The organism is Frigidibacter sp. MR17.14, from assembly GCF_037095735.1.
In the GTDB taxonomy this organism is placed as follows: Bacteria; Pseudomonadota; Alphaproteobacteria; order Rhodobacterales; family Rhodobacteraceae; genus Frigidibacter.
Map to the genome: position 1 here is coordinate 109882 of NZ_JBAWKD010000002.1, position 187493 is coordinate 297374.

The following is a 187493-nucleotide window of genomic DNA, read 5'->3' on the forward strand; positions in this document are numbered from 1 at the left end:
TGGTCCCGGCGCTTGGCACCATGAGCACGCTGGCCGCCGCCACGATCCTGCTCATGGCCGGTCTCGCCGCCCGCGCCGTGAAGGCCCGCCGCGAGGCGAAGGCATGAGCAGGGGTGCGGCATGAGCTGGAAGACCGCCCACCGCTCGTTCTACTACGACGGCGCGCCCGAACCGCCCGACCCGGTGCTGCTGCCGGGCCGGGTCGCGCTTCTGGTGATCGACGTGCAGAACGTCTACCTCGAGCGCCCGGCCGATCCCGCGGCACTCTCTCCCGCCGACCGCGCCCGCTACGACGGCTGGGCTCCGTTCCACGCGCGGATGCACGACACGGTGATCCCGAACATCGCCCGCGCGATGAGGGCCTTCCGCCACCGCGACCTCGACGTGGCCTTCGCCCGCATCGCCTGCCTGACGCCCGAGGGCCGCGACCGCTCGCTCAGCCAGCGCAAGCCCGGCTGGAACGACCTTCTGCTGCCGAAGGACGAAGAGGCCAGTCAGATCGTCCCCGCCCTCGCCCCCGAGCCCGGCGAGATCGTGGTCTTGAAGACCACCGACTCCGCGCTGACCGGTACCGCGCTGCGCCTGCACCTGACCAACATGGGCATCACCCATGTCGTCTGCTGCGGGATCTTCACCGACCAGTGCGTCTCGTCCACCGTGCGCAGCCTTGCCGACGAAAGCTTCGACGTGATCGTGCTGTCGGATGCCTGCGCCGCCGGCACCCTGGCGCTGCACGAGCGCGAGCTCGAGGTGCTGAACATGATCTATGCCTCGGTGATGACCACCGACGAGATGCTGGGCTACCTGCCGTCATGAAACGCAAGGCCGAGCGGCAGTCGCGGATCCTCGCCGAGCTCGAGGGCGCCCCCTCGCTGCGCGTGGCCGAGCTTGCCCGGCGGATGGAGGTCTCGACCGAGACGATCCGGCGCGACCTTGACGAGATGACCGCGCGCAGGCTGCTGGACCGCACCTATGGCGGCGCGATCCGGCCCACGGGCGAAGAGCCGACGCTGTCGGTGCGCCACGCACTCTTCATCGAGGAACGCCAGCGCATCGCCGAGGCGGCGGTCGCGCAGCTTTCGGGCGCGCGGGTGATCATGATCGGCTCGGGCGCGACCGCGACCCATGTCGCGCGCCGCATCGCCGCCGAGATGCGCGACCTGACCGTGGTGACCCATGCGGTGGGCGTCGCGCAGGCGCTGACGATCAATCCCTCGATCCGGGTGATCCTTGCCCCCGGCGACTACCATGCCGGCGAGGGCGCCACGGTGGGCGCGCGCACCTCGGCCTTCCTGGCCGGTTTCCGGGCCGATGTCGCGGTGCTGGGCGCCAGCGGCCTTGGCCCCGACGGGCCGTCGGATGCGCTGATCGATGTCTCGTCGGTCTACGAGGCGATCTGCGCGCAGGCCGCGCAGGTGATGCTGGTCGCGGACCATTCGAAATTCGGGCAGATCTTCCCCGCCCGCTACGCCCCCTGGTCCGGGATCGACCGGCTGGTCACCGACCGCGCCCCCGAGGGCGCGCTGGCCGGCTGGCTGTCCGACGCGCGGGTGGCGCTCAACCTCGCGCCGCGGGGCTGACCGGCCCCTCGGCCCGGGTCGCGGCCACGATCTCGTCCAGCGTCGCCGCGTCGATCGCCCCGCCGTACAGCGTGCGCCCGATCACGAAAGCCGGGGTGCCGCGGAAGCCCAGATCCTCGGCCTGTTCCATGTTGCGCTGGATCAGTCGCTGCCAGCGCCCGGCATCGGCATTGTGCGCGGCCTTCAGCGCGGCGATGTCGAAGCCCGCGCGGGTCAGGCTGCGGTCGACCTCGGCCTCGGTCAGGCGGCCGCGGGCGCCGATCAGCGCGCCATAGGCCTGCGGATAGCGCCCCTGCCCGCTGGCCGCGAGGCCCATGCGCGCGGCATAGACCGAGGCCGGCCCGAAGACCGGCACATCCTTCAGCACCAGCCGCAGCCCGCGGTCGCGGGCCAGCGCCGCGCGCAGCACCGGCGCCACCTTGCGGCAGTAGGGGCACTGGTAGTCGAAGAACTCGACGATGGTCACGTCGCCGGCCGGATTGCCCAGCACCGGCGCGTCGGGGTCATGGGTGACGGCGCGCACGTCGGGCTCTGCCGCAAGGGCCATCCGGGGCAGCGCGGCCGCCAGCGCCGCCGTCGCCGCGCCGCCGAGCGCCCCCTGCAAAAGCCGTCGCCGATCCATGTCGCCCTGCCCCCGTCATCATCCGTTGCGCAATCCGACGCCCGCCATAACGCAATCCGCCGGATTTTCCCAAGCATCGTGATCGGCGTCGCCGGGCGCGGGCGGGAAGCCGCGCATCACGGCTTCGTAGACCGCGCCACTGGCGGTTGACAGTGCGTCACCCTGCGGCCAACCCTAGCCGCGGACGACAGGGGAGAGCCGACGGATGACGAGTGAAACGGGGATCGGGACACGGGCCTTCTTCCGCGCCTTCCTGGACAATCCCCGCTATGTCGCCTCGGCGGTGCCCTCGGGGCGCAGCCTCTCGGCGCTGATGGTGCGCGACCTGCCCCACCACGGCCCGATCGTCGAGCTTGGCCCCGGCAGCGGCGTCTTCACCCAGGCGATGCTGGCGCGCGGGATCAGCGAGACCGACCTGCACCTGGTCGAGCGTCATCCCGACTTCGCCCGCAAGCTGACCATCAACTTCCCCCGCGCCACCATCCACAACGGCGATGCCGGGCGGCTGCCGTCGCTGCTGGGCGGGTCCGAGATCGCGGCGGTGGTCAGCGGACTGCCGCTGCTGTCGCTTCCCAAGGCCACGACCTTCCGCATTCTCGAGGGTGCGTTCCGCCTGCTGGCGCCGGGGGCGATGTTCGTGCAGTTCACCTATGGCCCGAAATCGCCGGTGCCGAAGGCGATGGCGGAACGGCTGGGCCTGTCGGTCAGCTATGCCGGCGCGACGCTGCGCAACCTGCCGCCCGCGCGGGTCTACCACATCCGCCGCCGCCACGAAGCCTGAGCGAGAGCCTCAACGGAGGCCTGAGCGCGCCCGCAGCGCAAAAGGAAAAGGCCGCCGCCCGACGGCAGCGACCTGACAGCAAGTCTCGATCTGTTGATCCCGAACGGCGTGACCCGCCCCTCAGGCCGGTCTCAGCGCGTCTCCCACAGGGCGCGGACCTCGTCGGCCAGCGTCATCGGGTCGAAGGGCTTGGTGATCACGCCCAGCGCGCCCAACGCGATCAGCGATTCCACGTCGGTTTCCTGCGCCTTAGCGGTCATGAAGATCGCGGGCGTCGTCTCGAACCCCGGCAGGGCGCGCAGGCCCAGCAGCGTCTGCTCGCCCGACAGGCCCGGCATCATCACGTCAAGCAGCAGCAGGTCCGGCATCTCGGAAGTGGCGCGCTCGATCGCGACGGCGCCGGAGGAGAACTGCACGATCTCGAGCCCCCCGATCATCTCGAGCGCGATGGCGGCGATTTCCTGGATGTCGGGATCATCCTCGACATGCATGATCTTGCGAAGTTCGGTCAAGACGGCGTCCTTTGTCTCTTGGCCCCGTCATCCCGCCCGGCCTGTGCGCCAGCGCGACCACGACGGCCCCAAGGGTGAGAAAGCGAGGTTTCGTCGGGCCTGTCAACCCAGAGCCCCCCGGACGTGTCAGGCGACATTCCGGGCGACGTGTTCGAGCAACTCGAAATGGAACTCGGTGCCTTCCCCGGGGACCGAGGTGAAGCGGATCTCGCTGCCGTGCTGCTCGATGATCGCCTTGACGATCGCGAGGCCAAGCCCGGTGCCGCCGACCTTGCGCTTGTCGCCGCTGTCGGCCTGGGTGAAGCGTTCGAGGATCCGCGGCTGGGCTTCCAGCGGGATGCCGTCGCCGCGGTCGCGCACGAAGATCCGCAGGGTCTTGCCACGCCGCTCGATGCCCACCTCGACCTCGTCGCCGGCATGGCTGAACTTGGCCGCGTTCGACATCAGGTTGGCCAGCACCTGCATCAGCCGCTCGGGGCTGGCTTCGACCACGGCGGGCGTATCGGTGCCGACACCGCGGAACCGCACGCCGAACTGCGCGCCATAGCTGCCGTTGACCTCGATCGCCTCGCGGATCAGCGCCGAAAGATCGGTCTCGACCAGCCGCATGTCGAGCTTGCCCGCGTCGATCTTTTCCAGGTCGAGGATGTCGTTGACCAGCAGGATCAGCCGGTCGGTATTGCGCTGCGCGATCCCGAGGATGCCGCGGGCGCGGTCCGACAGGTCGGCGCTGGCCGTCATCGCCAGCAGCCCCAGCCCGCCCTTGATCGAGGTCAGCGGCGTGCGCAGCTCGTGGCTGACCATCGCGGTGAACTCGGCCTTGGCGCGCATCGCCGCCTGCCGCTCGGTCACGTCGCGCAGGATCGCCACGAAGCGGGCCGCGTTGCCGGTGGGGCGGACGTATTGCAGCGTGATCTCGACCGTGCGGTCCTGGGTCATCTGCTCGAAGCTGGTCGAGCGGATGCGCCCGGTCTGCAGGCGGCGCATCTCGCGCTGGATCTGGGCGATCTCGACCAGCGCCCCGGTCTCGGACAGCGAGCGGCCGACATAGGCCCCGTCCATCCAGCCCAGCCGCTGCAGGGCGCGCTGGTTCATGTAGCTGAAGGTGAGGTCCTCGGGATGGAACATCCAGACCTCGTCCTGCCACATGTCCAGCGTGGCGCGCAGCTGGTTCTCGCTGTCGGCGGCCTTGGATTCGGTGACATCGGTGCGGATGGCGAAGGTCTCGACCAGCCGGCCGCGGCTGTCCATCACCGGCACCACCGTCGAATGGGTGAAGTACTGCGAGCCGTCGCGGCGCTGCCAGCAGGTCTCGCCAGACCAGATCTGGCCGGCGCGCATCTTCGCGTCGATGTCGGCGACGCGCTCGGGGGTGACCCCGATCGGCTCGAGGTCGGGGATCGTCGCGCCGATCACCTCGTCCAGCATCAGCCCCGAGGTCGCGAGGAACTTGGCGTTCACCGCCTTGATATGCCCCTCGGCATCGCTGACGTTGACCATGCAGTGTTCGTCGACCGCGGCCCGGAAGCGTTCGGCCTGGCGCTGCATCTCGGCCGTCAGCCGCTTGGTGCGCAGTGTCAGGCACAGCAGCGACAGCGTCAGGAGCAGACAGCCAAGCATCGACAGCAGCTCGGTCCGCTGCGCCAGCCAGAGCAGTGTTACCCTCAGAACATCCATACGCGGCCCTCACAGATCCCGCGGCCCGGGCGCGTCGTTGCGCTTCGGAACTGCTGCGGTTGCAACATGAACCTCTGGGCGGGCACGGTCGTTTTGAGGACTGAATTGGGGAAGTTTCTGGGCAATGGCCGGGCCTTGCCGGGGCCAGCACAACCATTCGCAGAGAATTGGCCGTCGCGGCGGATTGGCAACCGCAGGGAACGGGCGCGCTGCAGTGCGGCTTCGGACGCAGCCCTGACGGGCAGGATCCAAAGGGCGCCGCGCGCGGCGCCCGCGTCCTGCGTGCCCTCAGGCCACCGCCGCCAGGCAGTCGCCCACCAGCTGGTCGAGCCGCGCGCGGCTCTTGACCGCCTGCCGGGCGACGCGCGGGTCGGGGCGTGCGGGCTCGCTCGCGCTCAGCCCGAAGATCGGCACCGGGGCCTCGATCTCGTCCAGCAGCACCCGGCCGTCGCCGTCCGAAAGCGTCCAGTCGATCACCACGAGGTCATAGCTGGTGTCGGCCAGCAACCGGCGTGCCGCGGCGATCGAGCCGGCGGTCTCGACCTCGGCCCGGTCGCCGAAGGCCGAGCGGAAGACCTCGGCGAAATCGGCATCGTCCTCGACATGCAGGATCCGCGGCGCGCCGCCGGTGGCGGTGCCGGCGCGGCTGCGCCCCGCGACCTCGGTGGCGGTTCCGGCCAGCCCGCTGACCGCCGGCACCCGGATGCGGAACTCGCAGCCGCCATCAGGCTGATTCTCGAAGTCGATCGAGCCGTCCATCTGCTCGAGGATCTGGTGGGTGATGTTCAGCCCAAGGCCGGTGCCGCCCTTCTCGCGCGTGGCCGAGCTGTCGGCCTGGCTGAAGGGCGTGAAGATGCGAGCGCGGAATTCCTCGGGGATGCCGGGGCCGCGGTCGCGGACGCGGATCTCGGCCATGTCGCCGTCGGCCCGGGCGCTCATCGTCACCGCGGCGCCACGCGGCGAGAACTTGGCGGCGTTCGACAGCAGGTTCGACATGACCTGCTGGAAGCGGTCGCGGTCGACGCGCACAGCGAGGTCGGCCGCGACCGGCGCCAGACGGATCGTCACGCCCAGATCGTCGGCATAGGGCTGGTTCACTGCCACCGCCTGATCCAGCAGGCCCGACAGCGGCGCGTCGGCCAGCTCGAAGCGCATCTTGCCCGAGTTCAGCTTCTCGAGGTCGAGGATGTCGTTGACCAGCATGATCAGCCGGTCGCAGTTCTTCTGGCCGATCGACAGCAGCCGCTCGGCCTTGGCGGGCAGGTCGCGGCCCATCGTGCCCAGCACGAGGCCGAGCGCCCCCTTGATCGAGGTCAGCGGCGTGCGCAGCTCGTGGCTGACGGTGGCGACGAAGTCGGACTTCATCTGCTCGACCTTGCGCCGCTCGGTGATGTCCTGGATCTGGACGATGAAGGCGACGCCGTCGCCCTGCCCGTCGCCCATTCCCATCATCGAGATGTTCAGCAGGCCCCAGACCTCGATGCCGTCGTTGCGGCGCATCAGGCGTTCCATCTGCACCACCGGCGTCTCGCCGGCGCGCAGCGCGGCGCGGTCCGCCTCGGAGATGACGCGACCGCCGGGCGGGATCAGGTCGCCCAGGAACCTGTCCAGCAGGTCCTCGGGCGCATAGCCAGAGAAGCGGCAGAAGGCCTCGTTCACGCGGATCAGGCGGCAGTTCACGTCCAGCAGCGCCATGCCCATCGGCGCATGCTCGATGACAGCGCGGAACTGCGCCTCCTTGTGGGTGATGGTGTCCAGCGCGTCGCGCAGCCGGGTGACGTCGGTCTGCACGCCCAGCAGGCGCAGCGCGGTGCCGTCGGCGGCGCGGGTGCTGACGATCGCCTCGGACCGCATCCAGCGCAGGCTGCCGTCGGCGGCCCGCACCCGGTATTCGACGATCGAGCGTTCGGTGCGCCCGGCGATGCAGTCGTCATCGGCGACGCGGATCAGCACGCGGTCCTCGGGCAGGACGCGGGCCTCGAACTCGGCGCGGGCGTCCAGGTCCTCGGCGCGGGTGCCCGGCGGGAAGCCCATCAGGTCGACCCAGTTCTGGCTGACCACCTCTGCCCCGGTGCGCAGGTCGATGTCGAAGACGGCAATCTGCGCGCCGGTCATCGCCATGTTCAGCCGCCGCTCGTTCTCGCGCAGCAGCGCCTCGGCGGTGTGGCGCTGGGTGACGTCGCGCAGGATCGCGGTCGCCCGCGCCTCGCCGTCGGCATCGGCCCAGGGGTTGATCTGCACCTCGATCTGGCGCACCGACCCGTCGGCGCGGCGCATCTCGTGCTGGCACGACCGGCCGTCCGCCTCGGAGCCCAGCGGCATGTCGACGGGCAGCAGGTCGCGCAGCCGCCGCCCCGCCAGGCCAGAGGCCGGCAGACCGAAGATCTCTTCGGCGGCGTGGTTCAGCGACAGCATCCGTCCGCGCGGGTCCAGCAGCACGAAGCCGACCATCGCCGTCTCGATGATCGAGCGGGTGTGGCTGTCCTGGGTCGCAAGCTCGCGCGCCTTGCGGTCCACCATTGACAGGACCTGCTGCTCGCGGCGCAGCAGCAGCGTCATCAGCGTGCCCATCCCCAGGCTCAGCAGGATGCCCGCGGCAAGGATCAGCTTGGCCTCGCCCAGCCCGTGGGTGGCGTCGAAAAGCGGGGTGCTGTCGAAGGCCAGCGTCCAGTCGCGGCCCTGAACGCTCAGCGAGCGTTCCAGCGCGAACATCGGGCGCGCCTCGGGCGCGGGGCCGCTGTCGAAGATCTGCTCGCCGCCGGTGCCGGCGCCGTCGTAGACCCGCAGGCGATAGCCGGCATGCTCGACGCCGGTGATGTCCTCAAGCAGCGTCGCCGCAAGGAAGGGCGTGTAGACCCAGCCGATCACGTCCTGCGCCGCGGCGGGCGTGCCGGTGTGGTAGACCGCGCGCAACAGCACCAGCCCGACCGAGGCGGTCTGGTCCTGCACCAGCCGGATCGGGCCGCTCAGCGTCGCCTGTCCCGACCGCGCCGCGGCCTGAAGCGCCTCGACCTGCGCCGGGGCGAAGGCAAGATCCAGCCCCCGCGCGCCATCGTTGTGCTCTTCGGGCTCGATGAAGCGGATGACGTAGTGCATCGGCGTCTCGACCGCCGGGTGGATCGCCAGCGGGCGGCCGTCGATCCCGGAATTGGCGGCGGCGAAGGCGGCCAGATCGGCATCGGCGACCGGCTGGATCACGCCCAGCCCCAGCGCCCCCGGCACCGCCCCGCGGAAGTCGAGGTCGCGCACCAGCCGGGCCCAGTCGGCCCGTGCCATCTGCCCCTGCGCGCGCAGCAGCGCCGCGCCGCCGTCGACATAGCCGCCATAGGACTCGATCCGGCTGGCGATCAGGCGCGAGACCTCGCTGGCCTGCGCCTCGAAGGCGGCGGTCGAGCGTTCGGTTTCGGCCTGCGACAGCACCGACCAGGCCCAGAAGCTGCCGGCAAGGCCCAGCAGCACGCAGAGGAACGAGCCGTTGGTCAGTTCGGGCACAGGCCGGCCGCGCCACAAGAGCCGCGGCATCCGCAGCCAGTTCGAGAACAGCACCAGCGGCACCACCACGGCGATGCCCAGCAGGTCGCCCGTCCACCAGGTCCACCAGCATTCCGCCGCAGCCCCCGCACCCGAGATCCGGCCCATCGCCAGCAGCACCGCGGTGCCGATGGTCGCCGAGATCACGGTGCCCATCGGGCCGGCGAACAGGGTGAAGGACATCGCCTCCATCCAGCTGCCGATGCGGATCGGCAGGCCGTAGCGCGCCCGCGCGATGCCACCGATCAGCACCGCCTGCAGCCCTGCGCCGATGGCGACCAGCGCCGGCAGCAGCAGGTGCGACGGCTCGATCCCGTCAAGGGTCAGCCCGCCCGACAGCTGCGCGCCCATCAGGAACGAGCCCAGCCAGACCCCGGGCCAGACGCGGGTGCCCAGCACCAGCACCGCGGCCAGCGAGACGCCGGCCGGCGGCCAGATGATCGTGGCCTGCCCCGCGGGATTGGCGATCACATGGCCGATCCAGCCGGTGATGACGTAAAGCACCGCAACCACGACGCTGGCAAAGGCCATCGACGCGTTCCCCCGGTAAGCAGTCCCCTCGGGGGACTGCCATTCGAACCTGCTTGCCATACGGCCTCTGCTCCGCGACCTGCCCCGCCCCTCCGCGCGGAAGGGACAACGGGCGCGCCTTGTCGTTTTCAGACATGAATCGGTGCACGAAGGCCACCGGGCAACAAACTTGTCACACCAGGCGCGAAGATTCCCCGCCCGGTGGCATTTTTGCAATTCCCGCCAAGGGGGAGTGCCCGGAGATCAGGCGCCGCCGAGTCGCGCCTCGACCATGCCCGCCAGCCAGCTGGACCCGAAGGGGATCGCCTCGTCGTCGAAGACGTAATTCGGCGAATGCACCGCCGCCGTGTCGCCGTTGCCAAGGAAGATGTAGGCCCCCGGACGCTCTTCGAGCATGTAGGAAAAGTCCTCGGCCCCCATCATCGGCTCGGCCTGGGTCTCGACCGCGGTCGCACCAGAGATCGAGCGGGCGACCTCGACCGCGTGGCCGGTCTCGTCGACCGAGTTCATCGTCACCGGGTAGCCGCGGTCGTAGTCGATCTCGATCGTGGCGCCGAAGGCCTCGGCGGTGGCGGTGGCGACGGCGCGGATGCGCACCTCCATCAGGTCGCGCACGGCCGGGTCCATGGTGCGCACCGTGCCGCCAAGGGTCACGACCTGCGGGATCACGTTGGTCGCCGGGCTGTCGGTCTGGCAGGTGCAGATCGACAGGACCGCCGATTGCAGCGGGTTCACGTTGCGGCTGACCACGGACTGCAGCGCCACGATCACCTGCGCCGCGACCAGCATCGTGTCGATGCACTGCTGGGGCTTGGCCGCATGGCCGCCCTTGCCGGTCAGGGTGATCTTCACCGTGTCGGCCGAGGCCATCATCGCGCCGGGCCGGATCGAGAAATGCCCGACCGGGATCCCGGGCATGTTGTGCAGCCCGTAGAACTCGTCGATGCCCCAGCGGCCGACCAGCCCGTCGTCCAGCATCGCCTTGCCACCACCGCCGCCCTCTTCGGCGGGCTGGAAGATCACCACCGCGGTGCCGTCGAAGTTGCGTGTCTCGGCCAGATACTTGGCGGCGCCCAGCAGCATGGCGGTGTGCCCGTCATGGCCGCAGGCATGCATCATCCCCGGCACCTTCGAGGCATAGCCCACGCCCGATTTCTCGGTGATCGGCAGCGCGTCCATGTCGGCGCGCAGGCCGATTACCCGGCCCGCCCCGCCGTTGCGGCCGCGGATCACGCCGACGACGCCGGTGCGCCCGATGCCTTCCGTCACCTCGTCGACGCCGAAGGCGCGCAGAAGCTCGGCCACCTTCGCGGCGGTGCGGTGCACCTCGTAGAGCAGCTCCGGGTTCTCGTGGAAATCGCGCCGCCAGGCGGTGATCTCGGGCAGCAATTCGGCGAAGCGGTTCTTGACGGGCATGGGATCACTCCTTCAGAGGCTGGGCCCCAGCACGACGGGCGAGCCGTCGGTGAAGCGCGAAAGACGGAAACGGGACAACTCGTGGTCGATGGCGCGGCCCATCGCGATGTCGGCGATGACGCGGCCCACGCCGGGACCGATGCCGAACCCGTGGCCCGACAGGCCGGTGGCCACGATCAGCCCGGGCAGGTCCGGTGCCTCGCCCAGTGCGGGCACCACATCGGGCAGCGTGTCGATCATCCCGGCCCAGGTCAGGTCCAGCCGGATCTCGCCCAGCACCGGGAAGGCCTCGGCAAAGCGGGTGCGGAACATCTCGGAAAACATCGGGTTCGGCGCCGGGTCCAGCACCCGCATCGCCTCGAAGGGCGTCGCGCGGTCGGCCCGCAGGCGGCGGGGCGTGCCCCAGGCATCGGGGAAGCCCTTCGGCGCCGCCGGCTTGAAATGGCTGCCCGAGATGTCGGCGCGGATCTGCGGCAGGAAGTCCTTCAGGTAGCGGAAGGCGTCGGGCCCGACATAGACGTCGTGCAGCGCGCCCGAGGCGAGGGTGTAGCGCCCGTCGAGCCTGCGGCGGAACGCCACCCGCCCGTCCGAGGCCGCGCCCGCGAAGATCTCGGGCAGTTCCTGGGTGACGCCCACGGTGCAGCGCACCGCCAGCTGCGGCAGCCGCACGCCATGCGCCCGCGCGAACATCCCCGACCAGGCGCCGCCCGCCAGCACCACCCGCCCGGCGGCGATGCGGCCCCGCTCGGTCAGCACGCCCGTCACCTGCCCGCCCGTGACCTCGAGCCTGCGCACCGCGCAGCCCTCGCGGATCACCGCGCCCGCCTGCGCCGCCAGCCGTGCCAGCACCGGCACCGCCACCCAAGGCTCGGCCCGCGCGTCCGAGGGCGTGACGATCCCGCCCGCCCATCCCGGCGCGTTCGGCATCAGCGCCGAAAGCTCGCGCCGCGACAGCAGCCGGGTGTCGACGCCATGCGCGCGGGCATGGGGCAGCCAGGCCTCGTGAGCAGCCAGCTCGGCCTCGGTCTTGGCGATATAGACGATGCCCTCGCGCCGGAAGCCCAGCGCGTCATTGGTCTCGATGTTCAGCGACTGCCAGTGGCGCAGCGCCTCGATCACCAGCGGCAGTTCCGACGGGTCGCGCCCCTGCTGGCGGATCCAGCCCCAGTTGCGGCTCGACTGCTCGCCCGCGATGCGGCCCTTTTCCAGCACCGCCACCTTCTGCCCCGCGCGGGCCAGAAACAGCGCCGTCGAGATCCCGGCGACGCCGCCGCCGATGATGGCCACATCGACCGCCTCGGGCAGCGGGCCGTCATGCTCGACGGGGCTGTCGGCGGTGATCGGGAAGCGCATCATTCGGTCCGGCTCATTTGGCGAGGTGATCGACCAGCTTCTGCATGAAGGCCCAGCCGGCCTCGAACTCGGACAGCTCGATGTATTCGTCGGGCTTGTGCGCCTGTTCGATATCGCCCGGCCCGCAGACCACCGTGGAATAGCCGTTCAGCTGGAAATGCCCGGCTTCGGTGCCGTAGCTGACGGTGTTGGTCGAGTTGTCGCCGGTCAGCGCGCGGGTGAAGCGTTCGGCGGCGCCGTCGGTCTCGGGCTCCAGCGCCGGGACGGCGAAACTGTCGGTGACCTCGATCCGCGCCTTGGGGTCGATGCGTTTCATGCCGGCCTCGACCTCGGCCACCTTGGCCAGGAAGCGCGCGCGCCACTCGGCCGGGTCCTCGCCCGCGACCATGCGCATGCCCAGCTTGAAGCGGCATTCGCCGGCGGTGATGTTGTGGGCGGTGCCGCCCTCGATCTGCCCGACCGAGATCGTGGTGAAGGGCGGGTCGAACATCGCCGCCATCTCGTTCGGCGCGGCGGCCATCAGCGCGTCATTGGTCTCGTTCAGCCAGGCGAGGATCCGCCCCGCCTCGTGCACCGCCGAGACGCCCTCGTGCTGCATCGAGCTGTGGACCGGCACGCCCACGATCCGCACGTCGAACGAGATCGAGCCCTTGTGCGCGGTCACCACCTTCATCCGACTGGGCTCGCCCACGATGACAAGGCCCGCGCGGGGCAGCTTGCCGGCCATCTCCTCGACCATCGAGACGCAGCCGTTGCAGCCGACCTCTTCGTCGTAGGACAGCGCGATCTGCAGCGGTCGTTTCACGCCCGCCTTCAACGCCAGCGGCACCGCGGCCAGCGCCAGCGCGTCGAAGCCTTTCATGTCGACCGCGCCGCGCCCGAACAGCTTGCCGTCACGCTCGATCAGGACCCAGGGATCGCTCTCCCAGTTCTGCCCATCGACCGGCACCACGTCGGTGTGACCGGAAAGGACAATCCCACCCGGCACTTGCGGGCCGACGTTCGCGTAAAGGTTGGCCTTCTTGCCGTCTTCCGAGAAGACCTTGACGCTGTCGACGCCATATCCGGCAAGATATTCGGCCGCCCAGTCGATCAGCGGCAGGTTGCTGTCGCGGCTGACCGTGGGAAACGAGACCAGCTTTGCGAGAATTTCTCGCGGCGACAAGTCGTTGGAGGACATTTCTCAGCCTTTCAGGACAAAGTGCCCGGGGCCGACCTGATCGTAGAGCGAAGGCCCGGGTTCATGGCCGACCGGGAAGATCGGCGAGGGGAGCGGTTTGTATTCGACCTCGCCGCGGAGCCTCCGGCGCGACGGGTCGGCGACGGGAACCGCCGAAAGAAGCGATTTCGTATAGTCGTGCGTCGGGTTCTCGAACACCGCGGCGCGGGGGCCGATCTCGACGATGCGGCCCATGTACATCACGCCGACGTTGTGGCTGATCCGTTCGACCACCGCCATGTCGTGGCTGATGAACAGGAAGGACAGGCCCAGATCGGCCTGAAGCTCCATCATCAGGTTCAGCACCTGCGCCTGCACCGACACGTCCAAAGCCGAGACCGCCTCGTCGGCGATGATCAGCTTGGGGTTCAGCGCCAGCGCGCGGGCGATGGCGATGCGCTGGCGCTGGCCGCCGGACAGCTCGTGCGGGTAGCGGCGCAGGAAGGCGCGGGGCAGCTCGACCCGGTCGAAGAGACCCGCAACGCGGTCGTGCAGTTCGGACCCGCGGGCGATGCCGTAATTGCGAAGCGGTTCAGCGACTTGCTCGAACAACCTCATTTGCGGATTGAGGCTGGCATAGGGGTCCTGGAACACCATCTGCATGTCGCGGCGCGCCTTGTGCATCTGGCGCTCGTCGAAGGTCAGCACATCCTTGCCCTCCAGCCAGACCTGCCCCGCCGAAGGCTCGACCAGCCGCAGCACCGAGCGCCCGCAGGAGGACTTGCCGCAGCCGGATTCGCCGACCAGCGAGAGCGCCTCGCCCTTGCGGATCTGGAAGCTGACATCCTCGACCGCGTGCACGTTGGAAATCGTGCGCCGCATCAGCCCGCCCTTCACCGCGAAGCGCGTGGTCAGGTGCTTGACGTCGAGGATCACCTCGGGCTCGGCCGCGGGGGCGGTGCGGGCCTTTTCCTCGGCCACCTCGGCGATCAGCACCTCGCCCGAGCGCGACAGAAGCCGCATCGGCTCGGGCGCGGGCTTGCCCGTCATCTCGCCCAAGCGCGGCACCGCGGCCAGCAGCGCCTGCGTGTAGGGATGCTGCGGCGCTTCGAAGATCTGCTGGACGGGGCCTTCCTCGACCTTGTTGCCGCGGTACATGACCACCACCCGGTCGGCCATCTGCGCCACGACCGACATGTCGTGGGTGATGAACATGACGGCGGTGCCCTTCTCGCGCTTCAGCCGGTCGATCAGCGCCAGGATCTCGGCCTGGATCGTCACGTCGAGCGCGGTGGTGGGCTCGTCGCAGATCAGCAGCTTCGGCTCGCAGGCCATCGCCATCGCGATCACCACCCGCTGCCGCATCCCCCCCGACAGCTCGTGCGGATACTGTTTCAGCCGCCGCTCGGGTTCGTTGATCCGCACCATGCGCAGCAGGTCCAGCGCGCGCGCGTCGGCGGCCTCTTTCGACAGGCCCTTGTGGACGCGCAGACCTTCCGTCAGCTGCCGGCCCACGGTGAAGACCGGGTTCAGCGAGGTCATCGGCTCCTGGAAGATCATGCCGATCTCGTCGCCGCGGATGTCGCGCATCACCCGGTTCGGGGCGCTGGCAAGGTCGATCCGGCTGCCGTCCTCGCGTTCGAACTCCAGCGTGCCGCCGACGATCTCACCGCCGCCGAACTCGACCAGCCGCATCAGCGACAGCGAGCTGACCGACTTGCCCGAGCCGCTTTCGCCCACCACGCAGACGCATTCGCCGGGCGCGATCTCGAAGCTGACATCCTCGACGCCCAGCACGGGGCCGTCGTTGGTCTGGAACTGGACGCGCAGGTTCCGAATCGCCACCAGGGGCGATTCTTTGCCGGACGCGGGGGGAACGCGGGGCGTGTCGAGCATGGATTTCCCTGTCGTTGGAGGCGGCCGGAGGTGCCGGCGCGGGCGCTCGTTTCGGCGCCTTTGCACGGAACGCTGAAAGATGCTGACCGGAAAGTCAAACCTTGTGCAGCTTTACCCGGCGCAAGCCCGCCCCGCGCCACTCGGGAACGGGGGAAGCAAGGTCAATCCACAGGACGCTTGCGTTTTAAGAAAGCTTCGTTGGAAGATCACGCCCATGCCGGACCCGTGAAACGGGACGTACGACCGGCCAATGACCACCGCGCCCCGGGACAAGGGGCCGGACACGAGACCGACAGCGACGAGCCAAAGGGACATCCGACCTGCCGCCTTCTTGCGAAGCCACGTCAGCGTATCAGGTGCCCCGGTCCCGCCGGGATGTCGGTCCATCACCAGCTAGGAGAGATTTGACATGAAGATGAGATCCCTGTTGCTCGGCACGGGCGCGGCTTTCGCCCTGCTGCCCGCCGCGGCGATGGCCGAGCGTGGCGACAGCGGCCACGTCAACCTGATCTATTATCAGGCGCCCTCGATCATGAACCCCTACCTGTCGTCGGGGACCAAGGACCTCGAGGCCTCGTCGCTGGTGATCGAGCCGCTGGTCCGCTTCAACCCGAAGGGCGAGATGCTGCCCTGGCTGGTGACCGAGATCCCGACGGTCGAGAACGGTGGCATTTCGGCCGACCTGACCTCGATCACCTACAAGCTGAAGCCGGGCCTGAAATGGTCGGACGGCACCGATTTCACCGCGGAAGACGTGGTCTTCACCGGCCAGTACTGCATGGACCCCGAGGGCGGCTGCGCCCAGTCGGCGCGGTTCGAGGGCGTGAAGTCGATCGAGGCCGTGGATGCCACGACCGTCAAGATCACCTTCGACGAACCCAAGGCCTATCCCTACCTGGCCTTCGCCTCGTATGAATCGCCGATCCTGCAGAAGGCGCAGTTCGAGAACTGCACCGGCACCAAGGCGCCGACCTGTTCGGAACAGAACTTCAAACCGATCGGCACCGGCGCCTTCAAGGTCGACGAGTTCCGCCCGAACGACGTGATCTCGCTGTCGGCCAACGACAACTACCGCGATCCGGCCCTGCCCCACTTCAAGACCATGACCCTGAAGGGCGGCGGCGACGCGGCCGCGGCGGCGCGCTCGGTGCTCGAGACCGGCGAGTTCGACTATGCCTGGAACACGCAGCTGGCGCCCGAGGTGCTGGACCAGATGCTGAAGGCCGGCAAGGGCACCTCGGAAGTGGCCTTCGGCAGCCTCGTCGAGCGGATCGAGATCAACTGGACCGACCCCTCGGCCAGCCTGCCCGAGGGCGAACGCTCGACCGCCAAGCATCCGCACCCGATCTTCGGGGATGAAAAGGTCCGCAAGGCGCTGTCGATGGCGATCGACCGCCAGCTGCTGGCCGACGTGGGCTATGGCAACCGCGGCCAGCCGACCTGCAACCTGGTGCCCGCGCCGGAAAACTACGCCTCGTCGAACACCGAGTGTCTGACCCAGGACATCGAGGGCGCGAAGAAGCTTCTGGACGAGGCCGGCTGGAAGGTCGGGTCTGACGGCATCCGCGAGAAGGATGGCAAGAAGTTCAACATCCTCTACCAGACCTCGACCAACGCCGTGCGTCAGGACTACCAGTCGATCATCAAGCAGTGGTGGGCCGAGATCGGCGTCAACGCCGAGCTGAAGAACGTCGACGGTTCGGTCTATTTCGGCGGTGACCCGGGCTCGCCCGACACCTTCCAGAAGTTCTACGCGGACGTCGAGATGTACGCGAACAACTTCGCCGGCACCGACCCCGAGCAGTATCTGGCGATGTACACCTGCGACAAGGCCCCGCGTCCCGAGACCGGCTGGCAGGGCGAGAACATCAACCGTTACTGCGACGAGGCCTATGACAAGCTGGTCGTCGAACTTGGCAAGACCTCGGACCTCGAGAAGCGGGGCGAGCTGGCCAAGAAGATGAACGACATGCTGACCAAGGACACGATGACCATCATTCCGCTGGTCTATCGCGGCACCGCCTCGGCCAAGTCGAACTCGCTGATCGGCTCGCAGATCAACGCTTGGGACAGCGAGCTGTGGAACGTGGCCGAGTGGTCGCGCGCGAAGTGATCTGACGCGACACGACCGGGCCCGGGAGGCATCCGCCTTCCGGGCCCTTCGGTATTGCCGTGCGCCGGGGGCCACCCCCGGCGGCGCCCTCCCCCCAGTCATTCAGAGGTGTCGCGCGATGCTCACCTTCACGATCCGGCGTCTGCTGATCGCGATCCCGACGTTGCTGTTCATCAGCCTCGTCATCTTCCTGCTTCTCGACCTCGCCCCCGGCGACCCGCTGGCCAACATGCCGCTGACGATCCCGCCCGAGGTGCGCGACAAGATGCGCGCCGCGCTCGGCCTGAACGAGCCGGTCTGGATCCGCTACCTGCTGTGGGTGAAGCAGTTCTTCTGGGTCGAGCCCCTGAACATCCTCGACAACTGGTTCGGCACCTCGCTGGCCGGCGAGGGGCAGAGGGTGATCTCGTGGCAGACCCGCTCGCCCGTGGCCGACATCATCGCCCAGCGGATGCCGCAGACGCTGTGGGTGGTGGGGCTGGCCTATGTGATCGGGGTGCTGATCGCGCTGCCGATCGGCATCCTCTCGGCCTACCGGCAGTATTCGGTCTTCGATCAGGTCGGCACCTTCGTGTCGATGGTCGGCTATTCGGTGCCGCCGTTCTTCACCGGGGTGCTGGTGATCATCATCTTCGCGGTGAAGCTGGGCTGGCTGCCCTCGATCTACGACACCACGCTGAAGGTGCATGACTGGGACAGCTTCCTGATGCAGCTGCGCCAGATGGTGCTGCCGGTGATGGTGCTGGCGCTGCAGACGACCGCGCATATCAGCCGCTTCATGCGCGCCTCGATGCTCGACAACCTGCGGCAGGACTATGTCCGCACCGCCCGCGCCAAGGGGCTGACGGAATCGACCGTGGTCATGGTCCATGTCCTGCGCAACTCGATGATCCCGGTGATCACCGTCATCGCGCTGGGGGTTCCGGCTATCTTCGGTGGCGCGATCATCACCGAGCAGGTGTTCAAGGTGAACGGGATCGGCCAGCTGCTGATCACCGCGATCCAGGCCAACGACATCCCGATGGTGCAGACGCTGACCTTCATCTTCGCGGTGCTCATCGTGCTCTTCAACCTGATCGCCGACATCCTCTACGGCCTTCTCGACCCGAGGATCCGCTATGACTGAAGCCGTCCATTCCTCGAACATGACCGCCGACAAGCCCTCGTCGCAGTGGCGCGACGTCTGGCGGCAGTTCCGCAGCCACCGCGGCGCGCTTCTGGGGCTGGTGATTTTCGCGATCATCCTGCTGGGCGTGATCGTCGGCCCCCACGTCTGGAAGTTCGACCCGACCTATGTCGACATCCGGGCGCGGAACTCGGGCCCGACCTGGGCGCATCCCTTCGGCACCGACCAGCTGGGCCGCGACCTGATGGCGCGGATGATGGCGGGGGGGCAGGTCTCGCTGGCCGTCGGCATGACCGCGATGGCGCTGTCGATCGTGCTGGGCACGGTCATCGGCGTGGTGGCGGGCTTCTTCCGCCGCGCCGACGGGGTGCTGATGCGGCTCACCGACCTGTTCCTGGCGCTGCCGCTGCTGCCGCTGCTGCTGGTCATGGTGATGCTGTTCCGCGAGCCGCTGGCCCGCAACTTCGGGCCCGAAACCGGCATCTTCATCCTGATGGTGGTCGCGATCGGCGCCACCAGCTGGATGCAGACCGCGCGGATCGTGCGCGGCGACGTGCTGGCGCTGAAGGAACGCGAGTTCGTGCTGGCCGCCCGCTCGATCGGCACCACGCCGGCGAAGACGATCATCCGCCACATCCTGCCCAACACGCTGAGCCCGATCATGGTCTCGGCCACGCTGGGCATCGCCAACGCGATCATCACCGAAAGCTCGCTGTCCTTCCTGGGCCTCGGCTTCCCGCCGGACTTCGCGACCTGGGGCCGGCTCCTTTACGACGCCGTCGACCAGATCCAGCTCTATCCGCTGCGGGTGATCCTGCCCGGGGCGGCGATCTCGCTGACGGTGCTGTCGGTCAACTACATCGGCGACGGTCTGCGCGACGCGCTCGACCCCCGCATCCGCGGGCGCTGATCCCTTCGCATTGGCCGAAATATCCCGGGGGAGCGGCGCAGCCGCCGGGGGCAGAGCCCCCGCCCCCGGCCCCGGATGCGACAGGGCCGGAAGAACGGAAAAGGGGCAGGGTGTCGCCACCCTGCCCCTTCTTGCTGTCCAGGACCGACCGATCAGGCGCGCAGGGCCGCCGCGGCGCGCTGCGCCTCGTAGGTGGCGCGGTCGAGCGGGCGGGCATTGCGCTGGCCCAGCTGGTCCATCGGCACCCGGAAGGTCTCGCGCGCCGAGAAGGCGGCCAAGGCCGAGACCACGGTGATCGCGAAGGCGATCGAGGCGACGGTCAGCCAGACGCTGTCCGATCCCGGAGGCGCAACGGTGGCGAACAGCGCCGGCAGCATCGCGGTGATCATCGTGCCGATGTTCTGCGAGATCGCCATCGACGAGACGCGGTTCCGCGTCGCGAAGAGCTCGGGGTAGAAGCTGGGGAAGGTCGCGTTGTAGCCCTGGTAGACCACGCCCCACATCAGCAGCGACATCACGATCGCCAGCGGCACCGAGTGGATCGAGATCGCGTAGAGATAGCCGAAGGCCAGCAGCCCTGCCCCCAGCGCGCCGACGATGATCGGCGGGCGGCGGCCGATGCGGTCGGACAGCGAGCCGACCATCGGGATGATGACGCAGGCCAGGATGTTGCCCAGCACTGGGATCCAGAGGTAGACGTCGGCATGGAAGCCAACGCCATAAGCCGGCTGCACGGCATAGGCGGCGCCGAAGACCGTGGCCACCACCGGGATGGTGTTCATCAGCGACATCAGCATGACGCGGATCATGTCAGGCCAGCTGGTGCGGAACGCCTCGACCACGGGCGAGCGCGGCTTGGCCTCGCCGGCCTCTTCAGCGGCGAAGGCCGGGGTTTCCTCGACCTCGCGGCGGATGATCCAGCCGGCGACGATCACCACGAAGGACAGCAGGAACGGGATCCGCCAGCCCCAGCTCTGGAACGCTTCGGGCGCCATGAAATGCGCCAGCGGCAGGAAGACGGCCGCCGCCAGCACCTGCCCCGCCTGTACGCCCTGCAGGGTGAAGCTGGCGAAGAAGCCGCGCCGGCCGAAGGGGGCGTGTTCCATGATCATCGAACTTGCGCCCGAGATCTCGCCCGCCACCGCGAAGCCCTGCACGAGGCGCAGCAGCACCAGCAGCACCGGGGCCATCACGCCGACCTGCGCATAGGTCGGCAGCAGGCCGACGGCACAGGTCGAGAAGCCCATCAGGAACATGCAGGTCAGCAGCACCTTCTTGCGTCCCATCGTGTCGCCGAGGTGCCCCAGCACGAAGGCGCCGATCGGCCGCGCGACATAGCCCACGCCATAGGTCGCGAGCGAGGCGACGATCGCCATCTTCGGATCGTGCGAGGGGAAGAAGATCTGCGGAAACACCAGCGAGGCGGCGGTCGCATAGATGAAGAAGTCGTAGTATTCGAGGACCGAGCCGATCCAGCCGCTGGCGGCCGCCTTCACGGATTGGCTACGCCCGCCCTTCGCGGGAGATGTCTTGGACATGGAAATTCCTCCTGGGCCCGATGCGCTCCTCCAAGAGCGGGCATCCGGCAGGGAAACCATTTAACCGTCGCGACATCAAATACCAAGATTAGATAAATCGTAACATCAGGTTAATCTCTGCGGCGGTCCGGCGGCGCCTTGGGGCAGCCGGACCCGCCGCCGGTCAGTGCATGCTTTTGCGGATCCGTCGCAGCCCCAGCCAGACGCAGCCCAGCACCACCGGCACCAGCACCGCGGTCAGCACCGGCTTCGGCAGGTGCCAGTGCTCTGCAAAGGGCAGCAGGAAATAGCTGAGCAGGTTCAGCGCGTAATAGCTGATCGCCACCACCGACAGCCCTTCGACCGTGTGCTGCAGGCGCAGCTGCAGGTCCGAGCGGCGGTCCATGCTTTCCAGCACGCGCTGGCTCTGCCCCTGCCGCTCCACGTCGACGCGGGTGCGCAGCAGGTCGCCGGCGCGGGTCGCGCGTTCCAGCAGCTGCTGAAGGCGGCGCTCCGCCGATTTCACCGTGCGCATCGCCGGGTCGTACCGGCGCTGGAAGAACTCGGTGAAGCTCTGCCGCCCCTCGTAGCGCTGCTCGCGCAGGATCTCGAGCCGCTGCATCACGATCGCCTCGTAGGCGCCGGTGGCGCCGAAGCGGAAGGCATGGCGGGTGGCCTCGGCCTCGAGCTCGGCGGCGATGGCCAAGAGTTCGTGCAGCCGGTCCTCGGCCGGGCGACCGTCTTCGGCCATGGCGGTGACCAGGTCGGCCAGCCGCGGCTCTAGCCCGTTCAGCACCGTGCTCAGCTCGCGCGAGCGGCCAAGGCCCAGCATCGACATGGCGCGATAGGTCTCGACCTCGCACAGGCGCTGGACGATGCGGCCGATGCGGCGCGGGCCGGTGGTGGGGTGGACGAAGACGGCGAAGCGCATCAGCCCGGCCGGGTCAATGCGGAAGTCGCCGGCGATGACCGCGTCGGAACCGAGAATGCGGCTGACGGCAAGGCTTTCGCCGACGAACCACTCCTCGAGCCGGTCGTGCAGCTCTTCGGGGGTGGCGGGAAGCAGCTCGACCCGGATCAGCACCGCGGCAAGGCGGCGGCCCGGCGCGGCGGCCAGCCAGTCGGCGGGGAAGATCTCGGCCTGCGCCGGATCGAAGGCGCGGGCCGAGAGCCCCTCGGAGAAGGCCGAATAGGTGACGAACTCGGTGTGGCTTTCCCATTTCAGCTCGTGCCGGCCGAGGCTGGCGGAATAATGGGTCGCCCCCGGCTCGGGCAGGACCGAACCGTGGCGGCGCAGCAGGTCGGTGAGATGGTCCATGTCGCGGCGGCGGTCGCGGTTCGCGGCGTCGACCGGTTCCTTGATGGCCAGGTAGACGGCCTCGCAGGGCGCGGTCAGCACCGGGAAGGGACGCGCGTGCAGCTCGTTCACGAGCGCGTAGCGCAGCGGGTGGTCTTCGAAGGGCGTCGTCATCCGGGCCTGCCTCGTCCTGTCGTCGTCTTGCGGCGTCTTGCCTTGGCCCCCGCTACCGCGGCGCCGGAAGGCGTTCACGCGGAAAGCGAAGCGGGTCACGGCATGCGGGGGTATCCTTGCGTTTATGCAACGTTGGCATGGAAACGAACGCCCCGGCGGGATGCGAAAGGGGCGGAGCCTTGCGGCCCCGCCCCCTCTGTCTGCAACGGCGGTGCCGCTCAGTCGATCATCGGCAGGAGGCCGTCGATCGACTTCTTCGCGTCGCCGTAGAACATGCGGGTGTTGTCCTTGTAGAACAGCGGGTTCTCGATGCCGGAATAGCCGGTGCCCTGCCCGCGCTTCGACACGAAGACCTGCTTGGCCTTCCAGACTTCCAGAACCGGCATGCCGGCGATCGGCGAGTTCGGATCTTCCTGCGCGGCCGGGTTCACGATGTCGTTCGAGCCGATGACGATGACGACGTCCGTGTCCGGGAAGTCCTCGTTGATCTCGTCCATTTCCAGAACGATGTCGTAGGGCACCTTGGCTTCCGCCAGAAGCACGTTCATGTGCCCCGGCAGACGGCCCGCGACCGGGTGGATCGCGAAGCGCACGTTCTTGCCCTTGGCGCGCAGCTTGCGGGTCAGTTCCGACACCGACTGCTGCGCCTGCGCCACGGCCATGCCGTAGCCCGGCACGATGACGATCGAGTCCGCCTCGTTCAGCGCCGAGGCGACACCGTCGGCGTCGATCGCGATCTGCTCGCCGGTGACTTCCATCGCCGGGCCGGTGGTGCCACCGAAGCCGCCGAGGATGACCGAGACGAAGCTGCGGTTCATCGCCTTGCACATGATGTAGCTCAGGATCGCGCCCGAGGAACCGACCAGCGCGCCCACCACGATCAGCAGGTCGTTCGACAGCGAGAAGCCGATCGCCGCCGCCGCCCAGCCCGAGTAGCTGTTCAGCATCGAGACCACGACCGGCATGTCGGCGCCGCCGATGCCCATGATCAGGTGATAGCCGATGAAGAGCGCGGCCAGCGTCATCACGATCAGCGCCAGCGAGGAGCCGGTCTGCAGGTAGACCACCAGCAGGATCAGCGACAGCGCCGCGGCGCCCGCGTTCAGCAGGTGGCCGCCCGGCAGCTTCTTGGCCTTGCCGTCGACCTTGCCCGCGAGCTTGCCGAAGGCGATGACCGAACCGGTGAAGGTCACGGCACCGATGAAGACGCCAAGGAAGGTCTCGACCCGCAGGATCGACACTTCGACCATGGTCTTGTGCGCGACGAGCGCGGTGAAGCCTTCCAGCAGCTTGTAGCTTTCCGGCAGCATGCCGGTCGCGTCATGCTCGACGATGATCGGCAGGACCTGCGCCAGCACGATATGGGTCGAGAAGCCGATGAAGACCGCGGCGAGGCCGACCAGCGAGTGCATGGCCGCGACCAGCTGCGGCATCTCGGTCATCTGCACGCGCTTGGCGCCGATGACGCCGATCATGCCCCCGAAGATCACGAGGATGACCGACATCAGCCAGTTGCCCGAGCCCGGCCCGATCAGCGTGGCAAGGACCGCCAGCGCCATGCCGACGATGCCGTACCAGACGGCGCGCTTGGCGCTTTCCTGCCCCGAAAGGCCGCCCAGCGACTGGATGAACAGGACGGCGGCGACGACATAGGCGGCCGTGGTGAATCCGAATTCCATGGATGCGGCCCCCTTACGACTTCTGGAACATGGCGAGCATGCGCCGGGTGACCATGAAGCCACCGAAGATGTTGATGCCGGCCATGAACACCGAAAGCGCCGCGAGGATCACCACCAGCCAGTGGCTGGAGCCGATCTGCATCAGCGCGCCCAGGATGATGATCGACGAGATCGCGTTGGTGACGGCCATCAGCGGCGTGTGCAGCGAATGCGCGACGTTCCAGATCACCTGGATGCCGACATAGACCGACAGCACGAAGACGATGAAGTGCTGCATGAACGAGGCCGGCGCGACCAGACCCAGCGCGAGCAGGATCAGGCCGCCCACGACGAGAATGCCGACCTGCGTCATCGTCGCCTTCTTGAAGGCGGCGGTCTCGGCGGCGCGTTTCTCTTCCGGAGTCGGCTCCTTGACCTTCTCCTTCGGCTTCTGCGCGGCGATGGCGGCCACCTTCGGCGGCGGCGGCGGGAAGGTGATCGCGCCCTGATGGGTCACGGTCGCGCCGCGGATCACGTCGTCTTCCATGTTGTGGTTGACGACGCCGTCCTTGCCGGGCGTCAGGTCCGCCATCATGTGGCGCACGTTGGTCGCGTAGAGCAGCGAGGACTGGGTGGCCATGCGCGACGGGAAGTCGGTGTAGCCCACCACCGTCACGCCGTTCGGCGTCACGATCTTCTCGTCCTTGACGGTCAGCTCGCAGTTGCCGCCGCGCTCGGCGGCGAGGTCGACGATGACCGAGCCGGGCTTCATCGCCTCGACCATGTCCTTCGTCCACAGCACCGGGGCATCGCGGCCCGGGATCAACGCCGTGGTGATGACGATGTCCATCTCGGGCGCGAGCTCGCGGAACTTCTTCAGCTGCGCTTCGCGGAACTCGGGGCTGGACGGGGCGGCATAGCCGCCGGTCGCGGCGCCGTCGGTCTGGCTTTCCGAGAAGTCGAGGAAGACGAAGTTCGCCCCCATCGATTCAATCTGTTCCGAAACCTCGGGGCGCACGTCGAAGGCGTTGACGATCGCGCCGAGCGAGGTCGCGGTGCCGATGGCGGCAAGACCGGCGACGCCGGCGCCGACGATCAGCACCTTGGCGGGCGGCACCTTGCCGGCGGCCGTCACCTGACCGGTGAAGAAGCGGCCGAAGTTGTTGCCGGCCTCGATCACCGCGCGGTAGCCCGCGATGTTGGCCATCGACGACAGCGCGTCCATCTTCTGGGCGCGGCTGATCCGCGGCACCATGTCCATCGCGATCACCGTCGCGCCGCGGGCCTTGGCCCGTTCCAGCAGCTCGGTGTTCTGCGCGGGATAGAAGAACGAGATCAGCGTCTGACCGGCGTTCAGCAGGTCGACCTCGGCGTCGACCGGAGGGCGCACCTTGGCCACGATGTCCACGGCGCCGAACAGCGTCGCGGCATCCGGCACGACCGTCACACCCGCGGCGGCATAGGCCTCGTCGGTGATTCCGGCAGCCAGGCCAGCGCCCGTCTCCACAAAGCTTTCATGCCCCAGCTTCTTCAGCTGCGCCGCCGAGTCCGGCGTCAGCGCGACCCGCGCCTCGCCCGGAAAAATCTCTCTCGGTGATCCGATCTTCAATGCAGTCTCCCCTACTCTCGACGGGTTCTGCCGTCGGGACAACTCAAGGTCGGCGACACTTAACACTGCGAAATAAAGTTTCACAAGCGCGCGAGCCGGGCTCATTGCCCTTGGGGAATGATACCTTCGGACCTGTCCTGCCTTGGCCAGTGGCCCGGGCAACCTCCGCGCCGAGACATTGTGTCGCAATGCACAGATCGCCCTGCAAGCGGTTGACACTGCGCGCCTCGCGGATAGTTTACTTAAACACTCAGGCTTCGGGCGAGGATTCGGCTGATCCCCAGGCGACATCCCCAGTTCCGGACCAGACATGCAGACACCGTTTCCCCGCCGCGGCCTTCCGCCGCGCGCCGTCCTCGCGCTTTTCGGCACCACCGCGCTCGTCCCGCTGCTCAGCGCCCCCGGCTTGGCGCAAGAGACCGCCGGGGCGCTGACCCTCGACCAGATCGTGGTCACCGCCGGCGGGTTCGAGCAGAACGTGGCCGACGCGCCCGCCTCGGTCACGGTGATCACCGGCGAGGATCTGGCGAAGGCCAATGTCACCAGCCTTGCCGACGCGCTGGCCGAGGCGCAGGGCGTGGTGACGACCGGCATCCCGAACGAGCAGGACATCTCGATCCGGGGCCTGCCGGGGCAGTACACGCTGATCCTGGTGGACGGAAAGCGGCAGGGTACCCGCGAGAGCCGGCCGAACGGGTCCGCCGGCTATGAACAGAGCTTCATCCCGCCGGTCGCGGCGATCGAGCGGATCGAGGTGGTGCGCGGGCCGATGTCCTCGCTTTACGGCTCGGACGCGATCGGGGGCGTGGTCAACATCATCACCAAGCCGGTCTCGACCCGCTGGACCGGCTCGACCACCATCGAGACGACCCAGCCCGAACACAGCCGCGACGGCGCCTCGACCCAGGGGTCGTTCTACCTGTCGGGGCCCATCGTCTCGGACAAGCTTGGGCTGCAGCTCTGGGGCCGGCGGCTCGACAAGGACGAAAGCCGCGTGATCGACGGACCGCAGGCGCAGGATGACAGCGACCTGACCGCCCGGCTGACCTGGACCCCCTTCGACAATCAGGAATTCGGCTTCGAGATCGGCCGCTCCGAGCTCGAGCGCAATGCCAGCGCCGGCCGGACCGTCGAGGACGGCGGCGACGACGACCGGCAAGAGAACGACCGCACCCATTACGCACTGACCCATTCCGGCGACTGGGGCTGGGGGCAAAGCGCCTTTTCGCTGACCCGCGAAGAGGGCAAGCGCACGACCTACAGCGCCGACGACGGCCGGCTGGTGAAGGACGACCGCGCGCCCGAGGTCACCAACACGGTGGCGGATCTCAAGCTGACGACGCCCTTCCAGGGCGCGGGCACCCATACCGTCGTCTCTGGCCTGCAGTTCCAGCGCAACGAGCTTGACGACCTGAACCCCGGCCTTGGCACCCAGGGCAGCTGGAGCCGCGACCAATGGGCGGTCTATGCCGAGGACGAGTGGCGCATCGCCCCCGACTTCGCGCTGACGCTGGGCGCGCGCTATACCGAGGACGAGGATTTCGGCGGCCATGTCTCGCCGCGGATCTACGCGGTCTGGAACGCGACGCCCGAGCTGACGGTGAAGGGCGGCGTCTCGACAGGCTACCGCACGCCCGACCTGCGCTCGATCGCCGAGGGCTATTACTACACCACCCAGCAGGGCCGCGGCATCATCGTCGCCAACCCGGACCTGAAGCCCGAGGAAAGCACCAGCTACGAGCTTGGCGTGCTCTGGCAGCGGCCGGGGCTGGAACTGGGCGCCACCGCCTTCCGCACCGACTTCACCGACAAGATCGAAAGCTTCAACACCGGCGAGACGGTGACGATCGAGACCGGTAGCACCTACAACCGCTGGGCCTGGGACAACGTCTCGGACGCGATGCTGCAGGGGGTCGAGCTGACGGCGCGCTGGGACCTCGCGCCCGACCTGTCGATGCGCGCGAGCTACACCTGGACCGACAGCGAGCAGCAATCGGGCGATTACGAGGGCCTGCCGCTGATGCGCACGCCCGAGCACGCGGCCTCGCTGCGGCTGGACTGGGTGACGCCGGTCGCGGGGCTTCAGGCCTGGACTGCGGTGACCTACCACGGCGAAGAGATCAACGCAGGCGCCCGCATCGGCTCGAACGGGACGCCCTACAAGACCAATGATGCGGGCACCGTCATCGCCTACAAATACGACGCCTATACCACCGTCGATCTGGGCGCGAGCTATGCGGTCAACGACCGCGCCACGATCAACGGCGCGGTCTACAACCTCTTCGACGAGGGAGTGGGCCTCGAGGACTCGAACGCCGTCATCGAGGGGCGCCGCCTCTGGCTGGGCCTGACCACGACGTTCTGAGCGCCCCGCGCCGCCGCGGGCCCTGCCCGCGGCCCCTGCCCGCTCCACGGCTCCCGGCCCCGTCCGGTCGGGGCCGGATCCGGGGCGCGCTCCGGCGCGCGGTGCAGCATCCGGCCTGGGGTCCGCCCCCCCGGCCCTTCCCGGCCCTTACCGGCACGCGGACGGGGGCGGACGCCGGCCCGCCGCCCCCGCCTGCCGGTTTTGCCCTTGCTACGGCCCCCCGCGGCGGTTAGCCCTTCACGGATCGCTCTCAGCCTGTCCGGATCCCGCCCATGCGTCTGCTGCCCGAAGCCGTCATTCCCGAACTGCCGAACTACTATCGCGGCAAGGTGCGCGAGAATTACGACCTGCCCGACGGGCGCCGCGTCATCATCGCGACCGACCGGCTGTCGGCCTTCGACGTGATCCTGACCAAGATCCCCTACAAGGGCGAGATCCTGACCCAGATCGCCCGCTACTGGTTCGAGCGCACGGCCGACATCTGCCCCAACCACGTCCTGTCCTACCCGGACCCGAACGTCGTGGTGGGCACCCGGCTCGACATCCTTCCGGTCGAGATCGTCGTGCGCGGCTATCTGGCGGGCACCACCTCGACCTCGATCCTGCCGCGCTACCGCAAGGGGCAGCGCACGATGTACGGCATCACCCTGCCCGACGGGCTGCGCGACAACGACAAGCTGCCGCATCCGATCATCACGCCGACCTCGAAGGCCTTCGACGGCGGCCATGACGAGCCGCTGTCCGAGGCGGAGATCCTGGCCCAAGGCCTGCTGACCGCCGAACAATGGGCGACGGTCTCGGACTACGCGCTGAAGCTTTTCGCCCGCGGGCAGGAGATGGCGGCGAAGAACGGGCTGATCCTCGTCGACACCAAGTACGAGTTCGGCACCAATGCCGCGGGGGAGATCATCCTCGCCGACGAGATCCACACGCCTGACAGCTCGCGCTACTGGATCGCCGACGGCTATGAAGAGGCGGTCGCCGCCGGCCTGCGCCCGCAGAGCTTCGACAAGGACTTCATCCGCGCCTGGGTCGTGGACCGCTGCGATCCCTACAAGGACGAGATCCCCGAGATCCCGCTGTCGATCGTCGAGCGGACCTCGGACGTCTATGCGCAGGCCTTCGAGGCGATCACCGGCACGCCCTTCGTCCCGGACCTGTCCGGCGCGACCGTGCTCGACCGGATCCGGGCGAACCTCGCGCCCCTGTTCTGAGACCCGCGCGGGGCGACGCGCTCGGCGTGACGCCTTCGACCGGCTTCGGTCGGCATTCGACTTTGTGCAAATATCCCAGGGGTGCGGGCGAAGCCCGAGGGGGCAGCGCCCCCTCATCGACCGCAGGATGCACGGCAGGAGACCGCAGATGCCCAAGGCCTACTGGATCGCCCATGTCAGCGTCGACGATCCCGACGCCTACGAGGCCTACCGCACCGCGAATGCCGTGGCCTTCGCGAAATACGGCGCACTCTTCCTCGTGCGCGGCGGCCCGCAGGAAGTCCGCGAGGGCACGGCGCGCCCCCGGGCCGTGGTCCTCGAATTCGCGGATCTCGCCACCGCGCGCGCCTGCTACGACAGCCCCGAATACCAGCACGCGCTCGCGCTGCGCCGCCCGGTCTCTGCCGCCGACCTGGTGATCGTCGAGGGCTGGGACGGCTGATCGCGGGCGATCACGCCCGCGTCAGACGCGCTGCGGCGGCTTTCCGCCGCCCCGGTCGCGCCCTATACCAAAGCCATGTTCGGATCGCTCCTGCGCCAGATGCTGGCCCCCGCCCCCCACCGCCTGCCAGAGCCGGATGCGGATCTGGCGCTGGCGGCCCTGCTCGTGCGCCTCGCCCGGGCCGATGACAGCTATGGCGGGGTCGAGGCCGCGCGCATCGACCGCGTGCTGGCCACCCGGCGCGGCCTGAGCCTGACCGACGCCACCGCCCTGCGCCGCGAGGCCGAGGCGATGGAGGCCGAGGCCCCCGACACCGTCCGCTTCACCCGCGCGCTGAAGGAGGCGGTGGACTATGACCACCGCACCGGCGTGCTCGAGGCGATGTGGGAGGTCGCGCTGGCCGATGGCGCCCGCGACGCCGAGGAGGACGCGGTGATCCGCCTCGTGGCGAACCTTCTGGGCGTCAACGACCGCGACAGCGCGCTGGCCCGCCAGCGGGTCGAGGGCCGCCGCGGCTGAGCCCTTTCGCCCGGCCGGGTTGCGGCCTAGGCTCCGGCCCAGTCAGCGCCCCAAACGCGCCCGAGCCCCGAGGAGCCGCCCGATGACGCTTGCCGCCCTGCCGATGTACGACCGCCCCGAGCTTCAGGCGGAGCATGACGCGCTCTGGTCGGCGATCCGCGACGGGCTCGCGGCGCGCGGTGTCGCGGCGCCGGCAATGCTCGACCGCGCGGTCGGGCTGTTCGAGGGCTGGCGCGATCCGGGGCTGGTGCTGGGCCAGACCTGCTCGCTGCCGTTCCGCAGCCAGCTCGCCGGGACGGTTACGGTGCTGGGCACCTTCGACTACGGCCTGCCGGACACCGCGCCGGGCTATTATCACAGCGTGATCGCCGCGCCCGCCGGCTTCGACCCCGCTGGCATCGCCGCAGCCGGAATCGCTGGGGCCCGGATCGCGATCAACCAGCCGCACAGCCAGTCCGGATGGGCGGCGATGGCCGACTGGCTGACCCCGCGCCGGCCGCTGCCCGACAGCGTTCTGGAAACCGGCGGCCACCGCGCCACCGCGCTGGCGCTGGCCGAGGGTCAGGCCGATCTGGGGGCGATCGACGCGGTGACCTTCCGGCTCATCGAACGGTTCGAGCCGGCGCTGGCCGCAAGGCTGCAGATCGTCGACCGCACCGCCCGCACCCCGGCGCTGCCGCTGATCACCGCCGCCGGCCACGACCCGGCACCGATCCGGGACGCGATCATTGAAGCGCTGGCCGCCTGCCCCACGGCGGCGGCCGATCTGGGCCTGCGCGGCTTCGTCGCCATGCCCGAGGCGGCCTATCTTTCGCTGCCCATGCCCGCGCCAGCCCCGGTGCGCCTGCCCGTTTCTTGAGCGTTCCGCCAAGTCAACTTGGGCATTTCAATTGCAATCCGTTCGCGGCTGCGCCCTATTGAGGCAAAGCCCTTAACGAGCCGATGCAATTGTCCACCACCGATACCGCGCCCCAGCCGCTTGAAGGCCCCGCCGCCGTCATCGAGATCCGTGACCTGCACAAGAGCTATGGCTCGCTCGACGTGCTCAAGGGCGTGTCCATCGCCGCCCGGCGCGGTCAGGTCGTCTCGCTCATCGGGTCGTCCGGGTCGGGCAAGTCGACGCTTCTGCGCTGCTGCAACCTTCTGGAAGACAGCCAGCAGGGCGAGGTGATCTTCGAGGGCGAACCGGTGCGCTGGCAGGGCGAGGGGCTGGCCCGCCGCCCCTCCGACCGCGCGCAGGTGACGCGGATCCGCACCAACCTGTCGATGGTCTTCCAGCAGTTCAACCTCTGGTCCCACATGACGATCCTGCAGAACGTGATGGAGGCGCCGGTGACGGTGCTGGGCAAGCCGAAGGCCGACACCGAACGCGCCGCGCGCCGCTATCTGGAAAAGGTCGGCATCGGCGACAAGGCCGAGGCCTATCCCGCGCAGCTTTCCGGCGGCCAGCAGCAGCGCGCCGCGATCGCCCGCGCGCTCTGCATGGAGCCGCGCGCGCTTCTGTTCGACGAGCCGACCTCGGCGCTCGACCCAGAGCTGCAGCAGGAGGTGGTCAAGGTCATCAAGGACCTCGCGAACGAGCACCGCACCATGCTGCTCGTGACCCATGACATGCGCCTTGCCGCCGATGTCTCGGACCATGTCGTCTTCCTGCACAAGGGCCGCATCGAGGAAGAGGGCCCGCCCGCGCAGGTCTTCGGCGCCCCGCGGACCGAGCGGCTGCAACAGTTCCTGCGGGCCGGCGCCGCCGCCTGAGCGCGCCCCCGCAAGATGTACCGGGCACCAGACCCGGGCCACCCAGAAACGACCGACACACAGTTTGGGAGAAAACCATGTTCAAGAAACTGATGATCGCCGCCGCGCTGAGCGCGCTGGCCGCGGGCGGCGCGATGGCGCAGCAGACCGTGCGCCTTGGCACCGAAGGGGCCTACCCTCCCTACAACTTCATCAACGACAAGGGCGAGGTCGACGGCTACGAGCGCGAGCTGGGCGACGAGATGTGCAAGCGGGCCGGGCTGACCTGCACCTGGGTCACCAATGACTGGGACAGCATCATCCCGAACCTGCAGTCGGGCAACTACGACGCGATCATGGCGGGCATGTCGATCACCGACGAACGCTCGAAGGTGGTCAGCTTCACCCAGAACTACTACCCGCCGGGGGTCTCGGCCTACATGGCGCTGAAGGCCGATGCCGATGTGAAGGGCGGCGTCGTCGCCGCGCAGACCTCGACGATCCAGGCGGGCTATGTCGCCGAATCCGGCGCGACGCTGCTGGAATTCGCCACCGCCGATGAAACCGTCGCCGCCGTCCGCAACGGCGAGGCCGACGCCGTCTTCGCCGACAAGGACTTCCTCGTCCCCGTGCAGAAGGAATCGAACGGCGAGTTCACCTGGGCCGGCGCCGACGTGACGCTGGGCGGCGGCGTGGGCATGGCCTTCCGCCAGTCCGACACCGAGCTGCGCGAGAAGTTCGACACGGTCGTGGCCGAGATGAAGGCCGACGGCTCGCTGAACAAGCTGCTGGCGAAGTGGTTCGCCGACGCGGACCCGGTGCCGCAGTACTGACCTGAAGCTGTACTGACCTGAAACGGCGGGCGGTCCCCGGGGCCGCCCGCCGCCCAACCCGACACCGGCCCTGACAGCCGATTGCCGAACGGAGACGGGATGTTCGCCCATTGCGCCGATCCCTCCAGCCTTGCCGGGCTGGACTGGCTGATGTGCTACCTGACCTCGGGCACGCATCTGGCCTTCTACAGCTCGATCGGGACCGTGCTAATCCTGCTGGCCGTCACCGCCCCGGTGGCGCTGGCCTTCGGCTTTGCCGGAGCGATGGCCGCACGCTCGCCGCTGCCGCCGCTGCGCTGGGCGGGCAAGCTTTACATGGCGATGGTCCGCGGCATCCCCGACATCGTCTTCTTCCTGTTCTTCGTCATCGCCCTCGACCAGGCGATCGAGTGGACGGTCCACCAGGTGCGCTGCCCCGACTGGACCGACCCGATCCGCAACGGGCTGGAATTCCGGGTCTGCCCGCAGGCCAAGGTGCCGCCGAACTCGGCCCCGCAGACCATCCACCAGCTTTACGGCTTCGCGCTGGCGGTCTTCACCTTCGCCATCGTCTTCGGCGCCTTCGCCGCCAACGTGCTGTCGGGCGCGATGTCCGCCGTGCCCCGCGCGCAGCTCGAGACCGCCGAGGCCTATGGCATGAGCCCGCGGCAGGTGAACCGCCGGGTGCTGATCCCGCAGATGTGGATCTATGCGCTGCCGGGCCTGTCGAACCTGTGGCTGATCCTGGTGAAGGCGACGCCGCTGCTGTTCCTGCTGGGCGTGCGCGACATCGTCTACTGGGCGCGCGAACTGGGCGGCTCGAAGACCTCGGCCTATGCCTATCCGCACCCGGACTGGCGGCTGTGGTATTTCCTGGCGCTGCTCGTCTTCTACCTGCTGCTCACCCGCGTGTCGGAACTGGTGCTGGACCGGGTGACGGCGAGGCTATCGCAGGGCCAGGCAACCGCCGCGGGCGAGGCACAGCGCCGCGCGAAAGGAGCCGCCGCATGAGCTGCGCCGAAACGATCGCCCAATACGCCTTCCGCTCGCTGGGCTATGGCGAGCGCCTGCTGCCCCGCTCGGACTTCACGCTGTGCCAGCAGGTGACGCTGATCGGCTCGGGCCTGATCTGGAACGTCTATTTCGGGGTGCTGGCGCTGGCCGCGGGCTTCTTCCTGGCGACCGCGCTGGCGCTTGGCAAATCCTCGGACCGCTGGCTGATCCGCAAGCCCTGCGAGTGGTTCATCTTCGTGCTGCGCGGCTCGCCGCTGTTCATCCAGTTCTTCATCGCCTACCAGGCGCTGGTCCTGCTGCCGCGTCAGGGAATCGAGATCCTCGGGATCACCGTCGACACGTCCTGGACGACGCGCGCCTGGGCGGGGGCGCTGTTCACGCTGTTCCTGAACACCTCGGCCTATACCGCCGAGATCTTCTATGGCGCGCTGCGCGCGGTCCCGAAGGGCGATCTCGAGGCTGCGGACGCCTATGGCATCACCGGCTGGAACCGCTTCCGCAGGATCCAGTGGCCGACGATGCTGCGCCTGGCCTGGCCCGCCTACACCAACGAGGCGATCTTCCTGTTCCACGCGACGACGCTGGTCTTCTTCTCGGGCTTCCCGGCCTTCCAGCAGATGGGCGACGCGCTTTATTACGCAGGGTATTTCGCCGACAAGACCTTCAATCCGTTCATCCCCTATCCGATCGTCGCGGGATACTTCATCATCCTGACACTGCTTCTGCAGGCCGGGTTCGGCATCGTGAACCGGCGGCTGAACCGGCATGTCGCGCCGAACCAGCGCCAGCGGCTGAAGCTCCGCCCGGCGCAGATCATCAGGTAGCTTCGCAACTGAGGGGGCGCCGCCCCCGGGACGGACAATGGACTGGCTGAGAGAGCACCCCGAGGTGCGCACGATCCGGGTCGCGGCAGCGGACCTGAACGGCGTCGCGCGCGGCAAGCGCATCCCCGCCCGCTTCGCCGAGAAGCTGGTGACCGAGGGCACGCGCTTCCCCTTCTCGGTGATGAACCTCGACATCTGGGGCGAAGACATCGAGGACAGCCCGCTGGTGTTCGAGACCGGCGATGCCGATGGCGTGCTGATGCCCACGGAGCGCGGCTTCCTGCCGATGCCCTGGCTGTCGGCGCCGACGGGCCTGCTGCCGATCTGGATGTTCCATCAGGACGGCCGCCCCTATGACGGCGATCCGCGGCAGGCGCTGGCGCGGGTGATGGATCGCTACAAGGCCGCAGGCCTCACGGCGGTGGTGGCGACGGAACTGGAATTCTTCCTGATCGACGACTCGGGGAAAACGCTGCGGGTGCCGCCCTCGCCGCGGTCCGGCAAGCGCCGGACGGGGGGCGAGATCCTATCCCTGCGCGCGCTCGATGCCTTCGACCGCTTCTTCTCGGATCTCTACGACGCCTGCGAGGCGATGGACATCCCGGCCGACACCGCGATGTCGGAAGCCGGCCCGGGCCAGTTCGAGATCAACCTGATGCACCAGGGCGATGCGCTGAAGGCCGCGGATGACACCTGGCTGTTCAAGATGCTGGTGAAGGGACTTGCCCGGAACCACGGCTTCGCGGCCAGCTTCATGGCCAAGCCCTATGACCATTTCTCGGGCAACGGGATGCACATGCATTTCTCGATCCTCGACGGGGCCGGGGCGAACATCTTCAACGACGGCGGCCCCGGCGGCTCCGAGCGGCTGCGCAATGCCGTGGCGGGATGCCTCGCCGCGCTTGGTCCCTCGACGCTGGTCTTCGCGCCGCACGAGAACAGCTATGACCGTCTGGTGCCTGACGCCCATGCGCCGACCGGGATCGGCTGGGCCTATGAAAACCGCACCGCCGCGATCCGCATCCCCGCCTCGGGCCCTGCCGCGCGGCGGATCGAGCATCGGGTGGCCGGCGGCGACGTGAACCCCTATCTGTCGATTGCCGCGGTGCTGGGCGCGGCGCTGATCGGGATCGAGGACGGCATGATCCCGCCAGAGCCGATCATCGGCAACGCCTATGCCGCTGGCCTGCCGCAACTGCCGACGACCTGGGAGGGCGCGCTCGAGGCCTTCACCACCAGCCCGCTGATGCCCCGGATCTTCCCGCGCGAGATGATCGACAACTTCGTCATGACCAAGCGGCAGGAGATCCATTACATGGGCGAGTTGACCCCCGAGGAGCAGACCGAGATCTATCTGGACACGGTCTGAGAGGGGGCGCTGCCCCCTCGCGGGCCCTGCCCGCTCACCCCCGGGATATTTGGACCAATGCGAAAACGCGGCGGTGTTTCGGCTCGCCACCGCGATGCGGCCCCGGTCAGACCGTCAGATCGAGCGGCATCGGATCATTGAGGATCACCGGCTCGCCGCTGGCCTGCGCGACGGCGATCAGGCCGGCGGTGGCGAGCCCGGTGAAGGTCACCGATCCCCCGGCGAAATCGAGCCGCAGGCTGTCGCCCTCGCGCGTGATGCTGTAGCTGTCGAGCGCGCCGTCCCCGAGTTGCAGCACGACATCGGTCCCCGCGCCGACGGCGACGCTGTCGTTGCCATCGCCCAGCCCGTAGTGAAGCGCGAAGGTGCCGCTCGACAGGCTGATGCGGTCGTCGCCGCTGCCGCCGGCGACGGTCGCGCCCAGCACGGCGGAAACGCTGATCCGGTCGTTCCCCGCGCCGCCGTCGACGTCGATCGCGGTGCCCAGCAGGGCCCGGAACCGGGTGATCGCATCCTGCGCCGCCAGCGCCGCCAGCCTGTCGAAGGCCGGCTGGGGCGTCGGCTCCGGTGCCGGGTTCTCGTCCGCCGGCGGATCTGCGGGTTCGGCGCTGTCGTCGGTGGCGGCAGTCTCTGCACCCTCTGCAGGAGGTGGCACGCGATCCGCGACCTGTTGCGCGCTGCCGGTGCCATTGGCACCCGTCTCTGCAAGATCCGCATCCGCCGCCGCTTCGCCCGACGACGCGTCGCCAGCCGCAACGCCGCCCGTCGGCGCGTCAGTCGCCGGCTCTTCCGTCACGGGGTCCTCCGCCGCCGGGTCCGTGGCGGGCGGGGGTGCCGCGGGCATCACGCTGCCGCCGACGCCCAGCGTCACCTGCAGCACATCCGCCCCGTCGCCGCCCGTGATTCCGCCCGCGACCATCGCCGCAATGCCGAGCACATCATCGCCCGCCCCGGCATCGAGCCCGTCGAGCACCGAGGCGATCAGCGCGACCGCATCGTTTCCCGCCCCGGTCGAGATGCCGCCGACCACCCCGCCCCGCAGCGCCAGCGCATCGTCACCCTCGCCGGTCGAGAGGTCGAGAAGGTTGTCGGCCGAGATCGCCAGCGCATCGTTGCCGTCGCCGGTGTCGATGCCGGTCACCGTGCCGGCCAGGACCGACAGCCGGTCATCGCCCGCAGTGCCCGAGAGGCCCGAGATCTGCTCGGCCGTCGCGCGGATCACGGTTCCCGCGGCGCCGCTGCTGCGGGTCTGGGCGACCAGCAGCGTGCCCGCCTGCCCGCCCATCTGCGCCAGATAGGCCATGGCCCGCGCCTTCGGACCCGAGCGGTCCGAGCGGCCGATCCCGCCGGCCCCATGCGCGCCGCGGCCGTGCGAAACTTCCTGCGCGCGCTCCTGCCCGCGGGTCCGGCCCACCTGCGCCGTCCCCCCGCCCTGAGGGACGCGCCCCTGAGCCGCGCCCTGCTGCCAGATGCCGGCCCGCGTCCCCGCGCCCTGCGCCGAAACCTGCAGACCACCCGATCCAATCCCGTTCATGCCAGCCCCCCGGTTGACCCAGCCCCCATCCTGCGCGCCGCGGCTTGCCGAAAGGTTACGCCCGCCGCCCCGCAGCGCCCCCTTGCCGCCTGCCCCGGCGCCGCGCTACCCTGAGCGCACCCAAACCACGGACCCCAAATGCTTATCGGCATCCTCCAGACCGGCCAGCTGCCCGAGGCGCTGCGCCCGTCGCTTGGCGACTACCCCGAGATGTTCGCCGCCCTTCTTGCCCATCAGGACCTCGAGTTCCGCACCTATCATGTCGAGGGGATGGTGTTCCCCGCCGACGTGCGCGACTGCGAGGGCTGGATCATCACCGGCTCGCGCCACGGCGCCTACGAGGATCACCCGTTCATCCCGCCGCTCGAGGCCTTCATCCGCAAGGCCTACGAGGCCGAGGTGCCGATGGTCGGCATCTGCTTCGGCCACCAGATTATCGCGCAGGCGCTGGGAGGCCGGGTCGAGAAGTTCGATGGCGGCTGGACCGTCGGCACCCAGCCCTATGATTTCGAGGGCGAGAGCCTGACGCTGAACGCATGGCACCAGGATCAGGTGGTGACGCTGCCGCCGGGGGCCGAGATCATCGCCCGCGGCGAGACCTGCGCCATCGCGGGCCTGCGCTACGGAGACCGGGCGCTGACCGTGCAGGCGCACCCCGAATTCGGCGACGCGGTGGTCGAAGGGCTGATGGAGACCCGCGCCCGCGGCGTGGTGCCAGATGCGCTTCTGGAGCGGGCCGAGGGGCTGGTGGGCAGCCCCAAGGACAACGACGTTCTGGCCCGCAAGATCGGCGCCTTCTTCCGGAGGGACCGGGCATGACCGACTGGACCGACCTGATCCCCGAAGCCGCGAAAAGCTACATCGCCGGGCGGCGGCTGGACGAGGTGGAATGCATCGTCGGCGACATCGCGGGCGTCGCGCGCGGCAAGGCGATGCCGGCGTCGAAATTCGCGCGCCAGACCAGCTTCTTCCTGCCGAACTCGATCTTCCTGCAGACGATCACCGGCGAATGGGCCGACAACCCCTCGGGCGCCTTCACCGAACCCGACATGATCCTGACGCCGGATTTCACCACCGCCACCGCCGCGCCCTGGACGGCGGATGTGACGCTGCAGGTGATCCATGACGTGAAGGACCAGATGGGCAACCCGGTGGGCGCCGCGCCCCGCAACGTGCTGCGCCGGGTGCTGGGGCTCTACGAGGCGCAGGGCTGGTCGCCCGTGGTGGCGCCCGAGATGGAGTTCTTCCTGGTCGCGCGCAACACCGACCCGAACATGCCGATCCAGCCGCCGATGGGCCGGACGGGGCGTCGCGCCGCCGCCAAGCAGGCCTATTCGATGTCGGCGGTCGACGAATACGGCAAGGTCATCGACGACATCTACGACTTCGCCGAACTGCAGGGCTTCGAGATCGACGGCATCCTGCAGGAGGGCGGCGCCGGTCAGGTCGAGATCAACCTCAACCACGGCGAGGCGGTGCATCTGGGCGACCAGATCTTCTTCTTCAAGCGGCTGATCCGCGAGGCCGCGCTGCGCCACGACTGCTTCGCCACCTTCATGGCGAAACCTATCGAGGGCGAGCCGGGCTCGGCCATGCATATCCACCACTCGGTGATCGACGCGAAGACCGGGGCCAACATCTTCTCGGACCCCTCGGGCGCCGAGACCGAGACCTTCCTGCATTTCATCGCCGGGATGCAGACCTACCTGCCGGCGGTGATCGCGCTGCTCGCGCCTTACGTGAACAGCTACCGCCGCTATGTCCCGGACTTCGCGGCGCCGATCAACCTCGAATGGGGCCGCGACAACCGCACCACGGGCCTGCGCGTCCCGATTTCGGACCCCGCCGCGCGGCGGCTGGAGAACCGGCTGGCGGGGATGGACTGCAACCCCTACCTCGGCTTCGCGGCCTCGCTCGCCTGCGGCTATCTGGGGCTGATGGAGAAGAAGCTGCCGCGCCCCGAATGCCTGGGCGACGCCTATATGGACGATGCGGAGCTGCCGACGAACCTTGGCGACGCGCTTGACCTCTTTGCCGACTGCGGCCCGATCCGCGAGGTGCTGGGGCTGGAGTTCTGCAACATCTACGAGGCGGTGAAGCGCAACGAATACAAGGAGTTCCTGCAGGTCATCAGCCCGTGGGAGCGTGAGCACCTGCTGCTGAACGTCTGATGGACCTGCTCTTCGCCAACGACCGGCCGGGGGACTACCCCGGCAGCTGGTACGCGGCGGTGACGCCGCCGCTGCCGCCCTTCCCGCGTCTCGAAGGCGCGGTCCGGGCCGATGTCGCGGTGCTGGGGGGCGGCTACACCGGGCTGTCGGCGGCGCTGCATCTGGCGGAACGCGGCCTTTCCGTGGTGCTGCTGGAGGCGCACCGGCTGGGCTTCGGCGCCTCTGGCCGCAATGGCGGTCAACTCGGCTCGGGACAGCGGCTGGAACAGGGCGACCTCGAAGCCGCGGTCGGGCGCGAGGATGCGCGCAGGCTGTGGGACCTGTCGCAGGAGGCGAAGGCGCTGGCGCTTGGCCTGATCGCGCGCCACGGGATCAACGCGGGCTACCGCCCCGGGATCGCCCATGCCTGCCGGACCGAGGCCGAGGTCCGCCATTCCCATGCCTATGCCGAGAAACTGGCCCGCGACTACGGCTATGACGCAGTCCAGCCGCTCGACCGCGACGGGCTGCGGACGATCCTGCCGTCCGATGTCTATGTCGGCGGCGACATCGACCGCGGTGCGGGGCATCTGAACCCGCTGGCCTATGCGCTGGGCCTCGGGCGCGCCGCCGCCGATGCCGGGGTGCGGATCTTCGAGCGGAGCCACGTCACGAAGATCGAGACCGAGGGGCCCCAACCACGGCTGGTGACGGGAGAAGGCCATGTCGAGGCCGACCACCTGATCCTGGCGGGGAATGGCTACCTTGGCCCGCTCGCGCCGCAGGTGGCGGCACGGGTGATGCCGATCAACAATTTCATCGTCGCGACCGAGCCGCTGGGGCCGCGCGTGGCTGAGGTGCTGCGCGAGGATGTGGCCGTCGCCGACACCAAGTTCGTGGTGAACTACTGGCGTCTGTCGGCGGACGGTCGGCTGCTGTTCGGTGGCGGCGAGAGCTATGGCTACCGCTTCCCCGACATCGTGAAGACGGTCCGAAAACCGATGCTCGAGATCTATCCGGGCCTTGCCGATGTGCGGATCGACCATGCCTGGGGCGGCACGCTCGCGATCACCATGACCCGCAACCCGGCCTTCCTGCGACTGGGGCCCCGGGTGCTGTCGGCCTCGGGCTATTCGGGGCACGGGGTGGCGATGGCGACGCTGGCCGGGCGGCTTCTGGCCGAGGCGGTGGCGGGCGAGGCCGCGCGCTTCGACCTGATGGGCCGGCTGGCGACGCCGCGCTTCCCGGGCGGGCCGGCGCTGCGCACGCCGCTGCTGGCGCTCGCCATGTCCTGGTATGCGCTGCGGGACAGGCTGGGCTTCTGAAATAGGTCGGGGGGAGGCGCGGCCTCCCCCCGCGCCCCCCTGCGCTCGGGCGCGCTTGCCCGACGTCAGCGCCGGGAGCAGCTGTTGAAAGCCGTCCCGCGGCCGGATAGCCTCGGATCACAAGGCCCGATGGCCGCCACTTCCGCTCACCGAAGGATGCGATCATGCGCGACGACGCCCCGAACAGCTGGGAATCCCGGGCTGACGACTATTCGCTTTACGGCTTCACCGACCTGCCGACGATCCATGACCGCGGCGCGGTGGTGCTGACCCATGGCGAAGGGCCGTATGTCGTCGATGTCCATGGCCGGCGCTATTTCGACGCGAACTCGGGCCTGTGGAACATGATCGCGGGCTTCGACCACAAGGGCCTGGCCGAAGCCGCCAAGGCCCAGTACGACCGCTTCCCCGGCTATCACGCCTTCTTCGGGCGGATGTCGGACCAGACGGTGATGCTGTCGGAAAAGCTGGTCGAGGTCTCGCCCTTCGACACCGGCAAGGTATTCTACACCAACTCGGGGTCGGAAGCGAACGACACCATGGTGAAGATCCTGTGGTTCCTGCACGCCGCCGAGGGCAAGCCGCAGAAGCGCAAGATCCTGACCCGCGTGAACGCCTATCACGGCGTCACCGCGGTGTCCGCCTCGATGACCGGCAAGCCCTACAACTCGGTCTTCGGTCTGCCGCTGCCGGGCTTCCTGCACCTGAGCTGCCCGCATTACTGGCGCAACGGCAAGCCCGGCGAGACGGAAGCGCAGTTCACCGCCCGCATGGCCGCCGAGCTTGAGGCCACGATCATCAAGGAAGGCGCCGACACCATTGCGGGCTTCTTCGCCGAGCCGGTGATGGGCGCAGGCGGGGTCATCCCGCCGTCCGAGTGCTACTTCCAGGCCATCGCCCCGATCCTGAAGAAATACGACATCCCGCTGGTCTCGGACGAGGTGATCTGCGGCTTCGGACGCACCGGCAACACCTGGGGCTGCCAGACCTACGACTTCATGCCCGACGCGATCATCTCGTCCAAGGTACTGACCGCGGGCTATTTCCCGATGGGCGCGGTGATCCTTGGCGGCGAGCTGGCGGCGCGCGTCCAGGCGGCCTCGGAAGCGATCGAGGAGTTCCCGCACGGCTTCACCGCCTCGGGCCACCCCGTCGGCTGCGCGATCGCGCTCAAGGCGATCGACCTGGTGATGAACGAGGGCCTCGGGCAACGCGTGCGCGACCTGACGCCGCGGTTCGAGGCGGGACTGGCCGAGCTGGCGAAGAACCCCAACATCGGCGAATGGCGCGGCAAGGGGCTGATGGGCGCGCTGGAGGCCGTTCAGGACAAGGCCACCAAGACCCCCTTCCCCGGCACGCTGTCGGTGTCGGAACGCATCGCCAACACCTGCACCGACCTCGGGCTGATCTGCCGCCCGCTCGGGCAGTCGGTGGTGCTCTGCCCGCCCTTCATCACCACCGAGGCGCAGATGGACGAGATGTTCGAGAAGCTCGAGACCGCGCTGAAGAAGGTCTTCGCCGAGGTCGCCTGACCGCTGCCGCAAAGACGAAAGGCGCCGCGGACCACCGCGGCGCCTTTTTCCTTTGCGCGACGACCCCGGCGGGGATCAGAGCTTGGCGAGCTTCGACTGCAGCTCGGCCAGCTGCTTCTTGATCTGCGCCAGCTCGTCCTTCTCGGTCCCGCTCGGCGCGGTCTCGGCGGCCGGGCCGGTGCTGGCGGTGGGCAGGCCCCAGCCGCCCATCATCGTCTTCAGGAAGCTCTGCTGCTGGCGGGTCAGCGCATCGAAGCCGGGCATCGCCGCCATCGGGCTCGGCATGCTCTGCATGTTCTCCAGCATCTTCTCCTGCCCCTCGCGGAGCATGTTGAAGGACATCGCCAGGAACTGCGGCACGACGCTCTGCGCCTGGGTGGTGTAGCTGCGCACGAGGTCGGTCAGCACGTCGACCGGCAGCACGTTCTCGCCGCGGCTCTCATGCTCGGCGATGATCTGCAGCAGGTACTGGCGGGTCAGGTCGTCGCCGGACTTCAGGTCGACGATCTGCACCTCGCGGCCTTCGCGGATGAATCCCGCGATGTCCTCGAGCGTCACGTAATCGCTGGTTTCGGTGTTGTAGAGACGGCGGCTGGCATAGCGCTTGATCAGCAGCGGTTTCTGGGCCTCGGTCACGGCAATCCTCCCCAGGGCGTGAAAATATCACTGTGCCAAGGAAGCTTAAGCCCGACCCATGCTGCAATACAACAAAATTCGCTGCAGTTTTTTCTGCGCAGCGAAAAGCGCCGCGTCGCGGTTCCGCGATGCAGCAATCCGGTGGCAGACTGTCCCTGTAAAGAGGGGGACGGGTTTCACCCGTCCCCCAGAGCGCGGACCCGGCAGGGAGGAGAGTACCGGCACCCGCGTCTTGATACCGTCGCGCCGCCCCGGGGAGGGGACAGCGCGTCGTGTCACTTCGCGGCGGCGGCGGCCTTCTTCGCGGCGGTGGTCACCTCGGCGGTGGCCTTCTTCACGGCGGCGGTCGCGTCTTCCGAGAAGTCCTTGCCGGCGGCCAGCATCAGCTCGACGGTTTCCATCTGCACCTTCTTCGCCACTTCAGCGAAGGCCGCCAGGTTCTCGGCGGTCATCTCGGCGGCGGCCGAGGCGAAGTCGGTCATGGCCTTGCTGTACTCGGTCGGCTCTTGCTTGGCCGAGGTCAGCAGAGTGATCTTGGACAGGGTGTCCTTGGTCCACTTCGCCGAGATCTCGGTCGATTTCTCCGCGGCTTCCAGCGCGACCTTGGCCATCTTCTCGGCCAGGGCGGCCTGGGTCTTGAAGGCGCCCTGCATTGCCGAGGCGTCCATCGGGAACGCCGAAGCCATGTCTTGCATCACCTTGGTGAAATCTTGAGTCTTTGCCATTTTCACTTTCTCTCTCCTCGGGGGTCCTAAGTCGGGACTGACAAACTGCTAATCGTCGCGCCATTCGCCGGGATGTCTCGTACCGGTCACTCGCCGGCCTGCGGAGCGCGATAGGCTGCCGTTCCTCCCGTTGCATACTAACCTAGTTGCTGCACTGCAGCATTGCAATGGTTTTCTGCCGCAATGCAGAGGAAATTCACTGCAATCGCGAAAAAATCTATGTTAGCGGCGAAAATCTGTGCGCATACGCGCAGAGCGCGCAGGTTTCCCCGCACACTCTCGATCGGCGCAAGGCCGGTGACCGCTTGCGGTCAGGCGCTGACCACTTCGCGAACGTAGGTTCCGGGCGCTTCGGCGAGAATCGGGCCCGCTGCCGCGGGGTCGCGGGCTGGCACCATGCCGCCCGAGCGTGCGGCCAGCCAGGCCCCCCAGACCGGCCACCAGGTGCCCTTGGAGAACTCCGCAGCCGCCTTCCAGGTCTCGGGGTCGCCTGCCACCGGCTCGTCCGAGGTCCAGTGCCCGTACTTGTCGCGCCCCGGCGGGTTGACGATGCCGGCGATATGGCCCGACTCCGACAGCAGGAAGCGCTTGTCCTTCGACCCCATCTGCGCGACGCCGCCGAAGCTCGCCTGCCAGGCGGCGATGTGGTCGGTCTCGCAGGCGACCGCGAAGACCGGCACCGTCACGTCGTCCAGCCGCACCGTCTCGCCCGCGATCGGGAAGCCCTCGGCCGCCAGCCGGTTCTGCTGGCACAGCATCCGCAGGTACTCGACCGCCATCTTCGCCGGCAGGTTGGTGCCGTCGCCGTTCCAGTAGAGCAGGTCGAAGGCCGGGGGCTTCTCGCCCATCAGGTAGCTCTTGATCGCCGGCTGCCAGATCAGGTCGTTCGAGCGCAGGAACGAGAAGGTCCGGGTCATGAAATAGCGCGACAGGAAGCCGTCGCGTTCGCATTGCAGCTCGATCCCGTCGACGAAGTCGTCGTCGAGGAAGGGCACGAACTCGCCTTGATCGGAGAAATCGGTGAGCGTGGTGAAGAAGGTCGCCGAATTGACCGAGCGGTCCTTGCGCTTCTTCATCAGCCCCAGCGCCAGCGACAGCGTGGTGCCGGCGATGCAGTAGCCGATCGCGTTGACCTTCGGCTCGCCGGTGATGCGCTTCACCGCCTCGATCGCCTCGAGATAGCCCTCGCTCACGTAATTCTCGAGCCCGGTCTCGCGATAGCTCGCATCCGGATTGCGCCAGCTGACGACGAACAGCGTGAAGCCCTGCTCGACCACCCATTTCACGAAGCTCTTCTTCGCGCCGAGGTCGAGGATGTAGAACTTGTTGATCCACGGCGGGAACATGATCAGCGGCGTGCGGTGCACCTTCTCGGTCACCGGGGTGTACTGGATCAGCTCGAACAGCCGGTTGCGATAGACGACCGCGCCCGGCGTGGTGCCGATGTTCTCGCCCACGGTGAAGGCCGAGGGGTCCGAGAGCGTCACCAGCAGGTCGCCGCGGTTCGCCTCGATATCGCGCACGAGGTTCTCCATCCCCTGCACGAGGCTTTCGCCATTGGTGGCGACGGCGCGTTCCAGCACATCGGGATTGGTGGCCAGGAAGTTCGTCGGCGCCATCATGTCGACGATCTGGCGGGTGAAGAACTCGGCGCGCTTGCGGTCCTTCGGGCTGAGGTTCTCCATCGCGTCGACCGCGCGGGTCAGCGCATCGGACGAGATCTGGTATTGCTGCTTCACCCAGTTGAACCAGGGATGGCTGTCCCACAGCGGGTTGGCGAAGCGCTTGTCGGTGCCGCCGCGATCCTCGGGCGGCGCGAACTTTCCGGCCAGGAACTGGTGCTGCGCCTCGGCGAAATGCTTCATCGCCCGGCCCCAGTAGCCGACCTGCGCCTCGATGATCTTGCCGGGATGGGCCATGCTTTCGGTCATCAGCGAGGCAGAGGTCTTGAGGTAGAGATCCGCCCCCGGCCCTTCCAGCGCGGGGTTCGGCGCGCGCTTCTGCGCCATCGCCTTCTGCAGCCGCTCGGACAGGCCCTCGAGCCGCGCGAGGTTCTCTTCCATCAGCTTCAGCTCGGGCGTCTTGCCCCCCGCCTTGCCACCCGTGTCGTTCCCTGTCGTCGCGGTTGTCATGGAAAGGCTTCCCCCCTATCCTTTGAGGTGAACTTAACGCCGCTTGCCGGGGGGGAAAAGCGCGGAGTTTCCTGATCTTTCACTTCGCTGCGCGACGAAAGCAGCGGTGGGGGATCGGGCAGTGATCGGTTATAGGGACACGGCCGGCGCCCAGTGCGGACCCCCGGCGAGCAGGAGATGCCATGAAGCTGATGTTCACCTACGACGTGATGGAATCCGCGCGCAACACCAACGAGTGGCTCGGCGCCACCGCCCGCGCCTTCGCGTCCTACCCTGCCTGGGGTCTGGCCCCCGCGCCCTGGTTCAACCTGCTGGCCGCCTGGGGCGAGGTGACCGAGCGCAGCTTCTCGCGCATGGTCGTCAAGCCGGACTGGGGCATTCCCTCGGTCGTGGGCGAAGACGGGCGCGATCACCCGATCGCCGTCGACACGGTGGTGAACCGCCCCTTCGGCAGCCTCGTGCATTTCCGCGCCGTCGGCCGCACGACGCGCCCGCGCAAGGTGCTGCTGGTCGCGCCGATGTCGGGCCATTACGCGACGCTGCTGCGCTCGACCGTCGTGTCGCTGCTGCCCGAGGCCGAGGTCTATGTCACCGACTGGCACAATGCCCGCGACATTCCCGTGTCCGAGGGCAAGTTCGACATCGAGGATTACACCCTCTACCTCGTCGATTTCATGAAGACGCTGGGGCCCGACACCAACGTGATCGCGGTCTGCCAGCCGGCGCCGCTGACGCTGGCCGCGGTCGCCTACCTGGCCGAGGAAGACCCCGCCGCGCAGCCGCGCACCATGACCCTGATCGGCGGCCCGATCGACCCGGCCGCGAAAGAGACCGAGGTCACCGACTTCGGCCGCCGGATCACCATGGGCCAGCTCGAACAGTCGATGATCCAGCGCGTGGGCTTCAAGTACCGCGGTGCCGGCCGGCTGGTCTATCCGGGCCTGCTGCAGCTGCAAAGCTTCATCTCGATGAACGCGGAAACCCACGCCAAGGCCTTCTTCGACCAGGTCATCGCCTCGTCGAAGGGCGAAGCCACCGACGCCGACCGCCACAACAAGTTCTACGACGAATACCTCGCGGTGATGGACATGCCGGCAGAGTTCTACCTGTCCACGGTGGAACGTGTCTTCAAGCGCCGGGTGATCGCGCGCAACGTCTTCACCGTGGCGGGCAAGCAGGTCGACATCGGCAAGATCACCGATGTCGCGGTCATGATCGTCGAGGGCGAGAAGGACGACATCTCGGCCCCCGGCCAGTGCCTGGCCGCGCTCGACCTCTGCACCGGCCTGCCGGCCGAGAAGAAGGACAGCCACCTCGAACCCGGCGCCGGTCACTACGGGATCTTCGCGGGCAAGTCCTGGCGCAACAACATCCGGCCGCTGGTGCTGGATTTCATCGACCGCAACGCCGGCACCGCCCGGCCGAGCCGTCGCGGCAAACCCGCGATCCGCGCGGTCTGAGACGCCGACCAAGAACAGGTGGGGGAGGCGCGGCCTCCCCGCCGCCGATCGGTCCACGGACAAATGGCCTCCCGATCGGCGGCCCCCCCGCGGTCGGGCGCCCCTGATCGATGTCAGCGCCAGAGCGGGTTCGACCACGCGCGGCGGCCCGCAGCATCCGTCACCGTGACCCTCAGCCAGGGGCTCGCCGCGAGGCGGTCGAGCGGCAGGGTCCACACCGTGCCCGCCTCGGCCGAGCGCCAGACCGTCGGCGTGCCCTGCCCTGCGACGATCACCGAGGCGGCGGGCGAGGTTTCGACCTGCAGCGCGTCGCCCTCGCGCGACAGCGCCCGGATCTCGGGGCCCTGCGTGCTGTAGAAGGCGCCCGCCTTCAGCGCGGCAAGGATCGCCGCCGGCGCATTCGCTGCGGCCTTCACCATCACCCAGCCGCCGAAATGGTCGTCGATGTGGAAATGCGCGTCGTCGGTCGCGATCAGCGTCAGGCGGCGGCCCGCGTTCAGCAGGTGCTCGGCCTGCGCGAAGCCCTCGCCGCGGTCGGCCTCGACCGCGCAGCCGTGGTTGTAGACCTCGACCGCATGGGCGGCTTCGATCGCGGCCGCGTCGGCTTCGGTCAGGCCCGACCAGTGCGGATGCGCGATCGCGACGAAGGCCCCGGCAGCACGCGCGCGGGCGGCAAGCGCGGCCCCGCTCTCCTGCCCCGGCACCGGGCGGAAGTCGGGGGACTGCGAGGGCGCGAAGTCGGGCGGCAGGCCCACCGCGAGGATGTGCCACAGCTCGCCATTCACCATCGCCCCCGAATGCAGCTCTGCCCCCAGCAGCGTGGTGAAATCGCCGCTGCGGAACGGCAGCGTGTCGGTGATCGGATAGCCGAAGCGGCCGACGAAATGGTCGGTCAGCGCGAGGAAGTCGTAGCCCTGCGCGGCATAGCGGCGGCAGACCTCGGCCGGTGGCAGCGCGCCGTCGGAACGGTCGGAATGGCAGTGCAGGTTGCCGCGCAGCCAGCGGCCGGGGGTCGAGAACGGGTCCATCGCAAGGCTCCTGTCAGCGGCGGCCGGGGGCTGCGCACCCCGCGATCGGCCGGCTCTTGAACCGGTGGCGCCCCGATCGGCCGCCCCCGTGGATCATCATGCCAAGCCGAAAGGCTCAGGCGACGCGGCGGCCGGCGACCCAGGTCTCGCGCAGGACCGGCGTGCCCTCGATGCGCGCGAAGCGGATCAGGTCGGCGCGCAGGCCCGGTGCGATGCGGCCGCGGTCGGTCAGGCCGGTGGCGGCGGCGGGGGCTGCGGTCACCGTCGCAAGGCCGCGCGGCAGGTCGTCCCAGAGATCGCCCAGAAGCACCGCCGCCGACAGCAGCGCCGCCGGAACGTAGTCCGAGGACACCACGTCCAGCAGCCCCGCCTCGGCCAGATCGCGCGCCGCGACGTTGCCGCTGTGCGACCCGCCCCGGATCAGGTTCGGCGCCCCCATCATCACCGCGATCCCGGCGGCACGGCAGGCCCGCGCGGCCTCGAGCGTCGTCGGGAATTCGGCCAGCCGGATGCCGTAACCGGCCGAGGTCGCGACCTGTTCGGCCGTGGTGTCGTCATGGCTGGCCAAGGTTGCGCCCAGCGCGCGGGCGCGCGCGACCGTCGCCGCCTCGTGCTGCGCGCCATAGGTCTCGCGCAGGCCGTGCAGCTTGGTGACGTGATCGGCGAATTCGGCCTCGCTCATCCCGCGCTTGCCGCGGACGTATTGCTCGAGCTTCGACAGGTCGCGGAACTGGCGCTGGCCGGGGGTATGGTCCATCAGGCTGACGATGCCCACCTCGTCGCCCGCGTCGAATTCCGCCAGCTCGGCGGTCAGGGTTTCCGAGCAGACCTCGGCCCGCAGATGCAGCTTGTGGGTGATGCGCAGGCCGCCGCGGGCGCGGATCTGCGCCAGCTCGGTCGCAAGGCCGCGCGCGTATTTCGCGTAATCGCCGGTCTTGCCGGGGATCGAGCCCACGCGCATCGCGTCGAAGACCGTGGTGATGCCGCAGCCCGCCAGTTCCGCGTCATGGGCGACGATGGCGGCGGCGTGGGGCCAGTCGACGCCGGGGCGCGGCTGGATGTGACGCTCGAGGTTGTCGGTGTGCAGCTCGATCAACCCGGGCGCGAGGAAATCGCCGCCGCAGTCGGTCGCGCCTTCGGGAATCGCTCCGCCCTCCGAAATGTCGGCAATCCGCCCGTCGCGCAGGCAGAGGATCCCCAGAATCGTGTCTTCCGGCAGCACGATGCGGGCATTGGCGAAGAGGATGTCAGTCATGGTCTGGTCCTTGAGGGAGGGCCGCGCCACTGTCCTTCTCAGGGGGCGAGGCCGGCGTCCGGGGAGAAATGCCGGCTTTTACGGGGCTGCTGTCACAGAACGGTGACACCGGCCCGATAACGAGCGGCGAATGAATACCTTCCGAAGATACGCAGTCTATTGGGCCCCGCCCGCGGGGCCTCTCGCAACCTTCACCGCCAGCTGGCTGGGCTGGGATGCCGCCACCGGCACCGAGCGCCCGCACCCGGCCCTGCCCGGCCTGCCGGCCACGGTCGAGGATCTGACCGATGCCCCGCGCAAGTACGGCTTCCACGGCACGCTGAAGCCACCATTCCGGCTGGTCGACGGCGCCGCGCCCGAGCGGCTCTGCGCGGCCGTGGCGCGGCTGGCGGCGGGTCTCGCCCCGGTCCGCATGGAGGGGCTGCGGCTCGCGCGGCTGGGCAAGTTCCTGGCGCTGGTGCCCGTGGGCGACACGGCGGGGCTCGGCTGCCTTGCTGCGACGCTGGTCAAGGAGCTGGACCCCTGGCGCGCGCCGCTGACCACCGAGGACATCCTGCGCCGACACGCGGCCAAGCTGAACCCGACGCAGAAGGCGCTTCTCGACCGCTGGGGCTATCCCTACGTGATGGACGAGTTCCGCTTCCACCTGACCCTGACCGGCGCGCTGGCCGACGAGGCCGGGGCCGAGGCACTGGCAAAGGTTCTCGAACCGGTGCTGGCCCCGATCCTGCCGACGCCCTTCGTGGTCGAGGACATCTGCATCTTCGGCGAGGCCGAGGACGGGCGCTTCCACCTGCTGCACCGCTACCCCTTCGCCTGCGTTTCGGGCTGAGGCTCCAGCGCGGCGAGGGCCTCGGCCACCGCCGCCTGCAGGGCCCCGCCATTGTCGATGGTCACCACCGGCAGGCCCTCGGGCAGCGGATAGGCCCCGGCTCGCGCCAGCCGCGCCGCGATGTCCGCGCGGCTTTCGCGGCCACGCGCCGCCAGCCGCTCGGCCAGCACCGCCGCCGGCGCCGTCACCACCAGCACCCGCAGGCCGGGAAAGACGCGCGCGGCCTCGGCCAGCATCGCGCGCGAGCCGTTGAACAGCACCGTCCTCCCCTCGGCCACCGCGCCCGAGGTCGCGGCGGGAATGCCGTAGCGCAGCCCATGCGCCTGCCAGTCGAGCGCGAAGCCCCCCGCGGCGCGGCGGCGCGCGAACTCGGCCTCGGTCACGCCCTCGAAGGGCTCGCCCCCGGCGCTTTCCGGCCGGGTGATGACCCGGCGCACCACGTGCAGCCCGGGCCGTGCAGCCACCAGCGCCGCGATCAGCGTGTCCTTGCCCGCGCCCGAGGGCCCGACGATGGCGAAGACCGCGCTCATTGCAGCTGCGGCGCGAAGCCGGTCACGTCGACCAGCCGGTCGCAGACCCGTGCCCGCGCCGGCTCGTCATGGAAGATGCCCAGGATCGCCGAACCGCGCGCCTTGGCCTCCTCGATCAGCGTCAGCACCACCTCGCGGTTCGCGGCATCGAGGCTGGCGGTCGGCTCGTCCAGCAGCAGCGCCGGCACCGGGCGGACGAAGCCGCGCGCGATGTTCACCCGCTGCTGCTCGCCGCCCGAGAAGGTGGTGGGCGAAAGCTGCCAGAGCCGCTCGGGGATGTTCAGCCGCGCGAGCAGCGCCGCGGCGGCGGCCTCCGCCTCGGCCTCGCCGGCGCCCGCGGCCAGCAGCGGCTCGGCCACCACCTGCAGCGTCGGCACCCGCGGCACCACGCGCAGGAACTGGCTGACATAGCCCAGCCGCTCGCGGCGCAGCGCCAGCACCTCGCGCGGGGTCGCGCCCACCAGCTCGGTCCCGCAGACCCGGATCGAGCCCGCCGCGGCCAGATAGTTGCCCCAGACCATCCGCATCAGCGTCGACTTGCCCGCGCCCGAGGCGCCGACCAGCCCCACGCATTCGCCGGGCGCCACGCTCAGTTCGGCACCGCGCATCACCGGGATCACCGCGCCGCCCTGGTTGTGAAGCGTGAAGGTCTTGGCGACGCCGGACAGAAGGATCGCGGGGGTGGTCATGGGTGTGTCTCCCTGGTCAGAGCCAGTGCTTGATCTTGAAGAATATCCAGGTGGCCCCCACCGAGCCGGCCATAAGGGCCAGCGCCAGCGGGTAGCCCCAGGGCTGCGTCAGTTCCGGCATGTTCGTGAAGTTCATGCCGTAGACCGAGGCGATCAGCGTCGGCGGCAGGAACAGCGCCGCGACGACCGACAGGATGCGCACGGTCATGTTCTGTTCGAGGTTGATCATGCCCAACGTCGCGTCGACCGCGAAGCTGACCCGACCGGCCAGAAAGTCGGCATGGACGGCCAGCGCCTGAATGTCGCGCATCTCGGCCTTCACCAGCCCGCGCACCTCCAGCCCCTGCGCATGGTCGAGCGCGCCGAAGAAGGACAGCGCCCGTTCGAAGGTCAGCAGCGCCAGCCGCACCCGGCCCACGGTCTCGCCCAGCCGGGCGATGTCGGCCAGCGCCTTCTGCAGGTGCTTGGCCCGCCCGCCCTCGTTGCCCAGCACCGTGACCGAGACCTGGTCGAGCCCGCGCCCCGCCCCCTCGAGGATATCGGCCGCCCGCGCCACGCATTCCTCGATCAGCCCCAGGAACACCCGGTGCGGCGAGGCGCAGCCGGCGGTCGACCGGCCCGCGCGCTCGGGGAAGGTCTCGAAGGGCCGCGGCGCGTGGTGGCGCACGGTGACCAGCCGGTTCTGGGTCAGGATGAAGGTCACCGGCCCCGAGGTCTGGCGCTTTTCCAGGTCGGCACCGGTCAGCACCACGGTCAGGTAATCGACCCCATCCTCGCGATAGAGCCGGTTCGAGATCTCGATCTCCTCCATGTCCGCCAGCGTCGGCACCTCCAGCCCCAGCGCCTCGACCGCGCGCACCTGTTCGGGCTGCGGGCGGTAGAGGTCGATCCAGAGCGCCTCTTCGAGAGGCGCGCCCTGGGGCAGCGGGGTCAGGCCCTTCGGGCCGCGGACATAGGCGAACATCATGGGGATCACACCTGCAGGACGGAAGAGACCAGCAGTTGCGTATACCCATGCTGCGGATCGTCAAGCACCTGGTCGGTCAACCCGGTCTCGACGACGCGGCCGTCCTTCATCACCATCAGCCGGTCGGCCAGCAGCCGCACCACCGCCAGATCATGGGTGACGATGATCGCCGACAGCCCTAGCCGCCGCACCAGCCCGCGGATCAGATCCAGAAGCCGCGCCTGCACCGAGACGTCGAGCCCGCCCGTGGGTTCGTCCATGAACACCAGCCGCGGCCCGGTCACCAGGTTGCGTGCGATCTGCAGCCGCTGCTGCATCCCGCCCGAGAAGGCCGAGGGCCGGTCGTCCACCCGCTCGCCGGCGATCTCGACCCGGCCCAGCCAGTCCAGCGCCTCGTCGCGGATGGCGCCATAGTTGCGCGCCCCCACCGCCATCAGCCGCTCGCCGACATTGCCGCCGGCCGAGACGTTCATCCGCAGCCCGTCGCGCGCGTTCTGGTGGACGAAGGCCCAGTCTGTGCGCGCCAGCATCCGCCGCGCCGGCTCGGACATCGTCACCGTGTCGACGGGCCCGCGGTCGCGGGTGTCGAAGACCACCCGCCCCGCATCTGGCGCCAGATGCCCGGCCAGGCAGGACAGCAGCGTCGACTTGCCCGAGCCGCTCTCGCCCACGATCCCCATCACCTCGCCGGGCCAGAGATCGAAGCTGACCCCGGTACAGCCGATCCGCGCGCCATAGCGCTTCTCGATCCCCTCGACCCGCAACAGCGGCACATCCGACCCGCTCATGCCGCGGCTCCCTTCCCGAAGATCCCGACCCGCCGGCAGACCGCGCGCGCCCTGTCCCTCGACTTTGTCCAAATGTCCACGGCGCAGCGCCGCCCCCCGCCCGCCGCTTCGAGAAAAGCGGGCTCTTCCCCATTCGCATTGGCAAAAATATCCACGGCGACCGGCCGCCACCGCCCCGCCGCTCCGACAGGGGCGCGCCCTGCCCCTTTCGGCTTGGCAAAAATACTCATGCCGCGCCCTCCAGCGGCGCCGCCAGCCGGCCCAGATGCCCCGCCGCCCGCCGCTGCCCGCAGAAATCCGTGTCCGAACAGACGAACATCCGCCCGCCCGCATCATCGGTGATCACCTCGTCGAGATAGCTCTCGCCCGCCCCGCACAGGTCGCAGTCGTGATCGGCCTTCGAGGCCACGAAGGGATGGTCCTCGAAATCGAGGCTCACCACCGTGGTATAGGGCGGCACCGCATAGATCCGCTGCTCGCGCCCCGCCCCGAACAGCTGGATCGCGGCATTGCCCGACAGTTTCGGATTGTCGAACTTCGGGATCGGCGAGGGGTCCATGACATAGCGCCCCTCGACCTTCACCGGATAGGCATAGGCGGTCGAGATCTCGCCATGCCGCGCGATGTCCTCATAAAGCTTCACATGCATCAGCCCGTATTCTTCGAGCTCGTGCATCTTCCGCGTCTCGGTCTCGCGCGGCTCCAGGAACCGCAGCGGCTCCGGGATCGGCACCTGATAGACCAGCACCTGCCCCTCGGCCAAAGCCTGCTCGGGAATGCGGTGCCGGGTCTGGATCACGCTGGCCTCCGTCGTGGCCTCGGTGACGGCGACCCCGGCGGTGCGTTCGAAGAATTTCCGGATCGACACCGCGTTCGTGGTGTCGTCGGCGCCCTGATCGATGACCTTCAGCCGGTCCTCGGGGGTCAGGCAGGCGGCCGTCACCTGCACGCCGCCGGTGCCCCAGCCATAGGGCATCGGCATCTCGCGGCTGGCGAAGGGCACCTGGTAGCCGGGGATCGCCAGCGCCTTCAACAGCGCCCGGCGGATCATCCGCTTGGTCTCTTCGTCCAGATAGGCGAAGTTGTAACCTTCGTCGGCGGTCTCGGCGTTCACAGCAGCCCCCGTCCGACAAGGTCGGCCTCGAGCCCCTCGGGCCCGGTGAAATGATGCGCCGCCATCCCGGCCGCGCGGGCGCCGATCACGTTCTTCTCGCTGTCGTCGATGAACAGGCACTGCTCCGGCGCGACGCCCGCCCGTTCGCACAGAAGCGCGAAGATCCGCGCGTCGGGCTTGATGATCCGCTCGCGTCCCGAAACGACCAGCGTCCCGAACGAAGAGCCCAGCCGCGGATGCACCGCGACGCCCACCGGCCAGGTCTCGGCCGACCAGTTGGTGATCGCGTGGATCGCGTGCCCCTTCGCGCGCAGCCGGTCCATCAGCGCCCAGGTGCCCTCGATCGCCCGTTCGATGGTGCGGGCATAAAGCGCCGGATACTCGGCCAGCAGCGCCGCATCCGCAGGATCCTCGACGCCCTCCGAGACCTCGGCGAAGGTCTCGCCCGCGTCGCCGCGCAGGTTGCGCGCCGGGAAGTCGATGCGATCGAAGAAGTCCTGCACCGCCGCGCGGCTGCCCAGACGCTCCTCGTAGGCGGCGTGCGCGTCCCAATGGACCAGAACATTGCCGATGTCGAAGACGATGGTGTCGATGTGAGTCATTCCGCAGCTTCCTTCCACTTGGCCTGCTCGGCCTCGGCCCGCAGGCGCCGCACCAGTTCCAGTTCGGCCTGGAAGTCGACGTAATGCGGCAGCTTGATATGTTCGAGGAACCCGGTCGCCTGGATCGAGTCGCAATGCATCAGCACGAATTCCTCGTCCTGCGCGGGGGCGCCGACGAAGTCTTCGCCCAGCTCCTTCCAGCGCAGGGCGCGGTCGACCAGCGCCATCGAGATCGCCTTCCTCTCGGTCTGCCCGAAGGTCAGCCCGTAACCCCTTGTGAACTGGGCCGGTTCGGTCTTCGAACCCTTGAACTGGTTCACGGTTTCACATTCGGTCAGCTCGACCTCGCCGATCTCGACCGAGAAGCCTAGTTCCGGGATTTCCACGTCGACGGAACAGGTTCCGATGCGAAGCTCACCCACGAAGGCATGGCTGCGCGCGTAGCCCCGTTGCGTCGAATAGGCGAGCCCCAGCACGAAGCCCTCGTCCCCCCGCGTCAGCGCCTGCAGCCGCAGCGCGCGGTCGGCGGGCAGCTCCATCGGCTCGCGCGTCAGGTCGCGCGGGGTCGCGTCGGACCGCGGCTCCTGCTCGATCATCCCGTCGCGGTCGAGGAAGTCGAGGATATGCGGCACCGGACCCGGCGCCGGCTCCCCCAGCGCGGCGGCGGGCGGATCGCCGCCCTCGGCCGCCAGCTTGAAGTCCAGAAGCCGGTGCGTGTAGTCGAAGGTCGGACCCAGCACCTGCCCGCCCGGGGCGTCCTTGAAGGTGGCCGAGATCCGGCGGATGCAGGCCATGTCCCCGGTCTCGACGGGCCGCGAGGCGCCGAAGCGCGGCAGCGTGGTGCGATAGGCGCGGATCAGGAACACCGCCTCGATCAGGTCGCCCCGCGCCTGCTTGATCGCCAGCGCGGCCAGATCGGGATCGTAGAGCGAGCCCTCGGCCATCACCCGGTTCACCGCCAGCGCCAGCTGCGCGCGGATCTGGGCCACCGACATCTCGGCCAGCGCGGGATCGCCGCGGCGCTCCTCGGCCAGCCAGGCATGGGCATTCTCGATGGCGCGTTCGCCACCCTTCACCGCGACATACATCAGCCAGCCTCCACGCGGGTGGTGCGGGGCAGCGCCGCGAGGGCGTCTCCGCAGGTGAGAAGGACGTCGAACCCCAGCGGGAACAGGCGGCGGTTGGCGGCGAAGGCCGCGGTTTCGGGCAGGCTCAGCCGCGCCTCGGTTTCGATGCCGGGGCCGGTCAGCCGCGCGCCTTCGGGCGACAGGCCGTCCATCTCGACGATCAGCGTCACCGAGCGGTCGGGATAGGCCGGATCACCAAGGGGGAAGCGGTCGAGCGGCGCCAGCGCCGGCCAGCGTCCCAGCGCGAAGGACGCCCCTTCGGGCGCTGCGACCGGCGCGCCGGTGTGGAAAGCGAGCCAGTCCCGGATCATCACCCCGTCATGGCCGGGGGCAAGGAAGACGGGCGTCGTGCGGTCGGCCAGCACCAGCAGCGCGGCCCCGGCGGCGGGCGAGAGCCCGGCGGGCGGCGTGGCCCCGGCGACGTGGCGGATCGTGCCGGGTCTGGCCATCGCCTCGAGGATCTCGCGGAAGGCGCGGGCCGAGCCGCGCGGCGGGTCGTCGAAACCGCCGGTCAGCGCCTCGACGGATGCGGGTGCGGCCATCAGTCCTCTCCCCTCTGCAACGTGAAGAATTCGACCCGGGTCGCGGCGGCCTTGGCGGCGCGCAGGTCGCGCCGGGCGGCCTCGTCGGCGCGCAGGGGGGCCAGCACGCCGGCCTCGACCTCGGCCGCGCGGGGGCCCTGCAGCAGCGCGTCGACCAGCGCCGCGCGGGTGGCATGGGCCTTGTCACGGCCCTGCACATAGCCATGCCCCACCTCGCCCGAGGCCAGCCGCAGCGCACAACGCGTCACCGTCATCTCGCCAAGGTTGAAGGCCGCGCCCGCGCCGCCGACCCGGCCGCGCACCATCACCGCACCCACCTCGGGCGCCCGCAGCCAGTCATGCCCCGGGGGCGTCCCCAAAGCCTCGACCGCCGCGGCCAGCCGGCCCGGCTGCGACCGGGCCAGAAGCCCCATCCATGCGTGCCGCGCCAAGGTCCCGTCCGCCTGCCCCATCCGCTTCGCCTTTCCCGCATCCGACATCTTGCCGGAGTTGTCGAAGTATCTATACAACTAGACAACAGTTAACCCGGGCGGGGCGAGTCGCCAAGCCCGCACCAACCGGAACCGCATGAAGTTCTGATGACAGGAGCCCCCGATGCCGCGCACCGCCCTCTGGTCGGCGATCCACAAGACGCTGTCGGCCGAGATCGCCTCGGGCCATTTCCCGCCGGGCGAGAAGCTGCCGACAGAGGCCGAGCTGTCGGCGCGCTTCGGCGTCAACCGCCACACGGTGCGCCGGGCGCTGGCCGATCTGGCGGACGAGGGGATGGTGCATGCCCGCCGCGGCGCCGGGGTCTTCGTCGCGGCGCGGCCCGTGGATTACCCGGTCGGGCGGCGAACGCGGCTGAAGCAGAACCTTGCCGCCGCCGGCCGCACCGCCGGGCGCGAGACGCTGTCGCTGATCAGCCGTCCCGCCGACCCGCGCGAGGCCGAGGCGCTGCAGATCCCCGAGGGCGACGAAGTGCATGTGATGGAGGGCATCTCGCTGATCGACGGCCAGCCGCTGGCCTGGTTCCGCTCGGCCTTCCCGGCGGGGCGCTATCCGGAGCTGGGGGCGGCGCTGGCCGCGAGCGCCTCGATCACCGAGGCGCTGCGGGCGATCGGCATCGCCGACTACACCCGCGCCGAGACGCGGCTGACCGCGACGCGGGCCGATGCGATCCAGGCCGGGCACCTGCGCCTGCGCGAGGGCGATCCGCTGCTGCGCGCGGTCAGCATCAACATCGACCCCGAGGGGCGGCCGGTGGAATACGGCCGCACCTGGTTCGCGGGCGACCGCATCACCCTGACGGTGGCGCCCGACCCCTGATCGCGAGTCCCGGCCCGCAGGCTTCACATCGGCGACACAGAAGGGCGTTATCCACAGTGGTCAAGAAACGTCCCCACCGACCGAGCAGCCAGACCAAGAGATCCCCATGTCGCTCCTGCCCCCGCTGCGCCTGACCGGCGCCGAGATCCTTCGCGACGGCGTGATGCAGCGCCGCAGCCTTGCCCTCGAGGGCGGCAGGATCACGCGCGGGCCGTTGCCCGAGGTCGACATGACCGGCTTCTACCTGCTGCCGGGCATCATCGACCTGCATGGCGACGCCTTCGAGCGCCACATCACACCCCGCCCCTCGGCCAGCTTCGACATCGTGCAGGGGCTGGCCTCGGCCGATCGCGAGGCGGCGGCGAACGGGGTGACGACGGCGTTCCTCGCTCAGGGCTGGAGCTGGGAGGGCGGCCCCCGCGGCCCCGAGGCCTGCGAGCATCTTCTGGCCGCGCTCGACGCGCTGCGCCCCACGCAGCTGACCGACCTGCGGGTGCAGATCCGGGCCGAGACGCATATGGTGGGCTCTGCCGACCGGCTGATCGCGGCGGTCGAAAAGCACCGCGTGGGCTATGTGGTGTTCAACAACCATCTCGCCCAGGCGGTCGAGATGCAGGCGGACCGCCCCGGCGATTTCGCGGTCTGGGCCCAGAAGCTCGGCCGTTCGCCCGAGGCGCATGGCCGCGCGGTCTCGGCCGCCTCGGCGCGGGCGCGCGAGGTGCCGCGGCACCTGTGCCGGCTGGCCGAGGCCTTCGACCGGCTGGGCGTGGTCTATGGCAGCCATGACGACCCCGATGGCGATACGCGCGAGCATTACTCGATGATCGGGGCGCGGATCGCCGAGTTCCCGACGGGGCGGACGGCGGCGGCGGCGGCGAAGGCGATGAACGACCCGGTGCTGATGGGCGCGCCGAACGTGGTGCGCGGCGGCAGCCAGGCCGGCAACATCGCGGCGACCGACCTGATCGAGGTCGGGCTCTGCGATGCGCTGGTGTCGGACTACTATTACCCGGCGCTGGCGCAGGCCGCCTGGGCGCTGGTCGACCGCGGGCTGAAGACCCTGCCCGAGGCCTGGGCGATGATCTCGGCCCGCCCGGCCGAGATCCTGAGGATGCCCGACCGCGGCCGGCTGGACCATGGCCGCCGCGCCGACGTGACCGTGGTCAATGCCGAGACCCGCGCGGTCGAGGCGACGATCTGCGGCGGCCGGCTGACCTGGCTGGCGGGCGAGGCCGGGGCGCGGTTCCTGGCCCAGCCGAAGGCGATGCGGCTGGCGGCCGAGTGACGGACCCTGCGGCCCGGGCGGTGGCCCCGCCCCCCGGGAGCGGGCCGCGCGCTTGGTCCGGCCGAGCCCCCCGGCAGAGGGACCTGACACCGCGACCAGACCTCGTGACCGGGGCAGACGACGGTCCCCGCTCCGGGGGCGGCACGCCCCTGCATGATCGTCTTGCGTGATCGGGCCGGACGACCCGACGCGGCGCCGCAGCGCCCCTAGCTGGAGGCGGTGCGGTTGACGCGGGCGATCAGCGCCTCGCCGGTCTCCTTGCGCTCGGAATAGCGGTCGACGAGATGCTCGCGGATGTCGCGGGTGAGGAGCGTGAATTTCACCAGCTCCTCCATCACGTCGACGATCCGGTCGTAATAGGGCGAGGGCTTCATCCGCCCCGCCTCGTCGAACTCCTGGAAGGCCTTGGCGACCGAGGACTGGTTGGGGATCGTCAGCAGGCGCATCCAGCGCCCGAGGATGCGCAGCTGGTTGACGGCGTTGAAGCTTTGCGACCCGCCCGAGACCTGCATCACCGCCAGCGTCTTGCCCTGCGTCGGCCGCACCGCGCCGATCGACAGCGGGATCCAGTCGATCTGCGCCTTCATCAGCCCGGTCATCGCGCCATGGCGTTCCGGCGAGGACCAGACCATGCCGTCGCACCATTCGACCAGCCCGCGCAGCTCGGCCACCTTCGGATGCTCGGCCGGGGCGCCGTCGGGCATCGGCAGGCCGGCGGGATCGAAGAACCGCGTCTCGGCCCCGAGGGTTTGCAGGATGCGCGCGGCTTCCTCGGCCGCGAGCCGGCTGAAGCTGCGGGCGCGGAGCGAGCCGTAAAGCAGCAGGATCCGCGGCGGATCCTCGCGCCGTTCGGCAGGGAACAGGGCCTGCGCGTCGGGGGCGCGGAAATGCTCGGGGGTCGGGTCAGCCAACGCGGTTCCCCTCGGCATCGATGATCAGCGCGCCATCCTCCTTGGCCAGCGGGCCGGGCGGCAGGCGGTCCAGAAGGTCCAGCACCGTCTCGGAGGGCCGGCAGAGGCGCACGCCCTTCGGCGCGCAGACGATCGGGCGGTTGACCAGCACCGGGTGCGCGACCATCGCCGCGATCAGTGCCTCGTCGGTGATGTCGGGTGCGGTCAGGCCCATCTCGGCGGCCGGGGTCTTCGAGACGCGCAGCGCCTCACGCGGGGTGAGGCCGGCAGCGGCGAACAGGCCCAGCAGCTGCGGCTTCGTCCAGCCCTCGGTCAGATACTCGACGATCACCGGCTCCTCGCCGGCGGCGCGGACGATCTCGACGACATTGCGCGAGGTGCCGCAGCCGGGGTTGTGATAGATGACGATCACGGGTCGGTCCTTTCGGTCGGTGCCGCGGCCAGCGGCGCAAAAAGCCAGCCTGCGACGGCAAGCGCGACCAGCGCCCCCGCGGCTTCGGCCAGAATGAAGGCGGGGACATCGGCGGGGCGGATGCCGGCGAAAGTGTCGGTGAAGGCGCGGGCGATGGCGACGGCAGGATTGGCGAAACTGGTCGAGGCGGTGAACCAGTAGGCTGCGGTGATATAAAGGCCGACCAGCACCGGGATCGCCTGCACCTTCAGCGCCAGAGCGCCAAGGATCGTGGCGATCAGCCCGAAGGTTGCCACGCCCTCGGCCAGCCACTGCCCGCCGCCCGAGCGCAGCTTCTGCGAGATCTCGAACACCGGAAGCTCGAACATCGCATGCGCCAGCAGGCTGCCCGCGAGCCCGCCCGCGACCTGCGCCAGCATATAGCCCAGCGCCAGCCCCCAGCCGATCTCGCGGCGCAGCGCGAAGGCCGCGGTGACGACCGGGTTGAAATGCGCGCCCGAGACCGGGCCCAAGAGCGTGATCAGCACCACGAGGATCGCGCCGGTGGGCAGCGTGTTGCCCAAGAGCGCCACCCCGTCATCGGGCGACAGCGCATCGGCCATGATCCCCGATCCCACCACCGTGGCCACCAGCAGGGCCGTGCCCAGCGCCTCGGCCACCAGCCGGCGCGGCGCGTCGAAGGTCATTGCGTCTTCCCCCTCAGCAGGCGCAGGCCAGACCCTGCGGCGCGCAGAGCCCGGGCCTGCCGCCGCAGCAATCTTCCATCAGGTAGCCGACAAGGGCCTCCATGCCCTTGAGATCGGCGACATAGCGCAGCGCCCGCCCCTCGCGCGCGCGGGTGACGAGGCCCGCCGCCAGCAGGATCGAGAGGTTGCTCGACAGCGTGTTCGGCAGCACGCCCAGCGCCTCGGCGACCTCGCCCGCCAGCATCCCTTCGGGGCCCGCGACCACCAGCAGGCGGAAGACATCCAGCCGGGCTTCCTGGCCCAGCGCCGAGAGGGCGGAGAGTGCGCGTGTCTTGTCCATATTTCGGGAATAGTCGAAACGTCAGCCGCAGGCAAGCCCGCCGTCGCGGGCAGGCTACTTGCGGACCAGATAGCCGATGGTGCCGCCCGCGGCGGCGGCGATCACCGACATCGCCCATTTCTTCTCGTCGGCCGAGGCCGCGGGGGTTCGGATCGTGTCGATGCAGATCCACATGACGATGCCCACGAAGGCGATCGCCAGCAGGAACAGCACGACCTCCTTGAACAGGCGCACCCGCACCTCGCCCGGCAGCTCGTCGGGCTTCATCGAGGCGGTGACGCTGTGCCCCGCCGGCGGCGCCTCGAGATTGATGGTCGAGGTCACGGCGCGGTCACAGGCCGATGAACTCGGTCTGCATCATCCGGCTCTGCCCGTCGACGAGACCCAGCTTCAGCCCGTTCTTCTTGCCTTCCTGCGCGGCCAGGAAGATCTGCAGGGCCTTGCGAATGATCTCGCTCTTGTTGGTCTCGCTGGACGAGACGACCTTCTCGATCTCGGCATTCAGATCGTCCGAGAGGACGAGGTTCAGACGCACGCTCATGACCGGCCTCCTGTCAGCCCGTAGTCGATGCGCTTAATATGCGCATCCCATGCGCATCCTTCAAGAGCCGCGCCGCCCTGCCCGCTTTCTCATTGGCCCAAGTATCCCCGCCGGAGGCTGCCGGCCGTCAGGCCGGCAAAACCCCGGTCAGTACAGGAAATACCGCTGGGCCAGCGGCAGTTCGACCGCCGGCTCGCAGGTCAGCAACTCGCCATCCGCGCGAACCTCGTAGGTTTCGGGGTTCACCTCGATCTGCGGGGTGGCCGAGTTGTGGACCATGTCGGACTTGGTGACGGTCCGGGTGCCCTTCACCGCGAGCACCTCCTTGGTCAGTCCGTAGGCGGCGCGGATGCCCTCTGCCTCGGCCGCGGCCGAGGTGAAGAGCACACCCGAATGCGCGACCGAGCGGCCGAAGGATCCGAACATCGGCCGGGTGTAGACCGGCTGCGGCGTCGGGATCGAGGCGTTGGGATCGCCCATCTGCGCCACGACGATGGTGCCCGAGACCAGCACCATCTCGGGCTTGGCGCCGAAGAAGGCGGGGTTCCACAGCACGAGGTCGGCGCGCTTGCCCTCGGCCACCGAGCCGATCTCGTGGGAAAGCCCATGCGCGATCGCGGGGTTGATCGTGTATTTCGCGACGTAGCGCTTGGCGCGGACGTTGTCGTTGTCGCCGGTCTCGTCCGACAGGCGCCCGCGCTGGACCTTCATCTTGTGCGCGGTCTGCCAGGTGCGGGTCACGACCTCGCCCACCCGGCCCATCGCCTGGCTGTCCGAGGACAGGATCGAGAAGGCGCCCATGTCATGCAGGATGTCCTCGGCCGCGATGGTTTCCTTGCGGATCCGGCTTTCGGCGAAGGCCACGTCCTCGGGGATCGACTTGTCGAGGTGATGGCAGACCATCAGCATGTCCAGATGCTCTTCCAGCGTGTTGCGGGTGTAGGGCATCGTCGGGTTGGTCGAGGACGGCAACACGTTCTGCGAGCTGACGACCTTCATGATGTCGGGCGCATGGCCGCCGCCCGCGCCTTCGGTGTGGAAGGCGTGGATCGTGCGGCCGTTGATCGCGGCCAGCGTGTTTTCCACGAAGCCCGATTCGTTCAGCGTGTCGGTGTGGATCATCACCTGCACGTCCATGTCGTCGGCCACCGACAGGCAGCAGTCGATGGCCCCGGGCGTGGTGCCCCAGTCCTCGTGCAGCTTCAGCGCGCAGGCGCCGGCCTTCACCATCTCGACCAGCGCCGCCGGTTGCGACGCGTTGCCCTTGCCCGAGAGGCCGAAGTTCATCGGGAAGCCGTCGAGCGCCTGCAGCATCCGCGAGATGTGCCATGGCCCCGGCGTGCAGGTGGTGGCGAGCGTGCCATGCGCGGGGCCGGTGCCGCCGCCGAGCATCGTGGTGATCCCCGAATGCAGCGCATCGTCGATCTGCTGGGGGGCGATGAAGTGGATGTGGGCGTCCATGCCGCCCGCGGTCAGGATCCGGCCCTCGCCCGCGATCGCCTCGGTGCCGGGGCCGACGATGATGTCGACGCCGGGCTGCGTGTCGGGGTTGCCGGCCTTGCCGATCTTGTGGATCCGCCCGCCCTTCAGGCCGACGTCCGCCTTGTAGATGCCGGAATGGTCGAGGATCAGCGCATTGGTGATCACGGTGTCGACCGCGCCCTCGGCCCGGGTGGCCTGGCTCTGGCCCATGCCGTCGCGGATCACCTTGCCGCCGCCGAACTTGACCTCTTCGCCATAGGTCGTCAGGTCGCGCTCGACCTCGATGATGATCTCGGTATCGCCCAGCCGCAGCCGGTCGCCGGTCGTGGGCCCATACATGTCGGCATAGGTCGCGCGGGAAATCTTGGCGGGCATCGGGCGTCTCCGGGGATCGTCGTTTCCCGGGTTGTCGCGCGCCACGGCTGCCCTGTCAAACCGCGCAGCCCCCCGCCACGGCACTGCCGCCGTGACACCTGCCCGCGCTGCCCAAAATCCGGGCAGCGCGCCGACGCTCGGCCCGCCCGGTCAGAGCGGGGTGCCGGGCTTCTTCGCCGCCCGCACGCCCGGGCGCCCGCCCCGCGCCGCCGCGCGCGTCGCGCGGGCCGCCATGCTCTCGCCCTCGGCCGCCACGGTCTTTGCCGCCTCTGCGGTGGCCTCTGCCGTCTCGGTCGCGGTCTTGACCGCCGTCTCGGTCGCGGCCTCGGTGGCCGCGGTCGCGGTCTCGACGCTGTCGGTCACGGTTTCGGCCACGGTCTCTGCCATGGCCTCGGTCGCGGCGACCGTGGTTTCGGTCGCGTCGGCCACCTGTTCGGTCACGGTCTCGACCACCGCCTCGACCTTCGGCTCGACCTCGGCCAGCTTCGCCGCGACCTTCTCGCGGGTCTTGGCGGGGATCGCCTCGGCCACCTGCGCGGCAGCGGCCGTCGTGGCTTCGGTCGCGGTCTTCGTGGTTGCCTTCATGGCGGTCTCGACCACCGAGACGGTGCCGTCCACGCTGTGCGAGGCCATGCCCAGCGTCAGCGCCACGATGTCAGAGCAGAACTGCATCTGCTTCTGCCAGATCTCCTGCCAGTGCAGGACTTGGTCCTGCCAGAGGTCGAACGGGGTAATCCAGGCCTTGGTCATGTCCATCGGAAGTCTCCTTCGGAAGTGCCGTGTGACTGAAGTGGGGTCGGGAAGCCGTGGCTCAGGCCGAGCGGCCGTCGTGGAAGGTCGTCTCCATCCGGCGCGGCTCGAGTCCGTCCAGACAGTCGGCGTCAAGGCAGTTCACGTTGATCGCGGCCATCTCCGTGCCGTCGGGCGTGCTGCCATAGGCGAAGCTCTCGATCCCGCAGTCCTTGCAGAACAGATGCGCGATCCGCCCCGAGGCGAAGCGGTAGTCGGTCAGCCTGTCCTCGCCCTTGTCCAGCCGGAAGGCCGCACGCGGCGCGAAGACCAGAAGCGCGCCAAGCTTCTGGCAGCGCGAACAGTTGCAGGCGATCGGCTTGCCGAGATCCTCGATCTCGACGCTGTAGCGAACGGCGCCGCAGTGGCAGCCTCCGGTGCGGGTCATGGTTGTGCTCCTCCCAAAGCGCGTTTCCCAAAAGCGCGTTTCACGTCGTCAGGTCATCCGCAGATGCCGGGTCCCATCCGGGCCAGGCGGCGCATGTTCGATCCGGTGCGCCGGCCCACCGGGCGCAGCGCGGCGCGGGTCACGGCCTCGAGCCCGGCACCGCGCATCATCGCAAGACTGGCGGCCTGCCAGGCGGCAAAAGCGGCCTCGGGCTTTTCGCTGACCATGCGGGTCATCTCCTGCGGGCGAATCGACCACAGGCCGATCATGCCCAGCGTGCGCATGGCGATCACCGCCTGAGATTCCACCCCGATGCGCCACATGTCGAGACCGAGATAAAAGCTGTCGAACGGATTGAAGGCGTTGGAAGTCCTGCGCGTCATGCTCGTCTCCATCAGTCCCGGTCACCGGCGCCGGGATACCACCCGAAGCGAACGCACAGCCTTGCAGAGCGGGTTCCGCAGGGGCGGAAACTTTTCTGCGCATGCAAAGGAGACTATCGCCGCAACGCGGCGTCAAGATGACAAACGGCCCCGCAGAGCGGGGCCGTGGTCGCAGTCCGGGACGACAGGGGCTCAGAGAGCGCCCATCACCTTCTGATTGAAGCCGAAAACCCGGCGCGCCCCGGCATAGGGCACCAGGCGAACCTCGCGACTTTGTCCCGGCTCGAACCGCACGGCGGTTCCCGCGGCGATGTCGAGCCGCATCCCCCGCGCCGCGTCGCGGTCGAAGGCGAGGCCGGCGTTGGTCTCGGCGAAATGGTAGTGGCTGCCGACCTGGATCGGGCGGTCGCCGGTGTTGGCGACGGTCAGCACCAGCACCTCGCGGCCGGCGTTCAGCTCGATCTCGCCTTCGGCGGGGAAAACCTCTCCGGGGATCATGCGCGGCTCCTCAGATCTGCAGGCCGAAGACAACCCCGGCCAGCACCGAGGTCGCGCCGGCGACGGCGGTTCCGGCGCCAAGGAAGCGGGTCAGACGCGCGCCCGCCAGCCCGAGAACAAGCCCGGCGGCATGCAGCGCCGCGGTCATCGCGACGAAGCCCGCCACGTAGATCGCCATGCCGCTTTCCGGCCCCTCGATCGCATGCGCGGCGCCGTGGGCGGCGCCGAACAGCGCGACCATCCCCAGCGCGGCCCCCATCGGCATCCGCACCGCCGCCGCGATCAGCCCGCCCAGCACGATGACCGAGGCGAGGATCACCGGCTCGACCACCGGCAGCACGAAGCCCGCGCGCGCGGCTACCGCGCCGCCGAGAAGGCTGGCGAGGAAGGTCGCCGGCAGCGCCAGCGCCGGTCCGCGGCCGCGGCCCTGCGCCATCTGCGCGGCCCAGAGCCCGATCGCCACCATGGCCAGCAGGTGGTCCGCCCCGCTCAGCGGATGCAGCAGCCCGTCGAGGAAGGTGCCGGGATGATCCGCGCCATGGCCGGGATGGGCGATGGCAAGGCCGGGGGCGGCCGCCGCGGCAAGGGCGAGCGCGGTCAGGTTCTGTGTCTTCATGGCGGGGTCTTCTCCTGCGGTCATCTTCGGGCGGAACGCGGTCTGGGGTCGGCTCTAGCGGATCGGGTGGTGGACGGTGACCAGCTTGGTGCCGTCGGGGAAGGTCGCTTCGACCTGCACGTCATGGATCATCTCGGGGATGCCGGTCATGCACTGCTCGGCGGTCACGACATGGGCGCCGGCCTCCATCAGGTCGGCGACGGTGCGGCCGGCGCGCGCGCCCTCGACGACGAAATCGGTGATCAGTGCGATCGCCTCGGGGTGATTGAGCTTCACCCCGCGCTCCAGCCGGCCCCGCGCGACCATCGCCGCGAGGCTCACCAGAAGCTTGTCCTTTTCCCGTGGCGTCAGGTTCATGCCCCACCCGTTCCTTCAAGTCCGTCGCCGGGACCCAGCGGGCCCGACCTGTTCCGTCCCCGGCACCCGCGGGCCCCGGTCCTGTGCGTCCGGGCCCGGCGGGCCCGACCTCATATCCGGGCCCTGCGGCCCGCGATCCCCCGGCCGCAGCGGGCCCGGCGTCACATCTGCCAGACGCGCGGCAGCGCCGCCCCGCCCCGCAGCCGGGTCAGCACCAGCGCCAGCGCGCGGCGCAAGCCCAGACCCTCGGCCGCGCGCAGCCGCACGAGGCAGCGCCCGTCCCAGCCCGAGACCGCGGCCTCGGCCCCTTCGAGCCCCGAGAGCGCGGCCCGCAGCGGCCCGGCCGCCGCCTCGGCACCATCGGCGAGAAACGCCACGGTCGCAAGCGCCCGCGCGCCGCCCAGCAGCGCGAACCGCGGGCCGCGGTCGGGGCTGTCCAGCGCCGCATCGGTCAGCGCGAAGGGGTCGATGAACTGCGGCACGCCGCCGCGCCAGACCTCGCGCCGGTCCGACAGCCGCAGCCGCCCGACCCGCTCGCCCATCGCCTGCCGGCCCAGCACCAGCGCCTCGGCCATCAGCAGGCGCGCGCCCGGGGCCAGATCGGCGCGGGTGACCCGCGTCAGCCCGGCGCCCTCGTAAAGGATCGTCTCCTGCGGCAGCCAGTCGAGCGCCGCCCCGGTGCCCAGCGTCAGGCGCACCTCCATCGTGGCGCGCTGCGCGCCATCCCCGCCCGCGGAATAGGCGCGCTCGGCGGTCTGGGTGGTGGCCACGGCCGCAGCCCCCGCCCCCAGTTCCAGCGCATAGGACAGCCGGTCGCCCCCGGTTAGCCCGCCAGCGGTGTTCAGGAACACCACCTCGGGCACCGGGCCGTGGATCTTCGGCAGGAAGGCCTTGGCCGAACCGGCCTGCGACAGCGTCCCCAGCCGCATCCGCCCGCCCTCGCCGGCAGAAAGCGTCACCCGCGCGCGCCCCTCGGCACGCTGCATCCGCCCGGCGGGCGTTCCTGCGGGCGCGTCCGGGATCGGCGCGGGCGCTGAAGTCTCGTCATACATGGCTCCAGTCTATGCGCCCTCACGCCCGCCGCGCCAAGCCCCGCCCCCGGTTGCCGTGGGCACCCCCTGCCGCTTTCAAGGCATCTGCCGCTTTTCCGGGCAGTCGTCCCCGCCCGCGCGCGAGTCACTGGATTCGCGGCCGTGTTCGGTATAGCGGGACGCCATGACCCAGATCACGCTCCGCCGCCCCGACGACTGGCACCTGCACCTGCGCGACGGCGCGATGCTCGAGGCCGTCCTGCCCGAGACCGCGCGCCATTTCGCCCGCGCGATCATCATGCCGAACCTCGTGCCGCCGGTGGTCACCGCCGCCGACGCCACCGCCTATCGCGCGCGGATCCTCGCCGCCCTGCCCGCGGGCATGGACTTCACGCCGCTGATGACGCTCTACCTGACCGAGCACACCGACCCGGCCGACGTGGCCGCGGCGCATGACGCCGGGCTGATCACCGCGCTGAAGCTCTACCCGGCGGGGGCCACGACCAATTCCCATGGCGGCGTGCGCAACTTCGACAATGTCCGCGGCGTGCTGGAGCTGATGGCCGAGCGCGGCATTCCGCTGTGCATCCACGGCGAGGTCACCACCCCCTCGGTCGACATCTTCGACCGCGAGGCGGTGTTCATCGACACCGTGCTTGACCCGCTGCGCCGCGCCACGCCGGGCCTGCGGGTGGTGATGGAACACATCACCACGAAGCAGGGCGTCGATTACGCGCGCTCGGGCGGTGACGATCTCGCGGCGACGATCACGACGCATCACCTGATCATCAACCGCAACCACATCCTCGTCGGCGGCATCAAGCCGCACTACTACTGCCTGCCGGTCGCCAAGCGCGAAGAGCACCGGCTGGCCCTGCGCGAGGCCGCGACGAGCGGCGAGGCGCGCTTCTTCCTCGGCACCGACTCGGCCCCGCATCCCGACCGGCTCAAGGAACATGCCTGCGGCTGCGCCGGCTGCTTCACCGCCACCAACACCATGAGCCTTCTGGCCCATGTCTTCGAAGAGGACGGCGCGCTGGACCGGCTCGAAGCCTTCGCCTCGCGCAACGGCCCGGCCTTCTACCGCCTGCCGGTGAACGAGGCGACGATCACGCTGACGAAGCGCGAGGCGCCCGTCAGCTTCCCCGCCACGATCCCGGCGGGCGACGAGACCGTCACCGTCTTCGATCCCGGCTACCCGGTGCATTGGGCGGTCGAGGACTGACGAAAGCCGATTGCGTTTTCGCATTGGCAAAAATATCCCCGCCGGAGGCTCCCGGACCCGGCCACAGACGCCTCCGGCGGGGATATTTGAGCCAGCAAGAAACACCAGCCCGAGGAAGATGCCATGATCCCGACCAGCTACCCCCCGAAGGAAGAGATCGCGCGTCTGACCGCGCGGATGCTGCTCGAGATCAAGGCGGTGCATTTCAACGCCGAGACGCCGTTCACCCTCGCCTCGGGCCTGCCCTCGCCGACCTATATCGACTGCCGCAAGCTGATCTCCTATCCGCGCATCCGCGCGACGCTGATGGACTTCCTCGCCGTCACCGTCATGCGCGAGGCGGGCTTCGAGGCCTTCGACAACATCGCGGGCGGCGAGACCGCGGGCATCCCCTTCGCCGCGATGGTGGCAGAGCGGATGGCGCTGCCGATGACCTATGTGCGCAAGAAGCCCAAGGGCTACGGCCGCAACGCCCGGATCGAGGGCGCGATGACCGAGGGCCAGCGCGTGCTGCTGGTCGAGGACCTGACCACCGACGGCGGCTCGAAGCTCAGCTTCGTCGACGCGATCCGCGAGACCGGCGCGACCTGCGGGCACACCGCCGTCATCTTCTACTACGGCATCTTCCCGCAGACCGAGCCGAACCTGGCCGCGCATGGCGTGAAGCTGCACCACCTGTGCACCTGGTGGGACGTGCTGGCCGAGGCCCGCGCGCAGGGCGCCTTCGATGCCGCCACCCTGACCGAGGTCGAGGCCTTCCTGAACGCGCCCCGCGAATGGCAGGACGCCCGCAAGGGCTGATGCCTGCCGATCGGGCAGCGGCGGCCGGCGGGATCCGGCCGACCGCCTTCGGGCGCCACGGCGCCGGTGGGCAAGCCTGTGGAGCCTTTGTGGACGACTCGGGGAGAAGCGCCCCTGCCCGCGGTCCACGGGATGGCACCACCTGAGGTTTTGCGATCCACGACCGCCGTGCTACGATATCTGGACGAGCGGGCCGCGCCGGGCAGCGACTCTGCCCCGGTTGTCCACAGACTTAAGAAGATTGAATGAACGACCGCCGCGCGGCATATGCGAGGCTTCGACGGGGGTCGGGGGCGATAAGGTCACGCGAGGCGCGCAAAGCGTCCGTGGAGGCCCGGTGCAGATTGATGGCGGGACGCACAGGATGAACGAGATCAGGGCAGTCCGGGACATGGGCCGGGACATGAGCCGCGACATGGCCACGGACGGCTCGGCCGACGAGGCCGGCACCGCGGCGCTTCCGCACAACATCGAGGCCGAGCAGCAGCTGCTCGGCACGCTTCTGACCAACAACGACGTCTACGACCGCGTGCAGAACGTGGTGAAGGCGGACCATTTCTTCGAACCCGTGCACCGGCGCATCTTCGAGGTCTGCGAGGCGCGGATCCGCAAGAACGCGCTGGCCTCGCCGGTCACGATCAAGGGCTTCCTCGAAGAGGACGAAGGCCTGAAGACGCTGGGCGGGCCCGCCTATCTCGCGCGTCTGGCGGGGGCCGCGATCTCGGCCTATGCCGCGCGCGACTATGCGCAGATGATCTATGACCTCGCCGTGCGGCGCGAGCTGATCCAGCTGGGCCGCGACATCTCGGAAAAGGCCAGCCGCGTCGCCGTCGACAACGAGCCGAAGGAACAGATCGTCCAGGCCGAACAGCGGCTCTACCAGCTGTCGGAACAGGGCACCGCCGAAAAGGGTTTTGTCAGCTTCCTCAAGGCCGTGACCGAGGCCGTCAATTCGGCCAACGCCGCCTACCAGCGCGACGGCGGGCTGTCGGGCGTCTCGACGGGTCTCATCGACCTCGACAAGAAGCTGGGCGGGCTGCACCCCTCCGACCTTCTGATCCTCGCGGGGCGCCCCTCGATGGGGAAGACCTCGCTCGCGACCAACATCGCCTTCAACATCGCCAAGGCCTACAAGCGCGGCATGCGCCATGACGGGGTCGAAGGCGCGGTCGAGGGCGGCGTCGTCGGCTTCTTCAGCCTCGAGATGTCGGCCGAGCAGCTGGCGGCGCGGGTGCTGTCCGAAGCCTCGGAAGTGCCGTCCGAGCAGATCCGCCGCGGCGACATGACCGAGGCCGAGTTCCGCCGCTTCGTCGAGGCCGCGAAGACGCTGCAGAACTGCCCGCTCTATATCGACGACACCCCCGCCCTGCCGATCAGCCAGGTGGCCGCGCGCTGCCGGCGGCTGAAGCGGACCCACGGGCTCGACGTGATCTTCGTCGACTACCTGCAGCTCTTGCGCGGCACTGGCAAGGGCGACAACCGGGTGCAGGAGATCGGCGAGATCTCGATGGGCCTGAAGGCGATCGCCAAGGAGTTGAACATCCCGGTCGTCGCGCTGTCGCAGCTGAGCCGGACGGTCGAAAGCCGCGAGGACAAGCGCCCGCAGCTGAGCGACCTTCGGGAATCGGGCTCGATCGAGCAGGATGCCGACGTCGTCATGTTCGTGTATCGCGATGAATATTATAAGGAACGCGAGAAGCCCGGCGAAGACAATCTCGAGGCGATGGCGAAGTGGCAGGAAACCATGGAGCGCGTCCATGGCAAGGCCGAGGTGATCCTTGGCAAGCAGCGTCACGGGCCGATCGGCACCGTCGAGCTGTCCTTCGAGGGCCGCTTCACCCGCTTCGGCAACCTCGTCCGGCCGTGGCAGGACGGCGGCGACCACGATGCCGGCTACTGAGCGCAGGCTCGTGACTTGACGCTGCGGTCCGGCAAGGCCATGCCGGGCGCGATCCCCTCCCCGGACCGAAGGCCCGCGCGATGACCGACCCGACGCCGACCGCAACCCCGGCCGCAGAGGGCAAGCGCCGCCCGCGCCCTCCCGCGCCGCCAAGCTCGGCCGAAGAGGCGCAGATGGATGCGGTGGCCGAGGCCGAGCATGCCCGCCACCGCGCGCCCAGCGAAACCCTGCGCGCGCGCCTTGCCGAACTGCCGGAGCGCGTGGCCGACCTTGCCGCGCCGGTGATCGAGGCTGCCGTCGCCCTGCGCCCGATCGCCCCCTACCTGCTGGCGGTCATGGTCTTCCTCGGCGGCATCGACCTGCTGCTGCAGGGCACCGGGGCCGAGATCCGCTGGCGCCAACGCCTTCTCAGCACCACCCTGCCGCTGACCTTCACCGAGGCCTCGCACCTGTTTTCCTCGCTCGCGGGCCTCGCGCTGATCATCCTTGCCCGCGGCCTTGCCCTGCGCATGAACAAGGCCCGCGTGATCGCCACCGTGGTGCTGCTGGCGGGCGCAGTCTTCGCGCTGGCCAAGGGCCTGCGCTGGGAGGCCGCGCTGCTGCTGGCCGGCATGGCGCTGCTGCTGACTCTGGCGCGCGGCGCCTTCCACCGCCGCGGCGACTGGCGCGACTTCCGACCGGCCCGCGGCTGGCTGGCCGCGGTCGCGGTGATCGTCGCCGCCACCATCCTGCTGACCGTCGTGGGCTTCCGCGACCATTCCTTCGTGACCGAGGATTTCTGGACCTTCGCGTGGTCGGGCGACGCCTCGCGCGGTCTGCGCGCCTCGCTGGCGCTGGCGGTGGCGCTGGCGGTGATCGCGCTCGACGGGCTGATCAACCGCCCCGCGCCCTCGCGGCTGCCGCGTGCCCTGCCCGTGCCCCCCGCCGTGCGCCGCCTGATCGCCGACTGCCCCGATTCCGCGCGGCAGGTCGCCCTTCTGGGCGACAAGCGCTTCCTCGTCGCCGAGGACGAAAGCGCCTTCCTGATGTACGGCATCTCGGGGCGCAGCTGGGTCTGCCTCGGCGGCCCGGTGGGTGATGAGGCGGCGGGCGAAAAGCTGATGTGGCGCTTCGTCGAGATGGCCGACCGCGCCCGGATGAAGCCGGTCTTCTACTCGCTGCCCTTCGCCCGGATCGAGAAGCTGCTGGAACTGGGCCATTCGATCCTGAAGATCGGCGAGGTCGCCCGCATTGACCTGCCCGCCTTCTCGATGGACGGCCCCGCCCGCAAGGACCTGCGCTATGCCCGCAAGCGCGCCGAACGCGACGGGCTGGTCTTCGAGGTGATCGCCGCCGCCCGGGTCCCCGCCCTGATCGAAGAGCTGCGCCCGGTCTCGGACGCCTGGCTGGCCGAGCGCAAGGGGATGGAGAAGGGCTTCTCGCTCGGCGCCTTCCACCCGGCCTATCTGGCGAATTTCGACCTCGCGATCATGCGGCAGGAAGGGCGGATCGTCGCATTCGCCAACCTCTGGGCCTCGGGCGCGCAGAACGAGATGGCGGTGGACCTGATGCGCCACCTTGGCGGCGTCTCGCCGGTGCTGATGGAGGCCTTCATGTGCGAGGCGATCCTGCACGCCAAGGCGCAGGGCTTCCGCTGGTTCAGCCTCGGCGGCGCGCCGCTGTCGGGCCTGCCCGACCATCCGCTGGCCCCGGTCTGGGCGCGGGTCGGCACGCTGATCTACCGGCGCGGCGACGAGTTCTACAGCTTCGACGGCCTGCGCCGCTACAAGCAGAAATTCGGGCCGGTCTGGTCGCCCTTCTACATGACCTGCCCCGGCGGGCTCTCGGCGGCCCGGGCGCTCGTCGACGTGGCGCTTCTGATCTCGCGGCCTCGCCGCGCCGCCACCGAACCCGAACCCGGCCCCGAGGCGATCGACCCCGAACCCGCCGATGCGGGCCCGGCTCACGGCTGAGACAGCGCGCCGTTTTCCCTTGACCTTCCGCCCGCCCCTGCCGAGAAAGCCCGCATGGCAAAGCCCGAACTGCACATCGATCTCGATGCCGTCATCGCCAACTGGCGCGCGCTGGACCGCCTGACCGGAGCCGGTGTCGACACCGGTGCCGTGGTCAAGGCCGATGCCTACGGGCTGGGGGCGGGCGTCGTCGCCCGCGCGCTGGCCGGCGCCGGGGCCCGCAACTTCTTCGTGGCCTCGGCCGACGAGGGCGGCGCGCTGCGCCGCGCCCTTGGGCCCGGCCCCGCGATCTCGGTCTTCGGCGGCCACATGGCGGGCGATGCCGAGGTGATCGGAGGCGCCCAGCTGGTGCCGATGCTGAATTCGCTCGACCAGATCACGATGCATTTCGAGACGCTGCCCGGCGCGCCCTTCGGCATCCAGCTGGATACCGGGATGAACCGCCTCGGGCTCGAGGCCGCGGAATGGGAAGCCGCCGCGGGCATCGTGCTGGAAGCAGGTCCGACGCTTCTGATGTCGCACCTCGCCTGCGCCGACGAGCCCACGCATCCGATGAACCCCTATCAGCGCGAGGAATTCCTGCGCCTGACCGAGGATACCGGCGTGCCGCGCTCGCTTTCGGCCACGGGGGGCATCCTGCTGGGCCCCGACTACCATTTCGAACTCGTGCGCCCCGGCATCGGCCTGCATGGCTGCGCGCCCTTCACCGAAGGCCGCAAGGCCGTCCGCCTGTCGCTGCCGGTGATCCAGATCCGCGAGATCTCGGCCGGCGAGACGGTGGGCTATTCGAACACCTTCACCGCCGAGACGCAGATGCTGGTGGCGACAGTCGCCGCCGGCTACGCCGACGGGCTGCACCGCACCCTGTCGTCGCGCGCCCATCTGTGGCAGGGGCTGGTGCCCTGCCCGATCCTTGGCCGCGTCTCGATGGACCTGATCACCGTCGACGTGACCCATCTGGCCGACACGCCCACCCATCTCGACATGCTGGGCGAGAAGCAGTCTGCCGACGATCTGGCCGCGGTCGCAGGGACCATCGGCTATGAGATCCTCACCGGCCTCGGGCCGCGCTACAACCGGATCTACCACGGGGGTGGGGCATGAGCCTTGTGATCACGCGCCCGCTCGCGGTGATCGGGCGCGCGGTGATCGGGCTGCTGACCGGGGTCGGTCGTGTCTCGATCTTCGCGGCCGAAACCGTTTCGCACATGGTCCGCCCGCCCTTCTACTGGCGCGAATTCCTTGTCGCCTGCCTGCAGATCGGCTGGCTGTCGCTGCCCGTTGTGGGCATGACCGCGATCTTCACCGGCGCGGCGCTGGCGCTGCAGATCTATGCCGGCGGCTCGCGCTTCTCGGCCGAGTTCGTGGTGCCGCAGATCGTCGCCATCGGCATGACCCGCGAGCTTGGCCCCGTGCTGGGCGGCCTGATGGTCGCGGCCCGCGTCGCCTCGTCGATCGCGGCGGAGATCGGCACGATGAAGGTGACCGAGCAGGTCGACGCCTTGGTAACTCTGTCCACCAACCCGATGAAATACCTGACGGTTCCGCGGGTGTTGGCCGCGACGCTCTGCATGCCGCTACTGGTGGCCACGGGCGACTCGATCGGGATCATGGGCGGTTACCTGCTGGGCATCTCGCGCCTTGGCTTCAACGGCCACACCTACCTGCAGGCCACCGTCGACTTCCTGCAGTTCTGGGATGTCGGCTCGGGTCTGGTGAAGGGCGCGGTCTTCGGCTTCATCGTCGCGACCATGGGATGCTTCTACGGGCTGAACTCGGGCCGCGGCGCGCAAGGCGTTGGCGCTGCGACGAAATCGGCCGTGGTCGCTGCCTCGGTGCTGATCCTCGCCTCGAACTACCTGCTGACCGAGGCGTTCTTCTCGTCATGATCGAGCTCCAGACCCTTTCCAAGGCCTTCGGGCCGAAGCGCGTGCTCGACGGCATCTCGCTGTCGGTCCCCAAGGGCGAGAGCATGGTGATCATCGGCGGCTCGGGCACCGGCAAGTCGGTGATGCTGAAATGCATTCTCGGTCTGATCCACCCGGACAGCGGCAAGATCCTTGTCGGCGGCGAGGATGTCGCGACGGTCAGCCGCGAGGCCTTCCTCGACCGGTTCGGCATGCTCTTCCAAGGCGGCGCGCTGTTCGACAGCCTGTCGGTCTGGCAGAACGTCGCCTTCCGCCTGATCCGCGGCCCGAAGAAGATGGGCAAGGCGGAAGCGCGCGAGGTCGCGGTGGAAAAACTGCGCCGCGTGGGCCTGAAGCCCGAGGTGGCCGACCTCTACCCGGCCGAGCTGTCGGGCGGCATGCAGAAGCGCGTGGGCCTGGCCCGAGCCATCGCCGCCGAGCCCGAGATCATCTTCTTCGACGAGCCGACGACCGGGCTCGACCCGATCATGTCGGGCGTGATCAATGAGTTGATCCGCGAGATCGTGACAGAGATGGGCGCGACCACGATGACGATCACCCATGACATGACCTCCGTCCGCACCATCGCCGACCGGGTGGCGATGCTGCATGCCGGCAAGATCCGCTGGACCGGTCCGATCGCGGAAATGGGCGAAACGTCAGACCCTTATCTGCAACAGTTCATCCACGGCCGCGCGGAAGGCCCGATCGAATCCGTGCGTTGAGGTTTTCGAACGTCTTCCTGCGGTCCTGAGGTCGCGACATGCCGCTTCCCCGCAGTAATCGAACACCTGCCCAGCTGGCCCTGATGGCGGCAACGCTGTTTCTTTTCGGCCTCTACCCGCTGGCGTGGCAGGCACCGCTGCTGCGCGCCGGGCTGTTGCCCTTCTTCGGCCTGTCGGAGATCTCGGTCGTCTCGGGACTGGTGACCCTGTGGCAGGACACGCCGGCGCTGGCGGCGCTGGTCGCACTGTTCGCGGTGGTGGCACCCTGGGTGAAGCTGGCTGGGCTTTACCTTGCGATCACGGGGCGGCTGCCGCGCAGCCTTGCCCCCGTCCTGCAGTGGATCGGCCGGCTGGCGATGGCGGATGTGTTCCTGATCGCGCTCTATGTCGTGATCGCAAAGGGCGTGGGATTGGGACGGGTCGAAGTCGCCTGGGGCTTCTGGCTGTTCACTGCCTGCACTCTTGCTTCGCTCGCGCTGGCCTGGGTGGCGAAAAGGCACTAAGCGATCACACCGGTTCGAGGCCGCGACATGTGATCACCGGACCTCCTTGGCGGCCCGGTGTTCTGTGGAAAGCTGTTCAGCGCAACGTGATCACTGTGCTGCCAGGGCGGCGGCGACGGTCTCGGCCATCGGCGTCGTCTTGCGCCCGATCAGCGCCGAGAGAGTGTGATCACTCGACTCCAGCGCGCCTTTCGAGAATTCCACCTCCCAGGCGGCGAGCAGATCCGCGAAATCGGCCGGCAGGCCGAAGCCCTTCAGCTTCTCGGCATACACCGCCTGCGGCAGGTCATGATAGGCGATGTCGCGGCCGGTCTGGCGCGCGATCTCGGCGGCATACTCCGCCAGAGTCCAGGCGGCATCCCCGGCCAGCTCATAGGTCTTGCCGACGTGATCACTGCCGGTCAGCACCGCGACCGCGGCCGCCGCGTAATCGGCCCGCGTGGCCGAGGCGATGCGCCCCTGCCCCGAAGACCCGATCACCCCGCCGCCGGCCAGCACGCCGCCGATCTGCCCGGTGAAGTTCTCTGTATACCAGCCGTTGCGCAGGATCGTGTAGTCGAGCCCCGAGGCCTTTAGCAGCGCCTCGGTCGCAGCATGTTCCTCGGCCAGCGGCTGGATCGTGCTGCTGTCGGCGCGCAGGAGGCTCGTGTAGACCACGTGCCGCACGCCCGCCGCCTTCGCCGCCGTGATCACGTTGGCGTGCTGGGCCGCGCGCTGGCCGAGTTCGCTGCCGGAAATCAGCAGCAGCCTGTCGACCCCGGCCAGCGCCGCGGTAAGGCCCGCGACGTCGCCGTAATCCCCCGCGCGCACCGTGACGCCGCTGCCGGCCATCTTCGCCGGGTCACGCACGATCGCCACCGTCCGGTCCGCGGCCCCCGCCGCCACCAGCTGCGCCACCACCAGTTTGCCGAGCTGCCCGCTCGCCGCCGTCACACCGATCATCATGGCCTCCTTGGCCGGTTGTTCTTGACGACCCAGACCTAGCCCCATTACTTACGATCCGTAAGTACGCACGCTTTGGTAAGCACCCCGCACCGGGGCACAGCAAGGACCGCAAGGATGCACGATCTGCCGACCGACCCGCCGCTGGCCGATGTCTTCGCCGCCGATTGCCCCTCGCGCCAAGTGCTGCGCTGCCTTGCCAGCCGCTGGGGGGTCATCGTCATCGTGGCGCTGACCGAGGGGCGGCAGCGGTTCTCGACCCTACGGCGCCGGATCGGGGGCATATCGGAACGGATGCTGGCGCAGACGCTGCAGGATCTGGAAAGCTGCGGGATCGTCGAGCGGACGCAGCACCCGGTGGTGCCGCCCCATGTCGATTACGCGCTGACGCCGCTGGGGATCGAGGCGGCCGAGAAAATGGCGGCGCTGACGGGCTGGGTCGAGGCGAACCTGCCGCGGCTGCAGCCGAAGACGGGCGCAGAGGCGGGCGCGGCGGCAGAGGCCTGAGGGCTTTATTCCCGCGCCGCGTTTCCCTATATAAACCGTCAACATCCGACGCGAGGCCCAGCCGATGACCAGCCCCTCCAGCGACTCCCTTCCGCTCGAAGGCACGCCGCTCATCAAGCCCTCGAGCACCGACCACCCGCTGTACGACAGCGTCGTCGAGGCCTGCCGGACGGTCTATGACCCGGAAATCCCGGTGAACATCTACGATCTGGGCCTTGTCTACACGGTCGAGATCAGCCCCGAGAACGAGGTGGGCATCACCATGACCCTGACAGCGCCGGGCTGCCCGGTGGCCGGCGAGATGCCGGGCTGGGTGCAGGACGCGGTCGCGCCGCTCGACGGGGTGAAGGACGTGAACGTCAACCTCGTCTGGGAACCGCAGTGGGGCATGGACATGATGTCCGACGAGGCCCGGCTGGAACTGGGCTTCATGTAAGCCGCGACGACCCCGCGCGGCGCACCGCGGCGGGGTCCTTTTCGGGCGGGTATACTCTCAGGCGCTGGCCTGCGCGGCCCAGTCCATCACCGCATGCCCCGGACCGACCTCGCGCCAGTGCCGCACCGGCGGGACATAGCCGCGCGGACGCACCGGGCTTTTCAGCTCTGTCACCTCGGCATCGCGGCGCAGGTGGCGCCGCGACGGATCGGGCACCGGCACCGCCGAGATCAGCGCCCGGGTGTAGGGATGCTGCGGATTGCCGAAGATCTCGGCGCGCGGCCCGATCTCGACGATCTCGCCCAGATACATCACCGCGACGCGGTGGCTGACCCTCTCGACCACCGCCATGTCGTGCGAGATGAAGAGATAGGCGATCCCCAGCCGCTCCTGCAGGTCCATCAGCAGGTTGCAGACCTGCGCCTTGACCGACACGTCCAGCGCCGAGACGCTTTCATCCGCGACGATCACCTTGGGCTCGAGCGCGAGCACGCGTGCGATGGCGATGCGCTGGCGCTGGCCGCCCGAGAATTCGTGCGGGTAGCGGTCGGCCATCGCCGGGTCGAGCCCGACCTGCCCCAGCAGTTCGGCCACCCGAGCCCGGGCGGCGCCCCCCCGGGCAATCCCGTGCTTTTCCAGCGGCTCGGCGATCGCCGCGCCGACGGTCATCCGCGGATTGAGCGACGAGAACGGGTCCTGGAAGATCATCTGCCCCGAGCGGCGCATCCGCCGCAGGTCGGCGGTGCCCAGCTTCGGCACGTCGAACCCGTCCAGCTCGATCTCGCCCGACTGCGGCTCGACCAGCCGCAGGATCGAGCGGCCGGTGGTCGACTTGCCGCAGCCGGATTCGCCGACAAGGCTGAGCGTCTCGCCCTGATAGAGGTCGAAGGACACGTTCTCGACCGCGTGGACGGCCCCGGTGGCCCGGCCGAGCATGTCCGCCCCGACGCGGAAGCGGGTGGTCAGGTCGCGCACCCGCAGCACCGGGCCGGCGGTGCGGCGCACGGTGTCGGGCAGGTCGGGCAGCGCGGTGATCGCGCCGGTCGCGGGTTCCACCGCCGGGAAGCGGCGCGGCAGCGCGGTGCCGGCCATGCCGCCCAGCCGCGGCACCGCGGCCAGCAGCGCGCGGGTGTAGGGCTGGCGGCCTTCGGCGAAGATCTGCGCCGTGGTGCCCTGCTCGACCATGTCGCCGCGGAACATCACCAGGGTGCGGTCGGCAATCTCGGCCACCACGCCCATGTCATGGGTGATGAAGAGCACTGCCATGCCGGTTTCGGCCTGCAACTCCTTGATCAGGTCGAGGATCTGGCCCTGGATCGTCACGTCGAGCGCGGTCGTCGGCTCGTCCGCGATCAGCAGCTTCGGCTTCGAGGCCAGCGCCATCGCGATCATCACCCGCTGCCGCATCCCGCCCGAGAATTCGTGCGGATACTGGTCGATGCGGCGGGCGGCATCGGGGATGCGCACCCGTTCCATCAGCCGCAGGACCTCGGCCCGCGCCTGCGCGCCGGTCATGCCGCGGTGGCGGGTCAGCACCTCGCCGATCTGGCGGCCGATGGTGAAGACCGGGTTCAGCGAGGTCATCGGCTCCTGGAAGATCACCGCCATCTCGTTGCCGCGGATCTCGCGCATCTCGCGGTCGGACAGGCCGACAAGCTCGCGCCCCGCCAACCGGGCGGAGCCTGTGACCTTCGACTGCCGCGGGTCGAGCAGCCCGAGGATGGTCATCGAGGTCACCGACTTGCCCGAGCCGCTTTCGCCGACGATGGCCAGCGTCTCGCCGGCTTGGATCTCGAACGAGACGTCGCGGACAACCTCGCGCCAGCCCGCATCGGTGCGGAAGGCGGTGGTCAGGCCCTCGACCTTCAGGATCGGTTCGCCCATCTCAGCGCCCCACGGCATAGGCCTGCATCATCCGCGGCGTCGCGGCGGCGCGCAGCACGCCCTCGGCGGTGCGGGATGCGGCGGTGAGACGCCCGATGGTCCAGTCGCCCGAAACGTCGACCCCGTGGCCGCGGCGGCGCAGTTCGGCGATCACCGCCTCGCCGATCCGGCCCTCGATCAGCATGCCGCCGGGTTTCGAGGTGCGGGGATAGAACGAGGCCGGGAAATGCGTCGAGTGGAACAGCGGCATGTCGATCGCCGCCTGCAGGTTCGGCTCGTGGTGAACGTGGCGCAGGAAGAACGACAGCTGCCACTGGTCCTGCTGGTCGCCGCCCGGGGTGCCGAAGGCCAGCACCGGCTTGCCGTCGCGCAGCGCCATCGAGGGCGTCAGCGTGGTGCGCGGGCGTTTCCCGGGCGCGAGCGAGGTCGGCAGCCCGTCCTTCAGCCAGAACATCTGCGCGCGCGAGTTCAGGCAGAACCCGAGCCCCGGCAGGATCGGCGAGGATTGCAGCCAGCCGCCCGAGGGCGTGGTCGAGACCATGTTGCCCCAGCGGTCGATGACGTCGATGTGCACGGTGTCGCCGCGCTTTTCCGACAGGTGCGCCATCGTCGGCTCGTAGACCGCGCCCTGGCCGAGCCCGCCGATCACGTCGAGCGCCAGCTGCCGCTGCGCCTCGAACCCCGCGATCTCGCCGGGGTTCAGCACCATCGAGGCGGTGTCGCCGATCAGCGCCCGGCGCTTGGCCGCATAGTCCTTGGACAGCAGCACATCCATCGGCACGGCGGCGAAATCGGGATCGCCGTAATAGGCCTCGCGGTCCGCGAAGCCGAGCTTCATCGCCTCGATCACCGAATGGACGAAGTCGGGGCCGCAGGGGTCCATGTCGCCGATGCCCATGCCCTCGAGGATCGCCAGCGACTGCAGCAGCACCGGCCCCTGCCCCCAAGGCCCGGTCTTGGCGACGGTCCAGTCGTGGTAGGTGCCATAGGTCGGCGTCTCGATCGTGGCCGAATAGCCGGCCATGTCCTCGGCGGTGAGCACCGCCTTGTGGCGCGAGCCGGAGGCATCCATCACCTCGGCGGTGTCGAGATAGCGTTGCATCTCCTCGGCGACGAAACCGCGGTAGAAGGCGTCGCGCGCGGCCTGCACGCCGGCCTCGCGGTTCGGGGCGGCCTCGGCCTCGGCGATGATCCGGCGCCAGGTCTGGGCCAGCACCGGGTTCTTGAAGGTGGACCAGCCCTCGGGCGCCTGCCCGCCGGGCAGCCAGGTCTCGGCGCTGGTCGGCCATTCCTTGCGGAAGAATTCGGCAAGGCCAGAGATCGTCGCCGCGACCCGCGGCAGCATCGGGTGGCCGTTCTCGAGATAGTAGATCGCGGGTTCCAGCACCTCGCGCACGGACATCGAGCCGTAGTCGCGCAGCATCAGCATCCAGCCGTCGAAGGCGCCGGGGATGACGGTCGCCAGCAGGCCGTCGCCGGGGATCAGGTCGATCCCCTCGGCCTTGTAATGCGCGATGGTCGCGCCGGCGGGCGCCGGGCCCTGCGCGCAGATCACTTCCAGCTTGCCGGTCGCCGCCGAATAGATCAGCGCCGGCAGGTCGCCGCCCGCACCGTTCAGATGCGGCTCGACCACCTGCAGGGCGAAGCCGGTGGCGACGGCGGCGTCGAAGGCGTTGCCGCCCTTCTCGAGGATCGACATGCCCACGGCCGAGGCGATCCAATGCGTCGAGGTGACGACGCCGAACGAGCCGATGAGTTCGGGACGGGTGGTGAAATCGGTCATCTTGTCAGTCTTTCGGATTGCGGGAGGTCAGGCTTCGCGGGGGTCGAGCGCGTCGCGCAGGCCGTCGCCAAGAAGGTTGAAGCCGATCACCACGAGGAAGATCGCGGCACCGGGATACATCGCCATCCACGGCGCCTGGCCAAGGAAGTTCTTCGCCACGTTCAGCATCGAGCCCCAGGAGGGCGCCGGCGCCTGCTGGCCAAGGCCGAGGAAGGACAGCGAGGCCTCGGCGATGATCGCGGTGGCGACGGTCAGCGTCGCCTGCACGATGATCGGCGAGACGATGTTGGGCAGGATGTAGCGGGTCATGATGTCGACATGGCCAAGGCCGATGGACCGGGCGCCCTCGACATAGTCCTCGGTCTTCACGGCCAGCACCTGGCCGCGGGTCAGCCGGATGAAGACCGGCATCGCCGAGATGCCGATGGCGATCATCGCGTTCATCAGCGAGGGGCCGAGGAAGGCGGCCAGCGCGATGGCGAGGATCAGGAAGGGCATCGCCAGCAGCGCGTCGGTGAAGCGCGAGATCACCATGTCGACCCAGCCGCCGAAATAGCCGGCGATCAGCCCGATCGGCAGGCCCAGCGCCACGGCGATGATCACCGAGATCACGCCCGCCATCAGCGAGGCGCGCGCCCCCCAGATCATCCGGCTGAGCACGTCGCGGCCGATGTCGTCGGTGCCCATCAGGTGTTCGGCCGTGGGGGCCTTGCGGATCGCGGTCCAGCTGGTCTGCAGCGGGTCGTCGATCGGCAGCAGTGGCGCCAGCACCGCGACCAGCACGAAGAAGCCGACGATGGCAAGGCCGACCAGCGCCGCGCGCGAACGCTTCAGCTTGGCCCAGGCGCGGGATTTCTGGCGCGCCGGCAGCGGCGCGGCAAGCGAGGGTGCGGTCACGATGCGCTCCTCATCCGGGGGTTCATCAGCATGTAGAGGACATCGGCCACCAGGTTCATCAGCAGGAAGCCGACGGCGGTGCACAGCACCACGCCCTGCACGACCGCGTAGTCGCGGTTGAAGACGGAATCGACGATCAGCTTGCCGAAGCCGGGGATGGTGAAGATCTGCTCGGTCAGCACGGCGCCGGCCAGCAGCTCGCCGAACAGCAGCGCGGTCAGGGTGATGACGGGCAGCAGCGCGTTGCGGAACGTATGGCTCATCACCACCTCGCGCGGGGACAGGCCCTTGGCGCGGGCGGTGCGGATGTAGTCCTGCGACAGCACCCCCAGCATCGCCGCGCGGGTGTGGCGCATCAGCGTCGCGGCAAGCCCGGTGCCCAGCACGAAGGAGGGCATCAGCATCGTCTCGAGCGAGCGCAGCGGATCGACCAGGAAGCTTTCGTAGCCCGAGGCCGGCAGCCAGCCCAGCCGGACCGAGACGAAGAGGATCAGCATGATCCCCAGCCAGAAGTTCGGGATCGACAGGCCCGACAGCGCGACGACGTTGGACAGCCAGTCCACCCAGGTGTTCTTGCGCACTGCGGCAAGGATGCCGGCCGGGATGCCGATCAGCAGCGCGAAGGCCATCGACATGATCGCCAGCTGGATCGTCACCGGCAGCTTCTGCGCGATCAGCTCTGCCACCGGCTGGTTGGTGCGCAGCGAGGTGCCGAAGTCGCCCTGCAGGATGCCCGAGATCCAGTACCAGTACTGAAGCACCCAGGGGTCGTTCAGGTGATACTGCTCGCGCAGATAGGCGATGGTGGCGGGGTCGCGTTCCTCGCCGGCCAGCGCCAGCACCGGGTCGCCGGGCAGAAGCTTCTGCAGCAGGAACACGAGGACCGAGACGATCAGCAGCGTGGGCAGGGCCACGAGCAGGCGTCGGACGATGAAGGCCAGCATGGGCAAGTCCTGGGTCTGGGAAGGCGGGAAAGGCGGGGCGACCCTGCGCGTTTCGCGGGCGGCGCAGGGGCCCGTTGCGTCCCCCGGCATGCGGGGGACGCGGCGGTCGATCAGTCGGCGTCGGTGACGCCGGTCAGGCGGATCATGCCGTCCGGGAAGGCCTCGAACCCTTCGACGCCCTTGTCATAGGCGAAGATGTAGGTCTGGTGGCCGAGGTAGATCACCGGCAGGTCGTCGGCCAGGATCTTGGTGGCGGCGTCGTAGTCGGCCTTGCGCTTGGCGGTGTCGGACGAGACGCGGGCCTCGTTCAGCAGGCGGTCGACTTCGGGGTTGCAGTATTTCGCGTCGTTGATCCCACCCTCGCAGGTGACGAACTGGTGGATGTTGCCATCCGGATCGGCGCGGCCCGACCAGTCCGAGCGCGACAGCTGGAAGTTGCCGGCGGTCTGTTCGGCCAGCAGCGTCGCGTATTCGGTGGCGCGCAGGCTGACGTCGAAGCCGGCCTCGGCGACCATCGCCTGGATGACCTGCATCATCTGGGTGACGACGGGGTTGTTCGCGTGCTGCAGCTCGACCGCGACACGCTCGACGCCGGCCTCCTTCAGCAGCGCCTTCGCGCCCTCGACATCGCGCGCCTCGAGCGGGACGTCCTTGTTATACCAGGGGCTGGTCGGTGCCCAGGGCTGGTTGCCGGCCCGCGCGGTGCCCTCGAACACCACCTGGTTCAGCGCCTCGCGGTCGATGGCCTTCGAGAAGGCCTGCCGGATGCGCTTGTCCTCGCCCAGCGGGTTCTTGGCGCGGTCGCCGTTGCCGATGTTGACATACATCGCCATGTAGCCAAGCCCGGTCACGTCCTGCATCTGCAGCTCGGCATCGTCCTTGACCGAGGCCACGTCGGTCGCCGCCAGCCGCTCGACCATGTCAAGCTGGCCCGAGCGCAGGTTGGCCAGGCGCACGGTCGTGTCGGGGATCGGCAGGTAGGTGACCTTGTCGATGTGGATGTTGTCGACGTTCCAGTAGTTCGCGAACTTCTCCAGCACGATGCGGTCCTGGGCGACGCGCTCGACGAACTTGAACGGGCCCGAGCAGACCGGGTTGGCGCCGAAGTCCGCGCCCTCGGCCTTGGCGGCGGTGGGCGAGATCATCATGCCGGCGCGGTCCGACAGCTGCGCCAGCAGCGAGGCATCGGGGGCCTTCAGCGTGAAGGTGACCTGCATCGGGCCGGTGGCCTCGATCCCGGCGACCGAGGCCAGCTCCGACTTGCGGCGGCTTTCCGGCAGGGTCATCGCGCGGTCGATGTTGTAGACCACCGCCTCGGCATCGAAGGGGGTGCCGTCATGGAAGGTGACGCCGGCGCGCAGGTTCATCACCAGCTTCAGACCGTCGTCGGAATAGGACCAGTCGGTGGCCAGTTGCGGGACGATCTGCACGTCCTTGTCGAGATCGACGAGCTTGTCGCAAAGCCCGGTGTAGACGATGCGCCCGACGAAGGTGCGCGACTGGTGCGGGTCCAGCACGTCGGCATCGTCCTGCAGGCCGATGCGCAGTTCGTTGGCCATGGCGGGCATCGCCGCGGCGAGTGCCGCCACGGCGGCGACGGAGGTCAGCAGCTGTTTCATGTGGTTTGCAGTCCCTGTGGTCTGAAGGCGGGGAAGGTCTCGGGTGCCGCGTCGTTCTCCGGCTGGCCGGGTGCGGCTTGCTGCAGCGGCACCGCATCGAGCGCGGCGCCGTCGAGCGAGGTCTGACGGATCAGCACCTCCTGCAGATAGAGGAGATGCTCGCGCATGGCCTCGCCGGCGCGACGCGGGTCGCGGGCGGCGATCGCGGAGACGATCTCGGTATGGTGGCGGCGGGTCGCCATCGGGTCGGGCTGGCCCACGCGGGCCCGGGCGCGGATCGCCTGCCAGCTGGGGTCCTGCCGGACGCGGTTCAGGATGTCGAAGATCGACAGGAACAGCGCGTTGCCGGCGCTTTGCGCGATCTGGCGGTGCAGCGCGCCGTCCCAAAGCTCGCGCGCGTCGGCGTCGTCCGTCTGGGCGCTGCTGATCTTGCCGCACAGCACCTGCATGCGCTGGATGTCCTCGGGGCGGGCACGCATCGCCGCCAGCTGGGCCAGCTGCGGCTCGATGCGCAGGCGAACCTCCATGATCTCGAGGAAGTTCGTCGCGGCCAGCATCGCCTTCGTCGCGGGCGCCGGCGTGTCGGGCTGGCCGACGTAGGTGCCGGACCCCTGCCGCCGCCAGACCGCGCCCTCGGCCTCGAGCACCTCGAGGGCGCGGCGCAGGGCACGGCGGGTCAGGCCCAGCTCGTCGGCCAGCTGCCGCTCGGGCATCAGCCGCGCGCCGCCGCCCAGCGCCTTCTCGGCGATATGCGCGCGCACCAGGTCGAGCGCCTTGGAAGAGGTGGTGTCCGAACGTGTCATCTGGATTCCGGCGAGCCAATTGCGAACCAATTCGAATTGGATCGCGCCTCCGGTCCAGTTTTACGGGGCCAGTCGCCCGGACAACCCACAAGAAACCGTCATAATGATTATATAATAGGCATGTTTGCCCAGAAAAGATGACATTCAGGGCAGGATAGCCGCGAACTGGCATCGCATTCCCCGGCGACTCGGGGATTGGTTCACCGCATGGCAATTGGTCCGCAAGCAGCCGCACCTCGTGGCCCGCGCCACGGCGCTGCCGAATCGTCGGCGCGCGTCACAGCCGCACCCGCGGGGCTGCCGCTGCCAAAATGGGCGTTCTCCAGGGACAGATGATGCAAAAACCGGCAGCGTGAGATCAGATATTCCTGTGATATATCTGATGGAATGTTTTTAGTTGTATCTGTCGACATGTCAGCGACAACCGAGGGACGTCACCGGCCCGATGACACGCGCCCGGGATCAACGTCCAACGACACGAGGTAAGAGATGACTGTCACGCCCCGCCGCACGCTCGCGCTTCTCGCCGCCCTCGGCCTCGCGCTGCCCGCCGGCCTTGCCACCGCCGCCCCGGTGATCGACGAGAACCTGCAGATCACCCTGCCCACCCCGCAGCCCTGGGCGATGCGCAACCTGATCAAGGACGGCACCCTGATCGTCGCGACCACCGCCAAGACCAAGGGCGAGACCTTCATCGGCGACGACGGCACCCTGCAGGGCGCCCGCATCGACCTGTGGAACAAGATCGCCGAGGATCTGGGCCTGAAGACCGAATACGTGACCATCGACTGGGCGGGCGTGATGCCGGGCCTGGCCGCGAACCGCTTCGACCTCGCCTGCGAAGGCGCGAGCTGGACGCCCGAGCGGCTGACCTCGCCCGACTTCTTCATGACCCGCCCGGTCAAGGTCGCCGTGAACGTCGGCGTCGTGCGCGCCGACAGCGGCATCGACAGCTGGGACCAGGCGCAGGGCAAGAAGCTGGGCGGCGTGAAGGGCGAGATCGAGCTGAAGGACCTGATCGCGCATGTCCCGGGTGCCGATGCCGATGCGGCGCTGTCCCTGCCGGGCGTGTCCGAGGCGCGCCTGGCGCTGATGAACGGCCAGATCGACGTCTACGGCACCGGCATCCAGGCCGCGAAATCGCTGCTGGCCGGCCCCGACGGCGACAAGCTGAAGATCCTGGCCGAGCCCACCAAGGTCGGCGTCGGCGGCTTCTGCGTGAACAGGAACGAACCCGATCTCGCGCAGGCGGTGAACTTCCTGCTGGCCAAGTACCGCGCCGACGGCACCATGACCGCGATCAACGAGAAGTGGGACCTGCCCGACTATTCGGACCTGCTCGGCCAGCTCGGCTACTGATCGGCCGGCGGCGTCCATGGAACTCGACTTCTCCGTCTGGGCCCAGCGCTGGCCCTACCTGCTCGACGGGCTGTGGATGACCCTCGCCATCTCGGGCGCGGTGCTGGTGATCAGCGCCCCGCTCGCGGTGGTGGCGGGACTCGCGCTCGTGGCACGGAACCGCGTGATCCGGGGCGCCGCCGTCACCCTCAGCTGGTTGGTGCGCGGGGTGCCCCCGCTCATCATCCTGTTCATCTGCTACTTCGTGCTGCCGGTCGCGCTGAACCTGCGGCTGGAACCGGTGCCGGCGGCGATCGCGGGCTTCGTGATCTACAACACCTTCCTGTTCGGCGAACTGGTGGCGGCCGGCCTGCGCGCGGTGCCCAAGGGCCAGCACGAGGCGGTGGCCGCCGCGGGCCTGCCGCCGCTGCGCGCCTTCCGCCGGGTGATCCTGCCGCAGGCGATCCCCTCGATCATCCCGCCCTACGTCTCCTACGCCACCGACATGGTGAAGGGCACGGCGCTGGCCGGCTCGATCGGCGCGATGGAGCTGGTGACCCGCGCCTCGCAGACGATCATCGCCACCAACCGCCCCTTCGAGATCCTGATCGGCATCGCGGTGATCTACGGGCTGATCGATGCCTGCCTGATCGTGCTGCAGACCTGGTCCGAGCGCCGCTGGGCCAGCAAGGAGGCGCGCCGCGCATGAGCTTCGATCCCCAGATCCTCGCCGCCTACCTGCCCGAGCTGTGGAAGGGCCTGCGCGTCACGCTGTGGCTGTTCCTCGCGATCATGGGCCTGTGCACGCCGATCGCGCTGGCGATCGCGCTGGCGCGCATCTCGGGCCGGCCCTGGCTGGCTTGGGCGGCGGCGACCTATGTCAACGTCATCCGCTCGATCCCGCTGCTGGTGATCCTGTTCTTCACCTTCTACGGCCTGCCGGTCGCCGGCATCTATGTCTCGCCCTTCACCGCGGCGATGATCGGCCTGACGGTCTGCACCTCGGCCTATCTGGCCGAGGACCTGCGCGCCGGGCTGATGGCCATTCCGCGCGGCCAGTACGAGGCCGCGGCGGCCATGGGCCTGCCGCCGGGCCGCTTCGTCGCCCGCGTGCTGATCCCGCAGGCGCTGCCGGTGATGTGCGCGCCCTATTTCACCCGCGCCATCGTCTCGCTCAAGGCCACCTCGATCGCCTCGATGGTCGCGGTGGGCGAGCTGACCTCGGAAAGCATGGCCGCGCTGACCGAGACCTATCGCGCGGCCGAGTTCCTCGGCTTCGCGGCGGTGTCCTACCTCGTGATCTCGTCGCTGCTCGCGCTGCTGCAGGCGGCGGTGCAGCGCGCGGTGCGGCTGCCGTGACCGCGCCCCTCTCCCTCCCGACCCCAGGTGCCCAGATGTCCGACGCGACCCTGCAACAGCCGCCGACCATGCTCGAGCTGATCGGCCTGCGGAAATCCTACGGGCAGAAGCTGGTGCTGAAGGGCATCGACCTGCGCGTGCCCAAGGGCCAGGTCGTCTCGCTGATCGGCTCGTCCGGGTCCGGCAAGTCGACGCTGCTGCGCTGCATCAACTACTTGGAAACGCCGGATGCCGGCAGCGCGATCAAGGTCGACGGCCAGCAGATCGGCTCGGACGATCCGCGCAACCTGTCGATGCGGGCGCTGCGCCGGCAGCGGACCGAGATCGGCATGGTCTTCCAGCATTTCAACCTGTTCCCGAACATGACGGCGCTCGACAACGTCTGCGAGGCGCCGCTGGCCCACAGGCGCGGCAGCAAGGCAGAGATCCAGGCGCAGGCGATGGCGCTGCTGGAGCGGGTGGGCCTTGCCGAGCGCGCCGGGCACTACCCCAGCCAGCTGTCGGGCGGCCAGCAGCAGCGCGTGGCGATCGCGCGGGCGCTGGCGATGAAGCCGAAGCTGATGCTGTTCGACGAGGTGACCTCGGCGCTCGACCCCGAACTGGTGGACGAGGTGCTGAAGGTCATGCGCGCGCTGGCCGAGGACGGGATGACGATGATCGTCGTCACCCACGAGATGGCCTTCGCCGAGGATGTCGGCGACCGGGTGATCTTCATGGCCGACGGCGCGATCCTCGAGGACGGCAACCCAGCCGAGGTGATGCGCGCCCCCAAGGCCGAGCGCACGCGCACCTTCCTGTCGCGCGCGCTCAGGACCCGCTGATGTCCGCGCCCTATGCTCAGGACGCGCTGATGCGCGACGGCTTCACCCGCTCGCTCTGGGCCGCGATCTCGGGCCCCGGCCCGGATCTGCCGGCGCTGAGCGGCGAGGACACGGCCGACGTGCTGGTGGTGGGCGCGGGCTATCTTGGCATGACCACCGCGCTGAACCTTGCGGCCGAGGGGCTGCGCGTCGTGCTGCTGGAGGCCGGCGAGCCGGGCTTCGGTGCGTCCGGCCGCAACACCGGCTTCGTGGTGCCGGCGCTGAAGAAGGCGCTGTCGCCCGAGAATGTCGATGCCACCTATGGCCGGGCGCGGGGCGAACGCTTCAACGCGATGATCGGCGGCGCGGGTCACGCGGTCTTCGACGCGATCCGCCGCCACTGCATCGACTGCACGCCCGAGCAGACCGGCTGGATGCAGCCCGCCCATTCCCGCGCCGCCCTCGAAGGCTGCCGCCGGCAGGCCGCCGAATGGGCCGCACGCGGCTTCTCCGCGGTGACGGTGATCGACGCGGACGAGACCCGCGCCCGCACCGGGATGGAGGGCTATCACGGCGCGCTCCTGGTGCCCTCGGGCGGGCAAGTCAACCCGCTCGCCTATGCCCGCGGCCTCGCCCGCGCCTGCGTGGCCGAAGGCGTGCGGCTTTACGCGCAGTCGCCGGTGACGGGCCTCGCGCGCGAGGGGCGGCTTTGGGCCGCGACCACGCCTTCGGGCCGCGTCACCGCGCCGCGCGTGCTGATGACCACCAACGCGATGATCGGGCGCCTGATCCCCGAGGTCGCGGCGTCGATCATCCCCACCTACAGCTTCCAGATCGCGACCCAGAGCTTCGGGCCCGAAGTGCAGGCCCGCGTCCTGCCCGCCCGCAGCCCGGTCGCCGACGCCCGGCGCCACCTCTTCGCCGCCCGCTGGTCGCCGGACGGGCGGATCGTGGGGGGTGGCCTCGTCTATCCGGGTCCCGGCCGGCTTGCCCGTGCACGCGCCCGGTTCTCGCACCGGTTCGAGCGGTTTCTCCCGGCGCTCGGGCCGGTGAGGGCCGAATTCTCCTGGGCCTGCAAGGTGGCGGTGACGCTGGACGCGCTGCCGCGGCTGCAGGCGCTGGACGAGGGCCTCTGGGCCGCGATCGGCTGCAACGGCCGCGGCGTGGCGCTGACCGCCGCCTACGGGATCGAACTGGGGCGCTTCCTGTCCGACCGCGTCACCGCCGCGGACTTCGTCGTGCCCGTCACCCGCCCCGAGCCGGTGCCGATGCGCGCGCTGGCCGGAATGGGCCCCTATGCCTGGCTGCCCTGGAGCGAGTTCCGCGACCGGCGCGAGACCGAAGCCCTGCCCCGCACCGCCTGAGCCCGAGATGACCGAGACCGCCCAAGACCCCCGCCTGCTGCACCGCCCGCTGACCCTGAACGGCGTCACGATCCGCAACCGCGTCGCGATGACCGGCCACGGCACCGGCATGCCCAAGGACGGCACCCCGAACGAGCAGATGATCGCCTATTACACCGCCCGCGCGAAGGGCGAGGTCGGGCTGATCCTCTTGGGCACGCAGCAGGTGCATCCCTCTTCGCCCGGGGTGACGGGCCTTCTGTGCAACTACGACGACCGGATCATCCCCGGCCTCGCCGCCCTGACCCGCGCCGTGCAGGCCGAGGGCGCGCGGATCTTCGGCTATCTGGGGCACATGGGCATGGCGACCTCGGCCCGCCCGACCCCGGTCTGGTCGGCCTCGCCGGTCTGGGAGACGAAGCATGGCGAGGTCGCCCATGCGATGACGCAGGCCGAGATCGCCGAGGTCACCGCCGCCTTCGCCGCCGCCGCCCGGCGCTGCCTGACCGCGGGCATGGACGGGATCGAGGTGCATGCCGCGCACGGGCTGCTGCTGCAGCAGTTCCTGTCGCCGCTGACCAACTTCCGCACCGATGCCTATGGCGGCAGCCCCGAGAACCGCCGCCGCTTCGCCTGCGAGGTGCTGGCCGCGGTCCGGGCAGAGATCGGCCCCGACGTGCCGCTGGGCGTGCGCATCTCGGCCGACGAGCTGATGCCCGGCGGCCTGACCGTCGCGGACATGGCCGAGGTGACGCCGCATCTGGTGGCGGCGGGCGCGCTGGATTTCGTCGATGTCTCGGTGGGCTTCGACGGCGATCTCGTGTCGCACATGATGCACGAGCCGCCGATGGGCCCGGCGCCCGCGCCCTATGCGCCCCTCGCGCGGCGCATCAAGCAGGCCTGCCCCGGCGTGACGATCATCCACGCGACGCGCATCCACACCGCCGCCGAGGCCGAGGCGCTGCTGACGCGCGGCGATGCCGACATGGCCGGCATGGTGCGCCCGCTGATCGCCGATCCCGAGCTGCCGAAGAAGGACCGCGAGGGACGCGCCGGGCGCACCATTCCCTGCGTCGCCTGCGAGCAGGCCTGTTTCGGCCGCCTCTATTCCGGGCGCCACATCTCCTGCGTGGGCAACCCGGTGACGGGCCGCGAGCGTGACTGGGCGGCGCTGCCCGCGGCCAGGCCGCAGCGCGTCGTCGTCGTCGGCGCCGGCCCGGCGGGGATGGAGGCCGCCCGCGTCGCGGCGCTGCGCGGCCACGCGGTGACGCTGCTCGACGCGCGCGACGAGACCGGCGGGCGGATGACGCTGGCGCGGCGCCCCGACGGGCGGACCGAATGGGACCGGATGATCCGCCACAAGACGGCCGAGCTTGGGCATCTGGGCGTTTCCCTGCACCTCGGCCGGCGGGTCGGCACGGCCGATATCCTTGCCCTTGCGCCCGAACGGGTGCTGCTCGCCACCGGCGCGCGGCCGGTCCCGCTGCGGGTGCCGGGCGCCGGGACGGCACCGATCCTGACCGTGGACGAGGCGCTGACCGAGCCCGCACGGCTCGGCCAGCGGCTGCTGTTCATCGACCGGATGAACCGCACCCCGGCGATGGCCAGCGCGATCCACTTCGCCCGGCGCGGCCACGCGGTCGAGATCTGCACCACCGGCACCCATGTCGGCCACAAGCTGGTCATCCAGAACCTCGCGCATTTCTATGCCGAGGCGCATCGCGCCGGCGTGCGCTTCACCCCCGGCGTGCAGGTCGCGGGCTTCGAGGGCGGCCGCGTCCGGTTCGACAGCATGTTCAGCCGCGCCCCCCTGCACCAGGCCGAGTACGACAGCATCGTGCTGGTCGATCCGGGCCAGCCCGAAGACGCGCTGCTCGCGCCGCTGCAGGCCGCGGGCGTTTCCGTGCGCGCCATCGGCGATGCCTATGCCCCGCGCGACATCGAGGCGGCCTTCCTCGACGGCTGGCTCGCCGCCGGCGCGCTCTGACCCATTCCGACCGTCCGATCCCGAAGGAGACCAAGATGGACACCAAGACCGACGAACGCATCCAGTGGTCGCGTCAGGAAGACGTGGCGCTGACCTGGGTCCACCCGGGCCAGGAGTTCAGCCACCGGCTGATCACCAAGAAGCTGCACGGCTCCAGCTTCTCGTTCCACATCACCACCTACATGCCGCATTTCGACGTGATGGTCGAAGGCAACGGCGTGAACGAGGTGGTGCTCTACTGCCTGCACGGCTGGTCGACCCAGATCGTCGAGGCCACCGGCGAGACCCGCACCTTCAAGCCGGGCGACGCGATGTACCTGCCGAAGAACTACCGCTATCGCCACATCATCGGCGAGGCCGGGCTGGTCGTCGCCGTCTGCTCGAACCCCTCGAAGGAAGCCGGCGACATGTGAGCCGGCGGGGCCGCCTGCCCGGGCGGCCCGTCCCCTTCCCTTCCTGATCGGAGCCCCCGGCCATGACCCGTCCCCTGCTGTGGCAAGATCTCTCCCGCGCCGGGCTGACCGCTCTGCGCGACCGCGGCGCGCTGGTGGTGATCCCGGTCGGCGCGACCGAGCAGCATGCAGACCACCTGCCGGTCGAGACCGACACCTGGCTTGCCCGCGAGGTGACGGCGCGCGCCGCCGCCCGCGTCTCTGCCCTGCCGGTGGTGGTCGGCCCCGCGCTGCCCTTCGGCTTCTCGCCCCACCACCTGTCCTGGCCGGGCACGATCAGCCTGCGGCTCGAGACCTATCTGGCGCTGCTGGGCGACCTCGCGCGCTCGGTGCTCGACGCGGGCTTCGCGCGGGTGCTTTTCGTCAACGGCCACGGCGGCAACGAGGCACCGCTGCGCGCGCTCTGCACGCAGATGGTGACCGACGGGCGGGCGGTGGGCATGGTGAACTATTTCAACCCGGCCGAGCCCGACTGGGTCGCGGCCCTGTCCGGCGGGCTGCCGCGCGCAGGTCATGCCTGCGAGTACGAGACCGCGCTGGCGATGGCGCTGGACCCGGCGCGGGCCGACGGGATCGCCGCGGCGGCCGCGGGCCTCGCGCCGCGCTGCACCCAGCCCTGGATGGTGGGCGACGGCCCCGACGACCCGATCACCGCCGGGCGCGCCGGCTGGCCGCCGGTCTTCCAGGCCGACGACTGCGGCTATTACGGCGATCCGGCCGCGGCGACGCCCGCCGGCGGCGTGGCGATGCTCGAGGCGACCGTGGCCGGGCTCGCCGCCTTTTTCGAGGCCTTCGCCCGCGCCCCCCTGCGCCTCGGCGTGACCCGTCAGGGCGAGCCGCCGCGCCTCGCCCCGCCGATGCTCTGACCCTCGGCGCATCGAGACGCCCCGACCCGATGAACCGAGCGCGGCGGGGCTGTCCGAAGCGCTGCAGGCCCGTGCCGCGGCATGATGTCCAGGGGCGCTCAGATCTCTCGGTCACCCACCTGTCTTGAGCCCATGAGCAGACCAAAGGGTGACGTCCCGCGCCTGAAGTGCGGCACCATCGGGTGCGGCGCGACCAGCCGGCCACGCGCATCGGACGGTCCGAGGCTGTCAGAATTTCCGCAAGCCCGCGCCACCGGACCGAGCCGCGGTGGCGGAGTTCGCGAGCTCACTCCGTGAGCCAGTCCGCGGTGAGCTTGCAGCTTCACCTGCCCCGAAGCACCGCGACCTCAGGTCCGGCACGACCAGCCTTCCCCGCGCCTTTGCGCGATCCAGCAAGGCGAGCCGCGGCGTTGTGCCGGATGATGCTGTGACCCTTGGTACACGAACGTCCCGGTCAGATGGACCGAAGACGTCTGAGTTGTCGGAAGCGCAACGCGCCCGCGCCGTGAGATCAAGCGCAGGGACGCCGAGGTCTCTCGGTTGCGTTCCCTGCCCCGGCCTCCGCACTACGCCCGAAGCGCTGCCGCCCTGTGCCTTCGACCGCGCCGGTGAGGCGCGCCTCTGCGCGAAATCACCCTGACCTCATGGCTCGGGCGGGGTTTGGCGACGGGAAACGCCACCTGACCAATCCACGGAACAGCGAGACGAGGGCAGGATCGTTCGGCTGACTGTCCGATCCAAGCCTGCGGACACCGCCGGCGCGGCTCCGGCCCCCGAGGATCGGCGGCAGGGCGTCGGTCATGGCCGGCGGTGGCCGCGCCGGGTGCCGGCGCTTCGCAATCGGCGCGCCGGGCACCTGCCCCCGCGCAAAACGCCGTCAGAGCGACAGCGCGGCCTCGTAACCGTCCAGGAACGCCGCCTCGATGTCGCGGGGCGCATAGGCGTCGCCGATCGCGCGCACCCACAGCCCGGCCGCCTGCAGCGGGGCCAGCAGCTCGTCGCGCGGCACGCCCGGATCAGCCAGCACGATGGTGTCGTAGTCGCGGCTGCCGCAGGGCTGGCGGCTGAACATGTGCTGGAACTGCACCCGCCCGCCCTCGAAGGCGACCGGCCGCACCGCCGGGGTCATCACCACCCCGGCCTCGACCATCTTCTTCCAGAACAGCGTCAGGTTCTGGATCACCAGCTTGGTGCCGACATGGACCTGCTCGGTGCAGATCTCGACCTGCCGGCCGAGCCGCGCCAGCTCGATCGCGGTGGCGATGCCCGGCGTGCGGTTCATCGCGTCGATCACCAGCACCCGCGCCCCGACGCGCGCGGGGTCCGCGATCGCCTCGTCCACCGTCAGGATCGGCGCCGTCCCGGCCCCCGGCCCCCGCAGCGGCCCGGGCCGTGCCCCCGTCGCCAGCAGCACCGCATCCGGCGCCATCGCGACGATCTCCTCGGCCAGCGCCGGGCGGCCCAGCCGCAGCTCGACGCCGGCCCGATCGAGCGCCGCGGCCTTGTGGCGGATCATCCGGTCCCATTCCTCGCGCCCCTCGGGGCGGCGCGCCAGGGTCATCCGCCCGCCGCATTCGCCGCGCGCGTCGATCAGCGTCACCGCATGGCCGCGCAGCGCCGCGATCCGCGCGGCCTCCATCCCGGACGGACCCGCGCCCACAACCACGACCCGCTTCGGCACCACGGGCCCGAGCGCCGCCCAGCGCGTCTCGCGCCCCGTGGTCGGATTGCCGACGCAAGAGATGTGCTGGCCACGGAACAGCCGGCCGAAACAGCCCTGCTCGCAGGCGACGCAGGGCGTGACCTCGTCCACCCGCCCCTCGCGCGCCTTCCGCGGCAGCTCGGGATCGGCGATCAGCGGCCGGACCATCCCCGCCATGTCGGCATCGCCCCGTGCCAGCAGCGCCGCAGCCTCGGCGGCGGTGTGGATCCGCGTCGCATGGATCACCGTCACGCCCGGACAGGCCGCGCGCACCTGCGCCGCCAGCCCGGCATAGGGCGCCGGCGGCAGGCCCATCGGCGGCTCGTGCAGCATGTTCGACACGAGGTCGCCATCGCTGCCGGCGCTGACATCGACGAAATCGAGCGTCCCCGCGGCCACCAGCCACCGGGTGATCGCCGTCATCTCGGCGATGCCGAGCCCGCCCGGCACCAGCTCGTCCGCCGAGATGCGGATCCCCAGCGGCACGTCGGGCCCGATCCGCGCGCGCACCGCCGCCAGAACCTCGGACGGGAAGCGGGCGCGGTTCTCCGGCGAACCGCCATAGGCATCGGTGCGGAAATTCGTCAGCGGCGACAGGAACTGCTGCAACAGCAGCCCGTGGCCGCAATGCACCTCGATCCCGTCGAGGCCCGCGCGCAGGTTGCGCTCGGCCGCGTCGGCGAACGCCCGCGTCACCTCGGCGATCTCGTCCACCGTCATCGCGTGGGCGACCTCGCCGTATTTCTGCTCGTGCACCGCCGAGGCCGACCACAGCGGCACCGGCCGGGCCGAGGTCGCCATCCCCATGTGCCCGAGATAGCCGAAGATCCGCCCGCCCTCGGCATGGACCGCCCGCGCGACCTCGGCCAGGCCCGGAATGATGCGGTCGTCGTAGTTGCACAGCAGCCCGGTGATCCCCGGGGACGAGGGATGCACCTGCTGGGTGCCCAGCATGATCAGCCCGACCTCGCCCCGTGCCCGCGCGGCGTAGTAGTCGATCATCTGCCGGTTCGGGGTGCCGTCCTTCGGCATGCCGGTGCCGTGGCCGCACAGGACGAAGCGGTTGCGGACCGTCACCCCGTTCAGCGTCAGCGGCTGGAAGAGGCGATCGGACCCGGGCTCGGCTGGGGCTTGCGGCATCGGTGCATCCTGTTGGCGGACAGACAGCTATTCAGTTTGATATGCCACCAGATATTTCTTAATGTCCAGCCCGGGCGCTGCCCCTGACCGCGCGCCACCTGCCCTGAAAGGTTCCCTCGATGACGCTTCTCTCCCCCGACGCCGCCGGCGTCTTCGTGATCTCGGCCACGCCCTTCGACGACACCGGCGCGCTCGACCTCGACAGCGCCCGCCGGCTGACCGAGTTCTACCTGGCGCGCGGGGCGACGGGGCTGACCGTGCTGGGGATGATGGGCGAGGCCGCGAAGCTGACGCCCGAGGAAAGCCTGGCCTTCCTCAAGACCGTGCTGGACGTCGTTGCCGGCCGGGTGCCGGTGGTCGTCGGTGTCTCGGCCGCGGGCCTGACCGCGCTGCGCAGCCTTGCGCACGAGGCGATGGCCGCGGGCGCCGCCGGCGTGATGGTCGCCCCGACGCCGAACCTGCGCACCGACGACCAGCTCGAAGGCTATTTCCGCATGGTCTGCGAGGCGCTCGGCCCCGATGTGCCGGTGGTGCTGCAGGACTTCCCGCTGGCGCTCGGCGTCCAGTTCTCGACCGCATGCCTGATCCGGATCTTCGCCGACAACCCGCAGATCGTCATGCTCAAGCACGAGGACTGGCCGGGGCTGGCGAAGCTGGGCGCGCTGCGCGCGGCGCAGGCGGCCGGCACCCTGCGGCCCTTCTCGATCCTCGTGGGCAACGGCGGGCTGTTCCTGCCGCAGGAGATGGAGCGCGGCGCCGACGGTGCGATGACCGGCTACGCCTTCCCGGAGATGCTGGCCGAGGTGGTGGCGGGCTGCAATGCCGGCGCGCGCGACCGGGTCGAGGACCTGTTCGACGCCCACCTGCCGCTGATCCGGCTGGAAACCCAGCCCGGGCTCGGTCTCGCGGTGCGCAAGGAGGTGCTGATGCGCCGCGGCGCCATCGCCTCGGCCCATGTCCGCCGGCCGGGCCCCAAGCTCGATGCCGCCGACATGGCCGAGATCACCCGCAGCCTCGCCCGACTCGAACGGCGGCTGGCCGAACTCGCCTGAAACGGCAACGGGCGCCCCGAGGGGCGCCCGCATCGATCCCGTCCGACAGGACCTGACTTACAGGCCGCGGATCATGCCGCCGTCGCAGCGCAGCTTCGAGCCGGTGACATAGCTGGCCGGGACGCCGCACAGGAAGGCCGCGACCGCGGCGAATTCCTCGACCCGGCCATAGCGGCCGGCGGGGATCGTCGCGCGCGAGGCGGTGGCGATCTCTTCGGGGGTCTTGCCGGCGCGCTTGGCGGCGGCCGCGTCCAGCTCGTCGACGCGGTCGGTGTGGATGCGGCCCGGAAGCAGCATGTTCACCGTCACCCCGTCCGCCGCGACCTCGGCCGCCAGCGTCTTCGACCAGCCGGCCAGCGCCGAGCGCAGACCGTTCGACAGGCCGAGGTTCGGGATCGGCTGCTCGACGCCCGACGAGGCCAGCGTCAGCACCCGGCCCCAGCCGCGCGCGCGCATGCCGGGCAGCAGCAGGTTGGTCAGCGCCACGATCGGCTCGACCATCGCGCCGAAGCCGCTGCGCCAGGCCTCGGGCGTGCTGGCCGAAACCGGGCCCGGCGCCGGGCCGCCCGAGTTGTTCACGAGGATGTCGACCCCGCCCAGCTTCGCCTCGGCCTCGGCCGCCAGCGCGGCCACCGCCTCGGGCGCGGCCAGATCGACCAGCGCATAGTCGGCGCGGCCGGGCCCGCGCGCGGTCAGATCGGCCGCCGCCGCCGCCAGCCGGGCCGCGTCGCGCCCGGTCAGCAGCACATGCGCGCCCTCTTCGACCAGCTTCGTGGCCACGCCCAGCCCGAGGCCGCGCGACGAGGCCAGCACAAGCGCGCGCTTGCCTGTCAGTCCAAGATCCATGGGAAGTCCTTTCGAAAATGCGGAAACGGGGCCGCGCGCAGCGCCGCCCCGCCCCCGGTCAGGTCCGCGCCGGGTCAGGCGCGCGGGATGAAGCGGCCGGAACCGGCCGTCGAGAGGATCCGCGTGCCGTCCCAGACCACCTCGCCGCGGCGGATCGTCGTGGCCACGCGGACCGAGAAGTCCTCGCCGTCATAGGGGCTCCAGTTCAGCCCGTCACGGGTGGACGAGGCATCGAAGCGGAAGCTGCCCGGCTCGATCACCGCGATGTCGGCATCGGCGCCCACGGTCAGCGCGCCCTTGCGCGGCCAGAGCCCGAAGAAGCGCGCCGGGCGCTCGGCCATCTGCGCGGCCATCTCGCGCACCGCGCGGTCCATGCCCCAGCGCGCCGCGCCATCGGTGACGAACGAGGGGCCCAGCGTCTCGAGCCCCGGGATCCCGGCGCCCGCGTCGAAGATCGAGGGCACCAGCTTGTTGTCGATCGGCCAGCTGGAATGGTCGGACGAGATGAAGGCGACCTCGCCCGCCTCGCAGGCCTGCCACAGCGCCTCGATGTAGCCCGCGCGCAGCGGCGGCGAGACCTTCATCCGCGCGCCCAGCCGCGGCGTGTCGCGGGCCGCGTCGAAATGCAGGTAGTGCACGCACAGCTCGCCCGTCGCGCGCACGCCGCGCTCGGCCTGTTCGCGCACCATGCGGAAGCCCTTGGGCGTCGAGATGTGCACGATATGGACATGCGCGCCGGTCGCCGCGCCAAGTTCCAGGAACTGCGCGGTGGCCAGCAGCTCGGCGATCTCGGGGCGCGAGGGTTCGTGGAATTCGGGCGTTACCTGCCCCGCCGCCTTGAAGGCCGCAATGCGCGCGCGCACGATCTCCTGATCCTCGTTGTGCAGCCCGACCGGCAGGCCGGTGGGGACCGAGGCCTCGAGGATGTCGTAGGTGTCGGCCGTCGACAGCCGCGGGAAGCGCACCGGGTGGCTTTCCATCGACGAGATCTTGAAGGCGCAGATCCCGGCCTCGGCCAGCGGCATCATCTGCCCGGTGCCCTGCCCCGGTGCGACGGTGCCGTAAAGCGCCACGTCGGCATGGGAATGCGCCTCGACCGCGTCGCGCTTGGCCTCGAACCGCTCGATCGTGTTCAGCGGATCGGGGTTGTCATAGGGCATGTCGACCAGCGTGGTGATCCCGCCGGCCAGTGCCGATTGCGAGGTCGCGGCAAAGCCCGGCAGGCCCTTGTAGCTGGTGGCATGCGTCTGCCCGTCGACCAGCCCCGGCACGATGTAGGACGTGCCCGCGTCGATCACCCGCCCCGCCTCGGGCGCCGGCCCCTCGCCGATGGCGGCGATGGTCTGGCCGCTGACGGCGATCCAGCCGCCGGGCAGCAGCCGGTCGGGCAGCACGAGGGTTCCGCGGATCAGAAGGTCGGGGGTCATCTGGGGCTCCGGTCAGTAGGGCGGGCGGTAGCAGGGCGGGCGACGGATGGTCAGGACAGGCGCGGGTAGCGCAGCGCCAGCAGCGCCGCGGCGCGGATCGCGGCGGCCTGCACCGGGTCGATGACCGGCAGGCCCAGCCGCGCCTCGATCTCGGGGCGGTAGACGCCCATCGAGGCACAGCCGAGGATCAGCGAGCCCGCGCCATCGCGGTCGCGCAGCTCGGTGCCGACCTCGACGATGCGGGCGATCACCCGCTCGGCCTCGTTCATCTGCACCACCGGGATCTCCAGCGCGCGGTCCGCGGCCAGGAAGCTTTCGACGCCCAGCTGCCGGATCTGGCGCAGGTGCCGCCCGAACGAGGCGCGCCCGATCGAGACGACGCCGAAGCGCCGGCCCAGCTGCACCGCCTCGAGATAGGCGGCCTCGGCGATGCCGATCACCGGCACCTCCAGCTCTTCCCGGCACAGGTGCAGCCCCGGATCCGAGAAGCACGAGATCACATGCGCTTCGGCCGGGGTCGCGCGCAGCCGTTCGAGCACCGGGAAGGGCAGCGCATCGACATGGGCCTGCCGCTCGATGCCGGGCGGGCCTTCCTCGAGAGTGGCACAGACCAGCTCGGCCGGGATCCGGTCGCGGATCTGGTCGAGCGAGGTGATCATCGCGTCGGTCGTGCTCTGCGAGGAATTCGGGTTCAGGAAATGGATCCGCATGATGTCTCGGTCTCGGGAGGAGGAGCCGGAACCCATCGGGCGTGCGTTCCGGATTTCATTACGCACATCTTAGATATATCAGACGTCATGGCAAGGCTCGGCGACCGCGGGCGGGCAGAAATCGGCGCGCGACCGCGGCGCGCCGCCCCCCCGGCGGTCAGAGAGAGATGTGGCCGAAGCTGTTGCTTTGGGCGAGCGCGTTGAACAGGCCCTGCCGGGTGACGAGATTGTGGTGGATCATCGCCTCTCGGGCGCGGGCCGGATTGCGCTCGGCCAGCACCTTCACGATGTCGCGGTGGTCGTTCGCCGTCTCTTCCGAGACGTTGCGCAGCGTGGCGCCAAGGTAGAACACCCGCTCCAACTCGTCGAACTGGCGTTCCAGCAGCGCCTCGAGCCGCGCGTTGCCGGTCGCATGCGCGATCGCCATGTGGAAGATGCGGTTCGCGTCGATGAAGCCGCCAAGCGAACTGCGCGCGCTCGGGTCGTACGAGGCATCGGCCAGCGCCGCCAGCTTCTCGATCTCGGGCTCGGTGATGCGGGTGCAGGCCAGCTCGGCGATGCCCGCCTCGAGGATGGTGCGCACGTCGAACAGCTCGCCGATGTCGGACAGCGTCATCATCGCCACCTGATAGCCGCGGCGCGGGAAGGTGCGGATCAGCCCCTCCTGCCGCAGCGTCGCCAGCGCCTCTCGCACCGGGGTCTTCGACACGTCGAAGCGCGCGGCCAGCTCGGCCTCGGACAGGTCGGTGCCGGGGGGCAGCGCGCAGGTCAGGATCTCGGTCCGCAGCTGGCCATAGACCTGTTCGGTCAGCGAGCCTGCGCGCGCCTTCTTCGCGGTGCCGGAGCCCGACGCCTTCTTCGCGGTGGTCGTCGTCGCCATGACCTGTCCTTTTCGTGCCTTCAGATATGCCTATCGGTATTTCGCGGCGCCGTTGCAAGCCTCCGCATGCGTGGCGCGCGGCTTCGCGGCCGGGTGTGGGCGCGGGGCCGCGCCCGCATCACCCGTCCTCCAGCAGGAAGGCCGCGGCGCGGGCGGCGATCATCAGGCTGGGCAGGTGCAGCGCGGCATTGGGAATCACCGGCATCACCGAGGCATCGGCGATGCGCAGCCCCGCCGCCGCCCGGAACCGCAGCCGCGGGTCGCAGACCGCGCCCGCGTCCCGGCCCATCCGGCAGGTGCCCGCCATGTGATAGGCGGTCCCGATCGTGGCCCGCAGCCGCTCGGCCGTCACCGGGGCCAGCGTCGCGGCCGGATCGGCCAGCCAGTCGCGGAACGGCGCCGTGGCAAGGATCCGCTGCACCTCGGCCACCGCCGCCAGCATCGCCGCGGTGTCGCGCGGATCGGCCAGCGCGCCGGTGTCGATCCGCACCCCGCCCGCCACCGGCAGCACGGCGCCACGGCTGTGCGGGCGGCCCTGCTGGATCGCGAAGCTCGCGCCGTGGCGGCGCGGCAGCCGGTCGCTCCAGCGCCGCGGATCGGCCGGAAACAGCGCCGGACTCATCACCACCTGCGCATCGGCATCGCCGGGCGCCGTCCCCGGCACCGCGAAATAGCCCGCGGCCTGGAACAGCCCCTCGCCCAGCGGTCCCCCGCCCCCGGCCAGATAGCGCGCCAGCGCCGCGGCCCCGGCCAAGGGCGACAGCAGCCCCAGCAGCGAGCCACCGCGCGTCGGCGCGCGCAGCAGGAACGAGGGGTGGTTCTGCAGGTTCTGTCCCAGCTCGGGCACGTCCTCGACCACCTGCCGCCCCGCGGCCGCCAGCGCCGCCCCCGGCCCGTAGCCGCTGTCCAGCAACAGCCGCGCCGTCAGCACCGCCCCGCAGCACAGCACGACCTCGCCGCCCGGCGCGACCGTGACCTGCCGGCCGTCCTGCAGCGCGACCCCGGTGATCCGACCGGCGCGCTGCGTCAGCCGCTCGGCCCGCCCGGCCAGCAGCCGCACGTTCCCGGGCAGCCGCGGAAGGAAGGCGCGCCGCGCCGAATGGCGCCGCCCGCGGTGGATGTTCACGTCGGTCAGCCCGAAGCGCGGCCCCGAGGCCGCATTGAGATCGCCCACCACCGGCTGCCCCGCCGCCCCGGCCGCGGCAAGGAAGGCCCCGACCAGCGGCGCGGCGGGCACGACCGGCCGGGTGTGCATCTCGCCCGCGTCGCCATGCCACTCCGACCCGCCGCGGGCCGAGGTTTCCAGCCCGCGGAACGCGGCAAGGCAGGCCTCGGGCGACCAGTCGTCGCCGCAGTCGCGCTGCCACAGCGCATAGTCCTCGGCCGCGCCGCGGCTGACGACCATGCCGTTGATCTCGGACGAGCCGCCCAGCACCCGCCCCTGCAGCAGCGCCACCGGCACGCCGCCGGACGGGCCACCGGACGGGCCACCGGGCAGGTCACGGGGCCGCTCGGCCACATGGTCCCACGAGATGCCGCGCCGGAACGGGGCGAATCCTGACAGGATCGGAACGCGATGGGCCGGGTGACGCGTCGCGCCCCCGGCCTCGATCAGCACGATCCGCGCCTCGGGGCGCGCCGCCGCGAGGCGGGCGGTGACCACCGACCCCGTCGCGCCGGCCCCGACGACGACGACGTCGGCCGACAGGCTACTCACTTGGCGATCTGGTCCAGCGAGATGCCCTTGCCCAGCCACTTCTCGGTCAGCTGCGTCAGGCTGCCGTCGGCGATGTACGAGGTCAGCAGCGCGTCGATCTTCGCGGCCAGTTCCGGGTTGCCCTTCTGCACCACCAGCGCATTGCCCGACACCGCCATCGTCTCTTCGATCATCCGGAACGGACGATCGGTGGCGTTCACGAGGTAGGCCGGGGTGATGTAGTTGCCGACGGCCAGATCGATGCGCTTGTTCTGCAGGTCCAGCAGCAGTTCGGTCCAGCCCGGGTATTCGGCGACCTCGGTCAGGCAGCCCTCGCCCAGCTTGGCCTTCACGGTGTTGATCTGCACCGCGCCCTTCACGATGCCGGTCTTGGCGTGGCAGGCGTCTTCCCAGCCCTTGATCGCGGCATTGTCCTTGTGCACCACGCCGCCGACTCCGTTGGCAACATAGGGCTGCGAGACGATGAAATCGGCCGAGGCGACGCGCTCGGGCGTGCGCGACACCGACGAGGCGACCATGTCGAAGCGGCCCGCCTGCACGCCGGCCAGCATCGAGGCCCAGTCGAGCACCACGAATTCCGGCTCGAGACCAAGGTCCGCCGCCAGCTTCTTCGACAGGTCGATGTCCAGCCCGACCAGCTCGGCGGTGTCGTCATACATGGTCGAGGGCGGGGACGACCCCGTGGTGCCGATGGTCAGCTGGCCCTTGCTGACCAGCTTGGCTTCGTAATCCTGTGCGGCGGCGGCGAAGGGCAGGCCAACCAGCGCGAGGGTCAGGCCGAGGGCAGTCTTCAGGGTCATCTCAGTCTCCTGGAACGAGGGTCGGACCCGTTGTAGGCCTTGATCCGCGCCTCTGGACATGGGAATTGATGTTCTAAGTCGAATATCGTGTGATATATCTAAAGGACGGATCATGATTGTCACTTCCGCAAGCAGTTTTCTGGTGCGAGTGCCTCTTTCCGCGCCATATGTGATATCACGGGGCGCGCTCGATGCCTTCGTCAACGTGGTTCTGCGGCTCGAGTCGGACGAGGGCGTCGTCGGCTGGGGCGAGGCGGTCCCGGTCTCGCTGACCGAGGACCCGGCCGAATTCAAGCGGGTGATCGATGAATGCCTGCTGCCGGCGCTGCTCGGGCAGACCATCGACTCGGTGGCCGACACCGTCGATGCGCTACTGCCCCTGTGCGAAGGCCATGTCGCCACCGTCGCCGCCGTCGACCTCGCGCTCTGGGACATGCTGGGCAAGGCACGCGGCGTCTCGGTCGGGCAGCTGCTCGACGGCGAGCCGGGCCGGCGTACGCTGATCGACTACACGATGGGCGCCCTCGCACCCGCGGAGATGGCGGCCCGGGCGCTCGAGGTCTGCGAGGCCGGCTATTCCGGCGTCGTGGTGAAGATCACCTGCAAGGATCTCGACGAGGATCTCGCCCGCGTGCGCGCGGTCTGCACGGCGCTGCCCACCGGGCGCAGCATCCGGGTCGATGCCAATGCGGGCTTCGACCGCGACACGGCGCGACGCTTCCTCGACAGTATCGCCGGGCTGCCGATCGAATTCCTCGAACAGCCGGTGGCGGCCGGCGATCTTGCGGGCATGCGTGCCTGTCGCGACTGCGGCGTGCCAATCGCGGCGGACGAATCGCTGAAGGTGCCGGGCGACGCGCTGGCGCTGGTGACCGAGGGCGCCTGCGATGTGCTCAACGTCAAGGTCACCAAGGCCGGCGGCATCGCCCAGTCGCTGCGCGTCGCCCGCATCGCCGAGGCGGCGGGCCTGCCGCTGGTCATCGGCGGCGGGCTGACCTTTGGCCCCTCGCGCTTCGCCAGCCAGCACATCGCCGCCGCCACCCCCGCGACCCGCGGCATCGCCCATCAGGGCCCCGGCCCCGCCAGCCAGGCGCTGACCGGCGACATCACCCTGCCCCGCCTCACCCCCGCGCTGATGCGCGAGACCGCGGGCACCGTCACCGCCCCCGCCACGCCCGGCCTCGGCTTCCGGATCGACGCCGCGGCGCTCGACCGCTTCCGCATCGCCTGACCGCCGCCCTGCCCCCCTCACGCCTGAACCAGAAGGACCCGCCATGAAACTTGGCCTCATCACCACCGGGCAGGGCCCGCGCGACAGCTACGAGATCTATTTCGCCGGCATCGCCCGCGCGCTCGGCCTGTCGGTCGAGGTGATCAGCGAGCACATCCTCGACCCGCTCGACTGGTCCGAGATCCGCCCGATGCTGGCCGAGCCCGGCCGCCCGGTGCTCGGCGCGCATGTCCATGTCCCCGGCGCCACCGGCAACCGGCTGGGCGAAGGCTGGGATCATGTCTACATCGACCTCGAGGCGGCAATGCCCTGGTTCCAGCGCGCCATCGACCGGCTCGAGGCGCGCGGCGCCACCGGCATCGTGCTGTGCTGCGGCACCCAGTTCGCCCCCGACCAGTTCCGCGCCACGGTGCCGCTGCTGATGCCCTGCGAGGCGGTGATGCGCGTCGTCGCCAACACCGTCGCCGCGCGCGGCCGCCTGAAACTGGGGCTGATGAGCTCGATCGGCCATGCGGTGCAGGATCAGGCGCTGTGGCAGGCCGTGCCCTTCGCCGACCGGCTCGAGATCGCCTACGAGGGATTCGAGGGCAACCTGATGCCCGCGGCCGAACGGCTGGCGGCGGTGAAGCCCGAACTGGTGGTGGTCTGGAGCTTCGGCCTCGGCACCGCGGAAAGCGATGTCGACCGGATGGCCGCGCGGCTCGAGACGATGTTCGGCTGCCCGGTGATCATGCCGCACCGGCTGGCGGCGCTGACGACCTTCGCGATCCTGCCCTGCGGCTTCGACGACAAGGCGATGGCCACGCGCTGACCCGCTACTTTCCAGCGCCGTCCCTGCACCGGGACGGCGCCCTGCACGACCCGCGGTCCGCAAACCTCGGGCAGCTCTCAGGCGGCGGCGCGCCGCTCGGCCCGGGCCGCGCGCCAGCGCACGTCGAGCCGCTCCTCGACCCGCGCCTGCAGCCAGATCAGCACCGAGTTCAGGCACAGGTAGATCGCGCCCGCGACCAGCAGCAGCTCGATCGGGCGATAGGTCTCAGAGATCAGCCCCGAGATGATCGAGGTCAGCTCGGGCACCGCCACCAGCCCCGCCAGCGAGGTGCCCTTCAGGTTCAGCGTCAGGTTCGAGAACAGCGGCGGCACCGCCACCGGCAGCGCCTGCGGCAGCACGATGCGGCGGATCATCTTGCCCTGCCCCATCCCCAGCGCGCGGCAGGTCTCGATCTGCGCCGCCGGCACCGCCCGCAGGCCGGATGTCAGGAACTCGACGTTGTAGCCCATCGCCGAAACGATCAGCGCCCCCAGCGCCGACAGCGTCGGCGACAGGTAGATCCCCAGCGCCGGCAGGCCGAAATAGGCGAAGAACAGCAGCACCAGCGTCGGCACCGCCCGCATCGCCCAGGTGAAGGCCGACACCGCGCGCCCCGCCCAGGCCGGCCCGAATTCGCGCGCCAGCGCCAGCGGCAGCGCCAGCAGCGGTGCCAGCGTGCCCACGCAGGCCATCAGCAGCACGGTCATGCCGATGCCCTTGGCGATCAGCGGCGCGGCGGTCCAGACGACGGTGAAATCCATGCCGCTCACTCCGACTTCAGCGCAAGGCGGCGGCGGGCCAGGACCTCGGCGATCATGATGATGCTCGAGAGCACCGCATAAAGGACCATGGCGATCGCCATCAGCTCGAAGGGCTTCTGCAGCGCGTCGATCAGCCGGCGCGACATGCCCATGATCTCGGTCACCGCGACCGCCGAGGCGACCGAGGTGCGCTTCAGCGAGGTACAGGCGAAGGTCAGCAGCGAGGGCAGCGCCACCCGCATCAGCTGCGGGCCGATGATCCGCCGCCACATCTTGCCCGGCGGGAAGCCCAGCGCGCGCGAGGCCTCGTATTGCTGCGCCGGGATCGAGGTCAGCGCGCCGCGCAGGATCTCGTATTCATAGGCCGAGGCGACCAGCGCCAGCCCGATCATCGCCGACTGGAACGAGCTCAGCCGCAGGCCGAGGTCGGGCAGCGCCAGGAAGCAGAACAGCAGCACGATCAGCTCGGGCAGGCCGCGGAACAGCCAGGAATAGAATCCCAGCACTCGCCCCAGCGGCCGCGAGGCCCAGATGTTCCCCGCCACCGCCATCGAGAAGGCCAGAGCGATGGAAAGCAGCTGCGCGCAGAGGTACAGCTTCACCGTCAGCCAGATCGCGTCCTGGAACCGCGGCAGGATGCGCAGGATCAGCGACCAGTCGAAATCATATCCCAAGGTCCGTCTCCTGCGGCAGTCAGCTTGCGGGCTGCCGCCAACCTATAATATATCAGTGATATTGCAACTGAGATTATCTGTGGTTCCACTTCCGGAACCGCAGCGGCGGCGGAAGGGCACGGCATGGAACGGCATCAGGAACGGATCGCGGTGATCGGCGGCGGCGTGATCGGGCTGGCCACGGCGCTGCGCCTGCGCCTAGACGGCCACGCGGTCCTGCTGATCGAGCCGAACGCCCCCGGCTCGGGCTCGAGCGCGGGCAATCCCGGCGGGATCAGCGTCAGTTCCACCCTGCCCGCGGCCGCGCCCGGCGTGCTGGCCAAGGTGCCGGGCTGGATCCTCGACCCCGACGGGCCGCTGACGATCCGCCCGGGGCAACTGCCGCGGATGGCGGGCTGGCTGGCACGGTTCCTGCGCGCCGCCACGCCAGAGCGTTACGCGGCCGGGATCGCGGCCCTCTCCGCCCTGACGCGCGAGGCCGTCCCCGCCTGGACCGCGCTGTTGGAAGAGATCGGCCAAGGCGCGATGATCCGCCCCTCGGGCACGCTGATCGTCTACCGCTCGGCCGAGGCTCATGCCGCCGAAACCGCCTCGTGGGAGCGGCGCGCGCGCCTTGGGCTGTCGCTGCGCGACGTGACCGCGGACGAGATCCGCGCCGCGGTGCCGGCGCTCGCCCCGCGCTACGACCGGGGGCGGATGATTCTCGACAATGCCCAGCTTTCCGACCCGCTCGAGGTCTGCCGCGCCCTCGCCACGGCCTTCACCGCCCGCGGGGGCGAGATCCGCACCGCGCGGGTCCGCGCCCTGACGCCGGGGGCCGCGGCCGTGCGGCTCGACCTCGACGATGGCGCGCTCGAGGTGGCGCAGGTGGTGATCGCGGCCGGGGCGCGCTCGGCCCCGCTCGCGCGGATGGCGGGCGACCGGGTGCCGTTGCAATCGGAACGCGGCTACAGCCTGACCTATGCCGACAGCGGCATCGCGCTGACGCGCCCGGTGTTCTCGCCTTCGGAGAAGATCATGGCCGCGCCGGTCGCGGGCGGCCTGCGCTTCGCCGGCACCGCGGAATTCGCCGGGCTCGACGCCGCGCCGAACTGGCGCCGCGCGGCCTCGCTGGAACGGCTGGGGCGGCAGATGTTCCCCGGCCTGCCCGAGGGGATCGAACCCGCGCGCTGGACCGGCGACCGCCCGAGCACGCCCGACGGGCTGCCCGCGATCGGGCGCTCGGCACGCTCTGACCGGGTGCTGCATGCCTTCGGGCACGGGCATATCGGGATGACGACGGCGGCGGTGACGGCGCAGGCGGTGGCGGCGCTGGTGCGCGGCCGGGTGCCGCCGCTGGACCTCAGCCCCTATGCGCCGGACCGGTTCCGGGGCGTCTGACCCGATCCGCGGCACCGGCCTTTCGCCCGAGGCCCGGCAGCCGGGCGGCTCAGTCGGTGACGCGGGACAGGAAGGCCTGCAGCTCGGGCGTCTGCGGATGCTCGAGCACGACGCGCGGGTCGCCCTGCTCGCAGACCTTGCCCTTGTGCATGAAGATCACCCGGTCGGCGACGCCGCGCACGAAGCCCATCTCGTGGCTGACAGAGATCATCGTCAGCCCTTCCGCGGCCAGATCGCGCATCACCGTCAGCACCTCGCCCTTCAGCTCGGGGTCCAGCGCCGAGGTCACCTCGTCGAACAGCAGCGCGTCGGGCTTCATCGCCAGCGCCCGGGCGATGGCCACCCGCTGCTGCTCGCCGCCCGACATCTGGTGCGGATAGGCCCCGGCCCGGTGCGACAGGCGCACCTTGTCCAGCAGCGCCTGCGCCTCGGCACGCACCTCGGCCGCGGGGCGGCCCTGCACCTGCACCGGCGCCTCGCAGACATTCTCGAGCGCGGTCATGTGCGGGAACAGGTTGAAGCTCTGGAACACCATCCCGAGCTTGGTGCGATAGGGCAGCAGCTCGCGCTCCGACATCTTCAGGCGGTAGGCGCCCGAGGTCTTCCAGCCGATCTCCTGCCCGTTCCAGAAGATCTTGCCCTGATCGGGGCGGATCAGCAGGTTGAGGCAGCGCAGCAGCGTCGACTTGCCCGAGCCCGAGGCCCCGATGATCGCCAGCACCTCGCCGCGGCGGACGGTGAAGTCGACGCCGCGCAGGATGTGCTGCGCGCCCAGCGTGATCTCGATCCCGCGCACGTCGAGCAGCGGCGGCGCCGCCGCGGGCTCCTGCCCCGGCACCGCGTCGCTGGACTGGGGAATGCGGTCATCGGGCATGGGTCTGCATCCGGGGTTTGGAATATCTCAGATATATTACCAGATACTCCCCAAGCGACAAGACCCTTGTTCGCCCCGCCGCGACCGCGGCAGGTGTCGCTGTCGCCCGACAAGGGACGTGCGCAGGCGCGGATGACAACGGCGCGGACGCCGGGCGGTGAAGACACCGCACAAGCCTCGCGCAATGGATGAACGCAGCCATCCAAACGATTGATTTTCATGACGTATGAAGGAAGGATGGTGCTGTGAGAGAGGATTGAACTCTCGACCTCTCCCTTACCAAGGGAGTGCTCTACCACTGAGCTACCACAGCGCCGAACCGCGGGCCGTCGTCCTTTTGCAAGGCCACCCGGGCGGTGTGGCGGGGATTTAGACGCAAACTCCGGAGGGCGCAAGCGCAATTTCCGGCATTTTTCACCCGCCCCGCAAATTGGGCCGCACGCCCCGACGTCACCCGCGCCGGCGTCCCGCCGCGCCCGGTTCTGGACGCCGCCCGCGCCCCGCGCTAGGAAGACCGGCATGGACGCAACCGCGCGCAGACTGGCCCGCCGCGAGGCCGCCAAGCAGGCAAGGGCCGAGCAGGAGGCACGGCTCAAGGCCGCGCTCAAGGTCAACATCGCCCGCCGCAAGGCGCAAGCGAAGGCCCTGGCGACATCGCGCGACGCGGACGGCGACGAGGATCAGAACGAGACCGGCTGACGACGGCCGGCGGAAAGGCGGGCAGATGGATTCGATACGCATCGTGGGCGGGGCCGAGCTGAACGGGCGCATACCGATCGCCGGCGCCAAGAACGCCTGCCTCACGCTGATGCCGGCCACGATCCTGACAGACGAGCCGCTGACGCTGACCAACGCGCCGCGCCTGTCGGACATCCGCACCATGACGACGCTGCTGCAGTCGCTGGGCGCCGAGGTCGCGGGCCTGCAGGGCGGACAGGTGCTCGCCATGTCCTCGCATGACCTGACCTCGGTCCATGCCGACTATGACATCGTGCGCAAGATGCGCGCCTCGATCCTGGTGCTGGGGCCGCTGCTGGCGCGCTTCGGCCGGGCCGAGGTCTCGCTGCCCGGCGGCTGCGCCATCGGCGCGCGCCCCGTCGACCTGCACCTGAAGGCGCTGGAAGCCATGGGCGCGGAAATCGACCTGGCCGAGGGCTATGTGAAGGCCCGCGCGCCGGCCGGCGGCCTGAAGGGCGCGGTGATCGACTTCCCGCTGGTCTCGGTCGGCGCGACCGAGAACGCGCTGATGGCCGCGACGCTGGCCAAGGGCACCACGGTCCTCAACAACGCCGCGCGCGAGCCCGAGATCGTCGATCTCGCGCACTGCCTGCGCCGCATGGGCGCGCAGATCGAGGGTGAAGGGACCGCGACCATCACCATCCAGGGCGTCGAGCGTCTGGGCGGCGCCACCCATCCCGTCGTCGTCGACCGGATCGAGCTGGGCACCTACATGCTGGCCCCGGCGATCACCGGCGGCACCGTCGAATGCCTTGGCGGACGGATGGAGCTGGTCGGCGCCTTCGCCGAAAAGCTCGATGCCGCGGGCGTCTCGGTCGAGCAGACCAAGGACGGGCTGAAGGTCAGCCGGAAAAACGGCCGCGTTTCGGCCGTCGACGTGACGACCGAGCCCTTCCCCGGCTTCCCCACCGACCTGCAGGCGCAGATGATGGCGCTGCTGTGCACCGCCGAGGGCCGCAGCACGCTGCACGAGACGATCTTCGAGAATCGCTTCATGCACGCCCCCGAACTGACCCGGATGGGCGCGCGGATCGAGGTGCATGGCGGCTCGGCCGTGGTCACCGGGGTCGAGCGCCTGAAGGGCGCGCCGGTGATGGCGACCGACCTGCGGGCGAGCGTGAGCCTGATCCTCGCGGCGCTGGCCGCCGAGGGCGAGACGGTGGTGAGCCGGGTCTATCACCTCGACCGCGGCTACGAGCGGGTCGAAGAGAAGCTGGGCGCCTGCGGGGCCACGATCGAGCGGATCCGCGAGGCCTGACCCCCGCTTCCTTGACCCCGCCCGCGCGCGCCGCATCTTGGCGCGGGACGGCCGCCGCCGCCGCCGCTGAACGGAGAACGGAGAACGACCCATGCAGGACGACGCGCGTTTCGAGGACGGGGCCGAACGGGCACTGCACCTGGGCGCGATCACGCCCGAGGATCTGCAGGTGATCTCGGCGCTCTGCCAGGATGCGGTGCTGACCGGCGCCGATATCCGCTGGGAGCCGAAGGCGCGCCGGCTGGTGCTGCTGGTGAACCGCTTCCGCTGGGAGGATCGCACCGAGGCCACGCGCGAGGGCCGCGCGCCGGAACGGGTGCGGGCGCTGCTGATCCTGGGCGGCGTGCTGCGCGTGTCGTCGCAGGGGATCGCCAGGGGTGACGGCGACATGGTGCTGTCGCTCCTGGGCCTGGGCTGGGAGCCCGGCGCGGACGGCGCGGGGCGCCTGGTGCTGACCTTCGCCGGCGACGGCGCGCTGGCGGCCAGCGCGGAATGCCTCGACGTGACGCTGCGCGACGTGACCCAGCCCTATGTCGCGCCCTCGGGCAAGGTCCCGCACCACCCCGAGTGAACGGCCGAAACAGGGACGGGGGGAGCAGCGGCTCCCCCCGCGCCCCCCTGCGCTCTGGCGCTTCTGCCCGCGCGGCGTGCAGCGTTCCCTGTTGAGGCCAAGGCTCCGCTCGGCTAAGCCCGGCGGCGACCGACCGGAGGGCGCGAGATGCCGCAATTCCTGACCACCACCGACGCGGGCTTCGAGGCCGCCTTCACCGCGCTTCTGGGCCAGAAGCGCGAGGACGCGCCCGATGTCGATGCCGCCGTCGCCGCGATCATCGCCGATGTCCGCGCCCACGGCGATGCCGCCGTCATCGAGCTGACCGCGCGCTTCGACCGGCTGGAGCTGACGCCGGGAACGTTGGCCTTCTCGGCCGCAGAGATCGAGGCGGAATGCGCCAAGGTCGGCCCCGAGGACCGCGCGGCGCTGGAACTGGCGGCAGAACGGATCCGCGCCTATCACGCCCGCCAGATGCCCGCGGATGCGCGCTGGACCGAGCCCTCGGGCGCCGAGCTTGGCTGGCGCTGGACGCCGGTTTCGGCCGCGGGGCTCTATGTGCCGGGCGGGCTTGCCTCTTATCCCTCGTCGGTGCTGATGAACGCGATCCCGGCGAAGGTGGCGGGGGTCGAGCGGCTGGTCATCGCCTGCCCGACCCCGGGCGGCGCGGTCAATCCGCTGGTGCTGCTGGCGGCACGGCTGGCGGGCGTCGACACGGTCTATCGCATCGGCGGGGCGCAGGCGATCGCGGCGCTGGCCTATGGCACGCAGACCATTGCCGGCGTCGACAAGATCACCGGCCCGGGCAATGCCTATGTGGCGGCGGCCAAGCGGCGGGTCTTCGGCAAGGTCGGCATCGACATGATCGCCGGCCCGTCGGAGATCCTGGTGATCGCGGACGCCGACAACGATCCCGACTGGATCGCGCTCGACCTCCTGAGCCAGGCCGAGCATGACGAAAGCGCGCAGTCGATCCTGGTGACGCCCGATGCCGATTTCGCCCGCGCCGTCGTGGCGGCGGTCGAGGCGCGGCTTACGACGCTGGAACGCCGCGCCATCGCGGGCGCGAGCTGGCGCGATTTCGGCGCGGTGATCGTGACGCGCGACCTGGCCGAAGCGGCGGCGCTTTCGAACCGCGTCGCGCCCGAGCATCTCGAGCTGTGCGTGGCCGACCCCGACGGGCTGGCGGAGGCGATCACCCATGCGGGCGCGATCTTCCTCGGCGGCTGGACGCCCGAAGCGATCGGCGACTATGTCGGCGGGCCGAACCACGTGCTGCCGACGGCGCGCTCGGCGCGGTTCTCGTCGGGGCTCTCGGTGATGGACTTCCTCAAGCGCACCACGCTGGCGAAGATGACCCCGGCGGCACTGGCGGCGATCGGGCCGGCGGCGGAGCGGCTGGCGATCTCGGAAAGCCTCGAGGCGCATGGGCTGTCGGTCAGGGCGCGGCTCGACCGGCTGAACGGATAGGCAAGGTCGGGGGGGATGCGATCCCCCCCGCGCCCCCCGCGTTTCGGGTTGCCGTTCCGGGCGGTGCGCGGGAAGCTTGCGCCGCGGTCAACGGAGGTGCCGATGGCGGATGTCGTCCTGTTCCATTCGATCCTCGGGCCCGGTCCCTCCGAGGCGGCGCTGACGCGCGCCCTCACCGCCGCCGGGCACCGGGTCAGCGCGCCCGATCTCTTCGGGGGACGAAGCGTGCAGGACTATGACGCGGGCTTCGCGCTGAAAGACGCCATCGGAGACGCGGTGATTCTGGAGCGCGCCCGCGCCGCGCTCGCGGCAGCGCCGGCGGATGCGGTGCTGGCGGGCGTCTCGTTCGGCGGTTTCCGGATCGGCGCGCTCTGGCAGCCCGAAACGCCCGCGGCGCTGCTGATCTCGGGCGTCGCAGCCTGGCCCGAGCCGCCGCGGCCTGATCTGAGACTCGAGGCGCATGTCGCCCGCCCCGATCCCTTCGACGACGAGGAATTCTTCGCCGACTGGGCCGCGACCTGCCAGGGCCAGGCGGTGCTGCACCGCTATGACGGCGCGGGGCACCTGTTCCTCGACGACCGGCTGCCCGATTACTCGGCCGAGGCCGCGCGGCTCTGCCTGACGCGCGCGACGGCCTTCCTGAACAGCCTCTAGGCCCAGGGCGGCGGGCGCTTGCCGAAGAAGGCCGCGATCCCCTCGCGCGCCTCGTCGGTCTCCCAGGCATCGGCCAGCGCGGCGACCGACAGCGCTATCTCTGCCTCGCCGATCCGCGGCCCCAGCGCGCGGGCAAGGGCCTTCGCCCGCCCGACCGCCCCGGGCGCCACCGCAAGATAGGGCGTCACCTCGGCCTCGAGCGCCTCTTCGGCGGCCTCGGCCGATACCACCCGCGCGACAAGCCCCAGATCGCGCGCCTCCTCCGCGCCGAAGACCCGGGCCGAGAAGAACACCCGCCGCGCCCGGCCCTCGCCCATCCGGGCCAGCACGTAAGGCGCGATCGTCGCCGGGATGATCCCCAGCCGCGTCTCGGTGAAGCCGAAGCGCGCGCCCTCGACCGCCAGCGCCACGTCGCAGACCGAGGCCATGCCGAGCCCGCCCCCGAAGGCGCCGCCCTGCACCAGCCCGATCAGCGGCGCGGTCAGCGTGTTCAGCGCCTGCAGCATCGCCGCCAGCCGCCCGGCCTCGCGCATCCGCGTCGCGCGGTCGGCCTCGACCTGCGCCATCATCCAGCCAAGATCGCCGCCCGCGCAGAACACCTCGCCCGCGCCGCGCAGCACCACGGCACGGATCGTCGGATCGGCATTGGCCCGGGCCGCGAAGTCGGTCAACTCGCCGATCATCGCCCCCGACAGCACGTTGCGCTTCTCGGGCCGGTTCAGAAGCAGCGTCACCACGCCGCGCGCGTCGCGGGCAACTTCCAGCGTCTCGTAGCTCATCCCGCCCTCCCGGCGCCCGGCCTCCCTGTGATCGTCCGTGCGAAACTGGCGGCGCGGTCCAGCGCCGCGGGGTCGATGCCGGTCTCGAACCCCAGCGCGTGCAGATGTGCCACCACCGCCTCGGTCGCGACATTGCCCGAGGCGCCGGGCGCATAGGGACAGCCCCCCAGCCCCGCGACCGAGGCGTCGAAGACCCGCAGCCCATAGCCCAGCGCGGCCGAGATGTTGTCGAGCGCCCGCCCGCCAGTGTCGTGGAAATGGCCGGCAAGCCGGGTGACCGGCAGCTCGACCGCCAGCAGGTCCAGAAGCTGGGCCAGCGTCTCGGGCACCGCGCGCCCGATGGTGTCGCCGAGACTGACCTCGTAGCAGCCCATGTCGATGAGCGCGCGCGCCACCCGCAGCACCTGCGCGGGCGCGACGCGGCCGTCGAAGGGGCAATCGGTCACGCAGGAGACATAGCCGCGCACCGGCACGCCCCGCGCCTGCGCCGCTTCAAGCACCGGGACGAAGCGCTCGAGGCTCTCGTCCACCGAGGCGTTGATATTGGCGCGGCTGAACCCTTCGGAGGCCGAGGCGAAGACCGCGACCTCGTCCGCCCGCGCGGCAACCGCCGCCTCGAAGCCCTTCAGGTTCGGCGCCAGCGCGGCATAGCGCAGCCCCGCGCGGCGGGTGATGCCGGCCATCACCTCGGCCGCGTCGGCCATCTTCGGCACCCATTTCGGGCTGACGAAGCTGGTGACCTCGATCCGGTCGAGCCCGGTGTCGGACAGCAGGTCGACCAGCGCGATCTTCTGCGCGGTGGTCACCGGCGCGGCCTCGTTCTGCAGCCCGTCGCGCGGCGACATCTCGAAAATCGCGACCCGCTCAGCCATCGGCGTCGTCCATCCTGACCAGCAGGTCGCCGTCCTGGACCTGCGCGCCAAGCGCGACCCCAAGGCTCTCGATCCGGCCCGCGCGCGGCGCGCGCAGAAGATGCTCCATCTTCATCGCCTCGAGCACCAGCAGCGCCTCGCCCTCGGCGACCTCCTGACCCTCGGCGGCCATCAGCCGGGTGACGAGGCCGGGCATCGGGGCGCGGATCTCGTTGCCGCCCGCGCCAGAGGCCTCGGCGCGGTCGAGCGGGTCGAGCCGGGTCCAGTGCCAGCTCGCGGCCCCCGAGGCGATCGTCACTGCCTGTGGCGGGGTCGGGATGCCTCCGGCGGGGATATTTGGACCAGTGAGATGGGGGGAGGTCACGCGGAACGGGCGGGTCAGCTCGCCGCGGCGCAGGGTGATCGTGCCGGGCGTGGCGGCGAAGCGCCAGGTCTCGCCCGCCATCGTCACCCGGTCGTCTTCGAGGCTGAGGGTCACCGGGTGCTCGGTTTCGGCATGGACAAGGGTCAGGGCGATCTCGGCCGGGCCCCAGTGGCGGTAGAGCCGCGCGGCGGACCAGGGGTCGTTGCGCTCGGGCGGGGCCGAAAGGCCGGCGAGGGCCAGCGCCGCGGCGAGGCAGGCCTCGGGCGGCGGCGGTTCGGTCGCGGTCAGGGTCGCGAGATCGCGGCCGATCAGGCCGGTGTCGACCTCGCCCGCCGCGAAGCCCGGATGGCGGGTCAGCGCGCCGAGGAAGCCGAGGTTCGTCACCACGCCCGCGACCTGCGTAGCGGCCAGCGCCTTTTCCAGCCGCGCCAGCGCGGTGGCGCGGTCGGGGCCATGGGCGATGATCTTCGCGATCATCGGGTCGTACCAGGGGCTGACCTGATCCCCCGCCCGCACGCCGGCGTCGATGCGGACGGGACCGCGCGCGAACTCCGCACCTTGCGGGAAATCGAGCCGGGCCAGCCGACCGGTGGCGGGCAGGAAGCCTTTCGGAACATCCTCGGCATAGAGCCGCGCCTCGAAGGCGTGGCCGTCGATCCTGAGGTCGCCCTGCGCGACGGGCAGCGGCTCTCCGGCCGCCACGCGCAGCTGCAGTTCCACGAAATCGAGGCCGGTGATCGCCTCGGACACCGGGTGTTCGACCTGCAGGCGGGTGTTCATCTCCATGAACCAGAAGCCGTCGGCGCTGAGGCCGCGCGAGCCATCGGCGATGAACTCGACCGTGCCCGCACCGCGGTAACCGATGGCGCGCGCCGCCTCGACCGCCGCCTGCCCCATCGCCGCGCGGACCTCGGGCGTCATGCCGGGGGCCGGGGCCTCCTCGATCACCTTCTGGTGGCGGCGCTGCAGCGAGCAGTCGCGCTCGAACAGGTGGATCACGTTGCCATGGGCATCGGCGAAGACCTGGATCTCGACATGCCGGGGCGCGGTCACGTATTTCTCGACCAGCACGGCCGGGTCGCCGAAGCTGGCCTGCCCTTCCCGCTGCGCCGAGGCGAGGCTTTCTGCGAAGTCCTGCGCCCGGTCGACCAGCCGCATCCCCTTGCCGCCGCCGCCCGCGCGGGCCTTGATCAGCACCGGGTAACCGATGCGATCGGCCTCGGCCTGAAGATGCGCAGGATCCTGATCCGCGCCGTGATAGCCCGGCACCACCGGCACGCCCGCGGTCTCCATCAGCGCCTTGGCCGCGTCCTTCAGCCCCATCGCCCGGATCGCCGAGGCCGGGGGGCCGATGAACACCAGCCCCGCCGCCTCGACCGCCTCGACGAAGTCGGGGTTTTCCGACAGGAAACCGTAGCCCGGGTGGATCGCCTCGGCGCCGGTCTCCAGCGCGGCGGCGATGATGCGGTCGCCGCGCAGGTAGCTGTCGGCCACCGCCGGCGGCCCGATGCGCACGGCCATGTCCGCCAGCGCGACGTGCTTCGCGCCGGCGTCGGCGTCGGAATGCACCGCCACCGTCTCGATGCCCATCTGGCGGCAGGTGGCGATGACCCTGCAGGCGATCTCGCCGCGGTTGGCGATCAGGATGCGTCTGAACATCGGGACCTCACATCCGGAACACGCCGAAGCGCGTCGGCTCTATGGGGGCGTTGAGGCTCGCGGCCAGCGACAGCGCCAGCACCTCGCGCGAGCGGCGCGGATCGACGATGCCGTCGTCCCAGAGCCGGGCCGAGGCGTAGAGCGGGTGCGACTGGCGCGCGAACATCTCGATCGTGGGGGCCTTGAAGGCGGCCTCGTCCTCGGGCGACCATGTGCCGCCCTTGCGCTCGATCCCCTCGCGCCGCACGGTGGCGAGCACCCCCGCCGCCTGTTCGCCGCCCATGACCGAGATCCGCGAATTGGGCCATGTCCACAGGAAGCGGGGGCTGTAGGCGCGGCCGCACATGCCGTAGTTCCCCGCCCCGAACGAGCCGCCGACCAAAAGCGTCACCTTCGGAACGCTCGTCGTCGCCACCGCCGTCACCAGCTTGGCGCCGTCCTTGGCGATGCCGCCGGTCTCGTAGCGGCGGCCGACCATGAAGCCGGTGATGTTCTGCAGGAACACCAGCGGGACCCGACGCTGCGAACAGAGCTCGACGAAATGCGCGCCCTTCTGCGCGCTTTCGGAGAACAGGACCCCGTTGTTCGCGACGATCCCCACCGGGATGCCCATGACATGCGCGAAACCCGTCACCAGCGTCTCGCCATAGCGCGGCTTGAACTCGTCGAAGCGCGAGCCGTCGACCTGCCGCGCGATCACCTCGCGGATGTCGTAAGGCGTGCGCAGGTCGGCCGGCACCACGCCCAGCATCTCGTCGGGGTCGTAGAGCGGATCCTCGACCGCCGCCCGTTCCGGCCCCGCAGGCCGCGTGCGGTTCAGCCCGGCCACCGCCTGACGGGCCAGCGCCAGCGCATGGGCATCGTCCTCGGCCAGATAATCCGCCACGCCCGACAGCCGGGTGTGCACATCGCCGCCGCCCAGATCCTCGGCCGTCACCACCTCGCCGGTCGCGGCCTTCACGAGCGGCGGACCGGCGAGGAAGATCGTCCCCTGCCCGCGCACGATGATCGTCACATCCGACATCGCCGGAACATAGGCCCCGCCCGCGGTGCAGGACCCCATCACCACGGCGATCTGGGGGATGTTCTTCGCCGACATCCGCGCCTGATTGTAGAAGATCCGCCCGAAATGGTCGCGGTCGGGGAAGACCTCGTCCTGATTGGGCAGGTTCGCGCCGCCACTGTCGACCAGATACACGCAAGGCAGGTGGTTCTCTTCCGCGATCTCCTGCGCGCGCAGGTGCTTCTTCACGGTCAGCGGATAGTAGGTCCCGCCCTTCACCGTGGCGTCGTTCGCCAGCACCATCACCTCGCGCCCCGCGACCCGGCCCACGCCCGCGATCACCCCCGCGCCCGGCACCTCGCCCTCGTAAAGCCCGTGCGCCGCCGTCGCGCCGATCTCGAGGAAGGGCGAGCCGGGGTCGAGAAGCCCCGTCACCCGGTCGCGCGGCAGCATCTTGCCGCGCCCCACGTGGCGCTCGCGCGCGACCGCACCGCCGCCCGCGCGCGCGGCCTCGACTGCCGCGGCGACCTCGGCCAGCTGGGCCTCCTGCGCCGCGCGGTTGGCGGCGAACTCCGCGCCGCCGGTCAGGACCTTCGACCGCAGAACGCTCATGCCCCCTGCGCCCCCATCAGCTCGCGCCCGATCAGCATCCGCCGGATTTCCGAGGTCCCCGCCCCGATCTCCATCAGCTTCGCGTCGCGGAACAGCCGCGAGACCACGGAATCGCCCAGGAAGCCCGCGCCGCCCAGCGCCTGCACCGCCTGATGCGCCTGCACCATCGCCTGCTCGGAGGCGTAAAGCACGCAGGCCGAGGCATCGGCGCGCGTCACCCGCCCCGCGTCGCAGGCCTTGGCCACCTCGTAGACATAGGCCCGGGCCGAGTTCAGCGCCGTGTACATGTCGGCGATCTTGCCCTGCATCAGCTGGAAGGACCCGATCGGCTGGCCGAACTGCTGGCGCTCGACCATGTAGGGCATCACCTCGTCCAGACAGGCCGCCATGATCCCGGTCCCGATCCCCGACAGCACGACGCGCTCGTAATCCAGCCCCGACATCAGCACCTTGGCGCCGCGCCCGACCTCGCCCAGCACGTTGCCGCCCGGCACCTCGACATTCTCGAACACCAGTTCCGCCGTGTTCGATCCCCGCATCCCCAGCTTGTCGAAATGCGGGCTGGTCGAAAACCCGACCATCTCGCGCTCGATCAGGAAGGCGGTGATGCCCTTCGAGCCGGCCTCGGGGTCGGTCTTGGCATAGACCACCAGCACGTTCGCGTCGGGCCCATTGGTGATCCAGTATTTCGTGCCGTTCAGCACCCAGCCGTTGCCGCGCGGCTCGGCCCGCAGCTTCATCGACACCACGTCCGACCCCGAGCCCGCCTCGGACATCGCCAGCGCGCCGACATGCTCGCCCGAGACCAGCTTCGGCAGGTAGCGCGCCTTCTGCTCGGGGCTGCCGTTCAGCTTGATCTGGTTCACGCAGAGGTTCGAATGCGCCCCGTAGCTGAGCGAGACCGAGGCCGAGGCCCGCGCGATCTCCTCGACCGCGATCACATGCGCCAGATAGCCCATGTCGGCGCCGCCGTATTCCTCGGGCACGGTGATGCCCAGCAGGCCCATCTCGCCCATCTCGCGCCAGAGCGCGGCCGGAAAGACATTGCCGCGGTCGACCTCGGCCGCCAGTGGCTTTACCCGCTCCTGCGCCCAGCGGTGCACAGTCTCGCGCAGCGCGCCGACCTCGTCGCCAAGGTCGAAGCGCATCGAATGGTGGAACATCGCCCCCTCCTCACTCTCTCCCGGCGCGGGGCCCGGACCCTTGCGAATGATCCTGACCCGAGTCGCGCCGCCTCCGTCCCCGACAATCGGTCAACGCCCGATTCAGGACAGCGGAACGTGGCGGCACGCCCCAGTTGCCGCCACGTCGGGGCGGAAAGCCGCTGAGCCGGTCGCGCGCAAAGGCCGCACTCACGGCCGATCACGAAACGCTCATCCGTCAGGCACTTGGGTCCGGCAGGGGCGCGAAAACCCTTCGCACACCAAGGAAAATGGGCATTTCGGCAGGGATCCGCCGCCCCGGCAGCTTACGCGAAGGCAATGTCGACAGGGCCGGGAACCGTCGTTCCTATACGGGCTTCGGCTTCAACGGCCGCCGAGACGGACCCGGAAAAGGGCAGCAAACCGCCGACGGCCGCGCAACCCCGAATTGAAACCATCAGGGAGCTTTCACATGACCGCACGGATCCAGAGCCTGTCGGCCGTTCTTCTCGCATCCACCGTCCTCGCCGGGGCCATCGCCGGCCCGCTGGCCGCGCAGGGCACCGCGCCGAATGGCGACAAGCTGGCCGATGACCAGACGCTGACCATCCGGATGCTCGACGAACAGTCCTCGCTGGATCCGCAACTGATCGAGGACGTGTCGGGCTCGGACATCGCGCGCCAGCTCTTCGAAGGGCTGACCAATCAGGATGCCGACGGCAAGCTGACGCCCGGCGTCGCCGAAAGCTGGGACGTCAGCGAGGACAAGCTGACCTACACCTTCCATCTGCGCGATGCGAAATGGTCGAACGGCGATCCGGTGACCGCGGATGACTTCGTCTACGCCTGGCAGCGCGCCGCCGACCCGGCGACCGCCTCGGAATACCAGTGGTTCATCGGCCTGATGTCGATCAAGAACGCCGATGCGGTGATCAAGGGCGAGATGAAGCCCTCCGAGCTCGGCATTCGCGCGGTCGATCCGAAGACCTTCGAGGTGACGCTGTCCTCGCCGATCCCCTACTTCCCGCAGATGACCTCGCACACCACGACCTACCCGGCGCCGAAGAAGGTGATCGAGGAATTCGGCGAGCAGTGGACCGCGCCCGAGCACATCGTCTCGAACGGCGCCTACAAGCTGTCCGAACATGTCCCGAACGAGCGCACCGTCGCCGTGAAGAACGAGAACTACTGGGACGCCGCCAACGTCAAGATCGAGAAATTCGTGACGCTGGTGATCAACGACGAGAGCCAGGCCCTGACCCGGTTCCAGTCGGGCGAGCTCGACCGCACCGAGATGCCCGCGGGCCAGTTCCCCCGCATGCAGAAAGAGCACCCCGAGGAAGCCGTCAGCTTCCCGCGCCTGTGCAACTACTACTACACGTTCAACGTCTCGGACTCGGGCCCCGAGGCCTTCAAGGACGTGAAGGTGCGCCAGGCGCTCAGCCTTGCCATCGACCGCGACATCATCACCAAGAACGTGCTCGCCGGCGGCCAGCCGCCCGCCTACACCTTCACCCCGGCCGCGACCGCGAACTTCGTGATGCCGGATGTCGAGGCCGCGAAGATGACGCAGGCCGAGCGTGACGCGAAGGCGAAAGAGCTGCTGACCGAGGCCGGCTATGGCCCGGACAACCCGCTGAAATTCGACATGCTCTACAACACCTCGGAGGATCACCAGAAGATCGCCGTGGCCATGTCGCAGATGTGGAAGCAGAAGCTGGGCGTGCAGGCGACGCTCGCCAACCAGGAATGGAAGACCTTCCTCGACACCCGCAGCCAGCAGGCCTTCGACATGGCCCGCGGCGCCTGGTGCGGCGACTACAACGAGGCCTCGACCTTCCTCGACCTGCTGACGACCTCGTCGGGCTCGAACGACGGCAAGTATTCGAACCCCGAGGTCGACAAGCTGATGCTGGACGCGCGCACCGCCGCCGACCCGCAGGCAGACTACACCAAGGTCGAAGAGATCATCGCCGACGAGATGCCGGTGATCCCGGTCTACCACTACGCGGGCGTCTACATGCTGGACACCGACGTCGGCAACTGGCCGGTGAACAACGTCGAGCAGAACTGGTACGTCAAGGACATGTGGAAGAAGGCCGAGTGACGGCGCTTCCCCGCGGGTGATCCCCGGCCCTGCCCGCGCAGCCCGCGGGCGGGGCCACACCCGCACCCTGCCCCTTCCGCCCTTGTCCGGTTCATTCCCATGCTGAATTACATCCTCCGTCGGCTGCTGATCGCGATCCCGACGCTTCTGGTGCTGATCGTGGTCTGCTTCCTCTTGATGCACGCCGCCCCCGGCAGCCCCTTCACCTCGGAACGCGCCCTGCCCCCGCAGGTGCTGGCCAATATCGAGGCGCGCTACGGGCTCGACAAACCGCTGGTGTTCCAGATGTGGGACTACCTGGTGAACGTCGTCACCCGCTTCGACTTCGGGCCCAGCTTCGTCTACCGCGACCGCACCGTGAACGGCATCATCTCGCAGGGCTTCCCGGTGACGCTCACCTACGGCACGCTCTCGTTCATCGTGGCCGTCATCGTCGGCGTGTCGCTGGGCGTCGCCGCGGCGTTGCGCCAGAACACTTGGCTCGACTACCTCGCGGTCGGCACCAGCTTCTCGGCCCAGGCGCTGCCGAACTTCGTGATGGCGCCGATCCTCGTGATCATCTTCACCTGGAAGCTCGGCTGGCTGCCCGGCGGCGGCTGGAACGGCGGCGCCTGGCCCTATCTGGTGATGCCGGTGATCGCCCTTTCCACCTCGTTCATGGCCTCGATCGCCCGCATCACCCGCTCGTCGATGCTGGAAGTCCTGAACGCGAACTTCATCCGGACGGCCCGCGCCAAGGGCCTGCCCGCCCGCACCGTGGTCTGGCGCCACGCGATGAAGCCCACGATGATGCCGGTGGTCAGCTACCTCGGCCCCGCCTTCGTCGGCATGATCACCGGCTCGGTGGTCATCGACATGTATTTCTCGACCGGCGGCATCGGCCTCTTCTACGTGAACTCGGCGCTGAACCGCGACTATTCGGTGATGCTCGGCCTCACGATCCTCTACGGGGCGCTCACCATCGTCTTCAACCTGATCACGGACATCGCCTATGCCTGGCTCGATCCGAAGATCCGCTACTGAGGGCCCTGACATGACACAGGAAACCCGAATGGACCGGATCGCGGAGCACCTGACCGACACCGAGGTCAAGGGCCGCTCGCTCTGGCTCGACGCCGCCCGCCGCTTCCGGCGCAACAAGGCCGCCGTCGGCGCCGTCATCGCGCTGCTGCTCGTCATCGCCTTCGTCCTGATCGGCCCGGCCTTCGCCCGCTGGTCGAACGAAGAGATCGACTGGACCCTGATGGGCGATGTCGCGGGCCAGGGCATGCCCAACGTGGAAAACGGCCATTTCTTCGGCCTCGACGAGCTTGGCCGCGACCTCTACGCCCGCGTCATCCAGGCCACCGGCACCTCGCTGGTGGTGGGCGTGATCGGTGCCTTCGTCTCGGTGGTGATCGGCACGCTCTACGGCGCGGTCGCGGGCTTCGTCGGCGGACGCACCGACAACCTGATGATGCGCGCCGTCGACATCCTGCTGGCGGTGCCCTCGATGTTCGTCATCATCCTGCTTCTGGTCATGTTCGGGCGCAGCTTCTACATGCTCTTCGTCGGCATCGGCCTTGTCAGCTGGCTGGAGATGTCGCGCATCGTCCGCGGCCAGACCCTGTCGCTCCGCCACCGCGAATTCATCGAGGCCGCCCGCGCCGCCGGCGTCGGCACCACGACGATCATCCTGCGCCACATCGTCCCGAACCTTCTGGGCGTCGTCGTGGTCTATGCTTCGCTTCTGGTACCGCAGATCATCCTGACCGAAAGCTTCATCTCGTTCCTCGGCCTCGGCGTGCAGGAACCCGCGACCTCGCTCGGCGCGCTGATCTCGGCGGGCGCGGCGACCATCACCTACGGGACGGTCTGGCAACTGGCCTTCCCGCTCGTCTTCTTCCTCGTCACCATCGTCTCGATGTTCTTCATCGGCGACGGCCTGCGTGACGCGCTCGATCCGAAGGACCGCTGACATGGCACTGGTTGAAGCAAGGGATCTGAAAGTCACCTTCCAGACCGGCGACGGCCCGGTCGAGGCGGTGAAGGGCGTCAGCTTCGACATCGCCGCCGGCGAATGCCTGGGCATCGTCGGCGAGAGCGGATCGGGCAAGAGCCAGACGATGATGGCCGCGATGGGGCTTCTCGCCCGCAACGGCCGCGCGAGCGGAAGCTTCCGCTTCGACGGGCAGGACCTGCTGACCCTGCCCGCGCACGAGGCCGGCAAGATCCGCGGCGCCGACGTGTCGATGATCTTCCAAGACCCGCTGACCGCCCTCACCCCCCACCTCACCGTCGGCCAGCAGCTGGGCGAGGTGCTGGCCCATCACAAGGGCCTGAAGGGGGCCGAGGCGCGGCGCATCAGCCTCGACTGGCTCGACCGGGTCCGCATCTCGGACGCCGCCCGCCGCATCGCGCAATACCCGCACGAGCTTTCGGGCGGCATGCGCCAGCGGGTGATGATCGCGATGGCGATGCTCTGCAGCCCCCGGCTCCTGATCGCCGACGAGCCCACCACCGCGCTCGACGTGACAGTGCAGGCCGAAATCCTCGACCTGATGGCGGCCCTGCAGCGCGAGGAAGGCACCGCGATCGCGCTGATCACCCATGACATGGGCGTGGTCGCGCGGATGTGCGACCGCATCCAGGTGATGCGCCACGGCGCCTATGTCGAGGAAGGCACCGCCGCCCAGATCTTCGCCGCCCCGCGCGAGGACTACACCCGCAAGCTGATCGACGCGATGCCCCGCATCGACGCGCCCGAGGGCCCGGCCCGGACCGATGCCCGCGGCCAGCAGATCCTCGACGTGCGCGACGTGAAGGTGCATTTCCCGATCAAGCTGCAGCAGGGGATCTTCGGCAGGACCGTCGATCTCAAGGCGGTGGATGGCGTCAGCTTCGACCTGCGCGCGGGCGAGACGCTGGGCATCGTCGGCGAATCCGGCTGCGGCAAGTCCACGCTCGCCCGCGCGGTGCTGCAGCTGATCCCGCCGACCGCCGGCGCGGTCAGCTGGCTCGGCACTGACCTCACGAGCCTCGACGCGGGCGCGCTGAAGAAGCAGCGGCGCGACCTGCAGATCGTCTTCCAGGACCCACTCGCGTCGCTCGACCCGCGGATGACCATCGCCCAGTCGATCGGCGAGCCCTTGAAGACCTTCCAGCCCGGCCTCACCCGCTCCGAACGCCGCGCGAAAGTGCTGGCGATGATGGACCGCGTGGGCCTGCCCGCTTCGATGCAGAACCGCTACCCGCACGAGCTGTCGGGCGGCCAGAACCAGCGCGTCGGCATCGCGCGCGCGATGATCAACACCCCGAAGCTGATCGTCTGCGACGAAGCGGTCTCGGCCCTCGACGTCTCGATCCAGGCCCAGGTCCTCGACCTGTTGCGCGAACTGCAGGCCGAATTCGGCATGGCGATGCTGTTCATCAGCCACGACCTCGCCGTGGTGCGCGAGATCTCGCACAGGATCCTTGTGCTCTACCTCGGCCGGGTGGTGGAATTCGCCGACCGCAACCGGATCTACGAAAGCCCGCTGCACCCCTACACGCAGGCGCTGATCTCGGCGGTGCCGATCCCCGACCCGGGCGTCGAGCGCAGCCGCACCCGCCTGCGGCTTCCGGGCGAGCTGCCCTCGCCGCTCACCCCGGGCGCGCAGCTGCGTTTCCTGCCCTCGCGCCGCGCCGACACGGGCTATCTGCCGCGCCTCTCGGAAGCGGCACCCGGCCACTACGTGGCCGAGCACGACAGCCTCGAGACGATCCTCGCGCAGTGAACCGGGCCGGGGGAGATGCATCTCCCCCGGACCCCCTGCCCATTCGCATTGGCCCAAATATCCCGGGGGCGAGGGGGCAGCGCCCCCTCTCTTTTTATGACCGGACCGTTCCTCCACCGCCCGCAGGGGGTGTACGGGGGGTGTACGCGCGGTGCACGGAAGTCACCCTGACATTTCGCAGCAGGATCAGGATCTTCGAGGGGAGAGAGCGGAGACGCGGCGGCCCCAGGGAGGAGGAGGGGGCCGCCGCTTGATCCCGAGGCTCAGGGAGGAGGAGGAGCCTCTGGAATTCCGCTGCGAGGCGTTAAGCATCGCGTAACCCCGATATGCCTGCTGGCCCCGAGTCGTGCAACGCACGCTTCCGCAACCCCGCCCTGCGTCCCGCGCAAGGCATCTGTCATCGAAATGTTGCAATGAAAACAAGCCGCAAGCGAACGGGGCGCTGCGGCTTCGAGACGATATTGGAAGGGAGAGAGGCGGAGGCGCGGCGACCCCAGGGAGGAGGAGGGGGTCGCCGCATGATCCCGAGGCTCAGGGAGGAGGAGGAGCCTCTGGAATTCCGCTGCGATGATCTCGTCATCGCGTGCTTTCCATATGCCTGCCGGGACCGAGTCGTTCAACGCCCCCTTCTGCAACCCCGCCCTGCAGCAAACGCAAGGGTCTTTTCACACTGCCTTCACATTAAGCAGCAACAGCCACCCCAAGTCGTAACCCGTTGTAAAAAAACCCGCTCAGGATCAGACCTCGCGCGCCGCCGCGCCGAACAGCGCCCGCGCTTCCTCGGCCGAATAGCGCCCAAGGCGCACATCCTCGGCCACCAGCGCCGGGTCGCGGGCCTGCGGATCGCCATAGCCGCCGCCCCCCGGCGTGCGCACATGCACCCGGTCGCCGGCCGCCAGCGGAATGTCCTGCGCCTTCGACAGATGCGCCGGCACCATCGCCTGCCCGCCCCGCGTCACCACAACCCGGTTCACCCCGCCATCGGCCCCGCCCAGCGCCCCCTGCGGCCCGAAGCGGCCATGGTCCATCACGAAGCTCGCCCGCGCGGTCCCGCCGCGCAATTCGACTTCGTAATCAAGGCCGAAGCCGCCGCGATGCCGCCCTGCCCCGCCCGAGCCCTCGTGCAGCGCATAGCGGTGGTACAGCACCGGGAACTGCTGCTCCATGATCTCGACCGGCGGCGCCTTCGAGATGCCGATGGTCGAGCAGCCGTTGGAAATCCCGTCGCCCCCTGCCCAGCCGCCATAGCCGCCGCCCGAGATCTGGTACATGACGAAGGGTCCCGCCGGCCCCTCGCCGCCCAGCGCGAAATTGCCCGACGACCCCGCCGGCGCCGCCGTCACCCGGTCGGGCAGCGCCTCGACCAGCGCGGCAAAGACCGCCTCGGCGATCCGCTGGCTGACCTCGGCCGCGCAGCCAGAGACCGGACGCGGATAGCGGGCGTCGAGGAACGTCCCCTCGGGGCGAAGGATTTCAAGGGGTTCGAAGGCCCCGGCCGAGATCGGCACCTCGGGGAAGATGTGGCGCATCGCGAGATAGACCGAGGACAGCGTCGTCGCCAGCACCGAGTTCATCGGCCCCGCGCAGGGCGGGCTGGAACCGGCGAAGTCGAAGACCAGCCGCTCGCCATCCGCGGTGATCGCCAGCCGGATCTCCAAAGGCGCGTCCACGACACCGTCGCTGTCGATCCAGGCGCTGGCCCGCCAGACGCCCTTGGGCACCCGCGCCACCGCCGCCCGCATCTGCGCCGCCGCCCGCGCACGCAGCTCGGCGATCGCCTCGGCCACCACCGCGTCGCCATAGCGGTCCAGCAGCCGGTTCAGCCGCGCCTGCCCCACCAGCAGCGCCGCCGCTTGTGCCTTCACATCGCCGATCCGCTGGTCCGCCACCCGGATGTTCGAGCAGATGATCGCGTAGATCTCGGGGTCGAGTTCGCCCTTCTTGAACAGCCGCACCGGCGGCAGCCGCAGCCCCTCCTGCTCGACCGCGGTGGCCGAGGCCGAGAAGCCCCCCGGCACCGCGCCGCCGGTGTCGGGCCAGTGCCCGGTGTTCGACAGCCAGCAGAAGATCTCGCCGTCGCGGTAGAAAGGCATCGCGAAGCGCACATCCATCAGGTGGGTGCCGCCCAGATAGGGGTCGTTGACGATGTAGATGTCGCCCGGCTGCGGCGCGGCGACGGTGCCCGCCGCGATCATCTCGATGATCGTGCGGGTCGAATACTGCATCACCCCAACGAAGACCGGCAGGCCCTGCGAGCCCTGCGCGATCAGGCTGCCGTCCGCGGCCGAATAGATCCCGTCCGAGCGGTCGTTGGCCTCGGCGATGACCGGGCTGAAGGCGGCGCGGGAAAAGCTCAGGTCCATCTCGTCGCAGACCTGCTGCAGGCCGGACTGGATGACCGAAAGGGTGATCGGGTCGATGGCCATCTCAAAACCCCTTCACGGTGACGATCAGGTTGCCCAGCGCATCCTGCGCCGCCTGGTCGCCCGGCGACAGGACCAGCGTGCAGTCCATCTGCTCGACAATGGCCGGGCCGTCGATGCTCGCCCCTTCGGGCAGATGGTCGCGCCAGTAGACCGGCGTCTCGTGCCAGTCGTCGAAGAAGACCGGGCGGGTGCCGGTCTGCGCCTCGGCCAGCGTCGCGCGGCGCCCCGCGGCGTCGATCAGCCGCGCGAGGTCGATCTCGGGCCGCCGGCCGATGACCGAGGTGTTCACGTTCACCACCGCCGGGCGGATTTCCGGCAGGCGCACCTGGAACCGCCGGAAATAGGCCTCTTCGAAGGCCAGGCGAAGCTCTTCGCGGCTGGGGGTCGGCCCGGGCAGCGGCACCCGCAGCAGGTGGGTCTGGCCGATGAAGCGCATGTCGACCGAATGCAGGCAGGTGAGTTCGGCGATCTCGACATGCTCGGCCTCGATCAGCGCCGTGCCCTCGGCGATCTGGCCCGCGAAGGTGGCGTGGATCGCCCCGATGTCGGCGCCGGCCAGCGCCATGTTCACCGTGGTCACGTAGTCGTGGCGCAGGTCGGCCACGATGCAGCCCAGCGCGTTGGTGATCCCCGGCCGCGCCGGCACCAGCACCCGAGGCACGCCCAGCTCGCGCGCGATGTCGCAGGCATGCAGCGGCCCCGCCCCCCCGAAGGCGAAGAGCGCGAAATCCCGCGGGTCCTCGCCCAGCGAGACCGAGACCATGCGCACCGCATCGGCCATCTTTGCCGTGGCGATCCGCAGCACCGCCGCCGCCGCCGCCACCGGCGCCAGCCCCAGCGGCGCGCCAAGGGTGGCGAAGGCCGCCTCGATCGCCTCGCGCGTGACCGCGCCCGAGATGGTGTTCAGCCGCGCCGGGTTCATCCGGCCCAGCGCCATGTTGGCGTCCGAGATCGTCGGCCGTGTCCCGCCCTTGCCATAGCAGATCGGCCCCGGCACCGAACCCGCGCTGTCCGGCCCCACCTGCAGAAGCCCGCCCGCGTCGATCCGCGCGATCGAGCCGCCCCCCGCGCCCACGGTGCGCACATCGACCATCGGCACATGGATCGGCATCGCGTATTCGATCTCGATCTCATTGCTGGTCGCGGGCTCGGCGCCCTTGATCATCGCAACATCTGTCGAGGTGCCGCCCATGTCATAGGTCAGCAGGTTCGGGATCCCCGCGCGGCGCCCGGTATAGGCCGCGGCCATCACCCCCGAGGCCGGGCCCGACATCACCGTCTTCGCGGCCTCTTCCGCCACGCGGCGGGCCGAAACCATGCCGCCGTTGCCGTTCATCACCAGCAGGTCACGGGCATAGCCGCGCTCTGACAGCCGGTCGGCCAGACGCTCGACATAACGGCGCAAGAGCGGCTGGACCGAGGCATTGACCGCCGCGGTCACGCCCCGTTCGTATTCGCGGCTTTCCGACAGCAGCGCATGGCCCAGCGTGATGTTGCGATTGGGCCAGACCTCGGCCGCGATCTCGCCGGCGCGGATCTCGTGCGCGGGGTTGGCATAGGCGTGCAGGAAATGGATCACCACCGCCTCGCAGCCCATCCCGACCAGCCGGGCCAGCGCCGCGCGCAGCGCGTCCTCGTCGAGCGCGGTGTGCACCGCGCCCTCGGCCAGCATCCGTTCCGGCACCTCGAGCCGCAGGTCGCGCGGGATCAGCGGGCGGAAGTCGCCCTTCATGCCATAGGCCTGCGGGCGGGTCCGTCGCCCGAGTTCCAGCACATCGCGGAACCCTTGGGTGGTGATCAGCCCGGTGCGGCAAAGCTGGCGTTCTAGCACCGCGTTCGTGGTGGTCGTGGTGCCATGCACGATCAGGTCCAGCGCCGCCGCATCGACCCCCGCCGCATCCAGCGCGTCAAGCACGCCCTGCGACTGGTTGTCGAGCGTGGTCGGCACCTTGGCCAGATCCACCCGGCCCGAGCGGGCGTCGTACTGGATCAGGTCGGTGAAGGTGCCGCCCACGTCGATGCCGGCAAACCGGCCGGACAGGGCCTTCTTCGGTGCCTCGGGCATGGCGGCCTCGCTTCGTTGGCGCACAAACGAATTTCCCCCGACGCTACGAACGCCGGGGGAGAGCTGTCAAGCTTGGCGGCAGGCGGGGCGCTGCGCGCTCAGACCGCCTCCAGCGCGATGGCGATGCCCTGCCCCACGCCGATGCACATGGTGCTGAGCGACTTCTGGCCCGGCTTCAGCTCCAGCGCCGCGGTGCCGGTGATGCGCGCGCCCGACATGCCCAGCGGATGGCCAAGCGCGATGGCGCCGCCGTTCGGGTTCACCCGCGGGTCGTCATCGGCGATGCCGAGGTCGCGCAGCGTGGCGAGGCCTTGGCTGGCAAAGGCCTCGTTCAGCTCGATCACCGCGAAGTCCTGCTGGGTCAGGCCCAGCCGTGCCATCAGCTTCTTCGACGCGGGCGCGGGCCCGAAACCCATGATCCGCGGCGCGACGCCGGCGGTGGCGCCGCCCAGCACGCGGGCGATCGGCGTCAGCCCGTGGCGCTTGGCGGCCTCGGCCGAGGCGAGGATCAGCGCCGCCGCCCCGTCGTTCACGCCAGACGCGTTCCCGGCGGTGATCGTGCCGCCGGGTTTCACGAAGCCCTTGAGCTTCTGCAGCGCCTCGAGGGTCGTCGCGCGGGGATGCTCGTCGGCCGAGATCACCACCGGGTCGCCCTTGCGGCTCGGGATCTCGACCGGCGCGATCTCTTGCGCGAGCCGACCATTGGCCTGCGCGGCGGCGGCCTTCTGCTGGGACCGAAGCGCGAAGGCGTCCTGATCCTCGCGGCTGACATGGAAGTCCTCGGCCACGTTCTCGGCGGTCTCGGGCATCGAATCGACGCCGTATTGCGCCTTCATCAGCCGGTTGACGAAGCGCCAGCCGATGGTCGTGTCATGCACCTCGGTCGAGCGCGAGAAGGCGCTTTCGGCCTTGGGCATCACGAAGGGCGCACGCGACATCGACTCGACGCCCCCGGCAATGGCGAAGTCGATCTCGCCCGCCTTGATCGCGCGGGCGGCGGTGATCACCGCGTCCATGCCCGAGCCGCAGAGCCGGTTCATCGTGGTGCCCGGCACCGTCTCGGGCAGCCCGGCCAGCAGCAGCGACATCCGCGCGACGTTGCGGTTGTCTTCGCCCGCCTGATTGGCGCAGCCGTAGATCACCTCGTCGAGGTCGGCCCAGTCGAGGTTGTGGCGCGCCATCAGCGCCTTCAGCGGCACCGCGCCCAGATCGTCGGCGCGCACCGGCGAGAGGCCCCCGGCGTAACGCCCGATCGGGGTGCGGATGTAGTCGCAGATATAGACTTCGGTCACTTCAATTCCTCCGGGCAGATCAGCTCGCCCACTGGGCCCTCGGTCCCCAGTGGCGCGCCGGTCACGGCCTGCAGCGCCTCGAGCGTGATCGCCGGGATCTTCTCGCGCAGCACGAAGCCGCCATCCACCACGTCGACCACGGCGAGCGAGGTGTAGATGCGCGTCACGCAACCGACGCCGGTCAGCGGCATGGTGCAGGCGGCCAGCAGCTTCGGCTCGCCCTTCTTGGTGCAGTGGTCGGTCAGCACCGCCACCCGCTTGGCACCGTGCACGAGGTCCATCGCGCCGCCGACGGCCGGGACACCGCCCTTGCCGGTCGACCAGTTGGCCAGATCACCGTTCTGCGCGACCTGGTAGGCACCGAGGATCGCCACGTCGAGATGGCCGCCGCGCACCATCGCGAAGCTGTCGGCATGGTGGAAAAAGGCGGTGCCGGGCTTGATCGTGATCGCCTTCTTGCCGGCGTTGATGCAGTCCCAGTCCTCTTCGCCCTTCGCAGGCGCCTCGCCGAAGTCGAGCACGCCGTTTTCGGTATGGAAGATCGCCTGCTTGCCCTTCGGCTGGAACTTGGCGACCATTTCCGGGAAGCCGATGCCGAGGTTGACATAGGCGCCATCCTCGATGTCCTGCGCCGCGCGCCAGGCGATCTGGGCGTTCGAAAGCTTGATGGCTTCGATGTCGATCACGTCGCTCATGGGTAGACGGCTCCCGCCCGGTTGAGTTCCTCTTCCTGCGCGGGCTTTGCCACCTCGACGACATGGTCGACGAAGATGCCCGGCGTCACCACCTGTTCGGGGTCGATCCCGCCCAGAGGCACGATGCGGCTGGCCTGCACGATGGTCGTCGTCGCGGCCATGGCCATGATCGGGTTGAAGTTCCGCGCCGCCATCCGGTAGGTCAGGTTGCCGTGCGGATCGGCCGCTTCGGCCTTGATCAGCGCGAAATCCGCCTTCAGCCAGCGTTCCTGCACGTAAGGTCGCCCCTCGAAGACCTCGACCGGCTTGCCCTTGGCAAGGTCCGTGCCGAAGGAAGTCGGCGTATAGAAGGCGGGGATGCCCGCCCCGCCGGCGCGGATGCGTTCTGCCAGCGTGCCCTGCGGCACCAGTTCCAGCTCGATCTGACCGGCCAGATAGGCCTCGGTGAAGACCACCGGATCGGCAGAGCGCGGGAACGAGCAGATCATCTTCGCGACCCGCTTCTGTTCGATCAGCGCGGCGATGCCGACGTGGCCGTTGCCCGCGTTGTTGTTGATGACGGTCAGGTCCTTGGCGCCCTGGTCGATCAGGGCGTGGATCAGCTCGATCGGCGCGCCGGAGCCGCCGAACCCGCCGATCATCACCACCGCGCCGTCCTTGATCCCCGCAACCGCTTCGGCCGGGGAGGTCAGTCTCTTGTCCATGTGGCAGTCCTCCTGCCCCGCGGGATACGCCCGGGCACGGAGTCGATCCAGCGTTTCGTGCGCATGTTGATCTTTGTTCAAGCTTCGCGCAAATTCGTGCGCATGTTGAACAAAACCGATATCATCGCCTCGCTGGCGAAGGGGCTGCGGGTGATCGAGGCCTTCGGGGCCGACCACCCCCGGCTGTCGATCGCCGAGGCCGCCGAGCGCACCGGGCTCGACCGCGCCACCGCCCGGCGCTGCCTGCTGACCCTGCATCACGAGGGCTATGCCGAATATGACGGCAAGTTCTTCACCCTGACGCCCCGCGTGCTGCGGCTGGGGATGGGGGCGCTGGCGGCGCTGCCGCTGGCACAGATGGTGCAGCCCTGGCTCGACCAGCTGTCGGACACCATCGGGCAGAGCTGCTCGGTCTCGATCCTCGACGGGGCCGAGATCGTCTATCTGGCCCGGGCGGCGCAGCGGCGGGTGATGTCGATCGGGCTCTTGCCCGGCTCGCGGCTGCCGGCGCATTGCACCTCGATGGGGCGGGTGCTGCTGGCGGGGCTGCCGCGCGCGCAGGCGGCGGCGATCATCGAGGCGGCGGACCTGACCCCGCGCACCGCCTTCTCGAAGACCGCGCCCGACGAGATTCTGGCCGAGATCGACCTTGTGCGCGCGCAGGGCTATGCGCTGATCGATCAGGAGATCGAGATCGGCCTGCGCTCGATCGCGGTGCCGCTTCTGGACGCGCGCGGGCGGGTGGTGGCGGCGCTGAACTCGGGCATGGCCGCGACGCAGGTCACGGCCGGGGTGCTGGTCGAGCAATACCTGCCCGAGTTGCTGAGGGTGCAGGCCGGGCTGCGGCGGGTGCTCTAGGTGCGCGGTTGCCGGTCAGGGGATCGGGCACAGGATCGTTCCGACCGTCACTGCCCCCCGGGGGCAGAGAGGCCGCCCGCGTGACGCGAGACAATGGAGGGATCGGGCGGCACTTGGTCCCGTGGTTGCCGGAACGGACGGCCCCGCCCCCGGGAAGCCGTCGCGGCAGGGGTTCCCCTGCGGTCTGCGGCTTGGCGTGCATGGCCCCTGGCCCGCTAGTCGGCGTCCCCGATCCGGGTCACGCGGGCGAGCATGTCCTGCGCCGTGGCCAGCGCGCGCCCCGTGGCCAGCGCCATCTGCGGCAGCACCAGCCATTCCAGCGCCCAGGCCGCGCCCGAGCGCTCCTGTTCATGCACCAGCGCGTGATGGATGGCCGAGACCTGGACCGCGTTGAACCGCGCGAGCGTCACCAGCAGTTCCGCCGCGACCGGGTTCTGCTTGTGCGGCATCGCCGAGGAGCCGCCGCCGCCCGACATCGCGATCTCGCCGATGCCCTGCTGGGCCATCAGCGCCACGTCCTGCCCGATCTTGCCGAGGCTGCCCGAGACCAGCGACAGCCAGCCCGCGTAATCGGCGACCCCCTCGCGCATGGCGTGCCAGGCCTTCGCCGTCGGCTGCAATCCCAGCGCCTGCGCGACATGGGCCACGACCGCATCGGCGTCGGCGCCCAGCGCCCGGCGGTCACCCGAGGCGCCGCCGATCTGCACCCGCTCGACCGCCGGGCGCAGCGCGGCAAGCCGCGCGCGATGGCCCTCGAGCGGCAGCCGCCAGGGCAGCAGCCGGTCGCGCACGGTCATGCGCTCGGCCGCCTGCATCCGGGTGCGGCCCATCAGGGGAGCATCGCCGAAGCGGTCTTCGAGGCCCCTCAGCGTCGCGACCAGCGCGGTAAGGCGCGCGTCGAACAGGTCGGAGAGGTCGCGCAGCGCCAGCACCAGCGCGGTGTCGACCACGTCCTGCGAGGTTGCCCCCTTGTGCAGCGCCGCGCCGCCGCCCTGTGGCAGCAGCGCCGTCAGCTGCGCCACCAGCCGCGGGATCGGCACGCCGTCGGTGGCCATGCCGGCGGCGATGTCGTCAAGATCGATGGGCGCGGTGTCGACGATGCCGGCCACCTGCTCCGCCAGCGCCGCGGGCACCCGCCCCGTGGCGCCCAGCGCGCGCGACCAGGCCGCCTCGAAGGCCAGCATATGGGCCATCTGCCGGTCGGGCGACAGGATCGCCGCGGTCTCGGGGTCGGTGAACAGGCCCGAAAGCCAAGGGTGGTCGAAGGCGGTCGTGCCCATTGGGTCCCTCGCATGGCGCAGGGGCGGCACGGGATGCCGCCCCCGGTGGTCAGTCTGGCGATGGCAGATCAGATGTCGAGGAAGACCGTCTCGCCCTCGCCCTGCAGGCGGATGTCGAAGCGGTACCGGCCGGGGCCGGTCTTCTTCGCGATCAGGGTCTGCACGCGCGGGCGCTGCTCGATCCGGGCCAGCAGCGGGTCCTTCGAGTTGTCCTCGTCCTCGAAATAGATCCGGGTCTGCAGCCCGATGTTGATGCCGCGCGCGACGATCCACAGGCTGATGTGCGGGGCGAAGCGCTGGCCGCCGCGGCCCGTCACCGGCCCCGGCTTGACCGTGCGCAGCGTGTAGCGCCCGCTTTCGGCATCGGCGGCGAAGCGGCAATGGCCGGAGACCTTGGGGTCGGCGCCGGGCTGGCCGGGGAAGATGCCCTTGGCGTCGGGCTGCCAGCTTTCCAGCAGCGCGTCGCGCAGGGTCCAGCCGGTGCCGTCGATCACCTCGCCGGTGATCTCGATGATCTCGCCCACCGCGCCCTCGTTGATCGGGCTTTCGCCGATCTCGTGCTCATAGGCGCCGGCGTTGCCGGCATAGGTGGGCATCAGGCCGATATGGACGTAGGGCCCGGCGGTCTGCGAGGCGCTTTCCGGGAAGATGTCGAGTTTCTGGACCATGGCTCACATCCCTTCGAGCTTGTTCTCGAACATCGTCTGGCGGCGGCCGCGCAGGACGATGTCGAACTTGTAGGCAAGGAAGTCGAGCGGGCGCGACATCGCCATGTCGAGCGGCGCCACCAGCCCGTCGAGCTGCGCGCGGTTCTTGATCGTCGCCGCGATCGGGCAGCGGTCGATCAGCGGATCGCCCTCGAAATACATCTGGGTGATCAGGCGCTGGCCGAAGCTGTGGCCGAAGACCGAGACGTGGATGTGCATCGGGCGCCAGTCGTTGCCGCGGTTCGGCCAGGGATAGGCGCCGGGACGCACGGTCAGGAACTGGTAGCGGCCCTGTTCGTCGGTCAGCGTCCTCCCGCAGCCGCCGAAGTTCGGGTCCAGGGGCGCAAGGTAGCCGTCCTTCTTGTGACGGTAGCGGCCGCCGGCGTTCGCCTGCCAGATCTCGACCAGCGTGTTCGGGACGGCGCGGCCGGTCTCGTCGATGACCCGGCCATGCATCAGGATCCGCTCGCCGATCGCGGGCGCCGCGCCCTTGGACCAGTTCAGGATCAGGTTGTTGTCGAGCGCGCCGAATTTCGAATGACCGAAGGTCGGGCCGGTTTCCTCTGACGGGCCCGATTCCAGCGACAGCAGCGGCCAGTGCGGCGAGCGGGTGACGCTGGTCTTGTAGCCCGGGTCGAAGGCGTCGGGATGCATCTCGCGGTTGCGCGGGATCAGCGGCCCCAGATCTGCCAGCTCAGCCATTGTCGGTCTCCTCCATCTCGGCATAGGTCTGCTTGGCGAGCTTCAGCGCGTGGTTGGCCCGCGGCACGCCCGCGTAGATCGCGACATGCTGGAAGGCTTCCAGCACGTCCTGCTTGCTGGCCCCGGTCCGCGCGGTGGCGCGGATATGCATCGGGATCTCTTCGAAATTGCCGGTCGCGGCCAAGAGCGCCAGCGTCAGCATCGAGCGTTCGCGCTTGCTGATCGCGTCAGAGGCCCAGACCGTGCCCCAGGCGCTTTCGGTGATCAGGCTCTGGAACGGGGTGTCGAAGGGCGTCTTCTGCGCCTCGGCCCGGTCGACATGTGCGTCGCCCAGGACCGAACGGCGCACGGCCATGCCGGTGTCGTAGCGGGTGGTGGTCACGGGGTGGTCCTCCCAAGGAAAGCGGTGATGAGCGCGGCGACCTCGGCGGGCCGTTCCACGCAGGGCAGATGGCCGGCGCCGGGCACGAGGTGGAATTCGGCGCCGCAGAGCGCGGCGGTCGCGCGCACGAGGTCGGGCGGGGTCGAGCCGTCGGCATCGCCCGCCATCGCCAGCACCGGCAGGCGCAGTGCCCGGGTGCTTTCGGTCAGGTCGGCGCCGGCGATCGCCTCGCAGGCGCTGGCATAGCCCTCGGCCGGCGTGCGGATCAGCATGTTGCGCCAGAGCGCGAAGGCCGCGGGGTTGTCATCGCGGAAGGCGGGCGCGAACCAGCGTGCGAGGATCGCCTCGGCGATCGAGGCGATGCCGCCCGTGCGCACCGCATCGATCCGGGCCTGCCACATCTCGGGCGTGCCGATCTTCGCGGCGGTGTCCATCAGCACGAGCGCCTGCACCAGATCGGGGCGGCGCGCGGCCAGCCCCTGCCCGATCAGCCCGCCGATCGACAGGCCCACGAAGGTGACGCGCGTCAGGCCGAGCCCGTCGCAGATCTCTTCGGCATCCGAGACGAGCCGCGCCATCTCGCCCGGCCCCGCCCCCGCGTCGCTGAGCCCGTGGCCGCGCTTGTCGTAGCGAATCAGCCGCAGCCCCGCCGGCAGATGCGGCAGGAGCGCGTCCCAGACCCTCAGGTCGGTGCCCAGAGAATTGGCGAAGATCACCACCCGGCCGTCGCGCGGCCCGGTGTCGCACAGGTTCAGCACCCGGCCATCGGTGGTCGTGAATGGCATCGTCATCCTCCCTGCCCCTTCAATCGCATGGATCTTTCGTGGCGAAAATTATAAGTTTCGGAAAATACCATCACCTCGGGGTTATGGATGTTCGATCCGCGCCTGCGCCTGCGCCATCTGCAGTGCTTTCTGGAAACCGCCCGGCTGGGCTCGGTCTCGGCCGCGGCCGAGGCGCTGCATGTCTCGCAGCCCGCCGTGTCGAAGACGCTGCACGAGCTGGAGGGGATCCTTGGCGTCACCCTGTATGAAAAGCAGGGCCGACGGCTGGCGCTGACCCCGCCGGGGCAGATCTTCCAGCAGCATTGCGGGGCGGCGATGACCGCGCTGGGCCGGGCGCAGGACCTTGCGCGCGAGGCGCCGCGCGCGCGCAGCCGGCTGGTGGTGGGCACCCTGCCCACGGCGGCGACGGGCCTTGTCCCGCGCGCGGCGCTGGCGTTCCGCAAAACGCGGCCCGACTGCCTGCTGCGGGTTTCGACCGGGCCGAACTGGCTGCTGATCTCGCAGCTGCGCGAGGGAGCGCTCGACATGATCGTGGGGCGGATGCCCAACGCGCTCGAGGGGCTGTCCTTCCGCCAGCTCTATTCCGAGCAGATCGTGGCCGTGGTCCGTGCCGGTCATCCGCTGCTGGCCGCCCCCGATCCGATGGCCGAGCTTGGCGCGCAGATGCTGGTGCTGCCGCCGCCCGGCGCGCTGATCGCGACCACGGTGCGCGCCTTCCTGCACGGGCGCGGCATCGCCCTGCCGCAGCCGGCGTTCGAAACGGTCTCGCTGGCCTTCGGGCGGCAGGTGGTGCGAGATTCGGATGCGGTCTGGATCATCTCGCGCGGGGTGGTGGCCGAAGAGCTGGCCGCGGGCACGCTCGCCGCCCTGCCGATGCCCGAGCCGCTGCTGGGCCCGCCCGTGGGCGTTTCGCTGCGCGACCAGACCGGGCTGAACGCGGAACAGGCGGGCTTCCTGCAGGCGCTGACCGAGGCCGCGCAGGGACAGCCCGACCGGCTCTAGCGGCGCCGCAGTGCCGCGACGCGCCTTTCCGCGGGATCGACGCCAGCGGCCCGCCGGACTGCGTCGGCGACCGCCTTCCGGGCGCAGCGGACGCGCGCCGGCCTCAGACCTGCGCCAGCAGGGCGCGGGTCTGCGTGACCAGCCGGGTCAGGGCGGGCAGCGGGTCGGCGGCGGCATAGCCGGGCAGCCCCGGCACCTCGAGCCCGAGTGGCAGTCCGCGGGGCAGCGCGCGCAGGAAGGACAGCAGGTCGATCTGCCCCTCGCCGGGGATCTGCCGGCCCTCGCGCGCGGTGAACAGAAGCTGCTCGGTCGTGTAGGGCGGCGCGACGGGCGCGTCGCAGAGATGCGCGAAGGGCAGACGCGCGGGGTCGACGGCGGCCAGCCGCGCGAGGCTGGAGCCGGAGCGGTCGAAATGCAGGCTGTCGACCAGCATCCCCATCCGTGGCCCCGCGGCCTCGACGACGCGCAGGCAGGTGTCGAGGTCGGGGACAGAGGTCCAGGGGAAGAATTCCAGCACCGTTCCAAGGCCCCGCTCGGCCGCCGCGTCCGACAGCGCCGCCAGCCGGTCCGACAGCCGCGACAGGTCGGGATCGTAGGGCGCGGTGATCACCTGCGCCGCGTCCAGTGCGGCCCCGGCGTCGAGCACGGGCAGCAGCGCCGCGACCTCGGTCTCGGGCGTGATCTTCAGGAATTCGATGTCCGAGACGGTGATCCCGGTCGCGGCCAGCGCGGCGCGGGTGGCGCGCATCGCGCCCGCATCCTCCATCAACGGATAGCCGGGGCTCTCTGCCGTCACCCGCACCAGCCGCAGGCCGACCGACTGGAACCCCGCCCGCGCGGCGGCCTCGATCAGTGCCGGCGGCGGCAGGTCGATGGCGGTGAGATGGGCAAGCGAAAGCGGCGTCATTCGGGCGTGGTCCTTGCAAGGTCGCGGCCGGCGACGAAGCCGAAGGTCAGCGCCGGGCCAAGGTTAATGCCGCCGGCGGGGTAGAAGCCGGCGAAGGGGCTCGCGGCGTCCGAGCCCACGGCGTAGAGGCCCGGCACCGGCGTGCCATCGGCGCGCAGCGCGCGCGCGCGGCCGTCGGCGGCGATGCCTGCGAAGGTGCCGAAGCCGCCCGGCACGACCTCGACCGCGTGGAACGGCGGCTTCAGGATCGGGGCGACATTGGGGTTCGGCTGCTGTTCCGGGTCGCCCTGCAGGCGCATGTAGGCGGTGGTGCCGCGCCCGAAGACCGGGTCCTCGCCGCGCGCGGCGCCGTCGTTCCAGGCAGTGACGGTGGCCTGCAGCCCACCCGGGTCGATCCCGCAGGCGCGCGCCAGATCGGGGATCGTGGCCGCGGTTTTCAGGTAGCCGCGCTTGGCCCACGGCTGCCAGGGCACCGGCGTCGGGCGCACGATGCCAAGGCCGAAGCGGCGCAGGAAGCGGTGGTCGCAGACCAGCCAGGACCGCGTCGGCGCGCCCTCGGGGATCGCGCGCAGCATCGCCTCGACATAGTCGTGGTAGCCCAGCCCCTCGTTGCAGAAGCGCGCGCCCGAGGCGAGCACGCCAATCACCCCGGGCTTGCCGCGGTCGATGATGTGCGGGAAGGGCGCAACGCGTCCGTCGGGCCAGCGCACCATCGACACCGGGCACATGGCCGCGGGCTGCGCAAGGTCGGTGTCGACCGCCGCCCCCGCGTCCTCGGCCAGCCGAAGCCCGTCGCCCTGCGCGGTTTCCACGGCCAGCGTCTGGTGCTCGGCATCGCGGGGGAAAGACGCTTCCCGGCGCGCGGCGTCGCGCGGATAGCCGCCGCAGGCCAGCACCACGCCACGGGTCGCGCGGATCGTTTCGCCCCCGGCCAGCCGGACGCCGGCGACCCGGCCGTTCTCGACGATCAGCGCCTCGGTCGTCTCCCCGGTGCGGATCCGCACGCCAAGGTCGAGACAGCTGCGCAAGAGCCGCGCCGCAAGCGCGTTGCCGTTGCGCAGGTCCATCCCCCGCCCGTGACGCAAGAGGTCGCGCAGGTGGCGCAGGACCCGGCGCGTCGCGTGGGTGAAAGAGGCCAGCGAGCGGGTCATGGTCATGAAGGCGCGCAGGTCGTCGCCGGACTGGATGGTCATGCCCCAGAAGGTGGTCTCGCGCACCGGCGGGCGCAGCAGCATCAGCGCCGGGCCAAGGCCGCGCGCGTCATAGGCCCGCGCGATGACCGAGCGTCCGCCCATCCCCGCCCCCGGCTGCTGGCCATAGGTGTCGGGGATCTTCAACCCGCCGTCGAAGACCAGCGCTGTGTTCTCTTCGAAGAAGGCCACCATCTCGGGCGCGGCGGCAAGGAAGGCCTCGGCCCGCTCGGCGCGATAGCGGTTGCCGAGCACGGCGCGCAGGTAGTCGCGGGGCGCCGCCGGGTCTTCGACGATGCCGGCGCGGATCGCCACGGGGTTGCGCGGGGCCCAGATCCAGCCGCCCGACCAGGCGGTGGTGCCGCCGACGACCGCGGCCCGTTCCAGCACGATCACCGAGGCCCCGTGATGGGCGGCACTGACCGCCGCCGCCAGTCCCCCGGCCCCGGCGCCGATCACCACGACATCCGCCAATGCGTCACTCATTGCTGCCCCCTCCGTCCGCGGCGACCATCCGGGGCACTGCCGTTAACGTCAATTACAATATTGTCGAAATACGTAACCTGACGTTAACTGGTCGCGAGGGAGGACAGTCCATCATGCGCGAAGTCACGTTCCGCCAGATCGAGGTCATCCGCGCCGTCATGCTGCGCGGAACGATCAATGGCGCGGCCGAACAGCTTGGGGTCTCGGCCCCCGGCGTCAGCCGACTGATCAAGCATACAGAGGAATCGCTCGGCATACGCCTGTTCGAGCGGCGCGGCGGGCTTTTCATTCCCGCGGTCGAGGCGGGCGCGTTCTTCGAACAGCTGCGCGAGGTCTACAAGGGGGTCGAGAACCTGCAGCGCTCGCTGACCGCGCTGAACGAGGGCAAGGGGGTCGAGCTTGCCTTCGCCTCGGCGCCCTCGGTCGCGCAGTTCATCGCCGCACGGGTGATCCGCACCGTGCGCGACCGCTATCCCGACCTGTTCCTCGACCTCAACATCCTGAAGATCGAGGAGACGCTGGACTACCTGATGCTCGAGCGCGGCGAGTTCGTGATCATGAGCTCGAGCGTCCCGAACCCCGGGATCGAGAACGAGGAGCTGGCGCAGGGCCGCATCGTCGCGATCCTGCCCGAAGGGCATCGCCTTGCGGCGCAAGAGACGGTTTCGGTCCACGACCTTACGACCGAGCGGCTGATCGGCATCGACCCCGGCGATCCCTACGGCCGGCAGATCAGCGAGGCCTTCCGCGATGCCGGCATCGCCCCGCGCCACTCGATGCGCGGCCGCTTCGCGCAGACCCTCGTCAGCCTGGTGCGGCACGGACTGGGCGTCGCGCTGATCGACGAGTTCTCGGTGGCCGAGGTCTACATGCCCGGCCTCGTGCGCCGCCCGCTGCGCGAAGAGGCCTATGTGAAGATCTACGTGGTCACCAAGAAGGGTCGCGTCCTGTCGAATTTCGCGGAATTCACCATCCGCCAATTCCGCAGGGAGCTGGCCGAGGCCGGGACACACTGGTCCGGTGACCGTCTGCGACGGCCGACGCCAAATTAACTCAACGTTACGCACCAAGAAGAATTTATATTTGACGTTACGAGCGTTCCAGCCGAGATCTGGGTCAGGGAAGGACGCGCCGGGGGGCGCGTTTCGAGGACATACGGGAGGACTGACGATGAAACACGCGTTTCTCGGCGCCGTTTCGGCATTCGTGATCGGAGTGACGGCGGCACAGGCGGCCGACTATCCGACGAAAGAGATCCAAGGGATCATCCAGTGGGGGGCCGGCGGCTCGACCGATACGGTCATGCGCTCGGTGACGCCGCATGCCGAAAAGGTTCTGGGCGGCACCGTCGTCATGCAGAACGTCACCGGCGGCGTCGGCGCGATCGCGCTGAACCAGGTCGCCAACGGCAAGGCCGACGGCTACAGCCTGCTGATGGGCGCGGAGAACCCGCTGCTCTACAAGGTCATGGGCCTGGGCGACAAGGACTACAGCGACTTCACCCCGATCAGCATCCTCGCCCGCGGCACGCCGATCCTGGTCGCGAACAAGGACGCGCCCTTCGACGACTACGCCGGCATGGTGAAGTACATCCACGAAAACCCGGGCGAGCTGCGCCTGGGCGCCACCGGCCCGGGCGGCCTGCCCTCGGTCGTCACCGCGATGATGAACACCGTCGAGGGCAAGCTCGACGTGATCTCGGTGCCCTATGACGGCGACGGCCCGGCGCTGACCGCGCTGCAGGGCGGGGCGATCGACGTGATGCCCGCGGTTCTGGGCGCCTCGATCGAGGGCATCCGCGCCGGCACCATGAAGCCGCTGGCGATCTTCGACGTGAAGCCGAACGAGAAACTGCCGGAGGTCCCGGCGGTGACCAGCTTCAACGAGGGCTACAGCAAGTACCTGCCCTGGGGCCCGTTCTTCGGCGTCTTCGTCAAGAAGGGCACGCCGGACGACGTGGTGGCCAAGCTGCAGGCCGCCTATGCCGAGGGCGCGAAGAACCCCGACTTCGTCCAGTTGATGGATGCGCGCGGCTTCTCGATGCTGTCGCTCTCGGGCGACGAGGCGCAGAAGTTCCTTGACGGCTGGCAGTCCTCGACCGCCTGGCTGCTGCAGGACGCGGGCCTGACCAAGGCCTCGCCCGAGAAGTTCGGGATCGCCAAGCCCTGACCCTGACCTGACCGGCCTCCGCGCGGGGCCGGCCGATCCCGGGCGCCGACGATCTCGCAGGAGAGGCGGCGCCCTTTTCTTTGGAGCGGACCGAGACCGCCGCCGGCGCGGCAGGGCACGGCCCCTGGGGGAACGACCATGACCACGATCGACAACGAACATCACGACGGCCACTCGGACGCGGCTCCGGGCGGTTACGAAGGCCGCCGCCGCCCGGGAGAGCTGGTCTTCACCCTGCTGCTGGCCGCCTTCTCGGGCGTGCTGCTTTGGGAGGCCTATGGCATCTCGGGCTTCGAGGCGCTGTCCTCGCCCGGCGTGATCCCGATGGCCACCAGCGCGATCATGCTGATCACGGTGCTGATCGTGCTGGTCCGCACCCTGCCGCTGCCGCGCGTGACCACCGAGACGATCGCCAAGGACATCTTCCCGCCGGCGGTGATGATCGTCACCCTGCTGCTGGTGCTCTACTCCATCGCGCTCGAGCCGCTGGGCTTCCTGCCGACCTCGGCGATCTTCATGATCGCGGCGGTCAAGATCCTGTCGCGGCGCAGCCTGCTGTGGGCGGTGACCGGCTCGCTGGTGACGCTGTTCATCGTGTGGTTCGTGTTCCGCATCATCTTCTCGGTGCTGATGCCCGCCGGCATCGTGCCCGAGGCCGAGATGATCCAGTTCTTCCGCAACCTCTTCCACGGAGCCGCCTGACATGGACGCGTTCTGGGCCTTCCTCACGGTGCTGACCGATCCCCAGCTGTTCCTGCTGGTGGGCGTGGGCACCTTCGCCGGCATATACGTCGGCGCCATTCCCGGCCTGTCGGTGTCGATGGCCGTGTCGATCCTGATCTCGTTCACCTTCTCCTGGGACGTGAACCCGGCGATCGCGCTGATGATCGGCATCTACATGGGCGGCGTCTACGGCGGCTCGCGCACCGCGATCCTGCTGAACATCCCCGGCGCGCCCTCGGCGATCGCCACCGCGCTCGACGGCTATCCGATGGCCCAGCGCGGCGAGGCCGGAGAGGCGATCGGCGTCACCTGCGTGATGAGCTTCATCGGTGGCGGCATCGGCATCCTCGTGCTGGCGCTGGCCGCCCCCTGGGTGTCGAAATTCGCGCTGGCCTTCCAGCCGCGCGACTACATGCTGCTGGCCGCGCTGGGCATCCTGCTGGTCGGCTCGCTCTCGACCGGCTCGCTGGTCAAGGGCATCTTCGCCGGCGCGCTCGGCATCGCGCTGGGCGCGGTCGGCCGCGACCCGCTGACCTTCACCCAGCGCTTCACCTTCGACCTGCCACAGCTGGACTCCGGCATCTCGTTCATCGCGGTGATGATCGGCATGTTCGGCGTGTCCGAGGCGCTGCTGCAGCTGCATGACATCGACAAGACCGCCGTGCGCCAGAAGCTGAGCCGCATCGTCCCCTCGCTGGGTGCGGTGAGGAAGCACATGCCGCTGGCCTTGCAGACCTCGACGATCGGCGTGATCATCGGCGCCCTGCCCGGCACCGGCGGCGACATCGCGGCGCTGATGGCCTACGACCATGCCAAGCGCGTGACCAAGAAGCCCGAAGTGCCCTTCGGCAAGGGCGCGATGGAAGGGCTCGTGGCCCCCGAAAGCGCCAACAACGCCGCGGTCGGCGGGGCCTTCATCCCGATGATGACGCTGGGCATCCCCGGCGACGCGGTGACCGCGATCATGATCGGCGCGCTCTACATCCACGGCCTGAACCCCGGCCCGATGCTGATGATCGACCAGCCGCACATGTTCTGGTTCATCGTCGGCGCGCTGGTGGTGGCGAACGTCTTCATGCTGATCTTCGGCCTGACTGGCGTGAAGGTCTTCACCAAGATCGTGCAACTGCCGCGCCCGATCCTGATCCCGGGCATCCTGCTGCTGTCGATCGTCGGCGCCTACGCCGTCAACAACTCGCTCACCGACGTCTACTGGATGATCGGCTTCGGGGTCTTCGGCTACTTCATGCGCCACTACGGCTATCCGCTGGGCCCGGTGATCCTGGGCGTGATCCTGTCGCGCCTGCTTGACGACAACTGGCGCCGGGCGATCATCTCGGAACGCGAGGACATGGGCCGCTTCTTCATGGGCATCCTGTCGAGCCCGCTGTCGCTGACGCTGTTCGTCGCCGTGATCCTCGTCTTCGTGTCGCAGACCCCGGCCTGGGCGCGCGCCAAGAAACGCCTTCTCGGAGAGACCGCATGACCGCCCAACTCAAGCTCGGCCTGATCGGCGACAACATCGCCGCCTCGCGCTCGCCGCGGCTGCATCAGATCGCCGGCGAGCAGAACGGGATCGCGGTGACCTACGACCGCCTCGTCCCGCTGCAGATGGGGCGCAGCTGGGACGAGATCCTGGCCGCGCTGCCGGCCGAGGGCTATCGCGGCACCAACGTGACCTATCCCTACAAGGAGAAGGCTGCCGCGGTGGTGCGCATCGACGACCCGCTGGTCGCGGCGATGGGCGCGGTGAACACCGTGATCTTCGAGGCCGACGGCCCGCGCGGCTTCAACACCGACCATTCCGGCTTCATGGCCGCCTATCGCGGCCTGCGCGGCGAGACGCGGCCGGGCGTGGTCGCGATGATCGGCACCGGCGGTGTCGGCCGCGCCGTGGCCTTCGGGCTGCTGGGGCTCGAATGCACCGAACTGCGGCTGGTCGACCGCGACCCCGCCCGGGCCGAGGCGCTGGCGCGCGATCTGCGTGCCGCCGCCCCCGGCGTGACTGTCACCTGCCATGCCGACGCGGCCGGGGCCGTCGCCGGCGCCGAGGGCGTGATCAACTGCACGCCCGTCGGCATGGTCGGCTACGAGGGCACGCCGGTGCCCCGCGCCGCACTTGCCGGCGCGGGCTGGGCCTTCGACGCGGTCTACACGCCCGAGCACACCCAGTTCCTGGCCGATGCCCGGGCCGAGGGGCTTGCCATCCTGTCGGGATGGGAGCTGTTCTTCTGGCAGGGCGTCCACGCCTGGACGCTGTTCTCGGGCCTCGACCTCGACCGCGACGCGCTGCGCCGGTCGCTGCGCGCAGAGGAGGCACGGGCCGCATGAAGACCTCGATCGCCACCGTCTCGATTTCCGGCACCCTGCCCGAGAAGCTCGACGCCATCGCCGCCGCCGGTTTCGACGGGATCGAGATCTTCGAGGCCGATTTCATCGCCGATGAGGGCAGCCCGCGCGACGTGGGCCGCCGGATCCGCGACGCCGGGCTCGACATCACGCTGTTCCAGCCTTTCCGCGACTTCGAGGGCCTGACCGGCGCGCTGCGCGCCAAGGCCTTCGACCGGGCCGAGCGCAAGTTCGACCTGATGAACGAGCTGGGCACCGACCTTGTCCTGTTCTGTTCGTCCTGCCACCCGGCCGCGCTCGGCGGCATCGACCGCGCCGCCGACGACTTCCGCGAGCTGGGCGAACGCGCCGCGGCGAAGGGCATCCGCGTAGGCTTTGAGGCGCTGGCCTGGGGCCGCCATGTCAACGACCACCGCGACGCCTGGGAGATCGTGCGCCGCGCCGATCATCCGAACATCGGCGTCATCCTCGACAGTTTCCACACGCTGGCGCGCGGCATCGACCCCGAGACGATCCGGCGCATCCCCGGCGACAAGATCTTCTTCGTCCAGCTGGCGGACGCGCCGAAGATCGAGATGGACCTGCTCTATCTCTCGCGCCACTTCCGCAACATGCCCGGCGAGGGCGATCTCGATGTGCTGGCCTTCACCCGCGCCGTGGCGGCGGCGGGCTACACCGGGCCGATCAGCCTCGAGATCTTCAACGACCAGTTCCGCGGCCGCAACGCGCGCTCGACCGCCAAGGACGGTCACCGCTCGCTGGTGGCACTGATGGACGAGGTGCGCCGCACAGAACCCGGCGCGCTGGTCGACCTGGCGCCGATGCCCGCCCCTGCCCCGGTGCTGGGCACCGAATTCGTCGAATTCGCCACCCGCGCCGACGAAGCAGAGGAACTGCGCGCCACGCTGTCCTCGATGGGCTTCGAAGAGACCGGCCACCACATCGCCAAGGAGGTCTCGCTCTGGCAGCAGGGCGGCATCCGCATCGTGCTGAACGCGCAGGCCGGCGATTTCGCGGCCTCGGCCTACAACATGCACGGCACTTCGGTCTGCGACGTGGGACTTGGCGTCGCCTCGGCCCGCGACACCGCCGCGCGCGCCGTGGCGCTGGGGTCGGAACCCTTCGCCCAGCCGCTGGTGCCGGGCCAATTCGAGATCCCGGCGATCCGCGGCCTTGGCGGCTCGGTCCTGCATTTCCTCGACGAGGGAGAGGGGCGCGAGAAGGTCTGGTCGCAGGAGTTCGGCGCACCGGGCGCGGGGCCCGCGGGCACCGGTCTCACCCGGATCGACCACCTCGCGCAGACCATGTCCTACGAGGCGATGCTGAGCTGGTCGCTGTTCTACACGACGCTGTTCGACATGGCCCGCACGCCGATGGTCGACGTGATCGACCCCGACGGGCTGGTGCGCAGCCAGGCGCTGCGCACGCCCGACGGGCAGTTCCGCATCACCCTGAACGGGGCCGAGACGCATCGCACGCTGGCGGGCACCTTCCTTGGCGAAAGCTTCGGCGCCCCGGTCCAGCACATGGCCTTCGCCACCGACGACCTTTTCGCGACGGCGGCGGCGATGGCGGCGCGAGGGTTCGCCTCGCTCCCTATCCCGGGCAACTACTACGACGACCTCGCCGCGCGGTTCGAAATCGCGCCCGAAGACCTCGACCGGATGCGGGCGGCGAACATCCTGTACGACGAGGATGCGCAGGGCGCCTTCCTGCAGCTGTACTCGCGGCCCTTCGGCAACGGCTTCTTCTTCGAGATCGTCCAGCGCCGCGGCGGCTATGACGGCTATGGCGCGCCCAACGCGCCGTTCCGCATCGCCGCGCAGAAGCGCTTCATGCGCCCGAAAGGCGTGCCCCGCGCCTGACGGGCGGCCATAGCCACGGGAGGCGCGACCACGCGGCCGCCGGCGCTTATGCGGGTTGGCGCCGGTGGCGATGTCGGAAGGTCGCCGCCGCGATGGCACCATGCCGGCGCAACGCGCCTGAAGGCCGCCGCCCGCGCCCTGCTCCGCGTCCTCGCGGCCCCGCGCCGGGGCCGTTCCGGGCGGCGGCCTCGGGACAGAGACATCGCAGCGGGTCGGAACCCGGACGCCTCCCGGTCCGGTCGGCATGACGGCGATGACGCGCGCATGGGCTGGGCATCGCCCGGCAGCGTCGCGCCGGGCCCGAGTCTCAGACCTTCTGGAACGTGGCGTAGTCCGGCACCCGCCCCTCGCGCAGGGCCTTTTGCTCGTAGCGGGTCGAGATCCAGTCGTCCCAGGCGGTGCCGGAATGCGCGGTCAGCCGGAAACCGGCCTCAGGCACCTCTTCCAGCGTCTGGCGCATGTAGTCGGGGATGTCGGTCGCGACCCGGAACTCGGCCCCCGGGGCCATCGCGCGGTGCAGCGGCAGCAGGTGCTCGGGCGTCACGAAGCGGCGGCGGTGGTGGCGGCGCTTCGGCCAGGGGTCGGGGTAGTTCAGGAAGGCCTTCGCCACCCCCCCCGCGGGCAGCACGTCCAGAAGGTCGCGCGCGTCGCCCGGATGCACGGCAAGGTTCGTGACCCCGGCGGCGCGGATCTTGCCCAGCAGCATCGCCACGCCGTTGATGAAGGGCTCGCAGCCGATGATGCCCACCTGCGGGTTCAGCGCGGCCATGTGCACCAGATGCTCGCCGCCGCCGAAGCCGACCTCGACCCAGACCGGGCGGTCGTCGCCGAAGAAGGCCGCGGGGTCGAACGGCAGCCGCTCGGGGTTTTCCTCGCGGGTGATGCCGCGCGGGCGCAGGTGTTCGAGATCGTCCTCGAGATAGCCGCGCTGGCTGTCGCGCAGGGTCTTGCCGGCCCGCCGGCCGTAGAAGTTGCGCCACTCGCCCTCGGCCGAGACGGAAGACTTGCCCACCGGGATCCCCGGCAGTTTGCGGTCGTCGTCGGTCTGTTCGGTCATGCGCAAAGGCCTCGGAGCGGAAGGATCCGGGGCCTCTAGTCCGCCCGAGCGCACCGGGTCAAGCCCGTGGCTGCGAAAGCCCGGCCCGCGGGCGCGGATATGGCGAAAACACAGGGAATGTGGATCCCCGGCGAGGGGCCGGGCACGACCGCTCGGGCGCAGGTCAACGGCCTTCGCAGGCAGGGCGAAGGAGGCAGAACGGGGCCCGCTGGGGCAATCGCGCGCGGCACCGGCAGCCCGGAATGGGGCAGCCCGCCGGGGATCGGCTCAAATCTTCGGTACAATGTGCTTGGAACAACACGCGGCCCTTGCCGCATTCCGGGGATAGCAGCCGGCGGCGAGTCGAAAAAGATCGGGGGGCTGACCTTTCGCCCCGCGCATCTTTTGTGCGACCGCAGACCAGACTGCAGACCGGTTCGCAGACGGGGCCGTGCGCTCGGCCCCGGGCTCAGCCGCGGCCGCGGTAGGGCGGGACGCCCTGCTCGGGGATCCAGGCGCCCTCGGGCGGGACGCCGGTCTGCCAGAAGACGTCGATCGGGATGCCGCCGCGCGGATACCAATAGGCGCCGATCCGCAGCCAGACCGGGTCCAGCAGCGCAACCAGCGTCTTCGCGATCTCGACCGAACAGGTCTCGTGGAAGGCGCCGTGATTGCGGAAGGAGCCGAGGTAGAGCTTCAGCGACTTGCTCTCCACCAGCCAGTCGCCGGGGATGTAGTCGATCATCAGATGCGCGAAGTCGGGCTGCCCGGTCAGCGGGCAGAGCGAGGTGAACTCGGGCGCGGTGAAGCGCACGCAGTAGTTCGCGCCCGGATGCGAGGCCGGCACCCGTTCAAGCACCGCCTCTTCCGGCGAGGCGGGAAGACCGACGTTCGCACCGAGCTGCGTCAGTCCCGAGACATCGGTCTTCGCCATGGTCAGACCGCCTTCTTCAGCGCTTCGGCGAGGTCGGTCTTCTCCCACGAGAAGCCGCCGTCATTGTCGGGCTGGCGGCCGAAGTGGCCGTAGGCCGCGGTGCGCTGGTAGATCGGGCGGTTCAGCTGCAGATGCTCGCGGATGCCGCGGGGCGTCAGGTCCATCGCCTGGGCGACGGCGCGCTCGATCTCGGCCTCGGGGACCTCGCCGGTGCCGTAGGTGTCGGCATAGATCGCCAGCGGCTTCGCCACGCCGATCGCATAGGCCAGCTGGATCGTGCAGCGCTTGGCCATGCCCGAGGCGACCACGTTCTTCGCGAGGTAGCGCGCGGCATAGGCGGCCGAGCGGTCGACCTTGGTCGGATCCTTGCCCGAGAAGGCGCCGCCGCCATGCGGGGCAGCCCCGCCGTAGGTGTCGACGATAATCTTGCGGCCGGTCAGGCCGGCATCCCCATCCGGGCCGCCGATGACGAAAGTGCCCGTCGGGTTGACCCACCATTCGGTGGCCTCGGTCAGCCAGCCCTCGGGCAGGACCTCGCGGATATAGGGCTCGACGATCGCGCGGATGTCGGCCGAGGTCTGCGACGCGTCATGGTGCTGGGTCGAGAGGACCAGCTGGGTCACGCCGACCGGCACACCGTTTTCATAGCGCAGCGACAGCTGCGACTTGGCATCGGGGCCCAGCGTCGGTTCGGCACCGGATTTGCGGGCCTCTGCCAGCCGCTTGAGGATCGCGTGGCTGTAATGGATCGGCGCCGGCATCAGCTCGGGCGTTTCCTGGCAGGCATAGCCGAACATGATGCCCTGGTCGCCGGCACCGTCCTTGTCCACGCCTTGCGCGATATGGGCGGACTGCGGGTGCAGCAGGTTCAGGACCTGCAGCGTGTTCCAGTGGAAGGCGTCCTGTTCATAGCCGATGTCCTTGACGCAGGCGCGCACGATGCCGTCGATCTTGCCCATGAACTCGGCAAGCCGGCCCTTGTCGGACAGGCCGACCTCGCCGCCGACGACGACCTGGTTGGTGGTCGCGAAGGTCTCGCAGGCGACGCGGGCATTGGGTTCCTCGGCCAGGAAGGCATCGAGGACGGCATCCGAGATCCGGTCGCAGACCTTGTCGGGGTGACCTTCCGAGACGGACTCGGAGGTGAAGATGTAGCTTTGGCGGGTCATGGGGAAGTGCTCCATTGGATTGACCCCAACACGCCAGGAAGCCGTTGTGAGGGGCAGATGCGCCTGCCTACGCCCGGCGGGGGGTGGGGTCAATGGCCGATGCCGGCTTCGGGTGACGTGAGCGGAGCGGGGGCGCTGCCCCCTCGGGCCTTTGGCCCTCTCCCCCGGGATATTTGGACCAATGCGAAAGCACGACGTCAGGCGCGTCGGCGGCGATCCACGACAGAGACGAGGGCCAGCAGCACCAGGAGCACGAGCGCGACCGGCAGGTCGCCGGTGCGCGCATAAAAGGTGGTGGGCAGCGCGGGCGGCAGGCGGGCGTCGAGCGCGCCCTCGGTGTTCAGGCCGAGGGACGCGGTGATCCGGCCGCCGGCGTCGATCGCGGCGGTGACGCCGGTGTTGGCGGCGCGCATCAGCGGCAGGCCCTGCTCGATCGCGCGCAGCCGGGCCTGGGCGAGGTGCTGGTAGGGACCGGCGAGGGAGCCGAACCAGGCGTCGTTGGTGGCCTGCAGCAGCCAGCGCGGGCGGCCGGGGGCGTCGAGGATGTCCTGCGGGAACACCGCCTCGTAGCAGATCAGCGGCAGGGCGGGCCCGAGCGCGCCGCCGAAGTCGATGATCTGCGGACCGGGCCCGGCGGAATAGCCCGAGCCCATCTGCGCGGCGAAGGCGGTGATCCCGAACCGCGCGAGCGTGTCGCCGAAGGGGATGTATTCGCCGAAGGGCACGAGGTGGTGCTTGTCATAGACCGCGCCGACCGCGCCGCCGGGGCCGATGACGGCGAGGCTGTTGTAGTAGCGCCGCCCTTCTTCGCGCTGGATGCCGATGACGACCGGCGGACCGCCCGCGGCCTCGGCGGTCATCTGCAGGACCGGACCGGGATCGTTCAGCGGCCAGGCGACCGAGGTTTCGGGCCAGATCACAAGATCGGGGCGCGGCCCGGCGCCCTCGGCGGTCAGGACGAGCAGTCGCTCGAAGAAATGCTGCGGCATCCCCGGCAGCCATTTTTCCGCCTGCGCGGCATTGGGCTGCACGAGGCGGATCAGCGGTGCGTCAGCGGGCGTGGGCGGCAGGGTCGACAGCCGCCAGGCCCCCGCCCCCCAGAGCGCCGCGAGAGACGCCAGCGCCAGTACGCCACCCGCCTTCGGACGCCAGGCGGCCAGCGCGGCCAGCGCGAGGGTGATCAGCGACAGCAGCACCGCCCCGCCCAGCGCCGCGGCCTGCGCGACCGGGGTGCCGATCCAGATATGGCCGTGCAGCGCCCAAGGAAAGCCGGTGAAGATGTAACCGCGCACGAGGTCCGAGAGCGCCAGCAGCAGCGCCAGCGCCGCAAGCCGCGCGCCCCTGCCCCGCGCCAGCCGATGCACCCCCATTGCCGGCAGCGCCCAGAACAGCGCCATCCCGAAGGCCATCATCGGCAGCGCGAAGGGCGCCATCCAGCCGTCGCGCTCCGGCTCGACCATGAACGGCTCGACGATCCAGAACATCGCGGCGCCGAAATGCCCGGCCCCCGCCCAAAGCGCCAGCGCACCCGCGTGACGCGGGCCGCGGGCGGTGGCGATGCGGGCGTAGAGCAGCGCCAGAACCGGCAGGGTCACGAACCACCAGCCCAGCGGCGCCTGCCCCAGTGCCGCGAGCGCGCCAAGCCCGGCGACGAGCCCGCGCTCGCGCCAGCGGGCGGCGCGCGCGGGCGGCGCCGGAAGGTCGGCCTTGGGGGCGGTCATGCTGCGCGTTCAGGCCTCGGCAGGGGCCGGCACGCGGACACGCAGCCGCTTGATGCGGCGCGGATCGGCATCGACGACCTCGAATTCGACGCCTTCCTCGCCGGGGATCACCTCGCCGCGGGCCGGCACCCGGCCGGTCAGCATGAAGACCAGCCCGCCGAGCGTGTCGACCTCTTCGCTTTCTTCCTCGTCCGAGATGCGCCGGCCGATCTCGCCCTCGAATTCCTCGAGCGGGGCGCGGGCCTGCACCAGCCACTGGCCGGGCTTCTCCTGCACCCAGAGATGGCTCTCCGCCTCGTCATGTTCGTCCTCGATCTCGCCGATGACCTGTTCGATCAGATCCTCGAGCGTGACGAGCCCGTCGACGCCGCCGTATTCGTCGATCACCAGCGCCATGTGGATGCGGTCGGCCTGCATCTTCTGCAACAGAACGCCGATCGGCATCGAGGGCGGCGCATAGAGCAGCGGCCGCAGCATCTTGCGCAGGACATAGGGCGCGCCCGGGGCCGAGCCGAAGCCGTGGTTCAGCGCGAGGTCCTTCAGGTGCACGAGGCCCAGCGGCGAGTCGAGCGTGCCCTTGAACACCGGCAGACGGGTGAAGCCATGCTCGCGGAAGATCTCGATCAGCTCGTCGCGGCCGATCTCGACCGGAACCGCCACGATCTCGGGCTTGGGAATGGCGACGTCGCCCACGCGCATCCGGCGCAGCGCGGCCAATCCCGCAAGCGGCGCATCGGCGCGGCCTGAGGGAGGTTCCGCCCCCTCGTCCTCGTCGCCGCCCGCGCGGGGCCCGAAGAGGCGTCCGAAAAATCCGCGGGAACTTCCGTTCTCGCCACTCTCACCCTGGTCCAGCGCGCCCTGCGCAGCCATAGACCCGTCCGAACTCTCGCCCATCTGTCCTTTCCAACCGCAGGGCCCCTGAAGGCCCCCACGTCCCAGTTGAGATCACTCGTAGGGATTTGCAAGCCCGAGACCGCCGAGGATGGCGATTTCGATGCCCTCCATCAGCTCGGCATCCGCCTCGGTCTCGTGATCGTAGCCCATGAGATGCAGCGTGGCATGGATCACCAGATGCGTCACGTGATCTTTCATCGGCTTTTTCTGCTGGGCAGCTTCGCGCTCGCAGGTTTCCCAAGCGATGGCGATGTCGCCGAGGCTTTCGGGGTCGTCCTCCTCGCCCGGCTCCGGCGGCTCGGGCGTGCCGCCCTCGTCCTCGGCCATCCGGTCCTCGGAGGGCCAGGAGAGCACGTTGGTCGGTTTGGGCTTGCCGCGGAACTCGGTGTTCAGCACGGCAATGCGGGCGTCGTCACAGCCCATTAGGCTGATCTCGAACCCGTCGGGCGCGAGCCCCAGATGAGAAAGCGCCGCTGTCGCGGCGCCCTCTGCGATGTCGTGAAGGCCGAAGGCGTCCCAGCGGGGATCTTCGGCCAGCGTGTCAACCAGCGATCTGTCCTGCATCGTCGCGGTCATAGGCCTCGATGATGCGGGCGACAAGCGGATGACGCACCACGTCCTTGGCGGTGAAGTAGTTGAAGCTGACGCCCTCGACCCCGTCGAGGATCCGCTCCGCGTCCTTCAGGCCCGAGGCCACGCCGCGCGGCAGGTCGATCTGGCTGCGGTCGCCGGTGATCACCATGCGGCTTCCCTCGCCCAGACGGGTGAGGAACATCTTCATCTGCATGGTCGTGGCGTTCTGCGCCTCGTCCAGCACCACGAAGGCGTTGGCCAGCGTGCGGCCGCGCATGAAGGCCAGCGGCGCGATCTCGATCCGCTTCTCGGCCATCAGCTTTTCCACCTGTTTCGCAGGCAGAAAATCGTTCAGCGCGTCGTAAAGCGGCTGCATGTAGGGATCGACCTTCTCCTTCATGTCGCCGGGCAGGAAGCCCAGACGCTCGCCCGCCTCGACGGCAGGGCGCGAGAGGATGATCTTGTCGACATGCCCGCCGATCAGCATCGTCACGCCGACCGCCACCGCGAGATAGGTCTTGCCAGTGCCGGCCGGGCCGATGCCGAAGGCCAGTTCATGCTTGAAGAGGTTCGCGACATAGGCCTTCTGGGCATCCGTCCGCGGCTCGACATGCTTCTTGCGGGTGCGGATCTCGAACCGGCCCTGCTGGAACATCTCGAGCTGGTCGGCCGGCGCCGGAGTGTCGCGCTGGAAATCGGCCATGCGGATCGCAGCGTCGATGTCGCCCGCCTCGACCTCGCGCCCGCCCTCGAGCCGGGCGTAGAGGTCCTGGAGGATGGCGGCGGCCTGTCCACGCTGGTCCGGGGTGCCCACGACCGCAAGCTGGTTGCCGCGTCGGAGGATGTGAACCCCCAGGGCATGCTCGATCTGGGCGAGGTTGCGGTCGAACTGGCCGCAGAGGTCGCGCAGATGGCGGTTGTCGGCAAACTCCAGAAGCGTCTCGTGAACGTCTTCGGGACGGGGCGGGGGTGTCAGCGCGCTGATGCCCAATAAGGTCTCCTGACGAGCAAGAACGTGGGGATGAAGGCGGTTCTGCTTACTAGGGTTAGTAGGGACATGGTGCCAAGCGTTCCAGCGTCTGGCAAATGATTCATGCCCTGGCAGCAAAGATTTCCGAAAGGCGACGTAAAGATGAACGCCACGGCCCGGCGCCGGTTCCGGAACTGCCGGTCCGGGGAAAACGGATCTGAGTCGGGCCGGATTGTCCTGATATGCGGAAACAATTCCGCGGCAGCGCGGCATTTATCATGAGCCATACCTGAAAAACGGCAGCTTGCGGGCCCTCTTCCGGTATTCGTTTGGACCACACCCGAAATGGATATACTGCTCTGCGACCACAAGACCCCGCGCACCGGCAGGCGCGGCCGGCCGCAGCCGCGGCGCGGGCATCCGGGGCTCAGACAAGGAGACGGACATGAAGGCCATCACCACCCTCGCAGCCCTGGCCTTCGCGGCCACCGCGACCGCCGCCGCCGCGAGCGACGTGGTGCCGGGCGTCATCACCGTCAGCTGCTATCGCGGCCCGACCCCGGAAGTGGTCTGGGACCACCCGCGCAGCGTGTTCATCGACAGCCTCGTGGCCGTCGGCTACGACTACAACACCGCGACCTCGATCGCGACGCGCATCTGCCGCGACGAGCGCGGCGTCTACGACCCTGAGGTCCTCAAGGCCCAGACCCGCGAGGCGCTGCGCAACTCGCCGATGTGGCTGAAGGGTCATTTCCGCAAGCGCTGAGCGCGGCGGGCTTCACCGAACACCTCGTCGAAAGGTCGGTCGCAGGACCGGCCTTTCGTTTTTATCGGCCTTTCGTTTTGCGGATCGGCCTTTCGCTCTGTTCAGACCAGCTCGCCCGCCAGCGAGTTCAGCGCCGATCCGGTAATCCGCACCCGCCGAAGCGCGCCGGGGGCCAGATCGCCGGTGACATGAACGGCGTGCAGGTAGTCGGACTTGCCGACCCACTGCCCCGGATCGCGGCCGGGCTTTTCGAAGAGCACGCCGACCTCGCGGCCCACCATCGCCTCCTGCAGGGCGCGCTGCTGCTGGCCCAGAAGCGCCTGCAGCCGGTGCAGGCGCTCCTCGCCCACCGCGCGCGGCAGCTCCGGCTTCTCGGCCGCCGGCGTGCCCGGCCGCGCCGAGTAGCGGAACGAAAAGGCGGTGCCGTATTCGACGATGCGGATCAGCTCGAGCGTCGCCTCGAAATCCGCCTCGGTCTCGCCGGGGAAGGCCACGATGAAATCGCCCGACAGGTGCAGGTCGGGACGCGCGGCGCGGATCTTCTCGACCAGCGTCAGGTACTGCTCGGCCGTGTGCTTGCGCGCCATTGCCTTCAGGATCCGGTCGGAGCCCGACTGCACCGGCAGGTGCAGATAGGGCATCAGCTTGGCGATCTCGCCATGCGCCGCGATCAGGTCGTCGCCCATGTCGTTGGGATGGCTGGTGGTGTAGCGGATCCGTTCGAGCCCGTCGATCGCCGCCAGTTCGCGGATCAGCCGGGCAAGGCCCCAGTCGCCGCCCCCCAGCGCCCGCGGCGCCGCGCCGTGATAGGCGTTGACGTTCTGGCCCAGCAGCGTGATCTCGCGCACCCCGCGCTCGACCAGCCCGCGCGCCTCGTTCAGCACCCGCTCGACGGGGCGCGAGACCTCGGCGCCGCGGGTGTAGGGCACGACGCAGAAGGCGCAGAACTTGTCGCAGCCCTCCTGCACGGTCAGAAAGGCCGCGGGCGCGCGCCGCGCGGGCTTGCGGTCGGGGAGGTGTTCGAACTTGTCCTCGGTCGGGAAGTCGGTCTCGACCGGTTTCGCGCCCGAAGCGGTGGCCGCGACCATCGCCGGCAGGCGGTGGTAGCTCTGCGGGCCGACGACCAGATCGACCATCGGCATCCGGGTCAGGATCTCGGGCCCCTCGGCCTGCGCGACGCAGCCGGCGACGCCGATCTTCAGGCCGGGCTTCGCCTGTTTCAGCGGACGCAGCCGGCCAAGGTCGGAATAGAGCTTCTCGGACGCCTTCTCGCGGATGTGGCAGGTGTTGAGCAGGACCATGTCCGCCTCTTCGGGCGTTTCGGTCACGACATAGCCCTCGGCGCCCATGGCCTCGGCCATGCGCTCGCTGTCGTAGACGTTCATCTGGCAGCCGTAGGTCTTGATGAAGAGCTTCTTCACGCCGCCGGGATCGGTGCCGTCCGCCATTCGCCGGGCCTTCCTGTGGTCTTCGGGATCGGGGGCTTCTACACGAGATAAGGCCGCCTTCGCAATTCCCCGCCATCTTGCGCCCGGCGGCCCCGCACGGCAGGGTCGCCGCCACGACCCAAGCGAAGGCCCCCTGCCCCATGCGCCATGCCGGCATCGACGATTTCCTGCGGCTCGCCCGCCCGGCGCTGGCGGCGGGCCCCGTCGCGGTGATCATGGCCGAGGACCTGGTCGAGGTCGAAAGCACCCTGCAGCACCACCTGGCCGCGGGCTTCCGCACGCTGCTGCTGTTCGCGCCCCAGACGCTGGTGCTGGACCCCGAAATCGCCGCGCAGGTCCACCGCATCGACCACCCGGTGCGCGAGGAGCACGCGCTGGTGCGGGCGGTGAACCGGCTGATCCCGCATGCGCCGCCGGGCACGTGGTTCTACTACGGCTACAACGCCGAATACCTGTTCCACCCGTTCTGCGAGACGCGCAACGTGCGCGAGCTGCTGGCCTTCCACACAGAGGAACGCCGCGACGCGATGCTGGCCTATGTTGTCGATCTCTATGCGGGCGATCTGGACAGGTTCCCGAATGCGGTCGACCGCGCCGGCGCGCTGATGGACCGCACCGGCTACTATGCGCTGGCGCGTCCGGGGCCCGAGGGTCATCCGAAGGAGCGGCAGCTGGATTTCTTCGGCGGCATCCGCTGGCGGTTCGAGGAACACGTCCCCCGAGCGCGCCGCAAGATCGACCGGGTCGCGCTGTTCCGCAGCCAGCCGGGGCTGGTCCTGCGCGACGATTTCACCTTCTCGGCCGAGGAATACAACACCTACGCCTGCCCCTGGCACCACAGCCTGACGGCGGCGGTGGCCTCGTTCCGCACGGCGAAGGCGCTGAAGTCGAACCCCGGCTCGACCTACGAGATCCCGACCTTCCTGTGGCACAACTCGGTGGCCTTCGAATGGTCGTCGCAACAGCTGATGACGCTGGGGCTGATGGAGCCGGGCCAGTGGTTCTGACGACAGCCTGACCCCTGCGGCGTCGGATCCGCGGGGTCAGCCCTGCGGATCGGCCTCACCGGTGCGGCGCAGGCGGATCACCACATCGACGCGGGCGATCTCGGCCCCCTCGGGCGCCTCGGGCAGCCGCGCGATCTCTAGCGCTTCGGCCGGGGCATCGACCAGCTCGGCCGTGTCTTCCCAGAAGAAATGCGGATGGTCGTCGGTGCGGGTGTCGAAATAGGACCGGGCGCCGTCCACCGTGATCTCGTGCATCAGGCCCGCGTCGCAGAAGGCGCGCAGCGTGTTGTAGACCGTGGCGAGCGACACACTTTCCCCGGCGTCCTGCACGGCGGCGAACAGGCTTTCGGCCGTGACATGACGGTTCTTGCCGTCGCCGACCAGAAGGGCGGCGAGCGCGAGGCGCTGGCGGGTGGGGCGCAGCCCGGCGCGGGACAACCAGCGCGAACCACGCTCGGTCCCTGCGGAGATCACGGGCATCCAAGCTTGCGACATGCCCTTCATATAGTCACATCCATCCGACATGTCCAAGGCCACACGGCGGCTTCCGTGCGGCCGGCCCGCCTGCAGCGGGGCACGGCGACCGCATGTCGCGGCGCCGCCCCCGGGGCGCGGCTATTGCACCCCGCGGGATGCGGATGATAGAGGGAGCCCGACCACAAGACCGCCCCCATCCTTCCGGGGCGCGGCCATGCGAGGGAAAGGGGTCGAATGGCGGACTATCCGACGAGCTTCGACAAGGAGGCACTTCTGGCCTGCGCGCGGGGCGAACTGTTCGGCCCGGGCAATGCCCAGCTGCCCGCCCCGCCGATGCTGATGATGGACCGCATCACCGAAATCTCCGGTGACGGCGGCCTGCACGGCAAGGGCCATGTCGTGGCCGAGTTCGACATCACGCCCGACCTGTGGTTCTTCGACTGCCACTTCCCGGGCAACCCGATCATGCCCGGCTGCCTCGGCCTTGACGGTCTGTGGCAGCTGACCGGCTTCAACCTTGGCTGGCGCGGCTGGCAGGGGCGCGGCTATGCGCTGGGCGTGGGCGAGGTCAAGCTGACCGGCATGGTCCGCCCGGACCGCAAGATGCTGACCTACAAGGTCGATTTCACCAAGGCGATCCAGACCCGCCGGCTGACCATGGGCGTGGCCGACGGTATCGTCGAAGCCGATGGGGAAGTCATTTACCAGGTCAAGGACATGAAGGTCGCGCTCAGCGAAAGCTGAGCCCGCCCCTTCTGACAGCCCAAGGAGACCGCTCATGCGTCGCGTCGTCGTCACCGGCCTCGGCATCGTATCTTCCATCGGCAACAACGCGGCCGAGGTGCTGGCCTCGCTGCAGGCGGGCCGGTCCGGCATCACCGCCAATGCCGACATGGCCGAGCGCGGCTTCCGCAGCCAGATCGCCGGCAACGTCAAGCTCGACGTGGCCGAGCATGTCGACAAGCGCACCCTGCGCTTCATGGGCCCCGGCGCGGCCTATGCCCATATCGCGATGACCCAGGCGATCACCGACGCGGGCCTGACCGAGGCCGAGGTCGTCAACGAGCGCACCGGCCTGATCGCGGGCTCGGGCGGCCCCTCGACTTCCGCGATGTTCGCCGCGCACCAGACAGTGCTGACCGCGGGCGCGCCCAAGCGCATCGGCCCCTTCGCGGTGCCGAAATGCATGTCCTCGACGATCTCGGCAAACCTCTCGACCGCGTTCAAGATCAAGGGCATCAACTACTCGATCACCTCGGCCTGCTCGACCTCGCTGCATTGCATCGGCAATGCCGCGGAACAGATCATGCTGGGCAAGCAGGACGTGATGTTCGCCGGCGGCGCCGAGGAACTGGACTGGACGCTGTCCTGCCTCTTCGACGCGATGGGCGCGATGTCGTCCAAGTACAACGACACGCCCGAAAAGGCCTCGCGCGCCTTCGACGCCAATCGTGACGGCTTCGTCATCGGCGGCGGCGGCGGCATCGTGGTGCTGGAAGAACTGAACCACGCGCTGGCGCGCGGCGCCAAGATCTATGCCGAGGTCACCGGCTATGCCGCCACCTCGGACGGCCACGACATGGTCGCGCCCTCGGGCGAGGGCGGCGAGCGGGCGATGCGCCTTGCGCTGTCCACCTTGGGCAACGAACGCAAGGTCGGCTACATCAACGCGCATGGCACCTCGACCCCGGTCGGCGACGTGGGCGAGGTCGAGGCCGTGCGCCGCGTCTTCGGCCGTGGCACCACGCCGCTGATTTCGTCCACCAAGTCGATGACCGGCCACAGCCAGGGCGCGACCGGCGCGCAGGAGGCGATCTATTGCCTGCTGATGCTGGAAAACGACTTCATCGCCCCCTCGATCAACGTCGAGACGCTGGATCCGGCGATCGACGCGGGCGAGATTGCGACCGCGCGGATCGACAACGCCGGGCTCGACACGGTGATGACCAACAGCTTCGGCTTCGGCGGCACGAACGGTTCGATGCTGCTGTCCAAATACCACGGGTGATCTGAGATGGCCGATCTGATGAAGGGCAAGCGCGGGCTGGTGATGGGGGTCGCGAACGAGCGGTCCATCGCCTGGGGCATCGCGCAGGCGCTGGCCGCCGAGGGCGCCGAGCTGGCCTTCACCTACCAGGGCGAGGCCTTCGGCAAGCGGGTCGAGCCGCTGGCCGCCTCGCTGGGATCGGATCTGCTGATCGACGCCGACGTGAATGACGACGCCTCGCTCGACGCGGCCTTCGCGACGCTGAAGGACCGCTGGGGCACGATCGACTTCCTCGTCCATGCCATCGCCTTCTCGGACAAGAACGAGCTGGCGGGCCGCTTCATCGACACCAGCCGTGAGAACTTCCGCAATTCGCTGACGATCTCGTGCTACTCGTTCATCGACGTTGCCAAGCGGGCGCGCGATCTGATGCCGAACGGCGGCACGCTGCTGACCCTGACCTACCAAGGGTCGAACCGGGTCACGCCGTTCTACAACGTGATGGGCGTCGCCAAGGCTGCGCTGGAAAGCGCCGTGCGCTATCTGGCCAACGACCTCGGCCCCGAGGGCATCCGCGTCAACGCGATCTCGCCCGGGCCAATGAAGACGCTGGCGGGCGCGGCGATCGGCGGCGCGCGCAAGACCTTCCGCCATACCGAGGCCAATTCGCCCATGCGCGCCAACGCGACGCTGGAAGCGATCGGCGGCACCGCGGCCTATCTCTGCTCGGATTACGGTGCCTGCACGACGGGCGAGATCATCCTTGTCGACGGCGGCTATCACGTCGTGGGCATGCCGCAGTCCGAAAACCTCTGAGCCTGCGGCCCCCTATCGCCCGACTGTGATCGACCCGTGATTGCGCGGGCGCGCACGATCCCCAGATCGGGGATATGACGCGCCCCCTTCCCCGTCGCCAGCTGCTGGCCACCGCCCTAGCCGCCCCCGCCCTGCTCGCTCTGCCGCGCGGGGTCTCGGCCCAGTCCGACCGTTTCGCCCGCAGCCGTGCCGCAGCCGCGGCGCTGGACCAGTTGCACGCGCTGGTGATCCTGCAGGACGGGCGCGAGGTGCTGGCCGAGGCCTTTCGCGGTCCCGCGCCAGACCGCGCGGTCAACGTGAAGTCGGTGTCGAAGACGCTGGTCGCCTCGATCGCCGGGTCGGTGATGGCCGAGGGCCGGATCACGCCCGCGACGACGCTGGCCGAGGCCGCGCCGCGCCTGATCCCGCGCGGCGCCGATCCGCGGGTGGGCGCGCTGACGCTGGCCGATTTCCTGACCATGCAGACCGGGCTCGACCGCACCTCGGGGGCGAATTACGGCGCCTGGGTCCAAAGCCGCGACTGGGTGCGCTATGTGCTGGAGCGCCCGATGGTCGGCACGCCGGGCCGGGGGATGCTCTATTCCACCGGCAGCTTCCACGTCCTCGGCGCGGTTCTGAGCGAGGTCACCGGCGAAAGCCTGCTGGCGCTGGCACGGCGGCATCTGGGCCAGCAGCTGGGCGTGAGGATCGACGCCTGGACCCGCGACCCGCAAGGCTTCTACATGGGCGGCAACAACATGGCGCTGAGCCCGCGCGCGATGGCGGCCTTCGGCGAGGCATGGCGGCAGCGCGGCGCCGGCCCCGCAGGTCGGCTGGTGCCCGAGGCCTGGGTGGCCGACAGCTGGCAGCCGCGCACCCGCTCGGTCTTCTCGGGCGACGACTACGGCTATGGCTGGTTCCTGTTCGACGCGGGCGGCAGCCGCGTGGCCTATGCCCGCGGCTACGGCGGGCAGATGATCTGCGTCCTGCCCGACCGCGGGCTGGTCGTCGCCGTCACCTCGGACGACAGCCGCCCGGCGCGCAGCGAGGGCCATGCCGGCGACCTGAAGCGCCTGCTGGTCGAGACGATCCTGCCCGACGCCTTCGCCTAGCTTTGCGGCAGCGCGAAGAGCGCCGCGAACCGCGCCAGCGCCGCCGGATCTTCGACCGTCAGCCCCGCCTCGACGGCGGGGCGGCCGCCATAAAGGCAGGCGGCCAGCGCCATCCGGTCGCCGGTGACGCGCGAAGCGCCCGCGGCGGGCCCCTCGCGGACCTCGAGCCGCCCCCCGGCCACCTCGACCGAAAACACCTGGCCCGCCCCGAAATCGAAGGTGATCGCCATCCGCAAATCCCCGGCCCGCGCCGGATCGAACAGGGTGCGCATCGACATCAGCATCGTCGCGACCGAGATCGGCCGGTCGAAGCGCATGTGCGGCCCCGCCACCGCCCAGCGCCCCAGCGCCTGCAGCGCAGGCTCCAGCGCCCGTCCCCAGTCGGTCAGCCCATAGCCCCGCCCGCGCCCGGGCAACCGCGCGACGATGCCCGCCGCCTCCAGATCCGCCAGCCGCTGGGTCAGCACCGTGGGCGCGATCCCCGGCAGGTCGGCGCGCAGGTCGGAGAACCGCTTGGCGGCAAAAGTCAGCTCGCGCACCACCAGCAGTGCCCAGCGCTCGCCCACCAGGTCGAGCGCCTGCGCCATGCCGCAGCCATCCTCGTAGCTGCGGCGGGACCTTGCCAGTTCAGTATCTCTCTCATACTCCATGGTTGCAAAATAATACCAAAGCGCGCAGCCTGCAAGCGTCCCGGCGGATTCGCTCCGCCACACCCGGAGGAGACCGGACATGACCCAGATGATCTTCGTGAACCTGCCCGTCACCGACCTGCCGCGGGCCCGCGCCTTCTATGAGGGCATCGGCTTCACCATCAATCCGCAGTTCTCGGACGATACCGCCGCCTGCGTCGTGGTGTCGGAGACGATCTTCCTGATGATCCTGACCCATGAGAAGTTCGCGGGCTTCTCGCCCCGCCCGCTGGCAGACCCGTCGAAGGGCTGCGCGGTGCTGACCTGCCTGTCGCGCGACAGCCGCGCGGCGGTCGACGCGATCACCGAGGCCGCGATCGCCGCCGGCGGCACCGACAACGACAAGGTGCAGGACTACGGCTTCATGTATGGCCGCAGCTTCTCGGACCCCGACGGCAACGTGTTCGAGGTGATGTGGATGGACCTCGCCGCGGCCGAAACCGCGATGGCCAAGGGCTAGGACAGCGCCAGCGCGAAGACCGCCGTCAGGGCCGCCGCCGCAAGGCCGACCAGGCCCAGCCCGACGCGGCGGTCGAGGCGCACCGCAGCGGCGTGGCCGGCCCGGTCGCCGGCCCGTCGCCACCTCAGGTGGGCGATCAGCGACAGCAGCAGGATGCCGAGGATCATCGCGAAGGTGACCAGCGTCACCTGATCGACGGTGCCGAAGGCCGCGTCATAGCCGATCGCGTCCTCGAGCCGGTAGCGGTTGACCACCGCGGCGAAGATCGCGCCGGTGGTCATCCCGATGCGGGTGCCAAGCTCTTCCACCGGGACCAGCAGCACCAGCGCGGCGATCACCACCGCGACCAGAAGGCCCGTGAACTTCTCGAACAGCAGCGGCGAGACGGTGCGCGAGATCTCGACCGCGGCAGTGACGCGCGAGAAGCGCGGGGCACCGCTGCGATGCCCGAAGCCTGTCGAATAGGTCCGTTCGGTGGCCTCGAGCGTCAGCGCCCCCAACTGCCAGCCGGGCAGCCGCACATCCGCAGAGATCTGCGAGTCCTGCCGGTCCGGCACCAGCCGCAGGCTTTCCCAAGTCTCGGCCGCCTCGAAGCGCAGCACGAGGCGCTGGTGATCGAAGGGATAGCGCGCGACGTCGAAGTCATGATCGACCGTCGCCCTGAACCGCACGACGGAATACAGCGACCCGTCGGCCTGGCGCGACTGCACGAAGGGCTCGATGCTCACGTCGCGGCCCAGCAGCTCCATGTCCGTCGCCGGATCGAACGTCCCGGCGGGGTCCACGAACCACGCGAACCCCGCGGCGCCGAAGCTGCCGTCCCCGGGCTCGACGTCGTTGAGACTGGTCAGGAACAGGCCGAACCGGACCTCGCGTCCCGTCTCGGCGCGGGCCGGCTGCAAGCAAAGCATCAGCAGGGCCAGGCCCAGGACGATGCGCGCGGCGCGGATGACAGGGAATCTCATCGGCACGAACCGGTTGCGGATGTTCGGCCACAGGATGCAGGCAACGGCGCGCGCAGCGCAAGCGCCGCCCGAAGGCACAGACCGCGGTGCCGCGTCGCGCAGCGCCGTCGCCCGATCCGCAACGGCCCGCGGCGCGCCTGCAGCGCGTCCGCGGACCGCAAGCCCCCCGCACGGCGCTGCCTCGACGGACCCGGGCGCCGCGCCGGGATGACGCGACGCGACGATGCGAAGCGCCGCTGCGGGGCTGGCCCCGGCAGGGGGGCTGTGACAGTCTCGCCGCGCCGGGATCCGACCGGCCGGGAAGGAGGCCCGCGATGACTGCGCCCCAACGCCCGCGCGCCTGCGTCTTCGACGCCTACGGCACGCTTTTCGACGTCACCTCCGCCGCCCGCCGCGCGGCGACCGAACCCGGGGGCGCGCCCCTTGCCGGGCTCTGGCCGCGGCTGGCCGAGGACTGGCGGCGCAAGCAGCTCGAATACACATGGCTTCGCAGCCTGATGGGCCGGCACGCCGATTTCGCGCAGGTGACGGCCGAGGCGCTGGACTGGGCGCTCGAGGCGCAGGGGCTGGCGGTGCCGGCCACGCTGCGCGCCCGGCTGCTGGCGCTGTACGACCGGCTCGACGCCTACCCCGAGGTGCCCGCGATGCTCGCCGCGTTGCGGGCGGCCGCGATCCCCGCCGCGATCCTGTCGAACGGCAGCCCATCGATGCTGGCGGCGGCGACCGCCTCGGCGGGCATCGCGGACCTGCTCGACGATTGCCTGTCGGTCGAAGGCGTCGGCGTCTTCAAACCGGCGCCGCAGGTCTACCGGCTGGCGACCGATCGCTTCGACTGCGCCCCGCACGAGATCCTCTTCGTCTCGTCGAACGGCTGGGACGTGGCCGGGGCTGCAGCCTTCGGCTTCCGCGCGGTCTGGGTGAACCGCGCGCGCGCCGCCCCCGAACGCCTTCCCGCCGCCCCCGAGGCGGTGCTGCCAGACCTCTCCCCCCTCCCCGTCCTTGCCGGAGCCTCCCCCGCATGACCGAGTTCTTCACCGCCTCTGACGGCACCCGCATCGCCTATGACGTGACCGGCAGCGGGCCGGCGCTGCTGTGCCTTGCCGGCCTGACCCGCAACCGCGGCGATTTCGACAGCGTGCTGCCGCTTGCCGACCGGGCCCGGCTGATCCGCATGGACTACCGCGGCCGCGGCGCCTCGGACCACGCGCCCCACGCGACCTACACGCTGATGCGCGAAGGGCAGGACGCGCTGGAACTGCTCGACCATCTGGGCGTCGAGCGGACGGCGATCCTTGGCACCTCGCGCGGGGGCCTGATCGCGATGGGGCTGGCGGCCCTCGCCAAGACCCGTCTGACCGGCGTCGTGCTAAACGACATCGGCCCGGTCATCGCCCCTTTGGGCCTGTCGCGGATCTTCGACTATGTCGGCCGGCAGCCGGCGGCCAGAAGCCTGGACGAGATGGCAGAGCGGACCAAGGCCGCGATGGAGCAGGACTTCCCCGGCGTGCCCCTGTCGCGCTGGCGCGCGATGATGGACCGCTGGTATGTCGCCCGCCCCGAGGCCGAGGGCGGCGGCATCCGCCTGAGCTACGACCCCGCGCTGCTCGAGGCGCTGAAAGAGCAATCGACCTCGGGCGAGATCGCCGATCTCTGGCCGTTCTTCGACGCCCTGGAAGGGTTGCCGCTGGGCGCGATCCGCGGGATGAACTCCGACCTGCTGTCCGCCGAGACGCTGGCGGAAATGTCCCGCCGCCGGCCGGACATGCTGGTTGCCGAGGTTCCCGATCGCGGCCATGTTCCCTTCCTTGACGAGCCGGAGGTGGTCCGGCTTCTCGACGCCTTCCTTGACCGCCTTGAGGCCCAGCCATGACCGACATCGCCCGCATCCTCGCCGCAGCCGACCGCCTGAAGGGCCAGATCCGCCGCACGCCGCTGCTGTCCTCGCCCTTCCTCGACGAGATCGCCGGGCGGCGCGTGCTGGTGAAGGCGGAATGCCTGCAGCACACCGGCTCGTTCAAGGCGCGGGGCGGCTGGTCGGCGGTCTCGGCCCTGCCCGACGAGGTGCGCGCCCGCGGCGTCATCGCCTTCTCCTCGGGCAACCACGCGCAGGGCGTGGCGGCGGCGGCAAAGGCCTTCGGCATTCCGGCCGTCATCATCATGCCCGAGGATGCGCCGGCGCTGAAGATCGCCAACACCCGCGCGCTGGGGGCCGAGGTGGTGCTTTATGACCGCAAGGGCGGCGGCAGCCGCGAGGCGATCGGGGCCGAGCTTTCCGCGGCGCGCGGCCTCACCCTGATCCGGCCCTATGACGAGCCCGAGGTGATCGCCGGGCAAGGGACCTGCGGGCTCGAGATCGCCGAGCAGGCGGCCGAGATGGGCGTGACCTCCGGCGACGTGGTGGTCTGCTGCGGCGGTGGCGGCCTGACCTCGGGCATCGCGCTGGCGCTCGAGGCGAAGGCACCGGGCCTGCGCGTCCGCCCGGCGGAGCCCGCGGGCTTCGACGACACCGCACGTTCGCTCGCCGCGGGCGAACGGCTGTCGAACGCCGCCCCCTCGGGCTCGATCTGCGACGCGATCGTGACGCCGGCCCCGGGCGAGATCACCTTCCCGATCCTGCAGCGCCTTGCCGGCCCCGGCCTCGTGGTCAGCGATGACGAGGCCCTGCAGGCGATGGCGCTGGCCTTCACCCGGCTGAAGCTGGTGATCGAGCCCGGCGGCGCCGTGGCGCTGGCCGCCTGCCTGTTCCGCCGCGACCAGATCACGGGCGACACGGTGATCTGCACCGCCTCGGGCGGCAATGTCGATGCGGCACTGTTTGCCGAGGCACTGACCCGCTTCGGGGACGCCTGATGCCCCTGCTCGACCTCGGCGAGGTGCAGCTCAACTGGCGCGAGGATGGCGATCCCTCGGGGCGACCGCTGGTGCTCCTGCATGCCTTGGGTGCGGACCTCACGCTCTGGGACCGGGTGGTGCCGCTCCTGCCGCAGACCATGCGGATCCTGCGCCTCGACATGCGCGGCCACGGCGGTTCCTCGGTGCCGCCGGGCCCCTATGCGATGGGCGCGCTGATCCGCGATGCCGAACGCGCGATGGAGCAGTGGGGGGCGCGCGACGCGGTGGTCGCGGGCCTCTCGATCGGCGGGCTGATCGCGCAGGGGCTGGCGGTGAAGCGGCTCGACCTGGTGCGGGCGCTGGTGCTGTCGAACACCGCGACCAAGATCGCCACGCCCGCGGTCTGGGCCGAGCGCATCGCGACGATCGAGGCCGGCGGCATGGACGCCATCGCCCAGCCGGTGATCGAGCGCTGGTTCCCCCGCGCCGCCCGCTCCGGCCCCGATGCGACCGCTTGGCGCGACCGCCTGATGCACTGCAACCCCGCGGGCTACGCGGGGGCGGCCGCGGCGATCGGCGGCACGGATTTCCTGACGCCAAGCTCTGGCCTGCGCCTGCCCGCGCTGGTGATCGCCGGCTCCGAGGACGGCTCGACCCCGCCCGATCTCGTGCGCGAGCTGGCCGAGCTGATCCCCGGCGCGCGGTTCGCGCTCCTGCGCCGCACCGGCCATGTCCCCCCGGTCGACGCGCCCGAGGCCTGGGCCGCTGCGGTGACCGATTTCCTGGCCGGGATCGGCGAGGCGCCCGTCCCCCATGCGCATGACCACGACCATGCGCATCACGGCCCCGGCTGCTGCGGCCATGACCACTGAGCCGATCCTGCTCGTGCACGGCGCCTGGTGCGATGCAGGCGCCTGGGGCCGGGTGCCGGCGCTCCTGCGCGCGGCGGGCCACGAGGTGATCGTGCCCACCCTGCCCGGTCAGGCCGCGCATCCCGACCCGGCCTCAGTCGGCCTCGACGAGATCGCCGCCGCCCTGGCACGCGCGATCGGCCCCGGCCGCCGCGCGCGGGTCGTCGGCCATTCCCTGGGCGGCATGGCGATCGCCGCGCTGGCCGAACATGCGCCCGAGCGTGTCGCCAGCCTGATCTGGCTCTGCGCCTTCCTGCCTCAGGACGGCGACAGCGCCACCACGCTGATGGCCCGCCAGCCGCCGACCATCGCCCCGGCGATCCGCCGCACCGAATGGAAGGGCGGCAGCCGCCTCGACCCGGCCCTCGCCCTGCCGGTCCTCGCCCAGGACCTGACCGGCGCCGAGGCCGAGGCCTTCGCCGCAAGCCTCGTCCCGCAGCCGAACCGTCCGCAGACCGAGCCGCTGCGCCGCACCCCCGCCACCGCAGGGATTCCGCGCCACTACCTGCTCTGCACCCGCGACCGCGCGATCACCCCGGCCCTGCAGCGCGCCATGGCCGAAGCCGGCGACACGCCGATCACCCCGCTAGACGCCGATCACTTCCCGCAACGCGCGCAGCCCGAGGCCCTGACCGCCGCTCTCCTGCCCCTCCTCTGACCCGTTCGGCTCGGCCCAAATACTCCGGGGGCGCGCGGCACGCGCGGGGGCAGAGCCCCCTCTTCGCTCTTTCGCACCGGACCAAATATCCCGGGGGAGTCGCGGCACGCGACGGGGGCAGCGCCCCCCGCACCGCGCTCCAAAACCGGCGCACCGATGTCGTTTCCCGCCAAGCCGCCCCCGCCCGCCCCCCTAGTCTCGGCGCCAAGGAGCCCCGATGCCGCACCCCCTCGCCCTGCCCTTCATCCTCGCCACCGTCGCGATCGACGCGGTGGGGATCGGGCTGATCTTCCCGGTGCTGCCCGGCCTGATCGAAGAGGTCACCGGCACCGGCCTCAGCCAGGCCGCGCTCTGGGGCGGGCTCCTCGCCTCGGGCTACGCGGTGATGCAGTTCCTCTGCGGCCCGCTGATCGGCAACCTCTCGGACCGGTTCGGCCGCCGCCCGGTGATCCTTGCCGCGCTGGCGGTGATGGCCGTCGACTACACGGTGATGGCGCTTGCCGGCACGATCTGGCTGCTGTTCGCCGGCCGGCTCGTCGCCGGGATCACCGGCGCCACCCATGCCGCGGCCAATGCCGTCGCCGCCGACATCTCGGCGCCCGAGGACCGCGCCCGCAGCTTCGGGCACATCGGCGCGGCGCTCGGCGCGGGCTTCGTGGCAGGGCCGCTTCTCGGCGGGCTTCTCGCCACCATCGACCTGCGCGCACCGTTCTGGGCCGCGGCGGCGCTCGCGCTTGCGAACCTCGCCTTCGGCCTGATCGCCTTGCCCGAAACGGTGACGCCCGGGAACCGCCGCGCCTTCGACTGGGCCCGCGCCAATCCACTCGGCGCCTTCCGCGCGGTCTCGCGCCTGCCGGGCCTCGGGCGGATGCTGACGATCTACGGGCTCTACGCGGTAGCGGTCTATGTCTGGCCCTCGGTCTGGGCCTTCTACGGGGCGGCGCAATTCGGCTGGGACCCGGTCTGGATCGGCGGCTCGCTGGCGCTTTACGGCGCGGCGATGGCGCTGGTGCAGGCGACGCTGGTCGGCCCGCTCTCGCGCCGCTTCGGCGACCGCGGCACGCTCTTCATCGGCATGGGGGTCGAGCTGGTGACCTATCTCTTCTACGGCGTCGTCGCCTCAGGCCTGCTGGCGCTGCTGTTCACGCCGCTCTCGGCGCTCGGCTCGGTGGTGATGCCGGCGCTGCAAAGCCGGATGAGCCGCGCCGCCGCCGCCGATGCGCAGGGCGAACTTCAGGGGGTCGCGGGCAGCCTGATGGCCGTCGCCATGTGCCTTTCGCCCTTGGTGATGACCGCGGTCTTCGGCGCCTTCACCCGAGCTGGCGGCCCGCTGCCGCACCTGCCCGGCGCGCCCTTCCTCGTCTCGGCCCTGCTGATCGTCGCCTGCCTCGCGCTGCTGCGCGCCGAGCCCCCCCTGCACCAACCGGAGACCCGGCCATGATCCTGAAGGACCTCGAGATCTTCATCGTCTCGCCCCCCGCCCCCGGCTGGGGCGGGCGCTACTGGATCTTCCCGAAGATCACCACCGCCGACAGCATCACGGGCTATGGCGAGTGCTACGCCTCGACCGTCGGCCCGAAGGCGATGGTGGCGGTGATCGAGGACGTGTTCGAGCGGCACATGAAGGGCGCGCGCGCCGAGGACATCGAGCTGATGTTCCGCCGCGCCTATTCCTCGGGCTTCACCCAGCGCCCCGACCCGACGGTGATGGGCGCCTTCTCGGGGCTCGAGATCGCCTGCTGGGACATCCTCGGCAAGATCCGCAACCGTCCGGTCTGGGCGCTGCTGGGCGGCCGGATGAACGAGCGGCTGCGCAGCTACACCTACATCTACCCCGGCCCCGACGACGATCACCACGCCTTCTGGACCGACCCCGACGCCCATGCCGAAAAGGCGGCGGCGCTGGTCGCTGAGGGCTTCACGGCCCTGAAGTTCGACCCCGCCGGCCCCTACACGATCCGCGGCGGCCACATGCCGGCGATGTCGGACATCACCCGGTCCGTCGCCTATTGCGCGAAGATCCGCGAGGCTGTGGGCGACCGGGCCGATCTTCTGTTCGGCACCCACGGCCAGTTCAACGTCGCGGGCGCGATCCGCATGGGCCAGGCGCTCGAGCCGTTCTCGCCGCTCTGGTATGAAGAGCCGATCCCCCCGGACGCGACCGAGGATCTCGCCCGCGTCGCGCGGGCGGTGCGGGTGCCGATCGCGACCGGCGAGCGGCTGACGACGAAACAGGAATTCGCCGCCGTCCTGCGCGCCGGCGCGGCCGAGATCCTGCAACCGGCGCTGGGGCGCGCGGGCGGCATCCTCGAGGGGCGCAAGATCGCCGCCGTGGCCGAGGTCTTCTCGGCGCAGGTCGCGCCGCATCTTTACGCGGGCCCCGTCGAATGGGCGGCGAACCTGCACCTGGGCGTCTCGATCCCGAACCTGCTGATGGTCGAGACGATCGAACAGGGCGGCGCCTTCCACATGGCGCTGACCGGCCACCGGTTGAAATGGGATCAGGGCTATGTGCTCGCCCCCGAGGGCCCCGGCCTTGGCATCGAGTTCGACGAGGCGCTGGCCCGCGCCCATCCCTGGACCGGGACCGAACTGCATCTGCAGATGCAGGAGGCACCCTGCGACTACCTGAAACCGAACGCGTTCGAGGGCGGCGCGCCCCGGGGGGACACGAATGACTGACATGTCGAAAGGCGCCGCCTATCTGGACGGCGCCTACATGCCGCTGGCCGAGGCGAAGATCCCGGTGACGCACTGGGCCTATCGCCGGTCCGACGTGACCTATGACGTGGTCGGCGTCTGGGAGGGCAACTTCTTCCGCCTCGACGATCACCTGAAACGCTTCCGCGCCTCGATGACCCGGCTGCGGATGACCCCCCGCGAAACCGACGACGAGATCCGCGCGATCCTGAACCGGGTCGTGGCGCTGGCCGGGCTTACCCATGCCTATGTGGCGATGGACTGCCTGCGCGCGGCCCCCCCACCCGGCGCGCCCCGCCACCCGGCCTTCGCGCCGAGCTACCTGATGATCTATGCCGTGCCCTGGGTCTGGGTCGCGCCCGAAGACATGCAGGCGCGCGGCATGCACCTGATGATCCCGAAGGTGCAGCGCATCCCGCCCGAAAGCTTCGACCCGCGGGTGAAGAACTTCCACTGGGGCGACCTGACCGAGGGCCAGTTCGAGGCACTCGACGCCGGGGCCGATTTCGCGATCCTGCTCGATGCCGCCGGCAACGTCACCGAGGGCGCGGGCTTCAACGTCTTCATGGTGAAAGACGGCACCGTGGTCAGCCCGGATCGCGGCGCGCTCGAAGGGATCACCCGCGCCTCGGTGCTGGAGCTGTGCGCCGAGGCCGGGATCCCGGTCGAAATCCGCCCGATCCCCGCCGACGAGTTCCGCGCGGCGGACGAGATCTTCACCTGCACCACCGCGGGCGGGATCATGCCCGCCAGCCGCATCGACGGGCGGATCATGGGCAACGACCGCCCGGGACCGGTCTCGGCCCGGCTGCGCGCGCGGTTCTGGGAAAGGCGCGCCGCGGGTTGGCACGCCACGCCGGTGCGCTACACCGTGACCTGAGCCCCGGCTACGATGCCAAGGCGCGCCTCCGTCGCGCCGGTTCCATCACGTCCTCTCGACGGGCCAAGGCCCGCCGATGCCGCCGGTCGATTCCGGCGGCTTCCGGCCGTACCGATCGGTTCACGGGTTCGTAGGGAACGCTTAGCCCCGCCGGCGGGTTAGGAAGGCTCGACGCGTCCATGAGCATAAGGATGCGCGCGTCCCCGGCTGGACCCTCTCAGGCCCCGGGACGACGGAATAGAGAGACGGAGACCCTCCATGACCATGACCAAGAAATTCGCGCTCCCGCTGCTGGCGGGTCTGATCGGCGGCGCCGCCGCCCTGCCCGCGCTGGCCGGCGGCTACATCGAGCCGGCCCCCGCGCCGGTGGTGGTCCAGCCCGAACCGGTCCTGAGCTACGGCAACTGGGCGGGTGGCTATGTCGGCGCGAACGTCGGCTGGAACGACGACAAGGCCGACCCGGACTTCGGTGCCACCGGCAGCATGACCGCCAACGGTGAAAGCTTCGGCCTCGGCGCCGGCTACAACTGGCAGTCGGGCGCCTGGGTCTACGGTGTCGAAGGCGATATCTCGACCGCCGACATCAGCGACTCGGAAACCAGCGGCGGTGACGAGTTCGAATCGAAGATCGACACCATGGCCACCCTGCGCGGCCGCGTCGGCTACGACATGGGCAACTGGATGCCCTACGTGACCGCCGGTGTGGCGGCCGCCAAGGCCGACTACAGCTTCGAGAACGCCGCCGGCCGCTCGAGCGACTCCGACACCCTGACCGGCTACACCGCCGGCTTCGGCGCCGAGTACAAGATCAACGACAAGTGGTCGGCCAAGGGAGAGTACCTCTACACCAAGTTCGACGGGCGCTTCGAGGGCGAAGGCGACGTGGATCACGACGTGAACTCGCTGCGCCTCGGCATGAACTACCACTTCTGATCCCGCGGGATCGGAGGTTCGGGGGCGTCCTTCGGGGCGCCCCTTTCGTTTGAAGCGCCTCAGGCCGCAGCGCGGCGCAGGGCGCCGACCTGCCCGGTGATCTCGGCGATATGGCGGGCGTCAGTGCCGCAGCAGCCGCCCCAGACCGTCGCCTCGGGGAAGCGCGCCGCGACCTCGGCCATCTGCCCGCCCAGTTCGACCGGATCGCCATCCTCGAGATGACCCAGCGTGCACAGTGACAGCGTCTCCATTGCCACCGCGTTGGGCAGGAAGCCCCGCAGACGCCGCGTCCAGTCACCTGCCGTCAGCGCCGGCGCGAACTCGGTCGGATGCGTGCAGTTGATCATGTAATAGCAGGGCGCACCGCCGGTCGCGGCATCGACCTCCTCGATCGCCTCCTGCAGCGTGATGCCACCGGCAAGCCGCCCGCCGGGCTGCAGGAAGAACGACACCACCACCGGCAGTCCCGCAGCCACCGCCGCCCGGGCAAGCCCCGTCGACTCGGCAGGTGACGAGAAGGTCATCGCGGTGACCAGATCCGCCCCGCCCTTGCGGAAGGTCGCGATCTGCTCGGCGTGGTAGTCTTCGGCCTCTGCCGCGTCCGGCAGCCGGCCCGTGTCATAGGCATCGCCACGCGGCCCGATCACGCCCCCGACCAGCATCGGCGTCTCTGGCCTCGCATGGTCGCGCGCGATGTCGCGATAGAGGGCGAGGCCGCGAAGGTTGATCTCTTCAAGCGCCTCGCGCGAATAGCCGATGAGCCGGCCCCAGTCGCGGCTGGCGCGGTAGTGCAACCCCTCGTTGATCACGCCGAAGCCGTTGGCCACCGCCGCCGCCGCGATCCTGCGATGATAGGCGTCAAGCGCCGCGCGCCCACGCGGATCGTCCAGAAGCGCGAACCCGCAGAAATGCCGCAGGGTGAAGCCCTTGACGTATTGCATCCAGGTCTCGAACCCGCCGCCAGTCGTCATCAGGCGGCCGTTCATCTGCGGCAGATCGCGTCCGTCCGGCATTTTCCAGCCTCCGCGCCCTACAGGCCCGGACGAAGCATAAACCGAAAGCCGGCCAGCTGTCATGCGCCCCGCACGAGGGCGGCGCGCGACGGCTCAGGCCCGCACGAGCGGGGACAGGTCCTCGGGCTCGGCGCCCAGGCAGAGGGCCAGCTGGCTGGCCTCGAAGGGGCTGGCCGGGCGTTCCGACCGCTCGATCCGGGCGATGTCGTCGATGGCGATGCCGGACAGGGCCGACAGCACCTGACGGGTCATCGGCGCCGCCAGCCGCCAGGCGGCAAGCGCGCTCAGCCCATGCGATTCATAGGCTTCGATGAGGGGGCGGCGATGGCCTGCCCCGAGGACCGATCCGAGATTTTGCACTGGGGTTCTCCCGTTCCGCGGCAAGCGTGCCTGTGGCCGACCTGCGGCGCAATAATGAAATCGCCGCGACGCGGAAACGTTCCATTCCCCTTCGGCGGCGAGGCTGATTTTCGCCGCCGAATCAGTGCATTAGTGGAAATTTGGTTGCATAGGCAAACAAACCGTCAACCCACGGGAGACCAAGGGACGCCGTGGGTTGCATCGTGCAGGAAACACTCCCGCGCCGGGGGCCGCTACCGTTGCGCGACCTGCCAGCGCGGGCTCATCCAGGGGGCCGCGTTCGAGGGGGCGAGCATGCCCTGACCCAGCAGGTGATCGGCCACCTTTTCGCCCACCATGATCGAGGGCGCATTGAGATTGCCATTGGTGATCTGCGGGAAGATCGAGCTGTCGGCGACGCACAGCCCCTCGACCCCGATCACCCGCGCCTGCGGATCGACCACGGCCATCGGATCGTCCGCCGCCCCCATCCGCGCCGTGCCGCAGGGATGATAGGCGCTTTCCGCATGCTCGCGGATGAAGGCGTCGATCTCGGCATCGGTCTGCACCGCGGCGCCCGGCTGGATCTCGTGCTTCACATGCGGCGCGAAGGCGGGCTGGCCGAAGATCTCGCGCGTGAGCCTCACGCAGCGGCGAAACTCCTCCCAGTCGTCGGGATGCGACATGTAGTCGAAGCGGATCACCGGCTTGTCGGCCGGGTCGGCCGAACGCAGCGTGACCGCGCCCCGCGATTTCGAGCGCATCGGCCCGACATGGACCTGGAAGCCATGCCCCTCGGCCGCCGCGCGCCCGTCATAGCGCACCGCGATCGGCAGGAAGTGGTACTGGATGTCGGGATAGTCGATGCCCGGGGCCGAGCGGATGAAGGCGCAGCTCTCGAACTGGTTCGACGCGCCAAGCCCGGTGCCTGTCAGCATCCACTGCGCCCCGACCATCGCCTTGCCCAAGAGGTTCCAGTACTTGAACAGCGTGATCGGCTGCTTGGCCGCGAACTGCATGTAGACCTCGAGATGGTCCTGCAGGTTCGCCCCCACGCCCGGCCGGTCGGCGATGGTCTCGATCCCGTGCGCGCGCAGATGGTCGGCGGCGCCGATCCCCGACAGCATCAGAAGCTTCGGCGTGTTGATCGACGAGGCGGCCAGCACCACCTCGTGCCGCGCCCGGATCACCTCGGTCCGGCCGCGGCGCGTCAGCTCGACCCCCACGGCGCGGCCGTCCTCGATCACCACCCGGCGCGCGAGACCGCGGACGATGGTGACGCGGCCGGTCTTCAGCGCCGGGCGCAGATAGGCGTTGGCCGCCGACCAGCGCCGCCCGCGCCAGATCGTGGCCTCCATCGCGCCGAAGCCCTCCTGCTTCTCGCCGTTGTAGTCGCCGGTCACCTCGTAGCCGGCCTGGGCACCGGCCTCGACGAAGGCCTTGAACAGCGGGTTGGTGCGCGGCCCGCGGGTGACATGCAGCGGCCCGTCATGGCCGCGGAAGGCCGAGCCCCCCCCCGCCTCGCCGCCCGTTTCCCCGCCATGCCAGCTTTCCATGCGCCGGAAGTAGGGCAGCACGTCGGCATAGCCCCAGCCCTGCGCCCCCATCTCGGCCCAGGTGTCGAAATCGCGGGCGTGGCCGCGCACGAAGACCATGCCGTTGATCGAGGACGAGCCGCCGATCACCTTGCCCCGCGGCGTCGCCAGCCGGCGGTTGCCAAGGTTCGGCTCGGGCTCTGACGAGAAGCCCCAGTCGTACATCGCCATGTTCATCGGATAGCTGAGCGCACCCGGCATCTGGATGAAGGGCCCGCGGTCGGAACCGCCGAACTCGACGATGGTCACCGTCCGACCGGCCATCGCCAGCCGGTAGGCCGCCGCCGAGCCGCCCGAGCCCGCCCCCACGATCACATAATCCGCGTCCGCCATCATCCGATCCTCGCGATTGCCCGGCCCCGGGTTGCCGCCCGGCGCCTGCCCCACGGGTCGCCACGGGCGCCGCGCAGGGTAAAACTCGGTTCCCCGCCGCCCGGAACGGGCGGCGCTCGGCCCAACCGTGGACCAGGGGGCGAAGCCCCCGCAGGCCGCGGGCGGGAGCGCCCCGCCGCGGCGCCGCCGTCAGTAAGGAGCGTCCACCGGGCCCAGCCCGAGGTAGACCGACTTCACCTGGCTGTAGTGCTCGATCGCCGCCTTCGCGTTCTCGCGCCCGACGCCCGAGCGCTTGACGCCGCCGAAGGGCGCCTCGACCGGCGTCAGGTTGTAGGCGTTGATCCAGGTCGTGCCCGCCTGCAGCCCCGCGACCATCCGGTGCGCCCGGGCGAGATCGGCGGTGAAGACCCCGGCCGCCAGCCCCTCTTCCGAGCTGTTGGCGCGGGCCAGAACCTCGTCCTCGGTCTCGAAATCGAGCACCGACATGACGGGGCCGAAGATCTCTTCACGTGCGATGGTCATCGCGTCGGTCACGTCGGCGAAGACCGTGGGCGCGACATAGAGCCCGTCCTTCATCGACCCGCCGGTGACCAGCGTCGCGCCCTCATCTTTCGCGACCTGCAGATAGTGCGCCACCTTCTCTGCCTGCGCCTGGGACACCAGCGGACCCATCTGCGTCGCCTCCTCGCGCGGATCGCCGATCACGATCGCTTCCGTGCGTGCCTTCAGCCGCTCGAGGAACTTCGCCTTGATGCCCTTCTGCACGAAGACCCGGGTGCCGTTCGAACAGATCTGCCCGGTGGAATAGAAATTCCCCAGCATCGCGGCGCCCACGGCGTCCTCGACCGAGGCGTCATCGAAGACGATCAGCGGCGACTTGCCGCCCAGCTCCATCGTCACCGCGCGGATGCCCTCGGCCGCCGCCGCATAGACCTTGCGGCCCGTGGCGACCGAGCCTGTGAGCGACACCTTCGCCACGCGCGGATCGGTCACCAGCGAAGCGCCCACCGCGCCGCGCCCCTGCACGACGTTGAACAGCCCCGGCGGCAGCCCGGCTTCGACATAGATCTCGGCCAGTTTCAGCGTGCAGAGCGGCGTGGTTTCCGAGGGCTTGAACACCATCGCATTGCCCATCGCGAGCGCGGGCGCCGATTTCCAGCAGGCGATCTGCGTCGGATAGTTCCAGGCGCCGATGCCGACGCAGACGCCGAGCGGTTCGCGGATCGTGTAGACCATGTCGCGGCCGAGCGGGATCGTCTCGCCGGTCACCGTCGGCGCGAGACCGGCGAAGTATTCCAGGCAATCGGCGCCCGAGGTCGCATCGGCATAGCGCGTCTCGTTGATCGGCTTGCCAGTGTCGAGCGTCTCGAGCTGGCTCAGCTCCTCGTTGCGCTCGCGGATGAGCGCGACGGCGCGCATCAGGATGCGCGCGCGTTCGACCGGGCGCAACGCCGCCCAGTCCTTCTGCGCGCGCGCGGCCGAGGCGAGCGCCGCGTCGATGATCGCGGGCGTGGCCTCGTGCAGGCGGGCGATCACCGCGCCGGTGGCGGGGAAGATCACCTCGATCTCGGCGCCGGCGCTGTCCTCGACGTAAGCGCCGTCGATGAAATGGCTGGCCTTGGGTTGGGCGGTGAGGGTCAAAAGGGCCTCCGGCGGGGATATTTCTGCCAATGCGAAAGAGGGCGGCGCTCACTCCCCGCGGGGGTAGCGCTTGCTCTCCTCGAGAATGTTCAGGTCCATGTGGTTGCGCATGTAGGCCTCGGAGGCCTTCTTCAGCGGCTGGTAGTCCCAGGGGTAATAGCCACCCTGGCGCAGCGCCTCGTAGACGACCCAGCGCCGCGCCTGGCTGGCGCGGACGTCGGCGTCGTAGCGCAGCAGGTCCCAGCGCGTGGCGGCATCGGCCTTCATCTTCGTGAGCACCTCGGCATGGGCCGGGTCGGTGGCGAGGTTGGTCAGCTCATGCGGATCGGCCTCGAGGTCGAAGAGCTGATCGGGGTCGAGCGCGCAGACATTGAGCTTGAAGCGGCCCTCGCGCAGGCTGACGAGCGGCGCGTAGCTGGCCTCGGCTGCGTATTCCATCATGACGGGTGTCTCGCGCGGGGTGCCCGCCGCCGTCGGCATCAGCGAGACGCCGTCGGTCCAGGGCATGACCTCCTCCATCGAGATGCCGGCGATGTCGCACAGCGTCGGGCAGACGTCGATGGTCGAGACCGGATCGGTCACCAGCCGCGGCTCCAGCCCCGGCGCGCAGATCATCAGCGGCACCCGGGCCGAGCCTTCGAAGAAGTTCATCTTGAACCACAATCCGCGCTCGCCCAGCATGTCGCCGTGGTCGGAGACGAACAGGATCACCGCCTCTTGCCGCGTGGCCTCCAGCGCCTCGAGGATCTCGCCGATCTTCTCGTCGCAATACGAGATGTTGGCGAAATAGGCCCGGCGCGAGCGGCGGGTCATCTCGTCGGTCAGGTCGAAATTGTGCCAGTCCGAGGCGTCGAAGATCCGCTTCGAATGCGGGTCCTGATCCTCGTAGGGGATGAGGCCGACCTCGGGTTCCAGATGGGCGCAGTCCTCGTACAGGTCCCAGTGCTTCTTCCGGGCGACGTAGGGGTCGTGCGGATGCGTCATCGAGACGGTCAGCATCCACGGCCGGTCATCCAGACGGCGCCCGAGGTCGTAGACCTTCATCTTCGCCTCGTGGGCGACGTTGTCGTCGTATTCCAGCTGGTTGGTGATCTCGGCGGTGCCGGCGCCGGTCACCGAGCCCATGTTGTGATACCACCAGTCGATCCGCTCGCCGGGCTTGCGGTAGTCGGGCGTCCAGCCGAAGTCGGCGGGGTAGATGTCGGTGGTCAGGCGCTCTTCGAACCCGTGCAGCTGGTCCGGCCCCACGAAATGCATCTTGCCCGACAGGCAGGTATGGTAGCCCGCGCGGCGCAGGTGGTGGGCGAAGGTCGGCACGTCCGAGCGGAACTCGGCGGCGTTGTCATAGACCCCGGTGCGCGAGGGCAGCTGGCCCGACATGAAGGCCGCCCGCCCCGGCGCGCAGAGCGGCGAGCCGGTGTAGGCGTTGCGGAACCGCACCGAGCGTTCGGCGAGCTTCTTCAGGTTCGGCGCATGCAGCCAGTCGGCCGGCCCGTCCGGGAAGAAGGTCCCGTTCAGCTGGTCGACCATGAAAATCAGGATATTGGGCCGCGTCACCGTCACTGTCCTTTCCGCGCCTGTTGGCTTGCCGCGGCCGCGCCGCGGGCGAGTTCCGTTTCGAGATGTCCCATCACCAGCGCCGCCGCAGCCGCGCGGTCGGGCACGCTGCGCCCCAGCGCCGCACGCAGGTAGACGCCATCGATGAGCGCCCCCAGCGAATCGGCGATTCGTCCTGCCTCGGCCCCGACCAGCGGCCGCAGGTTCACCACAAGATTCGAGCGCAGCCGGCGCCGGTAGATCTCGAGCAGCCGGTGCGCCCCGTCCATGGTCTGGGCCAGCACGTAGAAGTTCATCCAGGCCGCGATCACCTCGCGCCGGAAGTTCATCTGCGAGAACGAGACCCGCACGATCGCCTCGATCCGGTCGCGCGGCCCTTCGACCGTGGCGAGCGCGCCGCGGACCTCGGCGCCGTATATGCCTAGAATGTGTCGCATTGCGGCAAGAAAGATCGCCTCCTTAGAGCCGAAGTAATGGTGCGCCAGCGCCGAGCTGACGCCGGCCCTGCGGGCGATCTGTGCCACCGTGACCTCCAGGGTTCCGGTCTGGCCGATCTCCTGTATGGTCGCGCGCACAATCTCGGCGCGGCGGAGCGGTTCTGCTGCTGGGCGTGCCATGGTGACCCGTTAAATGAGTTGCATTGTGATCCTAGAGATGAGTTAATTGACTCGTCAATCAAGAAACCCCGGGTCCTCGAGCCCGAGCCAACATGACGCACAGGGGAGTGCCACATGACGAAATTCCGCGACCTGACGCTTGCTGCATCCGCGATGGCCCTGCTGGCCGCCCCCGCCTTCGCGGCCTGCGACAGCGTGACCTTCTCGGATGTCGGCTGGACCGACATCACCACCACGACCTCGGCCGCCAAGCAGGTGCTGGAAGGCCTTGGCTACGACGTGGACGTGAAGATCCTCTCGGTCCCGGTCACCTATGCCTCGATGGATGCGGGCGATGTCGACGTCTTCCTCGGCAACTGGATGCCGGCGCAGGAAGGCGCGATCAAACCCTATCTCGACAAGGGCACGATCGAGAAGCTGAAGGTCAACCTCGAGGGCACCAAGTACACGCTGGCCGTGCCGACCTATCTCTATGACAAGGGCCTGCACAGCTATGCCGACATCGGCAAGTTCAAGGACGAGCTGGAAGGCAAGATCTACGGGATCGAGCCGGGCAACGAGGGCAACGGCTACCTGATCTCGCTGACCGAGAAGGGCAAGCCGCTGGAAGGCTTCGAGGTTGTCGAAAGCTCGGAACAGGGCATGCTGGCGCAGGTCTCGCGGCTTTACCCGTCGCAGAAGGGCGTCGTCTTCCTTGGCTGGGAGCCGCATCCGATGAACGCCCAGTTCGACCTGAAGTACCTGCCGGGTGGCGAGGACTTCTTCGGCGGCGAGGGCGTGGTGCAGACCGTGGTGAAGAAAGGCTTCGCCGCCGACTGCCCGAACGTCGCCAAACTGCTGGAAAACATGACCTTCTCGCTTCCGATGGAAAACGAGATCATGGGCAAGATCCTCAACGACGGCGAGGATGCGGACAAGGCCGTGAAGGACTGGGTCGAGAAGAACCCGCAGGTTCTGGACACCTGGCTTGCCGGCGTGACCACGCTGAAGGGCGAAGAGGGCCTGCCGGCCGTGAAGAAGGAATTCGGGCTCTGACCCCGAACCGACCGGAACGGGGGCCACGCGCCCCCGTTTTCCTGACGGCCCGTCCCTGAGGGCCGACGGGCGCCCGGGGCCAGACCCCGCGCCCCCTCCCCTGTCAAGCCAACCGCAACGGAGCGCCAGAGCGCATGGATTTCCTCGACGATCTGTTCGAGCCCGTCACCGATATCGTGACCGATACCAAGATCCCCGTCGGCAAATGGGCCAAGACGGTCTTCGACTGGCTGAACGCCCATGGCGGGCCGGTCTTCGACTTCATCGGCTCGGTCCTCGGCTGGGTGATCGACACGATGCTCGACATCCTCGACGCAATTCCCGCCCCCCTGCTGATCGTGCTGCTGGTGGCCTTCGCCTGGGCGATGCAGCGCAGCTGGAAGATCTGCCTGCTGGTCGCGGCGGGCTTCCTGTTCGTGCTGAATCAGGGCTACTGGGACGAGATGCTGCAGAGCCTGACGCTGATCCTGTTCAGCTGCGCCGTCTGCATGGCGATCGGGGTGCCGCTGGGCATCGCCGCCGCGCACCGCCCGCGCCTTTACGCCGCGATGAGCCCGGTCCTTGACCTGATGCAGACGCTGCCGACTTTCGTCTACCTGATCCCGGCCATCGTCTTCTTCGGCCTTGGCATGGTGCCGGGCCTGATCGCGACCGTGGTCTTCGTGCTGCCCGCGCCGATCCGGCTGACCTACCTCGGCGTCTCTTCGACCCCTGCGGCGCTCCTGGAGGCCTCGACCGCCTTCGGCGCCACCAAGTCGCAGACGCTGTGGAAGGTGGAACTGCCCTACGCGCTGCCGCAGATCATGGCGGGCCTCACCCAGGCGATCATGCTGTCGCTGTCGATGGTGGTCATCGCCGCCATGGTCGGCGCGAATGGCCTCGGGGTGCCGGTGGTGCGGGCGCTGAACTCGGTCAATACCGCGCTCGGCTTCGAATCCGGCTTCATCATCGTCGTCGTGGCGATCCTTCTCGACCGCATGCTGAAGGTGGAACGCAAATGAACGCTGTGGAATTCGACAACGTCTCGATCGTCTTCGGCGACAAGGCGCAGGCGGCGCTGCCGCTGATGGACGAAGGCAAATCGCGGTCCGAAGTGCAGCGCGCCACCAGTCAGGTGCTGGGCGTGCACAACTGCACGCTCACCGTGGCCGAGGGCGAGATCCTCGTGCTGATGGGTCTGTCCGGCTCGGGCAAGTCGACGCTTCTGCGCGCGGTCAACGGGCTGAACCCGGTGGTGCGCGGCGAGGTGCGGGTGAACGACGGCGGCAAGATGGTCTCGGTCACCAAGGCGACCGAGAAGACCCTGCGCCACATCCGGCAGGAACGGGTGGCGATGGTCTTCCAGCAGTTCGGCCTGCTGCCCTGGCGCACGGTGCGCGAGAATGTCGGGCTCGGGCTCGAACTGGCGGGGGATCCGCCGGCGAAACGGCGCGAGATGGTCGACCAGCAGCTGAAGCTGGTGGGCCTCAGCGACTGGGCCGAGCGGCGCGTGGGCGAATTGTCCGGCGGCATGCAGCAGCGCGTGGGCCTCGCCCGCGCCTTCGCGACCGAGGCGCCGATCCTGCTGATGGACGAGCCCTTCTCGGCGCTCGACCCGCTGATCCGCTCGCGGCTGCAGGACGAGCTTCTGGAACTGCAGGCGAAGCTGAAGCGCACCATCATCTTCGTCAGCCACGACCTCGACGAGGCCTTCAAGCTTGGCAGCCGGATCGCGCTGATGGAGGGCGGCCGGATCGTGCAATGCGGCACCGCGCGCGAGATCATCGCCAATCCGATCAACGACTATGTCGCGGATTTCGTGGCCCACATGAACCCGCTGGGCGTGCTGACGGCCGAGGACATGTGCGAAGAGGGCGCCGCCCCCGGCGCGCCCGACCTGCCCGCCGATGCCCCGGTGCGCGAGATCATGGAGGCGCTGAAGCACCATCCCGCGGTCTCGATCGCCGGCGGTCGCCGAGTGACGCGGGAAGGCGTGATCGGTCGGCTGATCGACCCGCGCGGCTGAGTGACGGCCTTCGAACGGATCGCCGAACAGGGTCCCCATGCCGTCGACTTCCTCGATGGCGCGGGGGCCGACCTCGTCGTGGCCTTCGCCTCGATCGGCCATGACCCGACGCGCCCGCCCTCGCCCGAATTCGTGGCGACGGCCACGGGTCGCGGCACCCCCGCCGCTCCCCGCCGCGCGCTCTTCGTCACCGACGCCGCCCGCAGCTGGGCCACCGCCCCCGGCTTCGAGGCAACGCTGACCGCGGCCTTCGCCCAGGTCACCGCCCGTGCCCCGGTCCGCAGCCTCGTCACGCTCGGCCTATCCATGGGCGCGGTCGCGGCCCTCGCCGCCGCCCGGACGCTGCCAGCCCGCGCGGTGCTGGCCTTCGGCCCCCAGGCCGACCCTGCCCTGCCCGGAGAGACGCGCTGGCGCGACTGGACCGCCGCCCTGCCGCCGCTGCGCCCCCAGCTGCCCGACACCGCCTGGACATTGCTCTTCCACGGCCTTCAGGACGACGCCGCCCAGGCGGAAGCCTTCCCGCCTCGCGCGGGCCAGGATCACCTCCTCTACCCCGACCAGTCGCACTCCAGTCTGGTCCCGTATCTGAAGGCCCGCGGCGCCCTTGCTGGCCTCGTCGAGGCCGCCCTCGCGGGCGACCGCCGCCGCCTGCTGCGCATCGCCGCCTCGACCGGCGCCACCCGCCGCCGCTGACGAAAAGAGGCGCGCCCTCTCGGACGCGCCTCTCTTTCGCATTGGCTCAAATATCCCGGGGGGAGGCCCGGCACGGGCCCGGGGGGCAGCGCCCC

At 69.8% G+C, this 187493-nt stretch carries 176 protein-coding genes, 1 tRNA gene and 1 riboswitch (1 of these 178 running past the window's edge); of the genes, 84 read left to right on the forward strand and 93 right to left on the reverse strand.

The annotated features are described in order from the left end of the window. The 3 genes in view from V8J36_RS05695 to V8J36_RS05705 are tightly spaced (at most 13 nt apart) and all read left to right on the forward strand, a layout consistent with a single transcriptional unit that may run on beyond the window. Positions 1-107, forward strand: partial view of an ABC transporter permease gene (locus V8J36_RS05695; RefSeq protein ID WP_336466311.1) — the final stretch only. It extends 709 nt beyond the left edge of the window; 107 of the gene's 816 nt are visible here — the last part of the coding sequence; its start codon lies beyond the left edge, outside the window; the stop codon is at positions 105-107. Positions 108-120: 13 nt separating this feature from the next. Then, on the forward strand, positions 121-816 hold the full coding sequence (locus V8J36_RS05700) for a cysteine hydrolase family protein (protein ID WP_336466312.1): 696 nt from the start codon (positions 121-123) through the stop codon (positions 814-816). Then, positions 813-1580 (forward strand): DeoR/GlpR family DNA-binding transcription regulator, encoded by a 768-nt coding sequence (locus V8J36_RS05705; RefSeq protein WP_336466313.1) that lies wholly within the window; start codon positions 813-815, stop codon positions 1578-1580. Before V8J36_RS05700 ends, V8J36_RS05705 begins: the two co-directional genes overlap by 4 nt. Here the strand turns inward: V8J36_RS05705 and V8J36_RS05710 are convergent. Then, the gene (locus tag V8J36_RS05710; RefSeq protein WP_336466314.1) at positions 1558-2202 is read right to left on the reverse strand and encodes a DsbA family protein; all 645 of its coding nucleotides are present in this window, start codon (positions 2200-2202) and stop codon (positions 1558-1560) included. The genes V8J36_RS05705 and V8J36_RS05710 overlap by 23 nt on opposite strands. 205 nt (positions 2203-2407) lie before the next feature. Here V8J36_RS05710 and V8J36_RS05715 point away from each other — a divergent pair, with 205 nt between their 5' ends. After that, a complete protein-coding gene (locus V8J36_RS05715; RefSeq protein WP_336466315.1) occupies positions 2408-2983 on the forward strand; it encodes a class I SAM-dependent methyltransferase in 576 nt (191 codons plus the stop codon). Between the two features lie 131 nt (positions 2984-3114). On the opposite strand, the gene V8J36_RS05720 is transcribed toward V8J36_RS05715, so the two are convergent. From V8J36_RS05720 to V8J36_RS05750, 7 genes are all read right to left on the reverse strand, one after another. Then, entirely contained in the window at positions 3115-3495 is a 381-nt protein-coding gene (locus V8J36_RS05720; RefSeq protein ID WP_336466316.1) for a response regulator, read from the reverse strand. A gap of 126 nt (positions 3496-3621) precedes the next feature. Beyond that, a complete protein-coding gene (locus V8J36_RS05725) occupies positions 3622-5172 on the reverse strand; it encodes a PAS domain-containing sensor histidine kinase (RefSeq protein WP_336466317.1) in 1551 nt (516 codons plus the stop codon). Between the two features lie 288 nt (positions 5173-5460). Then, complete coding sequence (locus tag V8J36_RS05730; protein ID WP_336466318.1) at positions 5461-9234, reverse strand: PAS domain S-box protein; 3774 nt, start codon at positions 9232-9234, stop codon at positions 5461-5463. A gap of 243 nt (positions 9235-9477) precedes the next feature. Next, on the reverse strand, positions 9478-10650 hold the full coding sequence (locus V8J36_RS05735; protein WP_336466319.1) for a M20 aminoacylase family protein: 1173 nt from the start codon (positions 10648-10650) through the stop codon (positions 9478-9480). A 12-nt stretch (positions 10651-10662) separates the two neighbouring features. Next, positions 10663-12003, reverse strand: coding sequence for an NAD(P)/FAD-dependent oxidoreductase (locus tag V8J36_RS05740; RefSeq protein WP_336466880.1), 1341 nt, complete (start codon positions 12001-12003; stop codon positions 10663-10665). Positions 12004-12016: 13 nt separating this feature from the next. Next, positions 12017-13183 (reverse strand): acetylornithine deacetylase, encoded by a 1167-nt coding sequence (gene argE / locus V8J36_RS05745; RefSeq protein WP_336466320.1) that lies wholly within the window; start codon positions 13181-13183, stop codon positions 12017-12019. A 3-nt stretch (positions 13184-13186) separates the two neighbouring features. Beyond that, positions 13187-15058 (reverse strand): ABC transporter ATP-binding protein, encoded by a 1872-nt coding sequence (locus tag V8J36_RS05750; protein ID WP_336466321.1) that lies wholly within the window; start codon positions 15056-15058, stop codon positions 13187-13189. A 409-nt stretch (positions 15059-15467) separates the two neighbouring features. On the opposite strand from V8J36_RS05750, the gene V8J36_RS05755 reads away from it, so the two are divergent. The 3 genes from V8J36_RS05755 to V8J36_RS05765 all read left to right on the forward strand — a co-directional run bounded on the left by V8J36_RS05755 (position 15468) and on the right by V8J36_RS05765 (position 19207). After that, positions 15468-17171, forward strand: a complete 1704-nt coding sequence (locus V8J36_RS05755) for a peptide ABC transporter substrate-binding protein (RefSeq protein WP_336466322.1) — start codon at positions 15468-15470, stop codon at positions 17169-17171. A 118-nt stretch (positions 17172-17289) separates the two neighbouring features. Continuing rightward, complete coding sequence (locus tag V8J36_RS05760; protein ID WP_336466323.1) at positions 17290-18297, forward strand: ABC transporter permease; 1008 nt, start codon at positions 17290-17292, stop codon at positions 18295-18297. After that, entirely contained in the window at positions 18290-19207 is a 918-nt protein-coding gene (locus V8J36_RS05765; protein WP_336466324.1) for an ABC transporter permease, read from the forward strand. Before V8J36_RS05760 ends, V8J36_RS05765 begins: the two co-directional genes overlap by 8 nt. A gap of 152 nt (positions 19208-19359) precedes the next feature. Here V8J36_RS05765 and V8J36_RS05770 read toward each other — a convergent pair whose 3' ends face one another. From V8J36_RS05770 to V8J36_RS05785, 4 genes are all read right to left on the reverse strand, one after another. Beyond that, on the reverse strand, positions 19360-20745 hold the full coding sequence (locus tag V8J36_RS05770) for an MFS transporter (protein ID WP_336466325.1): 1386 nt from the start codon (positions 20743-20745) through the stop codon (positions 19360-19362). A gap of 163 nt (positions 20746-20908) precedes the next feature. Beyond that, positions 20909-22195, reverse strand: coding sequence for a DUF3422 family protein (locus V8J36_RS05775; protein WP_336466326.1), 1287 nt, complete (start codon positions 22193-22195; stop codon positions 20909-20911). Between the two features lie 218 nt (positions 22196-22413). Further along, on the reverse strand, positions 22414-23874 hold the full coding sequence (locus V8J36_RS05780) for an NAD(P)(+) transhydrogenase (Re/Si-specific) subunit beta (protein ID WP_336466327.1): 1461 nt from the start codon (positions 23872-23874) through the stop codon (positions 22414-22416). Between the two features lie 13 nt (positions 23875-23887). Then, the gene (locus V8J36_RS05785; RefSeq protein WP_336466328.1) at positions 23888-25462 is read right to left on the reverse strand and encodes a Re/Si-specific NAD(P)(+) transhydrogenase subunit alpha; all 1575 of its coding nucleotides are present in this window, start codon (positions 25460-25462) and stop codon (positions 23888-23890) included. Between the two features lie 310 nt (positions 25463-25772). Here V8J36_RS05785 and V8J36_RS05790 point away from each other — a divergent pair, with 310 nt between their 5' ends. The 10 genes from V8J36_RS05790 (at position 25773) to V8J36_RS05835 (ending at position 35755) form a co-directional block, all read left to right on the forward strand. Next, positions 25773-27827: a TonB-dependent receptor domain-containing protein gene (locus tag V8J36_RS05790; protein ID WP_336466329.1), complete on the forward strand. Its 2055-nt coding sequence runs from the start codon at positions 25773-25775 to the stop codon at positions 27825-27827. Positions 27828-28099: 272 nt separating this feature from the next. Further along, a complete protein-coding gene (locus V8J36_RS05795; RefSeq protein ID WP_442902465.1) occupies positions 28100-29041 on the forward strand; it encodes a phosphoribosylaminoimidazolesuccinocarboxamide synthase in 942 nt (313 codons plus the stop codon). Positions 29042-29189: 148 nt separating this feature from the next. Beyond that, on the forward strand, positions 29190-29483 hold the full coding sequence (locus V8J36_RS05800; RefSeq protein WP_336466330.1) for a DUF1330 domain-containing protein: 294 nt from the start codon (positions 29190-29192) through the stop codon (positions 29481-29483). A gap of 75 nt (positions 29484-29558) precedes the next feature. Beyond that, the gene (locus V8J36_RS05805; RefSeq protein ID WP_336466331.1) at positions 29559-30002 is read left to right on the forward strand and encodes a tellurite resistance TerB family protein; all 444 of its coding nucleotides are present in this window, start codon (positions 29559-29561) and stop codon (positions 30000-30002) included. Between the two features lie 82 nt (positions 30003-30084). Then, on the forward strand, positions 30085-30861 hold the full coding sequence (locus V8J36_RS05810) for a PhnD/SsuA/transferrin family substrate-binding protein (protein WP_336466332.1): 777 nt from the start codon (positions 30085-30087) through the stop codon (positions 30859-30861). Positions 30862-30950: 89 nt separating this feature from the next. After that, on the forward strand, positions 30951-31757 hold the full coding sequence (locus tag V8J36_RS05815; protein WP_336466333.1) for an ABC transporter ATP-binding protein: 807 nt from the start codon (positions 30951-30953) through the stop codon (positions 31755-31757). A gap of 77 nt (positions 31758-31834) precedes the next feature. Next, positions 31835-32569 (forward strand): transporter substrate-binding domain-containing protein, encoded by a 735-nt coding sequence (locus tag V8J36_RS05820; protein WP_336466334.1) that lies wholly within the window; start codon positions 31835-31837, stop codon positions 32567-32569. A 99-nt stretch (positions 32570-32668) separates the two neighbouring features. Beyond that, complete coding sequence (locus V8J36_RS05825; protein WP_336466335.1) at positions 32669-33559, forward strand: ABC transporter permease; 891 nt, start codon at positions 32669-32671, stop codon at positions 33557-33559. Then, entirely contained in the window at positions 33556-34386 is an 831-nt protein-coding gene (locus tag V8J36_RS05830; RefSeq protein ID WP_336466336.1) for an ABC transporter permease, read from the forward strand. Before V8J36_RS05825 ends, V8J36_RS05830 begins: the two co-directional genes overlap by 4 nt. A gap of 37 nt (positions 34387-34423) precedes the next feature. Next, the gene (locus tag V8J36_RS05835; protein WP_336466337.1) at positions 34424-35755 is read left to right on the forward strand and encodes a glutamine synthetase family protein; all 1332 of its coding nucleotides are present in this window, start codon (positions 34424-34426) and stop codon (positions 35753-35755) included. A 106-nt stretch (positions 35756-35861) separates the two neighbouring features. On the opposite strand, the gene V8J36_RS05840 is transcribed toward V8J36_RS05835, so the two are convergent. Next, complete coding sequence (locus tag V8J36_RS05840; RefSeq protein ID WP_336466338.1) at positions 35862-37169, reverse strand: hypothetical protein; 1308 nt, start codon at positions 37167-37169, stop codon at positions 35862-35864. A gap of 258 nt (positions 37170-37427) precedes the next feature. Here V8J36_RS05840 and V8J36_RS05845 point away from each other — a divergent pair, with 258 nt between their 5' ends. The 4 genes from V8J36_RS05845 to V8J36_RS05860 all read left to right on the forward strand — a co-directional run bounded on the left by V8J36_RS05845 (position 37428) and on the right by V8J36_RS05860 (position 42296). Next, complete coding sequence (locus tag V8J36_RS05845; protein ID WP_336466339.1) at positions 37428-38108, forward strand: type 1 glutamine amidotransferase; 681 nt, start codon at positions 37428-37430, stop codon at positions 38106-38108. Beyond that, a complete protein-coding gene (locus tag V8J36_RS05850) occupies positions 38105-39460 on the forward strand; it encodes a glutamine synthetase family protein (RefSeq protein WP_336466340.1) in 1356 nt (451 codons plus the stop codon). The genes V8J36_RS05845 and V8J36_RS05850 overlap by 4 nt, the downstream gene beginning before the upstream one ends. Further along, the gene (locus V8J36_RS05855) at positions 39460-40764 is read left to right on the forward strand and encodes an NAD(P)/FAD-dependent oxidoreductase (RefSeq protein ID WP_336466341.1); all 1305 of its coding nucleotides are present in this window, start codon (positions 39460-39462) and stop codon (positions 40762-40764) included. Before V8J36_RS05850 ends, V8J36_RS05855 begins: the two co-directional genes overlap by 1 nt. Positions 40765-40928: 164 nt before the next feature. Next, positions 40929-42296 (forward strand): aminotransferase, encoded by a 1368-nt coding sequence (locus tag V8J36_RS05860; RefSeq protein WP_336466342.1) that lies wholly within the window; start codon positions 40929-40931, stop codon positions 42294-42296. 75 nt (positions 42297-42371) lie between these two features. On the opposite strand, the gene phaR is transcribed toward V8J36_RS05860, so the two are convergent. The 3 genes from phaR to phaC form a co-directional block, all read right to left on the reverse strand. Then, positions 42372-42932 (reverse strand): polyhydroxyalkanoate synthesis repressor PhaR, encoded by a 561-nt coding sequence (phaR, locus tag V8J36_RS05865; RefSeq protein WP_336466343.1) that lies wholly within the window; start codon positions 42930-42932, stop codon positions 42372-42374. Positions 42933-43207: 275 nt separating this feature from the next. Continuing rightward, entirely contained in the window at positions 43208-43657 is a 450-nt protein-coding gene (locus V8J36_RS05870) for a Phasin (protein WP_336466344.1), read from the reverse strand. Between the two features lie 311 nt (positions 43658-43968). Further along, on the reverse strand, positions 43969-45789 hold the full coding sequence (phaC, locus tag V8J36_RS05875) for a class I poly(R)-hydroxyalkanoic acid synthase (protein ID WP_442902466.1): 1821 nt from the start codon (positions 45787-45789) through the stop codon (positions 43969-43971). Positions 45790-45971: 182 nt separating this feature from the next. Between phaC and phaZ the strand changes: the two genes are divergently transcribed. Beyond that, the gene (gene phaZ / locus V8J36_RS05880) at positions 45972-47249 is read left to right on the forward strand and encodes a polyhydroxyalkanoate depolymerase (RefSeq protein ID WP_336466345.1); all 1278 of its coding nucleotides are present in this window, start codon (positions 45972-45974) and stop codon (positions 47247-47249) included. Between the two features lie 113 nt (positions 47250-47362). On the opposite strand, the gene V8J36_RS05885 is transcribed toward phaZ, so the two are convergent. Together V8J36_RS05885 and V8J36_RS05890 are read right to left on the reverse strand one after the other, a co-directional pair. After that, complete coding sequence (locus V8J36_RS05885; RefSeq protein WP_336466346.1) at positions 47363-48277, reverse strand: PHP domain-containing protein; 915 nt, start codon at positions 48275-48277, stop codon at positions 47363-47365. Between the two features lie 115 nt (positions 48278-48392). Beyond that, positions 48393-49562, reverse strand: a complete 1170-nt coding sequence (locus V8J36_RS05890) for an alpha-D-ribose 1-methylphosphonate 5-triphosphate diphosphatase (RefSeq protein WP_336466347.1) — start codon at positions 49560-49562, stop codon at positions 48393-48395. A gap of 100 nt (positions 49563-49662) precedes the next feature. On the opposite strand from V8J36_RS05890, the gene V8J36_RS05895 reads away from it, so the two are divergent. Beyond that, complete coding sequence (locus tag V8J36_RS05895; RefSeq protein ID WP_336466348.1) at positions 49663-50364, forward strand: DUF1045 domain-containing protein; 702 nt, start codon at positions 49663-49665, stop codon at positions 50362-50364. Here the strand turns inward: V8J36_RS05895 and phnN are convergent. The 9 genes from phnN to phnG form a co-directional block, all read right to left on the reverse strand. After that, on the reverse strand, positions 50337-50894 hold the full coding sequence (gene phnN / locus V8J36_RS05900) for a phosphonate metabolism protein/1,5-bisphosphokinase (PRPP-forming) PhnN (protein ID WP_336466349.1): 558 nt from the start codon (positions 50892-50894) through the stop codon (positions 50337-50339). The genes V8J36_RS05895 and phnN overlap by 28 nt on opposite strands. Beyond that, positions 50891-51583 (reverse strand): phosphonate C-P lyase system protein PhnL, encoded by a 693-nt coding sequence (phnL, locus tag V8J36_RS05905; protein ID WP_336466350.1) that lies wholly within the window; start codon positions 51581-51583, stop codon positions 50891-50893. Before phnL ends, phnN begins: the two co-directional genes overlap by 4 nt. 16 nt (positions 51584-51599) lie before the next feature. Then, positions 51600-52550 (reverse strand): magnesium transporter CorA family protein, encoded by a 951-nt coding sequence (locus V8J36_RS05910; protein ID WP_336466351.1) that lies wholly within the window; start codon positions 52548-52550, stop codon positions 51600-51602. A gap of 5 nt (positions 52551-52555) precedes the next feature. Continuing rightward, complete coding sequence (gene phnK / locus V8J36_RS05915) at positions 52556-53338, reverse strand: phosphonate C-P lyase system protein PhnK (RefSeq protein WP_336466352.1); 783 nt, start codon at positions 53336-53338, stop codon at positions 52556-52558. A 226-nt stretch (positions 53339-53564) separates the two neighbouring features. Next, entirely contained in the window at positions 53565-54452 is an 888-nt protein-coding gene (locus V8J36_RS05920; protein ID WP_336466353.1) for an alpha-D-ribose 1-methylphosphonate 5-phosphate C-P-lyase PhnJ, read from the reverse strand. After that, entirely contained in the window at positions 54449-55054 is a 606-nt protein-coding gene (locus tag V8J36_RS05925) for an HAD family hydrolase (RefSeq protein ID WP_336466354.1), read from the reverse strand. Before V8J36_RS05925 ends, V8J36_RS05920 begins: the two co-directional genes overlap by 4 nt. Next, positions 55051-56142 carry a carbon-phosphorus lyase complex subunit PhnI gene (locus V8J36_RS05930; protein ID WP_336466355.1) on the reverse strand — a complete coding sequence of 364 codons (1092 nt, stop codon included), beginning with the start codon at positions 56140-56142 and terminating at the stop codon, positions 55051-55053. Before V8J36_RS05930 ends, V8J36_RS05925 begins: the two co-directional genes overlap by 4 nt. Beyond that, on the reverse strand, positions 56142-56723 hold the full coding sequence (phnH, locus tag V8J36_RS05935; protein WP_336466356.1) for a phosphonate C-P lyase system protein PhnH: 582 nt from the start codon (positions 56721-56723) through the stop codon (positions 56142-56144). The genes V8J36_RS05930 and phnH overlap by 1 nt, the downstream gene beginning before the upstream one ends. After that, a complete protein-coding gene (gene phnG / locus V8J36_RS05940) occupies positions 56723-57175 on the reverse strand; it encodes a phosphonate C-P lyase system protein PhnG (RefSeq protein ID WP_336466883.1) in 453 nt (150 codons plus the stop codon). Before phnG ends, phnH begins: the two co-directional genes overlap by 1 nt. Positions 57176-57317: 142 nt before the next feature. Here phnG and phnF point away from each other — a divergent pair, with 142 nt between their 5' ends. Together phnF and V8J36_RS05950 are read left to right on the forward strand one after the other, a co-directional pair. Beyond that, complete coding sequence (gene phnF / locus V8J36_RS05945; protein WP_336466357.1) at positions 57318-58031, forward strand: phosphonate metabolism transcriptional regulator PhnF; 714 nt, start codon at positions 57318-57320, stop codon at positions 58029-58031. Between the two features lie 106 nt (positions 58032-58137). Further along, on the forward strand, positions 58138-59316 hold the full coding sequence (locus tag V8J36_RS05950; RefSeq protein WP_336466358.1) for an alpha-D-ribose 1-methylphosphonate 5-triphosphate diphosphatase: 1179 nt from the start codon (positions 58138-58140) through the stop codon (positions 59314-59316). A gap of 206 nt (positions 59317-59522) precedes the next feature. Here the strand turns inward: V8J36_RS05950 and arsH are convergent, their stop codons facing one another. The 14 genes from arsH to V8J36_RS06020 all read right to left on the reverse strand — a co-directional run bounded on the left by arsH (position 59523) and on the right by V8J36_RS06020 (position 68146). Next, positions 59523-60227, reverse strand: coding sequence for an arsenical resistance protein ArsH (gene arsH, locus V8J36_RS05955; protein WP_336466359.1), 705 nt, complete (start codon positions 60225-60227; stop codon positions 59523-59525). After that, the gene (arsC, locus tag V8J36_RS05960) at positions 60220-60639 is read right to left on the reverse strand and encodes an arsenate reductase (glutaredoxin) (protein WP_336466360.1); all 420 of its coding nucleotides are present in this window, start codon (positions 60637-60639) and stop codon (positions 60220-60222) included. Before arsC ends, arsH begins: the two co-directional genes overlap by 8 nt. Beyond that, a complete protein-coding gene (locus tag V8J36_RS05965) occupies positions 60636-61325 on the reverse strand; it encodes an MIP/aquaporin family protein (RefSeq protein WP_336466361.1) in 690 nt (229 codons plus the stop codon). Before V8J36_RS05965 ends, arsC begins: the two co-directional genes overlap by 4 nt. Before the next feature lie 13 nt (positions 61326-61338). Continuing rightward, positions 61339-61665, reverse strand: coding sequence for an ArsR/SmtB family transcription factor (locus tag V8J36_RS05970; protein ID WP_336466362.1), 327 nt, complete (start codon positions 61663-61665; stop codon positions 61339-61341). A gap of 54 nt (positions 61666-61719) precedes the next feature. Further along, entirely contained in the window at positions 61720-61989 is a 270-nt protein-coding gene (locus V8J36_RS05975) for a hypothetical protein (RefSeq protein WP_336466363.1), read from the reverse strand. Positions 61990-61996: 7 nt separating this feature from the next. Continuing rightward, the gene (locus V8J36_RS05980) at positions 61997-62206 is read right to left on the reverse strand and encodes a hypothetical protein (RefSeq protein ID WP_336466364.1); all 210 of its coding nucleotides are present in this window, start codon (positions 62204-62206) and stop codon (positions 61997-61999) included. Between the two features lie 147 nt (positions 62207-62353). Then, positions 62354-64063 carry an urease subunit alpha gene (gene ureC, locus V8J36_RS05985; RefSeq protein ID WP_336466365.1) on the reverse strand — a complete coding sequence of 570 codons (1710 nt, stop codon included), beginning with the start codon at positions 64061-64063 and terminating at the stop codon, positions 62354-62356. Between the two features lie 150 nt (positions 64064-64213). Next, complete coding sequence (locus V8J36_RS05990) at positions 64214-64819, reverse strand: hypothetical protein (protein WP_336466366.1); 606 nt, start codon at positions 64817-64819, stop codon at positions 64214-64216. A gap of 55 nt (positions 64820-64874) precedes the next feature. Next, positions 64875-65240, reverse strand: a complete 366-nt coding sequence (locus V8J36_RS05995) for a GFA family protein (protein WP_336466367.1) — start codon at positions 65238-65240, stop codon at positions 64875-64877. Between the two features lie 53 nt (positions 65241-65293). Next, positions 65294-65623: an antifreeze protein gene (locus V8J36_RS06000; protein WP_336466368.1), complete on the reverse strand. Its 330-nt coding sequence runs from the start codon at positions 65621-65623 to the stop codon at positions 65294-65296. 192 nt (positions 65624-65815) lie between these two features. After that, the gene (locus tag V8J36_RS06005; RefSeq protein WP_336466369.1) at positions 65816-66121 is read right to left on the reverse strand and encodes an urease subunit beta; all 306 of its coding nucleotides are present in this window, start codon (positions 66119-66121) and stop codon (positions 65816-65818) included. A gap of 10 nt (positions 66122-66131) precedes the next feature. Then, positions 66132-66737 (reverse strand): HupE/UreJ family protein, encoded by a 606-nt coding sequence (locus V8J36_RS06010; protein ID WP_336466370.1) that lies wholly within the window; start codon positions 66735-66737, stop codon positions 66132-66134. A 54-nt stretch (positions 66738-66791) separates the two neighbouring features. Further along, positions 66792-67094 carry an urease subunit gamma gene (locus V8J36_RS06015; protein ID WP_336466371.1) on the reverse strand — a complete coding sequence of 101 codons (303 nt, stop codon included), beginning with the start codon at positions 67092-67094 and terminating at the stop codon, positions 66792-66794. A gap of 161 nt (positions 67095-67255) precedes the next feature. Next, on the reverse strand, positions 67256-68146 hold the full coding sequence (locus V8J36_RS06020; protein WP_336466372.1) for an urease accessory protein UreD: 891 nt from the start codon (positions 68144-68146) through the stop codon (positions 67256-67258). 163 nt (positions 68147-68309) lie between these two features. Between V8J36_RS06020 and pyrC the strand changes: the two genes are divergently transcribed. The 8 genes from pyrC to V8J36_RS06060 all read left to right on the forward strand — a co-directional run bounded on the left by pyrC (position 68310) and on the right by V8J36_RS06060 (position 77138). Then, positions 68310-69350: a dihydroorotase gene (pyrC, locus tag V8J36_RS06025; RefSeq protein WP_336466373.1), complete on the forward strand. Its 1041-nt coding sequence runs from the start codon at positions 68310-68312 to the stop codon at positions 69348-69350. Positions 69351-69473: 123 nt separating this feature from the next. Then, positions 69474-70151 (forward strand): orotate phosphoribosyltransferase, encoded by a 678-nt coding sequence (locus V8J36_RS06030; RefSeq protein WP_336466374.1) that lies wholly within the window; start codon positions 69474-69476, stop codon positions 70149-70151. 403 nt (positions 70152-70554) lie between these two features. Next, a complete protein-coding gene (locus tag V8J36_RS06035) occupies positions 70555-72051 on the forward strand; it encodes a replicative DNA helicase (RefSeq protein WP_336466884.1) in 1497 nt (498 codons plus the stop codon). A gap of 80 nt (positions 72052-72131) precedes the next feature. After that, positions 72132-74003: a phosphatidylglycerol lysyltransferase domain-containing protein gene (locus V8J36_RS06040; RefSeq protein WP_336466375.1), complete on the forward strand. Its 1872-nt coding sequence runs from the start codon at positions 72132-72134 to the stop codon at positions 74001-74003. Positions 74004-74057: 54 nt separating this feature from the next. Further along, a complete protein-coding gene (alr, locus tag V8J36_RS06045; RefSeq protein WP_336466376.1) occupies positions 74058-75107 on the forward strand; it encodes an alanine racemase in 1050 nt (349 codons plus the stop codon). Beyond that, positions 75104-75892 (forward strand): MlaE family ABC transporter permease, encoded by a 789-nt coding sequence (locus tag V8J36_RS06050; protein WP_336466377.1) that lies wholly within the window; start codon positions 75104-75106, stop codon positions 75890-75892. Before alr ends, V8J36_RS06050 begins: the two co-directional genes overlap by 4 nt. Next, positions 75889-76635, forward strand: a complete 747-nt coding sequence (locus V8J36_RS06055) for an ABC transporter ATP-binding protein (protein ID WP_336466378.1) — start codon at positions 75889-75891, stop codon at positions 76633-76635. The genes V8J36_RS06050 and V8J36_RS06055 overlap by 4 nt, the downstream gene beginning before the upstream one ends. Before the next feature lie 83 nt (positions 76636-76718). Then, entirely contained in the window at positions 76719-77138 is a 420-nt protein-coding gene (locus tag V8J36_RS06060; RefSeq protein ID WP_336466379.1) for a paraquat-inducible protein A, read from the forward strand. Positions 77139-77228: 90 nt separating this feature from the next. Here V8J36_RS06060 and V8J36_RS06065 read toward each other — a convergent pair whose 3' ends face one another. Next, positions 77229-78080, reverse strand: a complete 852-nt coding sequence (locus V8J36_RS06065) for an SDR family oxidoreductase (protein ID WP_336466380.1) — start codon at positions 78078-78080, stop codon at positions 77229-77231. 117 nt (positions 78081-78197) lie between these two features. Here V8J36_RS06065 and V8J36_RS06070 point away from each other — a divergent pair, with 117 nt between their 5' ends. Together V8J36_RS06070 and V8J36_RS06075 are read left to right on the forward strand one after the other, a co-directional pair. Continuing rightward, complete coding sequence (locus tag V8J36_RS06070) at positions 78198-78587, forward strand: winged helix-turn-helix transcriptional regulator (RefSeq protein ID WP_336466381.1); 390 nt, start codon at positions 78198-78200, stop codon at positions 78585-78587. A gap of 64 nt (positions 78588-78651) precedes the next feature. Beyond that, positions 78652-79023 carry an SUF system Fe-S cluster assembly protein gene (locus tag V8J36_RS06075; protein ID WP_336466382.1) on the forward strand — a complete coding sequence of 124 codons (372 nt, stop codon included), beginning with the start codon at positions 78652-78654 and terminating at the stop codon, positions 79021-79023. A gap of 57 nt (positions 79024-79080) precedes the next feature. On the opposite strand, the gene V8J36_RS06080 is transcribed toward V8J36_RS06075, so the two are convergent. The 6 genes from V8J36_RS06080 to V8J36_RS06105 form a co-directional block, all read right to left on the reverse strand. Then, positions 79081-80907: an ABC transporter ATP-binding protein gene (locus tag V8J36_RS06080; RefSeq protein WP_336466383.1), complete on the reverse strand. Its 1827-nt coding sequence runs from the start codon at positions 80905-80907 to the stop codon at positions 79081-79083. Position 80908: 1 nt separating this feature from the next. After that, positions 80909-82690 (reverse strand): gamma-glutamyltransferase family protein, encoded by a 1782-nt coding sequence (locus V8J36_RS06085; protein WP_336466384.1) that lies wholly within the window; start codon positions 82688-82690, stop codon positions 80909-80911. A 27-nt stretch (positions 82691-82717) separates the two neighbouring features. Continuing rightward, complete coding sequence (locus tag V8J36_RS06090) at positions 82718-83587, reverse strand: ABC transporter permease (RefSeq protein WP_336466385.1); 870 nt, start codon at positions 83585-83587, stop codon at positions 82718-82720. Further along, positions 83584-84531: an ABC transporter permease gene (locus V8J36_RS06095; protein WP_336466386.1), complete on the reverse strand. Its 948-nt coding sequence runs from the start codon at positions 84529-84531 to the stop codon at positions 83584-83586. The genes V8J36_RS06090 and V8J36_RS06095 overlap by 4 nt, the downstream gene beginning before the upstream one ends. 110 nt (positions 84532-84641) lie before the next feature. Next, on the reverse strand, positions 84642-86150 hold the full coding sequence (locus tag V8J36_RS06100) for an ABC transporter substrate-binding protein (protein WP_336466387.1): 1509 nt from the start codon (positions 86148-86150) through the stop codon (positions 84642-84644). After that, positions 86147-86953 carry a FadR/GntR family transcriptional regulator gene (locus V8J36_RS06105; RefSeq protein ID WP_336466388.1) on the reverse strand — a complete coding sequence of 269 codons (807 nt, stop codon included), beginning with the start codon at positions 86951-86953 and terminating at the stop codon, positions 86147-86149. The genes V8J36_RS06100 and V8J36_RS06105 overlap by 4 nt, the downstream gene beginning before the upstream one ends. Positions 86954-87442: 489 nt before the next feature. Between V8J36_RS06105 and V8J36_RS06110 the strand changes: the two genes are divergently transcribed. The 8 genes from V8J36_RS06110 to V8J36_RS06145 all read left to right on the forward strand — a co-directional run bounded on the left by V8J36_RS06110 (position 87443) and on the right by V8J36_RS06145 (position 95098). Then, positions 87443-88312, forward strand: coding sequence for a substrate-binding periplasmic protein (locus V8J36_RS06110; RefSeq protein ID WP_336466389.1), 870 nt, complete (start codon positions 87443-87445; stop codon positions 88310-88312). Between the two features lie 16 nt (positions 88313-88328). After that, positions 88329-89000, forward strand: coding sequence for an amino acid ABC transporter permease (locus V8J36_RS06115; protein WP_336466390.1), 672 nt, complete (start codon positions 88329-88331; stop codon positions 88998-89000). After that, on the forward strand, positions 88997-89650 hold the full coding sequence (locus tag V8J36_RS06120; protein ID WP_336466391.1) for an amino acid ABC transporter permease: 654 nt from the start codon (positions 88997-88999) through the stop codon (positions 89648-89650). Before V8J36_RS06115 ends, V8J36_RS06120 begins: the two co-directional genes overlap by 4 nt. Positions 89651-89685: 35 nt before the next feature. Continuing rightward, the gene (locus V8J36_RS06125; protein ID WP_442902467.1) at positions 89686-90471 is read left to right on the forward strand and encodes an amino acid ABC transporter ATP-binding protein; all 786 of its coding nucleotides are present in this window, start codon (positions 89686-89688) and stop codon (positions 90469-90471) included. Beyond that, positions 90471-91814, forward strand: a complete 1344-nt coding sequence (locus V8J36_RS06130) for an NAD(P)/FAD-dependent oxidoreductase (protein WP_336466392.1) — start codon at positions 90471-90473, stop codon at positions 91812-91814. Before V8J36_RS06125 ends, V8J36_RS06130 begins: the two co-directional genes overlap by 1 nt. Positions 91815-91821: 7 nt before the next feature. Then, entirely contained in the window at positions 91822-93780 is a 1959-nt protein-coding gene (locus V8J36_RS06135; RefSeq protein WP_336466393.1) for an oxidoreductase, read from the forward strand. 35 nt (positions 93781-93815) lie between these two features. Further along, positions 93816-94193, forward strand: a complete 378-nt coding sequence (locus V8J36_RS06140) for a hypothetical protein (protein ID WP_336466394.1) — start codon at positions 93816-93818, stop codon at positions 94191-94193. A gap of 62 nt (positions 94194-94255) precedes the next feature. Beyond that, positions 94256-95098 carry a creatininase family protein gene (locus V8J36_RS06145; RefSeq protein WP_336466395.1) on the forward strand — a complete coding sequence of 281 codons (843 nt, stop codon included), beginning with the start codon at positions 94256-94258 and terminating at the stop codon, positions 95096-95098. Between the two features lie 877 nt (positions 95099-95975). Here V8J36_RS06145 and V8J36_RS06150 read toward each other — a convergent pair. Next, positions 95976-97940, reverse strand: coding sequence for an oxidoreductase (locus V8J36_RS06150; protein WP_336466396.1), 1965 nt, complete (start codon positions 97938-97940; stop codon positions 95976-95978). A 119-nt stretch (positions 97941-98059) separates the two neighbouring features. Here V8J36_RS06150 and V8J36_RS06155 point away from each other — a divergent pair, with 119 nt between their 5' ends. Further along, on the forward strand, positions 98060-98992 hold the full coding sequence (locus V8J36_RS06155) for a dihydrodipicolinate synthase family protein (protein WP_336466397.1): 933 nt from the start codon (positions 98060-98062) through the stop codon (positions 98990-98992). Between the two features lie 57 nt (positions 98993-99049). Here V8J36_RS06155 and V8J36_RS06160 read toward each other — a convergent pair whose 3' ends face one another. From V8J36_RS06160 to V8J36_RS06185, 6 genes are all read right to left on the reverse strand, one after another. Then, a complete protein-coding gene (locus V8J36_RS06160; protein WP_336466398.1) occupies positions 99050-99838 on the reverse strand; it encodes an SDR family oxidoreductase in 789 nt (262 codons plus the stop codon). Positions 99839-99912: 74 nt separating this feature from the next. Next, a complete protein-coding gene (locus V8J36_RS06165) occupies positions 99913-101265 on the reverse strand; it encodes a dihydroorotase (RefSeq protein WP_336466399.1) in 1353 nt (450 codons plus the stop codon). Positions 101266-101315: 50 nt separating this feature from the next. Continuing rightward, positions 101316-101975 (reverse strand): aspartate/glutamate racemase family protein, encoded by a 660-nt coding sequence (locus V8J36_RS06170; RefSeq protein ID WP_336466400.1) that lies wholly within the window; start codon positions 101973-101975, stop codon positions 101316-101318. Positions 101976-102132: 157 nt separating this feature from the next. Then, entirely contained in the window at positions 102133-102855 is a 723-nt protein-coding gene (locus tag V8J36_RS06175; RefSeq protein ID WP_336466401.1) for a GntR family transcriptional regulator, read from the reverse strand. A 118-nt stretch (positions 102856-102973) separates the two neighbouring features. Continuing rightward, on the reverse strand, positions 102974-104572 hold the full coding sequence (locus V8J36_RS06180; protein WP_336466402.1) for a GMC family oxidoreductase: 1599 nt from the start codon (positions 104570-104572) through the stop codon (positions 102974-102976). After that, a complete protein-coding gene (locus V8J36_RS06185) occupies positions 104569-105372 on the reverse strand; it encodes a substrate-binding periplasmic protein (protein WP_336466403.1) in 804 nt (267 codons plus the stop codon). Before V8J36_RS06185 ends, V8J36_RS06180 begins: the two co-directional genes overlap by 4 nt. 112 nt (positions 105373-105484) lie before the next feature. On the opposite strand from V8J36_RS06185, the gene V8J36_RS06190 reads away from it, so the two are divergent. Both V8J36_RS06190 and V8J36_RS06195 read left to right on the forward strand, forming a co-directional pair. After that, positions 105485-106603, forward strand: coding sequence for a mandelate racemase/muconate lactonizing enzyme family protein (locus V8J36_RS06190; protein ID WP_336466404.1), 1119 nt, complete (start codon positions 105485-105487; stop codon positions 106601-106603). A 43-nt stretch (positions 106604-106646) separates the two neighbouring features. Then, positions 106647-107414 (forward strand): AroM family protein, encoded by a 768-nt coding sequence (locus V8J36_RS06195; protein WP_336466405.1) that lies wholly within the window; start codon positions 106647-106649, stop codon positions 107412-107414. A gap of 77 nt (positions 107415-107491) precedes the next feature. Here V8J36_RS06195 and V8J36_RS06200 read toward each other — a convergent pair whose 3' ends face one another. After that, on the reverse strand, positions 107492-108175 hold the full coding sequence (locus tag V8J36_RS06200) for an amino acid ABC transporter permease (protein WP_336466406.1): 684 nt from the start codon (positions 108173-108175) through the stop codon (positions 107492-107494). 5 nt (positions 108176-108180) lie between these two features. Beyond that, positions 108181-108849: an amino acid ABC transporter permease gene (locus V8J36_RS06205; RefSeq protein ID WP_336466407.1), complete on the reverse strand. Its 669-nt coding sequence runs from the start codon at positions 108847-108849 to the stop codon at positions 108181-108183. A 123-nt stretch (positions 108850-108972) separates the two neighbouring features. Between V8J36_RS06205 and V8J36_RS06210 the strand changes: the two genes are divergently transcribed. Next, complete coding sequence (locus tag V8J36_RS06210) at positions 108973-110229, forward strand: NAD(P)/FAD-dependent oxidoreductase (RefSeq protein WP_336466408.1); 1257 nt, start codon at positions 108973-108975, stop codon at positions 110227-110229. A 49-nt stretch (positions 110230-110278) separates the two neighbouring features. Here the strand turns inward: V8J36_RS06210 and V8J36_RS06215 are convergent, their stop codons facing one another. Continuing rightward, a complete protein-coding gene (locus V8J36_RS06215; protein ID WP_336466409.1) occupies positions 110279-111103 on the reverse strand; it encodes an amino acid ABC transporter ATP-binding protein in 825 nt (274 codons plus the stop codon). A gap of 238 nt (positions 111104-111341) precedes the next feature. Next, positions 111342-111416: transfer RNA gene (locus tag V8J36_RS06220), tRNA-Thr, on the reverse strand. A 206-nt stretch (positions 111417-111622) separates the two neighbouring features. Here V8J36_RS06220 and V8J36_RS06225 point away from each other — a divergent pair. The 5 genes from V8J36_RS06225 to V8J36_RS06245 all read left to right on the forward strand — a co-directional run bounded on the left by V8J36_RS06225 (position 111623) and on the right by V8J36_RS06245 (position 115773). Then, complete coding sequence (locus V8J36_RS06225; protein WP_336466410.1) at positions 111623-111802, forward strand: hypothetical protein; 180 nt, start codon at positions 111623-111625, stop codon at positions 111800-111802. Between the two features lie 25 nt (positions 111803-111827). Then, entirely contained in the window at positions 111828-113099 is a 1272-nt protein-coding gene (gene murA, locus V8J36_RS06230; RefSeq protein WP_336466411.1) for a UDP-N-acetylglucosamine 1-carboxyvinyltransferase, read from the forward strand. Between the two features lie 91 nt (positions 113100-113190). Then, positions 113191-113670, forward strand: coding sequence for a DUF2948 family protein (locus tag V8J36_RS06235; protein WP_336466412.1), 480 nt, complete (start codon positions 113191-113193; stop codon positions 113668-113670). A 147-nt stretch (positions 113671-113817) separates the two neighbouring features. After that, positions 113818-115119, forward strand: coding sequence for a histidinol dehydrogenase (gene hisD / locus V8J36_RS06240; RefSeq protein WP_336466413.1), 1302 nt, complete (start codon positions 113818-113820; stop codon positions 115117-115119). Positions 115120-115134: 15 nt separating this feature from the next. Next, a complete protein-coding gene (locus tag V8J36_RS06245) occupies positions 115135-115773 on the forward strand; it encodes a dienelactone hydrolase family protein (RefSeq protein WP_336466414.1) in 639 nt (212 codons plus the stop codon). On the opposite strand, the gene V8J36_RS06250 is transcribed toward V8J36_RS06245, so the two are convergent. From V8J36_RS06250 to V8J36_RS06270, 5 genes are read right to left on the reverse strand one after another with little or no spacing between them, the layout of a single operon-like run. Further along, entirely contained in the window at positions 115770-116552 is a 783-nt protein-coding gene (locus V8J36_RS06250) for a crotonase/enoyl-CoA hydratase family protein (protein ID WP_336466415.1), read from the reverse strand. The two genes, V8J36_RS06245 and V8J36_RS06250, sit on opposite strands and share 4 nt — an antisense overlap. Next, positions 116549-117424, reverse strand: coding sequence for a hydroxymethylglutaryl-CoA lyase (locus V8J36_RS06255; RefSeq protein ID WP_336466416.1), 876 nt, complete (start codon positions 117422-117424; stop codon positions 116549-116551). Before V8J36_RS06255 ends, V8J36_RS06250 begins: the two co-directional genes overlap by 4 nt. Further along, complete coding sequence (locus tag V8J36_RS06260) at positions 117417-119447, reverse strand: acetyl/propionyl/methylcrotonyl-CoA carboxylase subunit alpha (RefSeq protein ID WP_336466417.1); 2031 nt, start codon at positions 119445-119447, stop codon at positions 117417-117419. Before V8J36_RS06260 ends, V8J36_RS06255 begins: the two co-directional genes overlap by 8 nt. A gap of 7 nt (positions 119448-119454) precedes the next feature. Further along, on the reverse strand, positions 119455-121062 hold the full coding sequence (locus V8J36_RS06265; protein WP_336466418.1) for a carboxyl transferase domain-containing protein: 1608 nt from the start codon (positions 121060-121062) through the stop codon (positions 119455-119457). Further along, the gene (locus V8J36_RS06270) at positions 121059-122225 is read right to left on the reverse strand and encodes an acyl-CoA dehydrogenase family protein (protein ID WP_336466419.1); all 1167 of its coding nucleotides are present in this window, start codon (positions 122223-122225) and stop codon (positions 121059-121061) included. Before V8J36_RS06270 ends, V8J36_RS06265 begins: the two co-directional genes overlap by 4 nt. Before the next feature lie 451 nt (positions 122226-122676). Here V8J36_RS06270 and V8J36_RS06275 point away from each other — a divergent pair, with 451 nt between their 5' ends. From V8J36_RS06275 to V8J36_RS06290, 4 genes are all read left to right on the forward strand, one after another. Then, the gene (locus V8J36_RS06275; RefSeq protein WP_336466420.1) at positions 122677-124311 is read left to right on the forward strand and encodes a peptide ABC transporter substrate-binding protein; all 1635 of its coding nucleotides are present in this window, start codon (positions 122677-122679) and stop codon (positions 124309-124311) included. Positions 124312-124410: 99 nt separating this feature from the next. Then, entirely contained in the window at positions 124411-125334 is a 924-nt protein-coding gene (gene oppB / locus V8J36_RS06280) for an oligopeptide ABC transporter permease OppB (protein ID WP_336466421.1), read from the forward strand. A gap of 28 nt (positions 125335-125362) precedes the next feature. Then, positions 125363-126268 (forward strand): ABC transporter permease subunit, encoded by a 906-nt coding sequence (locus tag V8J36_RS06285; protein WP_336466422.1) that lies wholly within the window; start codon positions 125363-125365, stop codon positions 126266-126268. 1 nt (position 126269) lies between these two features. Then, positions 126270-128066 (forward strand): ABC transporter ATP-binding protein, encoded by a 1797-nt coding sequence (locus tag V8J36_RS06290; protein WP_336466423.1) that lies wholly within the window; start codon positions 126270-126272, stop codon positions 128064-128066. Between the two features lie 737 nt (positions 128067-128803). Here the strand turns inward: V8J36_RS06290 and V8J36_RS06295 are convergent. From V8J36_RS06295 to V8J36_RS06315, 5 genes are all read right to left on the reverse strand, one after another. Beyond that, a complete protein-coding gene (locus tag V8J36_RS06295) occupies positions 128804-130492 on the reverse strand; it encodes a hydantoinase B/oxoprolinase family protein (RefSeq protein ID WP_336466424.1) in 1689 nt (562 codons plus the stop codon). 1 nt (position 130493) lies between these two features. Then, positions 130494-132557, reverse strand: a complete 2064-nt coding sequence (locus V8J36_RS06300; protein ID WP_336466425.1) for a hydantoinase/oxoprolinase family protein — start codon at positions 132555-132557, stop codon at positions 130494-130496. Positions 132558-132655: 98 nt separating this feature from the next. After that, on the reverse strand, positions 132656-133849 hold the full coding sequence (pcaF, locus tag V8J36_RS06305; RefSeq protein WP_336466426.1) for a 3-oxoadipyl-CoA thiolase: 1194 nt from the start codon (positions 133847-133849) through the stop codon (positions 132656-132658). After that, complete coding sequence (locus V8J36_RS06310) at positions 133846-134544, reverse strand: 3-oxoacid CoA-transferase subunit B (protein ID WP_336466427.1); 699 nt, start codon at positions 134542-134544, stop codon at positions 133846-133848. Before V8J36_RS06310 ends, pcaF begins: the two co-directional genes overlap by 4 nt. After that, on the reverse strand, positions 134541-135248 hold the full coding sequence (locus tag V8J36_RS06315) for a 3-oxoacid CoA-transferase subunit A (protein ID WP_336466428.1): 708 nt from the start codon (positions 135246-135248) through the stop codon (positions 134541-134543). Before V8J36_RS06315 ends, V8J36_RS06310 begins: the two co-directional genes overlap by 4 nt. A gap of 102 nt (positions 135249-135350) precedes the next feature. Here V8J36_RS06315 and V8J36_RS06320 point away from each other — a divergent pair, with 102 nt between their 5' ends. After that, positions 135351-136106 carry an IclR family transcriptional regulator domain-containing protein gene (locus V8J36_RS06320; protein ID WP_336466429.1) on the forward strand — a complete coding sequence of 252 codons (756 nt, stop codon included), beginning with the start codon at positions 135351-135353 and terminating at the stop codon, positions 136104-136106. 215 nt (positions 136107-136321) lie between these two features. On the opposite strand, the gene V8J36_RS06325 is transcribed toward V8J36_RS06320, so the two are convergent. The 5 genes from V8J36_RS06325 to pcaD (V8J36_RS06345) form a co-directional block, all read right to left on the reverse strand. Continuing rightward, entirely contained in the window at positions 136322-137386 is a 1065-nt protein-coding gene (locus tag V8J36_RS06325; RefSeq protein ID WP_336466430.1) for a 3-carboxy-cis,cis-muconate cycloisomerase, read from the reverse strand. Between the two features lie 68 nt (positions 137387-137454). After that, positions 137455-138054 carry a protocatechuate 3,4-dioxygenase subunit alpha gene (gene pcaG / locus V8J36_RS06330; protein ID WP_336466431.1) on the reverse strand — a complete coding sequence of 200 codons (600 nt, stop codon included), beginning with the start codon at positions 138052-138054 and terminating at the stop codon, positions 137455-137457. Between the two features lie 3 nt (positions 138055-138057). Next, positions 138058-138795 (reverse strand): protocatechuate 3,4-dioxygenase subunit beta, encoded by a 738-nt coding sequence (gene pcaH / locus V8J36_RS06335; protein ID WP_336466432.1) that lies wholly within the window; start codon positions 138793-138795, stop codon positions 138058-138060. After that, positions 138788-139177, reverse strand: coding sequence for a 4-carboxymuconolactone decarboxylase (gene pcaC / locus V8J36_RS06340; RefSeq protein WP_336466433.1), 390 nt, complete (start codon positions 139175-139177; stop codon positions 138788-138790). The genes pcaH and pcaC overlap by 8 nt, the downstream gene beginning before the upstream one ends. After that, positions 139174-139962, reverse strand: coding sequence for a 3-oxoadipate enol-lactonase (gene pcaD, locus V8J36_RS06345; protein ID WP_336466434.1), 789 nt, complete (start codon positions 139960-139962; stop codon positions 139174-139176). The genes pcaC and pcaD (V8J36_RS06345) overlap by 4 nt, the downstream gene beginning before the upstream one ends. Positions 139963-140049: 87 nt before the next feature. Here pcaD (V8J36_RS06345) and pcaQ point away from each other — a divergent pair, with 87 nt between their 5' ends. Then, the gene (gene pcaQ / locus V8J36_RS06350; RefSeq protein WP_336466435.1) at positions 140050-140964 is read left to right on the forward strand and encodes a pca operon transcription factor PcaQ; all 915 of its coding nucleotides are present in this window, start codon (positions 140050-140052) and stop codon (positions 140962-140964) included. Positions 140965-141067: 103 nt separating this feature from the next. Here pcaQ and V8J36_RS06355 read toward each other — a convergent pair whose 3' ends face one another. Next, positions 141068-141871 carry a sugar phosphate isomerase/epimerase family protein gene (locus V8J36_RS06355; protein ID WP_336466436.1) on the reverse strand — a complete coding sequence of 268 codons (804 nt, stop codon included), beginning with the start codon at positions 141869-141871 and terminating at the stop codon, positions 141068-141070. After that, complete coding sequence (locus tag V8J36_RS06360) at positions 141868-143547, reverse strand: FAD-dependent oxidoreductase (protein WP_336466437.1); 1680 nt, start codon at positions 143545-143547, stop codon at positions 141868-141870. The genes V8J36_RS06355 and V8J36_RS06360 overlap by 4 nt, the downstream gene beginning before the upstream one ends. Positions 143548-143660: 113 nt before the next feature. Here V8J36_RS06360 and V8J36_RS06365 point away from each other — a divergent pair, with 113 nt between their 5' ends. The 6 genes from V8J36_RS06365 to V8J36_RS06390 all read left to right on the forward strand — a co-directional run bounded on the left by V8J36_RS06365 (position 143661) and on the right by V8J36_RS06390 (position 150653). Beyond that, positions 143661-144599 carry a LysR family transcriptional regulator gene (locus V8J36_RS06365; protein ID WP_336466438.1) on the forward strand — a complete coding sequence of 313 codons (939 nt, stop codon included), beginning with the start codon at positions 143661-143663 and terminating at the stop codon, positions 144597-144599. Positions 144600-144717: 118 nt separating this feature from the next. After that, positions 144718-145716 carry a Bug family tripartite tricarboxylate transporter substrate binding protein gene (locus V8J36_RS06370; RefSeq protein WP_336466439.1) on the forward strand — a complete coding sequence of 333 codons (999 nt, stop codon included), beginning with the start codon at positions 144718-144720 and terminating at the stop codon, positions 145714-145716. Positions 145717-145854: 138 nt separating this feature from the next. Further along, positions 145855-146418 carry a tripartite tricarboxylate transporter TctB family protein gene (locus V8J36_RS06375; protein ID WP_336466440.1) on the forward strand — a complete coding sequence of 188 codons (564 nt, stop codon included), beginning with the start codon at positions 145855-145857 and terminating at the stop codon, positions 146416-146418. Position 146419: 1 nt separating this feature from the next. Next, positions 146420-147925, forward strand: a complete 1506-nt coding sequence (locus tag V8J36_RS06380) for a tripartite tricarboxylate transporter permease (RefSeq protein ID WP_336466441.1) — start codon at positions 146420-146422, stop codon at positions 147923-147925. After that, positions 147922-148770 (forward strand): shikimate dehydrogenase family protein, encoded by an 849-nt coding sequence (locus tag V8J36_RS06385; RefSeq protein WP_336466442.1) that lies wholly within the window; start codon positions 147922-147924, stop codon positions 148768-148770. Before V8J36_RS06380 ends, V8J36_RS06385 begins: the two co-directional genes overlap by 4 nt. Beyond that, positions 148767-150653, forward strand: a complete 1887-nt coding sequence (locus V8J36_RS06390) for a bifunctional sugar phosphate isomerase/epimerase/4-hydroxyphenylpyruvate dioxygenase family protein (protein ID WP_336466443.1) — start codon at positions 148767-148769, stop codon at positions 150651-150653. The genes V8J36_RS06385 and V8J36_RS06390 overlap by 4 nt, the downstream gene beginning before the upstream one ends. A 307-nt stretch (positions 150654-150960) precedes the next feature. Here V8J36_RS06390 and trmB read toward each other — a convergent pair whose 3' ends face one another. The 7 genes from trmB to V8J36_RS06425 all read right to left on the reverse strand — a co-directional run bounded on the left by trmB (position 150961) and on the right by V8J36_RS06425 (position 157971). Beyond that, positions 150961-151710: a tRNA (guanine(46)-N(7))-methyltransferase TrmB gene (gene trmB / locus V8J36_RS06395; protein WP_336466444.1), complete on the reverse strand. Its 750-nt coding sequence runs from the start codon at positions 151708-151710 to the stop codon at positions 150961-150963. 448 nt (positions 151711-152158) lie between these two features. Then, the gene (queF, locus tag V8J36_RS06400) at positions 152159-152623 is read right to left on the reverse strand and encodes a preQ(1) synthase (protein WP_336466445.1); all 465 of its coding nucleotides are present in this window, start codon (positions 152621-152623) and stop codon (positions 152159-152161) included. Between the two features lie 2 nt (positions 152624-152625). Then, positions 152626-153792, reverse strand: coding sequence for a methionine adenosyltransferase (metK, locus tag V8J36_RS06405; protein ID WP_336466446.1), 1167 nt, complete (start codon positions 153790-153792; stop codon positions 152626-152628). Between the two features lie 7 nt (positions 153793-153799). Continuing rightward, positions 153800-153848: riboswitch (SAM-SAH riboswitch) on the reverse strand. A 141-nt stretch (positions 153849-153989) separates the two neighbouring features. After that, positions 153990-155513 carry an apolipoprotein N-acyltransferase gene (lnt, locus tag V8J36_RS06410; RefSeq protein WP_336466447.1) on the reverse strand — a complete coding sequence of 508 codons (1524 nt, stop codon included), beginning with the start codon at positions 155511-155513 and terminating at the stop codon, positions 153990-153992. A gap of 9 nt (positions 155514-155522) precedes the next feature. After that, positions 155523-156407 carry a hemolysin family protein gene (locus V8J36_RS06415; protein WP_336466448.1) on the reverse strand — a complete coding sequence of 295 codons (885 nt, stop codon included), beginning with the start codon at positions 156405-156407 and terminating at the stop codon, positions 155523-155525. Between the two features lie 51 nt (positions 156408-156458). Continuing rightward, complete coding sequence (gene ybeY / locus V8J36_RS06420; protein WP_336466449.1) at positions 156459-156971, reverse strand: rRNA maturation RNase YbeY; 513 nt, start codon at positions 156969-156971, stop codon at positions 156459-156461. Further along, positions 156949-157971, reverse strand: coding sequence for a PhoH family protein (locus V8J36_RS06425; RefSeq protein WP_336466450.1), 1023 nt, complete (start codon positions 157969-157971; stop codon positions 156949-156951). Before V8J36_RS06425 ends, ybeY begins: the two co-directional genes overlap by 23 nt. Positions 157972-158395: 424 nt before the next feature. Here V8J36_RS06425 and V8J36_RS06430 point away from each other — a divergent pair, with 424 nt between their 5' ends. Next, a complete protein-coding gene (locus V8J36_RS06430) occupies positions 158396-158716 on the forward strand; it encodes a hypothetical protein (protein ID WP_336466451.1) in 321 nt (106 codons plus the stop codon). Between the two features lie 101 nt (positions 158717-158817). On the opposite strand, the gene miaB is transcribed toward V8J36_RS06430, so the two are convergent. Continuing rightward, positions 158818-160164 carry a tRNA (N6-isopentenyl adenosine(37)-C2)-methylthiotransferase MiaB gene (gene miaB / locus V8J36_RS06435; RefSeq protein ID WP_336466452.1) on the reverse strand — a complete coding sequence of 449 codons (1347 nt, stop codon included), beginning with the start codon at positions 160162-160164 and terminating at the stop codon, positions 158818-158820. Between the two features lie 140 nt (positions 160165-160304). Between miaB and V8J36_RS06440 the strand changes: the two genes are divergently transcribed. Continuing rightward, complete coding sequence (locus V8J36_RS06440) at positions 160305-161171, forward strand: glycosyltransferase family 2 protein (protein WP_336466453.1); 867 nt, start codon at positions 160305-160307, stop codon at positions 161169-161171. 36 nt (positions 161172-161207) lie between these two features. Here V8J36_RS06440 and irr read toward each other — a convergent pair whose 3' ends face one another. After that, positions 161208-161651 carry a Fur family transcriptional regulator Irr gene (gene irr / locus V8J36_RS06445; protein ID WP_336466454.1) on the reverse strand — a complete coding sequence of 148 codons (444 nt, stop codon included), beginning with the start codon at positions 161649-161651 and terminating at the stop codon, positions 161208-161210. A gap of 231 nt (positions 161652-161882) precedes the next feature. Between irr and fabA the strand changes: the two genes are divergently transcribed. The 4 genes from fabA to V8J36_RS06465 all read left to right on the forward strand — a co-directional run bounded on the left by fabA (position 161883) and on the right by V8J36_RS06465 (position 165542). Beyond that, the gene (gene fabA / locus V8J36_RS06450; RefSeq protein ID WP_336466455.1) at positions 161883-162392 is read left to right on the forward strand and encodes a bifunctional 3-hydroxydecanoyl-ACP dehydratase/trans-2-decenoyl-ACP isomerase; all 510 of its coding nucleotides are present in this window, start codon (positions 161883-161885) and stop codon (positions 162390-162392) included. Between the two features lie 34 nt (positions 162393-162426). Next, positions 162427-163656 carry a beta-ketoacyl-ACP synthase I gene (gene fabB, locus V8J36_RS06455; RefSeq protein WP_336466456.1) on the forward strand — a complete coding sequence of 410 codons (1230 nt, stop codon included), beginning with the start codon at positions 162427-162429 and terminating at the stop codon, positions 163654-163656. Between the two features lie 6 nt (positions 163657-163662). Continuing rightward, positions 163663-164451, forward strand: a complete 789-nt coding sequence (locus V8J36_RS06460; protein ID WP_336466457.1) for an enoyl-ACP reductase FabI — start codon at positions 163663-163665, stop codon at positions 164449-164451. 74 nt (positions 164452-164525) lie between these two features. Beyond that, the gene (locus tag V8J36_RS06465; protein ID WP_336466458.1) at positions 164526-165542 is read left to right on the forward strand and encodes a serine hydrolase domain-containing protein; all 1017 of its coding nucleotides are present in this window, start codon (positions 164526-164528) and stop codon (positions 165540-165542) included. Here the strand turns inward: V8J36_RS06465 and V8J36_RS06470 are convergent. Next, positions 165539-166192 carry a winged helix-turn-helix transcriptional regulator gene (locus tag V8J36_RS06470; protein ID WP_336466459.1) on the reverse strand — a complete coding sequence of 218 codons (654 nt, stop codon included), beginning with the start codon at positions 166190-166192 and terminating at the stop codon, positions 165539-165541. The two genes, V8J36_RS06465 and V8J36_RS06470, sit on opposite strands and share 4 nt — an antisense overlap. A 79-nt stretch (positions 166193-166271) precedes the next feature. Here V8J36_RS06470 and V8J36_RS06475 point away from each other — a divergent pair, with 79 nt between their 5' ends. Continuing rightward, positions 166272-166691, forward strand: coding sequence for a VOC family protein (locus V8J36_RS06475; RefSeq protein ID WP_336466460.1), 420 nt, complete (start codon positions 166272-166274; stop codon positions 166689-166691). Here V8J36_RS06475 and V8J36_RS06480 read toward each other — a convergent pair. Further along, positions 166688-167656, reverse strand: a complete 969-nt coding sequence (locus V8J36_RS06480; RefSeq protein WP_336466461.1) for a hypothetical protein — start codon at positions 167654-167656, stop codon at positions 166688-166690. The two genes, V8J36_RS06475 and V8J36_RS06480, sit on opposite strands and share 4 nt — an antisense overlap. A 314-nt stretch (positions 167657-167970) precedes the next feature. Here V8J36_RS06480 and V8J36_RS06485 point away from each other — a divergent pair, with 314 nt between their 5' ends. The 9 genes from V8J36_RS06485 (at position 167971) to V8J36_RS06525 (ending at position 176570) form a co-directional block, all read left to right on the forward strand. After that, positions 167971-168678 (forward strand): haloacid dehalogenase type II, encoded by a 708-nt coding sequence (locus V8J36_RS06485; protein WP_336466462.1) that lies wholly within the window; start codon positions 167971-167973, stop codon positions 168676-168678. Beyond that, the gene (locus V8J36_RS06490) at positions 168675-169526 is read left to right on the forward strand and encodes an alpha/beta fold hydrolase (protein ID WP_336466463.1); all 852 of its coding nucleotides are present in this window, start codon (positions 168675-168677) and stop codon (positions 169524-169526) included. Before V8J36_RS06485 ends, V8J36_RS06490 begins: the two co-directional genes overlap by 4 nt. Further along, positions 169523-170506, forward strand: a complete 984-nt coding sequence (locus tag V8J36_RS06495) for a threonine ammonia-lyase (RefSeq protein WP_336466464.1) — start codon at positions 169523-169525, stop codon at positions 170504-170506. The genes V8J36_RS06490 and V8J36_RS06495 overlap by 4 nt, the downstream gene beginning before the upstream one ends. Next, a complete protein-coding gene (pcaD, locus tag V8J36_RS06500; RefSeq protein WP_336466465.1) occupies positions 170506-171360 on the forward strand; it encodes a 3-oxoadipate enol-lactonase in 855 nt (284 codons plus the stop codon). Before V8J36_RS06495 ends, pcaD (V8J36_RS06500) begins: the two co-directional genes overlap by 1 nt. After that, entirely contained in the window at positions 171350-172057 is a 708-nt protein-coding gene (locus V8J36_RS06505; protein ID WP_336466466.1) for an alpha/beta fold hydrolase, read from the forward strand. Before pcaD (V8J36_RS06500) ends, V8J36_RS06505 begins: the two co-directional genes overlap by 11 nt. A gap of 217 nt (positions 172058-172274) precedes the next feature. Next, on the forward strand, positions 172275-173498 hold the full coding sequence (locus V8J36_RS06510; RefSeq protein WP_336466467.1) for a TCR/Tet family MFS transporter: 1224 nt from the start codon (positions 172275-172277) through the stop codon (positions 173496-173498). Beyond that, the gene (locus tag V8J36_RS06515) at positions 173495-174739 is read left to right on the forward strand and encodes a mandelate racemase/muconate lactonizing enzyme family protein (RefSeq protein WP_336466468.1); all 1245 of its coding nucleotides are present in this window, start codon (positions 173495-173497) and stop codon (positions 174737-174739) included. Before V8J36_RS06510 ends, V8J36_RS06515 begins: the two co-directional genes overlap by 4 nt. Before the next feature lies 1 nt (position 174740). Further along, positions 174741-175637 carry an aminotransferase class IV gene (locus V8J36_RS06520; RefSeq protein WP_336466469.1) on the forward strand — a complete coding sequence of 299 codons (897 nt, stop codon included), beginning with the start codon at positions 174741-174743 and terminating at the stop codon, positions 175635-175637. 258 nt (positions 175638-175895) lie between these two features. Continuing rightward, positions 175896-176570: an outer membrane protein gene (locus V8J36_RS06525; protein WP_336466470.1), complete on the forward strand. Its 675-nt coding sequence runs from the start codon at positions 175896-175898 to the stop codon at positions 176568-176570. A gap of 59 nt (positions 176571-176629) precedes the next feature. Here the strand turns inward: V8J36_RS06525 and V8J36_RS06530 are convergent, their stop codons facing one another. From V8J36_RS06530 to betI, 6 genes are all read right to left on the reverse strand, one after another. After that, positions 176630-177583, reverse strand: coding sequence for a homocysteine S-methyltransferase family protein (locus V8J36_RS06530; RefSeq protein ID WP_336466471.1), 954 nt, complete (start codon positions 177581-177583; stop codon positions 176630-176632). Between the two features lie 93 nt (positions 177584-177676). Continuing rightward, complete coding sequence (locus V8J36_RS06535) at positions 177677-177943, reverse strand: helix-turn-helix domain-containing protein (protein WP_336466472.1); 267 nt, start codon at positions 177941-177943, stop codon at positions 177677-177679. A 233-nt stretch (positions 177944-178176) separates the two neighbouring features. Continuing rightward, complete coding sequence (gene betA / locus V8J36_RS06540) at positions 178177-179850, reverse strand: choline dehydrogenase (RefSeq protein WP_336466473.1); 1674 nt, start codon at positions 179848-179850, stop codon at positions 178177-178179. Between the two features lie 189 nt (positions 179851-180039). After that, positions 180040-181491, reverse strand: a complete 1452-nt coding sequence (gene betB / locus V8J36_RS06545) for a betaine-aldehyde dehydrogenase (RefSeq protein WP_336466474.1) — start codon at positions 181489-181491, stop codon at positions 180040-180042. A 48-nt stretch (positions 181492-181539) separates the two neighbouring features. After that, entirely contained in the window at positions 181540-183048 is a 1509-nt protein-coding gene (betC, locus tag V8J36_RS06550) for a choline-sulfatase (RefSeq protein WP_336466475.1), read from the reverse strand. A gap of 2 nt (positions 183049-183050) precedes the next feature. Continuing rightward, positions 183051-183665, reverse strand: coding sequence for a choline-binding transcriptional repressor BetI (betI, locus tag V8J36_RS06555; protein ID WP_336466476.1), 615 nt, complete (start codon positions 183663-183665; stop codon positions 183051-183053). A 114-nt stretch (positions 183666-183779) separates the two neighbouring features. On the opposite strand from betI, the gene choX reads away from it, so the two are divergent. The 4 genes from choX (at position 183780) to V8J36_RS06575 (ending at position 187398) form a co-directional block, all read left to right on the forward strand. After that, positions 183780-184700, forward strand: a complete 921-nt coding sequence (gene choX, locus V8J36_RS06560) for a choline ABC transporter substrate-binding protein (protein ID WP_336466477.1) — start codon at positions 183780-183782, stop codon at positions 184698-184700. 134 nt (positions 184701-184834) lie between these two features. Further along, complete coding sequence (gene choW, locus V8J36_RS06565) at positions 184835-185701, forward strand: choline ABC transporter permease subunit (RefSeq protein WP_336466478.1); 867 nt, start codon at positions 184835-184837, stop codon at positions 185699-185701. Beyond that, positions 185698-186705, forward strand: coding sequence for a choline ABC transporter ATP-binding protein (gene choV, locus V8J36_RS06570; protein WP_336466479.1), 1008 nt, complete (start codon positions 185698-185700; stop codon positions 186703-186705). The genes choW and choV overlap by 4 nt, the downstream gene beginning before the upstream one ends. Then, complete coding sequence (locus V8J36_RS06575) at positions 186706-187398, forward strand: hypothetical protein (RefSeq protein ID WP_336466480.1); 693 nt, start codon at positions 186706-186708, stop codon at positions 187396-187398. Positions 187399-187493: the final 95 nt, after the last annotated feature.

Coding starts and splice junctions, on each gene's coding strand:
- pcaD (WP_336466434.1), bottom strand. CDS start 139,962: ATGCCATTCACGACCACCGATGGCCGGGTGCTGAACCTGTGCGACACC.
- V8J36_RS06440 (WP_336466453.1), top strand. CDS start 160,305: ATGCGCCATGCCGGCATCGACGATTTCCTGCGGCTCGCCCGCCCGGCG.
- irr (WP_336466454.1), bottom strand. CDS start 161,651: ATGCCCGTGATCTCCGCAGGGACCGAGCGTGGTTCGCGCTGGTTGTCC.
- phnG (WP_336466883.1), bottom strand. CDS start 57,175: ATGGGGCAGGCGGACGGGACCTTGGCGCGGCACGCATGGATGGGGCTT.
- argE (WP_336466320.1), bottom strand. CDS start 13,183: ATGTCCTCCAACGACTTGTCGCCGCGAGAAATTCTCGCAAAGCTGGTC.
- V8J36_RS05885 (WP_336466346.1), bottom strand. CDS start 48,277: ATGGACCCGTTCTCGACCCCCGGCCGCTGGCTGCGCGGCAACCTGCAC.
- ureC (WP_336466365.1), bottom strand. CDS start 64,063: ATGCCCGCCAAGATTTCCCGCGCGACCTATGCCGACATGTATGGGCCC.
- V8J36_RS06475 (WP_336466460.1), top strand. CDS start 166,272: ATGACCCAGATGATCTTCGTGAACCTGCCCGTCACCGACCTGCCGCGG.
- V8J36_RS05770 (WP_336466325.1), bottom strand. CDS start 20,745: ATGTCCAAGACATCTCCCGCGAAGGGCGGGCGTAGCCAATCCGTGAAG.
- V8J36_RS05790 (WP_336466329.1), top strand. CDS start 25,773: ATGCAGACACCGTTTCCCCGCCGCGGCCTTCCGCCGCGCGCCGTCCTC.
- V8J36_RS06150 (WP_336466396.1), bottom strand. CDS start 97,940: ATGCCGCAAGCCCCAGCCGAGCCCGGGTCCGATCGCCTCTTCCAGCCG.
- V8J36_RS06170 (WP_336466400.1), bottom strand. CDS start 101,975: ATGCGGATCCATTTCCTGAACCCGAATTCCTCGCAGAGCACGACCGAC.
- V8J36_RS05735 (WP_336466319.1), bottom strand. CDS start 10,650: ATGCCCGTCAAGAACCGCTTCGCCGAATTGCTGCCCGAGATCACCGCC.
- V8J36_RS05820 (WP_336466334.1), top strand. CDS start 31,835: ATGTTCAAGAAACTGATGATCGCCGCCGCGCTGAGCGCGCTGGCCGCG.
- V8J36_RS06040 (WP_336466375.1), top strand. CDS start 72,132: ATGACCGACCCGACGCCGACCGCAACCCCGGCCGCAGAGGGCAAGCGC.
- V8J36_RS05730 (WP_336466318.1), bottom strand. CDS start 9,234: ATGGCCTTTGCCAGCGTCGTGGTTGCGGTGCTTTACGTCATCACCGGC.
- metK (WP_336466446.1), bottom strand. CDS start 153,792: ATGACCCGCCAAAGCTACATCTTCACCTCCGAGTCCGTCTCGGAAGGT.
- V8J36_RS06100 (WP_336466387.1), bottom strand. CDS start 86,150: ATGAAACAGCTGCTGACCTCCGTCGCCGCCGTGGCGGCACTCGCCGCG.
- V8J36_RS06125 (WP_442902467.1), top strand. CDS start 89,686: ATGTCCGACGCGACCCTGCAACAGCCGCCGACCATGCTCGAGCTGATC.
- V8J36_RS05970 (WP_336466362.1), bottom strand. CDS start 61,665: ATGGACAAGACACGCGCACTCTCCGCCCTCTCGGCGCTGGGCCAGGAA.
- V8J36_RS05775 (WP_336466326.1), bottom strand. CDS start 22,195: ATGACGACGCCCTTCGAAGACCACCCGCTGCGCTACGCGCTCGTGAAC.
- V8J36_RS06515 (WP_336466468.1), top strand. CDS start 173,495: ATGATCCTGAAGGACCTCGAGATCTTCATCGTCTCGCCCCCCGCCCCC.
- V8J36_RS06175 (WP_336466401.1), bottom strand. CDS start 102,855: ATGGCGACGACGACCACCGCGAAGAAGGCGTCGGGCTCCGGCACCGCG.
- V8J36_RS06105 (WP_336466388.1), bottom strand. CDS start 86,953: ATGACACGTTCGGACACCACCTCTTCCAAGGCGCTCGACCTGGTGCGC.
- betI (WP_336466476.1), bottom strand. CDS start 183,665: ATGGCACGCCCAGCAGCAGAACCGCTCCGCCGCGCCGAGATTGTGCGC.
- V8J36_RS05795 (WP_442902465.1), top strand. CDS start 28,100: ATGCGTCTGCTGCCCGAAGCCGTCATTCCCGAACTGCCGAACTACTAT.
- V8J36_RS05835 (WP_336466337.1), top strand. CDS start 34,424: ATGGACTGGCTGAGAGAGCACCCCGAGGTGCGCACGATCCGGGTCGCG.
- V8J36_RS05755 (WP_336466322.1), top strand. CDS start 15,468: ATGAAGATGAGATCCCTGTTGCTCGGCACGGGCGCGGCTTTCGCCCTG.
- V8J36_RS06210 (WP_336466408.1), top strand. CDS start 108,973: ATGGAACGGCATCAGGAACGGATCGCGGTGATCGGCGGCGGCGTGATC.
- V8J36_RS06490 (WP_336466463.1), top strand. CDS start 168,675: ATGACCGAGTTCTTCACCGCCTCTGACGGCACCCGCATCGCCTATGAC.
- V8J36_RS06315 (WP_336466428.1), bottom strand. CDS start 135,248: ATGGACAAGAGACTGACCTCCCCGGCCGAAGCGGTTGCGGGGATCAAG.
- lnt (WP_336466447.1), bottom strand. CDS start 155,513: ATGACCGCCCCCAAGGCCGACCTTCCGGCGCCGCCCGCGCGCGCCGCC.
- V8J36_RS05870 (WP_336466344.1), bottom strand. CDS start 43,657: ATGGCAAAGACTCAAGATTTCACCAAGGTGATGCAAGACATGGCTTCG.
- V8J36_RS06285 (WP_336466422.1), top strand. CDS start 125,363: ATGGACCGGATCGCGGAGCACCTGACCGACACCGAGGTCAAGGGCCGC.
- V8J36_RS06225 (WP_336466410.1), top strand. CDS start 111,623: ATGGACGCAACCGCGCGCAGACTGGCCCGCCGCGAGGCCGCCAAGCAG.
- V8J36_RS05750 (WP_336466321.1), bottom strand. CDS start 15,058: ATGCTCGACACGCCCCGCGTTCCCCCCGCGTCCGGCAAAGAATCGCCC.
- miaB (WP_336466452.1), bottom strand. CDS start 160,164: ATGGCGGACGGCACCGATCCCGGCGGCGTGAAGAAGCTCTTCATCAAG.
- V8J36_RS05705 (WP_336466313.1), top strand. CDS start 813: ATGAAACGCAAGGCCGAGCGGCAGTCGCGGATCCTCGCCGAGCTCGAG.
- V8J36_RS06265 (WP_336466418.1), bottom strand. CDS start 121,062: ATGAGCGTTCTGCGGTCGAAGGTCCTGACCGGCGGCGCGGAGTTCGCC.
- V8J36_RS06020 (WP_336466372.1), bottom strand. CDS start 68,146: ATGTATGACGAGACTTCAGCGCCCGCGCCGATCCCGGACGCGCCCGCA.
- V8J36_RS05930 (WP_336466355.1), bottom strand. CDS start 56,142: ATGTATGTCGCGGTGAAGGGTGGCGAACGCGCCATCGAGAATGCCCAT.
- V8J36_RS06135 (WP_336466393.1), top strand. CDS start 91,822: ATGACCGAGACCGCCCAAGACCCCCGCCTGCTGCACCGCCCGCTGACC.
- V8J36_RS06370 (WP_336466439.1), top strand. CDS start 144,718: ATGAAACACGCGTTTCTCGGCGCCGTTTCGGCATTCGTGATCGGAGTG.
- V8J36_RS06235 (WP_336466412.1), top strand. CDS start 113,191: ATGCAGGACGACGCGCGTTTCGAGGACGGGGCCGAACGGGCACTGCAC.
- phaC (WP_442902466.1), bottom strand. CDS start 45,789: ATGACAACCGCGACGACAGGGAACGACACGGGTGGCAAGGCGGGGGGC.
- V8J36_RS06295 (WP_336466424.1), bottom strand. CDS start 130,492: ATGGCCATCGACCCGATCACCCTTTCGGTCATCCAGTCCGGCCTGCAG.
- pyrC (WP_336466373.1), top strand. CDS start 68,310: ATGACCCAGATCACGCTCCGCCGCCCCGACGACTGGCACCTGCACCTG.
- V8J36_RS06520 (WP_336466469.1), top strand. CDS start 174,741: ATGTCGAAAGGCGCCGCCTATCTGGACGGCGCCTACATGCCGCTGGCC.
- V8J36_RS06055 (WP_336466378.1), top strand. CDS start 75,889: ATGATCGAGCTCCAGACCCTTTCCAAGGCCTTCGGGCCGAAGCGCGTG.
- fabA (WP_336466455.1), top strand. CDS start 161,883: ATGGCGGACTATCCGACGAGCTTCGACAAGGAGGCACTTCTGGCCTGC.
- V8J36_RS06390 (WP_336466443.1), top strand. CDS start 148,767: ATGAAGACCTCGATCGCCACCGTCTCGATTTCCGGCACCCTGCCCGAG.
- V8J36_RS06250 (WP_336466415.1), bottom strand. CDS start 116,552: ATGAGCTACGAGACGCTGGAAGTTGCCCGCGACGCGCGCGGCGTGGTG.
- V8J36_RS06030 (WP_336466374.1), top strand. CDS start 69,474: ATGATCCCGACCAGCTACCCCCCGAAGGAAGAGATCGCGCGTCTGACC.
- V8J36_RS05760 (WP_336466323.1), top strand. CDS start 17,290: ATGCTCACCTTCACGATCCGGCGTCTGCTGATCGCGATCCCGACGTTG.
- V8J36_RS06380 (WP_336466441.1), top strand. CDS start 146,420: ATGGACGCGTTCTGGGCCTTCCTCACGGTGCTGACCGATCCCCAGCTG.
- phnN (WP_336466349.1), bottom strand. CDS start 50,894: ATGAGCGCGGTCTTCGCCATCGTCGGGCCCTCGGGCGCGGGCAAGGAC.
- ybeY (WP_336466449.1), bottom strand. CDS start 156,971: ATGCAGGACAGATCGCTGGTTGACACGCTGGCCGAAGATCCCCGCTGG.
- V8J36_RS05810 (WP_336466332.1), top strand. CDS start 30,085: ATGACGCTTGCCGCCCTGCCGATGTACGACCGCCCCGAGCTTCAGGCG.
- V8J36_RS05925 (WP_336466354.1), bottom strand. CDS start 55,054: ATGACTCACATCGACACCATCGTCTTCGACATCGGCAATGTTCTGGTC.
- V8J36_RS06060 (WP_336466379.1), top strand. CDS start 76,719: ATGGCGGCAACGCTGTTTCTTTTCGGCCTCTACCCGCTGGCGTGGCAG.
- V8J36_RS05895 (WP_336466348.1), top strand. CDS start 49,663: ATGAATACCTTCCGAAGATACGCAGTCTATTGGGCCCCGCCCGCGGGG.
- V8J36_RS05860 (WP_336466342.1), top strand. CDS start 40,929: ATGCGCGACGACGCCCCGAACAGCTGGGAATCCCGGGCTGACGACTAT.
- V8J36_RS06110 (WP_336466389.1), top strand. CDS start 87,443: ATGACTGTCACGCCCCGCCGCACGCTCGCGCTTCTCGCCGCCCTCGGC.
- V8J36_RS05700 (WP_336466312.1), top strand. CDS start 121: ATGAGCTGGAAGACCGCCCACCGCTCGTTCTACTACGACGGCGCGCCC.
- V8J36_RS05715 (WP_336466315.1), top strand. CDS start 2,408: ATGACGAGTGAAACGGGGATCGGGACACGGGCCTTCTTCCGCGCCTTC.
- V8J36_RS06290 (WP_336466423.1), top strand. CDS start 126,270: ATGGCACTGGTTGAAGCAAGGGATCTGAAAGTCACCTTCCAGACCGGC.
- V8J36_RS06195 (WP_336466405.1), top strand. CDS start 106,647: ATGAAACTTGGCCTCATCACCACCGGGCAGGGCCCGCGCGACAGCTAC.
- V8J36_RS05725 (WP_336466317.1), bottom strand. CDS start 5,172: ATGGATGTTCTGAGGGTAACACTGCTCTGGCTGGCGCAGCGGACCGAG.
- V8J36_RS06085 (WP_336466384.1), bottom strand. CDS start 82,690: ATGACCGATTTCACCACCCGTCCCGAACTCATCGGCTCGTTCGGCGTC.
- V8J36_RS06275 (WP_336466420.1), top strand. CDS start 122,677: ATGACCGCACGGATCCAGAGCCTGTCGGCCGTTCTTCTCGCATCCACC.
- V8J36_RS06460 (WP_336466457.1), top strand. CDS start 163,663: ATGGCCGATCTGATGAAGGGCAAGCGCGGGCTGGTGATGGGGGTCGCG.
- choW (WP_336466478.1), top strand. CDS start 184,835: ATGGATTTCCTCGACGATCTGTTCGAGCCCGTCACCGATATCGTGACC.
- phnL (WP_336466350.1), bottom strand. CDS start 51,583: ATGACCACCCCCGCGATCCTTCTGTCCGGCGTCGCCAAGACCTTCACG.
- V8J36_RS06145 (WP_336466395.1), top strand. CDS start 94,256: ATGACCCGTCCCCTGCTGTGGCAAGATCTCTCCCGCGCCGGGCTGACC.
- V8J36_RS06310 (WP_336466427.1), bottom strand. CDS start 134,544: ATGAGCGACGTGATCGACATCGAAGCCATCAAGCTTTCGAACGCCCAG.
- pcaD (WP_336466465.1), top strand. CDS start 170,506: ATGCCCCTGCTCGACCTCGGCGAGGTGCAGCTCAACTGGCGCGAGGAT.
- V8J36_RS06010 (WP_336466370.1), bottom strand. CDS start 66,737: ATGAAGACACAGAACCTGACCGCGCTCGCCCTTGCCGCGGCGGCCGCC.
- V8J36_RS06270 (WP_336466419.1), bottom strand. CDS start 122,225: ATGTTCCACCATTCGATGCGCTTCGACCTTGGCGACGAGGTCGGCGCG.
- V8J36_RS06385 (WP_336466442.1), top strand. CDS start 147,922: ATGACCGCCCAACTCAAGCTCGGCCTGATCGGCGACAACATCGCCGCC.
- V8J36_RS06200 (WP_336466406.1), bottom strand. CDS start 108,175: ATGGATTTCACCGTCGTCTGGACCGCCGCGCCGCTGATCGCCAAGGGC.
- V8J36_RS05710 (WP_336466314.1), bottom strand. CDS start 2,202: ATGGATCGGCGACGGCTTTTGCAGGGGGCGCTCGGCGGCGCGGCGACG.
- V8J36_RS06185 (WP_336466403.1), bottom strand. CDS start 105,372: ATGACCCTGAAGACTGCCCTCGGCCTGACCCTCGCGCTGGTTGGCCTG.
- V8J36_RS06510 (WP_336466467.1), top strand. CDS start 172,275: ATGCCGCACCCCCTCGCCCTGCCCTTCATCCTCGCCACCGTCGCGATC.
- trmB (WP_336466444.1), bottom strand. CDS start 151,710: ATGACCGAACAGACCGACGACGACCGCAAACTGCCGGGGATCCCGGTG.
- V8J36_RS06070 (WP_336466381.1), top strand. CDS start 78,198: ATGCACGATCTGCCGACCGACCCGCCGCTGGCCGATGTCTTCGCCGCC.
- V8J36_RS05855 (WP_336466341.1), top strand. CDS start 39,460: ATGGACCTGCTCTTCGCCAACGACCGGCCGGGGGACTACCCCGGCAGC.
- V8J36_RS06005 (WP_336466369.1), bottom strand. CDS start 66,121: ATGATCCCCGGAGAGGTTTTCCCCGCCGAAGGCGAGATCGAGCTGAAC.
- V8J36_RS06485 (WP_336466462.1), top strand. CDS start 167,971: ATGACTGCGCCCCAACGCCCGCGCGCCTGCGTCTTCGACGCCTACGGC.
- V8J36_RS06525 (WP_336466470.1), top strand. CDS start 175,896: ATGACCATGACCAAGAAATTCGCGCTCCCGCTGCTGGCGGGTCTGATC.
- V8J36_RS06140 (WP_336466394.1), top strand. CDS start 93,816: ATGGACACCAAGACCGACGAACGCATCCAGTGGTCGCGTCAGGAAGAC.
- hisD (WP_336466413.1), top strand. CDS start 113,818: ATGCCGCAATTCCTGACCACCACCGACGCGGGCTTCGAGGCCGCCTTC.
- V8J36_RS06035 (WP_336466884.1), top strand. CDS start 70,555: ATGAGCCGCGACATGGCCACGGACGGCTCGGCCGACGAGGCCGGCACC.
- V8J36_RS06165 (WP_336466399.1), bottom strand. CDS start 101,265: ATGACCCCCGACCTTCTGATCCGCGGAACCCTCGTGCTGCCCGACCGG.
- V8J36_RS06190 (WP_336466404.1), top strand. CDS start 105,485: ATGATTGTCACTTCCGCAAGCAGTTTTCTGGTGCGAGTGCCTCTTTCC.
- V8J36_RS06000 (WP_336466368.1), bottom strand. CDS start 65,623: ATGACGCGCAGGACTTCCAACGCCTTCAATCCGTTCGACAGCTTTTAT.
- V8J36_RS06480 (WP_336466461.1), bottom strand. CDS start 167,656: ATGAGATTCCCTGTCATCCGCGCCGCGCGCATCGTCCTGGGCCTGGCC.
- V8J36_RS06495 (WP_336466464.1), top strand. CDS start 169,523: ATGACCGACATCGCCCGCATCCTCGCCGCAGCCGACCGCCTGAAGGGC.
- V8J36_RS06130 (WP_336466392.1), top strand. CDS start 90,471: ATGTCCGCGCCCTATGCTCAGGACGCGCTGATGCGCGACGGCTTCACC.
- V8J36_RS06115 (WP_336466390.1), top strand. CDS start 88,329: ATGGAACTCGACTTCTCCGTCTGGGCCCAGCGCTGGCCCTACCTGCTC.
- V8J36_RS06075 (WP_336466382.1), top strand. CDS start 78,652: ATGACCAGCCCCTCCAGCGACTCCCTTCCGCTCGAAGGCACGCCGCTC.
- V8J36_RS05995 (WP_336466367.1), bottom strand. CDS start 65,240: ATGACCCGCACCGGAGGCTGCCACTGCGGCGCCGTTCGCTACAGCGTC.
- V8J36_RS06360 (WP_336466437.1), bottom strand. CDS start 143,547: ATGAGTGACGCATTGGCGGATGTCGTGGTGATCGGCGCCGGGGCCGGG.
- V8J36_RS06160 (WP_336466398.1), bottom strand. CDS start 99,838: ATGGATCTTGGACTGACAGGCAAGCGCGCGCTTGTGCTGGCCTCGTCG.
- V8J36_RS05765 (WP_336466324.1), top strand. CDS start 18,290: ATGACTGAAGCCGTCCATTCCTCGAACATGACCGCCGACAAGCCCTCG.
- V8J36_RS06375 (WP_336466440.1), top strand. CDS start 145,855: ATGACCACGATCGACAACGAACATCACGACGGCCACTCGGACGCGGCT.
- V8J36_RS06255 (WP_336466416.1), bottom strand. CDS start 117,424: ATGGCTGAGCGGGTCGCGATTTTCGAGATGTCGCCGCGCGACGGGCTG.
- alr (WP_336466376.1), top strand. CDS start 74,058: ATGGCAAAGCCCGAACTGCACATCGATCTCGATGCCGTCATCGCCAAC.
- V8J36_RS06505 (WP_336466466.1), top strand. CDS start 171,350: ATGACCACTGAGCCGATCCTGCTCGTGCACGGCGCCTGGTGCGATGCA.
- phnF (WP_336466357.1), top strand. CDS start 57,318: ATGCCGCGCACCGCCCTCTGGTCGGCGATCCACAAGACGCTGTCGGCC.
- V8J36_RS06120 (WP_336466391.1), top strand. CDS start 88,997: ATGAGCTTCGATCCCCAGATCCTCGCCGCCTACCTGCCCGAGCTGTGG.
- V8J36_RS06530 (WP_336466471.1), bottom strand. CDS start 177,583: ATGCCGGACGGACGCGATCTGCCGCAGATGAACGGCCGCCTGATGACG.
- V8J36_RS05830 (WP_336466336.1), top strand. CDS start 33,556: ATGAGCTGCGCCGAAACGATCGCCCAATACGCCTTCCGCTCGCTGGGC.
- V8J36_RS06355 (WP_336466436.1), bottom strand. CDS start 141,871: ATGACGCCGCTTTCGCTTGCCCATCTCACCGCCATCGACCTGCCGCCG.
- V8J36_RS06095 (WP_336466386.1), bottom strand. CDS start 84,531: ATGCTGGCCTTCATCGTCCGACGCCTGCTCGTGGCCCTGCCCACGCTG.
- V8J36_RS05800 (WP_336466330.1), top strand. CDS start 29,190: ATGCCCAAGGCCTACTGGATCGCCCATGTCAGCGTCGACGATCCCGAC.
- V8J36_RS05990 (WP_336466366.1), bottom strand. CDS start 64,819: ATGGACATGACCAAGGCCTGGATTACCCCGTTCGACCTCTGGCAGGAC.
- pcaH (WP_336466432.1), bottom strand. CDS start 138,795: ATGGCTGAGCTGGCAGATCTGGGGCCGCTGATCCCGCGCAACCGCGAG.
- V8J36_RS06365 (WP_336466438.1), top strand. CDS start 143,661: ATGCGCGAAGTCACGTTCCGCCAGATCGAGGTCATCCGCGCCGTCATG.
- V8J36_RS06325 (WP_336466430.1), bottom strand. CDS start 137,386: ATGGGCACGACCGCCTTCGACCACCCTTGGCTTTCGGGCCTGTTCACC.
- choV (WP_336466479.1), top strand. CDS start 185,698: ATGAACGCTGTGGAATTCGACAACGTCTCGATCGTCTTCGGCGACAAG.
- V8J36_RS06470 (WP_336466459.1), bottom strand. CDS start 166,192: ATGGAGTATGAGAGAGATACTGAACTGGCAAGGTCCCGCCGCAGCTAC.
- V8J36_RS06215 (WP_336466409.1), bottom strand. CDS start 111,103: ATGCCCGATGACCGCATTCCCCAGTCCAGCGACGCGGTGCCGGGGCAG.
- V8J36_RS06155 (WP_336466397.1), top strand. CDS start 98,060: ATGACGCTTCTCTCCCCCGACGCCGCCGGCGTCTTCGTGATCTCGGCC.
- murA (WP_336466411.1), top strand. CDS start 111,828: ATGGATTCGATACGCATCGTGGGCGGGGCCGAGCTGAACGGGCGCATA.
- V8J36_RS05780 (WP_336466327.1), bottom strand. CDS start 23,874: ATGGAATTCGGATTCACCACGGCCGCCTATGTCGTCGCCGCCGTCCTG.
- V8J36_RS06080 (WP_336466383.1), bottom strand. CDS start 80,907: ATGGGCGAACCGATCCTGAAGGTCGAGGGCCTGACCACCGCCTTCCGC.
- oppB (WP_336466421.1), top strand. CDS start 124,411: ATGCTGAATTACATCCTCCGTCGGCTGCTGATCGCGATCCCGACGCTT.
- V8J36_RS05965 (WP_336466361.1), bottom strand. CDS start 61,325: ATGACCTTCGACGCGCCGCGCCGGCTGGTGGCCGAGGCGCTGGGCACG.
- phnH (WP_336466356.1), bottom strand. CDS start 56,723: ATGGCCGCACCCGCATCCGTCGAGGCGCTGACCGGCGGTTTCGACGAC.
- V8J36_RS06415 (WP_336466448.1), bottom strand. CDS start 156,407: ATGGGCGAGAGTTCGGACGGGTCTATGGCTGCGCAGGGCGCGCTGGAC.
- V8J36_RS05825 (WP_336466335.1), top strand. CDS start 32,669: ATGTTCGCCCATTGCGCCGATCCCTCCAGCCTTGCCGGGCTGGACTGG.
- V8J36_RS06465 (WP_336466458.1), top strand. CDS start 164,526: ATGACGCGCCCCCTTCCCCGTCGCCAGCTGCTGGCCACCGCCCTAGCC.
- V8J36_RS06430 (WP_336466451.1), top strand. CDS start 158,396: ATGAAGGCCATCACCACCCTCGCAGCCCTGGCCTTCGCGGCCACCGCG.
- phaZ (WP_336466345.1), top strand. CDS start 45,972: ATGAAGCTGATGTTCACCTACGACGTGATGGAATCCGCGCGCAACACC.
- V8J36_RS05910 (WP_336466351.1), bottom strand. CDS start 52,550: ATGATGTTCGCCTATGTCCGCGGCCCGAAGGGCCTGACCCCGCTGCCC.
- V8J36_RS06065 (WP_336466380.1), bottom strand. CDS start 78,080: ATGATCGGTGTGACGGCGGCGAGCGGGCAGCTCGGCAAACTGGTGGTG.
- V8J36_RS05845 (WP_336466339.1), top strand. CDS start 37,428: ATGCTTATCGGCATCCTCCAGACCGGCCAGCTGCCCGAGGCGCTGCGC.
- V8J36_RS05850 (WP_336466340.1), top strand. CDS start 38,105: ATGACCGACTGGACCGACCTGATCCCCGAAGCCGCGAAAAGCTACATC.
- V8J36_RS06015 (WP_336466371.1), bottom strand. CDS start 67,094: ATGAACCTGACGCCACGGGAAAAGGACAAGCTTCTGGTGAGCCTCGCG.
- V8J36_RS06260 (WP_336466417.1), bottom strand. CDS start 119,447: ATGTTCAGACGCATCCTGATCGCCAACCGCGGCGAGATCGCCTGCAGG.
- V8J36_RS05740 (WP_336466880.1), bottom strand. CDS start 12,003: ATGCGCTTCCCGATCACCGCCGACAGCCCCGTCGAGCATGACGGCCCG.
- pcaG (WP_336466431.1), bottom strand. CDS start 138,054: ATGGTCCAGAAACTCGACATCTTCCCGGAAAGCGCCTCGCAGACCGCC.
- V8J36_RS05950 (WP_336466358.1), top strand. CDS start 58,138: ATGTCGCTCCTGCCCCCGCTGCGCCTGACCGGCGCCGAGATCCTTCGC.
- V8J36_RS06050 (WP_336466377.1), top strand. CDS start 75,104: ATGAGCCTTGTGATCACGCGCCCGCTCGCGGTGATCGGGCGCGCGGTG.
- V8J36_RS06300 (WP_336466425.1), bottom strand. CDS start 132,557: ATGCCCGAGGCACCGAAGAAGGCCCTGTCCGGCCGGTTTGCCGGCATC.
- betA (WP_336466473.1), bottom strand. CDS start 179,850: ATGGCGGACGCGGATTATGTGATCGTGGGGGCGGGCTCGGGCGGCTCG.
- V8J36_RS05805 (WP_336466331.1), top strand. CDS start 29,559: ATGTTCGGATCGCTCCTGCGCCAGATGCTGGCCCCCGCCCCCCACCGC.
- queF (WP_336466445.1), bottom strand. CDS start 152,623: ATGGCGAAGACCGATGTCTCGGGACTGACGCAGCTCGGTGCGAACGTC.
- V8J36_RS05980 (WP_336466364.1), bottom strand. CDS start 62,206: ATGAGCGTGCGTCTGAACCTCGTCCTCTCGGACGATCTGAATGCCGAG.
- choX (WP_336466477.1), top strand. CDS start 183,780: ATGACGAAATTCCGCGACCTGACGCTTGCTGCATCCGCGATGGCCCTG.
- V8J36_RS06245 (WP_336466414.1), top strand. CDS start 115,135: ATGCGATCCCCCCCGCGCCCCCCGCGTTTCGGGTTGCCGTTCCGGGCG.
- phnK (WP_336466352.1), bottom strand. CDS start 53,338: ATGAGCGGGTCGGATGTGCCGCTGTTGCGGGTCGAGGGGATCGAGAAG.
- pcaQ (WP_336466435.1), top strand. CDS start 140,050: ATGTTCGATCCGCGCCTGCGCCTGCGCCATCTGCAGTGCTTTCTGGAA.
- fabB (WP_336466456.1), top strand. CDS start 162,427: ATGCGTCGCGTCGTCGTCACCGGCCTCGGCATCGTATCTTCCATCGGC.
- V8J36_RS06320 (WP_336466429.1), top strand. CDS start 135,351: ATGTTGAACAAAACCGATATCATCGCCTCGCTGGCGAAGGGGCTGCGG.